Raw genomic sequence first — 230686 nt, 5'->3', positions numbered from 1 at the left:
TTGAGAACATTAGAAAAGAACTAGTTAAATTAACTGGTAGAAAACCTAATGAAATCCATATTAATATTGTGGAAATTAAAAAACCAGATTTAGATGCTAAATTAGTAGCAGAAGGAATTGCTCGTCAATTAGAAAATCGTGTGGCTTTCCGTCGCGCACAAAAACAAGCAATCCAACGTACAATGAGAAGTGGAGCACAAGGGATCAAAACTCAAGTTTCTGGTCGTTTGAACGGTGCAGACATTGCCCGTGCTGAAGGTTATTCAGAAGGAACTGTTCCATTACATACATTACGTGCTGATATTGACTATGCATGGGAAGAAGCAGATACAACATACGGAAAACTAGGAGTTAAAGTGTGGATCTATCGCGGAGAAATTCTTCCTGGTATGAAAAACACTGAGAAAGGAGGGAAATAATCATGTTAGTACCTAAACGTGTGAAACACCGTCGTGAGTTTAGAGGTAAAATGCGCGGAGAAGCTAAAGGTGGTAAAGAGGTAGCATTTGGTGAATACGGTTTACAAGCTGTTGAATCAAAATGGATTACTAACCGCCAAATTGAAGCATCACGTATCGCAATGACACGTTATATGAAACGTGGCGGGAAAGTATGGATTAAAATTTTCCCTCATAAATCATATACATCGAAAGCAATTGGCGTTCGTATGGGTAAAGGTAAAGGAGCTCCTGAAGGATGGGTTGCACCAGTTAAACGTGGAAAAATCATGTTTGAAATTGCTGGCGTACCAGAAGAAGTTGCTCGTGAAGCATTAAGACTTGCTTCTCACAAATTACCTGTTAAAACTAAGATTGTAAAACGTGAGGAAATGGGTGGTGAATCGAATGAAGGTTAAAGATATCAAAGCGTTAACCACTGCCGAAATGCTTGAGAAAGAAAAGGAATTTAAAGAAGAATTATTCAACTTAAGATTCCAACTTGCTACAGGTCAGCTAGAAAACACTGCGCGTATTCAAGAAGTGCGTAAATCGATTGCACGCATTAAAACAGTGTTGCGTGAACAAGAAAAGTAACATTGGAAGGAGGCCATTAGACGAATGACTCAAGATCAAGAAAGAAATCAACGTAAAGTTTACCAAGGACGCGTTGTTTCAGACAAAATGGATAAAACTATCGTTGTTGTTGTAGAAACTCGTAACGCTCATAAAAAATATGGTAAACGTGTTAAATATTCAAAGAAATACAAAGCGCATGATGAGAACAATGTTGCTAAAACAGGAGACATCGTGAAAATTATGGAAACTCGTCCATTATCCGCTACAAAACGTTTCCGTTTATTAGAGGTCGTTGAAGAAGCAGTTATTATCTAAGCGAGATTTTCCTATATAGATTGAAGCTTAAAATCTGAAAGGAGGATACTATAGTGATCCAAACAGAAAGTCGTTTGAGAGTAGCTGATAACTCAGGTGCTCGTGAAGTACTAACAATTAAAGTGTTAGGCGGATCAGGACGTAAAACAGCTAATATCGGTGATATCATCGTAGCTACGGTTAAACAAGCAACACCAGGTGGAGTTGTTAAAAAAGGTGAAGTCGTTAAAGCTGTTATTGTAAGAACTAAAACTGGAGCTCGTCGTAATGACGGTTCATATATCAAATTTGATGAAAATGCTTGTGTTATTATCCGTGACGACAAGAGTCCTCGTGGTACACGTATTTTCGGACCAGTTGCTCGTGAATTACGTGATGACAACTTCATGAAAATTATTTCACTTGCACCAGAAGTTTTATAATCAATTCTTGTCAAAAGGAGGTGCGAAACAATATGTTTGTTAAAAAAGGCGATAAAGTTAAAGTTATCACTGGTAAAGACAAAAACAAAGAAGGCGTAGTATTAACTGCGTTTCCTAAAAACGATCGTGTTATCGTTGAAGGTGTTAACATGATTAAAAAACATCAAAAGCCTAGCGCTGCAGCTCCGCAAGGAGGCATCGTCGAAACAGAAGCATCTATTCATGTTTCTAACGTGATGGTAATTGATCCATCAAACGGAGAACCAACAAGAGTAGGTTATAAAGAGATCGATGGTAAAAAAGTACGTGTTTCTAAGCGCACAGGTGAAGTATTAGATAAGTAGTAAAGAACGGAAGGAGGGACCTACAGAATGAACCGCCTAAAAGAAAAATATGTTAAAGAAATCACTCCGTCATTAATGGAGAAATTTAATTACACATCAGTTATGCAAACACCAAAAGTTGAAAAGATTGTTATCAACATGGGTGTTGGTGATGCTGTAACTAACGTTAAAAACTTAGATAAAGCCGTAGAAGAGTTAACTAAAATTTCTGGTCAAAAACCAGTAATTACAAAAGCTAGAAAATCTATCGCTGGTTTCCGTCTACGTGAAGGTATGCCTATCGGCTGTAAAGTAACTTTACGTGGCGAAAGAATGTACGAATTCTTAGACAAACTAGTAACAGTTTCTCTACCTCGTGTACGTGACTTCCATGGTGTAAGTAATAAGTCATTTGATGGCCGTGGTAACTATACTATGGGTGTTAAAGAACAATTAATCTTCCCAGAAATCGATTACGATTTGGTAGATAAAGTACGTGGTATGGACATCGTTGTTGTTACAACTGCTAACACAGATGAAGAATCACGTGAATTATTAACTCAACTTGGAATGCCATTCCAAAAATAATTAAAGGAGGCGAACTACTTGGCTAAAAAATCAATGATTGCTAAAAACAAACGTCCAGCAAAATTCTCAACACAAGCTTATACACGTTGCGAACGTTGTGGCCGTCCACATTCAGTTTATCGTAAATTTAAACTTTGCCGTATTTGCTTCCGCGAACTTGCCTATAAAGGACAAATTCCCGGCGTGAAGAAAGCTAGCTGGTAACAAAAAACCCGCATAAAGGAGGTAAATAGTTCAATGGTCATGACAGATCCAATCGCAGATTTTCTAACTCGCGTGCGTAATGCCAACATGGTTAAGCACGAAATGTTAGAAGTGCCTGCTTCAAAAATTAAATTTGATATCGCTGAAATCTTGAAACGTGAAGGTTTCATTCGCGACGTAGAAAAAATTGAAGATGATAAACAAGGCATCATTCGCGTATTCTTGAAATACGGTAAAAATGAAGAGCGTGTTATCACAAACTTAAAACGTATCTCTAAACCAGGTTTACGTGCTTATGTTAAAGCTGATGAAGTACCTAAAGTATTAAACGGTTTAGGTATCGCTATCATCTCAACTTCTGAAGGTGTTATCACTGACAAAGAAGCAAGAGAACGTAATATTGGTGGAGAAGTTATCGCATACGTGTGGTAATTGAAACAAATTAGAAGGAGGTGTCTTGAGTGAGCCGTATTGGTAATAAAGTAGTCATTATTCCTGCAGGTGTTACAGTAACACAAAATGGAAATGACGTAACAGTTAAAGGACCCAAAGGTGAATTAACTCGTACTTTTGTAAGCAACATTACTATGAACATCGAAGGTAACGAAGTGACATTTACTCGTCCAAACGACAATAAAGAAAACCGTGCATTACACGGAACAATGCGTGCCAACTTCAACAACATGGTTGTTGGTGTAAGTGAAGGGTTTGAAAAAGCTTTAGAACTTATCGGGGTTGGTTACCGTGCACAATTACAAGGTTCAAAACTTGTACTTAACGTTGGATATTCACATCCAGTTGAGTTTGTTGCTCCAGAAGGCGTAACAATTGAAGTTCCTGCAAACACTAAAGTTATTGTTAAAGGTGCTAACAAAGAACACGTTGGCGAATTAGCAGCTAACATTCGTGGAGTACGTCCTCCTGAGCCGTATAAAGGTAAAGGAATTCGCTATGAAGGTGAATTTGTAAGACGTAAAGAAGGTAAAACAGGTAAATAATAGATGATAGAGGTTAATCATACTTTGTTTAAAACAGGTAAGATTCCTCATCAACTTTATTTATACATTATATTAAGAGGTGACAATTGTGATTTCAAAACCAGATAAAAATAAAGTACGCTTAAAAAGACATGGTCGCGTACGTGCGAAAATCTCTGGTACTGCTGAGTGCCCACGCTTGAACGTTTTTCGTTCTAACAAAAACATCTACGCGCAATTAATTGATGACGTAGCGGGTGTGACGCTAGCAAGTGCCTCTACCTTAGATAAAGATATTTCAGGTGGAAACAAAACTGAATTAGCTTCAGCTGTTGGCGGTTCAATCGCTAAAAAAGCAACTGAAAAAGGAATTAAAGAAGTAGTTTTCGACCGTGGTGGATACTTATATCACGGACGTGTTGCAGCATTAGCTGAAGCAGCGCGTGAAAACGGACTTGAATTTTAGTAGAAGGAGGAACACCATTCATGGTTTATATTGATCCAAAAGGTTTGGAATTAGAAGACCGCGTTGTTGCGATCAACCGTGTAACAAAAGTTGTTAAAGGTGGACGTCGTCTACGTTTCGCTGCTTTAGTTGTGGTTGGTGACAGAAACGGTCACGTAGGATTTGGTACTGGTAAAGCTCAAGAAGTTCCAGAAGCAATCCGCAAAGCTATTGAAGATGCTAAGAAAAACTTAATCGAAGTACCAATGGTTGGTTCAACAATCCCTCATGAAGTAATCGGAAGTTATAGCGGTGGACGTATCATGATGAAACCTGCTGTTCCCGGTGCTGGGGTTGCCGCTGGTGGTCCAGTTCGTTCTGTATTAGAATTAGCTGGTGTAGCTGACGTAACTAGTAAATCATTAGGTTCTAACACACCTATCAATGTTATTCGTGCAACTGTAGAAGGTTTAGCTCGTTTAAAACGTGCTGAAGAAGTTGCTGAATTACGTGGTAAAACTGTAGAAGAAATTTTAGGATAAGGGGGACATAATAATGGCTGATTTAAAAATTACTTTAAAACGTAGCGTTATCGGACGTCCTCAAAACCAAAAAGATACAGTTAAAGCTTTAGGTTTGAAAAAAACTAACAGCTCAGTGGTTAAGCCTGATAATGTTGCAATTAAAGGTATGATCAATACTGTTTCACATTTAGTGGACGTTGAAGAAGTTTAATTTTTTTGAATTACTAAAAGAGGAGGTGCCAAATAAATGAAACTTCATGAGTTAAAACCTTCAGAAGGTTCAAGACACGTACGTAATCGCGTAGGTCGCGGAACTTCATCTGGTAATGGTAAAACAGCAGGACGTGGACAAAAAGGTCAAAAATCTCGTTCAGGTGGTGGCGTACGTTTAGGATTTGAGGGTGGTCAAACACCGTTATTCCAACGTTTACCAAAACGCGGCTTTACAAACATTAACCGTAAAGAATTTGCAATTGTTAACTTAGACACATTAAACAAATTCGAAGATGGAACAGAAGTAACACCAGCATTACTTGTTGAATCTGGAATTATCAAAGATGAAAAAGCAGGTATTAAAGTATTAGCTAAAGGTGAATTGACTAAGAAATTAACAGTGAAAGCTGCTAAATGCTCTAAGTCTGCACAAGCTGCTATTGAAGCTGCCGGTGGATCAATCGAGGTGATCTAATGTTAGGACTATTGAAAGATGGTTTTAAGGTTAAAGATATTCGTAAGAAGATTTTTTTCACATTATTCATCTTGCTTGCTTTTAGAGTAGGTGCTCATATCACCGTTCCTGGTGTGGATGCACGTGCTTTAGCAAAATTAAGTGAGAACCCGTTGTTCACAATGATGAATACGGTAAGTGGTAGTGCTATGGAAAATTTCTCGTTGTTTGCAATGGGTGTTTCTCCATATATTACAGCTTCTATTGTCATTCAGTTGTTACAAATGGACATTGTACCGAGATTTGTAGAGTGGTCTAAACAAGGTGAGGTCGGTCGTCGCAAATTGAATCAAGCTACACGTTATTTAACATTAGTTCTTGGATTTATCCAATCTATTGCTATAACTGCTGGTTTCAATCAATTTAGTGCGTCAGGTTTTAATTTTGTTGAAAAACCAAATGCTATGACTTTCATTACAATTGGTATTATTTTAACAGCAGGAACAATGTTTGTTACTTGGATGGGTGAACAAATAACTGATAAGGGTATTGGTAATGGAGTATCAATGATTATCTTTGCAGGTATTATTTCTAGATTACCATCTGGTATTAAAGGTATTTACGAAGATTACTTTGTAAATGTCGATAAGTCAGATATTTGGAAATCTGTATTGTTTATTATTGCATTACTTGTATCAATTCTTTTAATAGTGACCTTTGTTACTTACGTTCAACAAGCTGAACGTAAAATATCTATTCAATATACAAAACGTGTTGCAGGTGCGCCACAAAGTAGCTATTTACCGTTAAAAGTAAATGCAGCTGGTGTTATTCCAGTAATCTTTGCTAGTTCACTTATCTCAACACCAAGTGCTATTATGCAATTATTTGCAAGCACTAAAGGAGATCAACAGTGGTTTAAAGTGTTGTCTCAATTATTTAACTATTCAACCATTCCTGGTGGAATATTCTATACTGTACTAATCGTAGCATTTACTTTCTTTTATGCATTTGTACAAGTTAACCCTGAAAAAGTGGCAGAAAACTTACAAAAACAAGGAAGTTACATCCCAAGTGTTAGACCTGGTAAGGGGACGGAAGATTACATTTCTTCTCTATTATTACGTCTGAGTACTGTTGGATCTATTTTCCTTGCTGCTGTAGCGATTCTTCCAATTATTGCTCAAAATGTTTGGGATTTACCTAAATCAATTGGTTTAGGTGGTACTAGTCTTTTGATTGCAATAGGTGTTGCACTTGAAACAACTAAGCAGTTAGAAGGTTTACTAATGAAACGTCAGTATACTGGATTTATCGTCAAGTAAGAGATTTGTGTTGAGGATCTTCCTCAGCACTGACTCGAACTTATAGGAGGAAATCATATGAATTTGATTATTATGGGGCTACCGGGTGCTGGTAAAGGAACTCAAGCGGAGCGCATTATCGATGCTTATGGCATTCCACATATTTCTACTGGAGATATGTTTAGAGACGCGATGAAGAATGAGACAGCCTTGGGTCTAGAAGCTAAATCCTATATAGATAAAGGAGCATTAGTTCCGGACGAAGTAACAAATGGTATTGTAAGAGATCGTTTGGCAGAATCTGATACTAATTCAGGTTTCTTATTAGATGGTTTCCCGCGTACTATTGAACAAACAAATGCTTTGGAAGAAATTCTGAAAAGTTTAGACAAAAAAATTGATGCTGTTATCAACATTCATGTTGAGCCGGAAGTTCTGATTGAACGTTTGGCAGGGCGCTTTATTTGCCGCGATTGTGGTGCTACTTATCATAAAGTGAATAATGCACCTAAAGTTGAAGGAACATGTGACCGTTGTGGTGGACATAACTTCTACCAACGCGAAGATGATAAACCTGAAACAGTCAAAAATCGTTTATCTGTTAATATAACAGGTAGTCAACCAATTTTAGACTTCTATAATGACAGTAATCTATTGCACACAATCGATGGAAATCGCGAGATTAGTGCTGTCTTTGGAGATGTAAAATCAATCATTGATGGTATCTAATATTCTAAGCTTAGAGAGTATCTATTATTCTTGTGACATAATTGTTTGCTCTAGTCTTAAGATTAGGTCTAAAATCTCTCAGCTAACTTTTAAACAGCTGAAACTTATGCTATAATAATTAGGTTGAGGTGTTTTAGGTGTGAATGATGAATTCCACCGATTCTATCGTGTGAAAATGCGAAACAAGTATAAGGAGGTACTATGTATGGCGAAAGAAGATGTGATTGAAATTGAAGGTACAGTCGTCGAAACTTTGCCGAATGCAATGTTTAAAGTAGAACTTGAGAATGGACATGAGATTTTAGCGCACGTTTCTGGGAAAATCAGAATGCACTATATCCGTATCCTTCCAGGAGATAAAGTGACTGTTGAATTATCACCGTATGATTTAACTCGCGGTCGCATTACTTATCGCTTTAAATAATTGTACTCCGTAAAATTCAAGGAGGTATAATCATGAAAGTAAGACCATCAGTAAAACCAATTTGCGAAAAATGTAAAGTAATTCGTCGTAAGGGACGCGTTATGGTTATTTGCGAAAATCCAAAACATAAACAACGTCAAGGATAATTAGGAGGTGTAGCATAAATGGCTCGTATTGCAGGAGTAGATATCCCTCGTGACAAACGCATCGTTATTTCATTAACATATATCTATGGTATTGGAAAAACAACTGCGCAAAAAGTCTTAGAGACTGCTGGAGTATCTGAAGATATTCGTGTTCGTGAATTAACGAATGATCAATTAGATAAAATCCGTGCAGAAGTGGATAAATTAAAAGTTGAAGGTGACTTACGTCGCGAAACAAACTTAAACATCAAACGTTTGATGGAAATCGGTTCATACCGTGGTATCCGTCACCGTCGTGGTTTACCAACACGTGGACAAAACACGAAAAACAATGCAAGAACTCGTAAAGGCCCAGCTCGTTCTATCGCTGGTAAGAAAAAATAATTTAAAAGTGAAGGAGGTTAGATCTTCATGGTAGCAAAAAAAGTTAGCAGAAAACGCCGTGTGAAAAAGAATATTGAATCTGGAATTGCACATATCCATTCTACTTTCAATAATACAATTGTTATGATCACAGATGTGCATGGAAATGCTATTTCTTGGTCATCAGCTGGAGCTTTAGGTTTCAGAGGTAGTAAAAAATCAACTCCTTTTGCAGCTCAAATGGCAGCAGAAGCAGCAACTAAAGTTGCAATGGAACATGGTTTAAAAACTGTTGATGTAACAGTTAAAGGACCTGGTTCAGGACGTGAAGCAGCTATTCGTTCATTACAAGCAACAGGATTAGAAGTGACAGCAATTCGTGACGTCACTCCAGTTCCGCATAATGGATGCCGCCCTCCAAAACGCCGTCGTGTTTAATGAGAGTCTTTCATTTTGAGTGTGAACTTAAGAACGTCATTGAACAAGACACTTTTCGTTTTGAAAGGGGTATAGATAAGAATGATTGAATTTGAAAAACCAAGAATTACAAAAATTGATGAAGATCGTGATTATGGTAAATTTGTTATCGAACCGCTTGAACGTGGTTATGGTACAACTTTAGGTAACTCACTTCGTCGTATATTATTATCTTCTTTACCAGGTGCAGCAATTACTACCTTACAAATTGAAGGTGTATTACATGAATTTTCTACCATCGATGGTGTTAGAGAAGATGTAACTCAAATCATCTTAAATATTAAAGGTTTAGCATTAAAACTGTATGCTGAAGAAGAAAAATCACTTGAAATTGATATTACAGGACCAGCAAATGTAACAGCAGGCGATATCTTAACAGATAGCGATGTTGAAATCTTGAATAAAGATTTACATATTTGTAGTGTTGCTGAAGGTGCCACTTTCCGTGCGCGTCTTACAGTAAAACCTGGACGTGGATATGTTCAAGCTGATGAAAATAAAAAAGAAGATATGCCTATTGGTGTTCTTCCAGTTGATTCTATCTACACTCCAATTCGTCGTGTTAACTACCAAGTAGAAAATACACGTGTAGGACGTAGAGACGATTTCGACAAATTAACTTTAGACGTTTGGACAGATGGTTCTATTATGCCTCAAGAGGCTATTAGTCTAGCAGCTAAAATTCTTACTGAACATTTAGATATCTTTGTTAACTTAACTGATGAAGCAAAACATGCTGAAATCATGGTTGAGAAAGAAGAAACTCAGAAAGAAAAAATGTTAGAAATGACTATCGAAGAGTTAGACTTGTCTGTACGTTCATACAACTGTTTGAAACGTGCCGGTATTAATACCGTTCAAGAATTAACTGATAAATCTGAACCAGAAATGATCAAAGTTCGTAACCTTGGCCGTAAATCACTTGAAGAAGTTAAAAACAAGCTTCATGATTTAGGATTAGGATTACGTTTGGACGATTAATACTTTCTTAAAAGGAGGGAAACTAACGTGAGTTATCGTAAATTAGGACGCACTAGCAGCCAACGTAAAGCTATGTTGCGTGATTTAACGACTGATTTAATCATCAACGAAAGAATCGTAACGACTGAAGCTCGTGCTAAAGAAGTTCGTTCAACTGCTGAAAAAATGATTACATTAGGTAAACGTGGCGATCTACATGCTCGTCGTCAAGCCGCTGCTTTCGTAAGAAACGAAGTTGCTGATGTTCGTGAAGAGAATGAAGGTATTGTAGTTGAAACTGCATTACAAAAATTATTTAGTGATATCGCACCTCGTTATGCAGAACGTAATGGTGGTTATACTCGTATTTTAAAAACAGAACCACGTCGCGGCGATGCAGCACAAATGGTTGTTTTAGAACTAGTTTAAATTCAATAGCTATACCATCACTTTATAGATGATTCACTTAGAGTGTTATGATGTTGGAAGTTTACTTCCGAGTCTAGCTCGTGGCATCTCCCTAGTTTGACTAGGGAGTATGCACTCATCATAAAGTGTTTTTTTCTACTTATGACTTGTCGTAAGTAGAAAAAAATACTTTATTTTAAATGAAATGAAGTTAAGGGAATCATTTAAATCTGTATATATAAATAAAACGAAGCTTGATTTCTTGAATCAAGGTCCGTTATTTGTTACTGTTATACGTGTTAAAGTATGGTGTGCAGTATGTCAAAAGCTAACCATATATTGTTAGCTTTATTTTTTTATTTATTTTTAGAAATTAGGTTAAGAGAGGTAACGAGATGAAACCAATCATAGAATTAAAAAATGTTTGTTTTAGCTATCAAGAAGAAGAAAACGAAAGTTTAGCTTTAAATAATGTTTCTTTCGATATTTTTGAAGGAGAATGGGTAGCTATTATTGGTCATAATGGTTCTGGAAAATCAACTTTGGCAAAGACAATCAATGGTCTGATATTACCTAATAATGGAGAAGTTATGGTAGGGGAAGTTCCTTTATCTGAAGAATCAGTCTGGGATATTAGAAAACGTGTCGGGATGGTTTTTCAAAATCCTGATAATCAATTTGTAGGTTCAACTGTTGAAGACGATGTTGCATTTGGATTGGAAAATCAAGGAATCCCTCGAGAAGATATGTTAATTAGAGTTTCAGATGCTTTAGATCGAGTTCGTATGTCTGATTTTAAAACTAAAGAACCAGCGCGTTTATCTGGGGGTCAAAAACAACGTGTCGCAATTGCTGGTGTGGTAGCTTTAAGACCAGATGTCATTATTTTAGATGAAGCAACTAGTATGTTAGACCCTAAAGGTAGATTAGAAGTAATTTCTACAATTAAACAATTGAAGGATGAAAAAAATTTAACAGTTATTTCTATAACTCATGATATTGATGAAGCTGCGAATGCTAACAGAGTATTGGTTATGAAAAAAGGTGAGATGATTAAAGAAGGGACTCCGGAAGAAATATTTGCTGCTGGGGATAAATTAGTCGGAATGGGGTTAGATGTTCCATTCCCAGAAAAATTGAAGAAGGAACTTAAAGCTAATGGATTAGAAGTTCCAGTTGAGTATATGACGGATGAAAGGATGGTGGATTGGTTATGGACATCAAGTTTGAAAAAGTAGCTTATACTTACCAACCGTTCACTCCTTTTGAATATAAAGCATTATATGATATTAATTTAGATATTAGTGAAGGCAGTTACACTGCTATAGTTGGTCATACAGGAAGTGGTAAATCTACTTTATTACAGCATCTTAATGCTTTGGTTAAACCTACAGAAGGTCAAGTGGCTATTGGTGATAGGATAATAACTAGCGAAACTAACAATAAGAATTTAAAGCCAATTCGTAAAGAAGTTGGAATAGTCTTTCAGTTTCCAGAAGCTCAATTGTTTGAAGAAACTGTTGCTAAAGATATTTCATTTGGTCCTAAGAACTTTGGTGTGAGTGAAGAGTCGTGTGAGAGTCTTGTAAATGAGGTTCTAGACCTTGTTGGACTTGATGAGTCATACAAGGACAAGTCACCTTTTGAGTTGTCTGGAGGCCAAATGAGACGTGTTGCCATCGCTGGTGTTTTGGCGATGGAACCTTCTGTACTAGTTCTAGATGAGCCTACTGCGGGATTAGATCCTCAAGGTAGGCTTGAGATGCTTGAAATGTTTGATAGGCTACATAAGGAGAAAGGGATTACTATCGTATTAGTGACGCATGTTATGGACGATGTAGTTAATTATGCTGATTATGTTGTTGTTTTGGAAAAAGGGACTGTTGTAAAAAAAGGTGACCCTAAGACAGTCTTCTCTGATGTAGAGTGGCTACGTGAGAAACAATTAGGTGTTCCGACCGCAACGGAATTTGCTTTAAAGTTAAAAGCTAAAGGGTTTCATTTTGATTCGTTACCTTTAACTACAGAGGAATTGGCTGTGGTGTTAAAGAAACAGTTGTCAGAAAGTCAGAAAGTAGGTGACAACTAATGCTTGAAAAATTAATATTTGGTCGTTACATTCCAGGTGATTCGATTATTCATCGTCTTGATCCAAGGGCTAAGCTATTAGCTAGTTTTTATTTTATAGGAATTATTTTTTTATGTAATAATTTCCAAAGCTATGCATTTATGTTGGTCTTTACTTTAGGAATGATTTTATTGTCGAAAGTGAGCATCAAGTTTTTTATTAGAGGTGTTAAACCGTTAATTTGGTTGATTTTATTTACGGTGGTCCTTCAGGTCTTGTTTACAAAAGGTGGTACTGTTTACTTCGAGTTTGGTATTATATCCTTAACAGAATTAGGTTTAAGGAATGGGGCTTTTATTTTTAGTCGTTTTGTGTTGATTATTTTTATGTCAACATTATTGACTCTAACAACAGCGCCACTTGCCTTATCGGATGCAATTGAGTACTTATTGAGACCGTTAAAAGTAGTAAAATTTCCTGCACATGAAGTCTCTTTAATGTTGTCAATTGCTTTAAGATTTGTTCCGACATTGATGGATGAGACCGAGAAAATTATGAATGCACAAAGAGCTCGTGGTGTTGACTTTGGTGAAGGAAATTTAGCACAAAAAATGAAAGCTATAGTTCCACTACTGATTCCTTTGTTTGTAAGCAGTTTTAATCGTGCGGAAGATTTAGCAATTGCTATGGAAGCGCGAGGGTATCAAGGTGGAGAAGGTAGAAGTAAGTATAGACAGTTAAAGTGGTATATGAAAGATACGATGGTGGTTATTGTTTTTGCGCTGGTTACCGTTGCATTAGTCTATTTACGTTACTAATTAGATTATCTAAGCAGCTCTCTTTCAATAGGGGGCTGCTTTTTTAGAGGAGGAAATGATATGCCGAGATATAAAGCAGTGATTGCTTATGATGGCACAGATTATTGTGGGTTTCAAACACAGGATAATGGTAAAACGGTTCAGCAGGAGTTGGAAAAGACGTTAACTAAGTTTAATAATGGTGTTCATGTCCCAATACATGGGTCAGGACGGACAGATTCAGGTGTACATGCTGAAGGACAAGTGATTCATTTTGACATGCCTCAGAAGCGAGATGAAGAGAAATTACGGCATGCGTTTGATACACAGTCACCTGAGGATATTGCGGTTAAATCTGTGGAATTAGTTGATGATGAATTTCATGCGAGGTATCTTGCAAAGGGGAAAACGTATCATTTTTACGTTGATATAGGCCGTCCTCGTAGTCCTTTTTCAAGACGCTATGCGGCTTTTTTCCCGTATGAGTTAGATATTGAAAAAATGAAAAAAGCAGCAGAATTATTACTAGGCGAACATGATTTTTCTGGATTTTGTGCAACTGGAACAGAGATTGAAGATAAAGTAAGAACGATTTATGAAGCGAAGGTAGAACAAGTGAGTGAGACCCAAATTCGTTTTGTATTTTCTGGTAATGGTTTTTTATATAAAATGGTGCGTATTATGGTAGGCACTTTGCTAAAAATTGGTAATAATCGTATGCCAGTTGAGCAAATAACAACGATTATAGACAAAAAAGATCGAAATCTTGCAGGTCCAACGGCTCATCCAGAGGGGTTATATTTGATGGAAGTAAGATATAAATAACAGAATTATTTTCAGTTTATTTTCTTAACTTATTGACAATTAACTAATTAAGCTATATCATGATAGATGGTATTGTTTGCCCCACGATGAGCCCCGGAAACTTATTGTGTCAAACAAAAACAGAACTATAAATTGGAGGAAACAAACGTGCGTACAACATATATGGCCAAAGCTGGCGAAGTAGAACGTAAATGGTACGTAGTGGACGCTACTGATATCCCAATGGGACGCTTATCAGCAGTAGTAGCATCTATTCTACGTGGAAAAAACAAACCAACATTCACACCTCATGTGGATACTGGTGATTTCGTAATCGTAATCAATGCAGACAAAATTAAATTAACAGGGAACAAAGCTTCAGACAAAATGTATTACCGTCACAGCATGTACCCAGGTGGTTTAAAATCAGTTTCAGCTGGTGAATTACGTGATAAAAATTCACGTCGTTTAATCGAAACATCTGTTAAAGGAATGCTACCTAAAAATACTTTAGGTCGTAAACAATTATCTAAATTACACGTGTACGGTGGTTCAGAACATGAACATCAAGCACAACAACCAGAAGTTTTAGATATTACTAACTTAATTTAAGGAGGAAAATTCATTGGCTAAAGTACAATATATCGGCACAGGCCGTCGTAAAAACTCTGTAGCTCGCGTACGTCTAGTACCAGGTACAGGAAAAATCATTATGAATGATAAAGCAATCGAAGAATATATCCCACATGCTGACTTACGCGCTGTCATTAACCAACCTTTCGCTGCAACTGCAACAGAAGGCGCTTATGACGTATTCGTAAATGTTCACGGTGGTGGATATGCAGGACAATCAGGTGCTACTCGTCATGGTATCGCTCGTGCGTTATTAAACGTTGATCCAGATTTCCGTGCTCCATTGAAATCAGCTGGTCTTCTTACTCGTGACTCACGTATGGTTGAACGTAAAAAACCAGGTCTTAAGAAAGCCCGTAAAGCTTCTCAATTCTCAAAACGTTAAGAAACTTTATACAACAAACTTTCGGACGTTTCGCACTATGTTGCGAAACGTCTTTTTTTATTGAAACAGCTAAGTGAGAAAAGAGGAATAATAATGAGCTCAAAAGATAAAATGTTAGAAATTATAAAAAATAAACAATCAGGTGGACGTTCTAAAAAAATGGAAACACCTAAGAATGACCGAAAAAATATGCGTAAAGGTCCGAAAATATATAACAAATAAAAAGTTATCCACTGTGGATAACTTTTTTTATTTTAAAATTTATTAACAAGGAGTCAAGTGGCAATATAAAGTTGTCATTTTTCAAATCGATTTTTTATTGAAAGGCTTGTGAGTTGCTGCTACAATCGTTTGAAAAACGATTATTATTATTTATTAATAATGTTTATAAAGTGTCTTATTAGTTTATGAAAATCATTTTGAGTATAATTAATTTGTAAATAGGAGATGGGGACTTATTTAAAGTTATTATTTTTAATTGTCAAGTAGAGAGGATTTGAGGGTTGAATGAAGGTCAAGCATGAACTTATCACGTATGATACTATTGAAATTCCGATTAAGTGGCTACATTATAGTGCTAATCATAGTACTAGATCGATAGCACCTCATTGGCATAGTTCTTTAGAACTATTTTATATGCGTTCCGGAACTAATCATGAAATTAAGATTGAAGGAGTGACTTATGAGACGTACCCGGGCATGGTATTGGTTGTTAATTCTGCAGAAGTTCACAGTATTGTTCCTAAGTATGATAAGGAGTTGGACGCAATGACATTTGTTATTTCGTATGAGCTTTTAACCTTACTTATTCCTGATTATACTTATAAGCGATTTATTTCGGAACCTTCTGCTTTATTTGGTATGGCTTGTAAAAAAAGTGAGCTGTTATCTGATTGTTTAGAAAGGCTTTATTTTTCAGTAATGGGTGAAGAAAATGAGCTTAAAAAGTTAGAAATTTTAAAAAATACTTATAAATTAATATATCTACTTGTTAAGGATTGGATGGTAGAAGTAGATTCACCGCATTTGGGTTATCAAATACCTGGAAAAGGAGTGAGATTGTATGAAATAGTATCTTATATTGAAAGTCACTATCATGAGGACCTGACAACATCAAGTTTAGCTGAGACATTTAATGTTTCGATTAGTTTTTTACAAAAGCTATTTAAAGAAAATTTAGATATTAGTTTAATGGCATTTGTTAACTCTGTTCGAGTGCAGAAATCTCATCATCTTTTGATTCATACAGATATGCCAATTAGTTTGATTTCTTTTCGAACGGGCTTTCCGAGTGAGAAAGCGTTTAGATTAGCTTTTAAATCAAGGTTTAATGAAACGCCGCACAGATACCGTTCGAAAAACATTAAATAAACACAGGGTTGTTAATAGTTTAATAAAGTTGATAAAAAAGCCTTTTTTAATACATAAAAAGGCTTTTTTTGTTTTTTCAAACTGGTAATCTTAGATTATAAAGCTTATAAATAAGGATAAGCTCATGAATTTATAAGCTATTTATTAGATAGTAATTATCTAACTATTGCTTTAACACGTTAAAGAGAGGGGAGTTCGGGGGTTATAAAATTAATTTTTGATTATTTTAGGAGGTGCAGTTAGTGAAGAAGGTTTGGTCAATTTTAGTTATTTTTATGTTGCTACTACCAAATATTACACCCCTTTTAAGTTTAAATGAGGTGTTTGCTGAAGAAACAAATTCGGAGTTGTTTGTAGTACGTGAAATAGAAATAGCAAGATCAAAAAGTAAAATACTAGAAATCAAGACTACGGCTAAAGATGAGTTGAAATCAACAAAGATTACTCTTGATAATGGAAAATTTAATAATGTCTATAGTGATAGACAATTAAGTGTTCCAATTGTTGAGGGTGTAACTTTAAAAGATAGAGAAATAAAGATTACCCCAGAAGGTAAGTGGGAAGTACTTTATGTTGAATTAGAACAATCTGAAAGCCAAGAAGCGACTGTGAAAATAGAAGGATCGTTAGAAAATGGGACTGTTGGAACAGTAAATCATAAAATGTCACCCATTATTAGTCAAGAAACAGAAACAAGTACTGTAGAGAATCAAAATAGCGGAATTGAAACTTCTGTTGAAGCAGAAGAGAAAATATCAGAGGAAAAGGTAACAGCTGAGTCTGATAAGGTTTCTGAAACATCAGGGATTAAAGGGACGGAAACAGTTACAGTTGAATCGGAATCTAAGAAAGAAAATCGGCCCGTTATTGAAGAGGTGATTCAACCAGTAGAAGCCAGCCAAACCTTTGCTACACCAGTAGTGGAAAGGAATGATGGTTTACAACGCGATATAGCAATTGATGCAATTCACAAGACTGTCGAGTCTGGCAAAAAAGCTTTGTATCGAATGATTCTAAAAACAACAGGCGCACAAATCAATTATAAAGATGCAGTCTTAAAGATTGATTTACCATTATCTTCTTATGCAAGTTTTGATGCCTCGGAGTTAGCTTTGAAAGAGTTAGAGATTGAAGGAATCAGACCTGTTTTTGATTTAAAAGAAAAAACATTAATCTATAACTTCCCTCAATTAAAATCAGGTCGTACGTATGAACGTATTATTGAAATCGATACTCATAATGGAATTATTCCAAATGGAACCGATATGGAAATAGTAGGGGTTCTTAGTATGTCTAATGCTTCGTCATTAGAAGATAGTTCGATTGTAACAATCGATTCATCTATATCAAGTTCAATTACTAAAGAGTTTAAAAAGGCAACTTTAAGTGGTAACGAGGTTCCCCCGTTAATTGGCAGTGAAACTGAATGGTTGATAAAAGTGAATATACCAAAGAAAAATCTAGGTCAAATGTATCTACAACCGGGTTCTGATATTGTAGTAGAAGATGAATTACCGGCAGGCTTGACTTATAAGGAAATGGTAGATGGTCCAGCGGGTACAAAACCTACAAGTTTAGCAGGTGGTAAAATAAAGTGGGTATTCAAGGCTCCTTCTATAGAGGAACAAGCAGATGTGAGGAATGGTGGAGCGCTATTTAATAAAAATCTAAGAGTTATTTTGAAAGTTGAAAATGATAAAAAATGGATAGATAAGACACTAACAAATAAGGCTAGTGTAGGAGCTACATTTATTGATGGAATAGCATTGAGTCCAGCAGCTAAAACAAGTAATAGCATTAAAATTACAGAATCAGTACCGTCTACTGGGGATATTAAAGGTACAGTTATAGTAATGGGACACCATGGTCCAAAAGATGGGAAAAATGGAATAGCTCCTAAAAAACAATTAGATGCTAATCCTAGTGTATATGATGATGCAAGCTTAGCCTTCGCGCACAATATAACATCGTTTAAATATGGAGCGGCTCATGATCTAAAAGAGTTCATTGTTGATTATGATATAGATCCAAATTTAATTCTAAAGGGCGTAAAAACGCCAGGTGGGACGTGGTACAAAGGAACTACGAATGAGCAAGTAGCTAAAGAGATTCCAATAGTTCCAACACCCAAATATAATATAGTGCTTACCTATAAGGACCTGAAAACAAATGCTTTAAAAACTGTTGTCAAAGAAAATCCAGAACAGAATGTTTGGTTGTTTAGGTCAGACTTAGGGTTATCAGAAAATCAACAGATTACCAAACTTAGCTTTGTCTTTACTGGTACTATTCCTTCTCAATTGAATTCAGGTACATCAATAGCCTACCGTTTTGATGTAAAAAAAGGTTATACGGGTGTGGTTGAAAATAAAGTAAATATGAGAGGACAGTCTACTTATAATAAAAAAACAAACGGCTACAAAAAAGATAGTTATTTTCCTTTTAATTATAGAGAAGAAGTTTCACAACTTTATACCGGTAAAACTAATATATCAGGGGATCGTCATGCGACAATAATTCCACGTCCTAAAAGTATTGCACCAGTTGTTGAGGTGGGTGTTAATCTAATGCAACAGGAAGGAAATATTGTTGAACCAGGTCAAAATAAAATGCGCATGATTTTTAAAACTAATAAAAGTTCGATTGCGAAAGTAAATAAACCTGTGGAAACTGTAGCTTTGTTACCGATAGGTGTCACTGTGAATAAGGAACCTAACGCTCTATTTTATGGTAACCGTAACAATCTAGTTGATGGAAAATATGAATTGGTAAGTGATAATTATAATAATAGTGGTCGTCAATTAGTAAAAGTTACGTGGCCTGAAGAGAGAATGGATATAGGTGGAAATTTCCAAGCGTTTTTAAATGTGAATATTGACAAAAATGCACCGAGCACATTACTTTTCGATGTGTATGGTTTTTCAGGAGATGCCTCGTTAAAAGTACCTACAGTTAGTGGAGAGAGCTTAACAAATACAGTTCTTCAAACTGATGCAGATGATTTAAATGGTGATGGTAAAAAAGGGGATCAACCTCGTGTCAAATCAGGTAACTCATATTCAATGATTGGAAAATATGATATTCAAACAGAAAAATTTGTAAAAGGGCCTGAGGAAGACTGGTCTAAGATGGCTAAGACTGTACCAGGTGGTAATGTTGACTATAAATTACATATGACAAACACAACTGGAAAAGATTTATCGTCTATGACATTGATTGATGTTTTACCATCAGTAGGTGATTTAGGTATTACGGATAATATTGCTCGAGGATCTCATTTTAGTTTAAAACTTAATGGGCCAATCCTATTACCTACAGAGTGGCAAAATAAAGTCTCTGTTTATTATAGTGAGGCAACGACTCCTAACCGTGATGATTTAATGCGTCAGACTAATTACCCTGAGTATACACCTAAGTTAACGAATCCAACTGGGTCTCAAAATCCAAATTGGAAGAAACAAAGTGATATTAAAGATTGGAGCAAAATTAATTCCTTCAAGATTGAATTATTACCGAATAAAACTTGGATTAAAGGTGTTAATATGGATGTTTTATTCTCTATGACAGCACCGACACAAGACGAAGTATCTAATAGAACACTTTTAGATAGCAAAATTGAGCCTATGGAAAGAGCGGCGTATAACTCGTTTGCTGTTGCGACAGATGAGGGTCAACCTGTTGAACCTCTACGAGTAGGTGTTTATATGAATTATGATATAAAAGAACCGGTCGTTGAAAAAACAGTCAATGGTAGCAAGAATCCGTTAGAGCTTAAAAATAGAGATGAAGAATTTACATGGGAAGTAGATTATGATTTTGGGAATTATTCAGGTGAATGGGATAAGGTTCAATTATCAGATCAACTCAATAAAGTATTGACGATTAAAGATGTGAAGGTTGTAAATAAAAAAAATCAAGATGTGACGGCGAATGGTAAGTTGACAGTCGATCACAAAACGAACTTGGTGCGATTTGATTTGAATAAGAAGAATAGCAATTTTTCTTACTTAGCAAATGACACTTATCGTTTGATTATTAAATCAACGATTTCAAAAGATGCAACAGATGAACAATTACTACCATTTATTAAAAAAGGTGGTGTCCCTAATCAAGCTGAATTAATCCTTAATGATAAGCCAAAACCATCTAATGAAGTGAAGGTTATTCCACCATTAGTTAAAGGTAACTTAGTAATCACAAAAATATCAGATGAGTTGGGTGAAGAGGGGCAAACCATTCATTTAGCAGGAGCTGAATTTGAAGTGAAGACTAAGGATGGTAAATCAGTAGGGAAACTTGTTACCAATGCAAAAGGGGAGGCGAAATTAGCTGACTTGGCATTAGGTAGCTATCAATTGATTGAAACGAAAGCTCCATCAGGTTATAAGATTTTAAGTAAACCTATTAATTTTGAAATTACAGAAAAAGAAACAAATATTAAGTTAACAGTTAAAAATACTAAGAATAAAACTTATTTACCTAATACAGGTGGCATGGGGACGTTAGTATTTTATGCCGTTGGTGGTTTATTAATGGTAGGTAGTCTTTATATGGTAACAACTAAAAAGAAAAGAGGAGTGAAGTAAATGAAACTTAAAGGTAAATTAATGGGATTATTCCTTGCTATTAACTTTGTAGCAGCGATTATTTTCCCAACATTAGCACAAGCTTATGAGGTAAAAGGTGATGCTGCAGAACCTAAAGTAACGATTACGAAATATGAACAAGAAGGTAAAGATTCAGGTAAAGAAGTTAAAGCTATTCCTTTAGCTGGTGTAACGTATGAGTTAACGATGACCCACAAATACAATGAAGAAAAAGATTCATGGGAAGAATTTAAAGGCGATAAAAAATTATCTGGCATAACAAACGATAAAGGCGAAGTTGTTTTAACTAAAACTGAGGGCCTAGAATTAGGGCGTTATGAAGTAAAAGAAGTGTCTGCACCAGATCATGTTATTCGTGACGAACGCACGTACACAATTGATGTACCAATGACAAACGAAGCAGGAACAGAGCTTAATTATGATGTTAAATTATTCCCTAAAAATGAAATTATCCGTGGGGATGCAACGCTAACTAAAGTTGGTGAAGATGGAAAAGTGTTAGTAGGCGTTGAATTTGATTTATATAATTCAAAAGATGAAAAAATTAAAACATTAACAACGAATGAAGAAGGTCAAATTAAAGTTACAGGATTAGCACAAGGTACGTATTATTTCGTTGAATCTAAAACATTAGAAGGTTTAGTGTTAAATAATGAAAGAATTATGTTTGAAGTAGAAAAAGGCAAACAAAATACAGTAAGCTGGAAAGCTATTGATGGTTTTGTAGATGAAAAAGGTCAAGTAACAAACTACAAAGTTCCAACAATTAAAAAAGATGTAGAAGATATAAAAGAATATGAAGTTGATCGTAGTAAAGAATACGTTTATAACTTAACAATTGGTGTTCCTAAAGATATTACTAAGTATAAAACGTTAGGTGTAACAGATACATTAGACGATCGTTTAACTTATGCAGGTACTTGGAGTGTAAAAGGGACTGAGAAAGAAAATATTGACTTTAAACAAGAAGGTCAAACATTAGTATGGTCAGTTAAAGATTTTTCTAATTTAACACCAAACTCAGATATCGTTATTACATTTGCGTCAACAATTAAACCAGATGCAAAATTAGCTCCAGATGAAACAGGTATTCCAAATACAGCTAGTTTAACATTTGATAATAAAAAAGGTGGTTTTTCAGATCCAACAACACCACCAACAACACCACCAGTAACAGTAACGCCTAAAGAAGGTGGTATTAAAGTAGTTAAGGTTGATAAATCAGATAAATCAGTTAAATTAGCAGGTGCAGAATTTAAATTAACAACAGATAAAGAAGGAAAAAATGTTGTTGATGCAAAAGGAACAATTATTAATGTTAATGATGCAGCGCATGATGGTGTATTAGCTAACTTAGTGACTAGTGATAAAGGTGAAATCAAAATTACTGGTCTAACACCAGGTGTTTATTACTTGCATGAAACAAAAGCACCTACCTATAAAACTGAAGATGGTGAAGTTAAATCATACCGTCTATTAACAAAACCAGTTGAAGTCACAGTTGTGGATAAAGTAATGGATAAAGAAGTAACAGTTGAAAACTCAAAATCAGGTTGGCACTTACCAACAACAGGCGGAATGGGAACAATCCTATTTACAGCTTCAGGTTTAGGGTTAATGTTAGTGGCAATGGTAATGGTAACAAGACGTAAAAAAGAAACAAATTAATCAAGATAAAAGAATTCTAATCAGCTAGCTGATTAGAATTCTTTTAATTTATCTAAGGCAGGTAATAACGTGAAAAAGAAACTATTAATTATTGGAGTATTTGTATGTGGTTTTCTTATTTTTAGCTACCCTTTTTTAGCGAATTATGTGTCGACAACGACTCATATTAAAGAGGTAAAGACATATGATAAGAGCGTCGAGTTACTTACCTCTAAGAAGAAAAAAGACTTAACAGAGGAAGCCGAACGCTATAATCAGAAAGTAAAAGATGAAAGAATAGACTTTGTTGACCCGTTTGAAAAAAAGCCTACGAAAACTAAAAATAAAAGTTATTACGATGCACTTAATATAGGTGAGGTTATGGCGACGCTAGAGATTCCTAAAATTGAGATGACGTTGCCGATTTACCATGGCACATCGGAAGAAGTATTGAGTAGAGGTGTCGGACATATGGAAAATTCAGCCTTACCAATTGGTGGGAAAGGGACGCATAGTGTTTTGACTGGACATCGTGGGTTGCCATCAGCTAAATTATTTAGAGATTTAGATAAGTTGAAAAAAGGTGATGAATTTTTCATTCATGTGTTAGATAAAACCTATGCCTATGAGGTTACAACAGAGCGAATTGTTTTACCTGATGAGACAGAGTGGTTAATTCAAGAGCCGGATAAAGAACAGGTCACTTTATTAACATGTGAACCTTATATGATTAATACTCATCGACTTTTAGTGACAGGTGAGAGAGTTCCTTATGAAAAAGGAGCCCCTGAAGTAAAAGTAAGTAGATATGATACTAAGAAGCTAATGTATATAAAATGGGGTATTGTATCAGCTATTTTAATAGGTATTATCAGTGGCCTCTATATTGTCATAAGGTATTTAAAACAGAAACGTCGAGGTAACTAAGTATGACTAAAAAAGTAATAATAGCGCTGATTTTTTTATCAGGTTTGGTACTTTTATTATTTCCACATGGAGTAAGGACTTATTATACTTATGAAAATAATAAAATGTTTAAAGAATTTAAAGCTGAAACAAGTGAGTTATTTAAACCTGAGTCTAAATCTAAGCTAGAAGAAGTTAAGCGTAAAATGGAGACGTATGATATAGAATTAAAGAAAGCTGGAATGGAAATCACAGACCCCTTCGAAGAGAATAAAGAGAATTTGAAGAGTTTAAAAGAAATTTTAAACCTAGATGAAGGTGAAGCTTTTGGAATGGTGGAAATTCCTAAGTTAAATTTAGTTGTTCCCTTATATTTAAGTGTATCAGATGAGGCGTTGTATGAAGGGGTTGGCCATGTCGGAGGTTCCTCACTTCCGATAGGTGGAAAAAGTACGCATACGGTTATAGCAGGTCATAGAGGGTCTTGGACACAAGAAATTTTTCAACACGTTGATAAATTAGAAAATGGTGACCTGTTTTATATTCATACGCGAGCTAAACTATTAACATATCGAGTGATAGGAAAAGTTATCATTCATCCTTCTAATACAGAGATGCTAGAAATACAAACAGGAAAAGATTTAGCAACACTCATTACATGTCACCCATACGGCTCAAATGCACAACGTCTATTAATTCAAGGTGAACGTGTTCAAGATTAAAAAGTTATGCAGTGTTAATTGTGAGTAAATAAGTTTAAATAAAGAGTTATCCACCGAAAAACAGATAGTTATCCACAAAAATGTGGATAACTATCTGTTTTTTAGTGGATAAGTAGGTGGAAAGGTTAAAATAGTAGCTTGTGGATAACTTTTTAGAGAATGATTAAATTTTGGTCTATCACTAGTCAGCGTGAGCTATTGCGTGATAGAATATACAAGACGTTTGATAAGGAAAGGAACTGTTATTGTGAATAAAACTAAAATTATGGCTGATTTGCCAAACATGAAATTATTATTTGATGAACCGTTGTCTAATTATACGTTTACTAAAACGGGTGGACCGGCAGATGTACTTGCTTTTCCTAAAAATACATCTGAAGTAAAAGAAATGGTTGAGTATTGTAATCGAGAAGCTATCCCATTCATGGTACTTGGAAATGCGAGTAATTTAATTGTGCGTGAAAAAGGGATTGCTGGTGTTGTACTGATGTTAGCTGATATGGCTGAAATGTCTATTGAGGGGACAGAGCTTGTTGTTGAAGCAGGTGCGAAATTAGTTGAAACAGCTAAATTTGCTTTTGACCACACTTTAACTGGTTTAGAATTTGCTTGTGGTATTCCTGGAAGTATTGGTGGAGCGATTTATATGAACGCAGGGGCTTACGAAGGTGAAGTTGCTGATGTTGTTAAATCAGTAGATGTTGTCTGGGAAGATGGAACATTTGAAACATTAGATAATGAAGCACTTAATTTTTCATATCGTCACAGTAAGTTACAAGAAAAATCTGGAGTTGTTATTTCAGTTCGTTTTGCGTTAGCTGAGGGGGATAAAGAAGTTATCGGTGCACATATGGCTAAACTAACTGAATTAAGAGAATCGAAACAACCGTTAGAATACCCATCATGTGGAAGTGTTTTTAAACGTCCAGATGGTCATTATACAGGAGCGCTTATTCAAAAGGCTGAGCTACAAGGGTTGAAATGGGGCGGTGCTCAAATTTCGACAAAACATGCTGGCTTTATTGTTAATATTGATAATGCGACGGCGACAGATTATGTTGAGTTAATTAAGCATATTCAAAAAGTTATTTTAGAAAAATTTGATGTTGTGTTAGAAACAGAAGTTAGAATTATAGGAAGACAATAAAAAATGCTCGCCATCGGCGAGCATTTTTTAATTGTTACGACTTTCAGGCGACAAGCTTGTCGCCTGAAAAAGAGCTTTAACAATTAAAGGTGTGATAATAACAGCGGCTATAATTTCAGGTATACCATTTGTAAGAACGGCTAACCCTAGAACAGACATTAACTGGCTCGGTGTTGTTGAAAAATGTTCAGCTACAGGGCCTGTATATAATACGCCCATCAAGCTTAAAACAAGAACAGTATTAGTAAGCGTTCCACCTATAGCTGCAATAATTGTTGGCAGATAGAGAGTCTTTATTTTTTTGTAGAGTACTGTAAAAAGTAGACCTGCTACAAGACCGACCAAGATACGCGGTAAAATGGATACAATTGGATTGATAAATACAATAGGATCAATAGCAGAACTAGGCATTGTCCAAGCTCTGATGAAGGTTGTTAGTCCCCAAACAAATCCGATAAACATGCCATCTTTTGTACCGAGGGTGACTGCGGCAACAATAACCGTAATATGGACGATGGTTAAACTAATCATTCCAAGTGGAATAAAGCCTAGAAAAGGAACCATTCCTTGGATAAAAATTAATGCTGTTAAAATCGCACGTATGGTTAAGCGATAGGTTTTATTACGTCTATTTTTCATAAAATCTCCTTATCATAAAAAACTGAACTTAAAATCATTGTTTATATCATAAGGAGATGAGCCCTTAAAGTCAAGTAAGAAATTAGCTATTTAATAACACTAGGTAACGACCGGTCATTCGACCTTCTAGAAGGTCACTGAACGCTTCTGGTAGATCGTTTAGCGTTAATTCTGATTTGATATATTGTGATAGGTTATCGGGCTTCATATCAGTTCCTAGACGGTTCCAGATATAAAGACGTTTTTCTGAAGAAATATTAACAGAATCTATTCCTAATAAATTAACCCCTCTTAAAATGTAAGGAAGGACAGTTGAATTAAAACTAATACCACCTGCATTGCCACAAAGTGAGATACTACCACCGTATGAGATTTGAGGTAAGATGTGTTCTAATTGGCTACCGCCAACAGTATCGATAACGTAATCAAAATTTTGAGCCATAAGTGGTTTAGCAGGTTTCGCGTTGAACTCTTGAGCAGAAAGAACAGTTGTCACACCTAATTGTTTAAAGTAATCATGTGCCGTCTCGCTTTTACGAGTAAGTGCTGTGATATTGGTGTATCCCAGTTTAACCAAGATACCGATAGCAAGGCTGCCAACGCCGCCACTAGCACCTGTTACTAAAATACGAGAATTAGGTTTTTGACGTAAACCTTGGCGTTCAATCGCATTCACTGAAAGTGCGGCTGTTAAACCAGCTGTACCGAGTGCCATACTTTCTTTTTCTGTTAAGCCATTAGGTAAAGCAGTCAACCAGTCGCTAGGTACTCTGGCATAGTCGGCATAACCGCCACTGTGAGCGACTCCTAGACCATAACCTGTGACAATGACTGTTTCACCTGTACGGTATTGTGAGTCACCAGGTTCAACGATAGTTCCCACTAAATCAATTCCAGGAATAATAGGATAGTTGTGAATAACACCTGATTTTTTTTGTGTAGCTAAGGCATCTTTGTAGTTTACACTTGAATAGGCTACTTTAAGTAAAACATCCCCAGTTGAAAGTGAATCAGTAGAGATGGATTTAACAGTTGTCGCAATACGTGAATCGTCTTGTTCTTCTAAAATTAAGGCGTTGAATGTAGTCAAAATTAATTCCTCCTTCGGATAATAACTCATCTATCTATTAGTATAGGAAAGATTCCGCTAAAAAGCGATTAAAAAGTGAGAAAATAGGCTTGAAGTTTGAGAATTTCGCTTGTATACTTACTTATACTTTGTAAACTAAAAGTTTAGAAATACTACACATTTGAAATGGAGGATACCATGGAGATAGGCAGTAAGATTAAAAATCTACGTATTCAAAAGAATTTAACTCAAGAAGAACTCGGTGAACGAACTGATTTGACGAAAGGCTATATTAGTCAATTAGAGCGGGACCTTAGTTCGCCTTCAATGGATTCTTTTTTTAATTTATTAGAAGTTTTAGGGACAACCCCTCAAGAGTTTTTTAATGAGGAATCTCATGAGCAAAAAGTCGTATATGATGAAACGGAACGCACAATCTATTATGATGAAGATAAGAAGTATCAAGTAGAGTGGTTGGTGCCGGAATCGAATGAGAACGAAATGGAACCTATTTTTTTATCGTTAGAGGAGAAAGGTGAGTTTAAAGAGTTTGGTCCGTCATTATCTGATACCTTTGCTTATGTCATGGAAGGTGAAGTTTGTGTGGAGTTAGGACTTCGGCGCTATTTTGCAAAAGCAGGCGAGGCTATTTATTATCAAGCGACAGAGACGCATCAAATAAAAAATCAATTTAATGGTAAGAGCAAATTGTTGCTGGTTGCCACGGAATCCTATTTATAACAGTTAAGACATGAAAGGGTGGTAAGGGAGATGGGAGAAAGCATTATTGTTTTTGATCAAGTGAAAAAAAGCTACAACGATACAACCGTATTAAATAATGTGAGTTTTGAGATTGAACAAGGGAAATTTTATACATTGTTGGGACCATCTGGTTGTGGTAAGACTACAATTTTACGTTTGATTGCTGGGTTTATTGAAGCCAGTGAAGGTGAGATTTTATTAGAGGGGAAAAGAGTAAATGATATTCCTGCTAATAAACGAAAAGTAAATACTGTCTTTCAAGATTATGCGTTATTTCCTCATATGAATGTGTTTGATAATGTTGCATTTGGTTTAACAATTAAAAAAGTGCCGAAAGATAAGATAGAAGCGAAAGTGAAAGAGGTTCTAAAATTAGTTCAATTATCAGGGTTTGAAGACCGTGAAATTACAGAGATGTCAGGTGGTCAACGCCAACGTGTTGCTATTGCTAGAGCCTTAGCGAATGAACCAGAGGTGCTTTTATTAGATGAGCCACTTTCTGCATTAGATTTGAAATTACGAACAGATATGCAATATGAATTAAGAGAATTGCAAAAGCGTTTAGGGATTACCTTTATTTTTGTGACTCATGACCAGGAAGAAGCTTTAGCGATGAGCGATGAGATTTTTGTTTTAAATAAAGGGAAAATCGTTCAAAGTGGCACACCAGTTGATATTTATGATGAGCCGATTAACCGTTTTGTAGCAGATTTTATTGGTGAAAGTAACATTGTAAAAGGAAATATGCTGGAGGATAACTTGGTTCAATTTGTAGGTAAAACATTTGAATGTGTGGATGGTGGAATGCGTCCAAATGAAGCAATTGATGTGATGATTAGACCGGAAGATTTAACCTTAACACCAGTTGAAAAAGGAAAATTGATTATTAAAGTAGACAGTCAATTGTTCCGTGGCGTCCATTATGAAATTGTAGGCTTAGATGCTGAAGGAAATGAATGGGTGGTTCATTCTACTCGTAAAGCTAAAGAAGGGTCACAAGTTGGGCTATTCTTTGAACCTGAAGATATTCATGTCATGCGTTACAATGAATCGGAAGAGGAATTTGATGCACGTCTTGAAAGTTATGAGGAAGAATAGGAGGGACGTCAATGACTCAAACAAAACGAATTTATTCTATACCGTATGTGTTGTGGTTGGGGCTGTTTGTTATTGCTCCCGTACTACTTATTATTTATCAATCGTTTAAAGGGATTGATAATCAGTTTACATTAGCCAATTATAAAGACTATTTTTCGTCGGGGACGTATCTTCGTATGACGTTAAATTCCGTGTGGTATGCGTTTATTATCACGGTAGTCGTGTTATTAATTAGCTATCCAGCCGCGTATATTTTAAATAAAATGAAACATAAGCAGCTCTTATTGATGTTGATTATTTTACCGACATGGGTCAATTTATTATTAAAAGCGTACGCGTTTATCGGTATTTTCAGTACACATGGAACAATCAATCAGTTTTTGATGTTTACTGGAATTGGCTCGAAACAGATTTTGTTTACAGACTTTAGTTTTATTTTTGTAGCAGCTTATATCGAAATTCCATTTATGATTATGCCGATATTTAATGCATTAGAAGAGATGAATCCTTCACTTATTAGTGCCAGTCGTGATTTAGGTGCGAATAGTTGGGAGACCTTCCGTCGTGTGATCGTGCCACTTTCGATGAACGGAGTTAAGAGTGGCGTTCAAGCTGTGTTTATTCCGTCATTAAGCTTATTCATGTTAACGCGTTTGATTGGTGGGAACCGAGTGATTACACTAGGAACAGCTATTGAGGAACATTTTATGGTGACTCAAAATTGGGGCATGGGTTCAACAATCGGTGTTGTCTTAATCATTGCCATGTTAGCGATTATGCTTGTGACAGGGGAGCGTAAGAAGAAAGGAGGCCGTCATTAATGTTGAAGAAATTTGAGTGGTCAAAACTTTATTTATTGGCGGTTTTTGCCTTATTATATTTACCAATTTTTTATCTAATCTTTTATTCGTTTAATGCAGGTGGTACGATGACTGATTTTACAGGATTTACATTAGACCATTATAAGGGAGTATTTTTGGATAAACGTTTAATTGGGATTGTCTTAAATACCTTTATGTTAGCCTTTTTATCTGCTCTAATCGCTACAGTTATTGGAACATTTGGGGCAATGATGATTTACTACACTAAAAAACGTAAAAGTCGTAATGTGTTGGTAAGTTTAAATAATATTTTAATGGTGTCACCAGACGTTATTATTGGAGCCAGTTTCTTGATTTTCTTCACCTTTTTAGGATTGAGTTTAGGATTTGCTTCAGTGCTATTGTCGCATATCGCTTTTAGTATTCCGATTGTGGTGTTGATGGTATTACCAAAATTAAAAGAGATGAATGATTCGATGATTGATGCTGCACGTGATTTGGGAGCAGGGAATTGGACGGTTATTCGTAAAGTTATTTTACCGTTTATTACACCAGGTGTAGTGGCAGGTTATTTTATGGCATTCACTTACTCGTTAGATGATTTTGCCGTGACTTTTTTCGTAACAGGGAATGGTTTTAGTACATTATCTGTAGAAATTTATTCACGTGCGCGCCAAGGGGTTAGTTTAGAAATCAATGCATTAAGTGCGTTATTATTTGTTTTCTCAATGTTACTAGTTGCAGGGTATTATTTTATTAGTCAAGGCAATTTAACAAAGAAACAAAAAACACGTCGTAAAGCTCATCGAGAGGTGGTGGAGCATCTATGAAAAAATTAAGGTCATTAGTTATTGGAATTGTTGGGATTATTGCTCTGCTTTACCTAGGGAGTCACCAATTAGAGAAAGCGCAAGGTTTTTCAGGTGCGAATACTCTCACAATTTATAACTGGGGGGATTATATTGACCCTGATTTGATTAAGAAATTTGAGAAAGAAACGTCTTATAAAGTCAGTTATGAAACATTTGATTCTAATGAAGCGATGTTTACAAAGGTGCAACAGGGTGGGACTGCTTATGATATTACCATCCCAAGTGAATATATGATTCAGAAGATGATGAAAAATAATATGTTGAAAAAGTTAGACCATTCGAAGATAAAAGGAATGGATGCTATTGATCCAGCTTTTAAGAATTTAGATTTTGACCCTAATAATGATTACTCTATTCCGTATTTTTGGGGGACGCTAGGGATTATCTACAATGATAAGTTTGTCGATAAGGCTAACATGACCAGTTGGAATGATTTATGGCGACCGGAATTATTGAATAATATTATGTTAATTGATGGGGCAAGAGAGGTGCTAGGACTGGCTTTAAATAGTGATAATCAGTCGTTGAATAGTAAGGATATGGCGCAGTTAACAGCAGCTAAAGAGAAATTAATGGGGATGGTGCCTAATGTTAAGGCTATTGTTGCTGACGAAATTAAGATGTATATGAGCAATGAAGAAAGTGCCGTCGCTGTTTCTTTCTCAGGTGAAGCAGCAGAGATGTTAGAGAATAATAAGCATCTTCATTATGTTATACCAGAAGAAGGCAGTAATTTATGGTTTGATAACATCGTAATTCCTAAAACAGCTAAAAATATTGAGGGAGCGTATGCGTTTATCAACTTTATGTTGGAACCAGAGAATGCCGCGATCAATGCAGAATATATTGGGTATGCGACACCTAATAAAGAAGCTAAGAAACTGTTGCCAAAAGAAATTGTGGAAGACGAGCAATTTTATCCTAAGGATGACGTTATTAAGGAGTTACAAGTGTACGAAGATTTGGGTCCAGAGTACTTAGGTATCTATAATGACTTGTTTTTAGAATTTAAAATGCATCGTAAGTAAAAATGAAAATATAACGAGAGACATCGACCTTTTATTTCTATTTTTTTATGGATAAGGTATAATATTGAAGTTACAAATTTCAAAGAGGGGGGACTATCGTGGAAATTATTGAAAAAGCACCGGCTAAAATCAATCTTGGTTTGGATATTTTACATAAACGAGAAGATGGCTACCATGAAGTCAATATGGTCATGGCTAGTATTGATTTAGCGGACAAATTAATTTTCCGAGAACTACCTCAAGATGATATTATAATTGAAACAGACAGTAGTTTTTTACCAGTTGACCGTCGCAATCATGTGTATCAGGCGGCTAGTTTACTTAAGGAGCATTGTCGTATTGATAAAGGGGTTCATATAGAAGTAACGAAGCGTATTCCTGTGGCAGCGGGTATGGCTGGTGGGAGTACAGACGCAGCAGCAACGTTACGTGGTCTTAATCGTTTATGGGAGTTAGGTCTTAGTTTGGAGGAATTAGCTGAATTAGGAAAAGAAATTGGGTCGGATACACCGTACTGTGTGTTGGGGAATACTTCTCTAGCAACAGGTAGAGGTGATGAGTTGTCAGCTCTACCGGCAATGCCAGCTTGTTGGGTTGTCGTTGTAAAACCTCGCGTCAGCGTGTCAACGTGGACCATATTCACTGATTTAGCAGTAGATACTTTACATCATCCAGATATAGAGGCACTTGAAGAAGCCATTCGTTTAGGTGACTATCAAAAAATGGTTGCAAGTGTCGGCAATTCTCTAGAGACAGCGACAACGGCTAAACATCCAATCGTTGGTCAGATTAAGGAAAAGATGTTGAAATTTGGAGCAGATGCGGCCCTGATGAGCGGGAGTGGTCCCACAGTTTATGCGCTCTGTGATAAATATTCACGTGCTCAACGAGTGTATAACGGTGTTAAAGGGTTTTGTGAAGAAGTTTATATTGTCAGAACATTAGAGGGTCAGGTTGACCACTAGATAGAACTAAAGAGTCATGAAAAATCGAGAGACAGATTTTTCGTGACTTTTTTGTAAATTCAGAGGCTTTTCTTGACGTTAGTCTAATATTAATGGTATTCTTTAAAACGTAATCTTTACGTTTTAAAGAATACCATTAAAAAATTGATGAAGAAATGAAGGTGTAACGATGACAAAACATTATATAGAAGTTAATAACGTCACGTTTTACTATGGTGAAGAACCTGTATTAGAAGATATTTCTTATCATGTTGATCCAGGAGAATTTGTTATATTAACAGGAGAAAACGGGGCAGCTAAGTCGACCCTTGTCCGTAATACATTGGGCTTATTAACACCGGCCTCTGGTGAAGTCACATTAGCTAAAACAAATTATGAAGGAAAAAAACTGAGTATTGGTTATATTCCACAACAAGTGGCATCGTTTAATGCGGGGTTCCCTAGTACGGTATTAGAATTGGTTCAATCAGGACGATATCAACGTGGACGTTGGTTTAAACGATTTGATGAAACGGATCATCAGCATGTTGAAAAAGCATTAAAATCCGTTGGCATGTGGGATATGCGTAATAAACGAGTAGGTGAATTGTCAGGTGGACAAAAGCAGCGTATTTGTTTAGCCCGAATTTTTGCAACGGACCCTGATTTATTTATTTTAGATGAGCCAACGACAGGGATGGATGAGACCTCTCGTGGCGATTTTTATGAATTATTACGTCATAATGCTCATGACCATAATAAGGCAATTTTAATGATTACGCATGATCATGAAGATATTAAAGAGTATGCGGATAGACACATCCGTTTAGTGAGGAAGGAGGATTCCGAATGGCGATGCTTTCATATGAATTCATGAGACGAGCAATGTTAGCAGCAAGTTTCATGGCAATAATCGCACCACTTATTGGAGTATTTTTAGTTGTGAGAAGGCAGTCACTGTTAGCGGACACCCTATCACATGTTTCCTTAGCAGGGATAGCATTAGGATTTTTTATCAATATTAATCCAACACTGACAACTTTATTTGTTGTCATCGTATCAGCAGTTGTATTGGAATATTTACGCATGGTTTACCAAACGTATTCGGAAGTATCGACAGCGATACTGATGTCTGGTGGACTGGCAACAGCCTTGGTACTGATGAATGCCAATAAAGGTGATTCATCAATGAGAATTCAACAGTATTTATTTGGTTCAATTGTGACAATTAATCAAGAACAAGTCGTTATACTAGGTGTGCTGTTGATTTTACTAGTGATTATTTTTAGTTTGTTTAAACGACCGATGTATGTGTTAACATTTGATGAAGATACAGCACATGTTGACGGTTTACCTGTGAGATGGATGTCATTATTATTCAATGTCTTAACGGGTGTTGCCATCACGGTAATGATTCCAATAGCAGGCGCGTTATTAGTTTCCGCTATTATGGTACTTCCTGCCGCAATCTCTATGAGAATTGGTCGCAGTTTTAATCAAGTACTGTTAGTTAGTGTTGTTATTGGCTTAATCGGAATGCTAGGTGGATTAGTAACGTCTTACCAAGCAGATACGCCACCAGGTGCGACAATTACTTTAATTTTTATTGGTATTTTCTTTTTAGTAATGCTCATAAAAAAAATTAAAGCCTATCTATACCAATCGAAAAAAAATAAGTCAGTCTAATAAGACAGGCTTATTTTTTTTGATTTTAAAAGGGTGAGTAATTGATTGTAAAAACGAACAATTTTTGTAATTTTTGGCAAAAAGGCTAGGTTTATTGGGTAAAAAATCATATAATAGGAAGTGATTGTAGGAGAAGAGGTGACAGAATGAAAATCAGAAGAAGTGAGCGATTAGTCGATATGACGCACTATTTGCTAGAGCATCCCCATACATTGATACCATTACCATTTTTTGCTGAACGTTATAGCTCAGCTAAGTCATCAATAAGTGAAGATTTGGGTATTATCAAAAAAACATTTCAAGAACGAAATAAAGGGATTTTAGAAACAGTGCCAGGTGCTGCCGGTGGAGTTAGATTTATTCCAGATATGACAGTTGAACAAGCCGAAGAAGTGATAATGACACTATGTGATCGTTTATCAGAAAAAGACCGTCTGTTACCAGGAGGCTATGTCTATTTATCTGATTTATTAGGAGAGCCAGAGCTTTTGCGCCAGGTTGGTCAGATTATAGCTTCAAAATATAAAAATGAAAAAATTGATGCCGTGATGACAGTGGCAACAAAAGGGGTACCGATTGCGCAAGCTGTTTCGTATCATCTTAATGTCCCATTTGTTATCGTGAGACGTGATTCAAAAATTACTGAAGGATCAACGGTTAGTGTGAATTATGTGTCAGGTTCCTCAGAACGAATTGAAAAGATGGAGTTATCTAAGCGTAGTCTGAAACGTGGATCAAGAGTGCTAGTTGTGGATGACTTTATGAAGGGCGGAGGTACTGTAAATGGTATGAAGGCCTTGATTGAAGAATTTGAATCAGAATTAGTCGGGATTACAGTATTTGCGGAATCAACTTTCAGTGGAAGACGTATGATTGAATCGTATCAATCGTTATTATGTGTCAAAGATGTGGATGTTTCAACGAAAACAATTACGGTTGTACCGGGAACGTATTTTAATTAAGAGAGTTTACAGGAGGATGTTATAAATGAAAAAACGTTATGCCATTATTTTAGCAGCGGGACAAGGGTCACGCATGAAATCCAAAAAATATAAAGTGTTACATGAAATTGCAGGACAAGCAATGGTTGAGCACGTAGTAGGTAATGTTGAAAAATTATCACCAGAAAAAATCGTAACGGTTGTAGGCTTTGGTGCAGAGAGTGTTAAAGAAAAATTAGGTAAGCGTTCAGAATACGCGTTACAATCAGAACAATTAGGAACAGGACATGCTGTTTTAATGACAAAAGACTTGCTTGAAAAAGCAGAAGGAACAACACTTGTTGTTTGTGGCGATACACCTTTAATTACATCAGAAACATTAGATGCTTTGTTTACAGAGCATGAAAAATCAAAAGCTAAAGCGACAATTTTAACGGCACATGCTGAAAATCCATTTTCATATGGGCGTATTATCAGAGATGAAAATGGTCATGTTGAACGTATTGTGGAAGAGAAAGATGCTAATGAAGTCGAAAGACAAGTTCAAGAAATCAATACAGGGACATTCTGTTTTGACAATCAAGCAATGTTTGAAGCTCTTGCACAAGTTGGAAATAATAACGCTCAAGGAGAATACTACTTACCAGACGTAATTGGTATTTTACAAGAAAAAGGCGAAATTGTTTCTGCTTACCAAATGAAAGAATTTAAAGATTCAATTGGGATTAATGATCGTATGGCATTAGCGGAAGCAACAAAAACAATGCGCCAACGTTTAAACCGTCAACATATGGTAAACGGTGTAACATTTGTTAACCCAGAAGCAACATACATTGATGCAACGGTTGTTATCGGAAACGATACTGTAATCGAAGCAGGAGTGAGCTTGAAAGGCAACACTGTTATTGGATCGGGGTGTCATATTGGGGCGAATAGTGAAATTATCGATAGCGTGATTGGTGATGATGTGAAAGTTATCTCATCACATATCGAAGGTGCGACAGTTGGAAATGGTAGTGACGTTGGTCCGTTTGGTCGCTTACGTCCAAATGCGGAATTGGCTGAAAATGTTCACGTAGGTAACTTCGTAGAGATTAAAAATGCTCAAATTAAAAAAGATTCTAAAGTGGGTCATTTAACATATGTGGGGGATGCTGAAGTCGGTGAAAATGTTAATATTGGATGCGGGACAGTTTTCGTTAACTATGATGGAAAAAATAAACATCGTTCAGTGATTGGTGACAATGTTTTCTTAGGTTGTCATACAAGTATTGTGTCACCAGTGACGGTTGGAAATGGGGCATTTACTGCTGCAGGTTCAACGATTACAAAAGATGTTCCTGAGAATTCTTTAGCAATTGCACGTGAAACTCAAGTGAATAAAGAGCAATATGCTAAAAAACTACCGTATTCACAATAAATTTTTAGAATAACTTGATTTTCTACGTGAAAATGACTAGTATTTAATATGAAAACAAAAATTTTTCTTAAAAAGAAAGCGGAGGTCCTAATGTCAAAACATTACTTTGATCCAAGACTGAAAATATTTGCCTTAAACTCTAACAAAAAGTTAGCGGAAAAAATTGCAAATGCAGTAGGAGTAGAGTTAGGTAAATCATCAGTAAACCAATTTAGCGATGGAGAAATTCAAATCAATATTGAAGAAAGTATCCGTGGTGACCATGTTTACTTAATTCAATCAACAAGCTCACCTGTCAATGATAACTTAATGGAGTTATTAATTATGATTGATGCGTTAAAACGTGCGAGTGCAAAAACAATTAATGTTGTAATGCCTTATTACGGTTACGCTCGTCAAGATAGAAAAGCTCGTTCTCGTGAGCCTATCACAGCTAAATTAGTAGCGAATATGTTAACAGCAGCAGGAGCAAACCGTGTTCTAACATTAGATTTACATGCGGTCCAAATCCAAGGATTCTTTGATATTCCAGTTGACCACTTAATGGCGGCACCTCTTTTAGCAGAGTACTTCATTGATAATGGTTATGTTGGCGATGACACAGTTGTTGTTTCACCTGACCATGGTGGTGTAACTCGTGCTCGCAAATTAGCAGAATTCTTAAAAGCACCAATCGCAATTATTGATAAACGTCGTCCAAAAGCTAACGTAGCTGAAGTGATGAACATTATCGGTAATGTCGATGGTAAAAAATGTATCTTAATCGATGACATGATCGACACAGCAGGTACTATTACATTAGCAGCAAAAGCATTGAAAGATGCTGGTGCAACAGAAGTATTGGCATGCTGTACACATCCAGTTTTATCAGGACCAGCGTTTGAAAGATTAGATAATTCACCAATCGAAAAAGTGATTGTAACGGACTCTATCTACTTACCAGATGAAAATAGAATTGATAAAATTGAAGAAGTGAGTGTTGGTGCTCTTATTGGAGATGCTATTAAACGTATTCACGAAAACAAACCAGTTAGTCCACTTTTTGAGAAAAAAAGATAAATAAAAAAACTCTCTAACACTTGTTAGGGAGTTTTTTGTTTGGCTTATTTTTTAGATAATAAATCGCGGATTTCCATTAATAATTGTTCAGTTGCTTCCATTTCGTCTTCGACTTCTTCTTCTTTGTTAACACCGGACATATCGCGTGCTTTGTTAACTGTTTTAACGATTGCAAAAACGACAATGGCAGTGATGAAGAATGTGATAATCGCACTGATTACCATTCCGTATCCAAATTCTACACCATTGAATGTGTAAGACATCTTTTCCATATTTTTAACACCGAATAAACTAATAACAAGTCCAACCAGTGGTGTGATAAGACCTTCAACGATAGCTTTAACGATTGCTGTAAAAGCACCACCGATTACAACCCCAATTGCTAAGTCTAATACGTTACCTTGCATGATAAACTCTTTAAATTCTTTAATCAAAACAACTTCCCCCTTTATATTTTATATTAAACTTATAGAAAACTAACAGGAGGACAAAAATAAGAGCCCTCTCGTTTGCTAGGACTAATTTTTTATAGTCTTTTGTCAGTGACTATCAGTATAATAATGTCGAATTCTATGCTATCATAAATTGAGAAATAGGGCTAGTATAAAAAACTAAAAAGATAAAAAGAGCCCAACACTAACCTTTAATTACCGTTTAATGAACAAACAAGAGGTTTCGTATAGGTGAGAGTATTTAGTTTAGATGAGAGAGGAAGTTATATTAGAGTGGATAAATTAAAAAATGGAATTAACTTTCATGTTATTCCTACAGAAAAATATAAAACGGTCCGTATGATGATGCGCTTTTCGGCACCATTGTCAGTAGAAACTATTAGTAAACGTACATTATTAGCGAGTATGTTAGAAACAAGTTCCAAAAAATATAATACTCAATTAGCAGTTAGCGAAAAATTAGCTGATATGTATGGAGCGAATTATGGTATTAATGTGGGTAAAAAAGGACAGACTCATTATCTGAGTGTTATTTTTAATAGTGTAAATGGCAAGTATTTACCTCATGAAGAAGATGTTATTTCTGAAGGTATTTCTTTCGTTGAAGAAATGTTATTTAATCCTGCTATTGAATCAGGAGAATTCGATAAGGATACATTTTATAGAGAACAAAAAAATCTTCAAGAGTATATTGCATCAGTAAGTGATGATAAGCAAAGTTTAGCCTCGCTTAAACTTCAAGAAGTTTATTTTTCTGAAGATGAAAATCAAAAATATCCAAGTTTTGGGACAATTGAAGAAGTAGGGAAAGAAACCCCAGCTAGCCTGGCGACCTATTATAAACATATGATTTCTGAAGATACAGTAGATATTTTTGTTATTGGTGATGTATCTACAGAGAAATTAAAAAAACAGATTGAAGCGTTGCCTTTTAGTGAGCGTTTAGAAGTTGTAGAGCAAGCCTTCTATAGCCAAGATGTTAAAAATGAAGTCATTATAAAAGAAGAAACCTACAATGTTTCTCAAGCCAAATTAAATCTAGCCTACAACACAAACTGTTATTACTATGATGAAGATTATTTTGCTATGCAAATTTTTAATGGTCTATTTGGTGGATTTCCTCATTCAAAATTATTCATGAATGTTCGTGAAAAAGAAAGTATGGCTTATTATGCATCGAGTTCACTAGATACTTTTAGAGGGTTATTAACCGTTCAAACAGGTATTGACGGTCAAAATCGTGAGAAGGTTGAAGGATTAATCCAAGAACAATTGGCAAGTCTTGTTAGAGGAGAAATTTCAGAAGAAGAGTTATCTCAAACGAAAGAAATGTTAAAAAATCACTATTTCTTATCATTAGATAATCCAGCTGCTGTTATTGAAGCTTCATTTTTACAAGAAAAATTACCGCAATCCAATATAACCGCTGATGAATGGGTAGCAAAATTAGAAGCTGTTACGGTAGAAGACATTCAAAAAGTAGCGGCTAAAGTGACACTACAAGCGGCGTACTTTATGACAGGAGGAGCAGAATAATGGAAAAAATAGTTTATTCAGGAGTCAATGAAGTTATCTATAAAGAAAAAATGGCTAACGGTTTAACTGTTATTTTGCTTCCAAAAGAAGACTTTAATAAGACATACGGTTTATTTACAACAGACTATGGTTCAATTGATAATCATTTTATTCCATTAGGTGAGACGGAGCCCGTCCTAGTACCGGATGGTATTGCTCATTTTCTAGAACATAAAATGTTTGAAAAAGAGACGGGTGATGTTTTCCAAAACTTTGGAGCGCAAGGAGCCTCAGCAAATGCCTATACGAGTTTTACTAAAACAAGTTATCTCTTCTCAACAACTAGTAAAGTATCAGAAAATATGACAACACTATTGGACTTTGTTCAAGAGCCTTACTTTACTGAAGAAACCGTTGAAAAAGAAAAGGGAATTATTGGTCAAGAAATTCAAATGTATCAAGACGATTCAAACTGGCGTCTGTTCTTTGGGATTATTGGTAACATGTATCCGAATCATCCGCTACATATTGATATTGCAGGGACAATCGATAGTATCTCTGAAATAACAGCAGAAGATTTACACTTATGCTACCGTACGTTTTACCACCCAAGTAATATGAATTTACTTGTAGTTGGGAAGATGAATCCAGAAGAGATGATGACTCTAATTCGAGATAATCAAAATAGAAAAGAGTTTAAATCATCAGAGCCAATTAAGCGTCTAACTCCAACGGGAGATCAAGGTCATTTGATTAAGACAAGTAGTATCAAAATGCCAGTAAACAGAAGTAAAGTAATTGTTGGCGTTAGGGGGGATGACGTTTTACCAGAAGATGGAATGGGCTTACTTCGTTATCAAACGACAGCGGGGCTATTATTCCAATTGTTATTTGGTGACACGTCTATAACAAGAGAACGTTTATACAATGAAGGTTTAATTGATGATAGTTTTGGTTATGATTTCACTTTAGATAGAGGATTTCATTTTGCTGATTTTGGTGGAGATAGTGCAAAGCCAGAAGAACTATCTAATGAAATAAAATCAATCTTGTTAAATGCGGCAACAAGTCCAGACTTAACAGAGGAGAAGCTAACTTTATTAAAGAAAAAAATGCTTGGTAAACATCTTCAATCACTTAATTCATTAGAATTTATTGCCCGTAAGTTTAGTCAAATGAGTTATGGAGAAGCAACTTTATTTGATTTAGTTGAAGTCATAGATGATATTACTTTAGAAGACATTCATGAGGTCAGATCTAACTTTATTAAAGAAGAAAGCATTAGCGACTTTTATATTTACCCTGAAGAGGAGAAATAGAGATGCCCTATGCATTGGTTTTAGGTGCGAGTGGTGATATCGGTGAAGCTTGCGTAATGCGTTTAGCAGCAGAAGGTTGGTCAATTTATTGCCACTTTAATAAAAATCAGAAAAAAAGTTTAGATTTAGTTGAAAAATTAACTGAAAAGTATCCTAAACAAGATTTTTTTATGATACAGTTAGATATGTCTGAAAAAAAAGTATCAACAGCATTTTTTGAACAATTATTTCAGGTCGATGCCGTGATTTTTGCCAGTGGAGATACGGTGTATAAGCTATTGACAGATACGACAGTTGATGAAATGGACCTCTTGTGGAATTGCATGGTGAAATCACCGATACAAATTTGTCAGCACCTTCAAAGTAAATTAGCTAAAACAAAAAAAGGACGTATTATCTTTATAGGTTCAGTATATGGTTTGGTTGGTAGTGCTATGGAAGTTGTTTATAGCACGGTAAAAGGAGCGCAACAAAGTTTTGTAAAAGCATACGCACAAGAAGTGGCATCACTAGGTATTACGGTTAATCTGATAGCTCCAGGAGCTGTAGCGACGAAAATGAATGAGTCATGGACAACTGAAGAGTTAGAGGACCTACGTTTAGAGATTCCTGTGGGACGTTTAGCTGAGCCAGAAGAAGTAGCAGAGGCTGTTAATTTTTTAGCGAGTGATGCTGCATCATACTTAACTGGAACAGTCCTACCAGTAACAGGTGGATGGAAAATGTAGGATGTAATTATATAGAAAAAGGGTGAGTTTGTGAGAACGATTGGAGATATTTTAAGGAAAGCCCGTATAGAAAAAGGCTTGACTATTGAAGAGTTACAACAGGCAACTAAAATTCAAACGCGTTACTTAGAATTGATAGAAGCAAATAAATTTGATGAATTACCCGGTGATTATTATGCCCGTTCTTTTATTCGTCAATACGCTAATGAAGTTGGCGAAGATGGCGATTACTTAGCAGATCGTTTCGATGGCGTCGTAGTGGCTGATAATGTGGCAGTGGAAGTGACAGAGGTAGAAGAAGAACGTTCGGATTTAAGTAGAGAGCGTTACTCTGATAGAAAACCGAATGTTGTAAAATCTAATTTGCCAATGCTTCTTTTATTTGCTGTTGCAGCGTTTATTATTTTTGGAATAGGCTTCTTGACGCTCCGTTCAACAGACGACGAACCATTAATTGAAAAAGCAGATAAAGTAGTAGTAAAAAAGAAAGAACCCATAAAGAAAGCAGATGTTGAAGAATCACCAGATGATTTGGATATTAACTTTGATAGTCAAGAAGGTTATAATGTCACTATGACTGTCTCGAATGCAGAAGGACCTTTGGATTTAGAGTTTATTGGCAAAGACGCTAGGTGCTGGATAGGTGTTATGATCGATGGGGAATATGTATATGATCAGACGTTAGAAGCGGGTGAAACAGGAGAAACGACGCTACCTGATGGAACAACCCAAGCTAGAATTGTGCTAGGTAACATAAGTAATGCAGAAGTTAAAATTAACGGTCAAGAGCTTGAGTTTAACCCAGAGGGTGACGAAGCGGTGAAACGTAATATTAAATTACTGATTGAATAGGTTTAGTTATAACGATAATGAATTAAAGGATGGTGCTTTAAAGTGAATTTACCAAATAAGTTAACGGTAATCAGAATTTGTATGATTCCGGTATTTTTAATAGTAGTGGCCGATGCTATGGCATGGGGAAGTATGTCAATTGCAGGAACAGCTATCCCAGTTAATCAATTTGTAGGGATGATAATATTTGCGGTTGCTAGTATCACAGACTGGCTAGATGGTAAAATTGCCCGTTCTCAAGGTCTAGTTACCAACTTCGGAAAATTTGCAGATCCTCTAGCAGATAAAATGTTAGTTATGACAGCATTTATTGTGCTTGTCTCTCAAGGGAAAGTACCAGCTTGGATTGCAGCAGTTATTGTTTGTCGTGAACTAGCAGTAACAGGTTTACGTTTGTTATTAGTTGAAGATGGCGAAGTTATGGCAGCAGCATGGCCTGGTAAAGTAAAAACAGCCACTCAGATGTTAGCAATCATCTTCTTAATGATTAATAATGCGCCATTTGAAGCATTAGGTTTACCGGTAGCAACGATTTTGCTTTACGTTTGTTTAGCTTTTACTATTTATTCAGGCGTAGATTACTTTATTAAAAATAGTCACGTGTTCAAGGGTTCTATGTAAGAGAAAAACAACGAGTAAGTTCGTTGTTTTTTTTTGTTTAAATTTGTGTGATATAATTTTGTAGAAAGTATCACTTTACGCGAATATTATAAAGAATGGGTGTGGCAGTCATGAAAGCAGAGATTATTGCAGTAGGAACAGAGCTTTTGTTAGGGCAAGTGGTGAATACGAATGCAACATACCTTTCAGAAGAATTAGCAGGATTAGGGTATGAAGTTTATTATCAGACGGTGGTAGGAGATAATCCTGGACGCTTAAAAACACTTTTAGAATTGGCAGATACAAGAAGTGAACTAGTTATTCTGTGTGGTGGATTAGGACCGACTGACGATGATATCACACGTGATATATTGGCTGAGCATTTAAATGAAGCTCTAGTGATGGATCAAAAGGCTTTGGATTATGTCGTATCGTATATTTCGAAGTCCGGCCGACCAATGACACCGAATAATAAACGTCAAGCTTTGACAATTTCTAATGGTCAAGTTTTAGAAAATCCAGTAGGGTTAGCCATTGGGACCTTTTATCAAGCGGAGAATACGGCTTATATGGTGTTACCTGGACCGCCACGAGAGTTAAAAGGTATGTTTGAAGAATCAGCTAAGCCTGTTTTGAAAGAGTTGCTACCTCAAAAGATGAAACTAACATCACGTGTTTTACGTTTTTATGGGATTGGAGAATCACGCCTAGTAACAGAATTAGCAGAGTTGATTACCACTCAAACTAATCCGACATTAGCTCCGTATGCTAAAACCAACGAAGTAACCTTACGTTTGACAGCGAAAACGGAGACAGATGAAGAGGCGCTTCTATTATTAAATAAAATGGAAGAAAAAATTCAAGAAAAAGTCGGGACCTATTTTTATGGCTACGGTGAAACTAACTCGTTACAAAATGAATTAGTCAATGTGCTAAAAAAAGAAGGAAAGACCTTATCAAGTGTGGAGTGTTTAACGTCAGGACTATTTCAAAGTACGATTTCAACGATACCGGGTTCGGATTTAGTAAGTAAGGGTGGCGTCATTTTTCCATCCCTCAATCAATTGGTTGTTTCTTTACCAAATGTATCTAGTCAAAATAAATCGAACGATTATTTAGATGAACAGTTGCTAACGTTAGTTGCTGAAAATTGTTGTCAAATGTTTGAAACAGACTATGCAATTGCGATTGCTGGAATAACTGATAATTGTCAAAGTGAAAGCTATGATGTGGGTGAGGTTGCTATAGCGTTAACTGACCGAACAGGGAAGCAAGAAGTAATGCGCTATAATTTTGGTGGCAATAAGGCTTCTATTCAATATCAAGCGGTCCTAAAAGGAATGGACCTGATTAGGCGTCGATTATTATCTAAATAAAAAACACGAACAAACATTCGTAAAAAGCTTGATTTTTTAAGTGATAAAAAGTATGATAAGTATAGAAATAAATTCGGGAACAAAACAAGGAGGCATATTTAATTGGCAGATGATCGTAAAGTAGCACTAGATGCTGCGTTAAAAAAAATAGAAAAAAATTATGGCAAAGGGTCAATCATGAAACTTGGCGAGAAAGTAGATACACAAATTTCAACAATCCCTAGTGGCTCATTAGCACTAGATGTGGCATTAGGTGTAGGTGGGTACCCTCGTGGACGTATTGTAGAAGTATACGGTCCAGAGAGTTCAGGTAAAACCACAGTGGCGTTACATGCTATTGCAGAGGTTCAAAAACAAGGTGGAACAGCTGCTTTTATCGATGCTGAGCATGCTTTAGACCCCAAGTATGCACAAAATTTAGGCGTTAATATTGATGAATTATTATTATCTCAACCAGATACAGGAGAACAAGGACTTGAAATTGCTGATGCGTTAGTTTCAAGTGGCGCGATTGACATTGTAGTTGTCGATTCAGTTGCTGCCTTAGTACCTCGTGCTGAGATTGATGGTGAAATGGGAGATTCTCATGTTGGTTTACAAGCTCGTTTGATGTCTCAAGCTTTACGTAAATTATCAGGTTCTATTAATAAAACTAAAACAATTGCTCTATTTATTAACCAAATCCGTGAGAAAGTTGGCGTAATGTTTGGTAATCCAGAGATTACACCAGGTGGACGTGCACTTAAATTCTATGCGACAGTTCGTCTAGAAGTGCGTCGTGCAGAACAATTAAAAAACGGAACAGATATCATTGGTAACCGTACGAAAATTAAAGTTGTAAAAAATAAAGTTGCTCCTCCTTTTAAAGTAGCGGAAGTTGATTTGATGTATGGACAAGGGATTTCAAAAGCGGGTGAACTTTTAGATATGGCATCTGAAAGAGATATCGTCGATAAGAGTGGTGCGTGGTATTCTTACAAAGAAGAGCGTATTGGTCAAGGTCGTGAAAATGCTAAGAACTATATGATGGCTCATCCAGAGATGTATGAGGAAATTGAAAAACGCGTTCGTAACGAATACGGTATTGGTGATGACATCGAAGTTGAAGAAGACGAAGTGAAGTTAGATCTAGAATAGAAAAAAAGACAGGTGATTTTTCACCTGTCTTTTTTTTATTTTAAAGACGTTAAATTAAAGGTCTGAACGGTAATTATAAGTTGACACGCATAGGCACAACTATTAGAATGAAATATGTATATAAAGTTATTTTTTATACAGTTATGCATGTAGGGCATATTGATAAGTAGTTTGATGTTTATCAACTAAAAACTACATATAGAAACACAGATAATACGGAGGTGTACAGATGGGTATTTTAACAGTAATCCTCGGTATCATCATATTAATTGTCGGTCTCATTGGTGGTTTTATTAGTGCAAATAGTCGCCATAAAAAAGCGATTGATGGTGCTAAAACATCAGCGGAAGGTATCTTAGCAGCTGCTGCTAAAGAAGCTGAAACGTTAAAAAAAGAATCGTTATTGGAGTCGAAAGAAGAGAACCAAAAGTATCGTCTAACTATTGAAAGTGAGTTGAAAGAACGCAGAGATGAAGTGAAGATGCAAGAAAGTCGCTTACTGCAACGTGAAACTAATCTTGATCGTAAAGATGAAACATTAGTAAAACGTGAACACTCGCTAGAAGAAAAAGAAGATAAACTGGATTCTAAACAGCAGTTAATTGGTGAACGAGAAAAAGAAGTAACTGAATTAATTGAAGCAAAGCAAAAAGAATTAGAAAAAGTAGCGGCATTATCTCGTGAAGAAGCACGTGATATTATTATGACAACTACTGAAGAAGAGTTAACTCACGAAGTTGCTTTAATGGTTAAAGATAGTGAGCGTAAGGTTAAAGAAGAAGCAGACCGTAAAGCTAAAAATATTTTATCACTTGCGATGCAACGTTGTGCAGGGGATCAAGTATCTGAAGCAACCGTATCTGTTGTCACATTACCAAATGATGAAATGAAGGGACGTATTATTGGTCGTGAAGGTCGTAATATTAGAACTTTAGAAACATTAACAGGTATTGATTTAATTATTGATGATACGCCAGAAGCAGTAGTATTATCAGGTTTTGATCCGATTCGTCGTGAAACAGCTCGTATTGCACTTGAAAAATTAATTCAAGATGGTCGTATTCATCCAGCTCGTATTGAAGAGATGGTAGAAAAAGCGCGTAAAGAAATGGATGAAACAATCCGTGAATATGGTGAAAATGCTGCCTTCGAAGTTGGGGCGCATACTTTACACCCGGATTTAATTAAAATTATGGGTCGCATGAGATTCCGTACAAGTTATGGTCAAAATGTGTTGAATCACTCAATTGAAGTGGCTAAATTAACAGGAGTTCTAGCTGCGGAGTTAGGCGAAGATGTTGAACTAGCTAAACGTGCAGGTTTCTTACATGATATTGGTAAGGCGCTTGACCGTGAAGTTGAAGGCTCTCACGTTGAGATTGGAACTGAACTGGCTAAGAAATACAAAGAACATCCAGTTGTTATTAATGCAATTGCCTCACATCATGGCGATACAGAAGCGACATCTGTCATTTCTGTTTTAGTAGCAGCCGCTGATGCGTTGTCTGCAGCACGTCCAGGTGCAAGAAGTGAATCACTAGAAAACTATATTAAGCGTTTAGAGCGTCTTGAAGGGATTTCAAATGACTTCCCTGGTGTTGAGTCTAGTTTCGCTATCCAAGCGGGTCGTGAGGTTCGTATCATGGTTAAACCTGATGAAATCTCTGATGATGAAGCAGCAATCTTAGTTCGTAAGATTCGCAAACGTATTGAAGATGAATTGGATTATCCAGGTCACATTAAAGTAACGGTTGTTCGTGAAACACGTTCAGTTGATTACGCTAAATAATAATTTTGAAAGAAGAGTGAGGCTAATAGCTTTATTCTTCTTTTTTTATGTTGTGAAGTAACTAGTATTCTTCCAATTAGGTGTTAAAATTGATAGAATAGGTAAAGATATTAGAGAGAAGAGGAAGACAAATTATGCGTATTTTATTTGTAGGAGATGTAGTAGGGTCAATGGGAAGAGATATGATTACTGACTATCTCCCAAAATTGAAAAAGAAATTCCGTCCACAAGTGACGATTGTAAATGGTGAAAATGCGGCATCTGGTCGAGGTATCACTGAAAAAATATATAAAAAATTCCTACAAGATGGCGCTGACGTCGTTACTTTAGGTAATCATACATGGGATAATCGCGATATTTTTGAATTTATTGCAGATGCTAAAAAAATGGTAAGACCGGCAAACTTTCCAGAAGCGACAACACCTGGTCAAGGTATTGTTTATGTGAAGGTCAATCAAGTAGAGTTAGCGGTTATTAATTTACAAGGTCGAACATTTATGGTTGATTTAGATGACCCATTTAAAAAAATTGATGAGATGGTGACAGAGGCACGTAAACGTACGCCGCTTATTTTTGTTGATTTTCATGCTGAAACAACAAGTGAAAAACAAGCAATGGGATGGTTCTTAGATGGTCGTGTGTCTGCAGTTTTAGGAACGCATACTCACGTTCAAACAAACGATGCGCGCATTTTGCCAGAAGGAACAGCCTATCTAACAGATGTTGGCATGACAGGTCCCTATGATGGTATTTTAGGAATGAAACGTGATGCAGTGATTGGTAAATTTAGAACAGCGTTGCCTCACCGTTTTGAAGTGGTTGAAAGCGGACGTTCAAATTTATCATATGCAGTATTAGAGATAGATGACCAAACAGGTCGCGCTAAAAAAATTGAAATCGGTCAAATTAATGAGGACAGCCCTTTTAAAGATTAAAAGTGGAAGGTGGAGTAGTTAAGATGTCAGATAATGGCCCTAAAATTAGTGATAAAAAAGTGGAGCAAGCTCTAAACTCGCTTATCACACTATTAAATCAAAGTGAAATTATTAGAGATTATAAAGCAATTGAAGCGAAAGTTGAAGGTCATGAAGGACTAGTCGCTCTTGTAGAAGAAATTAAAGCAAAGCAAAAAGATGCGGTTAAATTTGCTCATTATGGGAAACCAGAAGCAGAAAAAGTTGCACTTAAAGAAGCGGATAGGTTAACGGAAGAATTTGATACTCATCCACTAGTTATTCGCTACCGTGAAAAACTTATTGAAGCAAATGATTTATTACAACATTTAACAAAACGTTTTGAGACAAAATTTAATCACCATCTTGAAGCGGATATGTTAGATTTTATTAAAAATGAAACAATAGGGACAAAAGAATAAGGAAGTGACAAAAGGTGCCACAAAAAACGAAGCATACTCCAATGATGGAGCAATATTTTAAAATAAAAGAAAATTACCCAGATGCCTTTTTATTCTATCGTTTGGGTGATTTTTATGAAATGTTTTATGATGATGCAATCAAAGCCTCTCAAATTTTGGAGCTGACATTAACGAGTCGTAATCGTAATGCAGATGATCCAATTCCGATGTGTGGTATTCCGCATCATGCCGCTCAAGGCTATTTAGATACGTTGATAGAAAAAGGCTATAAGGTCGCTTTATGTGAGCAAGTTGAAGACCCTAAAACAGCTAAAGGTATGGTGAAACGAGAAGTTGTTCAACTGGTAACGCCGGGAACGGTGATGGCTTCAAAAGGGATAGATGCTAAAGAGAATAATTATTTAACAGCAATCGTTTCGACGGAAGGTAGTAGTCCGTATGGCTTCGCTTATGCAGACTTGACAACTGGTGAGTTAAAAACAACCGTCTTGCCTGATCAGGAAAGTGTGCTAAACGAGGCATCTAGCTTACAAACACGTGAAGTTATTGTAGGGAACAGTTTACCTGAAGAGTTGAAACATAAGTTGACCCAACGTCTTAATGTGGTGTTCTCAGAACAATTTGAAACATTAGAAAATGCGGAACTAAGTTATTTAACCCAAGATTTAACCGATGTATTAATGGCTGAAGTGGTGAATAAATTATTGGCTTATTTACTTGGTACTCAAAAACGAAGCTTGTCTCATTTACAACAAGCGCGTATCTATGAACCGAAGCATTTCTTGAAAATGGATCACTATTCAAAATTTAATTTAGAGTTAGCTCAATCGATTCGAACAGGTAAAAAACAAGGTACATTATTGTGGCTACTTGATGAAACGAAAACAGCAATGGGTGGTCGTTTACTGAAGCAATGGTTAGACCGTCCGCTTATTCAAGAGCATCAGATTAAAGAGCGTCAAAACATGGTGGAAAGTTTGATTCAAGCCTTCTTTGAACGTGTTGATCTACAAGAAGCGTTAACTAATGTTTACGATTTAGAACGTTTAGCAGGCCGTATCGCCTTTGGTAGTGTTAATGGTCGTGATTTAATTCAATTGAAATCGTCTTTAGAGCAAGTTCCTCAAATTGAACAGTTGTTAACTGGGATTAACCAAGGAGAATGGCAAGAGTTATTAGGTGGATTAGATCCTGTTACAGACGTCGTTTCTTTGATTAATACTGCCATTCATGAAGACTCACCGCTTACTATTACGGAAGGATCGGTCATTAAGACGGGCTATAATGAGCAACTAGATGTATACCGTGAAGCGATGACTAATGGTAAGCAGTGGATTGCGTCACTAGAAGCTAAAGAGCGTGAAGAAACAGGGATTAAGACTCTTAAAATTGGGTTTAATCGTGTGTTTGGCTACTATATAGAAGTGACAAAAGGACAGCTTGCTAATGTGCCAGAAGGGCGTTATGAGAGAAAGCAAACGTTGGCAAATGCAGAACGTTATATTACTCCGGAATTAAAAGAAACGGAACGTTTGATTTTAGAAGCTGAAGAAAAATCAAAAGATTTAGAGTATCAGCTATTTATTGAAGTCAGAGAAACGATTAAAGCGGCAATCGGTCGTATCCAAAAATTGGCCCATGCAGTGGCGACAGTTGATGTCCTGCAAAGTTTTGCTACGGTCAGTGAAAAATACCAATATGTTCGTCCAAATATGGTAGCAGGCAGTCACAAATTGTTATTAAAAGAAGGACGTCATCCAGTTGTTGAAAAAGTAATGGGGCATCAAGAGTACATCCCTAATAGTGTGATGATGGATGAGGATACCTCTATCTTGCTTATTACTGGACCAAATATGTCTGGTAAGAGTACGTATATGCGTCAACTTGCTCTTACTGTAATCATGGCTCAAATGGGCTGTTTTGTTCCGGCAGAATCAGCAGATATGCCGATTTTTGATCAAATCTTTACACGTATTGGTGCGTCTGATGATTTGATTTCAGGGCAGAGTACGTTCATGGTTGAAATGATGGAGGCGAATGAAGCGTTACGTCATGCGACACCGAATAGCTTAATCTTGTTTGATGAGATTGGTCGTGGGACGGCTACATACGATGGAATGGCTTTAGCTGAAGCAATTATTCATTACATTCATGATAAGGTAAAAGCTAAAACACTTTTCTCAACTCATTATCATGAGTTGACGGACTTAGATAAAACGTTAGAAGGCTTAGTGAATTGTCATGTAGGAGCCGTTGAAAAAGACGGAGAAGTTGTCTTTTTACATAAAATGTTAGAAGGGCCTGCTGATAAGAGTTACGGTATTCATGTTGCTAAGTTAGCTGGTTTACCGGGTGATTTATTAGACCACGCTTCGACTATTCTTGAGGTATTAGAATCAGGTAATCCTGCTGTTAAAGTAGTGCCAAAAGAAATTGAAGTAGAACAGGCTCCAGTTGTCAAGCAACCTGAAGTAGTGGAAGAAGTGAGTCAGTTGTCATTGTTTAATGATGTTTCTCCAGAGTTAGAGGCTCTAGTAGCCGAAGTTAAAGGGTTGAACATGTTAGAGATGACACCGATGGCCGCACTCAATACATTGTATGAGTTACAAAAGAAATTAAATTAATGAAATGATAATTCAAGGGAAGGAGAGGCATCTAGATGAGTAAAATTGTTGAACTATCAGAAATGTTAGCCAACCAAATCGCAGCGGGTGAAGTGGTTGAACGACCAGCATCAGTTGTTAAAGAGTTGGTTGAAAATGCGATTGATGCGGGAAGTACCCAGATTGATATTTATTTAGAAGAAGCTGGACTCCGTAAAATCCAAATCATTGATAATGGTGAAGGGATTGAAGCGGAAGATGTGCTGAACGCCTTTAAACGTCATGCAACGAGTAAAATTCATACCCGTGATGACCTTTTCCGAATTCGAACATTAGGGTTTAGAGGAGAAGCGCTGCCGAGTATCGCATCTGTCTCGGAATTGACCTTGGAAACCTCAACAGGTGAAGCAGTGGGGAGTTATGTCAAACTATCAGGTGGTTCGGTTGTCGAACATAAGCCTCACTCTCTTCGCAAGGGAACAAAAATCACTGTTGAGAATTTATTTTTTAATACACCGGCTCGTTTGAAATATGTCAAAACCTTACAGACTGAATTATCAAATGTAGGGGATATTGTAAACCGTTTGGCTTTGAGTCATCCAGATATTGCGTTTCGTTTGATTCATGATGGCAATAAAATGTTGAGTACAACTGGAAATGGTGAAATAAAACAGGCGATAGCTGGGATTTACGGTGTTGAAACAGCTAAGAAAATGGTGGCTTTAGAGAGTAATGATTTAGATTTTAAAGTATCTGGTTTTGTCTCATTACCTGAGTTAACTCGGGCTGGCCGTCATTATTTATCGTTGATTATTAACGGCCGATATATCCGTAATTTTTCTCTTAATAAAGCGATTGTTGAAGGGTATGGTTCTAAGTTAATGGTAGGACGTTATCCGATTGCGGTTATTCAAATTGACATGGATCCGTTGTTAGTTGATGTGAATGTACATCCTACTAAACAAGAGGTTCGTTTGAGTAAAGAGAAAGAATTAATGGCGCTGATTACAGTAAGTATTCAAGAAGCTTTGGGTGATAAGCAGTTAATCCCAAAAGTTGATCCGACAGAGCTTAGTTTTAAAAAACAACTTCCAAAAGAAGAGAAAAGTGAACAGTTGGCTATGCCATTTGGTGAAATAAAACAACCGTCAACTGAAACGATTGTTTCTGAAGCTAGCCTGAAAAGTGAGTCATTAGCATTTGACCGTAAAACTAATCAATTTTACGTTCCAACAGATTCAGTTTCCCCTGTTGTGACACCGACCGCTCGACCAAGTATTGAAGCTAGAGTATCTGATGAGCCAGTAGTGGAAGTAGCCGAGTACGCGACTTTAGAAGAACCTGAAAAACTATCGGATAAGGCATTAGAAAATATTGACGACGCACTTTTTGATGACCCATTTGCCAGTGACTATACAAGTGTTGTAAGTGAAGTTACTGAACCTGAAGAGGCTGAGATAGATCAAGTTGCCCCTGCTACTGAGTTTCCGCATCTGGAATACTTTGGTCAAATGCATGGTACGTATCTATTTGCTCAAAGTGACCAAGGGCTATATATTATCGACCAACATGCGGCACAAGAGCGAATTAAGTATGAATATTTCCGTGAGAAAATTGGTGAAGTTGGGAATGATTTGCAAGAATTACTTGTTCCGATTGTTTTAGAGTATCCGACTAGTGAATGGCTAAAAATTCAGGAGAAGTTATCTGATTTAGCTGAGGTTGGTATTAATTTAGAGCCATTTGGGCAAACTAGTTACATTTGTCGTGCTCATCCAACGTGGTACCCGCCAGGTAGTGAAGAGGAAGTCATTAAAGAGATGATTGATACGTTGCTTAAAGATGGAAAAGTTAGCGTGGCGAAGTTTAGAGAAGATACTGCTATTATGATGAGCTGTAAACAGTCAATAAAAGCAAACCATCATTTAGATGAAGCGCAAGCTAGACAATTGTTAAAAGATTTGGAAAAATGTGACAATCCTTATAATTGTCCCCATGGTCGACCTGTACTAGTGCACTTTGATAATAAAGACATGGAAAAAATGTTCAAACGAATTCAAGATCCTCATTAAATTATGTGATAGAAAGGGAGGACTCCTAATGGCAATTATATTAGCGTCGCAGTCTCCAAGAAGAAAAGAATTGTTAAGTATGGTTGTTTCTGAATTTGAAACAAGACCTGCTGATATAGACGAAACAGTAAAAGAAGGAATTGCTCCGCTAGATTATGTGTTAGAGATGGCACAAGAAAAAGCGGCATGTATTGCAAAAAATCATCCAGATGATTTAGTGATTGGCAGTGATACGACGGTAGTGGTTGATGGTATGATTTTAGGTAAACCTGTGGACGAAGCAGATGCTAAAGCAATGCTTACACGATTGAGTGGAACAACTCATCATGTTCATACGGCAGTTTGTATGATGAAAGGATCTAAAACTAAATCAGAAATTATTACAACCGAAGTAACATTCTTCGAGTTAACAGAAAATGAGATTGAGGAATATGTAGCAAGTGGTGACCCTATGGATAAAGCGGGAGCTTATGGTATCCAAGGTCCGGGTACGTTATTTGTCAAAGCGATTCAAGGCGATTTTTATGGTGTAGTTGGCTTTCCAATTGCATATGTTAAACGCATGCTATCTGAATTTTAAAGTCAAGAGACCGGTTTAACTGGTCTCTTTCTTTTTTTATACTAAGGAGGTAGCTATTCACGTTTTAATAAATATGCTACAATAAGGCGAACGCATGTACTTATTCAAGGAGGAAGAAAATGTACGAATACATTAAAGGACAAGTAACTTTTGTAAGTCCTTATTACATAGTAGTTGAAGCGAATGGCATTGGGTATCAAATTGCAGTAGCTAATCCATTTATGTACCATGTGGATGATGCAGCGGTAAAAGTTTATCTGCAACAAGTGGTGAGGGAAGATTCTCAGACCTTATATGGATTTGGTTCGATAGAAGAAAAACAATTATTTATTAAATTAAATAGCGTTTCTGGGATTGGTCCTAAAAGTGCACTAGCTATTATGGCAAGTGATGACCATGGTGGTTTAGTGAGTGCAGTTGAATCAGCTGACTCGACGTTCTTAACAAAATTCCCAGGAGTAGGGAAGAAAACGGCACAGCAAATGATTTTAGATTTAAAAGGAAAATTAACAGATATTGGCATAGAAGCTGGCGGCCGTCAGACTAGTTTGGATATTGATTCAACCCCAACATCAAGTAGTGATAATCCACTGCTGGATGAAGCGTCAGAGGCGCTACAAGCATTAGGGTATAGTGCTAAAGAAGTAAAACGAGTGGCGAAAGAATTAGCCAAGGTAGAAGCGTCAACAACTGATGAGTACTTACGCCAAGGCTTAAAATTAATGATGAAAAAATAGAAAGTAGGAATGTGAATGACGGAAGAACGTATTGTTTCAGGCGATATATTGGATGATGAACAAACAACTGAAATGTCCCTACGTCCACAGTTTCTATCTCAGTATATTGGGCAACAAAAAGTAAAAGAAGAACTAGGGATATATATATTAGCGGCGAGAGAACGAGCTGAATCTTTGGATCACGTTTTATTATATGGACCTCCTGGATTGGGTAAGACAACGATGGCGATGGTTATTGCAAATGAAATGGGTGTTCAAATCAGAACAACGAGTGGACCTGCAATCGAAAAGCCAGGTGATTTAGTAGCATTGTTAAATGAGTTAGAGCCAGGGGATGTTTTATTTATTGATGAAATTCATCGATTGCCTCGTGTAGCAGAAGAGATGCTTTACTCGGCAATGGAAGATTTTTACGTGGATATTATGGTTGGTCAAGGTCCAACCTCTCATCCTGTTCACTTTACGTTACCTCCGTTTACATTGATTGGCGCAACAACTAGAGCAGGGATGTTATCGGCTCCTTTGAGGGACCGGTTCGGCATAATTTCACATATGGAATATTATGAAACTCAGGATTTAAAAGAAATCGTCCTTCGTTCGGCAGATATTTTTGATACTGATATAGTTGAAGAAGGAGCTTATGAAATTGCGCTGCGTTCTCGTGGAACACCACGTATTGCCAATCGTTTGCTTAAGCGAGTTCGTGATTTTGCACAAGTTCAAAGTGATGGGATTGTTGACCGCTCGGTTGCGGATAAAGCACTGAGTATGTTGCAAGTTGACCATGCGGGACTGGATTATGTGGACCAAAAGTTACTTCGTACGATGATTGAGCTCTATCAAGGAGGGCCAGTTGGGTTAAGTACGATTGCTGTGAATATAGGTGAGGAAACCGAAACGGTAGAAGATATGTATGAGCCCTATTTGATTCAAAAGGGGTTTATTAAACGGACGTCTAGAGGAAGACAGGTGACACCACTTGCATTTGAACATTTAGGCTATGACTCAATTAGTGGAAAAGAATAGAGGAGTAATGGCGATTAAGCTGTTGCTTCTTTTTTATGAGATGGATACGGTCGCATAAGTTTGAAAAAAATGATAAACTAACAAAGAGATTACTATATGAAGAAATAAGGGAAGAGTGACGATAGATGACATTTACGACAAATGATTTTGATTTTGATTTACCAGAAGAACTGATTGCACAAACACCATTAGCAGACCGCCAAAGTTCGCGTTTGTTGGTTGTGGATAAAGAAACTGGAGAGTTACAAGATAAACATTTTTACGATATTTTAGATGAGTTAAATGAAGGCGATGCCTTAGTTATGAATAATACTCGTGTATTACCTGCTCGTTTATACGGTGAAAAACCTGATACAGGCGGACATTTAGAAGTACTACTTTTAACCAATACAGAAGGAAATCAGTGGGAAACGTTAATTAAACCTGCAAAACGTGCTAAAAAAGGGACTGTGATTTCATTTGGTGATGGTAGATTAAAAGCAGAAGTTATCGAAGAGCTTGAGCATGGTGGTCGTATTATTGAATTTCAATATGAAGGTGTCTTTTTAGAGATTATTGAATCTTTGGGTGAAATGCCTTTACCACCTTATATCAAAGAGCGTTTAGAAGATCCAAATCGTTATCAAACCGTTTATGCAGAAGAAAATGGATCAGCGGCAGCGCCGACAGCAGGTCTTCATTTCACAGAAGAATTATTAGAAAAAATTAAAGCTAAAGGGGTTAAATTGGTTTATCTAACTCTTCATGTCGGACTGGGAACATTCCGTCCAGTTAATGTTGAGTCGATCGAAGACCACGAAATGCACAGCGAATTTTATAAATTAACAGAAGAATCAGCGGCAGCTCTTCGTGAGGTCAAGGCGAATGGTGGTCGTATTGTCGCAGTAGGGACGACATCTATTCGCACACTTGAAACAATTGGGACAAAATTTAATGGTGACATTAAAGCAGATAGCGGTTGGACAGATATCTTTATTACACCAGGATATGAGTTCAAACTAGTTGATGCGTTCTCAACAAACTTCCATCTACCTAAATCAACATTGGTAATGTTAGTGAGTGCTTTTGCGACACGTGATACAGTGATGTCAGCCTATCATCATGCGATTGAAGAAAAATACCGCTTCTTCAGTTTCGGTGATGCTATGTTTGTGAAGTAAATCAAGCGATTAAGGCCAATAAATGAAAAAAGGTAAAAAAGACCAAAAGTAGGTCTTGATTGCCTTGCTAAATGGTGGAATCAAGAGTATGATATTTAACGTATATAATTAGACAGTTACTTAATAGAAAGTAGGGTACGACATGACAGAACCAGCCATTCGTTATCGATTAATAAAAACAGAAAAACATACGGGAGCACGTTTAGGTGAAATCATTACACCTCACGGAACATTCCCAACGCCAATGTTTATGCCGGTGGGGACACTAGCGACAGTTAAAACTATGGCGCCAGAAGAATTAAAAGAGATGGGTGCAGGTATTATCTTAGCGAATACTTACCACCTATGGTTAAGACCTGGAGAAGATTTAGTAGAAAAAGCAGGTGGCTTACATAAGTTTATGAATTGGGATCAAGGGATTTTAACAGATTCAGGTGGTTTCCAAGTGTGGTCATTATCTGAGATGCGTAATATTACTGAAGAGGGCGTTAGTTTCAAAAACCATTTAAATGGGTCTAAAATGTTCCTTTCTCCAGAAAAAGCGATTGGTATCCAAAATAAATTAGGTCCAGATATCATGATGAGTTTTGACGAATGTGCACCATTCTATGAAAGTCATGACTATGTGAAAAAATCAATTGAGCGTACAAGTCGTTGGGCAGAGCGCGGACTAGAAGCTCATGCTAATCCAGATCGCCAAGGATTATTTGGGATTATTCAAGGAGCAGGGTTCAAGGATTTACGTGAACAAAGTGCTAAAGACTTAATTAGTATGGATTTCCCTGGGTATTCTATTGGTGGATTATCGGTAGGGGAAACAAAAGAAGAGATGAACCGCGTATTAGATTATATGAATCCGATTATTCCTCAAGATAAGCCGCGTTATTTAATGGGGGTAGGTACAGCTGATTCACTTATCGATGGTGTTATTAACGGGGTTGATATGTTTGATTGTGTATTACCAACACGTATTGCCCGTAATGGGACGTGTATGACTAGCCAAGGTCGATTGGTTATTAAAAATGCTAAATATGCAGAAGATTTCCGTCCAATTGATGAAAAATGTGATTGTTATGCTTGTCGTAACTATACACGTGCATACATTCGTCATTTGATTAAATGTAATGAAACATTTGGTATTCGTTTAACGTCATATCACAATCTTTATTTCCTACAAACAGTGATGAAAGACATTAGACAAGCGATTATGGATGATAACTTGTTAGAATACCGTGAAGCTTTCTTCGAAGAGTATGGATTTAATAAAGAGAATGCAAAAAACTTTTAAAATTTCCTTAAAATAGCTAGTATCTTTAATAGTTATTTGTTAGAGTGATAATTAGATATAATTAAATGAGGTGGAAAAAATATGGCAATGTTATTACCGTTAATCGTATTAGGTGGAATGATGTTCTTCATGACTCGTTCACAAAAGAAACAACAAAAACAACGTCAAGACTTATTAAACAGTATGACTGTAGGAAGTTCAGTGATAACAATCGGAGGTTTACATGGGATTGTTGAAGAAATAGATACTGAAAAAAATACAGTAATTTTAAACTGTGAAGGTATTTTATTAGAGTTTAATCGTGTAGCGATTTCTACAGTAACAGCTCCAACGGAAGCTGTAAAACCAGCAGCAGTTGTTGAAACAACAGAAGAAGACAACAAGTAATTTGAAAAAGGAGAATCTTAATAGATTTCTCCTTTTTATTTTCACTTAATTAGATTTATAAAAAAAGGTAGGTGAATCGAATGACCATTCAAAAGTACACGGGGTATAAAGGGTTACTTTTAAATAAGGCAGTAAAGAAAAAATATAATGAGTTTACTAAACATGGCTATAAAGAAATTAAGTTGGAAGAATTATGGGACTATTTAGAAAATTACCGTTGGCAAAAGAAAGCTGCTAAAAGTGTTTGGGAAAAACGTCGAGATATTCTATTGGTTACAGAGAATGAGTTTTTTGATTACCAAGTTATCAGAGCAAGGACGATTAGACCACAAGATTTTGATTGGAATAATATTGACGATTTATTATAAAAGGACACTTATCCACAGGTGTTCTTTTTTATTTTCAGAACTAATGTGAAAAAAATCACAATTAAATGTTTACTTTTTAATTTGCGTGTAGTATGATGATTGTGAAAAGAGTAACAAACGAAAATTTCATGGAGGGATACATACATGGCAACTAAAAAAGAAACTGTAAATGTAGAAAAAATGATCGATGAATTAGTACTTAAAGGAAACAAGGCTCTTGACGCAATGGAAGATTTTAACCAAGAAAAAGTAGACCATATTGTTCACCAAATGGCGATGGCAGCACTTGATGCTCATATGCCACTTGCTAAAATGGCAATCGAAGAAACTGGTCGTGGAATATATGAAGATAAAGCAATTAAAAATATGTACGCATCGGAATCAATTTGGAATAGCATCAAAAATGATAAAACTGTGGGCGTAATTAATGAAGATAAACAAAAAGGTTTGGTAGAAATTGCAGCGCCTATCGGAGTGGTTTGCGGGGTAACACCTACAACAAACCCAACATCAACGACTATATTTAAAGCGATGATTTCAATTAAAACACGTAACCCAATCGTATTTGCTTTCCACCCAAGTGCTCAAAAATGTTCAGCAGAAGCGGCGCGAATTGTTAGAGATGCGGCTGTAGCAGCGGGAGCTCCAGAGGATTGTATTCAATGGATAGAGCATCCATCTTTAGAAGCAACAAGTGGTTTGATGAATCATCTAGGTGTTGCAATTGTCTTAGCGACAGGTGGTTCAGGTATGGTGAAATCAGCTTATTCAACTGGGAAACCAGCTTTAGGTGTAGGGCCTGGTAACACACCAGCCTATATTGAAAAAACAGCAAAAATTAAACGTGCGGTTAATGACGTGATTGTATCTAAATCATTTGATAACGGAATGATTTGTGCATCAGAACAAGGGGTTATCGTAGACAAAGAAATTTATGACGCAGTCAAAAAAGAATTCCAAGCGCATCAAGTTTATTTTGTTAAAGCATCAGAGTTATCTAAGTTGGAAGCGACTGTGATGAATGAAGCGAAAACAGCAGTTAACCCAGCAATTGTAGGGAACTCAGCAGAAGCGATTGCTAAATTAGCAGGGATTACTGTTCCTAAAGGGACTAAAATTTTAGTTGCTGAATTAGAAGGTGCAGGACTTGAATATCCATTGTCACTAGAAAAATTATCACCAGTCCTAGCGATGATTAACGCGACTGATCAAAAACACGCTTTTGAGTTATGTGCAAAAATGCAAGAATTTGGTTTAGGACATACAGCCGTTATTCATTCAGAAGATGAAGACTTACAAACTAAATTTGGTATGAAAATGAAAGCATGTCGTATTTTGGTGAATAGTCCAGCATCAGAAGGTGGTATTGGTGATATTTATAATGAAATGATTCCATCATTAACACTAGGTTGCGGGTCTTACGGAAAAAATTCAGTGTCTAAAAATGTGTCATCTATTAACCTAATCAATATCAAAACTATCGCGAAACGGAGAAATAATATGCAATGGTTCAAACTTCCATCTAAAATTTACTTTGAAAAAAATTCTTTAAATTATTTAGAAGAAATGGCTGATGTAGAACGTGTCTTCTTAGTGTGTGATGAAGGAATGGTTAAACTAGGCTATGCAGACCGTGTGATGGAAACATTACGTCGCCGTCATAACAAGGTTCAAATTGAAGTCTTCTCAGATGTTGAGCCAGACCCATCAAGTAATACAGTTTACAAAGGAACAGAAAGAATGGTTGCCTTCCAACCGGATACCGTTATTGCTTTAGGTGGAGGGTCAGCGATGGATGCTGCGAAAGGAATGTGGTTATTCTTTGAACATCCAGATACAGAATTCTTTGGAGCGAAACAAAAGTTCTTAGATATTCGTAAACGTGCGTACAAAATACCAACAGCTGAAAAAGCTAAATTTGTTTGTATCCCCACGACATCAGGAACAGGTTCAGAAGTAACACCATTCGCAGTTATTACAGATAGCGAAACAGGCGTTAAATACCCATTAGCAGATTACGCACTTACACCAGATGTAGCGATTATTGACCCACAATTTGTTTTATCAGTTCCTCGTTCTGTAACAGCGGATACTGGAATGGATGTCCTAACACATGCGATTGAGTCATACGTTTCTGTTATGGCATCAGATTATACTCGTGGTTTAAGTTTACAAGCGATTAAATTAGTATTCGAAAACTTACAAGAGTCTTGTGATAATCCAAATGAAGACAACCGTGAGAAAATGCATAATGCTTCAGCTCTCGCTGGGATGGCTTTTGCTAACGCCTTTTTAGGAATTTGTCACTCAATCGCTCACAAATGTGGGGGAGAATACCATATCCCGCACGGACGTACCAATGCAATTTTATTACCACACGTCATTCGTTATAACGCGAAAGACCCATCGAAACATGCAATGTTCCCTAAATACGATTACTTCCGTGCAGACCAAGACTATGCTGATATTGCAAGATTTATGGGAATGAAAGGTGACACAACAGAAGAATTAGTAGAATCTCTTGCTAAAGCTGTTGCTGATTTAGGTAAGAGTGTAGGGATCGATATGAGCTTTAAGTCACAGGGATTAACGAAAGAAACATTGGACAAGACAGTAGACCGTTTGGCCGAGTTAGCTTATGAAGACCAATGTACGACAGCTAATCCAAAAGAACCTTTAATTAGCGAATTGAAAGAAATTATCATCCAAGCTTACAATGGAAAATAAGTAAATAAAAGGATCGAAAAAAAGAAGTCTGCTATAAGTGGACTTCTTTTTGTGCGTAATTCTTTAGATAGAAAAAACAAATGAATAGTGTTAAAATAGTGAACAGGTGTCAAAAGATTGTAAGAAAGGGATTTGAGGTGTTTAAGTGAAAAAAAATAATTCCAGTAAAAACATAATAATCGCCATAATAGTAATGGTAGTTGTCGTATTCTTAGTAAGTTTTACGGTGGCTAAACGAAATGAGTCTAAAAATGCAAGTGTTGTAGGATCGACAGTAGATGATAGTGTTGGTTTGATAGACCGAGCGATTTCATTTCCTGTAAGAGCAATACAAGGTGGGATTTCATCTATTGGTAACTTATTTACCACCTATAATGAAAATGATCGCTTAAAAAAACGTATTGATCAATACGAGGTACTAGAGAGTGAAAATGAAAGTTATAAAAAAGAAAATGCAGAGTTGAAAAAACAACTCGGCATGGATGATTCTTTAACTAATTATGACAAATTAACAGCGAATGTTATCAGTCGTTCACCTGATACTTGGCAAAATATTTTAGTTATAGATCGAGGCGCGAATGTCGGAATCGAAACAGGAATGCCAGTCATTGGTGAAGGTGGTTTAGTGGGCCGTGTTATTGTGGCTAATGCAATGTCATCAAAGGTTGAATTACTAACATCAACTAATCAAAATGCCAATCACTTTCCGGTTATGATTACACCAGAAGGAAAAGAAGCTGCGTATGGTGTATTATCTGATTACTCAGAAAAAGATAATGTATTTGTGGTTAAACAATTGACCTCTTTATCAGGTATTAAAGAAGGCGATAAAGTGTCAACATCCGGTTTAGGTGGGGGCTCACCACGTGGATTGCCAGTTGGTGAAGTTGTTAAAATTAAAGAAAGTGGTTTTGGACTAGATAAAGAAGTTTATATCAAAGCCAATTCTTCTATGTATGATATGTCAGTTGTAACTGTAATTAAACGATTAGTTGAGAGTGATGAAAATGAATAAGATATTTACGAACAGCGTAATGAAGTTACTAGTCCCTTTTATTTTATTATTTTTAATGTTGTTTGATGGTCAATTGAGCAACATGTTGCGTCATGTTACTGACAATACAATTTACTTTAATAGTCATTTGTTTTTAATCGGCTTAATTATTTCAAGTTTATATTTTGATAAACGTTACGTGATGATAGTGAGTTTGGTATTAGGTGCCATTTTTGATTGGCATTACTATAACATCATAGGTATCAATATTGTCGTATTACCTTTGACTGTACTTTTTATATACGTAGTATTTAAATATGTAAAACCAACAATATTTACATTGTTAATGAGTCTAGTTGTATTTATAACAGTAATGGATGGGACAGCTTATTTATTACAAGTGATATTCAAATTAACAAATCCGGCTTTTCAAAAATTTATAACAAATAATATAGGGCCAACACTGATTATGAACATTGCTATATGTATATTATTCAGTTATCCACTTAATAAATTAATTGAAAAGAGAAGTCATGATTAAATGTTACTTTGAAACATTTTTGTAACATAGCTATTATCTCACTGACATCTTCCTATGATACAATTCAGATGTTGATTAGGAAAAGTAGAAATTAACCAATTAGTTTAAAATAAAGTACACGGAGGAATACAACGTGAAAAAGCGTATTATATCAATGTTAATGCTAAGTTCAATCGTTTTAGGTGCAGTAGCTCCATCGGCGGCGTTAGCAGATGAATTAGATTCACAAATTAAAGAGTCAAATAATAAAATTAAAGAGTTAAATTCAAAAGAGGCTCAAGCAAGTTCTCAATTAGTGGCGGTAAGATCAAATATTGATAATATTAAAGCTGAAGCAGCTGAATTACAATCTGAGCAAGATCAAATTGCTGAAAAAATCTCAAAATTAGCTTCAGAAATTAAAGAATTAGATTCTCGTATTGATAAACGTGATGCTACTATTAAAGAGCAGGCTCGTTCAGTTCAAGTAGACGGAAAATCATCAAATTTCTTAGATGCTGTTTTAAATTCTGATTCAATTTCATTAGCAATTACTCGTTTAGCAGCAACTACAAAATTAGTTAATGCAAGCAATGATTTAATGAAACAACAAGAAGAAGATAAAAAAGCTGTTGAAGTAAAACAAGCTGAAACAAAAGAAAAATCAGAAGAATTAAATCAAAATGCAGTAGCTTTAGAAGTTAAAAAAGGCGAACTTTTAGATCAAGAGTTACAACAAGAGTCATTAGTTAATGAAATCTCAGCTGAAAAATCAACTGAAGAAAACAAAAAAACTGGATTTTTAAAAGCTAAAGCAGAAGCAGAAGCAGAACGTGCTCGTCAAGTTGCATTACGTGAAGCTGCAGAAGCTAAAGCAAAAGAAATCGCTCAAGCAGAAGCAATTGCTCAAGCTCAAAAAGAACAAATTGCTAAAGCACAAACAGAAAAAGCATTAAATGAAATTTCAGGCGTTCAAAACTTAACGAATGAATCAGGTGCGTTTGTTAGTACAACTAACCCAGTTCAAACAACCACTGAAGAAACTGAAACTGCAACAACAGGAGTTTCGGATTCAAACGTTGTATCTGAAGAGTCACAAACACAAACAGAAGCTCAAACAGAAGCTCAAACAGAAGCTCAAACAGAAGCTCAAACAGAAGCTCAAACAGAAGCTCAAACAGAAGGTACAATTGGTACGGAACCAACAGTAACTGAGGAAACATTACCTTCAGAAACAACACCAGTTGTTCCAGAAGTAACATTACCTTCAGAAACAGCTCCAGTTGTTCCAGAAGTAACACCGGAACCAGCTCCGACGCCGGAACCAACGCCGACACCGGAACCAGCTCCAACGCCGGAACCAGCACCAACGCCGGAACCAGCACCAACTCCAGAGCCAGCACCAAAACCAGAGCCGACTCCAGAGCCAGAACAAAAACCAACACCACCAGCACCGCCAGTAGCAAACCCATCAGGTAGCGCTATTGTTGCTGAAGCTATGAAACATTTAGGTAAACCTTATGTATGGGGAGCTAAAGGCCCAGAAGCTTTTGACTGTTCAGGATTCACAGCATATGTTTATCGTCAAGTTACAGGTAGAGAAATTGGTGGATACACTGTACCTCAAGAAAGTGCTGGAACACAAATTGCTGTGTCACAAGCACAACCAGGAGATTTATTATTCTGGGGAGGACATGGTGGTACGTACCATGTAGCAATTTCAACAGGTGGCGGAAATTATGTTCACGCTGCTAACCCTAACGAAGGTGTTATCACTGGATCAGTTCAATGGTTCACACCAGATTTTGCAGTACGAGTACTATAATATAAAATTTTAAAGCAATCTCACATGAGATTGCTTTTTTTATTGTAAAAAAAGGATAATATAGCCTAATGTCAAAAAAGGGATAAAAGGAATTTTTTTATTTTTTATAGGAATAGTTTTAATATATAAATAGAGAATGTATAGTAGTGCGGACGATGTTGCATAGAGTAAGAGGCGAACTAAGTTATCTATATTTAGTGTGAGGGACAGAAAACAAATCAGTTTAACATCACCTAGACCAATTTTTGATGTTGATAAGTAAGATAGAGCTGAAAACATGAAATATAATAGTAAGGAATTAATGAAATAAATGTGAACGGGTTGATAAAATAAATAATTTATTACGAAACTAAAGCTGTATCCTGTTAAGAAAATAGATGGAGAAAGTTCAAGATAAAATATATCAGTTAAGCTGAGTATGATTGACGTCAATATTATAATAATCTCAGGTAAATAAACAATGTTTAAATGATTTGTATAATAAAGAAGTAAAAGTAAAAGAGGCAGTAAGAATTCAATAATTGTTGAAATTGAAGATATTTTGGTTTGACAGTAACGACACCTCCCTTTTAAAAAAAGATAAGAAAATATGGGAATTAAGTCTAGTGGTTTTAGTTTGGTTTTACATTTGGGACAATGAGATGGTGGTGATATTAGAGATATACCAATTGGGACTCGTTCTGCAATAACTGTAAAAAAAGAGCCTAAACAACTCCCGACTAAAATAATAACTACTATAATAATAATCATCCTTTCACTAATGCTTTTCTTAAATATACGCAATAAAAATAAAATAAAATAAATAACAGACTGAATGTTAAAAAAAATTTACATTTAGTCTGTATAATGTTACATTTGAGAGGTGGAAAGGGTGTGTAGAAGATTATTACAAATAGAATGAAAGTATTGCGAGCTGAACGTAATTGGACGCAGCAAGATTTAGCTAAAAAACTTGGAGTGACGAGGCAAACTATTTCTTCTATTGAAAAAGGTAAATATTCTTTATCCTTAAAATTGGCTTTTGAAATCTCAGAAATCTTTGAGGTAGAGTTATTAGATGTCTTTAATAATGAAGGGAGCGAGAAGAATGAATGAAAAAATAAAAGCTAAACTCGCTATTCTACCAGATAATCCTGGATGTTATTTAATGAAAAATAGCGAAGGGACTATTATTTATGTTGGGAAAGCTAAAGTCTTAAAAAATAGAGTACGGTCATATTTTACTGGGAGCCACAATACTAAAACTGAAAAATTGGTTAGTGAGATAGATGATTTTGAATACATTGTAACGGAATCTAACAAAGAAGCTTTATTGCTAGAGATTAACTTAATTCAAAAAAATCAGCCACGTTATAATATTTTACTAAAGGACGATAAAAGCTACCCTTTTATAAAAATTACAAATGAAAAATACCCTCGCTTGATGATAGTAAGACAAATCAAAAAAGATAAAGCTCTTTATTTTGGTCCGTATCCTGACTCTAAAGCGGCGAATGAGACTAAAAAATTATTAGATCGACTTTATCCTCTTAGAAAATGTAGTTTAAATTCTAAAAAACCGTGTTTGTATTATCATTTGGGGCAGTGTTTATGTCCAAGTGTTTTTGATGTCTCGCCAGATGTTTATGTTGAGATGGTTGAAGAAATTAAAAGTTTTTTAAATGGTAATTTTCAAGGGATTCAAAAAGAGTTAAAACGTAAAATGTTAGAGGCTTCAGAAAAACTTGATTTTGAAAAAGCAGCAGAGTATAGGGATCAATTGAGTGCGATTGATACTGTAATGATGCCACAAAAGATGACACAAACAGACTTTGTTAACCGTGATATTTTTGGTTATTCAGTTGACAAAGGGTGGATGTGTGTTCAGGTTTTCTTTGTAAGACAAGGTAAAATTATTGAACGAGATGTTTCGTTATTCCCGTTTTATGGAGAGGCAGAAGAAGACTTTTTAACCTATATGTGGCAGTTTTATCAAGAAAGTTCACACATCGCGCCGAAGGAAGTTTTCATTCCTCAAGGTGTTGATAAGGAAAGTGCAGAGTTGCTTTTAGATTCTTCTGTTTTCCAACCGCAACGTGGTGATAAGAAAAAATTGGTAGAGTTGGCTTCTAAAAATGCTGAAGTTGCTTTAAAAGAGAAGTTTGATTTAACGTTAAGGAAGCAAGAAAGAACATGTGGTGCTGTGGAACGGTTGGGAGAAATACTCAATATTCCTAATCTTCGCAGAATTGAAGCGTTTGATAACTCGAATATAATGGGAACAAACCCTGTTTCTGCAATGGTCGTATTTGTGGATGGTAAGCCTTTAAAAAGTGCGTATCGTAAATATAAAATTAAGACGGTAACTGGACCAGATGATTACGCCTCTATGCGTGAAGTGATTTACCGACGCTATTCACGAGTATTAAAAGAGGAGTTACCATTTCCTGATTTAATTGTAATTGATGGAGGAAAAGGGCAGGTAGATATTGCAAAAGATGTGCTAGAAAATCAACTAGGCGTTTCAGTTCCGGTAGCAGGATTAGCTAAAAATGATAAGCATCGAACAAGTGAGTTATTATATGGGGATGACCTTAGTGTTGTGCCATTAAAACGAAATTCTCAGGAATTTTTCTTGCTACAACGTATTCAAGATGAAGTTCATAGGTTTGCGATTACGTTCCACAGACAGTTAAGAAGTAAAACAAGTTTTGCTTCGCAATTGGATGGTATTGAGGGACTTGGACCTAAGAGAAAGAAACAATTATTGGTAGCGTATAAATCATTAAAAAATATTCAAGCAGCGTCAATTGAAGAGCTAGAAAAGGTTGGCATGCCAAAGAATGTTGCAACAAATATTTACGAGCATTTTAGAAAAGACAAAATAGAAGGAGTGGAATAAATGTTAGAAGTAAAGACTATTTCTAAAACATTTGGAACGATGAAAGCCGTTGATGGTATTTCATTTACGATAAATGATGGAGAAATTTTAGGACTAATTGGTCAAAATGGAGCAGGTAAAACAACGACGTTTCGTTTAATATTAGATTTTTTACAGACAGATACTGGGGAAGTATTATGGAATGGCCATCCTTTAACGGCGAATGACTATAATATTATTGGGTATTTACCTGAAGAGCGGGGTCTGTATCCTAAGATTAGTATTGAAGAGCAATTGATTTACTTTGCTAAGTTGAGAGGAAAAACTAAAAAAGAGATTTTACCTAAAATTGATTTTTGGATGGATAAGTTTCAAGTTAAAGGAAAGAAAACAGATAAGGTAAAAGCACTCTCTAAAGGGAATCAACAAAAAGTACAATTGATTTCAACCCTTATTCATGAGCCAAAATTGATTATTTTAGATGAGCCGTTTAGTGGGTTAGATCCCGTGAATGCGGAGCTTTTAAAAGAAGGGATTATAGAGTTGAAAGACAAGGGAGCGTGCGTTATTTTCTCTAGTCATAATATGGATAATGTAGAAAAAATTTGTGACCATTTAATTATGTTACGAAATGGTGAGATGGTATTAGATGGGAAAGTTGCTGATATTCGTCAAGCATTCGGTCGTACAAAATTAGTTATCGATTCAAAATTACCAGTGGAAGAAATTGAAGCAGTTGAAGGTGTTTTAGGGATTGAAAAAGAAATTGATGGGTCATATAGTGTGACACTTGCCCATGAAGAAGCGGGTAAAGAAATTTTTGAAAAAGCAGCGGCATTAGGTTATATGCCTGTCTTTAATCAAGTACCACCGACACTAGAAGAAATATTTAAAATGAAAGTAGGTGAAGGCCGTGAATAAATTTTGGATTGTAGCCTTAGAAACTTTTAAGCGTAACGTGAAGAGTGTGTCATTTTTAGTGATGATTATTTCACCATTTATTATGATTGGATTTACACTGTTAGCGAGCTTTGTAGGTGCTAAGTTTTCAGAAACGTCAGATATAGCGGTTATTTCTGCTAATCAAGAGCTTCGTCAAAATTATATTAAAGGTTCGACATTAGAAGTTGATAAAAAAGTGACGACAGAAGCTGAAGCTAAGAAAGCCTTGGAAGCAAAAGATATCGACGGGTACTTAATTATTAGTTTTAATGAAAAAGAAGAGACAGTTACAGGTGAGTATACCGGAACGACTAAAATGGGAACGTCAGATGAGTTAGCGATGACGCAAAATTTAACGGCGACTCAATTAGATATTACCAGCAAAAAAATGGCGTTATCTAAAGAACAAATCGCTCAGTTGAATGCTCAAGCAGAGTTGAAGAGTAAAACGGTTGAGTTTAAAGATGGCAAGATGAAAGAGAAGAATGCCAATCATTTAGCGATGTCAATGGGTTCTATTTTTATCACACTTGCGATGTACATGATTATTTTAATGTATGCTCAAGTGACAGCATCAGAAGTAGCGTCTGAAAAAGGAACGCGTATTATGGAGATTATTCTTTCAAGTACGTCAGCCTCAAAACATTTTTATGGTAAAGTAATGGGGATTTTCTTAGTCATTCTAACTCAAGTAGGTATTTACCTTCTTGCAGGTCTTGGTGGGTTTATGGTAGTGAAAGATATGCCTGTTGTTAAGGACTTCTTATCTATTATGTCGATTAAGGAGTTGCTACTAGGTGTGTTTGGCTATAACATGTTGTATTTATTATTAGGTGTTATTATTTATACGATTTTATCAGCGTTATGTGGCTCGTTAGTTTCTAAAGCCGAAGATGCAGGTAAAGCAGTAGCGCCTGTTACGTACCTAACAATATTTGGATTTATGATTAGTATGATGTTTGGCATGAGTAATCCGCAACATATTTTGATGAAAGTAACGTCATATATTCCGTTTCTATCATCATTTACAATGCCATCACGTATTGCCAATGGGGCTGTAAGTACATCTGAAATTTTGATTTCACTTGTGATTTTAGCAGTGACAACTCTTGTATTATTAAAATTCTCAGCGTTAATGTATCATTCAACATCACTGGCTTATGGTGATGATGGCATGATGAAAACATTGAAAAAATCATTTACTTCTATGAAACAAGAAAGAAGGCAACGAAAAAACCGATGATTTCTCATCGGTTTTTTTATTTTAGCGATAGTCCGCATAGCCAGCAGTTAAATAGGCATGAAGATGTTCTTTTTCAGTTTCAGATGTAAAGGCCCCGTTAACGGCATTATGATTTAATTTTTCCATACAAGCGTAATCGATGTGATACCAATTAGCTAATTTTTCATATTCATCCGTTAGAGTTGTATTAGATACGGTACGGTTATCGGTATTGATGGTGATATTTAAGCCTGCATCTAAGAATTTTTGGAAAGGGTAGTCTTTTAATTCAGTTACGGCTTTTGTTTGGAAATTACTAGTAGGACACATTTCAATCGTGGTCTGGTTAGTTAAACAGGCATTAAGAACAGAATCATCTTTTTGAATGGCAATACCATGTCCAATACGAGTAGCACCTAGTTCGATAGCGGTCATCACGTTATGAGGACAACCACATTCGCCGGCGTGTAAAGTAATAGGTAGGTCATGTTCTTTGGCAATCGATACAACGGATTCGAATAGGGCTGTTGGGTAATTGGCTTCATCACCGGCTAAGTCAAAACCGACCACGCCTTTTCCGTAGAATTGTCTAACGGCGTTAACGACTGATTGGTTAGTAGTCTCGTCATGATGGCGCATGCCGCACAGAAGTGCATTAGCTTTAACACCAAATTCTTTTTCTCCTCGTTTTAACCCCATCACAACGGCTGTTACGATTTGTTCGATAGTTAATCCTTTACGGTTGAATAAAAGTGGAGCGAAACGAACTTCAATATAGCGGACATTTTCTTCTGCAACTTGCGCGATCAGGTCATAACTAATCAATTCAATTGCTGATTCTTCTTGAAGATAAGGAAGAACAACGTCAAAGCGTTCAAGGTATTCTAAGAGACTGGTACAGTCTTCAGGTGCGACTAATTTATTTTTTAAAGCGTCACCGGTCCAAGGCAAAGGTTGGTTTTGTTGTTCGGCTATCTGTTCTAAAATATGTGGACGGACTGAACCGTCTAAATGGCAATGTAATTCAATTTTAGGTAAGCGTTTTATAATTTCTCTTTTCATAAAGACCTCCAATAAAAATTTGATTATATTGCTACTAACTATACAGCTTTTCATTAAATAAATCTAGTTAAAATTAACAGTTAGAATGAAAAGAATTTGAGGTGAAATAACTCGGTATAGACAGAATTTTTTTGAGTATCGTATAGGTAATATGGTATACTAATACGTATCTATAGTCTTTTAAGTAGAGCTAAAAAGAGTGTTTAACTAGGAAAGGAGCTAGGAATGATGACAGAGAAAAAACCATTTTATATAACAACACCGATTTATTATCCTAGTGGCAAATTACATATTGGAAGTTCATACACGACAATTGCGTGTGATGCTGTAGCTAGATATAAACGATTAACAGGACATGAGGTATTTTACCTAACAGGTCTAGATGAACATGGTCAAAAAATCGAACAAAAATCTGAAGAGATGGGTATTTCACCGCAACAATATGTGGATGAAATGGCTGTTGACGTTCAAAAATTATGGAAAGATTTAGATATCAGCAATGATAAATTCATTCGTACGACAGATCCAGAACACGTGGAACGTGTCCAACAAATTTTTGAGCGTTTACTAGCACAAGGCGATATTTATTTAGGGGAATATGAAGGATGGTACTCAGTATCAGATGAAGAATATTTCACCGAAAATCAATTAGCTGAAGTTTATAAAGATGAAGACGGTAAAGTCATTGGTGGGAAAGCACCGAGTGGTCATGAAGTAGAATTAGTAAAAGAAGAATCTTACTTCTTCAAGATGAGCAAATATGCTGATCGTTTACTAGAGTACTACAATGAAAATCCTGACTTTATTCAACCAGCATCTCGTAAAAATGAAATGATTAATAACTTTATTAAACCAGGTTTAGAAGATCTTGCAGTTACACGTACGACATTCTCATGGGGTGTCCCGGTTCCAAGTAACCCTAAACATGTGGTTTATGTTTGGATTGATGCGTTATCAAACTATATTACAGCTTTAGGTTATGGTAGTGAGGATGATAGCAATTTCCAAAAATTCTGGCCTGCTAGTGTACACATGGTTGGGAAAGAAATCGTACGTTTCCACACGATTTACTGGCCGATTATGTTAATGGCGCTTGATTTACCATTACCAGAAAAAGTTTACGCTCACGGTTGGATTGTGATGAAAGATGGAAAAATGTCTAAGTCTAAAGGAAATGTTGTCTACCCAGATATGCTAACAGAGCGTTATGGCTTAGATGCATTACGTTATTATTTATTACGTGCGATTCCATTTGGAAATGATAGTGTCTTCACACCAGAAGATTTCGTAGCACGTGTTAATTATGATTTAGCAAATGATTTAGGGAACTTATTAAACCGTACAGTTGCGATGATTAACAAATATTGTGACGGCGTTGTTCCTAAATACAACTCACAAGTGACTGATTTTGATAGTGAATTATCAACAACAGCAGCTAATGTGATTGGTAACTACCATAAAGCAATGGAAAATATGGAATTTAGTGTGGCACTTCAAGAAGTGTGGACATTAATTTCACGTGCCAATAAGTATATTGATGAGACTGAGCCTTGGGTCCTTGCTAAAGATGAAGAAAAACGTGCAGAGTTAGATAGCGTTATGGTTCATTTAGCTGAGGCATTAAGAATTGTAGCGATTCTTTTACAACCTGTTTTAACAGAATCACCTAAGAAAATCTTTGAACAATTAGGATTAAATACATCTGACATGTCAATTACTGATATTCGTTTCGGTGAATTCCCTGAAAATGTCAAAGTAGTAAGTAAAGGAACACCAATTTTCCCTCGTCTTGATACTGAGGTAGAAGTAGCTTACATTAAAGAAAAAATGAATGAAAAAACAATAGAATCTTCTGAAGACTTTACTTGGGACCCAACTGAAACAGAGTTAGTATCTGTTAAAGACAAAGAAATCAAATACGATGACTTTGATAAAGTGGAACTAAAAGTAGCAGAAGTTATTGATTGTAAAAAAGTAAAAGGGGCAGACAAATTATTACAATTCCGTCTAGATGCTGGCGATAAAAATCACCGTCAAATTCTTTCAGGTGTTGCAGAATTTTACCCTAATCCAGAAGATTTAATTGGTAAAAAAGTCATGGTGGTTGCTAACTTAACACCACGTAAAATGCGTGGCGAAATTAGTCAAGGTATGATTTTATCAGCTGAATATGATGGAAAACTTAAAATCATGGAAGCACCAAAAGGCGTGCCGAATGGTTCAGTAATCGCATAATGACAGATAACGACTGAAAGCTAGCGATTAGTTTTCAGTCGTTTTGTTCTGTCACATAAAAGGAGTGAATAAAATGATATTTGATACACATACCCATTTAAATGTGGCGCAATTTTCTGAAGATGTTCCTGAAACGATTGAGCGTGCTAAAGAATTAGGCGTGAGTGAGATGGCCATTGTTGGATTTGATTACCCAACTATCGAAAAATCATTAGAATTAAGCCGAGAGTATGATAATTTATACAGTATTATTGGCTGGCATCCTACAGAAGCGGGAAGTTATGATAAAGAGGTTGAGGCTTATTTACAAGAGCATTTAACATTACCTAAAGTCGTTGCTTTAGGAGAGATTGGCTTAGATTACCACTGGATGGAAGACCCTAAAGACGTTCAAGAGAAAGTATTCCGTCGTCAAATTGCGATTGCAAGAGAGATGAATTTGCCAATCAGTATTCACACTCGTGAGGCGATGGAAGATACGTACGCGATTCTTAAAGATGAAGGGATTCACGATATCGGTGGCATCATGCATAGTTTTAGTGGTGATACAGAATGGATGAAACGTTTCTTAGATTTAGGAATGCATATTTCATTGAGTGGTGTGGTAACATTTAAAAAAGCAATCGAAGTTCAAGAAGTGGCACAAGCCGTTCCAATGGATAAGTTATTGATTGAAACTGATGCACCGTACTTAGCACCTGTTCCTTACCGTGGAAAACGTAATGAACCTGGGTATACCCGTTATGTTGCTGAAAAAGTGGCAGAATTACGTGGTTGTCAGTGGGAAGAGGTTGCCAAACAGACACAAGAGAATGCTCATCGTCTCTTTAGGTTAGGTGAGTAATGACGGATAAAATAAGAATTAAAGAAATTATTGTTGTCGAAGGTAAAGATGATACGAAACGATTACAGCAAGTTGTGGAGTGTGACACGATTGAAACGATTGGTTCCGCCATTAACGATGATATTCTAGAACGTATTCAACATGCAGAGGAAGTTCGTGGCGTTATTGTTTTTACTGACCCTGATTTTTCAGGTGAAAAGATTAGAAAAATTGTCACGGAAACCGTTCCAAGTGCGAAACATGCGTTTATTTCGAGAAAAGAGGCAGCGCCAACCAAACGTGGCAATAGCTTAGGCGTGGAACATGCTAGTGACGAGGCTATTTTAGAAGCATTAGCAAACGTGTTGACACCTTTAGATGACACGGTTCAAACCGTTGAGATACCGAGAGAATTACTTATGTATTTTGGGTTGATTGCAGGACCGAGTGCTAAAGCAAGACGAGAAGCATTAGGTGATTATTTGCGAATAGGGTATACTAATGGTAAACAATTATGCAAACGATTGGCGATGTTTCAGATTACAGTAGAAGAATTGAAAACAGCTATGGCAGTTGTATTAGAGGAGGAAGAAAGTGGAGGAATATAAAGAGATAGCAACCCCCAGCCGTACCCGTGATATATTAAAACAGTATGGTTTTTCATTTAAAAAAAGTTTAGGGCAAAATTTCCTGACAGAACCTAATATTTTAAGAAATATTGTGTTCGCAGCGGATTTAGACCGTCAAACAAACGTCATTGAGGTGGGGCCTGGTATTGGCGCATTGACAGAGCATCTAGCGCGTTATGCTAACCAAGTCTTAGCATTTGAAATTGATGGCCGTTTAATTGAGGTTTTAGAGGATACAATGTCTCCTTACCCTAATGTTACAGTGGTGAATCAAGATGTCTTAAAAGCTGATTTAGAGACGATTACAGATGAGGTCTTTGATGAAAAGTTACCTCTAAAAGTGGTCGCTAATTTACCATATTATATTACAACACCAATCATGATGCATTTTCTACAATCTAAATTAGATGTAGCTGAAATGGTTGTCATGATGCAAAAAGAAGTGGCAGATAGAATTACGGCAGAGCCAAGTACGAAAGCGTATGGCTCACTTTCAATCGCTGTTCAGTACTATATGGAAGCATCGGTTGCGTTTATCGTTCCGAAAACAGCCTTTGTGCCGCAACCTAATGTTGATTCAGCGATTATTAAGTTGACACGTCGTGATGAGCCCGCTGTTCAAGTGAAGGATGAGAAAGCATTCTTTAAATTAACGAAAGCATCATTCCAACAACGTCGTAAAACATTATGGAACAATTTACAAGCAACTTATGGCAAAGAAGAAGAAACGAAAGCACACCTAGCTAAAGCGCTAGAAGAAGCTGGGATTGATCCGAAACGTCGTGGTGAAACCTTAACGTTACAAGAGTTTGCTAACCTATCAAATGCGATGGGCAGTATGTAAACGAGTATAAAAAGAGCGATGCCCATTAGGGCATCGCTCTTTTATTTAAATTTCCGACAATTAAAAGCTTTAATTGTCTAGAAAAGGGGGGCGTTTTTAGCGGATAACTTCTTCAGTCTCTTTATCGAAGAAATGTCCTTTGTTTAAGTTGAAAGCAAGGTCGATAACTTCACCTGGCGTATAAGTTGCACGAGCATCTACTTTAGAGATGAATTCTGTGTCACCAACCATTGTATAAAGCATAGTTTCAGCACCTAGTAATTCTGAAACGACAACTTCAGATTTAACTACAGTGTCTGGTGAAGCGTCCATCACGATAGGTTCGCTATGGATATCTTCTGGACGAATACCGAAGACTAAATCAGTATTGTTGTAGCCTTTTTCTTCTAACATTTTATATTTACCTTCAGGAACTTTTAATTCTAAACCATGTCCATTAGTAATGATGCCATCTTTAAGAGAAACATTGAAGAAGTTCATAGCAGGTGAGCCGATGAAACCAGCAACAAACATGTTGTTTGGTGTATCGTAAACTTCTTTTGGAGAACCGATTTGTTGGATGAAACCGTCTTTCATAATAACGATACGGTCAGCCATTGTCATCGCTTCAGTTTGGTCATGAGTAACGTAGATTGTAGTTGTTTCTAAACGACGGTGTAATTTTGCGATCTCAGCACGCATAGCCACACGTAATTTAGCATCTAAGTTTGATAAAGGCTCATCCATAAGGAAGACTTTAGCATCACGAACGATAGCACGTCCTAATGCGACACGTTGACGTTGTCCACCTGATAAAGCGGCAGGCTTACGGTGTAAATATTCTGTTAAACCTAAAATATCAGCAGCGTTATCAACACGTTGTTTAATCTCATCTTTAGGGTATTTACGCAATTTAAGACCAAAGGCCATGTTATCGAAAACAGTCATATGTGGATATAATGCGTAGTTTTGGAATACCATCGCGATGTCACGGTCTTTAGGAGCCACATCATTCATCACAGTATCGCCAATTGTTAGTTCGCCTTCACTGATGTCTTCTAGACCTGCAACCATACGAAGGGTTGTTGATTTACCACAACCTGAAGGTCCTACGAATACGATAAACTCTTTATCTTTAATATCTAAGTTAAAATCCGTTACAGAATAAAAATCATTATTGTCATATTTTTTATGAATACCTTTTAGTGCCATTTCTACCATTAGAAATCCCTCAACTTTCGGTTATTAGTTTATAAACAAAGTATAGTTGAAAGCGGTATCTTTGCGCAATGTGTAAGTTGCACAATGAAAGTAGGTGCTTTTTCGTCAATGTGACCAAGTGCTTAAATAATAAAAGGATTGTGGTACACTAAAAGAAAAAAGAAGGGTGTTGTTAGGATGAAAATTGCATTAGTAGCACATGATAGAAAAAAAGAGACAATCATTAAATTAGCAACGGCTTATCAACCAATTTTGGAGCAACATGAGTTATTTGCAACAGGGACAACAGGTTTGAAAATTATGGAAGCAACTGGACTTAAGGTTCACCGTTTTAAATCAGGCCCACTTGGTGGTGACCAACAAATCGGGGCTATGATATCAGAAAATAAAATGGATATGATTATATTTTTACGTGACCCATTAGCTTCACAACCCCATGAACCAGATGTTAATGCCTTGATACGTTTAAGTGATGTTTATGAAATTCCCTTAGCAACCAATATAGGTGCGGCAGAGGTGCTGATACGTGGATTGGCAAATGGATTTTTAGACTTCCGTCAAGTGGTTAAAGAAGAACCTCAGAAACCGTTAAGTGCTTATTAATTTTTGATACTCTTTAATAGTGCTAGGCTTACATTCATGCTATAGTAGTAGATGGTATTTTATACCAAATTATCAGAGTAGGAAATAAAGCGTTAAGTGTTGAGTGGATGGGATGTTGCCACTCGAACGAAGGATAATTTGACGAAGAGAGACGTCTTTCATTAAGCGGGAACATGAGAGCGTCGATTGAAGCAGTATCGTTAATCTATTCGCGGTTTTATTTTCGCATTCGCTGCATAGTATGTAGCAGCTCTACTAAGGAGATGCACAAAATGTCAAAAAGAAAAGTATCAACACAAGGTATCGCATTAATGGGAATATTAATGGCGTTACAATTAATTTTAACGCGTTTCTTAGCAATCGAAACGCCATTTGTTAGAATCAGTTTCTTGTTTATTCCTACGGTCATCATGGCGATGATTTTTGGACCAGTGTTAACTGGAGCGGGGTCAACCCTTGCTGATTTTATCGGGATTGTCTTGTTTCCAAAGACGGCCCCTTATTTTCCAGGATTCTCGGTTTCAACCTTTGTAACAGGTTGGATTTATGGAGTTTTCTTCTATAAAAAGAAAATGTCTCTAAAAAAAATCATGCTGGCAAGTTTCTTAATTGAATTGATTGTCGATATTGGGATGAATACGTTATGGTTATACATCATGATGGGGAAACCCGCACTTGTAAATATTCCGGTTAGAATAACAAAATCACTGATTTTATTTCCAATAAAAACAGCGGTTATCTATTGGTTAAGTCATCATAGTGGTCTAGATAAACAAATCAAGAAGTTTAGAAGCTAAGCTTTATTATCCCGCAAGTTAGTTAAATAAAACATCTACGACCTGTCATTAGTTTACTAATGACAGGCTCTTTTTATGTCTGAAGGGTTCAGATAAGCATGTTTCAAAACCCTATGTTAAAATAACACTATAGATAGTATAAATGTATAAAAGTTGAGGCAGGAGTGAGACAGGTATGATCAATTGGTTAGTCAGTTTAGATGCTTGGCAACAAGCACTAGTAGGGACATTATTTACATATGGTATGACAGCTCTAGGGGCTGCATTGGTATTTTTCTTTAAGGATATTAAAAAAGATATTTTAAACTTAATGCTTGGTTTTGCATCAGGCGTCATGATTGCGGCTAGTTTTTGGTCATTATTAGATCCTGCGATTGAACAAGCAGAAGCGAATGGGTCTATTCCGTGGTTAGTAGCAGGAATAGGGTTTGCAGCAGGGGGATTATTCTTATATGCAGCAGACCGGTTAATTCCGCATATGCACTTCGGACCTAATCAAGAAGTTGAAGGGATGCCGAGTCATTTAAAACGAACTATTTTATTAGTATTTTCAATCACACTACATAACATTCCAGAAGGTTTAGCAGTAGGGGTGGCCTTTGGGGCGGCCAATCAAATGGTAAACCCAACAGCCGGTGTACTTGCTGCTGTGTCCGTTGCAATTGGGATAGGGATTCAAAACTTCCCAGAAGGGGCAGCTGTTTCAATTCCACTTCGTCAAGAAGGCTTAAGCCGTTGGAAAGCTTTCTTATATGGTCAAGCATCAGGGATTGTCGAACCGATTGCCGGTGTGTTAGGTGCGATATTAGTTACGAAATTAACATCAGTTCTTCCGTATGCTTTAGCGTTTGCGGCAGGTGCGATGATTTATGTAGTAGTAGAGGAATTAATTCCAGAGGCCCAACAAAATTCATCAAGTAAAAATCATCACGCTGTGTTTGGTGTGATGGTCGGATTTATTATCATGATGGTATTGGATGTGGCATTAGGGTAATAAAAAAAGCTAAGCTGAATTAATCAGCTTAGCTTTTTTTAATGTGAGTGGTTATGTTTAGGTTTGAAAAAGTAATTAGCTAGTAAAATAACTAGGACCATTGGAATAATGATGTGAAGAATGACACCGATTAGACCACCTAACATGATTGAAAAAAATGAGAAGACGAAGATAAATCCGATAATCCTCATAATAGTTGATAATAAAGTTGTTTGATTTGTCATATCCGTGTCACTCCTTAAAGTTGTTTTCTTAATACATTAACTATACCTTTGATAGTGTTTAGATGTATCCACCTTAAGTCCCATCTTTTATGGGACAATGGTCTAAAGTTGGTTCGTTTATTGGTTATTGAACGGATAGATTAAGAATTTGGCATTAATTATTATAATTGGTTAAGTATATACTGTAAGCGATTGATATTGGTAACAATTTATAGTATTTATTAGTATAATGGAACATGATAACTGACAGTGATTTTTTGCTGTTCAAATAAATTATTGGAGGAATATATTATGAGTAAAGAATTACAAGCATTTTTAGATGCCAACTTAAATGAATTAAAGAATAAAGGTCTTTATAATGAAATTGAACCTTTACAAAGTGCTAATGGCCCGATTATTACAATTGGTGGCAGTGATTTAATTAATCTTTCTTCAAATAACTATCTTGGTTTAGCAACAGATGAGCGTTTAATCGAAACAGCTAAAGACGCTTTAGATAAATGGGGAGCAGGAGCAGGAGCTGTTCGTACAATCAACGGAACATTAGATGTTCATTTAGATTTAGAAAAAGAATTAGCAAAATTCAAAGGAACTGAAGCAGCGATTGCTTACCAATCAGGTTTCAACTGTAACATGGCAGCTATCTCAGCTGTTATGGGTAAAAAAGACGTGATTCTTTCTGATGAATTGAACCATGCGTCAATTATCGACGGGTGTCGTTTATCAGGTGCTAAGATTGTTCGTGTTAACCACTCTGATATGGAGGACTTCCGTACAAAAGCGAAAGAAGTTCGTGAGTCAGGTTTATATGAAAAAGCAATGTTTATTACAGATGGTGTTTTCTCAATGGACGGCGATATTTGTAAATTGCCTGAAATCGTAGAAATTGCAAAAGAATTCGACTTAATGGTTTACGTTGATGACGCTCATGGTTCAGGTGTATTAGGCCACGGTCATGGTACAGTAAAACATTTTGGTTTGGAAAAAGAAGTAGACTTCCAAATTGGAACATTATCAAAAGCAATTGGTGTTGTTGGTGGCTATGTAGCGGGTAAACAAGATTTAATCGATTGGTTAAAAGTTCGTTCTCGTCCATTCTTATTCTCAACAGCTTTAACGCCAGCAGATGCAGCAGCAGCAACTCGTTCTCTTAAAATTTTAGATGAAGACACTAGTTTAAATGAAAAACTGTGGGAAAATGCGACTTATTTCAAAGAAAAATTACAAGCAATGGGCTTTAAAACAGGTATTACTGAAACACCTATCACACCAGTAATTATTGGTGATGAGCAAAAAGCGCAAGATTTCAGCAAACGTTTATACGAAGAAGGCGTGTATGTAAAATCAATCGTCTTCCCAACAGTGCCACTAGGAACTGGTCGTGTACGTAACATGCCAACAGCGGCTCATACAACAGAGATGTTAGACCAAGCGTTAGCGATTTATGAAAAAGTTGGAAAAGAATTCGACTTAATTTAATTCAATATAAAGGAGAGAATGAACAATGAAAAAAGTATTAGTAACCGGTGCGTTAGGCCAAATCGGTTCTGAATTAGTTTACCGTCTGCGCCAAGATAATGGAATGGATAGCGTGATTGCAACTGATATTCGTAAAATTGAAGGAAGCCCTGTGTGTGAAGAAGGAATTTTTGAAATTCTTGATGTAACAGACTATGATAAATTTTTAGCTTTAGCTAAAGATAACAATGTTGATACAGTTATTCACTTGGCAGCTCTACTTTCAGCAACTGCAGAAGCGCGTCCGGCCTTTGCTTGGAACTTAAACATGACTGGTTTAATGAATGGTCTTGAAGTAGCACGTGAACTAGATACTAAATTCTTTGCCCCATCATCTATTGCAGCTTATGGTCCAGATTCACAACCAGATAACACGCCCCAAGATGATTTAATGCACCCAACAACAATGTATGGTGTGACAAAAGTAGCCGGTGAATTACTAGCGGATTATTACTACACTAAATATGGTGTTGATACGCGTTCAGTCCGTTTCCCAGGTTTGATTTCTTATAAAGTAGAACCAGGCGGTGGGACAACTGACTATGCAGTAGATATTTATTATGAAGCTCTTAAATCAGGCTCTTACAAATCATTTATCGCAGAAGGGACATCAATGGATATGATGTATATGGATGATGCGATTGAAGCGATTATTAAATTGATGACAGCTGATCCAAAACGATTGGTTCACCGTAATGCCTTTAATATTACAGCGATGGCGTTCACTCCTGAAGAAATTGCAGCATCAATCCAAAAAGTAATGCCAGAGTTTGAAATGGGTTATGATGTTGATCCAGTTCGCCAAGGAATTGCAGAATCATGGCCAAACTCAATCGATGCAACATGTGCAAAAGAAGAATGGGATTTCTCTCCAAAATTCGATTTAGATGGTATGACAAAAGAAATGCTAGAAAAATTAACAGTGAAATTAAAAGCTGAAGGTAAAATTTAATTTCAAAACCACTTCTTAAACAGAAGTGGTTTTTTTGTGTCTTTAGGTAAAGTTGTATCAGTCAAAATAGTTTATTTTTTCAAAAGATACCGTTACTATAAGGATAGAGACACGATTAAGATTGAAGGAGTGGTCGTATGAATCAAATGAAAGAAAAACAAAAAATTATCCTAGTAGGAGCGGGCGATGTAGGTTCAAGTTACGCTTTTGCGTTAGTAGCACAAAATATTGGGCGAGAACTAGGGATTATTGATTTAAATATCGGAAAAAGTGAAGGCGATGCCTTAGATTTGTCTGATGGATTAGCTTATACCTCTCCAAAGAAAATATATGCTGCAACTTATGCGGATTGTCATGATGCAGATTTAATCGTCTTAACAGCAGGAGCAGCTCAAAAAGAAAACGAAACACGATTGGATTTAATCAATAAAAATTTAAAAATTACACAATCGATTGTATCAGAGATTATGGCAAGTGGATTTGATGGTATTTTCTTAGTTGCCAGTAATCCAGTTGATATTTTAACGTACGCCGTTCAAAAATTCTCAGGCTTACCTAAGCACCGTGTGATTGGGTCAGGGACGTCGCTTGATAGTGCGCGTTTCCGTCGTTCGCTTGCTAAAATTATTGATGTGGATGCACGTGACGTTCATGCGTATATCATTGGCGAACATGGTGACACACAATTCCCAGTTTGGTCACATGCTAATGTTGGTGGTTTACAAATTTACGAATGGGTAAAAAAACAACCAGATATTACAGAAGAACGTCTGATTGATTTGGTTTCAGATGTTAGAGATGCGGCTTATAAAATTATAGAGCGTAAGGGGTCGACTCATTACGGTATTGCAATCGCATTGGCTCGTATTACAAAAGCTATTTTTGATGATGAGAATGCGATTTTCCCATTATCTGTAGCACTAGACGGTGCATATGGTGAAGAAGATGTTTATATCGGGTCGCCAGCAGTTATTAACCGAGAAGGTATTCGTCAAGTTATCGAAATTCCTTTAAATGATGTTGAAAAATTGAAAATGCAAGAATCTGTTGCTACGATTAAAAAAATGCAAACAGAAGCTTTCTCAAAACTTGATTAAAAACTAGCTCGCTGATTATCAGTGAGCTAGCTTTTTTTGGTTAAGAAACTATTAAGAAGCTAAGTCTTTCAAGGGCTTTAGCGATTAGGTATAATAGGAGAAAAGGTCTGGAGGGATTAGTATGACAAATACAATATTAGTGGTCGATGATGATAAAGAAATCAGACAGGCCGTTAGAATATATCTTGAACAAAAAAATTATGCAGTGATTGAGGCAGTAGATGGATTAGATGCACTTGAAAAATTAAAAAATGCAACAGTTCATCTTATTATTTTAGATGTAATGATGCCTAAGCTAGACGGTATTGCAACAATGCAAAAAATACGAGAATCGAAAAATGTTCCAATCTTAATGTTAAGTGCTAAAAATGAGGAAGTTGATAAAGTGATGGGTTTAACGAATGGTGCTGATGATTATTTGAGTAAACCGTTTAGCCCGCTCGAATTATTGGCTCGTGTTGAATCTCTATTACGACGGTATCTATCTTTAGGTGAATTTGAAACGACTCAAAATGCTGATATTTTGGAAGTGAATGGTTTAGTGCTAGACAGAGTAGCTAAAAAAGTCATGGTAGAAGGGCAGGAGGTAAAATTAACTCGAACAGAGTTTAAAATTACAGAGCTTCTAATGATGCAGCCAGGTCGAGTGTATTCAATCGATGACATTTATGAAACAGTTTGGCAGGAACCTAGCTTTAATTCGGATAATACAGTGTCTGTTCATATCCGTAAAATTAGAGAAAAGATAGAAGTAAACCCTAAAAATCCTAAGTATCTAAAAGTAGTGTGGGGGGTAGGTTATAAAATTGAAAAATAGAGGGCTGGTTCTTACTTTAGCAATCATCCTAGTAGCCATTACATCCATTTGGTTTAAAACGATGGGAGCGGTAATATCAAATAAAAACAGTCAGTTTGATCAATTAACCGTAGAAAGAGAATTAAGTGATGTGTATGTCTACAATTATTTAGAAAGCTATGATAAGAACAAGATTAAGTCTTCGGATATAAGTGAAGCAGAAATAGAAGAGTATCGTTATCGTTTTGGAAATTTAGGAACACAGGTCTTAGATATTACAGAACAATATCAAAGTAGTATTGCGCAAGCAAAGCAAGATAAGTCTCCTCAAAAAGAGGCTGCGCTAGTAGAGGAACGTGATCAAAAGATATCTGCCGTAGTAGATAATTATAGGGATGAAGATAAAGTAAGGAAGAAAATTGTTAAAGAATACAATCAAGAAATTCTAGATAATAAAGATCAAATCGTGAAGGATTATACCCCTTTAATCAAAACAATCAAAGAAAAATATTGGTATTATTTAGTTGATGCTGAAGGAAATGTTTATAAGAATAAAGAATTTAGTAAAGTTAATATGTCAGAGGAAAATATTTATGAGTATCTGAAAAAAGAAACAGTAGCTAAACCAATTGAAATTGATATGGCAATAGAAGCGCCACAAGTTTTAACCTATACGTGGAGAGCTTCTGCATCAGGCCATTCATTACGCGGTGTCGTTGCGATTGCTAAAGGATCTGAGTTAGAAAAGGACTATATTAGAGAAGCTCAAAAAATAAAAAATCAACGCATGTCATTTAGTGGGAGTCTAGTATTGCTTATTATAGGAGCTGTTATTTGCTATTTTTATTTGAAAAGTCCGAATAAATCAAGGTTAGTGACAATGTGTAATAAAATTCCATTAGATAGCCGAGTGTTGATACTTATTTTTACGTTAGGTACATTCATCTTTGTGACTCGTTTAGGGACGCTCCGATACTTTCCTATAGGGGTTCTACTCCTAATACTTGTGCTTTCTTTACTATTAAGTATAGCCGTTATTATATTGTCTAAAAGTAGTTATATAAGTTGGGAAAAGTTAAGTCGTGATCATCAAATTAAAGCATTTTTTAAAGAAACATGGCCAGTTAAGATTGTAGGATTATGTATGGAAATGATTCGAAAACTACCAATCTTTTTACAAGTGTTGGGAGCGGTCTGCCTAGTTGTAGGTATTAGTTTTAATATAGCGACAGTCTTTTTACAGTTTTATAGTGATACCCAAATCAGTTGGCTAATTACATTAGCAATAGGCGGAAGTTTACTTGTTATATTTACGCTGTTAATGTGGCGTAGAGAAGTCAGAATTGACCAACTAAAAGGTGAGTTAAACAAAGTTTTAGCAGCCTATAGTGATAATGTAGATCAAAGTCATACAACAGCTGATATGTTATTAGATATGGATGAATTAAAAGCTGTTATCTCACAAGTTACCGCTAATAGCAGACAATCAGAAGCACTGAAAACAGAACTCTTAACAAATGTGAGCCATGATTTAAGAACGCCTCTAACTTCCATTATTTCGTATGGTGATTTGTTAACCAAAGATAATTTAACAGAAAAAGAACGATTAGAGTACACAGAGATTATTAATCGAAATGCTGATCGTATGAAAAAATTAATTAATGACTTATTTGATGTCACTAAATTAAATAATGGTGAAATAAGGTTAAGTAAGCAGACTGTGAATATGGGGCAATTATTAGAACAATCTGTAGCTGAATATGAAGAAGAATTGGAAAAAAAAGAATTGAAATTAATCGTGACAAAACCAGCTGAACCTATACTAGTTTCGGTGGATGGAGATAAGATGTGGCGGGTTATTGATAATTTGATGGGGAATATTATTAAATACAGTTTACCTCACACAAGAGTTTATCTTCGTTTAGAGGAATTACCAGATAGAGTTAGTATACAATTGAAAAACATTTCTAAATATGAATTAAATGAGAATGCGCAGCAATTAGTGGAACGCTTCACTCGTGGTGATTCCGCTAGGCAAACAGAAGGCTCAGGTTTGGGCTTGGCAATTGTTAATGCGATTGTATTACTTCATGGAGGTAAACTAGATATCGTGGTGGATGGTGATATGTTTAAACTAACTATTCTATTACCGAAAGATTAAAAAAACTCCCTAGCAAGGGAGTTTTTTTAATCGCGTTTCATAATAGCGAAACCGACACCGTCAGGACCGACATGCACACCTAAGGCAGGTGTTACTTGGTCAAATAGAAAAATATTACTATGTGGAAGACGCTCTTTAATGGTGGCCATTAAAGCTTTAGCATCTTCGGGACAATTAGAATGTGCAACACCAATATCATACAGTGTACTAGATGCGACAAATTTTTCAGCATCTTGAATCATTTTTTCTAAGCTACGCTTACGGCCACGAGCTTTAGTAACAGTGTGATACACGCCTTCTTCATTACAAGAGATGACAGGATGTAGATTTAATGCTTGACCGATCACAGAAGAGACAAGACCAATACGGCCACCTTTTTTCAAATACTCTAGGGTCGGTAAGCTAAAGTAAACTTTAGCATTTGGAATATTGGCGATTAGGCGTTCTTCAATCGTCGCGAGGTCTAAACCACTATCAATTAATTCTTTGGCATAGACGCCTTGAAGCGCAGCGCCCATCGTAATATTTTTAGTATCAATCATCGCTGTTTCTAGTTGTGGGAAATGTTCTAAATTAAGTTTTAAAGCATTATATGTCCCACTTAAACCAGTTGAGATAGTCAATACGATAGCTTGAGTATAGCCATCAGCAAGAATTTGTTCTACGATGGCATGGATGGCATTTCCATCAGGTAACGATGTAGAGGGGATTTCTGTATCTAAACGTGCATAAATTTCATCGGAAGTAATCGTAACATTATCAATATAAGTTGCATCTTTGTAAATAATATTTAACGGGACTTCGTAAATCCCAGCTTGATTTGAAATATCTTTTGGTAAATCTACTCCAGAGTCTACTAGTAAGGCAATAGAATTTTTCATAGGTTAGTTATCCTCAGTTTCTGTATGTTTAGTGGGTATACGATCAATCGTATATTCGGCTATAAGCTTAGCAACAAGTGAAATTGTCGCCATTTGTATGGGCAAATAATTAGTATCTACGAGTGGCATTTCAAGCTTTTCGAGGTCATCGATAACAAGAAATTGTTGAACAGTATCTTCCATCTGCTGACAAAATTGATCGTAGTTAATACGGTAATCAATGCCTTCTCCTTGTTGTGTAGCAATTCCTTTTTGAACGATAGACATATCGAAGGATTGTTTTAGCGTTGTGATAATAATAAGTTTAGCAAGATGTCTACGGTCGTATTTCTTTTTTTCCGGAGGTAAAACCCATCTTTTTTTGACGTAGTTATTAATCATTGCAGATGTAATTAAATGTTGATTGCTAGACCCTAACTTGAAAGGAAGGGTATAACGTTCGACTAAAGTTACAAGTTGGTCCATGTAAATAGGGATGTCAGGTAACTCGTGCCAACGAGGCAAATGTATACTATTAAGATTGGTTTGCCAATGAATATCTGAATCGGGCATGTAAATGATCTCCTTGATTATTTTATCTAGTTTCCAAAACTATATCATAAGGTTTTAAAAAAAACAATAGAAAAAAGGACTTCCTAATGGAAGCCCTTTTTTTCTAATAATGATGGATTACTTGCCGAAAAGACCTTTTACTTTGTCTAACATACCTTCAGCGTTATGTAATGCTTCACCAGCATTTTCACCTAATAAACCTGTAAGATCGTGGATTTTATCTCCGATATCTTCTTTGTGCTCTTCGATGAACGCTTTAGCGTCTTCTAATTTGCCATCATTTAACATTTCTTTAGCTTTTGCTACTAATTCTTCTGGTTTCATAACTAGTCATCTCCTTCAATAAGATAAGAAAATAATATCATGATATATTAACACTGCGCAATATAAAACAAGCGATTATTAAAACTTAACTATCATTTTGGTTAGAAAAGTGCACAAAATAGTAGTTAATACTGGATATGGAACTGAAAATAACGTTCTGTAAATGTTTCTTAATTAAAAAATGTATCAAGTGGTCCAAAACGATACCCACTTCCATGAACTGTAATGATGTAACGTGGCTCTTTAGGATCAGGCTCGATTTTTTTTCTAAGATCTTTAATATGAGAATCAATAATTCGATCATGACCATCGAAATCTATCCCTTTCACTTGGTCGAGTAACTCACTTCTAGAGAAATATTTTGTGGGGTTACCAGCTAAAGTGAGTAATAATAAGTATTCTGAGTGTGTAAGCTTTACTTCTTGACCTTGAATAAAAACTTGTCTTGATGATGGGGTGATGCAAAGGGTTCCTTCATCAAAGAGCATAATATCAGAGTGTGAGTTATTACTTTGATGTTTGATTATTTTATTTAGTCGAGCTACTAATTCTTGGTAACGAATAGGTTTTGAAAGGTAATCATCGGCTCCGGCAGATAGGCCAGCCACCACATTAGTTTCGTCGTTAAAAGCACTAATAATAATAAGAGGAATTTGATAAGTTGTTTTAAGTTCTTCTATATAATAGTAATCATTTCCTTCGGATGAGAGGGGATCGATTAGAAGAAAATCTATTTGGTTAGTAGAAATAAGTTCTGTCAGCTGACTTTTAGACTCAGCTTGAAATACTGTGTAGTTTTGTGATTCTAAAAAAGATTTTAATTTTTTAGAATCATTTGAGTCATTATCCAACAAAATAATCTTCATATTAAACGTCCTTTCTAATAAAAATTAGTATGATAAGCCAATAATAGCATAGCACTACTGTTTTTTACAAAAGCATGGATATCTAAATTACGCTAAAATTATCAAATGTTATCGTTATATTTCAATCGTTACGATTCCGATATTCAGCCTTATCTCCATAAAATCTACACATCTATAAGGTATCGTATGAGGGTAGGTAAAACTCGTATTAAAAAGAGTTAAAATAAAGGAGAACACAACAACTATGAAAAAGAGTTTAATTTTAGCGCTAACAGCTATTACAATGGGTGTATCGAGTCCGTTAGTTAGTTTAGCAGATAGTATTGATGATAAAATCCAAGCAGCAGATAATAAAATTGATGCGATAGCAAAAGATAAAGCTGAAGCAGATGCTTATCTAGGTTCATTAGAATCTGATATTTCACAATTAGAAGCGGAATATGAGGCAACATTAGCAGAAAAAGTTTCAAATGAGAAAAAATTAAATAAGATCAATGATAAAGTTAGTGTTTTAAAAGAAAAAATTGAAAAACGTAAAGTTCAAATCGAAAAACAAGCACGTAATGCACAGTTGAATTCGAATGAATCACCGTTAATTTATATCTTAACAAATTCAGAGTCATTAACAGATGCGATCACTAAAGGATTAGCAATGACTAAATTAGTGTCAACAAATAATGATGTTATGGCTACACAGAAGAAAGATAAAGAAAAGTTAGTTGTGTTACAAAATGAAATGGCAGAAAAAATCGAAGTCATTACAGAAAAAACAACAGAGCTAGCAGCTAATAAAGAATCATTACTTGAAGCAAAATTAGAACAAGCGGTTAAGATTAATGAAATTGGTGCAGCTTTAGCAACGGAAAAGGCTGAAAAATCTAAATTTGTCAAAGAAAAGAAAAAAGCAGAAGCACGTCGTAAAGCTGAACTAAAACGTTTAGCAGAAGAGAAAAAACTACAAGAGAAGTTACAAAAGCAAGCGGAAGAAGAGCAAGCACGCCAAGCAGAGATTGCGAAAGAACAAGCTCAAAAAGAACAAGCAGCTCAAATTAAAGCAGAGCAAGAAGCTAGAGCTAAAGCTGAACAAGAGCAAGCAGCGAAAGAACAAGCTCAAAAAGAAAAAGACGCACAACAGGTAATTGAGGAAACTCAAGTTACAGAAGCGACAACAGAAACACAAGAAGAAACTCAAGTTACAGAAGCGACAACAGAAACACAAGAAGAAACTCAAGTTACAGAAGCGACAACAGAAACACAAGAAGAAACTCAAGTTACAGAAGCAACAACAGAAACACAAGAGGAAACTCAAGTTACAGAAGCAACAACAGAAACACAAGAAGAAACAGTCACAGAAACAGAAGTGGTGGAACAAACTCAAGAAGAGCCACAACCAGAAGCTGAAAAAGAAGAAGTAGCAACACTGCCAGCAACAGGCTCAGGTTGGTCATCACCTTTATCAGGTGCTCTGATTGTGACAAGTCCGTTCGGATATCGACAAGATCCAAATGGTGTTTCAGGTAATGGACATGACGGAATAGATTTAGCAGGATCACATGGTACGCCAATTTTAGCGGCTAAATCAGGAACTGTGGCACAATCAGGTTTTGACCCTTCAGCCGGTAACTATATTATTATTGATCATGGCGATGGGTACTATTCTTACTACATGCATATGAGTAGTCTGATTGCAGGAGCAGGTCAAAGTGTTTCGACTGGTCAAACAATCGGTTTAATGGGAACTACAGGGAATTCAACCGGAGTTCATTTACATTTTGGTGTAGCGACAGGAATCTGGAGTGGATTTGTAAATCCAGCACCTTTATTAGGAATTTAAAAAGAATCTAGACAGGAAATCTGTCTAGATTCTTTTTTGTTTGATAAAAACGACAGAAAAATGAACATAAATTTTCAAAAAGTAGTTGATAGGTGTGATAAAATGCTACAATAATAAAGTAATAGAAGACTATTAAAGAAAAGTATAGAGGTAAGATGATGCGTTGTAAAAAATGTCATAATGAAGTTGAAAAAGGTAAATTTGTGTGTGAAAGTTGTCGCAAAAAAACACCTTCAAGAAAAAAAGATAGATCAAAAAAACGAGTAGCAAGAAGAACTGAAGGGTCAGAAAATAATGGATCAGAGATGCTTGCAAAAGTTGATGTTAAAGTTTCAAAATCTGAAAATAAGAATGTCAAACTTGAGGATAATCAAAAGCAGATTAAGGTGGTAAAAGATCTAAAAATCCCAAAAACTATCGACAAATTGGTAATAGAACAGAAGCAGAACCAGAAAATTGGTAAAATAAAGCAAGATGAGTCCATTAAAAAAGAAAATAAAAGAAGTCGAGCCCTTTTTAAAGGTATGCTATTATTTTTATCGGGTGTAGTTATTGGAGTAGGTGGAACGATTAGTGTTAGTAATAAGTATACAAAGTCAAAGACTGCTGTGGCAGAAACAACAGAGTCATCCGATATTCCTGAACAAACGGAATCTTTTTTTAAGACGAGCATGGAACAATCGAGCACTTTTAAAAAGGACACACAAGTGACTGAGAAAGAAGAAGTTAAGAAAAAAAAGACACCAGAAAAAAAGAATTCGAATTTTACCAAAGAACTACCTGATAAAATTGTTGAAAAGGTTAAGGGATTAAAAGGGTATTATAGTTATTACTTACACGATCTTTCAGAGCCTAGTGGAGTAAGTGGAAGTAGTAAGAAAATGTTATCGGCAAGTACGATTAAACTTTTTATTTTAGAAAAAGCATTTGCTCAAGTGAAGGCAGATAAGTTAGAGTTAGATGAGCCATATGAATTGCTAGAGGAAGACAAAGTTCCTGGAACAGGTGATATACAGAATGCCAAAGAAGGGACTACATATACAACTGAAGACTTATTGAATTTGATGATTGTAGACAGTGATAATACAGCAACAAATATTATAATCGACCGTTTAGGTGGAATTGAAGAACTATCAGATTATATCTTAGACAGAGGATACGGAGAAACTACCCTTGCTCGAAAAATGGGGGATACGGCAGCGATTAGTGAAGGTAAGGACAATTATACTTCAGTCGATGATGTTGGAAGATTAATGTCGAAATTGGCTAAAAAAGAATTAATCGGTAAAGCAGAGGATGAAAAGATGTTGGAGATATTATCTAATGGAAAAAATCATGATAAACTTGCGAAGCATCTTCCAGATAATTTGACGATATATTGTAAATCGGGTGAATACAGTGATTTTGGTGTCCAAAATGATACCATCTTGGTGGAAGGACCCGAAGGAGATTACATCTTAACAATTATGTCTGAAGGTGGCGATGAATCAGAACAAGTTTCTGTGATGCAAACGATAGGACAAGAGGCCTACCAGTTAATTTCAAAAAAATAATGTGAGAAGTAAAAGAGCCTATGGGGGCTCTTTTTTTTGTTCAATAGGAAGGATATAAAAAAAGTTATATAATACGTCTTGAATTTATATAAGACGTATTATATAATCTGTTTATGCAAATGATACGTCTTATATAAAATAGTACGACTTAATACAATTCATAACTTGGAGGTTATAGTAATTATGACAAAACGTATTTATGATTTTTCAGAGGGTACAGGAGAAATGAGACAACTATTAGGAGGAAAAGGGGCTAACCTAGCTGAGATGTCTCGTTTAGGTTTACCAGTTCCGACTGGATTTACAATAACAACACCGACATGTATGGCTTATTTAGAGAATAATGAAAGCGTTTCGCAATTATGGTCAGAGCTAGATGGTGCGATAGAGCGCTTAGAACAACGAACAGGGAAGCAGTTTGATGATCCTTCAAATTTATTATTAGTTTCTGTTAGAAGTGGCTCGCAATTTTCGATGCCAGGTATGATGGACACAATTTTAAATCTAGGGTTAAGTGATGATACGGTTGAAGGGTTTGCCGAATTAACAGGTGATGCTCATTTTGCGTATGATTGTTACCGTCGTCTGCTTCAAATGTTTGGTGAAGTAGTATACGGTATTCCAAAACTAAAATTCGATGAGGTTATTACAGGTCAAGAATCACACTCTCAAAAAAATGTAACCGATTTTTCTTTGACGGAGTTAAAAACAATCATTACAAGGTTTCATAAACTTTATGAAGAGCATGATTTAGTTTTTCCTCAGACTGCAACTGAGCAGTTAAGAATTGCTGTAACGGCGATTTTTGAATCATGGAATAATAAGCGTGCCGTAACTTATAGAGAGTTACACAATATTGACCATGATCTTGGGACGGCCGTTAATGTGCAGAGTATGGTCTTTGGGAATAGTGGTGAGGAAAGTGGGACAGGTGTTGTCTTTTCACGAAATCCTTCGACAGGTGAAAATAAATTATTCGGTGAATTTTTAATCAATGCGCAAGGGGAAGATGTAGTAGCTGGAATTAGAACACCGCAACCTATTGACTCATTAGCGGAAGTGATGCCAGAGATGTATCATGAATTAAAAAAATTAGTCGAGCAGTTAGAAACTCACTATCACGACATGCAAGATATTGAATTTACAATAGAAGATAATCGTTTGTATTTACTTCAAACACGTAATGGAAAACGTACCAATCAAGCGGCTTTAAAAATTGCAGTTGAAATGGCAGAGGAACGTTTAATCACAAAAGAGGAAGCCTTATTAAAAGTAACACCAGAGATGGTTAACTCGACCTTGCATGATGTCTTTTCAGAAGAAAGCATGGCTAAAGCAACTCTATTTTCTAAAGGGTTAGGAGCTAGTCCAGGTGCAGCAAGCGGTAAAATTTGTTTTAATTCGGAAGCTGCGAAAGAGCTGCACTTAGCGGGTGACCCTGTTATTTTAGTTCGTAATGAAACATCACCAGATGACATTGAAGGGATGATTACTAGCCAAGCCATTGTAACTAACCATGGTGGGATGACCTCTCATGCAGCGGTTGTTGCTAGAGGAATGGGAACCTGTTGTGTGACAGGATGTGGCAATTTAGTTATTGATGAAGAGGCCGGTACGGTTACGGTAGACCGTGTGACATTGGAGGAAGGTGATTGGGTATCGGTTGATGGAACATCAGGTGTGATTTATCTAGGTGTATTAGAAAAAGAAAGCATTACAACCAATCATCATCTGACAACCTTATTGGAGTGGGCAGATACCGTTTCTGATTTAAAAGTTAGAGCCAATGCTGAAACTACTCAAGATTTACAAACGGCTATGGACTTTGGTGCGGTCGGTGTTGGGTTAGCCCGTACGGAGCATATGTTCTTCAAGAAAGAACGACTGCAAGAAATTCGTAAAGTGGTTTTAACAGAAGATGCCACTGAGAAGCAAGAAGCTTTAGAAAAATTACTAGAGTACCAACGTTCAGATTTTGAAAAAATGTATCACATTGTCAGAGAAAAACCGATGGTCATTCGTTTGTTAGACCCACCGCTGCATGAATTTTTACCATCAAGTAAGAAAGAAATTGAAGTCTTAGCAAAAGAAATCGAGTGGGATGTTTCTAAATTAACCAATCGTATTCATAGCTTGGAAGAAACAAATCCAATGTTAGGACACCGTGGTTGTCGTTTGGGTGTAACGTTACCAGAATTATATCAAGTTCAAGTTAAAGCGATTATTTTAAGTGCGATGACCTTGCGCCGTAAAGGGGTACCTGTTGTTCCTGAAATCATGATTCCCTTGGTTGCGGAGAAGGAAGAGTTGTCACAAATTAAAGCGCAATTGATTAAGGTGATAGATGATGTGATGGGACGTGAAAAATGTCCATTCCCTTATGAAATTGGGACAATGATTGAGCTGCCTCGTGCCTGTTTAATTGCAGATGACTTAGCAAAAGAGGCGGACTTCTTTAGTTTTGGAACCAACGATTTGACTCAAATGACGTATGGGTTCTCTAGAGATGATGCAACTAAATTCTTATCAGAGTATCTTGAAAAAGGGATTATTTCCCACGACCCATTCCAAACTATTGATGAACATGGTGTCGGGGAGTTAATTAAATTAGCTGTAGCCAGAGGACGTAGTGTGAAACCAGATATGTTAATCGGCGTCTGTGGTGAATTAGGAGGTGACCCGACATCAATTAAATTCTTCCAATCAATAGGATTGGATTATGTCTCATGTTCGCCATTTAGAGTCCCACTTGCACGTTTAACAGCAGCGCAAGTAGGACTGAGAGCAAAGGCTTAGCCGATTGCCCAAAATGGCTGGCTGTACTATAATTGAGTCAGACTAAAGAGACGGTGGATAATCATGAAACTAACAGAAAGACAGCAAACTATTATAAAGATTGTCAAAGATAACCAACCGATCACAGGAGATAGAATTGCCAAACAATTAGGATTGACCAAGCCTACCTTACGTAGTGATTTATCCGTGCTCACTATGACAGGGATGCTTGATGCCAAACCTAAAGTAGGTTATTACTTAGCTGACAGCCCTGTGGATCCGTTGTTATTTGAAGAAGTCTACCAAAAGACAATAGCGGAAGTGATGACACCTGCTGTATGTATTCCTCAAGCTACAACAGTAGGCGATGCGATTACATCTTTATTTATGTATGATGTGGGGACGTTGTACGTAACGGAAAATGATGAATTAGTAGGTGTTATTTCACGAAAAGATTTACTTAGAACGATGGTAAGTTCAGGTGATCAGACCTTACCTGTGGCGATTGCGATGACCCGTGTCCCGAAAGTAGTAGCGGTGACAGCGGACCAAACGATTCTTGAAACAGCAGATTTACTGATGAGAAGTCAGGTTGATTCCTTACCAGTCGTGGCAGCAGATAATAATTATAAGGTCATAGGTAAAATAACAAAGACGATTATCGTCAAACATTTTGTAGATGAAGGTCATAGATCGAAAGGACTTAGATAACGATGTCAAATGAAATAACAATTTATATCATGTCAGATTCAATCGGTGAAACGATACAAAAAAATATCAATGCGGTGTTAGCTCAATTTTCGAATGTTGAGAAAAAGAATGTTCGTCGTTTTTCTTTTATTAATTCGAAGGAAGAGTTGAGAAGCATCTTGGAAGAAGCGGTAAGTGAGAAAGCAATCGTTGCGACGACTTTTGTAAGTAAGGAATTAAATCACTATGCAGCTGAATTTTCTAAAGAAAATCAGTTAGAGTATGTTGATTTTATGAGCCCGCTATTAGAGATGATTAGCCGCCAAACAGGAGTTGAGCCAGAAGAGAAACCGGGTTCTATTTATCGTATGAATGAGCGCTATTTTAAGCAAGTAGAGGCAGTAGAATTCGCGGTTCGTTACGATGATGGGAAGGAACCTCAAGGCTTCTTAAAATCTGATATTGTTATTCTGGGTATCTCTAGAACATCTAAGACGCCTTTAAGTATGTATCTTGCTAATAAATCGTATAAAGTGTCGAATTTACCTTTAATACCGGAGGTTGCGTTGCCTGATGTGTTACATCAAGTGCCAAGTGAAAAAATCGTTGGGTTGATTGCAGAGCCTGTTTATATCCAAAAAATCCGTCAAAGTAGAGCTGACTCAATGGGGTTAACAGGAAAAAACACATACGTTGACCTTGCTCGAATTACTGAGGAAATTGCGTACGCTAGACGTGTCTATGAACAATTAGGCGCAACCATTATTAATATAGATAATAAAGCAATTGAAGAAACAGCTTCATTAATTGAAGCTCTATTATAAAAAAAGCCAAAGGACAACGGTCCTTTGGCTTTTTTCTATAATAAGGTTAAACGATTGTGACAGGCTGTTAAGGTTTCATCATCCCATAGCGAAACTTGCACCTCGCCAATATGTACTTTTCCAAGAAGTAATAAACAAAGTCTACTTTGACCGATACCGCCTCCGATGGTTAGCGGTAATGTACCGGCAGCGATTTGTTGATGAAAGTCATAGTGCATGCGATCTTCTGCTTGGGCTTGTTTTAATTGGTAGGCAAGAGAAGTCTCGTTAACTCGTATGCCCATACTTGATAGTTCAATCGCACAGTTAAGAGGGGCATGCCAAAAGAGTAAGTCACCGTTTAATGCCCAATCGTCATAATCGGGAGCGCGGTGGTCATGAGCCTGTCCGCTATGTAATTTATCCCCAATTTGACTAATAAAGGTTGTAGGGTGTTCTTTGACAAAGGCATGTTCTCTTTCTTTCGGAGTTAAATTTGGATAAAGGTCCTCTAACTCTTGGCTCGTGATAAAGGCAACTGACGTTTCAATAGTCGTTTGTAAAGTGGGATATTTTGTTCGCAATCGACTTGCGGTTTCTGCTATCGCGTTAACAATGCTTTGGACGACTTCCTGTAAGTAAGCAGTGTTCCGCTGTTCGGCAGTAATCACACGTTCCCAGTCCCACTGGTCAACATAAAGAGAGTGAAGATTGTCGAGCTCTTCATCACGTCGAATGGCATTCATATCAGCATATAAGCCATTGCTTACATGAAAGTCATATTTTTTAAGAGCCATTCGTTTCCATTTAGCGAGAGAATGAACGACTTCCCCTTGGTCTTTTAAAGAAGGAATATCAAAACGGACGGGACGTTCGCTCCCACTTAAATTATCATTAAGCCCAGACTTTTCATTAACGAAAAGGGGTGCAGATACTCGTTTTAATTTTAGGCTACCGCTTAGTGCTTCTTCGAACCATTTTTTGATGAAGCCGATAGCTGTTTGTGTGTCATAGCTATCTAAGATAGGAGAATAGTTGTCAGGAATAATCGTCTTACTAATAATACTCACACTTCTTTCTAATTTAATTTTAATCTATTCTAGCATAAAATAGCTTAAATCGTAACAGATAATGAAAAAACTACTAAATAAAGACCGATATAATAAAGAAACTGTCAAGCATTGCGATACTTACTACAGCTATAAAACGACTCACCAAAGATATTTTTCTACAGAGCGATAGGGATTAATAGTGAGTACCATTTTTTATTTGAAAAATCGAGAAGGTGGATTCTTGCGACTTGGTATCATACCATTTTTAAAATTATTTTTAAGGATTAGATTAGGTGTTATACAGAATAAAGAGTATACTCATGGTAATAAGAGGGAGGTTGTTTTTAGGTTGTCAGTAGTTGTCACAGGATAATATATTGGGTAAGCAACTCCTTTAGTCACGGAATAGGGTAATAAAAATGAAAATAGGTATTTTAAAAGAAACCAAAAATGGAGAGCAACGAGTAGCGTGTACACCGCAATCTGCTTCAGTATTGATTGAAGCGAATCATGACATTTATATTCAAAGTGAAGCTGGATTAGGAAGTGGCTTTACAAATAGAGAGTACGAAAAAGTAGGAGCTGTTATTTGCCAAAATGCTGAGCAAGTCTATAAAGAAAGCATCCTTATTTATAAAGTAAAAGAAATTGAAGAATGTGATTATCCTTATTTAAAAGAGCACCATATTATTTTGAGTTTCTTGCATACGAATAGTAACGAAGAAGAGATGAGGGCGCTTTTAGCAAGTCAGTGCTTGGCAATAGCATATGAAGATATTACAGATGAAGCGGGCGAGTTCCCGGTTTTAAAACCGATGAGCGAGTTGGCGGGGAAAGTTGCTTTTATTGAAGGCCTCTCTCAACTCCAATCAACACAGGGAGGTGTCGGGATTTTACTTAATTCTATTTTAGGCTTGCCAACTCCTCGAGTTGTTGTCATTGGTCCCGGTCATGCCGGTCGAGCGGCGGCTGAATTAGCGGCGGCTTTTGGCAATCATGTCATACTTTTGGGTAGAGGGTTGGCGAATTTAGAAAAAGCGCAACAGCTTCTACCTCAAACAACTGACTTATTATACGCCACCAAAGAAACGGTACGCTGCGCTTGTTCGGAGGCGGATTTGATTATCAATTGTGTCTTGTGGCCTAAAAATAGAGAAGGACATCTGATTGAGGCATCCGATTTAAAGAAACTGAAAACCGGATGTCTTATTGTGGATGTGTCGTGTGATGAAGGTGGTGCAATCGAATCAAGTTATGCGACAACCATTTCTAATCCAACCTATGAGGTAGCAGGTATTCGCCATTATTGTGTAGATAATCTGCCTGCGTTATACGGAAGGACGGCAACACTAGTATTAAGCAATGTAACGTTGCCTTATGTGTTAGAGTTAGCGAGTAAAGGTGGCAGACAAGCACTAATCGATAATCCTCACTTGAGACAAGGCGTGTCAACTTATAAAGGGAAGTTGACGTTAGAAGAAACGGCGAGAAAGTATAATAGGGAGTATTGTTCGGTAGTAGACATATTAAATTAAAAAAGGTAGCAAGTAAGTCTAACTTTACTTGCTACCTTTTATTTAGTTAGTTAATGCTTCAGCAACTTTAATGTAAAGGTCACCAGTTGTTTCACATGATTTAAAGTCGTCGGGATTTAGCTTAGCTTTATCAGTAATGGCTTTAATATCATCTGAAGTAGGTTTCTTTTTAATATTAATGGATTCAATATTAGTCACAACGCCATCATCTGAACTAGGTAAACTAATAATATCTTCGTTCATTAATTTTACAACAGCATCTCGTCCTTCTTGTTTTTTATCAAGCCCAATAACATCCCAATTATGGAGCAATTTACCTTCATACGTTCGGTCAACAACTTCATCAAGGTAACGTGCACAGAGTTGTTGGATGCGCCCGTCGACTTCACCAAAATTTTCTTCGTCAGTCGTACTGTAGATTTCTTTGAAGTCACGACCAACTAGAGGACCTTCTTCTGATTGTAAGAACTTCATACGGTATGCGTTCATCCCAATTTTGATAGGGGTATCGTCTTTAATAGGTGTACCATCTAATTTAGTTAAATTTTTAATTCGTTTTTTAGCAGGTTCACGTAAATCGATATCATATTTTATACCGTGGAAGCGATCATTGGTATTGTATTTACTTGTGCGGCGTTCTTTGTCAAAACTAATCGTAACATCACCATCATCAAGCGTATTATAGTAACCAGCAGCCCACTCCATATAGTCTTTTAAGTCTTTACCCGTTACTTTATAAACAGTGACCTCGCCACCAGCGTAGCGATAATTTTTAGCAATATCTTTTTTTCGGATATCTCCAATATCTAATTTAGGTGAGTCGGTGTCAATTTGGAACGCAACCACATCAGCATTTTGACTGTAATGTTGCATGACTTCACCAAGGAAATTATGGAGTGGAGTTTCTTCGATTTGAACTTGAGGAATGCCTTTAATTTCATTTTCTGGAACAAGGTCTATGCCAACTAGTTTTCCTAATTCAGTATTCGCATCTTTTCGAGCTTTTTCATGAGAGTCAGCTAGCAATTTAGTGATTTTTTTATCCTCTTCATAGTCTGCGACTTTAATAGCGGAACCTTTTTTCTTTTTAGTTTTGAAGCCGTCTTTATCTTTTTCTAGTGTTAAATCAACACGTGAAACATAGCGACCGTACTTATCAGGTTCCACAATTAGAACATCATTGATGAATTCTTCTTCAACTAAGGTATGCATATGACCGGCGAAGATAACATCGAGTTCAGGAATTTGTTTCGCCATATCTGCTACACCAGTATTTTCAACGTTATTTTCATTTTCAATTCCCATATGGACAACCGCAACTAAGATATCTGCCTTTTCTTTAATCTCTTTGATTGTTTTAATGGTTTCCTTCACAGGATCAGTTAGTTTTTTTCCATCAAAAATATCAGTGTCTTCTTTAAATTCAGCAACCATAGGTGTTGTCATTCCGATAAAACCAACTTTCACCCCATCACGTTCAATAATTTTATAAGGTGCAAAGTAGGGGGTACTGTCTTCTAACTGAACATTTCCAGCTAGAACAGCTCCATCAAATTGTTTTGTTATATTGTCTAACACATCAAACCCATAATCAAATTCGTGATTTCCCATTGTCCAAACATCGTATTTTAGAGCTTTTAATGATTCAGTTGCAGGATGTGGGTCATCTTTTTGAAAGAGTTCTGCAGAGTTGTCTTGGATTAAATCTCCTGCATCGACAAGTAGCATGTTAGGATCTTCTTTTCTCACTTCATTTACAATGGTACTAATTTGGGCAAAACTTCCATCCGTATTAGCGACATCAGTGGCATAATCCCAAGGCATGTAGCGGCCATGGATATCAGATGTTCCTAAGATGGTTAATTTTTTTTCAGTAGCCACGGCTTCTTTCTTAGAAGTCTTAGCCTCATTTTTCTTTGTAGAACATCCTGTTAATACTAACGAACAGGTTAATGCGAGTGCTAGTGATACATATCTTTTTTTCATTTTGCTCCCCCTTTAGAATTGATAACAAATCAAATTGTAAGCGTTTTTATAGGTATTTTCAACCTTTATTAGACAATGTTTTTAAAATAGTCTAAAAAGAGAGCGTTTGTTGCAAGAGTTATGATAGATTTTTTTGAAAGCGTTATATTAAAATAGTTGGTTTAGAGGTATAATAAATTAAAGGAGGGATTATTATGCCAGAAATTGTAAGAATACCTGATAATTATCGCTCATCAAGTGTTATGGACAATATTGTATTGCCCTCAGATAAAGCAGCTGAAAGTAAGCAAGTGGCACAAGCTATAATGAGTGCGCAACGTGAAAAAAATAAGAACTTGATAGAGATAGATGATTCAAAAGATAAAAAACGTAAAGGTCGTCGTAAAGAACAGGACCAACATGAAAAAGAATAAAGGAGTGTGATGGCGATGGATATTAGAATAGAAAAAACAATGAAGTCGATATGGCTAGCGGTATTAGTATGGGGAGTAGTTACTTTAGTTCTTCCGTATTTATTCTTTGGTTTTCAAAGAGTGATATTTTTTAATCTTTTACTAGATCCCAATTTGTGGGAATCAGGTATTTTAATAGTATTAGCGAGCTATAATTTGAAAATTTGGAAGTAAAAAAGAAGACTTGCCGTGAGGCGAGTCTTCTTTTTATTTTAGAACGGTATTAAGCTTTGTTAATAAATTTAATAAGTCGTTATAGTCAATATTGGGGGCTTTTTCGCTTACCTGTGCATAGATTTTTTCTGCTATAAGAGGTAATTCTTTTTTTAGTTTTTTTCCTTCATCAGTTAGTTTCAGAACCATAACACGTTCATCTTCTTTAGAACGAACCCGTGTTACCAGTTGTTGCTTTTCTAGTTTTTTTAGAAGTGGACTTAGAGTTCCAGAGTCTAAAAAAAGCTGCTCTCCGAGTGAACGAACGGACATTCCATCTTCAATAGCGAGCATGGCAATAAAACCTGTGTAGGTTAATTGATAAGGATCTAAAAGTGGTTTATATAAGCGAATAATTTCTTTTGATGCAACGTAGAGTTGGAAACAGATACTTTGATCTAGTGCTTTATTTTCTGAAGTCATAAGTACGCTCCTAGCATATGATATAGACTCAGTGTAATTAAAATAAAAATTAATGTCAAATCTAATTGAGCGGAAAAAGCCTTTATCGATTGATTGATTGAGATGTAACACCCATCCAATTTCCTAGATAAGAATGCTGAGCTAAGTCCGAACTTGAAAGCCATTCCTCATCTTGATTAATAATAACCACATCACCAGTGGGGAAATCTGAAAGTATGGTTTGTTTTTCTTCCGTAGCTGATTTTGGCTCCTTCTGTTTAATAGGGGCTAGGGTAGTCGGGTCCACTTCGAAAGGGACTGGTAGTGTTGATGATTTATTCTTATTATGAATAGGTTTATCAGGCAAAAGGATTGCTTCCTGTTCAGTGATTGCAGTTGGAGCACTTATAAGTGATTCTGAAATAGTGGGGATAGGCTCAAAAGTATGAGAGGGTTGAGGTGTATCCGCACTCCCTTCAATTATGACCGTTACTTCATCTTGATCTAGAGTAATTCCATAAGCTTGTTGAGTAAAACTTAATAAAGCTAGACTAGAAACTAAAAGTGTCGTACGTTTCATTCGCTACATCCCCTTTCTAATATCAATTAAAGTATCTCCAAATAGGCGCCAATCGTTTATAGAAGGTGGATCCTTCCAAATAATTTGAGGTGTATTAATTTGATAATTGGCAAAATCTGAAACATATAAATTAGTATCGTCAGTTACTTCGTCATCAAAAATGACTTTAAGAGCATCGAAAGCACTGATTTTATTTTTGATGTGCTTTGAGTAAGTCAGGCTTCTAGAAAAATCAACACAAATATGTAGTGGCAACTGAAAAGCGTTATCGGGAACATGTGTCACAATTAAAAATAACAAGTCATAAAAAAGAGAAAATGATTCTGAAGGTAGTTCATTCTGATTATTTTGAGCAAGAATAAACTCACTAATAAGTTGACTTTCTGTGACGTAAAGTTCAGTGAATTGCTGATTAATGAGATCATTATTAAAGCTGTCTGTATGATAATTAAATAGAGTATGTTTTAAAAATGAAGCAGAAGTTTCTTGAGTTAATTTAGCTTCAGCTAGTTGAAACACTTCCTCGGAGTTACAAGCACTTCTCATGTGTGAGATAAACCCGGATGTTTGAGTTGTCAGCTTAGAAGACATAGTAAAACCTTCCAATGTGCTGGAATCAGTGAATAAAGATTCTGCTACTATAAATTCGATTAAATATAACACTTCCATATGAGTTTCTTGTTCGGATAATGCAGGGAAAAGTTGTTTGAACGTTGAAAATAAGATGGAGTATAAACGATCAGAAGAACAACTAGTTCCTTTTTTAAATGTGAGAGTGTCGGCTGGTTCAATCACAAACCCTTGTTTGATACGTATTAGAGATACTGAAATAAAGTATTCTAATTTTAATTTCATACTGTTTGAGGAAGGTATATCCAGTAGTTTAACTAAAGCGTGTATCAAAAGATGAGCTGATTTTAATATAGATTTATCAAAAGGAGATTCAATTCCTTTAAAGAAAAAAAGCAACAACTCAAATGTTTTTAAGCGAATAGAACGTTCTGATCCAGTAAGTTTTTGATTGTAAATCTTAATAGTGAAAGGGTCTAATTGTTGGTTAAGTTTTTTTGTAAGTTTATAGGCACTGGCTTGGCTTATACCTATTTCTTTAATTTTGAGCGGGAAATTATGATCACCGTTGTAAAAAAACATATAAATTTTAAATAGTGGCGATAATTTTAGGTAATAAAGTTTGAACTTATTAATTAATTCGTTAGTAATACCATAAGCTGTTACGTTTTTATTCGGCAACAATTTGATAGTACCTGAACTAAAACGAGAAAGTTCATCAGAAAGTTCTTCTATGGTATTACTTGTTTTAAAAGTAGACAAGTTTAACAGTTCCTCTAGTTGCCAAAGAGGAATAATAGTATCAATATTATTTTCCAAAAAATCAAGTAACGTTAGTTTATCTTGATTATTTTGAGTGAGTAAATTTAGCATAGTATCATCCTCGAATAGTTTATATAAGTAGTATACTATATTAATAGAGTAGAAAATGTGCATGTTTTTTATTGATTTATAAAAAATTATGTACTTTAGATAAAAAAGTAGAAAATATATTGTAAAAAGGGTGGTTTTAAGATCTATCAAGAGATATTATGTATTATATAGATGGGTTAAATGTTTATTTTTGAACAAACGTCTATAAAGTGATTGTTTATTATTTTAATAACAAAATAAGGAGGAATAGAAATGAGAAAGAAATGGTTTAATATCATGATGGTTGGATTACTCATATTTTCTAACTTAGTTGGGAGTATTTCAATTGTAAAAGCAGCAACTAACCATGATTATATGACAAGTTCTGATTTTCAAAGAGAAGATGGGACGCCAATTGGAGATGGCGAAACTGTTGGAATTTATGAAGATACTCGAGTTGAGTATACGTGGGAGATTCCTAATGGAGATACTATTGAAGAGGGAGATACGATGACGTTTCCCTTTCCAGAAAAATTAAAAGCGACAAGTGGTACAAATTTTGATGTTACAGATTCTGAGGGGAATGTTATTGGTAAAGCAACTGTTGATCCAGCTAGCGGGCAAGTCGTTGTGACTTTTACTGATTATTATCAAAAAAATCCACAAGAGAATCGTAAAGGACGTATTTACTTTACTACAAGATGGAACGGCGTGAATGAAGGTGAAGAAATTGAAATCAACATTGGTGAAGAAGGTTCTACAACTATCAATGTTGGTGGCTCAGGTAGTATTGAAGAAGGAGAGCAATTAGGGAAGTGGGGAAATACTTTAATAGAAGAAGGCCAAACTGATTGGGTTGTTCGAATTAATTATGCTGGAAAAGAAATTAAAAATGCAGTTTATACAGATACTCTAGGTCCCAATCAAGAAATGTTGACTACAGATTTTTATGCTAATTATGGTTACTACGATGAAAATAATAAATTTATTCCTGTAACAGCAGTTGATCCAAATAATATTCATATTTCGGATTCAGGTTTTGTGATTGAGCTGGGGGATTTAAAACAACCAAATGTATCTGTTGAAGTTTATTATAGAGCAAGAATTACAGATGATGGTGCTTCTAAAGAGTATACAAATAAAGGAGAATTAACAGGTACAGATATTGAAGACCAAAATGTTGAAAGTGTTACCCCTGAAGTAAGTGGTGGTGGCACAGGTGAAGGGAATAATCTAGGGAATATTAACATCATAAAAACAGATGAAGCGACAGGTGATGTGTTAGCCGGAGCGGAATTTGAAGTGAGAAACAGTGAAGGTGAAGTAGTTGATACCTTAACAACAGCTGAAAATGGTAAAGCAGGATTGAAGAATTTACCATTAGGCGACTACACAGTAGTAGAAACAAAAGCACCAGATGGTTATGAATTAGATGATACAACTCACCCTGTATCAGTTGTTAAAGGTGAAGGTGGTAATACAGTACAAGTAGACATTACGAATAAGAAATCACCAATCCCACCAGTTGTTCCAGAATTAGAAGTTGGATCACTGGAAATCACAAAAACAGATGAAGCGACAGGCGATGTGTTAGCCGGAGCGGAATTTGAAGTGACAAACAGTGAAGGTGAAGTAGTTGATACCTTAAAAACAGATGAAAATGGTAAAGCAAGCTTGAAGAATTTACCATTAGGCGACTACACAATCGTTGAAACGAAAGCACCAAAAGGGTACGAATTAGATAAAACAGAACATAAAGTAAGTATCGTATCAGGAGAAACAGCAACACCAGTACAAGTTGATATTACGAATAAAAAATCACCAGTTCCACCAGTAAACCCAGAATTAGAAGTTGGGTCACTAGAAATCACAAAAACAGATGAAGCGACAGGCGACGTATTAGCCGGAGCGGAATTTGAAGTGAGAAACAGTGAAGGTGAAGTAGTTGATACCTTAAAAACAGATGAAAATGGTAAAGCAAGCTTAGGTAATTTACCACTGGGCGACTACACAATCCTAGAAACAAAAGCACCAAAAGGGTACGAATTAGATAAAACAGAACATAAAATAAGTATCGTATCAGGAGAAACAGCAACACCAGTACAAGTTGACATTACGAATAAAAAATCACCAGTTCCACCAGTTAATCCAGAATTAGAAGTTGGGTCACTAGAAATCACAAAAACGGATGAAGCGACAGGTGATGTGTTAGCCGGAGCGGAATTTGAAGTGAGAAACAGTGAAGGTGAAGTAGTTGATACCTTAAAAACAGATGAAAATGGTAAAGCAAGCTTAGGTAATTTACCACTGGGCGACTACACAATCCTAGAAACAAAAGCACCAAAAGGGTACGAATTAGATAAAACAGAACATAAAATAAGTATCGTATCAGGAGAAACAGCAACACCAGTACAAGTTGACATTACGAATAAAAAAATACCAGTTCCACCAGTAAACCCAGCAGGTTCATTCAAAGTTATCAAAGTAGATGATAAAACAGGTGAACGATTAGCTGGAGCTGAGTTTGATGTTATTGATAGTGAAGGAAAAGTTGTAGATCATATTGTAACAGATGAAAGTGGTGAAGCTTGGACTAAAAAATTACCTTATGGTGAGTATAGTTTAGTAGAAACAAAAGCTCCTAAAGGGTACCTTTTAGATGGAAAAAGAGTTCCTGTAACTTTAAATAGTGAAACTGGAGATTTGGTAACAGTCACTATCAAAAATACGAGAAAACCTAAGGATCCAAAAGATCCAAAAGATCCAAAAGATCCAAAAGATCCGAAAAAACCAGGTAAACCTAATTATCCAAAAGAGCATGATGTTAAGCCTAAACCAGGTTCTAAGTACCCAATCAAACTTTTACCTCAGACAGGCGAAAAATCAGATGCTATTTTAGGTCTATTAGGTATTGGGGTTACAAGTATTGCAGGAGCGGTGTATATTTTTAATAAGCGTCGCTAATGGAAAAAGGTTGTCTTTTAAAAGACGGCCTTTTTTATGTGTTAAATAAAAGTAGTTATACTTGCTAAACACAATTAGATTGTGTACAATCTAATTTATCAACTAGAAAGAAGGTTAGTGTGATGAAAAAAGTGTATACAACGAAAGTTATCAATACAGGCGGTCGATCTGGTGAAGTTCATTCGGTAGATGGCGGACTAAAATTGACAATTTTGCCACCAGGTAAAAAAGCGGAGGGCGCGACTAATCCTGAGCAACTATTTGCCGCAGGTTATAGTGCCTGTTTCAATAGTGCCTTAGATTATGTAAAACAACATAAAGGTGTTACTCGTGCTTCGACGATTAGCGCAAGTGTTAGCTTATACAATGTTAGCCAATCAGACTTGCCAGATGTTCAATTAGGGATCGAAATAGAAGGGCATATTGAAGGCTTAAATATAACTGAAACTCAAGAGTTATTAGAATTAGCACATCAAACGTGTCCCTATTCAAAAGCAGTAAAAGGAAACTGTGATGTTACGGTTAAAGCCGTTTAAAAATTAAATTATAAAATGGAAGAGGTAATGACAAATGACTAATACAAAAACGAATGATTTTAATGAGATTGTTTTCGGAAGAAAATCAATCCGAGCATATGATGAAACAGTAAAAATCTCACAAGAAGAAATGTTAGAAATGATTGCAGAAGCAACAAAAGCACCATCTTCTGTTAACATGCAACCTTGGCGTTTTGTTGTAGTAGAATCAGAAGAAGCAAAAGCTAAATTACTACCGCTTGTTCGTTTTAATGGCAATCAAAATAACACATCTTCAGCAATGGTTTTAATCTTTGGTGATATGAACTGTCACGAATATGGTGAAGAAATTTATGGTCAAGCTGTTGCTGAAGGAAAAATGCCTTCAGAAGTAAGAGATCAACAGTTAGCAGCGATCTTACCTTATTATCAAAACTTCACGAAACAAGAAATGAATGACGTTGTTAAAATTGATTCAAGTTTAGCAGCAATGCAGTTTATGTTAGTGGCACGTGCTCATGGCTATGATACAAATGCTATTGGTGGCTTTGAAGCAGATCAATTGGCTGAAGCTTTTGATATGGATAAAGAACGTTATGTTCCTGTGATGATTTTATCAGTGGGTAAAGCAGTAGACCAAGGCTATGAGTCAGTTCGATTAGCAGCAGACAAAGTGACAACATTCAAATAGGAAGAAGGCGATAGTATGAAAGTGATTAATGCTACTTTTTTCATTAAAGAAGAGAAACGTGAAGCCTTTTTAGAAAAAGCTCAGACCTTAATTGCCTCGTCACGAGCAGAAGAAGGGTGCCTAGCTTACGATTTATATGAATCAACAACTGAAAAGAATAAATTTGTAATGGTTGAGCAGTGGCGTGATGATGAAGCGGTTGCTTCTCACAATCAAACAGAAGCGTTACAAGATTTATTTAAAGTAATGCCTGACTATGCATCGAAAGAAACACAACTTATTATGACGGATGCCTAAAATAAAAGCCTCTTCCTTAGTTAAAGGAAGAGGCTTTTATTGCGATTAAACATCTTTAAGTTGTGCCACTACTTTTTCTGGAATAGACTGGTTAGTCGCTAAGACACCAGCGACCGTTCCGAAGTGTTTTGGAATTTTTAAATCATTCAAATTAGGAAGGGTTTCTAAGTCGATAGTCTCGACTTTATTTTGACTGATTTTTTCTTTGAAGTCAGGTTCAACGATGGCAACAGAAGCTAAGGCGACTAAATCACCGTAATTTAAAGCATCTAGCGCTTTTTCAGGGCTTGTAATATCGCCTACGACAATTTGTTTTGCTCGGTTAGCAATCGTGTTATGAATAACTTGATTAATTGGTTCACCTAAGTGTGAGCCAGCACGATCCTTCATAGCATAACCATTAGGGCCTCCTAAAGAAATATGGATATAGTCAACACCTAATGCGGCGATTTCATCTATTAGATAAAGTGAGTCATCCAGTGTGTAGCCCATATCTTTGCCATGAACTTCTTCTGGGCTAATGCGGTAGCCTAAAATAAAAGGTGTCGTTGCTTCTTCAGCAATTACTTTTTTGATAGCTTTAACAATCTCTAGTGCAAATTTTGCACGTTTTTCTAAAGTTCCGCCCCATTCATCTGTACGAGTGTTAGAAAGTGTTGAGAAAAATTGTTGAATAAGATAGTGATTGGCACCGTGGATTTCCACACCGTCAAAACCTGCCTTAATGGCACGAGAAGTGGCGTCGGCGAATGATTGGATCATCGCAGTAATTTGCTCATTAGACAAAGCGGTTGTTGGATAATCTAAAAAAGAGAATTGAGCATCACTTGGCCCGTAAGCTAAGCCTTTATCTTGGTAACTGTAAACCGCTTGGCGGCCAGGATGAAATACTTGTAAAACAGCTTTGGCACCGTCCTGTTTCATTGTAGTGGCAAGTTGCGTTAAGCCAGGTAGATAGCTGTCATCAAGACTTGCTAATCCATGACCAAAAGCATTACCAAAATCAGCAACAGCTGTCGCGCCTGTGATTAATAGGGAAGCTGTTTTAGAGCGGCGATTAAAATAAGCTAAGTCATCTTCGCCAACATACCCTTCATAAGAAGAGCCTTCTGCAACCATTGGAGCCATTACAAATTTCGAGTCTAATGTAGTACCGTTATTGAATTGTAGTTCGGATAATAATGATTGAAACATCGTCATAGAAAAATCCCCCTTTTATTTAGTACAGATGTTATTGTACAATGAACAAACTAGAGAAGTAAGTAGGTACTTTTTTGTACGGTAGGTACTAATAAGTACCTATAAAAATTCAACATATATAAGGAGGTTATACCCATGAAGAAAACCTATACGATTGCAGTAGAAGCAACCTTAGATATTATTGGAGGGAAGTGGAAGCCAGTTATTATTTGTCATTTACGACAAGGCACGCTCAGAACAAGTGAGTTACGACGACGAATTCCAAAAATCACGCAAAAAATGTTAACGCAGCAACTGCGTGAATTGGAAAGTGATAACATCGTTTCAAGGAAAGTCTATAATCAAATCCCCCCAAAGGTTGAGTATGCTTTGACAGAACAAGGCCAGTCTTTGGGGAAATTAATGAGCTGTATGTCGGAATGGGGCAAGAAAGCAATTAACGAACGGATAGCAGCAGGTGAAGAAATTGAGCTGCTAGATGAAAAGTTTTAAATTACTTGAGTGGAAACATCTTGTAACCACAGATGATATTTTCTTTCCGAATAAAAGGTAGATGTGCTTGCATGACATAACTTGGGAAAATAGAAGTTTCAACTGTTCCATTATGGACATGTTCAACTAACCGTGCGATATCAGGTTCCGTATAAGGTGGAAGTGGGACCGTGATAGGAGGCATTAAGAATTGGAAATCATTAAAGTCAATAAAGATAGGATTGAACTCATCCACATTGTATTCCAGTTCTAAGATGCAGGCCCCTTTCTTTGTAATAGCATTCCAAAAACCACCTACAGCCGGTTCTTTTTCAACCATCAACTGTTGGAATGACTCAATATCAGGTATTTCAAATAAATTAGAATCATTACTCTGAGCGAAGGCAAAAACTAATCCAGGTAAATTAGTAGAGTTATGTGCATTGAATGACTCTAAAAATAAACTGTATAAATCCATTAATTCAGGGAGTTCTTGAAGATAGGTACTTTTCTTAAAATCAGCAATATAACTATCTTCTTTCATAATAATATCAAGTACTTCTTTAGGTTGGACTGTCCAAAATTTCATATAGTTCCTCCATTTATAAGGTGCGTTTTTCTCAATTATACCACGAGCCAATCATGATAGTTTACGAGCTTACGATAATTAGAAAAGAGTCAGACCTTAGTCTGAACTTTAGGCTAGTTTCTTGTATTCGGCTAGCGAGATGGTATGATAAAGGTATAGGATAGGTTGGTTTAAGACTATCGAATCTGGCTAAGGATGTGATACGATGAGATTTATCGGAAATATTTTATGGTTGCTATTTGGAGGTTTTACAGGAGCAATCGGTTGGTTTTTAGCAGGTGTACTTTGGTGCATCAGTATTATTGGAATTCCGGTAGGGTTACAGTGCTTTAAATTTGCACAACTCAGCTTATGGCCATTTGGGAAAGAAATCATCACAAGTACATCTGGTGGTTCTTTGATTTTGAATATTATTTGGATAATTATTTCAGGCTTACCTTTGGCGATTGCTCACTTTATTAGTGGTGTATTACTAACTATTACAATTATTGGGATACCGTTTGCTAAACAATCGTTTAAATTAGCCCGTCTAGCGTTAATGCCTTTCGGAGCAAAAGTTGTCAATTCAAGATACTACTATTAAAAAAGAGACTTTTCGAAGTCTTTTTTTTATTACAAAAATAACGTTATTGATATATTATCTTAACTTTACATCTCGTTTAATTAACGGTACCATTTAAAAGTGATTAAAAGATAAGGTGTGAAGGGGAATAGAAAGTTGAAGAATAAAAAAATAACATACCTACTCTCGACTATAGCAGCCCTTGTGATTGGTATTGGTGGAAGCGTCTATGTTATCAGACAAGAAAGACTACAAAAAAAGGTCGAGCAATCGGAACTCAAACAAATAGAACAAGAGTTACAACACTTTGAACAAGAACCATCAGATATGAAAAAATGGAAAGATTTAAAGAAATTAATTAAAGAAGAACTACGATATAAAAATCGACATCAGGTTGATTGGAGAGTAGTTGAAGCGTTTGAAAAATCTATTGCTAAAGAAAAGGACTATTTTAATAGTAGAAAACTTCTTATTGAAAAATGATGTAGAGTGACAGAAAAGGTCTAACTTATAGCCATGAGTTAGGCTTTTTTAGTTATAATTAGAAATTAAGTTTACAAATATTGATATAAAAGATACTATAAATAGACAGAATAAGAGTAAAGGGTGTGGCTTAAATGTTTGATTATCAAGAGTATTTAGAAAAAGGAAATGCTTTATCTTTTGAAGAGGCATTGGAGATGTACAATAAAATTCACGGTTCAGCGGACAGTGAAGACGAAGATTTTAATTTTCTATGGTCATCTGTGATTGAAGCGGCAAGTGATTATGTCAAAAAACGTAATGACTGGTTAACGTATACAATAGAACAAAAGCAACAAATGGATGCCTCACGTACGGCACAGCATAATGCATTTATGGCAACCTTACAACCTTTAGCACGTTATATGACAATGAAAGAATGGGATGCAACTTGGTATGATACGTTAATTAACGTGGATCATGAGCGTCAAAAACAAGGTGATTTCGCTGGTTATCTTTTATGTATCGGATGTATAAAAGCGAGATAGGGTTTAATCTAAACTTACTAACGAATGGAGAGCGTTAAATGGAATATAAGGTTGGAAGATTACTTGGGAATAAACCTAAAGAGGGCGTCCTAACAGCTATAACGGCTAAACTAAAAGATGGTGATATTATCAAGTTGACATCTGATATTATGGATAGTGTTTCACTTCGTGCGGCAGTGACAATTGACGGTCAAGGTCATACTATTCATATTGAAGAGGGCTCAGCAGGTCTTAATCTTCATCATCATTGTACAATTAAAAATTGTCATTTTTTGGGAGAAACGAAGACGAACGCAATTATCTCAAGAAAACCGGGGCTTGTACTAACCCTTGAAAATTGTACGTTTTCACATAAAGAAGAGGGGGATTATTCACCATCACTCTATACAGCCCAACCCCTGAAGCAGTTAGTTACAAATGAGGTTGTTATGGATTATGGTCAAATAAATGCAAGTAGCGTTATTGGGACATCTTTTAAACTAGGTAATCCTCAACATAAAAACTATTCTTACATTAACACTAAAGCTCAAGATGATAGTCTGATTGCATCAGAGCTTCACTTAGATAAATTAGAAGTTGTGAAGACAAATATTCGAGGATATGGTCATATTGGTGAGCTTCAGTCATTAGAATCTTCAGTTCGTCCGCAAGGCAACACGCTAACACTTGATAAATATGCCTTGTCACTAGCATTAGATAGTGAGTATCAGTTGAAACAAGAGGTCTTAACAGGGTTAATCGTTTTAGGAAGTCTTACGATAAATCAGGTTGTCACGCCAGAATTTTCAGAGCAAGAGCAAAAACGTATGCTGGAACAAGTCAAAGTCTTTAAGGTCAATACAGATAATCCAAATGACAAGGTATTAATTGGTGGGACATGGTCAGCTGGTGCAAAATGGTTAAACCAGATTTGGTCGGGAGAAGTTAAGTTCTTAAATTATACTGATGTGAATACTTGGTGGATTGCAAAGGATAGCATTTCGTACGCTTGGGAAAATTCTAGTGTTAAATTTAGAGAAGATTTTGAACGTCAACCAGTCGAACCAGTTGTTCAGGTAGAAGAAAAGCCCGTTAATCAATCGGCAGAGGACAAGTTGGAAGAGATGATAGGGCTAGAAGATGTTAAGAAGAAAGTGAAAACTTATGTCTACACAAATATTGCCAATAAAAAAAGAAAAGAAATGGGGCAACCTGTAACTGCGAACAGCCTTCATTTAATATTTGGTGGCAGTCCAGGTACCGGGAAAACAGTTGTCGCAAGATTATTAGCAGATATATTGTATGAGCATGGTATTAGTCAAACAAATAAGATGGTAGAAGTAACTGTTAAAGATATGATTGGTCAATATTTAGGTCAAACCTCACCGAAAACGCACGAGTTGATTGAATCAGCTAGAGGTGGTGTATTATTTATTGACGAAGCGTATGAATTAATTCCTGAAAATCAAAATGATACATATAAAAAAGAAGCCATTACCACATTGATAGCGGATATGGAAAATTACCGTTCAGATCTCATTGTGATTATGGCAGGTTATACAGCAGAGATGCAAACCTTAATGCAAAGTAATCCAGGGTTGGCGAGTCGCTTTATTAATAAGATTGAGTTCCCTGATTATACAGCAGAAGAATTGATTGCTATTGCTGAATTGGAACTGAAAAAACAAGGCCAACTTTTAGAAGAAGATGCTAAACAGGTCTTAGAGAGTTTTATCATTCAAGAAAAACAAGCGGGACGCGTTGATGGTAATGGTCGTTGGGTTAGAAATATTTTACAATTTATCGGTCAAGCGAGAGATATGAGAATCGTAATGGATGGATCTATTGAACAGGATGATAGAGCAGTTAGCATCATTAAAGAGTGTGATGTTTTAGAAGGCAGTCAAGCAAACTAAAGTTCAGGAGGATACAAGAGTGAAAGATAGATATTTCATAGTAAAAGAACGAGATAGTGGTGGTGGACTTTTAGGGTTTGCTCTTATAATAGCGTTTGTGATTGCATTATTAATTATTGCCATTCCTTTAGCGATTCTTTGGTATGTTGTTTTCACCAAACATTTTTTTGGTAAGTATTATAATGCTATAGCTAATTCATTAAGTAGCGTAAAAAAATGGAGCATTATGGTTTGGGCAGTTTTAGTTTATATTGCAGCATTTATGAGTCAAAGTAGTGCAACCATTTGGGAAGTTGAAATGCAACCCTTTTTACCAATTGGGACACTTGTAATTATCGCAGTCATTGGGTTAGATTATTTCTATCTTAAAAATAAAGGCTTGAACCCGTGGTCAGGAACTGAAAAAGTCAGAAGTAAATCAGTAGCGAAAGCGTTAGGTTTAGCTGAACTGTTATTTCTAGGTGCCTTTGTGATAAGTGGGATTGTGATGCAAGTGATTGTGGTTCCTCTGATTATTTCAGTTGGAGTAGGACTTATTAGTTACTTTATTATTGAAAACTTTTTATAAAATCTGCGTTAGAGGTGCTTAGATGATGAACAAGGAAACAGAAGAATCAAGACAATTACTGACAACCAACAGTCCAACCTTAACTGTGGAGTCGCTGGAAGCCTATCAATCGCTAATGATTTATTACCAGTCAGCAATTGATGAGGTAGAAACAAAGTTAAAAATTATTGATAGAGAATTAAATAATAATGAAATCATTGGCCGTACGAATACCATTCATACTATTCAGTGTCGTGTAAAATCATTTAAGAGTTTGGTTGCTAAACTAGAGAAACGTGATGTGGCATTTACAGCAGAGAATGCCTCGAAAGAATTAACTGATATTGCAGGAATCCGTGTGATTTGTGCGTACGTGGATGATATTTATATGGTGCTAAAATCACTTAGCCAACAAGCTGACGTGGCGATTATCGAAGTGAAAGATTACATTAAAGATCCGAAACCAAGTGGCTATCGTAGTGTTCATGTAATCTTAGAAGTGCCTGTATTTTTCTTGAAAGAAACTAAATACATCAAAGTGGAAGTTCAATTTAGAACGATTGCCATGGATTATTGGGCAAGTTTGGAGCATGGTTTAAGATACAAACATGACGTACCTGATACAACTTTAACCAAACGACTAGAAGCAACGGCAACCCGCATCTCAGAATTAGAAGAAGAGATGCTTTCAATCCGAAAAGGAATTGAAGGCGAATAATTATAAATTTAGACAACAAAAAGAGCAACCTGTCAATCAGACAGGCTGCTCTTTTTTGTTAGGTTGCTTTAAAATAAAGGGTGACATAGTGTTGGTAGTTTAATATGTCTTCTGAAGGTAGACTAAATTTGTACAAACTATAAAACTCAGTAGCTGAAGAATCTGCGAGTGATTCAGTTATTAAATTCTCAATAGTAGCGTGTAGTTCTAATAGATGACCTAATGTATGAGGGAAGGTAGTAGTTTTTTCTTTAAATGAAATACCATCGCCTGTAATGGAAAGTACATCATCGGTTAAGGGCATAATACTCCATTGGTTTAATTTTAGTGGGTCAATATTTTTAAAGGGGCTTTTTGATATTAAAAAGAGAGCGTTGACATTTGTGGAAACGCTTGTATAATATTAGTTGGATAGTGATTGTTTAATTACAAGCTAGACCTAGAGTTTAACCGAAGCACCCTTGTGTAAAAATTAGGGTATTAAGGGGGGCTCTAGGTCTTTTTTATTGGAGGAGAGTGTGTCATGCGTATTAAGCAGGTGTTAAATAATAATGTAGCACTCATAGAAAATCAATCAGGTGAAGAGGTAATTGTATGGGGGAAAGGACTGGCCTTTAAAAAATCTCCTGGTGATTTAATAGAGAAGGGCATTATAGAGAAAGTATTTCCTGCATCAGAAGCTAATATATTTTTTAAGTTACAAGAGACAATGTCTGAAATTCCAGAGAAGTACTTTGAAACAATTAATGTGTTGTTTGAAACAGAATCAGATGAAATAAGATTGAATGGTAGTTTATTTTTATCTTTGAGTGATCATATCTATTCTGCTGTACAACGATACGAATCGGGTATGGAAATTAGAAATCCATTACTCTTTGAAATAAAAAAAATATATCCTAACGAGTTTGAAATAGGATTAAAAGCTTTAAGTTTGATTAAGGCTAATTTGGGTGTTAGTTTTTCAGAGGATGAGGCAGCATTCATAGCCATGCATATTATTAATGTAGGTGTAGGTTCAAAAGTAAGTGATGAAAGTGGTATATCTGCGTATAAAGTAACTTCATTAGTCCAAGAAATGCTAAAGCTTATTCGACATTTTTTTAAAACGGTTATTGATGAGAAATCAGATTATTATTCACGCTTTTTAACGCACCTTAATTTCTTTTCTCAACGTATTATAAAAAATAGACCTCATGAAAATGAAGTCGACAAAGAACTATATGAAATTGTAAAAAAGAAATATCCAAATGCTTTTGACTGTGTTGAAATGTTAAGTACGTTTATAGAGACAGAATACAACTATTATATTTCAGAAGATGAGGCGTTATACTTAACCGTGCATATTCAACGAATGATCTATGGTCGGTCTTAGACCTGTCATAAGTTGTGTATATAAAATTAAATTAATAAGGAGGACAATCACGTAACTGGATAGTGACATTAAGTTGGCTAGACCTTCAGAATTTTAAAAATGGAGGGAATTGAAAATGAGTAAGTATGAAGAATTATCAAAAAAAATAATTAAAAATATTGGTGGAAAAGAAAACATCAGAAGTCTGACACACTGTGTGACGCGTTTACGATTTATTTTAAATGATGAGAGTAAAGCAAATGATGACGTTTTAAAAAATATGGATGGTGTCATTACTGTAATGAAATCAGGTGGTCAATATCAAGTGGTTATTGGTAATCACGTTCCCGATGTTTTCGCAGAGGTAAGTGATTTAGCAGGGATTTCTGAAAATCAACCAGTAGGTGAAACAGCGGATAATCGCTCAGTATTTGACAAGTTCGTCGATGTTATTTCAGGTATATTCCAACCTGTTTTAGGTATTATGGCTGCAGCAGGTATGCTAAAGGGATTTAATATTATGTTTGAAGCGACGGGTTTATACACAGATACAAGTGGAGCCTATCAATTATTTAATGCTATGTCAGATGCTTTATTTATGTTTTTACCTGTTTTTTTAGGGTATACAGCAGCTCGAAAATTTGGACTAAAGCCAATGGTAGGACTCTTAATAGGTCTAGCATTATGTTATCCTTCTATTCAATTAGGACATTTATCATCAGCGGGTGAACCACTGTACACACTATTTACTGATACATTATTTGAATCACCAATTTATTTAGAATTTTTTGGTATTCCGATTATCAACATGGACTACACTTCTAGCGTATTACCAGTTATTTTGATTGTCTATATGGCATCTAAAGTTCAAAAGGGATTAGAAAAAGTTATTCCAGATGTTTTAAAATTATTTGTTGTGCCATTATTAACAGTTGTTATTGCAATGACAGTAGGTTTTTTAGTAATAGGTCCAGTTGCGACATATGCTTCAAATATGATTGCTGAGGGTGTGATGTTAGTTCGTAGCTTTAGTCCGATTTTATCAGGTGCACTAGTAGGTTTCTTCTGGCAAATCTTAGTCATCTTTGGGTTACATTGGGGAATTATTCCATTATATGTTAATAATATTATGACATTGGGTTATGATAACGTCATGATGCCATTTTTTGCAACGACATTTGCTCAAACGGCAGTTATCTTTGCTATTATGTTGAAAACCAAAGATAAGCAATTAAAAGCTTTAGCGGCACCATCTGTCATTTCAGGAATATTTGGTATTACAGAACCAGGAATTTATGGGATTACTTTACCAAGAAAAAAACCATTTTTAATTAGTTGCATTGCTTCGGGTGTGGCAGGAGCATACTATGGTTATGCTGATTTACGTGAGTATATATTTGGTGGGATGGGAATATTTGAATTTCCTGCAATGATTAATCCGGAAACGAAAAGTATGGCGGATATCAAGACAGCAGTAATAGGGCTTATTATTGCTGTTATTATAGCGTTTGTTTTAACGATGGTTACATTTAAAGATGATGAAAAATTAGTAGTTGAAAGTAGTAATGGATTAATAGAAAAAGAGTCTCCTAGTCTTCAAAAAGGTGAAGTTTTTAGTCCTATAACGGGGGAAGTTATCGAATTATCTAAAGTTGAAGATGCTGCATTTTCTGGTGGATTATTAGGAAAAGGCGTAGGGATAATCCCAACAGAAGGGGAGGTAGTAGCACCTTTTGATGGAACAGTAGCTACTATATTTCCTACTAAGCATGCGATTGGGCTAATTTCTGAGGAGGGGTTAGAAGTTCTTATTCATATTGGTTTAGATACAGTTGAATTAGATGGTGAAGGTTTTGAAACGTTTGTATCACAAGGTGATGAGGTGAAAAAGGGTCAAAAATTAGTAGATTTTGATAGTGATTTTATCATTAAAAAAGGTTATTCAATTCAAACACCAATAATTATTACAAATTCAGCAGATTATCTGGATATATTACCAAGTGATAAAAAAGAAATTAGTCAAGGTGAACGTTTGATATCAGCTATTGTTTAAAGGATGACAGAAATAAGGAGGAATAAGGATGACATTACGAAATGATTTTTTATGGGGTGGAGCAACAGCAGCCAATCAGTGTGAAGGTGCTTACAATAAAGGGTGTAGAGGGTTAAGTAATATGGATTTTGTTCCAACAGGTAAAGATCGTGAGCGTTTTTTAGTCGAGGGGCCACTAGAATTTAAAGATAACCCTGAGTATTACTATCCCTCTAGAAAAGCTATTGATATGTACAGTCATTATGAAAGTGATTTAGAATTATTTTCTGAAATGGGATTTAAAGCGTATAGGATGTCATTATCTTGGTCACGTATTTTTCCAAATGGTGATGAATGTGAGCCAAATAAGGAAGGATTAGCATTTTATAGGTCTATCTTTAAAAAATGTAAAGAACTTGGAATTGAACCAGTAGTGACTATTTGTCATTTCGATTGTCCAGTTCACCTTATAGAGACATACGGTTCTTGGACAAACCGTAAGATGATTGATTTTTACTTGAATTTTTGTGAAGTTATTTTTAAAGAATACAAAGGCTTGGTTAACTATTGGTTGACATTCAATGAAATAAATATGATATTACATGCACCATACATGGCGGCAGGGGTTCGAGTTTTACCTACAGATAATCGTGAGGCTATTATATACTCAGCAGTTCATCATCAACTTCTAGCAAGTGCTTTGGCGACAAAATTAGCAAAAGAAGTTGATGTTAATAATCAGGTTGGGTGTATGATTGCAGCAGGAGATACCTATGCTAATACATGTAACCCAAAAGATGTTTTAGAAGCTCAGAACGTTAATCGTGAAAATTTTTTATTTATTGATGTTCAGTCTAGAGGAGCGTATCCTAACTATTTCTTGAAACAACTGGAAAGATTAGGTATTGAGCTACCCATTAAGCCAGGGGATGAAGAAATTTTAGCAGAATATACCGTTGATTTTATAAGTATGTCTTACTATTCGTCAGGTTTAGTGAGTGCAGACCCAGAATTGAAAGATCAAACGGAAGGGAATCTTTTCCCCACTTTAAACAATCCTTACTTAACAACAAGTGAATGGGGATGGTTAATCGATCCATTAGGTTTGAGAATAACATTGAATACATTGTATGATCGTTATCAAAAGCCGTTATTCATTGTTGAAAATGGACTAGGTGCTAAAGATGAATTGGTTAACGGTCATGTTCAAGATGACTATCGTATTTCTTATTTGAGCTCTCATATTAAAGAAATGATAGCAGCAGTAGACAATGATGGTGTAGATTTATTAGGTTACACATCATGGGGGTGCATTGATAGTGTAAGTGCAAGTACAGGAGAAATGTCTAAGCGATATGGTTTCATTTATGTAGATGTAGATAACGAGGGAGAAGGAACAGCTAAACGATATAAGAAAGCTAGTTTTAATTGGTACAAACAAGTTATCGCAACAAATGGTAAAGATTTGGATTAAAGGGAAGTTATTAACTATCAAAAACTCTTAAAGTTGACTATTAATAGTGACTTTAAGAGTTTTTTATTAATAGATATCATGACTATTACACCGTAAACATCAGGTATCTAAGCTATCTTGACTCATATAAATTTAATTTAAGAACAATGTAATAGGGTGCAAGTAAAATCTTGGTTTTCATTTTATATAAATTGTTTGCAGAAATATTCTCCTTTATGAAAAGTGTTATTTTAATCTTTACTAGTAAGGGTTTTCATATATAATAGATTTATCATGTGTTGAAAAGTAAGGAGAGTTGTTATGTTAAATGTGTTAGGGATTGTGGGTATTGTACTTGGTTTAGTGATGTATTACAGAACTAAGTCGAAAGAATTTTTGTATGTCGTGGGGGCGGCAGTGTTATTATTAGTGAGGTCGATCTTATTGCCTCTTGTCGTGATTGGGTCGTTAGGAAGTGTTATTTATTCGATTATCCTGATGTTTAGGAAAAAAGAAACTAAGCTTCCTAAAGGCATACTATTGTTAGTTTCTGCAGTTGTCCTGGGGGTATCGAGTAACTTGTTTGAGAAGACAGAATTAAAAGATACTGCAGCAGTACAAGGACTCTACGCTGCTCCAAAAAAAGAAAAAATAGATAAAAAAGAAGAAGCTAAGAAAGCCGAAGAAGCCAAGAAAGCCGAAGAAGCTAAGAAAGCCGAAGAAGCCAAGAAAGCGGAAGAAGCTAAGAAAGCGGAAGAAGCTAAGAAAGCCGAAGAAGCCAAGAAAGCGGAAGAAGCTAAGAAAGCCGAAGAAGCTGAGAAAGCCGAAGAAGCCAAGAAAGCCGAAGAAGCTAAGAAAGCCGAAGAAGCCAAGAAAGCGGAAGAGGCTAGGAAAGCGGAAGAAGTTAAGAAAGCGGAAGAAGCTAAGAAAGCCGAAGAAGCTAAGAAAGCGGAAGAAGCTAGACAGGCAGAAGCAACTAGACAAGCAACCGCTGCGAGAAAAGCAGAGGAATCTAGATTAGCAGAAGAAGCACGACAAAAAGAAAGCAATCAAATCCAAGGTGTGATGGGACAAACAGAAGAACAACAGCCATCATCTATTGGGACGTCTTATGTAGGTAATTCTAATACGCATAAGTTTCATAAAAACAGTTGTTCAAGCGTTAATCAAACAAAACCAAATCATCGTGTAGAGTTATCAACTAGAGAAGACGCAATAAACGCAGGTTATAATCCGTGTAAGAGATGTTATCCATAAAAAAGCAAACAAAAAAGACCTTAGTTGGTCTTTTTTATTTGCGCCAGAATGTGGTGCAGTCTTTCTTTTCATCAATATTGTATTGAATAATCTCACGAAGTAAGTCGTAATCAACGGGTTGATCCCATTTGATTCGCATGAATTTTTTACCCATGTTATAACCAGCTTCTTCGATTTTATCTGCGAATTTTTCGATGACAATGCCCTCAGGTGCTACTGCAAAATGAGGCTTGGCAATGCTAAAACCGACGATGAAAGTTTCGTGATCTGTATACATGGGCTGGTTCCAAGCGATTTTTGTTTCAAGTGTGGGGAATTCATCAATCACCCATTGTAAAACCTCTGTCAACTGTTCGCGGTGGACAGGGTTGTCAATTTTGACTAAGTAGTCATTAAAGTTATCTAGTTTTGTCATAGTGTTACCTCCCTAATTACTTTCAGAACAAGCGAAGTAACGGCCTTCGTTGTCTGCAAAATTGAATGACTCGTGACCACCGTGATCGGTGATATCACTAACGAAAGTGCCTGCTGTTTTTAATTTAGTATGTAAGACTTCTAAATTAGCAGTCTTTAACATAAGTGAAGGGGTCTCGGTTGATACTTCTGGCGAGACTTGTTTGATAAAGTCTGATTCGAATAGTTGTATTGAAAAGTTATGGTTGTTACCTAAAACGATAGATGTTGACGGTCCGAGCTCCAGTGTTTGCTCTCGTGTAAATCCTAGATAAGTTTCCCAAAACGTAGCAGTTTCTTCTATGTTGGTGACGTATAACATTACAGTTAATTGATTAATCATCCTAATCCCTCATTTCTTTGATACTACTAATATATCGTGTGGGGAAGAGATAATAAATTAATATGCTTATCTGACTTTGGTGGCAATAGTTTTATCTTGGTCGTATAGTTTTATTTTTACGGCCTTTACTTTATTAGGAATAAGATTGGGTGACAGGTGAATACTTAAGTTATCTTTTTTCTGAAATCGATAGTCAAAACTAGTTGAAATATAGAGCTCTAATGTATTAGCATCTTTAGGTTTGGATGGTGTGGCAATGGCAAAGCCAGTGGCCGTAAGATAAGGCGGTAAATTGAAATCGATATTGACGCGTGTATCTGTAATTTCAATTTTCTTAATTTGTTTAGGGTTGTCTATCCATTTTTGGTAATTAATAATAGAGTAATAGCCTAGTGGTAATAGTATTAAAACAAGTAAAGCAACCAATCCTTTAATATAGAATGCCTGTTTCTTTCGTAAGCGTGTATCATTTGTGATGTGAGTCACGACAACATCATCTCCTTTAAGTAGTGTATCTATCGATATATCCAGGCAATAAGAGAGGTCGACAATCATCTGGATGTCAGGATAGTTTCGACCGATTTCCCAATTGGATATGGTAGACCGACTAACGTGTATTTTTTCAGCTAGCTGAGCTTGTGTCATATCTAGCTCAGTACGACGTGCTTTTATTTTTTTACCAATTTCCAATAGAGGCCCTCCTTTCTAAATTTAATCTACCATACATTTTGCTTAATAGGAGTGTGAGGTGACGTGCGACTGTCGCACATCCTAATTTTAAGGGGGGGTTAAGTCAGCTATTGTAATCATAGGAATATAAAAAGCCAGCAACTCGTTAAGTTGTTGGCTAGATATTACGTTCTATTTTTGATGACATATATGACAAGATAAAAATTAATCATGAGAAATAGGGCCCATGGAATAAAATTTAAATAGATACTTCCTAGGTAATGAAACGTGAGGGTTAAAATGAGAAATTGAACGATATTAAAATTGAGAGTATAAGCGATATGACGTTTGATAATTGTAGAGTGAGTGGGAAACTGTTTTTCCATAATAAAGACGTCCTTTCTAAATAGCGCATCAAGTAACGGACGAGTGGCAGTTCGAGTTCTTATCTTCATTATAGAACTAATCAAGACGCCAAGTATGATTTTCTTCGTAATAGGTAATAAGTTTTTCAGCAGTTGTAATAATCGATTGGGGAAAGTCTTCGATTTGCAGAATCTCAATTGCATTTCGAGAGGTTGTCGCCCCGTCTTTTAATAGATAGTCATAGATAATTTTGTTATCTTGTGTCCGCCCGCTGAAATGGTAGTTTTTGACCACCTGATCTGAGAGAGTCGTTAGCTCAATATCATGAGTTGAAATCATAGCAAGCTGATGTTCGGAAGCGAGCCACTGAATGATTGAGGTGGCAGCAGCTAAACGCTCGATTGTATTTGTCCCCTTAAAAATCTCATCAATAAATAAGTAAGTCGGGAAATCTGGTGTCAGACTGGTAATCATGCGTTTGATTGCTTTCACCTCTGCAATGAAAGAACTATCGCCTATGTCGATATTATCATGAGTTGTCATCGTGGTTGTCATAACGCCAGGTACCATTTCAAATTGTTCAGCTAAAGCAATTCCGATGGTTTGAGCTAGGATACCATTTATCGCACAGGCTTTTAAATAAGTGGATTTCCCGGAAGCATTGTCACCACTAATCAAAAGAATCTGATTAAAGGTTAGGTCATTAGAAATTGCATGATCTAATAAGGGATGATAAAGTTGTTTAGCAGTAATACTGGGCTGTGAGCCTTCTTTTAAAATCGGAATACAAAAATAAGGCAGTGTTTCTTCATAATTTAAAAGTGAAATAGCCATCTCCGTTTTGCCAGAAATAGCCAATATAGTTTCAAAGTTTTCAGAATGGATTGTTATTTTTCGCGTCAACCAATCAATAGAAATATAAGGAATCATAAACATCATACAAAGATAATCAAGAAGAAATTCAATAGTCGTGGCGGTCTTCTCTCTGAAAATATAGCCTAAAAAGCGTGCCTTTCTAAAAGGGTGAACGGCTTGGGCTAATTTATCTTGTAGTGGAAATTCTGTTTTAGCCAATCGAGTTGAAAAAGCTAAAGTGCGCATCGTATAGGCTAATTCACTAATGTTTTTATCTAATAAAAATTTGGTAACGATGTGATAGAGAATATTAAAACAAATCGCAGCTAACGTGATAATCGCTCCTACATAGGGAAAGCGGATGCTAAGAATAAGTCCTATTACAGGCAAGATACCGAAAAAATGAAAGAACAGTGATTTCAGTAAGCTATTGGGTTCAGTAGGTAGAGTTGACTGTATGTAGGTTTCTTCTTTCTTCCCCAAACGTTTAAATAATAACTGAGTTTTAATTAAGGTATCAAAATTGGTTTTAAAGTAGTTTTTCAGAATAGAAAGTGTCATATCCTGCGTGAAAGAAACACCTCTCATTTGGGTATATAAATAATGAGAGCCAAGGCTAGAATGAGAGATATCTATTTTTCTAAAGAGAGATTGCATATCAAGATCACCCCAAGTTTGATCATCAACAAAAAAATCAAAGTCTGTTTCATTAAGATGAGAAAAAAGGCTTCGCTTTAAACTGTCCTCGCTATCTTTTTCCTTTAAAGGCCCACCCTTTCCCCAGTTTTGATACAATTCTTTTTGATGCTTAAAGCGGATAAGAGCATCGCTGATAGAGGTAGCGATAAGGATGAAGACAATAAAACCAACGACTAAAAATAAAAATGGCATAAGAGTATAAGTCCTTTCAGGTCATTAAGTGAGTATAAGTAATAGTAGGTAATAGCAAGAGGCAAATAGTGTGACGGTATTAAGTAAGAAGAAACCAAAATGAACGAGAGTAGAATACGAGTGACTAAAGTAACGCCAAGAACCGGATGTCAGAAAGACCATAGCAGGTAAGGTGAAGATATAGGCTTTACTACCAAAGGAAATAGGAGTGGTTAGAATAAAATTAAATGGAATAGAAATAGTGGCGGGAAGTTGTGTATAAAGGATAGCGGTTACAATTAGTAGGGCAGTCGACAAGATAAGAAATAGTGAGATAAGTTGCTGAGTGTATTTAATAATCATGGTAACACCCTTTCTCAGGAAAAAAATCCTTTTTTAATGTTAATTTTAGCCCTATTTTGTGTAAAGTCAAATGGGAATAGTATGTTTAGAATATTAATAATTACTAAACTTCCTTTTCCTCGAAGAGCTTATACTATATCTTTTCCTCTTATTATAATAAACTAGTGTTATAAATAACGAGTAAGAGAGGGAGTCTATGCAGATTGTAGAAATGATTTTGCTGATGTTAGCTATGGTGTTAGCATCAAATATTATCAATCGTTTTATCCCAAATATCGCTATTCCGTTGATCCAAGTAGCGTTAGGGATTATTATTGCTGTACCAACAGGGTTACATAGTTTTGAGTTAGGGTCAGAATTGTTTATGTTATTATTTTTAGCACCGTTGTTATTTAATGATGGGGCAAATGTGGATAAGAAATCACTTTGGAAAGAGCGCAAAGCAGTCTTGGTCTTGTCGATCGGCTTAGTCTTTGTGACGGTTGCTGCTTTAGGGAGCTTTATTCACTGGTTGATTCCATCGGCACCGTGGGCTGCCAGTTTTGCCTTAGCCGCAGCACTCGCACCGACTGATCCAGTTGCGGTGTCAGCCTTGGCGGAGAAAGTAAAAATCCCTCATCGGATTATGCACACGCTTGAGGGAGAGTCGTTAATCAATGATGCGTCGGGGTTGGTGTCTTTCCAATTCGCGTCGGCAGCATTATTAACAGGACTATTCTCATTCACTAATGCCAGTATTAGTTTTGTACTGATTTCATTAGGTGGGATTTTAGTCGGAATAGTGATTAGTTTCCTAGCGATGCAACTGGTTCGTTGGTTGCGAAGCCAAGGAATTGAAAGTACCGTATCGTTTATGTTGTTAGAGTTACTGTTACCATTTGGTATCTTTTTAGTAGCCGAGCACTTCCACGTGAATGGTATCTTAGCTGCGGTCAGTGGTGGGATTGTTTATTCATTTAGTTACAATAAGGTGACACCAGAGGTTGCGCAGTTGACAGTGTTATCAAAAAATACGTGGTCGATTTTAAGCTTTAGTTTAAATGGCTTGGTTTTCGTATTATTAGGAACACAACTGCCACGTGTTATTCGTGTCGTATGGGAAAATAACAATATTAGCAATGTCACTTTAATTCTATATATTTTAAGTATTACCGCTATTTTATTAGCTATTCGTTTTATTTGTTTCTGGTTATTCAAGAACTTCGATAAAAAAGGTGACAACCGTTTAGGGACGTCATTCTTATATACGATATCAGGTGTCCGTGGGACGATTACGCTAGTCAGTGCCTTGAGTTTGCCTATCTTTTTAGCAGATGGATCGGCCTTCATGGAACGTGAGCTGATGATTAGTATTGCTGGTGGTGTGATTATCGCGACGCTGATCTTAGCCAACTTTGCGATGCCATTGTTTGCAGAAGAAAAAGAAAGTTCAACTGAGCGTATGGCTCATGAGAAGGAAATTGAGATTTTAAGAGATGTTATCTTACAACTAAAAGCACAAGAAACGGAAGAGAATCATCTAGCCGTAGAACGTGTGATTACGATGTACAATGACCGTATTATTACGTTATTGAATTCGGATGAGACAGATGACAGTCAGGACCGTTTGATGGAAACCATTTTAAAATGGAAGTACGTGGATACGATTAGTCAGATGGCAAATGGGAAAGTGAGTTTCCAAACAGCGTTCTTAAATCTAAGACGATTGAATAAACGCTTGTACCGATTAACTCATGATAAAAGTTACCGCAGTCAAATGTTCTATGGGCGTTTGATTCGTAAAAAATTACGTTTTGCCAAATTCCGTTCAGGTAACTTTGAAGACCGACGAGCAGAGCGTGAGTACTTGAAGCAGAGTAACCGTGACTATGTGCTTAACCATCTGGAGGAATTAGACCAAGATGCTTTCCCACAAGAGTTGGTGGATTTTTACTTTGCTAGACTACAACACCGAGGTCCTAGAGCAGGACGTGCCTCAGTTGACCGTGTTGACGAGTGGTTGACGTATGCGATTCAGTTAGAGCGCGATAGTATTCAAGATGCTTTCGAACTAGGTGACATTAACCGTAATGAAATGCGCGTCTACCGTGAAAACTTACTGGCGATTGAAAATACTATTCAGTATATGGTGTAAGATGATACTAAAAAAAGACCCTTGGGGTCTTTTTTTTTAGTAGGCTATTCTTTTTGTACTGAAAGCATAGATTACCTTGATTGCTAGGGCTGTCATCACGATGACAGGTAGCACCTCGATAGGGAAAAAGAGGGCTATAAAAATAGCGACGCCAATAGGGGATTTTAAAATCGTAACTGCCATAGAAGTTGCCACTACTGCCACGATAAAGGTCGTATCAAAAGATGGGAAAATTTTAGAAAGACCAAACCCAAGGCTAATAGCCGAGTAAACAATTGGGAAAATATCGCCACCAATCCATCCTGTATGGAGGCAGATTTGTAGGAATAGTAATTTTAACAGGACAATAGTAACTAGTATTAAAAGAGAGAATTTTTGATAATCATTAGGGACATCACCAAGTGAGGTTTGTCCTGAAAAAAGTAAGCTCGGTGTGACTAATCCAATAGTAAAAATAGCTAAGGAACCTAATAAGGCTTTCTTAATCGGTTGATCTATCCAAAAATTAAACCACTGACTAGCTTTAATTTCAAATGACCGATAGCCTTTACCTGCGAGAGCGCCCAATAGAAGTAATGGGATAAACAGCAACAACTCTTTCGCTTGCCAATGTGTGGGCCCCATCTTACTGATAAAGGAAGGTTGTTTGGTTAATTTCATTAAAATAAAAAAGGCGACAAGGCCATTAAAGATGAAGAAGCCATAGATATATTTTTTGATGGGAGCTAACTTAGGATGGCGATTTTCTTGTTTATATCTCAGAAGATAACGAGTAGGATGAAGCATCCGTGACAACCGTTTAGAGAACGGTAAGCTATCAAGTTCTGGGTGATTAGCTACCAGGTAGCGCATCTTATCCGCTTGCCAGACCGACAGCATCACAATCGCTCCAAGTAAAGCCGCTTCAGGTCCAACCCCTGCTCCAAAAATTAAAATCACTAAGGCAACCGTTAAGCTTTTAAAAGCAGGAGAGTAATCAACGGTTTGATGTTCTTTTAACTGATGGATAGTGTCATGAGCTGTTTGAGGGTAGTTGCCCCATTTTAAGCGTAAGCTACCTACGATTAAACCGCCTAATAGTGTGAATCCTAAGATAAATAAAGGCTTCAATGGGGTGTCGCGTAGTAAACTAGCCCATAAATAATGAGAAATAGTACTTTCTAAATAGATAAAAATAAAAGAAATTCCTCCGATGAGAGTACTCAAAAGAGCGCCGTAAAAAAGAATACGGGCGCTTAAATTAATTTTAGTCATAAAAGTAAGCTCCTGTTCTAATGTCTTTTAAAGAAATAGTGTCATTCAAGTGTATCATGCTTACAACCTTCTGTGACAGGTACGAACATTTTTTACCACCTTATGCACTAACTCTTGTGCATCTAAGACCTTTTCATAAGCGTTATGATCGAGCGCTAAAATGTTATCTAGAATATTATTTAACCGAATAAGATCAGTGTCACCGTAGTATTTTTCATAGCGCTTGGTATCGATAGAATTGAGAACACGAGCAAAATTTTTCCCACTCATACTAAATTTGACGTCAATTTCATCTTTAACAAAGACTGGATAAGACTCGTCAATTCTTAAAAAACTAGCCGCAGCACCAAGCATGTCGGCATAATGGTCTTCAAGGGATTCTGCTTTATCTTCATTTGAACGACGTGCCGCCTGCTTGCGGTCATAAAAAATACCAAGTGCCCACAAGATAATCCCAGCATATAGAGCAATAGATAAATCACGTAAGTATTCGCCAGATGAAAAGAATGTGCTGAAGTTTTCCATTAATCCCACCTCCATTAGTGTTATCTAAAGTATAGCAGAGATGGTCTGAAAAGTAGCGTGGGAGCCTGAAGGAAATAGGGGTAAGAAACGCAAAAAGCTTAGATCTATATTGATGAGATCTAAGCTTTTTTAACTGTTATTATTTATCAGTTTTCTTTTTGTTTTTTAGCATTTTTTCACGGAGCGCTTTTACTTGTTGCTTTTTATCGAATTTTTCAGGTTTATTTTTTTCGTAAAATTTTGTAATAGCAGCTTGCCCTTTATTATCGAATAGATATTTTCCCATGTTAATCACCTCATCTAATAATATACCTTATTTTTTAGGTGAGTGCATTAAAAGAAAAATGTTGATAAATTCTAGTACGGTATATTAATAGTAAAGGTGTCACCAAGTACGTGCGGCACTTCAAATAACAGCGTAAGTTGGTTATCAGTCAGATAAAATTGGGTATCATGACTTGATGAGTTTTCCAGTTGGGTGATACGTTCTTTTATATTAGCGAAAGGTAATGCTTCGGGGGGAAGTGTTAAGTCAGCTAAAGTAGACGTGACTTCTTTTTTTAATTGAGTATAAAAAGTATCATCCAAAGGTACGACATCTGAAAGTTTTAAGGGAGTTAGAGTAGCTAGGTTAATATTAAGTGTTGAAAGGGCATGATGAGGGTAAGCCCCATCTGTAATATCTGCATCAAAAATAAGAGATAAGTAGGAATCATTGAGTAAAGAGACGGTGTATTGGAAGTGTTGGTTAGGGTACTGTTCTGAAATAGTTGGAATGGCTTGTTCAATGAGTGTGTTTAAAGGTGTGCCGATGTCATTTTCTATAAAGACGGGATAGAGAACCCCATTACTTTCATTTTCAGAACTAATTTCGGGTAGAGTATCAATGTGAGTTGAAGGGCTAGTTTCTTGTGTGGTGGTTTCGGATGTCATAGCAGTTTCAGCAGTTGATTGAACGACGTGTGGCGAATGACAGGCAACTAAAAAATAAGAGAAAATCAACAAAAGTGACAGTAATGCGAGTTTGTTTAGGCGAATCATAAATAAAACCACCTTCCTTATTTTATAAAATTATACCATTAAATGAAAAAAGTTTGATCAATAAGAAGAGCTATTTAGGAAATTAAGATTCTCTCATATCCAGATTGTTTCAAGGTATCATGGGTGTAGGAAGACTAAAAGAATTGATAAAGGATTAAGAGGTAATATCGTTTAAAGTAATCAATGAAAGCAGAGTATCTAAATGTTATTTAATCTAAATGTATTATTTGAATATACTTGTAAGGTGTATAATGTGGAATGGTAATTATTAACATACAATAGAAGTTTAGGTGAATTACTCAACTGTTAGTACTGATAAAGTAGATAACTACTTTATTCCATTTAGAAAACTCCGTCATCTCAGTCGATCTTATACAAGTCGGGTACTGTTTTATGCAATTGCTATTGATAGAATATTTAAAAGAGATGTTGAATAAAAATATTAATTAAATGGGAGAGTTTAATATGGATAAAAAAGTTATATTTTCTTTATCCCCATTATTTTTTTGGGTGAAAGGTTATATCGAGGTAGATTCAAGATTTGTTAAAACATCTACAGGAAATACTATTTTAGGATTTATTCCTGCAGGAAAAGCTAATCAAAGTATCCCTTTGAAAAATATTAGTGCCGCAAGTTTATCATCACAGTACAAAATTAAGCCATTTATTATCGGTATTATTATTATTTTTATAGCATTATCAATGATAGGGTCTACCTTTTTGGGGGCGTTGATTATGTTACTCATTGGTGTAGGTGTTTTGTGTAGTGGCATACTGACAACATTAGTTATTCAGAGAGCTGGGTCAGACTATTATCTAGCTGTACCATTTTTTGAAAAGAAAAAACTACTTGTTATTCAGGATGTAATAATTGAAGCATTAGCTAATGATGCAGATAAAACAGACCTAAATCAATTTATGGATAAAAAAGATGTAAAGTAAGAATAATAAATTTTTGTGCTTAGTGATAATGGAATTATTGTATCTAATTTATTTTCATTAGGTTAGGGAAGTAGTTCCGAGTCGTGAGTTATTGCCAATTAAATCAGTGGTATCAGATTGGTATCGCAAGTAACAAAAAAGCCTTAGAAACCCTTTAAACAAAGGACTTCTAAGGCTATTTATTCTATTCCCACTCGAAAACCTGTTATTTGAAAGTCAGGTTTTAAGCGGTATTAGAGTAGTTTTTAATGTTATTAGTTATCTATATTTGATAGTAAATTATAAGATGTGTTATCAAAATGTTGTCAATTCAAATGATACATTTTGTATCTAAAAAGAGTGGTTGGAAGTAGTTATTAAAGCCGTGAAAAATGGTTGGCGAGGTCTCCTCGTCGAAGTCGTGCCGTGAGGTTAAGACGTCCATTTTTAGGCGGAAGTTGATGTCTCATCAGCGTGAGCCGATAGGCTTTGATAGTTATAATGAGTTGGTATCTGTTTATTCAGGTATCAACTTTTTTAGTATATAAGAGCTAGGAAGATAGATAAAAAGTTTAATAGGTACCAATCAGCCTTTTGCCAACCCTCTTTTATGCTGATCAAATAGAGCTTTAGAAGGTAAAAAAATAGTGAGAGAAATAATAAGCTTGCTCTAACCAATCAAGTTCTCTGAACCACGCTTTTAATCTTTTGTATTGGTTACTGTAATATCGCCATCGAATAATAACTCTGGATTTAAAGTATTCTGAATTAATTCATTAGTATATTGTTCGCTTACTGTTTCTTTTTGGAGTTTGAAGAATTGAGTAATTGCTTGTTTTATTTGTACGCTTTCCATGTTGTCTTTCATGTAGTTGAGCAGTATTTTCTTACGTTCACTTTCATTTAAGTTACTATAATCACTTTGAATTAGGTTAAGTTCAAATTTTCCATGTTCGTTAATCCAAAATTTCCATTCCAGTTCCTCAGAAGATTTAAAATTATCGTGTTGTAAAAGTTCGGTAGGTTCCATTCCTATTAATTTGGATAATTTGGATAGGCGTTCTCCAGAAGGAAAAGAAGTACCTTTTTCATAATTGATAATACTTTGTTTCGATACTCCAATTGTTTGTCCAAGTTCTGTTTGAGTAAGCTTGTTGTAAAGTCTGTATGATTTCACTTGTTTTGCAAAGTTTTCTAAATGCTCCATGAAATGTGGCGCTCCTTTTAGTAGTTATATTTTTATAGTGTTATTATTTATTTTATTTTTTAAAAATCAGAATTTTTATTTATTGTTATTATGAGCTTTATAAATGCAAAGTTAGTTATTATTAATAATATAGTATCATTTAACTTAATTTAGTAAAGATATATTTTACTTATTGACTTAAAAGTAAACAAGGATTATACTTCGTTTGTAGATGGTAAAGTTTAACTATACCTAAGGAGTATTTTAGTCAAAAATGAAATATTTTATTTTGGTTAGTTGAGCATGTTTAGAATAGTCAATTGTCCGTTTTTTTGATGGGTGCGTCTCTAATAGCACCCTAACATTACTGTGGAAAACACTGCGCAAGCCCGTTGTTAAAGCATTTTAGACCCCTAAAATTTAGCACAAAAAAAATCAAAGTAGGAGGCGTTAAAATTGGGAAAAAAGAGGCTAATTTATCAGCTAAAATTGACTGGTTACAAATGATTGTATATGACATAGATATTGATAAATTATGCTCAGATATTTTAGGAATTGATAAAGAGTTGTTTAGTGTGACGGAATCACGAGTGAAATTTAAGGAGTATGATAGTTGTTATTCTTACGGTTCGATAAAGTTTTATACGCAAGAAACTAGTAAAAGTGAGTTTTTAGTAGCGTTAAGTGGCGAAGCTTGTACATTATTTGAATTCTTATTAGAAAAATTAGAAAGAGATTGGCAAATGTTTTTTCGCTATATCTTGACCAGGTACAGCCATAATCTAAAGATTACACGATTGGATTTAGCGATTGATGACAGAAATGAAACCCCTTACTTTAAGATAGAGCAATTGATAAAAAAATGCAAACGAGGGGAGTATGAATCGAGAAATAGGAAGTTTACAATACATGAGAGTAAATATCGTGGTAAAGAGACTGCTAAAACATTAAATATTGGGTCAAGAGGTTCGGCATTAATGTTTAGAATTTATGAGAAAGATAAAGAGCAAGCGATCAAAACTAATCAAGCTGTAGAAGAAATAGGTCAATGGACACGTTTGGAACTCGAATTAAAAAATGAAACGGCAACAGATGTGTGTGACATGATTGCTAATAGTAATTATACGATATTAGATATTGGTCGTGGGATTGTAAAAAATGAATTGATATTTTTTTCAAATGGAAATTTGAATACAGTAGCTAGATTTTGGGAAAGGTATTTAGGTTCTGTGAGAGAGATTAAAACGAGTAGAGCAGACAATCATTCAAGTTTAAGAGATACGTTTGATTGGTTAGTTAATGGCGGAGCGCTGTCGGCATATGTATTATTTCAAATGTTATCGAAGGAAAAAGTTTTGGCAGAAGATATGGATATAGAATCGTGTTCCGAAAATGCACAATTCACTAGGCAACTGGCAGATAAAGCAATTGATTATGTAGTAAGTGTCAATAGGTCGGATTTAGTCACTAGGATAAATGATAATACGAAGAAAGACTAAGGAGGATGAAGGTATGCTGACAATAACAAAAAAAGATTTAATGGAAATGGGGTATGGTCCTAGTCAATCACAAGATATTATAAGACGAGCGAAATATCTCATGATTGCTAAAGGTTGTGTGTATTACAGCAGTAAACGCTTAGGACGAGTACCATTAACGGCAGTGGAAGAAATTTTAGGCTTATCTTTTGAGGAGAGTTCTAAAGGCGCAGTTAATGGCTAAAGTTTATAAGCATGAAAATGGCACTTATTATTTTGTGGCAAGTTTAGGATTTGATAGGCAAACGGGAAAGAGAATTCAAAAAACTAGAAGAGGATTTAAGACAAAAAAATCAGCGACTCAAGCTTATAATGAATTGCTTAATGATTACGGAAAGATGGCATTTTTAACAAACTCTAGTATGAGTTACGGCATGTTTTTCAAAGAGACGTTTGTACCGTGGTATCAAGGTAGAGTTAGTGAGACGACATTTGAGACAAGATATTCAGGTATGAGAAAGTATTTCTCGTATTTCTTTAAGTATAAGCTATCAGAAATCACACCAATGGATGTTCAAAAATGGCAGAATAATTTGAAGAAGACGCTTAAAAATTCGTATGTCAGAATATTGTTTGGTATGTTTTCAATGTCGCTAGAAAGAGCTGTTGTTTTAGGTATTGTCCCAAAAAATGTAGCTAAAGTGGTTGGTAATGTAAAAAAAGAAAAACGAGTGGCGAATTTTTGGATAAAAGAAGAGTTTGAGCTAGCTATTTCGGTATTTGATTTAAGTGATTATTATGAGTTCTACTCCTTTTTATGTATATGGCTACTCTTTATGACAGGAATGCGTTTTGGAGAGGCTCAAGCGTTGCTGTGGACTGACGTTGACTTTTTAGGTAAGTCGATAAGGATAGATAAAACAATGCATTATAAGAATGCGGAGGAGTTCTCACATGCAGATACTAAAACGGTTAGCAGTAGACGAACTATTTCGGTTGATGAGGATACTTTAGGTTATTTAAAATTATGGAGAGAGCAACAAATGAAATCAGATTATATTTTATCGTACAACGAGCTACCTAGTAATAAGCATGGGGTACGGCATATTTTGAAGCGAGTGTCTAAGTTATGCGGTCTTAAAGATATTACAATACATGATTTAAGGCACTCCCATGCTTCGTTACTCATTTCAATGAATGAACAACCTTTGATTATAAGAGATAGGTTAGGTCACTCGGATATTCAGACGACACTAGGTACTTATGGACACTTATACCCGAATAGTCATAAAGAAGTAGCAGAGAAATTAAGTGGATATATTCAACAAACGTCTAAAGTAATTGATAAGCCAGTATTTAATGGGAATCAGTATATAAAGAAAAGAGGAAAATAGAATGGATTGGAAAATGACAAATTATGATTTAGTAGCACAGTTGGGAACAGATTTTATTGTAGTTGAGGTTTCGCCAAAATTTGAATACATAAGAAATGAGACTACAGGCAGACAAGAACGTACTGAAAATATAGTAGCTTACACGTATGATGTATTAATGCGTGATAGAAATTATAAAGGGATTCGTGTTTCTGTGGAAGGTAAGACACCAATTATCGACCAAATGGAGATTAATAAGCGTGGAGAAGTGAAAGTATCGTTTGATGGACTAACATGTAATCCGTATGTTTCACAGAATAAAATCATGCTTTCTTTTAAAGCAGATATGATGAGAATTATTAAGAAAGAACATGTTGTATAAAACAAACTGTTGTCAATTTGTTATCAACTTCAATAAAAAAGCCTTAGAAACCCTTTAAATAAAGGACTTCTAAGGCTATGTTAATTATTCCCACTCAACAGTTGCTGGTGGCTTAGATGTAATATCGTACACGATACGGTTAACGTGTGCGACTTCATTTACGATACGTACTGATATTTTTTGTAAAACATCCCAATCGATACGAGCGAAGTCAGCTGTCATACCATCGATAGATGTGATTGCACGTAGACCAACAGTGTAGTCATAAGTACGTCCGTCACCCATAACACCGACTGAACGGATACCAGGTAAGACTGTGAAGTATTGCCAGATGTCGCGGTCAAGACCGGCAGCAGCGATTTCTTCACGTAAGATTGCATCAGATTCGCGAACGATTTCTAATTTTTCTTCAGTGATTTCACCAAGAACACGGATACCTAATCCAGGTCCTGGGAATGGTTGACGCCATACTAATTCTTCTGGCATTCCTAGTTCGATACCTAAAGCACGTACTTCATCTTTGAATAAAGTATTTAAAGGTTCGATTAGTTTGAATTGCATATCATCAGGAAGTCCACCTACGTTATGGTGAGACTTGATAACTTCAGCAGTTTCAGTTCCACTTTCGATAACGTCTGTGTAAAGAGTTCCTTGAGCTAAGAATTCCATACCGTCTAATTTAGTTGCTTCATCATCAAATAGGTAAACGAATTCGTTACCGATGATTTTACGTTTTTGTTCAGGGTCAGAAACACCTGCTAATTTGTCCATGAAACGTTCTTTAGCATTCACACGGATAATGTTTAGGCCGAATTTACCTGATAGACTATCCATAACTTGGTCGCCTTCGCCTTTACGTAGTAAACCGTGGTCTACGAAGATACATGTTAATTGGTCGCCGATAGCGCGTTGTAAAAGCACACCAACTACTGATGAGTCTACGCCGCCTGATAGGCCAAGTAATACTTTTTTATCGCCAACTGTTTCGCGAATTTTTGCGATTTCGCTTTCGATAAAGCTGTCCATTGTCCAGTCGCCTTTACAGCCACAGATATCAAAGGCAAAGTGACGTAATAAGTCATTACCGTATTCAGAGTGGCGTACTTCTGGATGGAATTGTACAGCGTGGAAGTTTTTCTCTTTGTTTTCCATAGCTGCGATAGGGCAGTCAGGACTTGTTGCTGTGATTTCAAATCCAGCAGGGACTTCCGTTACTAAATCACCATGACTCATCCAAACTTGTTGGCGAGCAGGTAAGTTTTCGAATAAACCAGCTTTAGCATCTTGGATGTCGATGAAGGCTTGGCCGTATTCTTTTTTAGAAGCTGCTTCAACTTTTCCGCCGAATTCAGCTGTCATTAATTGCATACCATAGCAGATACCTAATACTGGAATCCCTAAGTTAAAGATTTCAGGGTCTACTTTGAAGGCATCGTCAGCGTAAACGCTGTTTGGTCCGCCAGAGAAGATAATCCCTTTTGGATTGATGGCTTTAATTTCTTCCGCCGTGATGCGGTGGCTCATTAATTCTGAGAACACACCAAATTCACGAATACGGCGTGTGATTAATTGGTTGTATTGACTACCGAAGTCTAATACGATTACTTTTTCGATTGTTGTCATGTTGGCAACGTTGGTCACGTGTCTTCACCCTTATCTATATAGTTTTTTATCTAAAACTGATTAAAAATCAGCTTGTTAATACACTGTTTGTGCCGTGGTTAATACTTATTCAAAGAGACTTGGTCAATCTGATGACCTTCTGTTTTGTGTAAGATAACGTTGGCATTGTTACGTGTTGGTAAGATGAATTCTTCCAAGTTTTTTAAGTTGACGTCACGCCAGACATTTCGTGCCATATTAAAAGCTTCCTCGCGGTCACCTATTGCATAGGAGTAGTAGAAATTATCTGGGTCAAGAAAAGCAGAGTCGAGTAATTTTCCGAAACGGTTGAGATACCATTTTTCGATTAATTCTGGCTCGGCATCGACGTATACTGAGAAATCAAAGAAGTCGCTGATGTAAACTTGTTCGCTAGTAGGGACTTGTAACACATTAATCCCTTCGACGATTAAGATATCAGGTTCGTTGATCGTTTCAGTCTTATTTGGAATAATATCATAAATATCGTGAGAATACACGGGAGTTTCGATATTTTCTTTACGATTTTTCACTTGTTCAAGAAAGGTAATCAATCGTTCCATATCATAACTCTCTGGAAATCCTTTACGATGCATGATGCCTTTTTCTTCGAGTACCTTATTTGGATACAAGAAACCATCTGTGGTAATCAGTTGGACATTGCGACGTTTGAAGATACGTGACAACATCATTTGTAGTAAACGAGCCGTCGTACTCTTACCGACAGCAACACTTCCAGCGATTCCAATCACAAATGGTGTGACACCTGGATAAGATTGCATAAACAGGCCCTTGCTTAATTGGAGTGATTCGTATTCCTTCATATAAATATGAATCAAGTGAGTTAAAGGCATATAAATGTCTTGTACGTCTTGTAATGAAATACGGTCGTTTAAACTTTTAATCTCTTGCAGTTCGTCTTCTGTTAGTGGGGGAATACCGTTACGATAAAATCGTTGCCATTCGTCCCTAGAAAACTGATGGAATTTCTTTGTGCTATTCATTGAGTTAAAGCCTCCATTATCTCGTGCGTCTGATTATGAATCTATTAGCAATTATTTTATCACAAAGCGTCTGAAATATCTTATATATATAAGTAAAAATCGTATTTTGCTAACGAAGTTTTAATGTTAGCCCCAAGGAACATCCAATGAGACCGTTTTCGAGAACTGTTCGTGGAAGGCAAGTTCTTGAAGGCCACGTTTGCGACGCTCTTCGTAACCGCTTGTTACCATTTTTTCTTCTTCTGTTTCAGGAACAACTTTTGGCACAGTAAAGTCTTTCTCTGGTTTTTCAAGAGAAGGCACGGCTACAAAGGTCATGAAGCAAGTTGCAGCTAAGTAACGATCGCCAGATACTAAATCTTCTCCAATGATTTTGGCAAAGACTTCCATAGATTTGCGACCTGTTCCGCTAACATACGTTTCCACACAAACAGAGTGGTTTTCATTGATTGGATGTAAGAAATCCAATCGGTCCATTGATGCAGTCACCGCATTACGGCGAGAGTGACGGGTGATTGAGATTGATGCCGTATCATCGATTAGGGACATTAGTTTGCCACCAAAGAGTGTGCCGTGTGAATTTAAATCAGTTGGAAAGACGCGATGAGTTTGGATAACGCGTGATTCTCGGCAGGCTTTGGTTGTACGTTCTTCATTTGACATATTCAAAACTCCTCTAGCATGCTATGATGATGCTATAATATTTTTTATAATTTTTAATTATAGCACAGATTTGACTATCTGTTATTAAACACGATTAGGAGTCGGATAAGATGACGAAACTTTTTTTATTTGGAGATAGTATTACCGCAGGATATGGTGACGAAGGTATCACAGACGAACTGACTAAACGTGTTCAGTGTGCTTTTCCTGATACGGATGTTATTAATGCAGGTATTCCTGGGGATACGACTGCAGGGGCTTTAAACCGAATAGAAGAGCATATCCTACGTTATAACCCAGATGAGGTTGTGGTCTTTTTTGGTGCGAATGATGTGGCGAATTACGTAGGCGTTAGTCCTGTTGATTACCGTCGCAACTTGCTTGAGATTATTGAACGAATTGGCAAAGAAAAAGTGGTGCTGTTATCTGGTCCTTACACGGGGCAGAAACGTCACGGCGAAGATCGTTCGCTAGTTGCCATTAAGCAATATGTAGCAGTGGCAGAAACGGTCGCTTGTGAAACAGGGGTACCATTTGTTAATCTATTAGAAGCGATGGAAAAAGAAGCAGATGTAATGGCGCTCTTACAAGAAGATGAGTTGCATTTTTCAGATAAAGGCTATGACTTTTTAGCTCGCATTATTAATCAAGAAATTGTTAAGAAACGACAAGGAGAATAAGTATGACAGAGAATAATCATTATTTTACTAACCAACCAAGTACCCCGCATGATTTATCAGAGTGGACGTTTGATTTAAAAGGCAAGCGATTCCGTTTTACAACAGATAGCGGTGTGTTTTCTAAAAAGACCGTTGATTTCGGCTCACGTGTTTTAATTGATGCGTTCACGGAAGAAGGCCTGCCAGAAGGCGATATTTTAGATGTTGGTTGTGGCTACGGCCCAATCGGTTTATCGTTAGCGTCACAAAGTTCACGGGTTGTCGAAATGGTTGACATCAACGAACGTGCGGTTGAATTAGCTAAATTAAATGCTAAACATAACGGAGTTGAAAATGTGGATATCCACGTTTCAAATATCTACGAAAGTGTAGAAGGAGAATTTGCAGCTGTTCTAAGTAATCCACCAATCCGTGCCGGAAAAGCAGTGGTCCATACTATTTTAGAAGGAGCGTATCCTTTATTAGTAGAAGGTGGCACACTGACTGTGGTCCTACAAAAAAAACAGGGCGCGCCAAGTGCTGCTAAAAAAATGGAAGAAGTTTTTGGGAATGTTAAAACTCTAACAAAAGACAAAGGCTATTACATTTTACAAAGTGTGAAATAAGGGTAAAGAAAAGACAACCAATCGTTATAATGGGTTGTCTTTTTTTGTTTGAGGTAATGTGAAAATTAAATAAATTTGTATGAATAATAATGCAAATCCAACACAACTAAAAAGCCAGTTTGTCCAATCGGGAAGTGGCACGGTAACACTTCGTTGTTCATCAAAATAAACAAGAGGTAGGTTAATCATCGTGCTATAAAATAACGAGCCTAGAATTAGTGTTGAGGTCATTAAGCGAGCTAACACTAGTTTGCCATGCGTATAAGCTGTTAATGCCACTAAGGGTGAAAAAATAATAAGTGGGAAAACAAGTAACGTTATACCTGATGTGTGCAGAAATCCTTTTAGAGTCATTGTCCAAATAAGGATGGCATAGAATACGAGATAAAGTATCAGGTGTATCGTCCATAAGACGGGATTCGTTTTAAAGTTTTTCAAGTTGTCGCTCCTTAAAGGTGTTATTTAACACTAGTGTAGCATTAATGTTTTTGAAATTAAATTTTGAAAGTCTATCCAAATAAATCAATAGTGTTACAAATCTGAAAATACACAGCAGAAAATTTATGAAAACGACGGAAAAGGGTTTGTGTTGCGTTGACATTGTAAATGAAAGACGATATAATTAATAGTTGCAAAAGCTATCTAAAAACAAGGAAATACAGAGTGAAATATTGTCCATTTTGTGTTTTTAATCATAGGAAAACAAAAGTAGAAGCTCATATGAACGAGAAAATTCTATTTTTGGTTTTTTTTTGCCTTAAAAGGGTCTTGATATATATATGTAATCAAATCTTAACATTTGTAACATATTGAAATTGATGGTGTTTTGAATAAAAAAATTCAGAGGGGTGAAGAGCTTGGCTGGACACGTAGTGAAATACGGAAAGCATCGCGAAAGAAGAAGTTATGCGCGAATTAGTGAAGTGTTAGAATTACCAGATTTAATCGAAATTCAAACAAACTCTTATCAATGGTTCTTGGATAGAGGACTTAAAGAGATGTTCGAAGACATTTTACCAATCAAGGATTTTAGTGACAAATTATCTCTAGAATTTGTTGGGTATGAATTGAAGGAACCAAAATATACAGTAGCAGAAGCTCGCGCACATGATGCGAACTACTCAGCTCCTATTCATGTGACATTACGTCTTGATAACAAAATTACAGGCGAAATTAAAGCACAAGAAGTATTCTTTGGAGATTTCCCATTAATGACTGAGATGGGTACATTTATTATCAACGGAGCAGAACGTGTTATTGTTTCTCAATTAGTTCGTTCTCCTGGTGTTTACTTCAGTGGTAAAACAGATAAAAATGGCCGTGAAAGTTTTGGAACAACTGTTATCCCTAACCGTGGTGCATGGTTAGAAATGGAAACAGATGCTAAAGATATCTCATATGTACGTATTGACCGTACACGTAAGATTCCTTTATCAGTATTAGTTCGTGCGTTAGGTTTCGGGTCAGATGATACAATCTTAGAAATCTTCGGCGATAACGAAAGCTTACGCTTGACGTTAGAAAAAGATATTCATAAAAATTCATCAGATTCTCGTACAGAGGAAGGTCTGAAAGATATTTATGATCGTTTACGCCCTGGTGAGCCGAAAACAGCTGACAGTTCTCGTAACTTGTTAAATGCTCGTTTCTTCGATCCAAAACGTTACGACTTAGCAGCAGTTGGTCGTTACAAAGTAAACAAAAAATTAAGTCTAAAAACTCGTTTATTAAACCAAACATTAGGTGAAACGTTAGTTGACCCTGAAACTGGTGAAATCTTATTCGAAAAAGGTACTGTGATCACTCACGCTATCATGGAAGAATTAGAAAAACATTTAGACGCTGGTATCAACAACGTGACTTACTACCCATCAGAAGATGCGGTTGTAACTGAACCGATGACAATCCAAGTGATTAAAGTCGTGTCACCTAAAGATCCAGAACGTATCGTTAACGTAATCGGTAACGGTCAAATTGATGCAGATTGTAAAACAATTATTCCTGCTGACGTGGTTGCTTCAATGAGTTATTTCTTTAACTTACAAGAAGAAATCGGTAAAGTGGATGACATCGATCACTTAGGTAATCGTCGTATCCGTTCAGTTGGTGAGTTATTACAAAACCAATTCCGTATCGGGTTAGCTCGTATGGAACGTGTGGTTCGTGAAAGAATGTCTATCCAAGACACTGAAACATTAACACCACAACAATTAATTAATATTCGTCCAGTTGTTGCGTCAATTAAAGAGTTCTTCGGTTCTTCTCAATTGTCACAATTCATGGACCAAACAAACCCATTAGGTGAGTTAACTCACAAACGTCGTCTATCAGCCTTAGGGCCTGGTGGTTTGACTCGTGACCGTGCCGGTTATGAAGTTCGTGACGTACATTACTCACATTACGGCCGTATGTGTCCGATTGAGACTCCAGAGGGTCCAAATATCGGGTTAATCAATAGCTTGTCTAGTTATGCGAAAATCAATGACTATGGTTTCATCGAAACACCATACCGTCGTGTTGATCGTAAAACTGGTAAAGTAACAGAGCATATTGATTACTTAACAGCTGACGAGGAAGATCATTACATGGTCGCTCAAGCGAACTCAAAATTAAACGAAGATGGAAGCTTTGCTAACGATGTCGTTATGGCTCGTATCCAAAGTGAAAACTTAGAAGTATCAATCGATAAAGTTGACTACATGGACGTTTCTCCTAAACAGGTAGTTGCCGTTGCGACATCTTGTATTCCTTTCTTGGAAAATGATGACTCCAACCGTGCCCTAATGGGAGCGAACATGCAACGTCAGGCTGTTCCATTAATCCAACCTCGTTCTCCGTTTGTAGGAACTGGTATGGAATATAAAGCAGCTCATGACTCAGGTTCAGCTTTAGTATGTAAACATGATGGTGTTGTTGAATTTGTTGACGCTAGCGAAGTTCGCGTTCGTCGTTCAAACGGAACACTTGATAAATATTCAGTTATTAAATTTAGCCGTTCTAATGCGGGTATGTGTTATAACCAACGTCCAATCGTGACATTAGGTGAAAAAGTAGATAAAGGCGACGTTCTTGCGGATGGCCCATCTATGGAAGAAGGCGAAATGGCTTTAGGTCAAAACGTCTTAGTTGCCTTCATGACATGGGAAGGTTACAACTACGAGGATGCGATCATTATGAGTCGCCGTCTGGTTAAAGATGATGTGTATACATCTATCCATATTGAAGAATATGAATCAGAAGCTCGTGATACAAAATTAGGACCTGAAGAAATCACTCGCGAAATCCCTAACGTTGGGGAAGACGCTCTTAAAAACTTAGACGAAATGGGTATTATCCGTATCGGTGCTGAAGTTAAAGATGGTGATTTATTAGTTGGTAAAGTAACGCCTAAGGGTGTAACTGAATTATCAGCTGAAGAGCGTTTATTACACGCTATCTTCGGTGAAAAAGCGCGTGAAGTTCGTGACACGTCTCTACGTGTTCCTCACGGTGGTGACGGAATCGTTCATGATGTTAAGATCTTTACTCGTGAAGCTGGCGATGAATTATCTCCAGGTGTTAATATGTTAGTTCGTGTTTATATCGTTCAAAAACGTAAAATTCACGAAGGGGATAAAATGGCCGGACGTCATGGTAATAAAGGGGTAGTTTCTCGCATTATGCCAGAAGAAGACATGCCATTTATGCCTGACGGTACACCAGTTGATATCATGCTTAACCCATTAGGGGTACCATCTCGTATGAATATCGGGCAAGTACTTGAGTTACACTTAGGTATGGCTGCTCGTCAATTAGGTATTCATGTTGCAACTCCTGTATTTGATGGAGCTGACGAGGAAGATGTATGGTCAACAGTTCGTGAAGCGGGTATGGCTAAAGATGCCAAAACTATTCTTTACGATGGTCGTACAGGTGAACCATTTGATAACCGCCTATCTGTTGGGGTTATGTACATGCTGAAATTAGCCCACATGGTTGATGACAAATTACATGCACGTTCAACAGGACCTTACTCATTAGTTACACAACAACCTCTTGGTGGTAAAGCACAATTTGGTGGACAACGTTTCGGAGAGATGGAAGTATGGGCACTGGAAGCTTACGGTGCGGCTTATACTCTTCAAGAAATCTTAACGTACAAATCAGATGACGTGGTTGGTCGTGTTAAAACTTACGAAGCAATCGTTAAAGGTGAACCAATTCCAAAACCAGGCGTACCAGAATCATTCCGCGTATTGGTGAAAGAATTACAATCATTAGGTTTAGATATGCAAGTACTTGATATTGACGATCAAGAAATTGAATTGCGCGATATGGATGATGATGAAGACGATTTAATTACCGTTGATGCATTAACGAAATACGCTCAAGAACAAGCAGCAAAGAATGCAGAGAAAAAAGATTAATTGATCGTTAGTCTTTTTGAGGCTAGCATTTTAAAAATCGATCTGTTTAATAGAAGAATAGCGGGGGATGTTACTGAAAAGTAACTTTCCTTGTTGTTCTAACTATTAACAGCGACTAAGTTTAAATTCTCTAACTTATAGTCATAATATGAAATGGAGGGAACACCTTTTGATCGATGTAAATAAATTCGAAAGCATGCAAATTGGTTTAGCTTCTCCAGAAAAAATTAGAAGCTGGTCTTATGGTGAAGTTAAAAAGCCAGAAACAATCAATTACCGTACATTGAAACCAGAACGCGAAGGATTATTCTGTGAGCGTATCTTTGGTCCTACTAAAGATTGGGAATGTGCTTGTGGTAAGTACAAACGTATCCGTTATAAAGGAATCGTCTGTGACCGTTGTGGCGTGGAAGTAACACGCTCAAAAGTTCGTCGTGAACGTATGGCTCACATCGAATTAGCAGCACCAGTATCACACATTTGGTACTTTAAAGGGATTCCAAGTCGTATGGGTCTTATCTTAGATATGAGTCCTCGTGCCCTTGAAGAAGTCATCTACTTTGCATCATATGTAGTTATTGAACCAGGTGATACAACTTTAGAGAAAAAACAATTATTAACTGAACGTGAATATCGTGAAAAACGTGAACAGTACGGTCAATCTTTCCAAGCTGGAATGGGTGCTGAAGCTGTTAAACGTTTATTAGATGATGTTGATTTAGAACGTGAAGTTCTTGAATTAAAAGAAGAGTTAAAAACAGCTTCAGGTCAAAAACGTACACGTGCTATCCGTCGTTTAGACATTTTAGAAGCATTCCGTAGCTCAGGCAACGAACCTGGCTGGATGGTAATGGACGTTGTTCCAGTTATCCCACCAGATTTACGCCCAATGGTTCAATTAGAAGGTGGCCGTTTTGCCACGTCTGATTTGAATGATTTATACCGTCGTGTAATTAACCGTAATAACCGTTTGAAACGTTTATTAGACTTAATGGCACCAAATATTATCGTTCAAAATGAAAAACGTATGTTACAAGAAGCAGTAGATGCTTTGATTGATAATGGTCGTCGTGGCCGTCCAGTTACTGGACCAGGTAACCGTCCACTTAAATCACTTTCTCATATGTTAAAAGGGAAACAAGGTCGTTTCCGTCAAAACTTACTTGGTAAACGTGTCGATTATTCAGGTCGTTCAGTTATCGTAGTAGGACCGTTCTTAAAAATGTACCAATGTGGTTTACCAAAAGAAATGGCGATTGAATTATTCAAACCATTTGTTATGCGTGAATTAGTTGGACGCGAAATCGCTAGCAACATTAAAAATGCGAAACGTAAAATCGAACGTCAAGAAGACGAAGTTTGGGACGTATTAGAAGATGTTATTAAAGAACATCCAGTATTACTTAACCGAGCACCTACTCTTCATAGACTAGGTATCCAAGCGTTCGAACCAGTTCTTGTTGAAGGACGCGCTATCCGTCTTCACCCATTAGTATGTGAAGCCTATAATGCCGATTTCGATGGAGACCAAATGGCCGTTCACGTGCCACTTAATGATGAAGCTCAAGCTGAAGCGCGTATGTTAATGCTTGCCGCTCAAAATATCTTGAATCCAAAAGATAGTAAACCAGTAGTAACACCATCTCAGGATATGGTCCTAGGTAACTACTACTTAACAATGGAAGAAGATGGCCGTGAAGGTGAAGGTATGGTCTTCCGTAACGTTCAAGAAGCTGAATTAGCATGGAAAAATGGCTATGTACATTTACATACTCGTATCGGGTTACAAACGTCATCGATGCCAGAAAAACCATTCACTGATTGGCAAAAAGAACGTACATTGATTACAACTGTTGGTAAGGCTCTTTTCAATGAAATTATGCCTCCAGAGTTCCCATACTTAAATGAACCGACAGATTATAACTTAACTATTCAAACTCCAGATAAATACTTCGTTGAAAACGGAACAGATATTCCTGCTCATATTAAAGAGCAAGAATTAGTTGGACCATTCAAGAAGAAAAATCTTGGTAATGTTATCGCTGAAGTCTTCAAGCGCTTCAAGATTACAGAAACATCTAAAATGTTAGATAGAATGAAAGATTTAGGTTATAAACACTCAACAATTGCGGGTATGACTGTAGGGATTGCGGATATCGTAGTCTTACATGAAAAACAAGAATTAATTGAAGAAGCCCATACTAAAGTTGAAAATGTAACAAAACAATTCCGTCGTGGTCTGATTACAGATGACGAACGTTATGAACGCGTTATTGGAATTTGGAATGGCGTTAAAGATGCAATCCAATTGAAACTGATGGAAAGTTTAGACGACAAAAACCCGATCTTCATGATGAGTGATTCTGGAGCCCGTGGTAATATCTCTAACTTTACGCAGCTTGCTGGTATGCGTGGACTTATGGCCGCTCCGAATGGACGTATCATGGAATTACCAATCATCTCAAATTTCCGAGAAGGTTTAACAGTCTTAGAGATGTTTATCTCAACTCATGGTGCTCGTAAAGGTATGACCGATACAGCCCTTAAGACAGCCGATTCAGGTTACTTAACTCGTCGTTTAGTTGACGTTGCCCAAGATGTTATCATTCGTGAAGACGATTGTGGTACTGACCGTGGTTTAGATGTAACTGCGATTAAAGAAGGTAACGAAGTCATTGAAACATTAGAAGAACGTCTATTAGGACGTTACGCTCGTAAATCAATTCTTCACCCAGAAACTGGCGAAGTGATTGTTGGCGCTAATGAAATGATTACAGAAGATTTAACAAAACAAGTCATTGAAGCTGGCGTTGAGAAAGTGACAATCCGTTCAGTATTTACATGTAATACTAAACACGGTGTATGTCGTCACTGTTATGGCCGTAACATGGCTACTGGTCTTGAAGTTGAAGTGGGTGAAGCAGTTGGTACAATTGCCGCTCAATCAATCGGTGAGCCCGGTACTCAGTTAACAATGCGTACGTTCCATACGGGTGGGGTTGCCGGAGATGATATTACTCAAGGTTTACCTCGTATCCAAGAGATTTTTGAAGCACGTAATCCGAAAGGGCAAGCAGTTGTAACAGAAGTAACAGGTGATGTTATTGATATTACAGAAGATGCAGCTACTCGTACACGTGAAATCACAATCAAAGGAACAACTGATACACGTACATACGCTGTCCCTTACACTTCTCGTTTGAAAGTGGCAGAAGGCGATATGATTAAACGTGGTGAAGCTCTTACGGAAGGTTCAATCGAACCAAAACAATTATTACAAATTCGTGATGTTTTATCTGTTGGCGTATACTTACTTCGTGAAGTACAAAAAGTATACCGTATGCAAGGGGTAGAAATCGGCGATAAACATATTGAAGTTATGGTACGTCAAATGTTACGTAAAATCCGTGTTATGGATCCAGGTGACACTGATATCTTACCAGGTACTTTAATTGATATCTCAGAATTTAAAGAACAAAACTACAGCACACTTGTTGCCGGTGGTACACCAGCGACTGGTCGTCCAGTATTGTTAGGTATTACTAAAGCGTCTCTAGAAACGAATAGTTTCTTATCAGCTGCATCATTCCAAGAAACAACTCGTGTTCTTACTGATGCTGCGATTCGTGGTAAGAAAGATCCATTACTTGGTCTTAAGGAAAATGTTATCATTGGTAAGATTATTCCAGCCGGAACAGGTATGCCTAAATACCGTAACATGGAGCCAAAAGAAGTCGGCGTAGCAAGCGAAAATGTTTATAGCATTAGCGATATTGAAGCGCAAATGGCTGCTGAAGATGCTCTAAATTCTGAAAAGAAATAGTCATCTAGCTAACTAAAGGGTCGAGACGTCTGTCTCGGCCTTTTTTGTATTTGAAAGAGTTATTAAAAATATGGTACAGTTACGATAGATAACTTATAGAAAGAAGGCATTTTTATGTTTGGTATCAAAAGTTATATCAAAAAAAATTATGTAGGTGAAGAACAAGAAGAATTACTAAGTCTTTATGCAAAATATTCAGGAATTTTAAAAGGGAATTTCTATATTTGGGAAAATGAATTTTATGATTTGAGTAAAGAAGAACAAAATAAAACAAGTTTAGAAGTATTTTTAACAAAAAAAATAAAACAAGTTATGGAAGCGGCTGAAGTAATTAGAGAAGAAGAGTTGTTGAAAGAACAGGTAGAAGAGGAAGAAGCACGTGGCGAATTCGAAGAAAAGTAAGTACGTAAAGAATGGAAGTTTTTATTTAGGTGCAGCGTTACTAGTAGGCTTTATTTTATTTTTCAGTTCGTCACAGACGTATGAAGAGCAGTCTCAAGTCGGCTTACTTAGTAAGTTACTAAGTGGTGAACCTTTTAAAGAACGATTGAGTCAGATTAGCTTTATGTATGGCGGAAGTCCAGTTAGCATAGAAGCGAGTGGTTATGCTAAGTTTGTTGAATTTTTTATTCGTAAAGCCGCTCATTTTATGAGTTTCTTTTTACTGTCAGGTGCGTTATTTTTAGGATTACGACCGCGTTTGAAAAATTTATTTTTAACAGGGGTAGTGAGCTGGTTATCTGCTACAGGATATGCGGCACTTGATGAATGTCATCAGATGATTACTGGAGGACGTTCGCCTATGTTTCAAGATGTTATTTTAGATAGTATAGGAGCAGCGACAGCTGTTATTATTTGTATGTTAGTCTTTACAATTAGTGCAAATAGAAAGAAAAGATCATAATCGACTAGAAAGAGGTGTTTGGAATGGCAGGACATTCTAAATGGAAAAATATTCAAGGTAGAAAAAATGCACAGGATGCTAAACGTGGAAAAGTATTTCAAAAATTATCACGTGAAATTTATGTTGCAGCTAAAAGTGGTGGTCCTGATGCGGATACAAATCCAGCATTGCGTTTAGTTTTAGATAAGGCCAAGTCGGCTAATATGCCTAATGATAATATTGAGCGTGCGATAAAGAAAGCAACGTCAGCAGGTGAAGGTGAAAATTACGATGAAGTAGTTTATGAAGGGTATGGGCCAGCTGGTGTCGCAATTTTAGTTCATTGTCTAACAGATAATCGTAATCGTACAGGGACAAATATTCGTGTTGCCTTTAATAAAAATGGTGGTGCATTAGGTGAAACGGGGTCTGTTAGTTATATGTTTGACCGAAAAGGTTATATTGCTATAGCGAGAGAAGGACTAGAGGTAGATGAAGATGACATGCTTATGTTGGTACTAGAAGCAGGTGCAGACGATTTACGTACAGAAGAAGATGTTTTTGAAGTGTATACAGAACCAAGTGATTTTACAACCGTTCGTGACACATTAAAAGCTGAAGGGTTAGATCTTGCTCAAGCTGAATTAACAATGGAACCACAGACGAGGGTTGAATTAACAGAAAATCAACAAGAAGTGTTAGAAAAACTGGTAGAAGCATTAGAAGAAGATGATGATGTATCAGAGGTATTTACATCAGCCGAGTTATAAAAGACAACTTATATCCTAAGTTGTCTTTTTTTTTTCGTGAAAATTAAAAGTTACAGCATACTTTAGAGCGAGGAGGTAATTATGAATATTAAGGCGTTAGGTACACAGTTGATTAAAGAAGGGCATGAGCATCGGGCGAATGATTTGTATATTTTACCAATCGAAATCGGCTATCGTGTAATTTTTCGTCGTGGCTATACACGTTTTTCTCCAATAGCTTTAAGTGAAGAGGAAGGTAATCAACTCATATTATTTTTTAAGTATATGGCAGATATGGATGTGTCAGAAAAGCGGCGAGGGCAGATGGGGGCTACGCATATTGAAGTACCTAATACGACGCAAATGATTAGAATTCGCTTGTCGACAGTTGCTGATTTTAAAAATAGGGAAAGTTTAGTGATTCGATTTTTGGGATATTTTACAGAAGATAGCCCTTATCAGATGTTTTTTCCTGCTCAATGGGAAAAATTAACTCGAAAAGTGAAGAGGCGAGGCTTATATCTATTTTGTGGGCCGACAGGCTCGGGGAAAACGAGTACGATGTATCAATTGGTAAAGGAAGTAGTGGGAGGTAATGGACAAGTCATATGTATTGAAGATCCAGTAGAAATTGAAGTCGCTAATTTTTTACAATTACAGGTCAACGAAAAAATAGGTATGACATATGATTCGTTAATAGCCGTGTGTTTGAGACACCGTCCGGATATTTTGATAGTTGGTGAGATACGAGATAGTGAAACCGCTAGAGCTGTTGTTCGGAGTGCATTAACAGGGCATATGGTATTTTCGACGGTCCATGCTAGAAGTAAATACCATGTTGTTGAGAGGCTATTAGAATTAGGCGTGACTCGTAATGAAATTAAGCAGTGTTTAGAAGGTGTTATTTTTCAAAGGTTACTGCCTATTTATTGTCCATATTGTGGAGAAGAACAGTGTGATGAAGGGTGCTTGGGTAGAGGGGATGGGGCGTTATTTGATACGTTATTTGACGAAGAAATTTTTGGTGAGAGGGGTACTGAAACGTGGCAACAGACACTGGCAAAAGCTTGGGCTTATGGTTTTATTTCTAAAAAAAGTTTTGACCAAGAAACATTACAGTAAGCAAAAAAAGCGAAAACAACAAGCGGTTTTTTTGAAATTGTTAGATGATTTACTCCGTAATGGGTTTAGTATTCAAGAAAGTTTATCTTATATGGTAACAATTAAAGCCGAATCTGCTTATTTAGCACAACAACTTAGGAATGATTTGGCGGAAGGAATTAGCTTATCCTCTGCGTTGGCAAAATCTCAATTTGATTCACAGCAGGTGATGTTGCTTTATTTGGCCGAAACTCATGGTGATTTAGAAGGGACACTTTCTTTAATACATCAGCAGGTTTTAGATAGAGAGAAGCAATTAGCAGAATTAAAACGTGTCATGGCATACCCTAGTTTGCTTATTTTTTTCTTGGTGGGTGTAATGATGATGATGAAAAGTGTTATATTACCCCAAATTGGAATGAGTAATAAGAAGGCGCATTTTTCTGCGGGACAGATTCTGATTAATATGGGACCTGTGGTGATAAGTTGTCTTATTTTCTTAGTAGTGATAAGTGTCATAGGGCTCAATCATTATTTTAAGTCTAAGAGTGAGATTAAAAAAGTGATATTTTGGTCAAAGTTTCCGTTAGCGAAGCAAATTATTCAGAGATATTATACTTCTTTTTTTGCCAGTGAGTTAGGAAAGTTATTGAATCAAGGTTTAGAACTAAAGCAAATTATTCTTCTTATGTCACAAATAGAAGATAAGTCATTATTAAAAGAAGTTGCTATAGCGATAGGACGTGAGCTTGAACAGGGGAACTCGATCGTTACACCAATAAAGAAATGGCAATTTTTTAGAAAAGAAATAAGTTGGATTATAGAACAAGGTGAAGTAAAAGGGAATCTAGGTGATGAATTACAGATATACGGGAAACAATTATGGGAGGAATTGAACGTTAAAGTTTTACGTCTGTTTTCTTGGATTCAGCCGATTATTTTCATAATAGTAGCCTTACTTATCATTTTGGCGTACGGTTCTCTTTTGTTACCTATTTATCAAGAGATGGAGGGAATGTTATGAAAAATATGTTTAAAGGTAAACAAGCACAAAAAGGATTTGAAGCTTTTACTCTTATAGAGATGTTAGTGGTACTGTTTGTAATTTCCGTTTTGGTGTTATTGTTTGTACCTAATTTAGCTTCGCAACGAGTAAAGATTGAAGATCAAGGTAAGGTTGCTTTTGAAAAGGTAATTAAAACACAAGTTGAGTTATTTGAAATGAATGAAACAATGGAAATCACTTATGATAACCTTGTTAAAGAACATTACTTAACTAAGAGCCAAGCAGATAAAGCAATAGCATGGCATATTACTTTAAATGATGATAACGGAGAATAGGTCATGGAGAGGTTTTACGTTAATAGAGATGGTTATGGTTTTGTTTGTTATATCAGTTATAGCGTTAATCCCAAATTTGAAACTACCTGATATGGAAAGAAAGTTAGATAATCAATTTTTCTTTGAAGAATTTGAAAGGTTAATAACAATAACGCAAGAATCTGCAGTTTTTTCAGGTCGAGCTAGTCGAATAATAATGAAAAGAAATGAGAGGAGCGTAGCTTTTGATTATGTTTTAAGTAACGGTGTAAAAACACATTATTATGTCGAAATACCCGAAGATATAAGAGCGGAAACAGACACATTTGTTACTTTCTTAGGTGAAACAGGTACACTAAGTAAAGTGACAAAGTTTAAATTTTTATTGACTAAGTCCCAAAAAAAGGTAGTCTATCAATTTTATTTAGGGAGTGGAAAGTATGCTAAAAAAGAAAGTGAGGTCTAAACAATTTTCAGGTTATCTATTACTGGAGAGTGGTATTTCACTAGCATTGTTGACATTTTTGGTAGTAACGATTGTTCCGATGTTGCTTTTAATTAATGATCAACGAGAGAGAATGTGGAGTAAGATGGAGTTATCTCGTTTTTTATTCGAAGAGTCTGAGTTGGCTAGACGTAATAAACCGTTATTAAAAGAGAAAAAAAGTGGTATCTTTTTGATGAATGGAGAATTCAGTAGTAATAAAAATAAAGAGATGACGCTGAGTGTTAGAGGGAAGGATAAAAATATGGTAGTGATCAGTGAAGGCAAAAAATAGTTGGGCAGGGTTTACGTTGGTAGAAACTATTATAGCGTTAGCAGTCATATCGTTTATTATTTTGATATTGAACATGCTTATAAAGGTGGAAAATAAAACTGTTTTATCCTTTCAACGTAAATCAGAATTGAATTGGCATATTTTTTTAAGTCAATTAGAGTACGGTAGTAAAAAGTGGGATTTTAAAGAACTGGATAAAAGTAGATTGTATTTTGTAGAAAAAACAGAGTCAGGAAAAGAAAATCAAGTTATCATTGAGAAATATGCTAATCAATTAAAAGAGCGGAAAAATGGAGGATACAACCCACTATTGATCGGTGTGGATACGTGTTATTTTAAAAAATCTGACTGTGGGGTGGTTATTAATGTCACGATGGAGGATGGTAAGGAATTTGAAAGTGTTTTTCCACAATGGCACTAGCTTTTCTGCAGGTATTCTGCCATCAATTCTAATTGTTTTTTTATTGCTATCTCTAGTTTTATTAAAGATGATGACAGTGTATAAAGATGAGTCAGAAATGTTTAGGCAAGTGACATATTATTATGAGGGAAAGGTTCTAGAGGAGTTAACGATTAAACAACTATTAGAAGGTAAACCTAAAGATAAAGAGGGGGTGTACATTTATAATTTAGGGACAGTGGCGTACCGTGTATTACCGAAAGAAGTGGAGTTTGATATTGTGCTGACATCTGGGATGAGTTACACTCTTATCGAAAAAAGATAATAAAAAAACTGTTTTCGTATAAAACGAAAACAGTTTTTTGTAACTTGTAAGACGGATCTTAAAGTTTTTTGTTGTAGAATTCAACGATGAATGACTCATCAATTTCTTGAGATAATTCTTCGCGTTCAGGTAAGCGAGATAAGCTACCTTCTAATTTTTCTTCATCAAAAGTAACGTAAGCAGGGCGTCCTAGAGCAGTTTCTAAAGCACCTTTAACGATTGTTAAGTTTTGTGATTTTTCACGTAATGAAATCACTTGACCAACTGAAACTTGGTATGAAGGGATATCAACGCGTTTGCCATCAACCATGATATGACCGTGGTTTACTAATTGACGTGCTTGACGACGAGTAGTAGCTAAACCTAATTGGTAAACAACATTATCTAAACGTTGTTCTAATAAGATCATGAAGTTAACACCGTGTTTACCTTCTTTAATTTTTCCAGCTTTAACGAATGTGTTAACGAATTGACGTTCGTTCATTCCGTACATGTTACGTAATTTTTGTTTTTCAGCCATTTGTAAACCGTATTCTGATTTTTTACCGCGGCTGTTTGGTCCGTGTTGACCTGGAGCGTAAGGGCGACGAGCTAACTCTTTCCCTGTTCCTGATAATGAGATTCCTAAACGACGTGAAATTTTCCAACTTGGTCCTGTATAACGTGACATAATATAATTCCTCCAATAATGTTTTTTTGGAGTAAAATAATTTCTTGAAAATATTAGTATTCGTTCAGTTCAACCTTCAATCTTCACCGTTGCAGCCGTGGTTACGCAATTGAACCTCTCGGGCGCTAAACTGTTGACGAGTTACTTATTTTCTAGCTGCTTATTTTACACAAAGTCTATTATACGATAGTATTGACGGAATATCAATAGGAAGAATGCTAATCAATTTTAAAATATTATATCTCTTTCTCCAATAAAATGTAACATTAAAAGTAAGGGTTTTCACAAAGTGTTAGTGTAGTCGGTCACAATGGTTTGTATAAGGGATTGTTAATATAAAACCTTTAAAATAACGTTTCATGTGAAGTAATTCTGCTATATAATAAATGAGAACGTTAGGAGGAGAGAAAATGAAGTTGTTTAAAGAGTTTTTATTGATTATTAGTTTTTCTTATTTAGGGGAAATTGTATCAAAGCTATTTAAATTACCTATCCCCGGAAGTGTGATCGGCATGCTTTTACTATTTGCAGCACTATACTTTAAGTTTGTGAAAGTAGATGATGTTGATATGGTTGGGACCTTCTTATTAGATAATTTAAGTATTTTATTTTTACCAGCAGGGGTCGGGATTATGGTCGACTTTGATTTGGTTAAAGATAGCTGGTTTAGCCTGTTGTTGATGACCATTGTATTAACAGGTTTAACAATGGCGGTCGTTGGTCGTGTGGTTCAATTTGTTAAACGAAAATACGAAGGTGATTTAGCGGGGTTAAACGAAGAGGAGGAGCATGGACATGTTACACGAATTGACGAGTAATTATTTATTTGGTTTAGTTTTATCGATTGCTGTATTTTTATTAGCAAGAGAACTGGCTGCTAAGTTAAAGTTACCAATTTTTAATCCACTGATTGTGTCTATCTTAGTAGTTATTGCCTTTTTAAAATTAACAAATATTCCGTATGAAAATTATAACCGTGGTGGCAGTATATTAACGATGTTAATTGCGCCTGCTACTGTAGCTATAGCAATTCCGTTATATAAGTCATTTCATTTATTAAAATACCATGCACGTTCAATCATGGCAGGAATTATTGTAGGGTCATTTTTCAGTACATTTATCACGGCTATTACGGCTATACTATTCAAATATAGTCCAGAATTAATGGCATCGGTGTTACCGAAATCTGTTACAACAGCTATTGCAACAGAAATTGCTGTTAAAATGGGCGGTATCCCAACCATTACGATTATTGTAGTAATTATTTCAGGAATTATGGGAGCGATTATTGGACCTACAGTTCTTAAGTGGGCAAAAATTGAAGAGCCCGTAGCCAAAGGAATAGCATTAGGAACTTCAGCTCATGCGATTGGAACGTCTAAAGCGATGGAGCTTGGAACAGTTGAAGGAGCGATGTCGGGACTAGCTATTGGTGTAGCTGGTGTTGTTACGGTGGTCGCTGCGCCACTTACTTTAAAAGTTGTTGCGTTATTTATATAGAATATAAAAACAGTTTAGCGTGTGCTAGGCTGTTTTTTGTTTGTTTTACGGTGGAAAAGTTGCATCATAAAGTGATTTAGCATACCATTAAGAGGCAAGTCAAAATGAATAAAGCGTTTCAATAATGGAAAGAAAAGTAAGGGGAATGACAAGGTATGACTAGAAAGTTAATTGCATTTGATATTGATGGCACGTTGTATACATCGGATCGTAAAATTCTAGATAGTAGTTTACGTGTGCTAAGAGAATTAGAAGAGGCAGGGCATTATGTGACAGTCGCAACTGGACGTAGTTACTTTACAGCGCAAGAAGCACTTAAAGAATTAGGTGTAAAAAATTACATCTTATGTAATGGAGCGTATGCGTATGAAAATCATGAGTTATCACATAGTTTTCCGATTGATAAAGAAGAATTAAAAGAAATCGTTGCGCTGGCAAATGAAAAAAATATAGATATTCTTTATCAAACTGAGCGTGAAGTGAAGCAGCAAAAAGAATTTAGAGAACAAAGTGATCGTCAGAAAAAAGTGGGTTACGAGCATTTCGGACCATCATTCGATTTTGATATTGATAAAGAAGACGCAATCTATCAAGCGATTATGTTCTGTACAGCTGATCAAGAGGAACTTTTCACACCACTTCTTGATAAATTAAGATTTACACGTTGGGTATCTGATGGTGTAGATGTCGTTTCTAAACATGGTTCGAAAGCTGAGACCTTAAAAGTTATTGCTAAGGACAAAGGGATTGCGGAAAAAGATATCATAGCATTTGGTGATGGCGAAAATGATATTGAAATGTTAGATCTTGCAGGTCTTGGTGTTGTAATGGGCAATGCTTCTGATTTAGTTAAAGGACATGGTAATTACATAACGAAGAGTAATGATGAACATGGGATTTTACATGCCGCTATTGAAAATGGTCTAATTGAGAAGTAAAAAAGACGCCTCCTTTGAAAGGGAGCGTCTTTTTGTTTAGTCAATAATTAAAACATCTTTGCCAATAGCAAAAGGTTGTAATTTGTTGATGTGATCGTAGAACATTACACCGTTTAAATGGTCGATTTCGTGCTGGATAACAATTGCATCATAGTTTTTGAATTTTTTCTTTTGGGTTTCACCGTTAACATCAGTATAAGTTACGGTAATACGAGCATGACGAACAACATATCCTGGTACTTCACGGTCTACTGATAGACAACCTTCGCCATCACGTAGACAAGCATCTTGAACAGTATGGCTAATGATTTTAGGGTTAATCATAACAGCACTAAATGTAGGTTCATCAATTTCAGGATCCATGCTTGGGATATGAACAGCGATCATACGTTTTTTTATATCAAGTTGAGGTGCTGCAAGACCAACGCCACCACGTAGATTGTATTTTTCGGCAATTTCAGGATCTTGACTATTTTTTAAGAATGTTAGCATTTCATCAGCTAGAGTTTTATCTTCATTAGACAGAGGAAGTTCAACTTCAGGGACAACTTCTCTAAGGGTTGGGTTACCTTCACGGATAATATCGTTCATTGTAATCATAATTAGTATCTCTCCTTATTCTTTAAATGACGTAAAACTACGGTTATGTGTCATTTTTTCATCACTATATTGTATCATAAAATATAGAAAAAAGAATAAAAAGTGGCTGAAGTTATTGTGGACTAAAAAAGGGGAGAAATAGGGATTTAAGCTTGCATTTAGGTAGGGCATAGGGTAAAGTAAGATTGTACGAATTTTCGTATGACCCATCACTTGGTTTATCGAGTCACCAACGGTTTACTCAGTTTTCGGGTGAAATTATAGAAAGAGGTGGATACACATGGCAATGTCAAAAGAGCAAAAAAACCAAATCATCAAAGAGTACGCACGTAAAGAAGGAGATACTGGTTCACCAGAAGTACAAATCGCTGTATTAACTGCTGAAATCAATCACCTAAATGAGCATTCTCAAACACACAAAAAAGATCACCATTCATACCGTGGTTTAATGAAAAAAGTTGGACACCGTCGTAACTTATTAGCTTACTTACGTAACAACGATGTAACTCGTTACCGCGAATTAATCCAAAAATTAGGTTTACGTCGTTAATCATAACTGACAACCTACTCGAAAGTGAGGTTCATTATGAATCTCGCTTTCTTTTGTTTTTTATTTCTTTCTTAAAAAAAGAAGAGATGGCATAAAGACGAGTATTCCTATATGATAATCGTTTATATATAACTAAAGGGTGACGATAACCGCTACTATGCAAATGAGATGATCTGACTAAATCAGGCCCTGTCATTTGTTTAGTAGTTGCTGTCCCCTAAAAAGGAGAAGATAAAATGGTAAGTTCAGAAAAAAAAGTTTTTTCAATGGATTGGGGCGGACGTCCGCTATCAGTTGAGGTTGGTCAATTAGCCAAACAAGCAAACGGATCAGTTTTAGTTCGTTATGGAGATACAGTTGTTTTAACTGCAGCAGTAGGGTCAAAAGAACCTAAAGATGTTGATTTCTTCCCGTTAACAGTTAACTACGAAGAGAAAATGTACGCAGCAGGTAAAGTACCTGGAGGCTTTATTAAACGTGAAGGTCGTCCAAGTGAGCATGCAACATTAACAGCTCGTTTAATTGACCGTCCGATTCGTCCGATGTTTGCGGAAGGTTTCCGTAATGACGTTCAAATCACAAATATCGTGATGAGTGTTGAGCAAGATTGTACACCTGAAATGTCAGCTATGTTAGGTTCATCATTAGCATTATCTATTTCAGATATCCCATTCAATGGCCCTATCGCTGGAGTAAACGTTGGTCGTATTAACGGTGAGTATGTGTTAAACCCAACTGTTGAACAAACTGAATTATCAGATATCGAGTTAAGCGTAGCTGGTACAAAAGATGCGATTAACATGGTAGAAAGTGGTGCTAAAGAAGTATCTGAAGAAGATATGCTAGGTGCATTATTATTCGGACATGCTGCCATTAAAGAATTAGTTGCTTTCCAAGAAAAAATTGCTGCTGAAGTTGGCAAAGAAAAAATGGAAATCAAATTATTACAAATTTCTGAAGAATTAGAAACTGAAATCAATGATGCTTATAAAGCACGTATGGTTGAAGCAATTCAAACTGAAGAAAAATTAGCACGTGAAGATAATATCGACGCTGTTAAAAAAGAAATCATCGAAACTTACGAAGAAAAATTCGCAGGTGAAGAAGATGCTGCTAAACGTATGAAAGAAGTGCGTCAAATTGCAGAAGATATGGAAAAAAATGAAGTGCGTCGTTTAATCACAATTGATAAAGTACGTCCTGATGGTCGTAAAATTGATGAGATTCGTCCGCTTGCAAGTGAAGTAGGTATTTTACCTCGCGTTCATGGTTCAGGATTATTCACTCGTGGTCAAACACAAGCGTTATCTACTGTAACATTAGCGCCATTAGGTGAGCACCAAATTATTGATGGCTTAGGTTCTGAAGAAACAAAACGTTTCATCCATCATTATAACTTCCCTCAATTCTGTGTTGGATCAACTGGTCCTACTCGTGCACCAGGTCGTCGTGAAATTGGTCACGGTGCTTTAGGTGAACGTGCTATGGCTCAAGTTATTCCATCAGAAGAGGAATTCCCATACATGATTCGTGTGGTTTCTGAAGTATTAGAATCAAATGGTTCATCATCTCAAGCAAGTATCTGTGGTGGGATCTTAGCTCTTATGGATGCTGGTGTGCCGATTAAAGCACCTGTAGCTGGTATTGCAATGGGTCTTGTAATGGACGGAGATAACTATACAGTTTTAACAGATATTCAAGGTCTTGAAGATCACCTAGGCGACATGGACTTTAAAGTTGCAGGTACTGAAGCAGGGATTACGGCTTTACAAATGGATATCAAAATTGAAGGTATCACTGAACAAATCTTAACTGAAGCGTTAGCACAAGCTAAAAAAGCTCGTATGGAAATCCTTAATGTGATTACCTCTGCGATTGCTGAACCTCGTGAAGAGTTAAGCGAATACGCTCCTAAGATTGAAATGATCCAAATCAATCCTGATAAGATCAAGACAGTCATTGGTAAAGGTGGCGACACAATCAATTCAATCATTGAAGAAACTGGCGTTAAGATTGATATTGACCAAGAAGGTAACGTAAGTATTGCAGCAGTTGATGCAGCGATGATCAAACGTGCTATCGAAATTATTGAAGAGTTAACAAGAGAAGCTAAAGTTGGTGAAACTTATAAAGCGACTGTTGTCCGTGTTGAAAAATTCGGTGCATTTGTTAACTTATTTAAAGGTAAAGATGCTTTAGTTCATATCTCTCAATTAGCACATGAACGTGTTGCTAATACTGAAGATGTTGTTAAAATGGGTGACGTTATCGAGGTTAAAGTTACAGAAATCGATAAACAAGGCCGTGTTAATGCTTCTCGTAAAGAGTTATTACCAAAACCAGAAGTTAAAAAAGAAGAAAAACCAGAAGTTAAATAATTATTATAAAAGCCTATATCTAGATAAGATATAGGCTTTTATTGATAGGTTTGATAAAATAGATAAAGTAACGACTTACTTTTGATAGGTTAGGAGGATTTCAAATGGATGTATCAATTATTATGCCATGTTACAATGGTCAAAATTATATAGAAGAAACATTAAAAAGTATCTATCAACAATGTACAGACTTACTTGATATTGAGGTGCTTTTATTAGATGATGCTTCAAGTGATAATACGTTAGATGTACTTCGAGAGTATACGAGTGTACATCGTCATCCTAACTTGAAATGGGAAATTATTTCTAATTCTGTAAATAGAGGTCAGGGTGTTTTGCGTAATGAAGGGATTAAGAGGGCTCAAGGTCGCTATCTCTTTTTTTTGGATTCGGATGATATTATTGAAAAAGATATGATGATCGGGATTTTTACTTCTTTAAAAAAATACTTGGAAGAACCAGAAGTTGTTCAGTTTGAATGGGCTTTTTTTGATGATGTGACGAATAAAATAAATTATAGCCAGCCGACCAATGAAAAAAATGGAACACTGTTTCTTGGGGGGAAATGTGAGCGTGTGTTAAAGCAAGCTATATATTATCCTGTAAATCGTTTATATAAAAAAGAATTCTTGTTAACACATGATATTTGTTTTGGTGAAGGATATATATATGAAGATTTTGAATTTTTTGTAAGGATGGCAACTAAAGTTGAAAGTTTACTTATTCTTAAAGCTATTTATTATTATGTTCGATTACATAATAATTCTACAACAGGAGCTAATAGAAAGACCTCTAAACATTTTAATGATTTTCAAACAGCCGTATCACAGACTATGTCAAGTGTTCAGACGAGAGATAAAGAATCGTTATATCATGTACTGCATTATTTTTTAAGTAAGTCTGTAGGATATGCTCCGAGGTTTCCGGAAGAATTATGTGATGAAGCTGTATTGGGAGTAATGAAAATGATAAAGGAACAAGAGGGAAGGTTTATTATCCCAAATGATGCACCCGAATTAGATAAGAAGTTGTTTAATATTATTTTAAAAAATAGTGAAGATTTAGAAAAGGTTAAGGGATTATTTAAAACGAAACATCGGAAAGAGTTACCGATAAGGTTATTAAAAAAAATAAAAAGAGAGATAAAGAGTGAAATAGTATGGATATATCAATAATAATACCGGTATTTAATGCATCAGATTTTATAGATCAAACGTTGATGTCTCTGACTTCTCAAAAAGAACTGGGTTCTCTTAAGGTTGAAGTGATTTTATATAATGATGAGTCTACTGATGATAGTATGTCTTGTATTCGAGAGTTTATAGAGATGCAAGATACAAAGTTTTCGTGGGTAATAAGAGAGAATGATAGGAACAGTGGTCAAGGTTACACGAGGAATAGAGCGTTAGAGATTAGTCAAGGTGAAACGATTTTATTTTTAGATAGTGATGATTGGTTAGAAGAAAAGGCACTTTCAAAAGTATGGCGTGCCTATAATGAATCTGACAAGCCTGATATGGTTCAGTTTGAATGGGCTTATTATAATGCTTTAACAGGGAAGCAATCCTATGTTGAAATCAGCAATCTTTCAGGTAGAGAAGTGCTAGAAGGTGATGAGTGTGATAAGTTATTAGCAAATAAAACTTATTTTTCAGTGAATAAATTGTATAAGAAAGAATTTATTGACAAAGCTGTTATAGAGTACGGGGAAGGATATATTTACGAAGATTTTGAGTTCTTTGTAAAGTCGATTAACAGAGCAGGAAAAATAGTATGTTTGCCTAATATTTTATACCTAGTTAGGGTACATGAGAATTCAACAACAAAAACAAATCATAATACAACAAAGCACTATGATAGTTTTGTAATTGCGACAAATAAAACAATGGAAATTTTAGAACCTAGAACATCAGAAACTCGGTTTTACGTCTTACGTTATTTTCTTGACCGTTCATTTAAATATGGCATTCGAGTTCCAGGTGAGTATAAATCAAAACTAATTTCTCACGTTCAATCGTTAATAGTTAAGTATGAAGATGAGATTCGAATACCGACTAATGAAACGAAGTTGTTTAAGAGGTTAGTGAGTAAAACTTTAAAAACGAAAGGAAAAGCATCACTGAAATTTGATTATAAAGCAATCAATTACGGGTATAAGGTAGCTAATAAAGTAAAGAGTCAACTTCTCCCGTTGGAAGTCCCGGTTGTGAAGCGCCGTGTATATAAGTTAGTAAATAAAATTGCGATGAAAGTACTACCAAAACCTGCTAAATATTTGGGTGGGACCGTGATGCTAGGATTTGACTTCAAATTAAAAGGGAATTCTAAGTATTTGTTTGAGTATCTAGTGGAACATGAGCCAGATGCACCATTGTATTTTGCGAGTTGGGATAAGGCAGTTCCTGATAAATACAGATTAAAACCGTTTAGTCGTCAATTTTATCAGGCATTATCTTCAGCGAAAGTAGTTGTTTCGGAATCGTGGGTTCCTCTTGACATTAAGAAGTATCCTAATCAAGAATGGATTCAATTGTGGCATGGTACACCGCTTAAAAAAATGTTGTTTGATAGTTTTGAAGTAGACATTGTGTCCAAAGCGCCGACTCATAAAAAGGCCAAGATGGCAGATATTCAGAGATGGGATTATTTCTTATTGGATGCTCCTATTGCTGTTGATAAGTTCAAGAGTTCAATGCTTATTCCAGATAAGAAGTATTTGAAGTATGGCTACCCTAGGAATGAGTGGTTAATAAATAATGTTGCGGATAAAGAAGGTGTTAAAAAAATACTTTATGTTCCAACATGGCGAGATTATAATCACCGTATCGATGCGAGTAAACAGGATTTTGCATATTTCTTGAATTTAGAAAAATTATCAAATTTGTTAGGTGAAGGGTATGAAATTCATGTGAAGGATCATGATTTAGTTGTTGGCAATACGGCTTCTAGTGAGTTACGACTAGTGACTCATGGTAAAGAGAGTGATATTCAAGAGTTAATTGCCCAAGTAGATTATGTGATTACAGACTATTCATCCGTTCTGTTTGATTGCCTTCATATTGAGACACCGTTCTACTTATATGTAAAAGATTTCGATAAATTTTCTCAAAGCAGAGGAGTATACGAGGATATTTATGCTGATTTTTCAACAGTTACGACAGATGAGGTGGAACAATTAGCTGAGATGATTAGAGATGAGGTTACACTTAGTCTCTCTGATGAGTATAAATTATATACGGCAACGCCGAATGAATTACTACTGCAAAAGATAAATGACTTATCGAAATAAAAACTCTCTAAAATGTAGTGACCCAAAAAGTTAGACTTAAACTCTAACTTTTTTGGGTCGTTATAAAAGAGGGCTTTTTAATACTCAATTATTAGACCGAGTTCTGTTGCGATAACTTCAGATTGTAAGGCACTGATAGTCAGCCCACTTAATTTTTCAGGAGAAAAAGCAATTTTTTCAAAGGTGCAACTTGATAAATTTAAACCCGCTAGAGTTGTGTTAAACCAGCTGCTACCTGTTAGGTTACATTTATTAAGTGTGAGATGTTGCCAAGTAATCTCATAAAAGTCACTTTCTTTTAATGAACAAGTTTGGAAGCTGACAATTTTAAGTGTTGCGTAAGCATATGACGATAAATCATTGATACAATCGATGAATTGAACATCTTTTAATGTTCCTTCAGCAAAATTAGAGCCAGTTAACCGGCAGTTCTTAAAAATAACACGTATAAATGAGCAGCCGATCATTTCACAATTAGAAAAGTCACAGTTTTCAAAAATAGCATCCTGAACTTCGAAATTTTTAAATGAACTAGAACTAAAATGAGTTCCTATAAAATGAGATTGTTCAATGGCTTGGTAAGAAGTAGTATGGTAACTAAAATCAGAAGCAGCATTGATATGTCCTGTGATAAGAGAGTCTTCCTCTAAATAACAGGTTTCTTCTGAAAGAACTTTGGGAAGTTTTGGTTCGATAGGCATTTTTACTTTGGTTGATTTAGCCATAATGAGCCTCCTTTAATTTTACTAGTAGTGTAACATATGATGCTTGGTTTTGGGGATGAAAAGTTATTGACAATACTTTAAAAGCTTGCTATACTTATGAAGTTGAGAATTAAGCAGAAGCACCCGCTTCTCGCCTTAGTAGATAATAATCTCTGGGCTAGATAGTTTTTCTTTTAATCTTAAGGATTAAAATGAAAGTATGCGGGGGTCTTCAAAAAGAAGACTCTTTTTTTCTGTATTAAAACTCGTAATAAACAACAGAGAGGTGAATGACCATAGCAAAAGATATGATGGTAAATGACGGTATTCGTGCTCGTGAACTGCGATTAATTTCAGATACAGGAGAACAGTTGGGTGTCAAAACTAAAGCGGAAGCTTTAAAAATGGCCGAAGATGCAAACCTTGATTTAGTAGTTGTTTCTCCAACAGCGAAACCACCTGTAGCCCGCGTCATGGATTACGGTAAGTATCGTTTCGAACAACAAAAAAAATCTCGTGAAAATCGCAAAAATCAAAAAGTGATTAATGTGAAAGAAGTCAGACTTAGTCCAACAATTGATAGTAATGATTTTAATACAAAATTACGCCAAGCACTTAAGTTCTTAGAAAAAGGAGACAAAGTGAAAGCTTCAATCCGTTTCAGAGGCCGTGCCATTACTCACAAACAAATTGGTCAGGACGTCTTAATGCGCTTCGCAGACGAAACAAAAGAACTAGCTGACATCGAGCAAAAGCCTAAGATGGATGGTAGAAGTATGTTTCTTATGTTAGCACCAAAAAATGAGAAGTAATAAAAAGATTTTGAGGAGGAAATAGAGATGCCAAAACAAAAAACTCACCGCGGATTAGCTAAACGTGTAAAACGTACAGGTGGTGGCGGACTTAAAAGATTCCGCGCTTTCACTAGTCACCGTTTCCACGGAAAAACTAAAAAACAACGTCGTCAATTACGCAAAGCTACAATGGTATCAAAAGGCGATTACAAACGTATCCGTCAACAATTATACGCATTAAAAAAATAATCTAAAACTGAAATCGATCATATAGATGATCATACAGAAATCAAGGAGGAATAACCATGGCACGTGTTAAAGGTGGTAAAGTAACTCGCCAACGTCGTAAAAAGACGCTTAAGTTAGCGAAAGGCTACTATGGCTCAAAACATACATTATACAGAACAGCAAAAGAACAGGTGATGAAATCTTATAGCTATGCTTACAGAGATCGTCGTCAGAAAAAACGTGACTTCCGTAAATTATGGATCGCTCGTATCAACGCTGCTGCTCGTATGAACGGCTTAAGCTACAGCAAAATGATGCACGGCTTAAAATTAGCTGAAATCGATATCAACCGTAAAATGTTAGCTGAATTAGCAGTTAACGATGCGGCTGCATTCACTGTATTAGCTGACCAAGCTAAAGATGCATTAGCTAAATAATTTTAATATTCAAAACACTTCTCTTAATTGAGAGGTGTTTTTTTGATTGGAAATTAAAAATAGATGTGTAAAAAAGAATGTGAATTTATTATTTAGTTTGTTTTGAATAATGAATAAGAACTGAATTTTTTTAAACAAAATGCAAAATAATCAAGTTTGTTGATTATAAAAAAATTAAAAATATTGTTAACTTATTCACAAATGATTATTTTTTATGTTATGCTTTGATAGTTGTAGAGGTAGTTAGTAACCTAACTAGTTCGATTGTTGAGTCAGATAAAGAAAGAGGTTATGTTATGAATTTAGTTGCATTAGTAGTAGGTCTGTGTAGTTTTATTGGGATTAAATGGTTAGCGAAGAGCAAAAGTTTTAGCTTTTTGACCATTGTTTCCCTGATTATTGGTATTATTCTTGGTTTAATATTCAAAGGTCAAACGGAATATTTCTCTGTACTTGGAACAATCTACGTTAAAGTAATATCCATGATGGTTATACCACTTTTAATGGTATCCTTGATTAGAAGTATCTCGATGATGGAATCTTTATCAGCTCTTAAATCAATAGGGCTTAAATCTTTCTTTTGGTTATTATTTCAAACATTATTAGCTGCTTGTGTCGGGTTATTTTTAGCTCTTATAACTGGAGTAGGCAAAGGAACACATTTAATAGCGGCCGCTGATTATACACAAAAAGAGGTGCCGGGAATTACACAAGTTATAACAGATTTATTTTCAAATAACTTGTTCCAATCTATGGCGGAAGGTAAAGTTATCCCAGTTGTCTTTTTTGCGATAATGGTAGGGATAGCTATCGTAGTTGTTGATGGTGCTGGACGTAATGTTAAGGCATTTAAAGAGTGGATTGATTCGGTTTATATTATTATTTATCAAATTGTAAAAGTATTGGTTAAGTTATTACCATATGCTATTATTCCGCTGATTGCTAATACAATTGCAATGAGTGATTCATCTGTATTGAAACCATTATTATTAGTCATTGTGTTAACATTTATTGGGTGTTTCTTCCATACGTTTATCACAGGAGGTATTTTGATTTCGGTAGTAGCTAAGATGAATCCTATAACTTATTTTAAAAATATTATGCCTGCTCAAGTCATGGCTTTTTCTTCAAGAAGTAGCTCTGGCACGTTACCGCTTTATGTTGAGTGTTTAACGGATAATGTAGGGGTTTCACCAACGATTGCTAACTTTGTTGGGTCATTAGGAACGACAGTTGGCATGGCAGGGTGTGCAGGTGTGTGGCCTGTATTACTAGGAGTGTTTGCGATGAATGCTACAACAGGGAGTGTTTCTGTATCCCAAGCCGTGATGTTAGTTTTATTAACACCGTTAGTTTCATTAGGCACTGCAGGTGTACCTGGTGGAGGTATTCTGATTGCCACAGCAATGTTCTTAACGATGGGACTGCCTGTTGAGTTAGTCGGTATATTTGCTGGTATTGATGCTTTTGTTGATATGGCAAGAACAATGACTAATGTAAGTAGTTCGATGACAGCTGCCACACTTGTCGCGCATTCAGAAGGGGCTATTCAAAACTCTGAGAGTACACAAATAGTATAAGCAGTTAATAGATAAGTCCGATAGTAGAGTATTCTACATATCGGACTTTTTTTAATATAATTTTAGTAGGATTTGGTGTGGATATCTTACAGGATAATTTCTTTATAAATATGAAAATAATTAATGAAAACATGAACTTATGCCCTTGATTAGACTTGTTAACAGTTTCCACATTTTAACTATATATAGTGTTTTATTTTTGTGATATAAAATATAGTTCTATATATAGTGTTTGTTCGCATTGAAATTTATTGCGCAATGATGTAGAATGAGCAGTAGAATTAATTAAGAAGGAGTTTGATGGACATGTTGGATAAAGGTAAGGATTCTGTTGGATTAGGCGCGATGAAAGTAGTAAAACGCGACGGACGTCTAGTTGATTTTGATGACCAAAAAATTTATGATGCGTTGTTAAAAGCAGAACGTAAAATTACTGGTAGTGTAACGCCGATGGCTGAAGCACGCATCCAAAATGTGATGTCATTAATTACCTCTGAGATTGACTCACGTTTCAAAACTGATGTTAAGATTTATGAAATACAAAATATTGTGGAGCATATGTTACTAGATCAACAAGAATATGATTTAGCAAAAGAATATATTAATTACCGTACAAATCGTGATTTTGAGCGCAGTCAAGCGACAGATATTAATTTTACGATCGGTAAACTTTTAGGAAAAGACCAGGCTGTAGTTAATGAAAATGCCAATAAAGATAGTGATGTTTTTAATACACAACGTGATTTAACAGCAGGGATTGTTGGGAAATCAATTGGGTTGAAATTATTACCGGCGCATGTATCAAATGCCCATCAAAAAGGTGATATTCACTATCATGATTTAGATTATCATCCGTATACACCGATGACGAACTGTTGTTTAATTGATTTTAAAGGCATGTTGAATGAAGGGTTCAAAATCGGAAACGCTGATGTTGAAAAGCCTAAATCTATTCAAACAGCGGCTGCTCAAATCTCGCAAATCATTGCTAATGTAGCTTCTAGTCAATATGGGGGTTGTTCTGCTGACCGAATTGACGAGTTATTAGCGCCGTTTGCTGAGTGTAACTACGAGAAACATTTGGTTGATGCTAGAGAATGGATACCAGATGCTAGTCAGCATGATGCTTATGCAAAAGCTAAAACGAAAAAAGATATTTACGATTCTATGCAGAGTTTGGAGTATGAAATCAATACACTATTCACCTCGAATGGTCAAACACCGTTTACTTCATTCGGTTTTGGTTTAGGGACAAGTTGGTTTGAACGTGAGATTCAAAAAGCAATTTTACAAATTAGAATTGAAGGATTAGGTCAAGAACACCGTACGGCTATTTTCCCGAAACTTATTTTCTCAATTAAACGCGGTACAAACTTAAATCCAGAAGATCCTAACTATGATGTGAAAGAGTTAGCGTTAGAATGTGCAACAAAACGTATGTATCCTGATGTTCTAAATTACGATAAATTAGTTGAGTTGACAGGTAGTTTCAAAGCGCCAATGGGTTGTCGTTCATTCCTTCAAGGTTGGAAAGACGAGAACGGTGAAGAAGTTAACTCTGGACGAATGAATTTAGGTGTTGTCACACTTAATTTACCGCGCATCGCCCTAGAAGCTGAAGGAGATAAAGAGAGATTTTGGGCTATTCTTGAGGAACGTCTAGCGATTGCTAAAGATGCTTTGGTATATCGTGTAGAACGTTGTAAAGAGGCTGAGCCAGTCAATGCGCCTATTCTATATATGTATGGTGCGTTTGGTAAGCGTCTAGTTCCAGGTCAAAAAACAGATGAATTATTTAAAAATAAACGTGCGACAGTATCGCTTGGGTATATTGGATTATATGAAGTGGCGACAAGCTTTTATGGTGGGGCTTGGGAAGGAAATCCTGAAGCCAAAGAGTTTACCCTTGAGATTATGTCACACCTTAAGTCTAATACAGATGCGTGGAGCGATGAATACGGCTATCATTTTAGTGTTTATTCAACCCCGAGTGAAAGTTTGACAGACCGCTTCTGTCGCCTTGACCGCGAAAAATTTGGTAAAGTTGAGGACATTACGGATAAAGACTACTATACAAATAGTTTCCATTATGATGTTCGTAAAAATCCGACGCCTTTTGAGAAATTAGATTTTGAAAAAGACTATCCTAATTATTGTTCAGGTGGGTTTATTCATTACTGTGAATACCCTGTTCTTCAACAAAATCCGAAAGCTTTAGAAGCGGTTTGGGATTATTCGTATGATCGTATTGGGTATCTGGGAACGAATGCACCGATTGATCGCTGTTATGACTGTGGTTTTGAAGGAGATTTTTCACCAACCGAACGTGGTTTTGAATGTCCAAGTTGTGGCAACTATGATCCTAAAACGTGTGATGTTGTCAAACGTACATGTGGGTATTTAGGTAATCCACAAGCTCGTCCAATGGTACATGGGCGTCACAAAGAAATTTCATCACGAGTGAAACATTTAAAAGACTAATGGTTTAAAAGGCGGCCGATGTGTCGTCTTTTAATTTACGATAGAGGAGTGTCAGTATGAGAAATCCGAAGCCGAAAGAATGGCTATCAGAAGAGTACAGTAAAGGGTACTACGCTGATTACAAGCCCTTTAATTTTGTGGATGGTGAAGGTGTGAGATGTAGCTTTTACGTGAGCGGTTGTTTGTTCGCTTGTAAAGGTTGCTATAACAAAGCAATTCAGAATTTTAATTACGGTCAACCGTACACAACAGAAGTGGAAAATCAGATTATAGAAGATGTGGGCCAAAGCTATGTCCAAGGTTTAACTTTACTTGGTGGGGAGCCCTTTTTAAATACAGAAGTTTGTTTGTCATTAGTCAACAGAGTCAGAGCAACTTTTGGTACAACCAAAGATATTTGGGCGTGGTCAGGTTACACATTTGAAGAGCTTCTTCAAGAATCGGATGATAAGCTCGACTTACTACATCAAGTTGATATTTTGGTTGACGGTCGTTTTGAGTTAGAGTTATTAGATTTAAATTTACAATTCCGTGGCAGTCGTAATCAACGGATTATCGATGTAAAAGCGTCCTTAGCAGCAGGTGAAGTTGTTATCTGGGATAAATGTAAGGATGCAGATCAAAAATTTGAACCTATAAAAAAAGAGATATAAAAAGCGACGCTCCTGTTGGGAGTGTCGCTTTTTTGTTAAATAAGTTTCTCTTCCTGGCCATCTGTATAATAAGATAACGTTGGGAAGAGAAGGCTAATAGTTGTTCCTTCACCTTCAACAGAAGAAACATAAATCATATGGTTTAGTTTTTCAGATAGGCTTTTAGCTAAGTATAGACCCAGTCCAGTTGAGTGATGAGTTTGATTTCGTCCAGTTGCACCGGTAAATCCTTTGTCAAAAATACGGCGTTGGTCGGCTATAGGAATACCAATACCAGTGTCTGTAATCTCGAGCCATTGACCTAAGTCATTTTTAGATATCTTAAATGTAATAGCCCCATCATTAGGGGTGTATTTCAATGAGTTACTTAGGATTTGATTGATAATAAATCCTAGCCATTTTTGATCAGTTAATACATCTTGATCTTCACCCACAAATTCGTAGCGAATATTTTTTTGGATGAAATAATTGGCATGTTGCCTAATTAAAGGTTGGATAATACTCTTTAATGAAACTTCTTGAATCAAATAATCACGTGAAAAACTGTCTAGTCTTGCATAATATAAAACTTGTTCGACATAACTTTCTATTTTTTGTAGATTGTCTTGCAGTTGATAATAGTGTGCATCAGAAAGGTCATCTTCCAATGTATCAGAAAGTAATTTGATAGAAGCAAGTGGAACTTTGATTTCATGAACCCAGCTGTCTATAAACTCTTTTTGGTCTTGTTGATTTTGAATCAGTTCACTGAGAGTATCCTGTTTTTCTGAGAGCAAGAGGTTGAAATAATCCTGTGTAATCCGTTGTTCTTCTGTAGTAGCATCGCTTAGTGACTCAGAAAAGAAATCAGAATTTTTCTCCATATTTGCTAGTGCTTTAAGCCATTTATTTTTCTTGCGGTAACTAAGTACGAGGTATGAGAGTAGAGCGAGTGATTGTAGTAAAACAAGGTAACCAACTGAGGCCCAATTCAGTTGCACGCTTGGTGTCAACCATAATACGAGGCAGGTGATACTTGTCATCAGTGACCATAAACTGAATAAGCCACGTTTATCTTTTAAAAAGTGTTTAATTGTCATACAGTTTTACTCCTTATCTTAGGGGATAATGTAACCTTGCCCGATTTTGGTTTCGATGTAGTTGGCAAGGCCGGCGTGTTCAATTTTTTTTCTTAGGCGATTGATGTTAACCGTTAACGTATTGTCGTCAACGAAACGTTCATCATCCCAAAGGGCGCGCAATAATTTGTCACGACTTACAATTTTTCCATTATTTTTTAGGAGATGATAGAGCAGTTTAAATTCATTTTTACTTAGATCGATGGTCTCATCTTCAACTTGGAAGGTGCTATTTTCCATGTTGAGCATCAATCCATTATGAGTTAAGACATTGCTTGTTTGTTCGCTATAGTTATAAGTTCTACGGAGAAGAGCGTTGATTTTAGCAATCAAAATATCCATGGAAAATGGTTTGTTAACAAAGTCATCTCCCCCCATGTTCATTGACATAATCATATCCATATTAGTGTTACGGCTTGAGATAAAAATAATTGGTACTTTAGATACTTCTCGAATTCTTTGACACCAATAAAAGCCGTCGTATATTGGTAGATTAATATCCAATAAAATAAGATGAGGAGAGTATTGTGTGAAATTATCTAGGACAGCGTTGAAGTCAGTTACGCAAAACGTATCAAAATTCCATTTTTGTAACGATTCACTTAGTAACGCGCTGATAGATTCTTCATCTTCTACAATCATAATTTTAAACATAAATAGGTCCTCCTGTAGCAACTAGTTATTATGGTAGTAGTATACCATTTGTCAGGCTAGTGAGGATACTAATGCGTCGATGTGACAGAACTGTTAGGTGAAATGTAAGAGGTGAGCATGGTATGAGGTAAGGTATTTTGATATGATAGTTAAATAAGAGAGTAAGAAAGAGAGTAAGAAAGAGAGGCGAGGACTCAGATGAATCCTGTATTAGAAGTAAATCGATTGACGAAAATTTATGGCAGTAAGTTTAATCCCACACCAGTTTTAGAATCTATTTCATTTTCTGTAACTAAAGGAGAATTCGTAGGTGTTATGGGTCCTAGTGGAGCAGGTAAGACGACACTTCTTAATATTTTATCTACCATCGACACGCCAACGACTGGCAAAGTATTGATTGATGGGACAGATATTACCCGTATATCTGAAGCAAAGTTAAGCCGGTTTAGACGTGAAAAACTGGGGTTTATCTTTCAAGATTTTAACTTACTTGATTCGTTAAATGTTAAAGATAATATTTTATTGCCGTTAGCTTTAGAGAAAGTTCCGGTATCAGAGATGGAAGAACGTTTGGATAAAATAACACGTATCTTAGGTATCCATCATTTGTTAGGGAAGAAACCTGTTGAGATTTCAATTGGCCAAAAGCAACGTGTTGCGGCAGCCCGAGCAATTATTACTGAACCTCAGCTTATTTTTGCAGATGAACCGACGGGATCGCTAGACTCAAAATCAGCTACGGAACTTTTGCAATATTTAACTGAAATTAATAGAAAAGAACAAGCCACTATCTTAATGGTGACGCACGATGCGTTTACAGCGAGTTATTGTCATCGTATTTTATTTATTAAAGACGGTGTTGTGTTTTCTGAATTAGTTCGTCAAGGAACACGTAAAGAATTTTTTCAAAAAATTATGGACATGCAGACGGCTATTGGAGGTGGCGTAAGCAGTGACCTTACTTAAGCTTTCTTGGAAGCGAATAAAAAGTCAGTCTGACGATTATCAACTCTATATCGGAAGCATGATTGTAGCCGTTCTTGTATATTATAGTTTTATGGCAATGAGTCAAAATCCTGAGTTGGTTGACAGGTTGAAAGACAGTGCGAATATTGCAGCTACACTTAAAATAAGTGGCGGGTTAATTAGCTTTTTTCTTTGGGTATTTATGTTTACCGCAAATCGAATTTTTATAAAGAAACGCAAAAAAGAGTTGGCCTTATATGGGTTACTAGGCATGAGAAAGTATCAAGTTGTCCTAATGTTAGCGATAGAAAACTGTGTGATTGGCGCTGTTGCATTAAGTATTGGATTAGTTTTAGGTGTCATATTTTCAAAATTATTTTCAATGATTTTATTAAAGGTATTAGCTTTGCCACTTGAATTAGGAATGTCACTTTCAGTCCAAGCGATGTATCAAACGATATCGATGTTTGTGTGGTCACTCGTGACAGTCTCTTTATTAAGTGTGGTAACCATCTGGCGAAGTAAGTTAATCGTGCTATTTAAAGCGACTCAAAAAGGTGACAGAGATAAGCGTATTACCTTAGTTACAGTATTAAAAGCACTCATTGGTATAGCCTTCCTAACTTATTCATACTATCAGGCCTCTAGGTTGATTGTCTATATGCTAGAATTGAACGACAAGACGCACTCGGATGCAGGCTTTATTTTTGCAGCGCTACTTATTTTGATGTATGCCGTTGTGGGGACGTACTTCTTTTTTTCAGGAACCTTACCAGTTGTAATGACTGTGTTAAAAGGTCAAAAGAAAGTCTATTATCAAGGAATTCGAATGGTAACTCTAGGGAATTTGAGTTTTAATTTACGACGAAATGCTTTTTTATTAGCGACGATTGCAGTATTCACGGGTACAGCATTTGCTGCAGTTGGTGGTGCTGCCAATGTGTATGAGTTTGGTATGAATTCAGCTGAAGCGGAAGGACCGGTTGATTATATTGTCGATCAAACAGATGCTAAGAAGCTGAAAGAACTTATAAAAAAACAGGTTCCGCAAGTAGAGATAGCTGAAAGAAAGATGTTAATCGGTGTAAAAGGCGCGAAGTTTAAATCTACGGTATTCGGAGATTTGTCAACTTATGTAGGGCCTGTAAATGTCGTTTCAGAAAGTGAGTATCAATCGGTAAGTGAAATTAATCCGCATATGACTCATTTTTCAAAATTGACTAGTGATGAAGAGGTTATTTTTTTACCACGTAATGTTACGAATTATTTAGAAATTCAGAAACAAGAGGTTGCAACTATTCAATTATCAGGAGTAAGTGATGAACTTAAAGTGAAACGAATAGGTGAGGATAAAATAGGTGGGTCGCGTTATAGTCGTTACAAACTTCCAACTGTTATTGTGACAACAAGACTTTTTCAACACTTATCCAAAGAGGTTAGTTCAAAACAAGTTTTCTTAAGTTTATCTGGTGATTTTGATGAGAAAGAGTTGTATAAGACAGTAGAAGAAAAATTTCAGTTTAGAAAGAGAGTAATGACAGATACGATTGGTTTTGATAAAACTAAAAATAAAGTGACAGGCGACGTGATGGAAAGTCCATGGAAAAATAGTGATACTCAAGGAACTGGCTCATTTATGACGCGTTATAATTTTATGGGAAGTTATCCTGTTTTAGAGACAAATCGTCAGATGTTTGGCCAATTAGTTTATCAAGCAGTCTTTTTAGGACTCATCTTTTTGATTGCGACAGGAAGCATTATCATGTTAAAGCAGTTATCAGAAGCTGAAGATGAAGTTGCTAGGTATCAAATGTTACGTAAAATAGGGGTGTCTTCTTCGGAAATTAAAAGAAGTATTTACAGCCAAAATTTAGTGGTGTTTTTAGCGCCAGTTGTCATTGCTTACTTACATGCTAAATATGCCTTAACAGCTCTATCGTTCTTGATTTATGGGGTGACGACACGTTTAACTTATTTTATCTTTTTAGGATTAGGTCTGATTTATTTTATGTTTTATATTGTGACCTCTAAGAAGTATCTATCAATTGTAAAAAAACAATAGCTAGATAAAAATAGAAGTGGGTGAGGTCTTTATTAGTAGAATTTATAAAGAAACGCTTACATTGCTATTTATTAAGAAAATACTTGTTTTTAAGCATGAAAAATATGGTATAATTTTTCAATGTATAATTAATAGAGTGGCTAAAAAAAAGGTGTTCAAATTCAGACTAAAGTCTTAATTTAAGTTAAGACAATTGCTTGATTTATTCTTTTACTAATCAGAGTAAACTATAAAAGTAAAAGATAAATCACAAAGGTGAATGATTGAAACATTGAATTTATATAAACAATGCGAACTTGGATGAGGAGAGAAATTATGCTTGAGACACTAAAGCAAAAGCTATTAAATGAAACCGTACAATATTGGCTTATCTTTTTCGGAAAGACAATTTTTTATGTTGTGGTGATGTTGGTATTAATTTATCTGTATCATTTCAGTCATATTGATGGTGGTAGTTTTATTTACAATGAATTCTAGCGATGAGAGATGTCGTAAAGAATAGGAAAGGATAGTAACTATGAGAGAAAATAATTTAATTGAACAAATTGACCGTTGGGCAAAAGTTAGTCCTGAAGCTATTTGTTTCAAAAATGGTGAGACGTCGCATACTTATGCGGAGTTAAAAGAAGCGTCAGATAAAATAGCTCAACACCTTACTCGTCAGTTTGATAACAGGTTGCCTGTTATTGTATATGGTGGTTTAGACTATGAAATGATAGTTTCTTTTATCGCCTGTGCTAAAGCGGGTCATGCTTATATTCCAATTGACAGCCATACACCTGCAGATCGTGTAGAGTTGATTACACAAGTTGCAGATTATACAGCTGTTATTGCTTGGGAAGACTGGCCTGTAGAGGCTCAAGATAAACCGGTCTTAACGCGTGAGGTGATGTCAACGATAGTTGTAGAGCCAACAGAAAAGTTAGAAATGATGACTGTTACAGGTGATGAAACAATCTATATCATCTTCACGTCAGGTACGACTGGAGTGCCAAAAGGGGTACAAATTAGTCATGACAACCTTGTGAGTTATACGGACTGGATGTTGTCAGACTTTGGTTTAGAGGAAGGTCAAACCTTCTTATCACAAGCACCGTATTCATTTGATTTATCTGTTATGGATGTTTATCCATGTTTATTAAATGGTGGGCAGCTTGTGCCACTACACAAATCTGTAATCAATGACTTTAAACAGTTATTTACAGTGTTACCAGAGATGAATTTGAACGTTTGGGTATCAACCCCTTCATTTGCTGATATTTGCTTGATGAACCCACTATTTAATGGTGAGGCGATGGCAAGTATCTCACACTTCTTATTTTGCGGTGAAGAATTAACGCATAGTACTGCAACTAAGCTAGCTGAACGTTTCCCGAATGCAAGAATATTTAATACATATGGACCAACAGAGGCTACAGTAGCTGTTACTGAAATTGAAATTACTCCAGAAGTACTCGCTGAAAATGAGCGTCTTCCGATTGGTCGTGTAAAATCTGATACAACTATTTATATTATGGATGAAGATGGCAAACCGCTTCCTGAAGGTGAATTTGGAGAAATTATTATTGTAGGGCCTAGCGTTTCTAAGGGGTACTTTAATAATGAAGAAAAGACAACCGAAGCGTTCTATGTATATGAAGGCCAACAAGCTTACCGAACTGGGGATGCTGGGTTAGTCAAGGATGGTATTTTATTCTATCAAGGACGTATGGATTTCCAAGTAAAATTACATGGTTACCGTATAGAGTTAGAAGACATTGATCATCATTTGTCTGAAGTATCTTATGTTAAGGCAGCAACAGTTGTTCCAAAATATCAAGAACATAAGGTTCAACAGTTAGTAGCGTATATCGTCGCTAATGAGCATGATTTTGAAAAGCCTTATCAATTGTCAAAAGCTATTAAAGAAGAATTAAAAGAACGTGTTATGGATTACATGATTCCTCAGAAATATGTTTACGTTGATGCTTTACCGTTAACTCAAAATGGAAAAGTAGACCGCAAAGGCTTGATAAATGAGGTGAACGGTTAATGTTAGATAGTTTACACAATTTATCAACTAAGATGGTGTACCTTTCGCCTTATGAAAATCCGTATTACTTTATTCTCTTAGCAGTAGCGTTATTGCCACTAGTCATTCAGTTATTACGTGGTAAACGCATGATGTGGTATCAAAATATTTTAACGGCCTTATTTTTATGGATTAGTTTTGCTGGTCCGAATTTAAGACAAGGGGTCGCGTTATTAATTTATATTGCCTGGCAAACACTCTTAGTTTATTGGTACTTCGGCCATCGACAGAAAAAAAATAGTAACGGTGGTTTCTATACCGCTGTATGTTTAGCAATTTTACCATTATTTTTAGTTAAGATTATTCCGTTCTTATTAGAGCGAAATATGTTTAAAACAGCAGTTGAAGCCAATCCAGATATTAAAAGTATCGCGAGCTTTATGGGGTTCTTAGGTATTTCATACCTAACCTTTAAAGCGGTACAAATGATTATGGAAATTAGAGATGGCTTGATTAAGGAATATCATGTAGGACGTTATTTACAGTTCTTACTGTTCTTCCCAACTATCTCATCAGGTCCGATTGATCGTTACAGACGCTTTGAAAAAGATTTACTTAATCCTCCTAAGCCTGAAAAATATGTAGAGTTAGTAGGTAAAGGGATTCAAATGTATTTCCTAGGTTTCCTTTATAAGTTTATTATTGGGTATGTTTTAGGGAGTCAGTTGTTACCTAAAGTTGAAAGCTTTGCCTTGGAGCAAGGTGGTTTTTCATTAGGTTTACTTGGAACGATGTATGTTTACACATTGTATCTATTTTTTGATTTCGCAGGTTATAGTTTGTTCGCAGTTGGAACAAGTAACTTAATGGGATATGAGACACCAGTTAACTTTAATAAACCATTCTTAAGCCACAATATCAAAGAATTTTGGAATCGTTGGCATATGTCATTGTCATTCTGGTTCCGTGATTATGTTTACATGCGCTTGATGTTTACATTAATCAAGAAGAAAGTATTTAAAAGTAGAATTGTTGCTTCAAATGTAGGGTACTTTGCGTTATTCTTATTAATGGGAGTTTGGCATGGGTTAACATGGTTCTATCTTGTTTATGGGATTTACCATGCGGCTTTAATTTGTTTAACCGATGCTTGGTTACGATTTAAGAAGAAGCACCGTAAGTCAATTCCAAGTAATAAAGCAACGCATTGGCTAGCTATTTTCTTAACTTTCCATGCCGTGGCTATTAGTTTCTTGATATTCTCAGGATTCTTAGAGACATTGATCAAAGCAGCAATTAAATAAAATTAAATGAAAAGGGGAGTTTATATTATGTCATTACAAGCAACAGTTTTAGATATTTTAGAAGAATTAACAGGTACAGAAGAGGTAAAAGATAACTTAGAATTAGATTTATTTGAAGAAGGGTTATTAGATTCTCTAGGAACGGTTCAATTATTAGTAGAAATCGAAGGTCAATGTGGGGTTACAATTCCTGTAGCAGATTTTGAACGTGACGAGTGGGCAACACCTCAAAAAATTATTGATAAAGTTGTAGCTAATCAGTAATGAGTTTTAAAAAGAAATTATTTACTGCGATAGGACCTTTATGTTTAGCATTCGTCATTGTGGCAGGGATTTTTCTTTCGCCCTTCAGACTAAATCCTATGACGCCAAAAGTGACGTCGGAAGCTGCTACGTCAATGGGTGTTAATGTCATTAAAGGCAATCAAATTAAAAATAAAGCGATGCGTGAAGAAAACTATGTTCCTTTTTTCGGGTCATCAGAATATAGTCGCTTTAATGCGTTTCATCCATCTGTTTTAGCAGAAAAGTATGACCGTAATTATCGTCCATTCCTTTTGGGGGCAGCGGGAACGCAGTCTCTATCACAATTCTTAATGTTACAATCCATGAGTAATGAGAGTCATGGGAAAAAAGCAGTATTTGTTATTTCACCACAATGGTTTGTTAAAGGTGGAGTGAGCAAAGAAATGTTTTCACTTTATTTCTCACCACTTCAAACGTATCAGTGGATATTAAATGTTAAAGAGATTGATGAAGCTGAAGTTTATACAGCAAAACGTTTATTAAAATTTAAAAACGTTCGCTCTGATACGACGTTAAAATCACTACTAAAACAAATTGCTGCTGATGAACCTCTGAGTACAACACAAGAAAAAATGTGTCGTATGAGACTAAATGTTCTGAATCGTGAGGATCAATTGTTTGGTCACTTGGGTTTAATCAGTCGTCGTAATAAAATCGATAAGCAGTTGAAAAAATTGCCAGATACATACGATTTTAACGCACTTGATGAGTTAGCGTATCAAACAGGCCAAAGTAAAACGAAGAGTAATTCTTATGAAATTACAGATTCATTTTATAAAAAGCGTATAATGCCAGTAGAGGCTTCGTTAGAGGGAGCTCAGGTAGAGTTTGATTACCGTAAATCTGTTGAGTTTTCAGATTTTCAACTGTTTTTATCTGAGGTAGAGAGGCTGAAAATGGATGTTCTATTTGTTATCCCACCAGTCAATGAACGTTGGTCTGATTATACAGGTTTATCTACAGAGATGTTAGATGAGTTTAGTAAGAAAATTAATTATCAATTGCGTTCTCAAGGATTTACTAATATCGCAGACTTTACAGATAAACGTGGAGAAGATTATTTTATGGAAGATACGATTCACATTGGGTGGAGAGGTTGGTTAGAAATGGACCAATCAGTTGAACCATTCTTAAAAAATCGTAAGGCAGATAAAAAATCTTATAAAATTGATCCTTATTTCTTTACTAAAGAGTGGCAAGAATTAGATCCTAATGCGTTATAAAAAAACTAACTACCTTTTTGGGTAGTTAGTTTTTTTGATAGTTGAGTAAGGACAAGGTAAAAATGAATATGCTATACTCAATGTGCTTAATAAATTTAGTGAGGTGACGTAAATGGAAAAGAAAGAAGAATTGTTCTTAAAAGAATTAACAGATGCTCGCGGTGTACCAGGTAATGAGGAAGAAGTTCGTCAAATTTTTAATAAATATGCAACACCTTTAGCCGATAAGATGTTATACGATGGCTTGGGTGGGGTTGTAGCTAAACATACAGGTGATAAAGAAGGACCACGCGTTTTAATCATGGGACATATGGATGAAGTAGGTTTTATGGTAACGCAAATTACTGAAAAAGGATTTTTAAAATTCCAAACACTAGGTGGCTGGTGGGGACAAGTTATGCTTGCCCAACAAGTTCAAATCAAAACAGATAGTGGAAAAATCATTCATGGTGTTATTGGATGTAAACCGCCACACGTCTTATCAGCAGCAGTTCGTAATAAGCCGTATGATGTAGCTGAGATGTTTATTGACATTGGTGCGACAAGTGCTGATGAAGTGAAAGAGTGGGGTGTTAAACCAGGTAATATGGTGACACCTTCAACAGAATTCCGTCGTCTAAATGATTCTAAGTTTATGATGGCTAAAGCATGGGATAATCGTATTGGAACAGCTGTCTCACTTAAAGTTTTAGAGAACTTAGTAGAAGAGGGCCATCCGAATATTTTATTTGCCGGTAGTAATGCACAGGAAGAAGTTGGGTTACGTGGATCTAAAACAAGTACGCACCTAACTAAACCAGATATTGCCTTTGCATTGGATACAGGAACAGCAGGAGATACCCCTGGTATGACGCCTAAAGAGTCTTTATCAGAATTGGGTAAAGGACCACAAATCTTAATTTACGACGCTTCAATGATTCCACATAGAAAATTACGTGACTTTGTGATTGATGTAGCCGATGAATTAGGTATTCCGTATCAATTAGAAGTGATTGCCGGTGGCGGAACGGATGCAGGGAGTCAACATGTCTCAAATGATGGCGTGCCATCATTAGCAATTACTGTAGCAACTCGTTATCTACACTCTCATACTTCAGTTATTCACGAAGATGACTATTTAAATACAGTTAAGCTTGTAACAGAAGTTGTGAAACGCTTGGACAAAAAAACAGTTTCATCATTATGTGATTATAAATAAAAAACATTATTGTTTTTTATAATAGTAATTTATCAAACAAAGCTCATAAATCATTGATTTATGAGCTTATTTATATCAATAGAAGTGAGTTTACTTTAAATTATAGTATGTAGGAAAGAGGGAATCAGATGAAGGTAACAGTATTAGGCTATTGGGGAGCGTATCCTTGGAATGGTGAGGGAACGAGTTCGTATCTATTGGAATCAGAAGGCTATCACTTACTTGTGGATGCAGGGAGTAGTACACTGAATAATTTACAAAAACAGATAGATCCATTAGAACTCGATAGCGTGATTATATCTCATTATCATCATGATCATATTGCTGATCTGGGCGTGCTTCAGTATTACCGTCAGTTACGTGATGCAAGTCGTGAGGTACCAGTCTTGCCGATTTATGGTCACATGGAAGACAATGATCATTTTAAAGCGTTATCTATGCCAGGTATTTCTGAAGGAATGGGTTATAAAGAAGAAGATACGGTTGAAATTGGTCCGTTCAGTATTAGGTTTTTAAGAACGATTCATCCAGTTGTTTGCTTTGCTATGCGCATTGAAGAAAGAAAAACAGGAAAAGTCTTAGTTTATACGGCAGACTCTGGTTATTTGGAGTCATTTAAAGACTTTATGACAAATGCCGACCTTGTTATTGCGGATACGTATCTATTTGAAGGAAATGAAAATCATCATGCCCACTTTACCTCTAAAGAAGCTGGTCAATTAGCAAAAGAAGCCGCTGTTTCTAAATTAGTCCTAAGTCACTTACCACAAGATAAAGACTTAACTCAATTAAAAGAAGAAGCGATACGAGCAGCAGGTCCTGCATGTGAAGTCGTTTTAGCAAGTGAAAATCTAATATTAACTTTATAGGAGGCTATACCATGTTATTCGTACAAAATGAAAATAATGATCCACGTATTAATTTAGCGATTGAAACGTATTTAATGAAAGAACTACCAGTTGATGAGCCTATTTTATTATTCTATATTAATGAGCCTTCAATTATTATTGGGCGTAACCAAAATACAATTGAAGAAATTAATAAAGAGTATGTTGAGGAAAAAGGGATTCATGTTGTTCGTCGTCTTAGTGGCGGTGGCGCAGTCTATCATGATTTTGGGAACTTAAACTTCAGTTTTATTATGCCAGATGATGGGGAGTCATTCCGTGATTTTGCTAAGGTGACACAACCGATTATTGACGCGCTTCATGATATGGGTGTGACAGGTGCTGAGCTTAAAGGTCGTAACGACTTAGTCATTGGTGACAAAAAATTCTCAGGAAATGCGATGTATGCAACAAATGGTCGCATGTTTGCTCACGGTACAATCATGTTTGATAGTGATGTTAATGAGGTTGTTAATGCCCTTAAAGTACGTAAAGATAAAATCGAATCTAAAGGGATTAAATCAATCCGTTCACGTGTGACAAATATTAAACCATTTCTAGCAGATGAGTATCAAGATATGAGTACCACGGATTTCCGCCAAGCTATTTTATTTAGAATTTTTGGTGTGGATAACATGGATGATGTTAAAATTTATGATTTAACAGAAGCTGACTGGAAACGAATTAATGAGATTTCAGATCAGTATTACCGTAATTGGGATTGGAATTATGGTCGTTCGCCAGAGTTTGACTTAGTTCGTCGTGAGCGTTTTGTAATTGGCTCAGTAGAAGCTAAGATGAACGTAGCAGGTGGTGTTATTAACGATATTCGTATTTTCGGTGACTTCTTCGGATTAGGAGAAATTAAAGATGTGGAAGATCTACTTCGTGGAACTAAGTACGATAAAGAAAGTATTCGCGAAGCAGTTGAAAAAATTGATATTCAAAAATATTTCGGGGGTATTCAAGTGGACGATTTAGTCCAACTTTTATATTAATTAGTGTAAGCAAGGGCCTCCAAGCCTTTGCTTTTTTGTGTGAGCAAAAAGTTCATGTGTTCACAAGGTGTTGTGGTATAATGAAAGAAGTTAATCATAGGGAGGAACAAATTATGAACCAAGAACGTTTAACAAAAGTACTCGATAAAATGTCTGAAAAAAAAGTAAGTCAATTAGTGATTTCAGATGCAACTACTATTTTTTATTTAACAGGTAAAATGATTCACGCAGGCGAGCGTATGTTAGCTTTAGTGATTAAAGAAGATGGGAATCATGCTTTAGTGATTAATAAATTATTCCCAATTACAGAAGATTTAGGTGTGAAATTAGTTGTGATTGATGATACAGATGATGCAGTTGCTGTATTATTAGAACAATTAGACGCATCAAAAACAATTGGTGTTGATAAAAACTGGCCAGCTCATTTCCTATTAAGTTTAATGGAAAAAACGAATTCTACAGATTTCGTTAATGGCTCAGAAATTACAGACAGCGTCCGTGCGATTAAGAGTGAAGAAGAGATTGAATTAATGCGTGACGTGTCACGTGATAATGATACTGCGATTGGTCGTTTACAAGAGTTAGTTCCAGAAAAATTAACGGAATTAGAGATGAGCGAAAAATTAGCGAGTATCTATAAAGAATTAGGCAATTCAGGTTTTTCATTTGAACCTATCGTAGCGTATGGTGCGAACGGAGCAGACCCTCACCATGAAACAGACGACTCAGTGGTTAAAGAAGGCGATAGCATTATTTTAGATATCGGCGGAGTAAAAAATGGGTACTGTTCAGATATGACACGTACTGTTTTCTACAAATCAGTATCAGATAAAAGTCGTGAAGTTTTTGAAACAGTCTTAGAGGCAAATAAACGCGCGATTGCTAAAGTGAAACCAGGTGTTAAATTTAGCGAAATCGATGCAGCAGCACGTGATTACATTACTGAAAAAGGCTATGGCGAATACTTTACGCATCGTACAGGTCACTTTATCGGAATTGAATGTCATGAAGCTGGAGATGTATCAGGTTCAAACCATAACGTTGTGGAACCAGGTATGATTTTCTCAATTGAACCTGGAATTTATATTCAAGGTGAAGTTGGCGTAAGGATTGAAGATTTAGTAGTAGCGACAGAAGAGGGCTGTGAAGTATTAAATCACTATCCGAAAGAAATGAAAATAATTGGTTAAATCAAAAGCTAGCTCTTAGGAGTTAGCTTTTTTATTTTGTAAGGCAACTCAACTGTTCGTCAGGGCATCTCAGTGCGAGAAACACGTGTAAACACTAGATTTAGAGTATAATAGATAGGGAGTTATTTTGGAGTTAGGTTATTAATTGGAGGAAATAAAATGGCACGAATTAATTTATTTATCATGATGATGGAGCGGGTGGGCTTGATTATTTTATTAGCCTTCTTACTCGTTAACGTGAATTATTTTAAGAAGATATTACTTAATAGAAGGGCGATGCGGTCGAAGGTTTTACTGATTACCGTTTTTGGGATATTTGCAGTTATTTCAAATTTAACTGGGATTGAGATTACAGATAATGAAGTAATTTCGACTAGTTTTCTAACGGCGTTGTCTGAAAATGCCTCACTTGCGAATACGCGAACACTTGCGATAGGTGTGTCAGGTTTAACTGGTGGCCCATTAGTGGGGCTAGGAGTAGGTTTAATTGGGGGGCTTCACCGTTTCTTACAAGGGAGTGGAAGTGGCGCCTTTTACATTATTTCGTCAACATTAGTTGGGGTATTATCAGGATTAGTGGGGTCACGGTTTATCAAAAAAGCTAGTTTTCCTTCACCGATTCAGGCTGCAGCGGTAGGGATGGTAATGGAAAGTATTCAGCTTGTTTTTGTCGGACTCTTTACCAGTTCTAATTTAGAAGTCGGCTGGAATTTAGTGAAATTCATTTCGATGCCGATGCTTCTTTTAAATAGTGTCGGAACGTTTATATTTATCTCGATTATCACGTCTACTTTACAGCGCGAGGAGCAAACTAAAGCCGTTCAAACACATGATGTTTTAGAATTAGCAGCAAAGACACTTCCTTATTTTAGAAGTGGTTTAAATGAAACATCGTGTAAAGAAGTTGCTGAGATTATAAAGCGTTACACCAAAGTAGATGCCATCAGTATGACGGACACTCATCAGATATTAGCCCATGTAGGAGCGGGGAGTGATCATCATATTCCAGAATTAGAAGTGATTACCGAATTATCAAGAGCAGCTTTAAAGACAGGTGAGTTAAAAATCGCAAGGTCTCAGGAGGAGATTGGTTGTAATAATGCCCATTGTCCACTTAGAGGAGCGATTGTTATTCCTTTGATATCTCATGATAAAATGGTTGGGACTTTAAAAATGTATTTTTCAGATGCCAGTCGTTTAACACATGTTGAGGAACAATTGGCTCGTGGTTTAGGAGATATTTTTTCTACTCAATTAGAATTAGGAGAAGCCGAACAGCAATCTAGTTTACTAAAAGATGCTGAAATTAAATCCCTACAAGCGCAAGTCAATCCTCATTTCTTTTTCAATGCGATTAACACGATATCTGCTTTAATGAGACGAGATGTAGATAAAGCGCGAGAGTTATTGCTTCAATTAAGTACTTATTTCAGGTCGAATTTACAGGGAGCTAGGCAAGTTCAAATTCCATTAGAGAAGGAATTAGAGCATGTGGAAGCATACTTGTCTTTAGAGCAGGCACGTTTTCCAGATAAGTACGATGTTGAATTGATTGTTGAGGACCGCTTGAAAGCAGGTCTAGTGCCGCCTTTTGCTATTCAAATATTGGTTGAAAATGCGATCCGTCACGCCTTTGGTCAACGCTCGAAGGATAATAGGATAGTCGTCAGTATCGGTCAAGTGGGTAATCTGTTAAGAGTTCAAGTAGCAGATAACGGGTATGGAATTGCCCCTGATAAGCTTGATAAAGTTGGGAAAGAAGCAGTTGTTTCTGAAAAAGGGACAGGGACCGCTCTGGAAAATCTCCATAGACGTCTCGTTAATTTGTATGGGGAACAAGGAAAGCTTGAATTTAAGAATAATACAGTAGGTGGGGCTACGATTACGATAACAATGCCCTTAGTTTTAGAGGAGGAGAATGATAAATGAAAATTTTAGTTGTAGATGATGAGCCGTTAGCAAGAGATGAACTCATTTATCTTTTAAATAAAATCGGCGGTGTAGATGAGATAAATGAAGCAGATAGTGTGGTGACGGCGTTAGCTAGTATAGTCGATACTAAACCTGATATTGTCTTTTTAGACATTCATTTAACTGGTGAGAGTGGGTTTGATTTAGCTGAAAAATTTGTAGGGATGAAACAGCCACCTAAGGTTATTTTTGCCACAGCCTACGATGAGTATGCCTTAAAAGCCTTTGAAGTGAATGCGGTTGATTATGTGTTAAAACCATTTGAAGAAAGACGCATTAAACAAGCCCTTGATAAGGTTAAAGAAGGGTTACTAGCCAATGCAGAGCCAGAAGTGGAAGAGGAAAATATCACTACAGCGCCTAATACACTTGCCTTACAAGTGAATGATAGAATTGTTGTCCTTAATCCGAAAGATATTTTATTTGCTACTGTAGATACAGATGGTTTAAGTATCGTGACGACTAAACAGCACTACAACGTAAATGAAACATTAAGTTGGTTAGAGAAAAAATTAGACTCTTCATTATTCTTTAAAACACATCGTAGTTATTTAGTGAATTCTGCTGCGATTAAAGAGGTGCAACCGTGGTTTAATCACACGTATCAATTGACGTTAATGGATGGGCAGAAACTACCTGTCAGTCGTTCTTATGTCAAAGAATTGAAGAATAGAATTGGGTTATAAAAGGAGTTGCTACGGAGGTAGCAGCTCCTTTTATTTGTTAGGGCATTTCAGGTTTGGAAAAAGGTAACTCGGTTATGAATTTGGTCATTTAGACGGTAAAATACCCACAAAGTAGGCTTTTCTCGTTATAGTAAAGACATCAAATAACAACAAACACTTAATTAATAAGGAGCGAGAAAAATGTCTAAACAAAAAACGTACTCATTCTTACAACAAGCTTTTATCTTCGCAGCTATTATGTTAGTTTCAAATTTTATTGTTCAATTCTTACCGTTTCCGATGCCAACATCAGTGATGGGCTTAGTTTTATTATTTATCTGCCTCTGCTTGAAAATTGTCAAACTTGAACAAGTAGAAGGATTAGGAAACAGCTTAACAAGTCTAATCAGTTTCCTATTTGTACCATCTGGAATATCAGTTATTAATTCATTAGGCTTAATGAAAGAATATGGCTTCCAAATTGTATCAATTATCGTGATAGCAACTGTTATTTTATTAGCGGTGACAGGATGGAGTGCTAGTTTCTTGCTTAAATTACGTGACGGTGAACGTGGTAAATTGAAAGAGGTTGTACAAAGTGCCACACCAGTTTTTAAAGAAGTGAAAGAGGTGAATTAACATGACTCCATATTTCGGAATTATGGTATCATTAACAGCATTTGGAATTGGTTCATTTTTATTCAAAAAAAGTAAAGGGTTCTTCTTATTCACACCTTTATTTGTAGCGATGGTTTTAGGTGTGGCTTTCTTAAAAATAGGTCACTTTTCATATGAGGATTACAGTAGTGGTGGGAAGATGATTGGGTTCTTTTTAGAACCTGCAACAATCGCTTTTGCAATTCCACTATATAAACAACGTGATGTTTTGAAGAAATATTGGCTTGAAATTTTATCAGCCATTACCATTGGTTCAATTGGCTCAGTATTAGTGGTTTACTTACTAGCCTCAGTGTTTGGAGTAGAACAAGGGATTATGGCTTCATTATTACCAGAAGCCTCAACGACAGCGATTGCGGTTCCTTTATCAGAATCTATTGGTGGGATAAGCGCGATTACATCATTTGCTGTTATTTTTAATGCAGTTATTGTTTACGCACTAGGTAAATTCTTAGTGGAAAAACTTAACATAAAAAATCCGATTGCTCGCGGATTAGCTCTAGGAACGAGTGGCCATGCGTTAGGTGTATCAGTCAGCATGGAAATGGGTGAAGTCGAAGCCGCAATGGCAAGTATTGCAGTGGTTGTGGTAGGTGTCATCACAGTAGTAGTTGTCCCAATCTTTGCAACAATGGTGGGACTATAAAAGTCGGTAACAGGTTTACTAGCTCAACTGTTTTATAAGTTGGGCTAGTTTTTTTGTAAAATAAAAAACGAGATCAATTGATCTCGTTTTAGTGATTATAATGTCATGCGACCTTTACGGCCAAGTCCAACACCATTACGCATTTTTTGTAAGGTTTTCTTAGCAACTTTATTTGCTTTTTCAGCACCTGTATCTAGTATTTCATGTAATTCATCAGAAGAAAGTAATTCTTTTTGACGCGTTTGAATAGGTTCTAAAACAGCTACAACAGCTTCAGCTAAATCAGTTTTGAATTCACCGTAACCAGCATCTTTGTAACGATCTGCTAAAGTAGCGATGCTTTCACCAGTCATAGCTGAGAAAATAGTAAGTAAGTTTGAGATACCTGGTTTGTTTTCAACGTCATACTCAATTTTACCGCTAGAATCTGTTACAGCAGATTTTATTTTTTTACGAATAGCAGCAGGCTCATCTAACATTGAGATATACCCTTTGGCATTTGTATCAGATTTACTCATTTTTTTAGTCGGTTCTTGTAGACTCATAATACGAGCGCCATGTTTTGGAATTTTTACTTCGGGTTTAACTAAAATAGGTTGGTCAGCTGTTCCATAACGGTTATTAAAACGTTCAACGAAATCACGAGTTAATTCTAAGTGTTGTTTTTGATCTTCCCCAACAGGAACAAGATTCGCGTTGTAAAGGATAATATCCGCTACCATTAATGGTGGATAAGTTAAAAGTGCAGCACTTACACCAGTACGGCCATTATTTTGAGATTTATCTTTGAACTGAGTCATACGCTCTAATTCACCGATTGTTGTATTACATTGTACAATCCAAGCGGCTTCGGCATGTGCACTTACTTCTGATTGGATGAAAATAGTTGCTTTTTCTGGATCAAGTCCCACAGCTAAGTATAGAGCTGCTAATTCTAACGTTTGTTGACGTAGTTTTAAACGGTCTTGAGGTACAGTAATAGCATGTTCATCTACGATACAGTAGTAACAGTTGTAATCATCTTGTAGGGCTACGAATTGTTGCATTGCCCCAATATAATTTCCGATAGTGGGAATACCACTAGGTTGAATACCTGAAAAAATAGTTTCCATATTATTTAATCTTCCTAACATCTTTTTTATCTATTATACGTGAAAAAAAGTGAAAAAGACAGTGACAAATCGGAGGAAGACACAGTTAAAAGGGTTTAAATAACAAAGAATAAAGAGAAAGATTAAAGAACGATGAGTTTTGGGAGTTTTCTGAAAAAAAAGTGTCTATAAACTCATGAACATACGATAAATAGTGGGAACTTAAATGAGATTTTTTTCATTTAGGGGTGGTAATTATATTTGTAATAGGTTATAATGAATTCAAGAGGTACTTAATAAAAGTACTGTAAGGATTGAATTAGAAGGAGTGATGCAAATGTTAACACTATATACGTCTCCAAGTTGTACATCATGTCGAAAAGCGAGAGCTTGGTTAGTTGACCAAGAAATTCCTTATACGGAACGTAATATCTTTTCTGAGCCGTTGAATATCGATGAGCTTAAAGGGATTTTAAGAATGACAGAAGATGGTACTGAAGAAATCATCTCAACTCGTTCAAAAGTTTTCCGTAAATTAGATATGGACTTAGACGATTTATCATTGCCAGAACTGTTAACGCTAGTTCAAGAAAATCCTGGTTTGTTACGTCGACCAATCATGATCGATGAAAAACGTCTTCAAGTTGGTTTTAATGAAGATGAAATCCGTCGTTTCTTACCAAGAGAAGTAAGAGCATTAGAGTTACGCCAAGCTCAATTAATGGCTGGCTTATAGAAAGACATTTTTTCCCCATCATTAGATGGGGTTTTTTGTAGACTTTTTCCTTTACTTTTTAGGGTTTTAGGCTACAATGTTTTTATAGAGTAAATATTTACTTGGTTACCGAGTAATAGAGAAGAGGTGTAGCAAAAATGGAAATGGAACGCATTAATGAAAATACCATTCGTGTATTAATTGAAAATGCTGATTTAGAAGCGCGAGGAATATCCTTTCTTGATCTATTAGGGAATCACAAACAAATTGAAAGTTTCTTTTACAGTATTTTAGAAGAAGTTGATATTGATGAGCAGTTCCAAGAAACGGATGCTGTCACTTTCCAAGTGCTACCAAATCGTAATGGTTTAGAGCTATTCATTAGTAAAAACTTGTTAAATGGTGAAGATAGTGAGTTACCAGAGCTTTCAGAATTGATCAATCAAGACTCATTTGGTGATTTTGTAAAGAGTCAAATGGGGGAGCGAGATGTGTTAGTTAAAGGTGACGCATTGGACAAAGCTTCGGACTCAGATATTGAAGTAGAGCTTGATACGGCTAATCCATTTATCGAAGCAGTTGTTCGCTTTGCTAGCTTTGAAGATTTAATCGGACTTGCTAAGGTCGCTTCTTTTAATCATGTACTTTCTAATGTCTACCAATTAGCAGGAGACCCAGATGTCTTTTTCTTACATTTAAGTTTCTTGATGGAAGAGTTAACTGAAAATCAGGTGAATGAAGATTTAGCGATAGCGCTAGAATATGGTACGTTAAGTAATGTGACACCAGAAGTATTAGCTGAATATGGCAAAGTCATTATGGAACAAAGTGCACTCGAACAGATTAACCATTATTTTAAAAAATAACAAAACTTTAAGGCTTAGGCCTTAAAGTTTTTCTTATATAGGAAAGGAATTTTGGATGATTAAAACGATTTTATTTGATATTGATGATACATTATTAGACTTTAAAAAAGGTCAAAAAAATGCCCTAACTAAGATGTTTATTGACCAAGGCATAGAGATGACCCAAGAGGTGTTTGAGACGTATCAAGCACGTAATCATGAGTTGTGGCAGCAATTTGAGCAAGGTCAGATTGAAAAAGATCGTGTATTATCAGAACGGTTTACTTATATTTTTGAAAAATATGGCTTAGTTCGAGATGGTAAAGAGATGGATGAGCTATTTCGTGGCTATTTAAAAGAGGAAGCGATTTTATTACCACAGGCTTACGAAACGATTAAGGCACTAAGTGCACAGTATGACCTCTATATTGTGACTAATGGGGTATCTGTAACGCAATATCGTCGTTTAGATAAGTCTGGTTTAAGGCCTTATTTTAAAGAGGTGTTTGTGTCAGAAGATACAGGGTATCAAAAGCCAATGCCTGAATTTTTTGATTATGCTTTTGAGCGTATGCCTAATGCAAAGCGAGATGAGACAATCATTATTGGTGATTCATTAAGTGCAGATATTGTAGGGGGAAATCAATACGGTATTAAAACCTGTTGGTACAATCCTCATCAACTTGATATGACAGGAAAGAGTCAGCCTGATTATCAAATTGATGACCTTTCTAAGTTACCTGAATTAATAAAAAAAAGCTAACCCAAACGGGTTAGCTTTTTTTAGTTATCCATTCCGATTAAATAATCGTCATCGTTCATTGCTTCTACACTACCTAATAGGTAACCATTTCCGACTTGCGAGAAGAAGTCGTGGTTACTTGTACCTGTTGATAATCCGTTCATAACGATTGGATTAACATCATTGGCAGTATCAGGGAATAGAGGATTCATACCTAAGTTCATCAATGCTTTATTGGCATTGTAACGTAAGAATGTTTTAACCTCTTCTTGCCAGCCAAGTTCGCCGTAAAGTAAGTCAGTATATCCTTCTTCATTTTCATATAACTCATATAATAAATTATACATCCAATCTTCCATTTCAGCTTGCTCGTCTTCTGTCAGTTGATTGAATCCTAGTTGGAATTTATAACCAATGTAAGTTCCATGTACTGATTCATCACGGATGATTAACTTAATAATCTCTGCTACGTTAGCAAGCTTGTTGTTCCCTAAGTAATAAAGAGGAGCAAAGAAACCTGAATAGAACAAGAAAGTTTCAGCATAAACACTGGCTACTTTCTTTTGTAAAGGTGTTCCATCTTTGTAGATTTCGTTGATGATTTTTGCTTTCTTTTGTAAGAATTTATTTGTGTTTGTCCATTCGAAGATTTCATCAATCTCAGCTTTTGTATTTAATGTACTGAAGATAGATGAGTAACTTTTAGCATGAACAGATTCCATGAATTGAATATTGTTTAAAACAGCCTCTTCATGAGGGGTTCTAACGTCAGGTCTAATTGCATCGATGGCACTTTCTGATTGGATGGTATCTAAAAGTGTTAGACCACCAAAAACATAGCCGACCATTTGTTTTTCTGTTTCAGATAGCGCACGCCAGTCATCTAAATCGTTTGATAAAGGAATACGAGTATCTAACCAAAATTGTTCCGTTAGTTTTTCCCATGTTGATTTATCAATCATATCTTCGATGCTGTTCCAGTTTATCGCTTCATAATATGTTTGGCTCATTTTAATCGTCCTCTCTTAAATAACACAACTTTCGCATGAGTTACTTCCGATTTCTTCTTCATCATCAGTGAAGGTACGGATGTAGTAAATTGATTTAACACCTTTATGGAACGCATAGTGACGTAAAATATTTAAGTCACGTGTAGTTTGTTTTGTAGTCCCTGTTTTCCACTCGTATAGACCTTCTGGAATATCAGAACGCATGAATAACGTTAAGCTCATTCCTTGGTCGATATGTCGTTGAGCCGTTGCATAAACATCGATGACTTTACGCATATCCATATCATAAGCTGATGTGTAATAAGGTAATGTTTCGTTGCTTAGGTACGGTGCAGGGTAGTAGATTTTACCAATTTTCTTCTCTTGGCGTTCTTCGATTAAGCGCGTAATCGGATGAATACTTGCACTTGTATCGTTGATATAAGAGATAGAACCATTTGGTGCTACAGCAAGACGGTTTTGGTGATACAGACCATCTTTTTTGACCTCTTCTTTTAATTTAGCCCAGTCTTCAGCTGTTGGAATGAAAATTCCTTCAAATAAAGCCTTAACTTTATCAAATTGTGGTTGGTGGTTAGCTTCAATGTATTGATCGAAGTAAGTCCCATTTGCATAATCTGATTTTTCAAAGTTATTAAAAGTAGTTTGACGTTCACGAGCCATTTCATTACTTTCTACAAGTGTCCAGTAGTTTAATAACATGAAGTAGATATTAGTGAAGTCAATTGACTCGGGAGAGCCGTATTCCATTTGATTTTTAGCGAAGTATGAGTGTAAGCCCATTGCGCCTAAACCAATTGTATGGTTTAAATCATTTCCATTCTTAATAGAAGGAACAACATCAATACTTGAGGCATCTGTCACGTATGTTAAAGCACGTGTCATTGTACGAACTGATTTACCAAAATCAGTACTTGCCATTAAGTTTGGAATATTTGTAGACCCTAAGTTACAGCTAATGTCAGTCCCAAGAACATCATAGTCTTGCGTGTCATTAATAACAGAAGGCTCTTGAATTTGTAAGATTTCAGAACATAGGTTACTCATAATAATTTTGCCATCAACAGGGTTAGCACGATTCGCTGTGTCAATGTTGATGATATAAGGGTAACCTGATTCTTGTTGTAATTTACTTATTTCATTTTCTAAATCGCGTGCTCTAATTTTAGACTTACGGATATTAGGGTTAGCTACTAAATTATCATATTCTTTTGTAATGTCGATATAAGAGAACGGTACGCCGTATTCTTTTTCAACACTGTAAGGACTGAATAAATACATGTCCTCATTATTACGTGCTAATTCATAAAATTTATCAGGAACATTTAAGCCAAGTGATAATGTTTTAACACGAATTTTTTCATCGGCATTTTCTTTTTTAGTAGATAGGAACATTTCGATATCGGGATGGAAGACGTTTAAGTAAACCACACCAGCACCTTGACGTTGTCCTAATTGGTTACTGTAGCTGAAGCTATCTTCAAATAATTTCATAACAGGAACGACACCACTTGCAGCCCCTTCAAACCCTTTGATAGGAGCGCCAGCTTCACGTAAGTTATTAAGTGAAATCCCAACACCACCACCGATACGTGATAATTGTAGGGCACTGTTGATCGAACGACCAATACTATTCATATCATCTGTTACTTGTAATAAGAAGCAAGATACAAGCTCTCCGCGGCGTTTACGGCCGGCATTTAAGAAAGAAGGTGTCGCAGGTTGGTAACGTTGATGGATCATTTCATTAGCGATATCTAATGCTAATTGTTCATTACCATCAGCAAAGTATAAAGCGTTAAAAGCCACACGGTCTTCATAACGTTCTAAATACATAGTTCCCTCATTATTTTTAAGCGCATATTGTGAATAGAATTTATAAGCAGCCATAAATGACTTGAACTGAAAATTTTGTTCAGCCAAGTAGCTATAAAGTTCATCAATGAAAGCCATTGAATACTTACTAATAAATTCTGATTCAATAAAATCATGCTCTATTAAATAATTGATTTTATCTTCAGTTGAATCAAACGCCATTGTATTTGGTTCGACGTTCTCTTTAAAGAAAGCATCTAAGGCCTCTTTATCTTTGTGCAAAGGAATTTGGCCATCAACTGGACGGTTAATCTCGTTGTTTAGCTCAAAATAGCTAACATCAGTTAATTGTTTTAAACTCACGTTGAATCACTACTTTCTTAAATTTTTTCTTCAATCATCTATTATACTAGATTTTTTATAATAACCAACTTAATTGTTTGATTTTTATAAAAAAGTTAGCATAGGATATTGAGCGGATAACTAACATATAACGCAACAAAATCGCCCGCTACCTGACTGTAGTGAACGATTTTGTCAGTCTATATCTTACTTGATATAGTATCGCTATTAAACTGCTAAAGAGCGTAATTGGTCTGGACGGAAACCAACGATAGAAACATCTTCGTTAGCTGTAACAACAGGCACACTACGGTAGCCATTTTCTTTTAGCCACTCAATATATTGTGGTTCATTATCGATATTTACTTCATTATAAGAAACATTCTTCTCGCTTAAGAAGCGTTTTGTCATTTTGCACTGTGGGCAGTTATCTTTAGTGTATAGTGTAATATTCATAGTATGAGTTCCTCCGGTTTGTTCGAATTAATTATATACTTAGTATACCCCCTAAAAGGTAAAAGTCAACACGAACACACAAGATATTGTGCCTGTGAAATAATGAGCCACTACCATTGGTATTTATGCTTGACAAGATGGAGCTTGATATTATCTGCTTTCACACTATTTTCATAAGAAAACAGCTCAAAAAAAATAAAAAAAACAATCAAAATTGGATTGTTTTTTGAAATAACGAACACAAGATATAGTGAAGTAGATTAAATAACGCTATATCTAGTAGTGAAATAAAACTAACCTCTAATTGACACTAGCATGTGAAAAGAGTAGGATGAGTTTAACAACTGATAATCATTATCAGTTACTATAAAGAGTTCTAATTAATCGTTTCTTTCTATATAAAGGAGAATGATCATGCAATTAACGGAAGCTGTGATTGGTCAAAAATATTATGTCAGTGAATTGTTGCTCACAGGAAGTTCGGAAAGACATCTCGCTAACTTAGGTTTAGTAGCAGGAGCGCCAATTCGTGTGATTTCAAAGAAAAAATCTGGTGATTATATTGTAAAAGTAAAAGACAGTCGTCTCGCAATGGATGATAGAGTGGTCAATCAAATTAGGATTACATCAGAAGAACGACAAAATCAAGTTCCGCAGACATTGGCTGAAATCAGTGTAGGGGATAGTGTGGTTGTCGATAAAATAGTAGGTCCTAAAGAAGTGAAGCGCCGATTAATGGATATGGGATTGACAGCTGGAACACCAGTTGTCATTCGCAAGGTCGCGCCTTTAGGTGATCCATTAGAGTTGAGCGTTAGAGGGTATGAGTTGACGTTAAGAAAAACAGAAGCAGAGACAATTATGGTAAAGGAAGGCTAGTATATGCCAAAACAATCATTAGCATTAGTAGGAAATCCGAATAGTGGTAAGACCAGTTTGTTTAATCTTTTAACTGGAAGTAGTCAGTCAGTTGGCAACTGGCCAGGTGTTACGGTAGAGAGAAAAGAAGGAAGTTACCGTAAAAATAAAGACCTTCTTATTCAAGATTTACCGGGGATTTATTCTCTATCACCTTATACACCTGAAGAAGTTGTGGCTAGAAATTATCTGCTACATGAAAAACCACAAGGGATTATTAATATAGTAGATGGCAGTAATCTAGAACGTAATTTATATCTAACCTTGCAACTGTTGGATCTGGGAACACCGGTTGTTTTAGGGTTAAATATGCTAGATGTTGTCAAAAAGCAAGGGAAAGAAATTAACATTGAAAAATTAGCCTATGGTTTAGGTGTAGATGTTGTAGGGATGAGCGTTGTCAAAAAAGAAGGTGTCGAAGAGTTGATGACCTTAGCTGAAAAGTTGACAGTCGATTGTCCATTTCATCTTCGTTCGGTAACGTATGATGACCGTTTAGAAGCGGCCCTATCTGAGATTAAGCAGTTGTTAATGAGTGAGCCGTTGACAGATAGTCAAGGTGAGCTTCTTTCTAGTGATAATTTAAGATGGTACAGTATTAAGTTGTTTGAACGAGATGAAGCGATAGAGCAAGAGTTGACGTTGCCAAACGCTATCAAAAAAGAAATTGATGAAATTATTGCCATCACGGAAAAAATATTTGGCGATGATAGCGAGAGTATTGTGATTAATGAGCGTTATGATTTTATTACAAAATTGATGAGTTTGTGTTTAATCCAAACGAAAGACTTTAGTTTAACAGCGAGTGATAAAATCGACCGTGTGGTAACCAATCGTTTCTTAGCGCTACCGATTTTTGCATTAATCATGTGGGCGGTATACTACTTATCAATTCAAACATTAGGAACTATGGGGACAGATTGGTTAAACGACAAACTATTTGGTGAGTTTGTACCGAATTATTTATCCGTTTGGTTAGAAAAATTACAGGTTGCAGATTGGATGCAGCGGTTAATCTTAGACGGGATTGTTGCGGGTGTCGGAGCAGTCATTGGTTTTTTACCACAATTAATTATGTTGTTCTTATGCTTGGGACTATTAGAAGATTGTGGGTATATGTCACGTATTGCCTTTGTAATGGACCGTTTGTTTAGACGATTTGGTTTATCAGGTAAGTCCTTTATTCCAATGCTAATTGCGACAGGTTGTGGCGTACCAGGGATCATGGCCAGTCGTACGATTGAAAATGAAAAGGACCGAAAGATTACAGTTATGGTGACAACCTTTATGCCTTGTTCTGCCAAGCTACCAGTCATTGCTTTAATAGCAGGTGCCTTATTCCCTCATGCAAGTTGGGTCGCTCCTTCCGCTTATTTTGTAGGAATTGCCGCTATCGTTTTTTCTGGTATTATGCTAAAGAAAACGCAGGCGTTATCAGGTGAAGCTGCTCCGTTTATTATGGAGTTGCCAGCTTACCATTTGCCGCGATTTAGAGGAGTGTTACAGCAAACCTACCATCGTAGTAAGGCTTTCGTAAAAAATGCAGGAACCTTAATTTTTGTATCGAGTATCTTAATTTGGTTGACGTCAAATGTTAGTTGGGGCTTCCAATTTGTATCAGAAGATAAGAGTATTCTAGAAAGTATTGGTGGTGTTGTAAGTTATCTCTTTAAACCACTGGGTTGGGGCGATTGGCGTAGTAGTGTTGCCACGATGACAGGTCTGGTTGCTAAGGAGAACGTCGTAAATACCTTTGGAATTTTATTTGGGAGTACAACCGAAGTGTCTGAATACGGACAAGAAATTTGGCCAGCCCTTAGAGAAGCGTATACCCCTGTGTCAGGTTACTCTTTCTTAATTTTTAATCTACTGTGTGCCCCATGTTTTGCAGCTATTGGCGCAATCCACCGTGAGATGAGCGATGTCAAATGGACGTTGATTGCAGTTGGGTTCCAGTGTGGTTTAGCCTATATCGTCAGTCTTATTATTTACCAATTAGGTGTTGTCTTATTTGAAGGACAGTCTTTCGGATTTGGAACGGTCGTTGGACTTATAAGTTTAGCTTTATTGGTTTATGCGGTTGTCAGACGACCACGTGCCACTCGTGTTGAGTTAATGTAAAGAAATGGAGTGACGAACATGATAGCAACAATTATTTTAAGTGTGCTGATTTTTGGTTCAGCTGGTTACATTATTTACAACAGAGTCGTCAATAAAAGCGGTGGGTGTGAGTGTGACGGCTGTGAGTGTGGAATTAAAAAACCAGAGTCTAAATAAACAGAGTTTAATAATAAAATAAGTGAGTGCAAGTCCTTGCCTAGTGGCGGTGTTAGTGCTAGAATAAGGCTTGTAATCGGGCTGTTAGCTCAGTTGGTAGAGCAGCTGACTCTTAATCAGCGGGTCGTGGGTTCGATCCCCCCACAGCCCATGGGTGCCAAACCCACGAAGTCGGTCAGATGTTGGTGCGAAAGCATTTAGAAAACGTCTGGCGCGGCTTCATTTTTTTATAAATTTATAATTAAGACACTAAAAAGCAGCTCACTTCTAAAGTGGGCTGCTTTTTTCGTTTTAAAATTAGTAAGGGAAATCTAAACAGGGGAGTTTAGAAAATCAATTTATTAGCATTAGCTACATCTCTTATAATAGAGAAGGAGTTAGTATAAAGTGAGATGAAGGTGTAACGAATCATGAAAGAAAGTGTGATAAAATTATGACCGTGCTTCTCAAAATAAAAAAACAGAAACAAGTTGTAAGACTTGTCTCTGTTTTTTAAATGTAAAATTAACGTTCTTGTTCGATTGCTTTCAAACCAGCCATGTTTAATAAGTTCCATGGTGTACCAATTTCTGGTTGGAAGAAGAAATCAGCGTAAGCTAATTGCTCAATCGTAAATTTAGTTTGAATAGCGATTGAAATAGCATTGATGTTTGCAGTTAAGTCAGCTTTTGACATAATTTGCGCACCTAAAATCACATGTGTTTTTGGATCATACACTAATTTGAACATAACACGTTCTTTCATACTACCTGGAACAAAGTCCATTAAAGTATCTTGATCTAAGAAAACAGAGGCAATTTCAATCCCTAATTTTTCAGCCATTTGGTCATTTAAACCAGTTGAAGCAAATTTATAATCGAAGACGCGTAATGCTGAAGAGCCTTGAACGCCTTGGAATGGATGGTTAGCTTCTACTAAGTTTTTAGCAGCAAAGCGACCTTGACGACGCGCATTTGTTGCTAGTGAGATGTTAACTGCTGTGTTACCTGGGTTGTATTGGATTAATGTTGAATCTCCAACTGCAAACACGTCAGGTTCACTTGTTCTCATATATTCGTCTGTTTTAATCATACCGTTTGGTAATAATTCAACAGAGTCTTTTAACCAAGCTGTGTTTGGACGTACGCCAGCAGACATAACGACTAAATCAGCAGGGTATTCGTTTTTATCAGTTACAACAGAAGTAACTTTGTCATCACCTTTGAATTGAACGACAGATTCGCCCATAGCTAATGTGATGCCGTTTTCTGTCATTTCTTTTTCTAAAACGTCAGTGAATGGTTTATCAAGGTAAACCCCAAGAGGGCGCTTGATGATATCGATAAGTGTTACGTTTTTACCTGCCATAGCAAATGCTTCAGCAGCTTCGATACCGATATAACCACTACCAATAACGGTTACGTTTTGAATATCAGGATCAACCGATTTAAGACGTAAATCAATTGTGTCTTGACGGCCTCTCATTGTTTCAATATTTTGTAAATCGTTACCTGGAACAGGCAAGATAAATGGGTTAGCCCCTGGACTTAAGATGATTTTATCATAATCCTCTGTACGAACCTCACCAGAGATGTGATCCATAACTTGGACTTGATGCTTATCAGCTTCTAATTTGATAATTTCTTGGTTTGTGAAGACGCGGACCCCGCGCTTTTCCATCTCTTCAGCGGTCATATAACGAATTGAATTTACGTCTTTGACAACACCTTCAAGATACATTTGAGTGCCTCAACCCATGAACGAAATAAAATCGCCCTTTTCATACCACTGGATAGTAGCATCTGGATGAGTTAGTAATAATTCTTCGACAGCTTCATAGCCGCCATGTGATGAACCTAAAACAATAACTTTCATAACAGTTCCTCCTTGTTTGTAGTTATTACAATTAAACAATAATACTAATATAACTTTAACTTATTTTCTAGTAAAAGTGTAGTGATTTGTTTGTGAAATTTAGAAAAAATAGTATAAAGTTATGCATTACTTATTTTTAGGGCCTCGAAGGTTATGGTTTGATTGGCATCGACAGGTTCTTCTTCAAAGTCATAATCAGCTGAAAGAGAAATGTTTTTAAAACCGATTGCTTCAAGTCTTAATTTAAATTCAGTTAACCCGTACCACCTTAATATCATTTCCTGTAGTTCAGTTTGTGTGAGCTGTCCATTCTCCCACTTTTGGTAAGTCAGATGAGTCATAATCGTTTGGTCTAACCAGTCGACAGTTAATGTTTTACGTTCTAAAGTAATTCCTGATGTGTCGTTAATAGGATGTACAGAAGTAATCACTTCGCCCACTTCGGGATAGAAAGGTAAATCTAAGTCTAATATTAGTTTTCCACCAGGCGCCAGCAAGCGGTAAAGTTGGTTTAATGCTCTGGTAGCATCTTCTTCTGTAGGTAACAGACAAAAAGTTGAGGTTGGAATAATAATGGCGTCATAAGTTTCCTGTCCAGCGTAATGCGTCCAGTCGTCACAAATAAGTGAGGGAGAAAAAGAGGCACGTTTGGCTTCTTCTTCGCATATGCTAAGCATTTCTTTTGACTGGTCAATACCAATCATATTAAAGCCTTGTTTTAATAAAGGAATGAACATCCGACCAGTTCCAACTCCGATTTCTAGTATCGGACCAGTAATACCTTCTAATCTTTCGGCGTAATATCCGATATCGCCATTAAGAGAATAGCCAGTGGGTTTTGTTAAATGATAAACGGCCGTGCATAAAGGCCCGTAGTGACTGTACATAAGTAAGCTCCTTTTGTCATAAGTATAGGATTAGTATAACAGAATGGGTAAATGAGAAACAAACCGGAAAGCCTTTTCAAAAAGTGGCGGCTATTAATTGACTTATCTCAATTTAAAGCGTAAAATTATTTGTTCGTAAGATTATCTGGCAGGAGGAAAAAACGTGTCTAAAAATGAAGATTGGCAACTAGAGCAAGGCTATTTATCAGATGTATATGAGAAGTTACTTGCGATGAAAAATAGAGTATCAAATGAGTCAGAAGAGGCCGATGAAAATTCCCGCCTATTTTTAAAAAATCTATCTGAAGATGTGAGAATGAATAACTCATCAGCAGCAGATAGTTTTGAGTCGCTTATTCAAGTGGAACAGAAAAATCAAGAGTTAGCTCAATTAAATTATAAACGTGAATGGTTAGAGAAACAGAAAAATAATATCGCACAGTTATTAGAAGGACCTTACTTTGCGAAGTTAGATGTACAGTATCCGGATGAAGAAGAGATGGAGCAGTTTTATATTGGGGTCGCAGGATTTAGTGATGAGGACCATATCCAGTATGTTTACGATTGGCGTTCGCCGATTGCTAACCTGTATTATGAAAATAGTTTAGGTCAAACAACTTATGAAGCGCCGATGGGTGAGGTTGCAGTCGACCTTAAAAATCGTCGTCAATTAAAAGTTGAGAAAAACAAATTAGTCGATTTCTTTGATACGAGTACAGCGATTGAAGACCCCATGTTATTAGAGGTATTAAACGAAGAGTCATCAGTTAAATTAACGGATATTACAAGCACCATCCAAAAAGAGCAAAATGCTATTATTCGTGATACGAAAAGTGATGTTCTTATTGTGGAAGGGATTGCCGGTAGTGGGAAGACGTCAACTGTCTTACAGCGTATCGCTTACTTGCTATACCGTTACAAAGATAACTTGCTACCTGAGCAAGTGTTATTATTGTCCCCGAATCCAATGTTTAGTAAATATATTGAAGAAGTGCTGCCTAGTTTAGGTGAAAAGAATCCTCGTCAATTAACATACCGTGAGTTAATGAAGACTAAAGGGAAGCAATATCAAATCGAAGAATTAGAATCACAACTGTATGACGGTCGTCCGATTGATTCGATGTCCAACATGATTGCGATTGAAGAATATGTAGCAGAGTTAAATCCTGACCATCTTGATTTTATTGATTTGAAATTAGAAGACGAAATGGTTATTTCTGCGAAATGGATGGACCAAACATTACAGTCTTTACCAAGTAATGTGGAATTGTACCGTAAGCTGACGTTCTTACAAGAAAAAATGTCAGAAGCGTTGAAAAAATTCATTCGTACGGAAAGCCGTAAACCGAAATGGCGTAATGAGTTTGAAAATTTAAGCAGTGACCAATACAATCAGTTGTTCGCCAAATCAAAAGGGGCAACGGAAGAAGAAGCCGTTCAAAAGGCGATTAATAAATTAGTTCATTACTATTATGCGCCAGTCCGCAAAGCCATTGCATCATTTAGCTGGATTGATTTAGAAAGTCATTATTTATTAGCGACAGGCCTACCGTTATCTTCACCGATTACGCTAGATCAAGCGACAGAATATGCGTACTTAAATCATTTGATGGTTCAAAGTCGTCAACGTCAAAAAACAAAATTTGTTATTTTAGATGAGGTTCAAGATTATACTGAAGCACAGTTATACTTCTTATCTAAAGTATACGGAGAAGCGAACTTCACATTAGTAGGAGATGGCTATCAATCGATCTTTGCTCAAGGTACGAGTTTTGACCGTGTGGAAGAACTTTTCACCGATGGCACACGCAACGTGAAATCAGTGAAGTTGTTAAAATCATACCGTTCAAGTGGACCTATCAGTCACTTTATGAAGCACTTATTAGGTGGTGATGAAAGTGGTGTTGAGGTGATTGACCGTCCGGGTAAAGACCCTGAGTTTGTTGAATTAGCGGATGAAACAGCGTATTATTCATACTTAGCAGAACGTATGGCTAGTCTAAAATCAGATTACCGCCAAGTTATCTTAACGAAAGACAGTAAGGAAGCCCATAAAGTGTTTAAAGCTTTAGGAAGTCCAGAAAACTTAACGTTAATTGCCGATTCGACTAAGCTAGATTTAAGTGCTCGCCAATTTGTAATGCCAGTTCATTTGGCTAAAGGCTTAGAATTTGATAGTGTGGTGGTTCATAATGCGTCAGAAAAACGTTTTGTCAGCCAGCATGATTTGAATTTACTTTATACCGCAAGTTCACGTGCGATGCATGAGTTATACTTACCTTATATTCAAAAACCATCAGCGTTTATTAAATAAAACGAAAGATAGGACTGAGAAGTTCTATCTTTTTTTATAGAAAAGAGGGAAAGAGATGTATGCAGAACATTTAGATGTTTGGGGTGAGTTTTTTTTACTTGTAGTAGACGAGATAGGTGTAGTCTTTTTAGGAGAGGAACATAGATTTGAAAATTACCGACTATCTAAAAGTTTAAAGCAGCCTAGCTGGGATGAGCCTGAAAAAATACAATTCTATAAAAAATCCGTATATGAATACTTAGAGGGGGTATCAAAATCGATTGACCTACCTATCAGTTCCGTTGGAAAAGGAACCGATTTTCAAGAGAAAGTATGGCAAGGGTTACTCGCTATCCCGTATAGTAAGACGATAAGTTATGGAGAATTGGCAGAGAGTATAGGTTGTCCCTCTTCAGTTAGAGCTGTCGCTACAGCAGTTGGTAAGAATCCTTTACTGTTAATTAGACCTTGTCACCGCGTTATCCGATCATCGGGTGAATTAGGTGAGTATGCAGGTGGTTGTGAGTTAAAAAAAAGACTATTAGAGCTAGAAAAAATATAAGAAAAAACCGTGATGTGGCGCTTTAGGGCGCTAAGGTTTTATCTCAACTTGAAATAGGGTATAATAGAAGCAATACCTTGTGAATTATTTTTTTGAAGTAGCAAGAGGAGGATAAAAATTTATGAAAAAAGTATTAGTTGTTGATGATGAGAAGCCAATCTCCGATATAGTGAAATTTAACTTAACAAAAGAAGGCTATGAAGTTTTTACTGCTTATGATGGTGAAGAAGCTTTAGAAGTCGTAAAAGAAGTTGAACCTGACTTAGTTCTTCTTGATTTAATGTTACCTAAAATTGATGGTTTAGAAGTATGTCGTGAAATCCGTAAAAATTTTGATATGCCGATTATCATGGTAACAGCTAAAGACTCTGAAATTGATAAAGTCTTAGGGCTAGAGCTTGGTGCAGATGACTATGTCACGAAACCATTCTCAAACCGAGAGCTTATTGCGCGTGTTAAAGCTAATTTACGACGTCAAGGGTCACCGTCACAAAAACAAGTTGAGGAAGAAGAAGAAGTTAATGAGCTTGAAATTGGCGCTCTGACGATTCATCCAGATGCTTACATTGTGTCAAAACGTGGTGAAAAAATAGAATTGACGCATCGTGAGTTCGAATTACTACATTACTTAGGGAAACATTTAGGTCAAGTAATGACTCGTGAACATTTACTTCAAACTGTTTGGGGCTATGACTACTTTGGTGATGTCCGTACAGTCGATGTAACCGTTCGTCGTTTACGTGAAAAAATTGAGGATAGCCCAAGTCATCCAGCATGGCTTGTGACCCGTCGTGGTGTTGGGTATTACTTAAGAAATCCAGAACAAGATTAGGAGAGAATGAGATGCGGAAAAAAATTCATTTTTTCCAATCCGTTCATTTTAAAATAGCCATGGTGTTTGTCCTACTGCTTCTTATATCAGTGGAAATCATCGGGGCTATTTTTATTCGTGAATTGGAAAAAAATACCATCACGTCTTTTGAAGATACGATGAATGCTCAGGTGGAACTATTAGCGTCTAATTTGAGTACAGAGTTAATATCAGTGGGAGACGACGGTGATATAACGTTGAAGAGAACGGTTAATGAGTTCTCAAAACGGGATGTATTTGAAGTGCGAGTAGTTGATGATAAAGGAATTGTTCGTGCAACAAGTGATGCAAATCAACAGAATATGGTTGGTAAGAAAAATGATATTGCAGCTTTAAATGATTTTACAGAAAAGCGTAAAGAACAAAATGACCCGGCAACTAATCGGCGTGTCTATATTAATGTCCAGCAAATTAGATCTCCTGCAGGTGATGCCGTTATTGGTGGGCTTTATGTGAAAAGCGATATTGAGAGTAAATACAATGAAGTTAGTAATACAACCTTACTTTTCTTTTCTGCGTCAATGATAGCGATGTCGATTTCGCTAGCAGTCGCTCTTTTAGTAGCAAGAACCATAACGAAACCAATTGGAGAGATGCAGCAGCAAGCACTTAAAATTGCTCAAGGAGATTATACTGGCGAACTTGAAGTTCACGGACAAGATGAGCTGGGGCAACTCGCTCAAACGTTTAATGAACTATCTGCTCGTGTAGGAGAAGCTCAAGAAACACTTGAATCTGAGCGGCACAGGCTAGACAGTGTGTTATCACATATGACAGACGGGGTTATTGCGACAGATCGTCGGGGTAATGTTGTTATCATTAATGAAAAAGCATTGTTGCTGTTAGAAACAACTCAAGAGCAAACCATTGGAAAATCAATACTAGAACTTTTAGATATTCATGAAGACTATACATTACGTGAGTTATTAGAAGGACAAGCGGAGAAAATGATTCATGTTAATCCAGAATCAGAAGAAGATGCTACGATTTTGAAAGCTGATTATGCGATGATTCGACGTGAATCAGGCTTTATTAGTGGGTTAGTTTGTGTGCTCCATGATGTCACGGAGCAAGAAAAAAATGAACGTGAACGTCGTGCATTCGTGTCGAATGTATCTCATGAATTACGAACACCACTGACAAGTATGCGCAGTTATTTAGAGGCATTATCAGATGGTGCCTGGGAAGACCCAGAGATTGCACCACGATTTATCAGTGTTTCGTTAGTCGAAACGGATCGTATGATTCGTATGATTAATGATTTACTTAATTTGTCACGTATGGATGCGCAGAAGAGTCCGTTACAGTTAGAATTTGTCAATTTGAATGAGCTTCTTAATTTTGTATTAGACCGTTTTGATATGGTGATTGCTAATGAAAATAAAAATTATAGCATTCGTCGTGAATTTACGTTACGTACAATTTGGTTAGAGGTAGATCCAGATAAAATCATTCAAGTATTAGATAACATTATGAATAACGCTCTAAAATACTCGCCAGATGGTGGAGAAGTAACCTGTACATTATTAGAAACACATAATAACGTTATTATTAGTATTTCAGATCAAGGTATGGGAATTCCTCAAAAAGATGTGAAACGCATCTTTGACCGTTTCTTCCGAGTGGATAAAGCGCGTTCTCGTGCAATGGGGGGCTCTGGTTTAGGTCTTGCTATTTCAAAAGAAGTTATTCAAGATCATGGTGGAACGATTTGGGCTGAGAGTAAAGAAGGTAAAGGCTCAACATTCTATATTTCTTTACCTTATGAAGCATTCGAAGAGGAGGATTGGGGCTAGTGAAACTAATCGGAAAATTAATTCGTTATACTTTATTTTTGATGATTGCCCTTAGTCTGTTCCTCTCTTGGAAACTTTGGACAAATTCAGGGAGTAAGATAGAAGAACAACCTGTTAACAAATCGGAACAAATTGCAAATATGAAACAACCTAAAGATGTGTTCTTACCTGTTAAATTAGTGTATCACGACAGTAAAGGTGATCATTACTACAGTAGTAAGGAAAGTCTTATTCAAAGTATGAGTAAAGAACTTTTTGAAAGAATGGGTGATGAATTACCTGTTGAGAAGTCTAGAAAAAAAATAGATCCTCATTTGATTAAAGGATCTTTTGATTTATCTATGTCAAGCTCGCTTTCACTCGCTTATTATTTGAAGATTAACGAGAAAGAGGTCCCCTCACATATTAAGAAAGATGTGACATTTAGACGTATTCTTGTTTCATTTTCAGATAATCATATTCATTTTATTGATAATGAGAATAATCAAATTTATCAAACTGAATTGTTAGGGGATCCAAGTGAAGTAAAAGATATTTTAAGAAAAGAAGGCAATCGTTTCTTACCAGTAGATAACCCTAAAATGGATTTACCAGTTTATTATGAGTTTAAAAATGATATTACGTTAAAAAAATACAGTTATATTGTAGCGACCCAGTCCTACACTATGTTTTCAAAAGCCTTTTTCGATGATACTCAAGAAGTTTTTTCGAATGATGACCATAAAGCCAGTAAAAATGTAAGCTTGATGAATGCTGAAGGTGGGACTCTTGATATTATGTACGATACAGGTGAGGTTAGATTTAACAGTCGTTTTGATAGTGAAAAAGCACGTGATTTAGGAACGGATACGATTTATGAAGACACATTCTTCTATTTAAAAAATACGGGTAATGCTTTGGGAACGATTCGTTATTTTGAAGGTACACCTAATCGTGTAACTTATCGTAATTATGTTGAGGGGTATCCTATTTTTAGTGATAACGGTAAGGGTAGAATGGATATTTCAAGAGAAAATAAAAATATTAGAATCTCAACTAATCAAGAAACAATTCAAGTTCCAATACCATCGGAAGAAGAAGTTGTGTTAGAAAGTACCGATAAAATTATTGAAAAACTACAACTCAAAGGGATAGATGTTAAAGATATCCAAGGACTTCAGATTGGCTATACATGGGAAGCCAACCAAGAAACAAAACAGGTCGTAGATTTAGTACCAGAATGGTATATTAAGTTGAAGGACAAGTGGGAAAGTTTGAGTGACGTGAGTAAGATGTTAGAAAAAGGGGTGGGAGAGTAATGGATTTTAAACGAATTGAAATTATTTTTCTCTGTGCTTTTTTAGGTCTAAACCTCTTCTTACTTTTCAGCTTTCAACAAGGAAGAGATACGGTGAATACGGGGGTCGATTTGAACTCTGTAGCAGATATTGAAACGCGTCTAAAATACGATAAAATCACAACGGAAAAAGATGTTTTTTCGGATGAGATTGTTGAAGGGTATTATTTAAGTGCAACCACAACAGATTTTAAAAAAGAGATGAAAAATGATACAACTCAAGATAGTCAACGTTTTGTTAGAACACAAGATGTCGTATATGAAGAACCTATTAAAGCGAAGCAACTAGAGAAAGACTTAACTCGTTTTAAAGATGGTAACAAACAGCTTTATAAAGGGAAAGACTATGAATTCTTTAACCGTCCAGCTTCGGATAATAGTAATATGGTCTTTTCCCAAGTCTTTGAAAAAATTCCTTTTTATGATGAAACAAGTGAGTTGAATATCGAATTATCCAAAATGACTAAAGATGATTTAATCATAGAAACATTTACTCAAAGTCATTTAAAAGAAATTGAGCCTTTGCGTGAAAAACAACCGGTAATATCTGAAAGAGAAGCGATTGAAACGCTTTATATGAGTAATCGTATCCCGTCAGAGTCGACAATTACAGATACTCAATTGGCATATACTCGTATTTTTACAGTTAGAGGAAAAAATGTCTATATTCCAGCTTGGTTTGTTTGGATTGAAAGTAGCAAAAAAAATGTCCGTGTAGAACGGGTCAATGCCTTTTCTAACTCGGTTATTGCACCAAATGTACCTGAAATGAAAAAGTAGTGAGTCAATAAAGAAGGAGTCGCGGTGTGTAGTGAAAAATGAAGAAGCATTTAAAGTAAGTATTTTGGCCAGTGGAAGTAGTGGAAATTCGCTATATATTGAGTCAGATAAAAAGAAATTATTAGTTGATGCAGGGTTAAGTGGCAAAAAAATAACCAGTTTATTATCTGAGATTGACCGTTCTCCTGCAGATTTAGATGGTATTCTAGTTACTCATGAGCATAAAGATCATATTCATGGTGTCGGCGTCTTATCTCGTAAGTATGGATTAGATATTTATGCGAATGAAAAAACGTGGTCTGCTATGGCACCTGGAATTGGGAATATAAAACCTGAGCATCAACATATTTTTGAATTAGGTAAAACTAAGACATTTGGAGATATGGATGTCGAAAGTTTTGGCGTTTCTCATGATGCTGCCGAACCTCAGTTTTATTCTTTTCAAAAAGATAACAAATCATTTGTAGTTTTAACCGATACAGGCTATTGTAGCGATCGTGTTAAAGGAACAATCCAAAATGCAAATGCCTATTTAATGGAAAGTAATCATGATTTAAATATGCTTCGAATGGGAAATTACCCTTGGAGTTTGAAACAACGTATTTTAGGTGATATGGGTCATTTGTCTAATGAAGACGGGGCTTTAGTTGCTGGTGAGGTACTGGGAGATAAAACTAAACGAATTTATTTAGGGCATTTAAGCCGAGAGAATAATTTAAAAGAGTTAGCTCATATGACTATGGAGCACAGTCTAAGAACCCAAGGATTGGGTGTAGGTCATGATTTCATGGTCTATGATACTGATCCGGATCAAGCGACTGAATTATTTTCAATTTAAAAGCCAAAAAGAACCGATAAGGATTAATTCCTTACCGGTTCTTTTTTACTTTTATTTATCTTTTAAAGCAGCAGCTTGGTCTAATGTCAATTCAACATTAGTTGTCATTTTTTCTTTTTCGCGGTAGTAGGTTACTTTAACAGTATCGCCAACTTTTTTCTTATAAAGAATAGATTGTAAATCTGTACCATTTTCGATTGCTTTACCATCAATTTCGACGATAACATCGTATTGTTTTAAACCAGCTTTTTCAGCAGGTGACGCTAATTGTAAGCTACGAACAATTACACCAGTTTTAACAGATGCCGGTACTTTTAGGATACGTTCTTGTTGCTCACTACTGATGACAGATAAATCACTCATTGTAATCCCTAACATAGGGCGTGTTACTTTACCGTCTTTTTCTAATTGGCTAATAATAGAAACAACATCATTACTTGGAATAGAGAAGCCCATTCCTTCAGCAGCGATACCACTTGATGCCGCAGCAATTTTAATTGAGTTAATACCGATAACTTGTCCAGCAATATTGATTAGTGGACCACCAGAGTTACCTGGGTTGATTGCAGCGTCTGTTTGAAGAGCATTGATGTTTACAGGTTGGCCATTTTCGTTTGTATTCGTAATTTTGCGGTCTTTAGCAGAGATAATCCCTAAAGTTGCACTATTTGCATAGACAGAACCTAGTGGAGAACCAATAGCAATAGCAGGCTCACCAACTTTAAGTTTATCAGAATCACCAAAATCAGCAGTTGTTTTAACTTTATCACTTGGAATTTCTAAAACTGCTAAGTCAGTGTAGCTATCTGTTCCTACTAATTTAGCTGGGACTTTTGTTCCGTCATTCATTAAGATTTCTAAACCATCAGAACCATCAACAACGTGATTATTTGTAACGATATAGGCTTTTTTACCATCTTTACGGTAAATAACACCACTTCCTTCGCTACTAGCTTCTAATTCATCATCAGATTTTTCTTTTTGAGGTTGTTCTTGTTGCCCATTTAACTGACCGAAGAAACGTTCAAAGTCATTTAATTGTTCTTTTTTTTGTAAGTTCACAACAGAAACAACAGCATCTTGAACTTTTTCAATAGCTGTAGATGTATTTGATTCAACATCTAATTTTAATTTACTTGTTTTTGCTGTACTGTTAGTGGATTGTGGGACTTCTTGTGTTAGTGGAGCAGGTTTAATCAAAAGGACAGTAGCACCTACAGCGACTGCACCTCCGATAAGGCCGCCTAAAATTCCTTTGAAAAAGCCTTTATTGGATTGTGGTGTTTGAGTAGATCTTTCATTTTTGTTCATAATAGTCGGTGTCTAGCACCTAACCCTCCTTTTTATTTTTAATATCCGATAGATATAGTATACATTTAATTCCTACTATTAGTCTAATATCTTAATTTGAATATTTTATGAAAAAGTTAGGATTAAAATACTAGTAAGACGTGTTGAAAGTATGAGATTCACTAATTTTTAATAAAGAGTTATACACAAAAGTTATGCACAAACGTGTGTAAATGTGGATAACTAAAATTAGTAAAGAGTATAACTGACTTTTTTTTGAAAAGAAACAGGTGTTTGGTGGATAAGTCTGTGGATAAGTGTGGATAACTTTGAGGTTGGTTTTTTTGTGAATTTAGATTAAACTTTAAAGAGAATAAAAGAATAAGGGTGGAAAAATTTGAAAATTAAGATAATAGCAGTCGGGAAATTAAAAGAAAAGTATTTAAAACAAGGGATAGATGAGTATGCTAAGCGTTTAACGAAGTATTGTAAGTTTGAAATTATCGAAGTACCGGATGAAAAAGCCCCTGAAACGCTAAGTGAGACAGAGATGATTCAACTAAAAGAACGTGAAGGTCAAAAGATTTTAAGCAAAATTGGTGAAGGTGACTATGTCTTTGCATTAGCGATTAATGGGAAAGATTACACTTCAGAAGAGTTTGCTGACGCGATTGATAAAGTAACTGTAGCTGGAAAAAGTACGATTAGCTTTGTAATTGGTGGCTCATTAGGCTTATCACCAGAAGTCTTAAAACGTAGTAATCAACAAATTTCATTTGGACGTGTGACTTATCCACATCAATTGATGAGACTTATATTATCAGAGCAAGTGTACAGATGTTTTAGAATTATACATGGACATGCGTATCATAAATAATGAGTTTTTTAGATAGTTAGATAGATATAACCGTCATATGACACGAGATTTTTAATTATAAATTAAGAAAGATTTGATTGAGTACTTGAAAGAATAGTTTAAGAAAAAATGCTGAGAAATCAGCGTTTTTTTGTTTGCCTAGGAGTTTAGGTTTAATAGATGTATTAATAAATCAAGAAGATTAGAAGAAGTTGGATTTGAGTCTGCATAAAATTCTAGTTAGATGAAAACACTGACAATTATCATGGCAAAGGTATTATTAAAGAACAGATTAATGGGATGATATAAGATAAGAGGATTAGTTTAAGTGAATGAATTAGAATATATTAATTACTAGGAATTATAATTATTAAAATATAACAAATAAAGATATTGAGTACTAAGCAAACATTTAAATAACGTGCATATTCATTAATGGCTATGTGGAAAGTATTTTGTATATTCTTTGTTAATAGAATGACAAGTGTATTATAAATGCCTTTCTAGGTGAGTTATACTAAAATTAATTATTCTTTTTTTGTATAATCAAGTTCCTTTCTTTAGGTATTCTAATAATTAGTGGCAACATGTTAAAAAAATATAGATGGTATAGAGTATTGATGTATAATAAATATGTAATAAAATAACATGTTGGGGAGCGATTGGGTGTTTATTTTTAAAAAGAAATTTGAAGAAAGCATGAGTAATATATCAACAGAGATAAATAGTTTAATTGAAGAAAAGAAGAGCTTGGAAAATCAAGTTTTATCTCAAAGTATATTATTGAAACAATTAATTGAAAAGCAAGAATCGTCAGAAACGTCAATTTATCGAATTGATAAGCAACAACAATTAGTATGTGATAAGTATTCTGATGAAATAAAAGAAGCGGTAAAAAATCGTATTAGAGATGAAGTTTATTCAACAAGTATAGAAGGGAACTTAGTTAGATATGATAGTGACCTTAATGAGCTTTTTCCTATAGCGAAAACTAAAAAAATATTAGTGACAGCAACTATGAGTGCCGGAAAGTCAGCAGTTATTAATGCTTTGATAGGTAAAGAGATACTTAAATCTAGAAATACTGCTACTACAGGAAAAACATATCATATATTAAATAAAAATACTCAAAATAAAAACTCAAGTAGATATGAGAAAGAGATAGAGAGAGAGTTACCTGATGATATTTTGGAGCAATATCCAGAGTCAAATTGTGAAAATAGTATCTTTATTGGGACAGTATTTAATAATGAAACATTAGAGGGAATACCGTTAGAATTCATAGATACACCGGGTATCAATTATTCAGAAAATCCTAATCATAAAAGTATTTCAGAATATGAAATCGATTCAAATGATTACGATATGATTTTATATGTTATTAATGCAACTCAAAATGGAGTAAGTGATGATCATGAGCATTTGAGTAAGTTACAAGGCATAAACAAACCAATAATATTTATTTTAAATAAATTGGATGAATTTAATGAGAAAAGGGACTCACTTGAAGAGACATATAAAGGCACTGTTGATTATTTGAAAGAGATTGGATTTGAATACCCTGACGTCATACCACTTTCAGCCTACGCAGGTCTGTTATCGAAGAAAATCATGGTGGGAACTGAATTAACGGAGTTTGAATTGGATGATTTTGAATTGTTTTACAAAAAATTTAAAGGAAAAACACCTTATAATTTGAATTTTTTAAATTATGAAATAACGCAAGAAGGTAAAGCTAAGCACGTATTAATTAACTCGGGCCTGGATAGGTTAGGAAAAAAAATATTTCAAACGTTGTACAGTGAAGGTCTGAATAAATAAAAGAAAAGGATGATACTATTGAAAATAGAATTAAAATACAACCCTTATAAAGTAGAAACAGAAATAGTTGTTAATGGTAAAGCACTTAAGCCGGGGTCGTTTTTAAACGAGGTTGAAAATAAACGCTTACAAGAATGGGTTGAAAGTTTCCCTAAAGAGATATCTGAAGAAGTTGGAGTAGAAGACTATAGTTTAGACTTCTATGGGACTCAGTTGGATTTTGACGATGTTGTGTATGCATTCGAGCATTCAGAGAAGTTTAAAGCTATTAAGCCAGTATACTGCGGACAAGAAGTGAGAGATTCAGATAAAATAGAACAAATAAAAGAGCTGTTCGAAGAAGTTAAGGCAGGTGAATTTGAAGAATTAAAAACACCTGAACTAGTAAAAACATTTGAAGATGTTTATAGTAATACGTTTGAAGCAAGTGTGGTTGCGACGATGAGTGCTGGGAAATCAACATTGATTAATGCATTATTAGGACAAGATTTAATGCCATCGAAACAAGAAGCTTGCACAGCTATTATTACAAAAATTGAAGATGATGATAGAGACACTCGATATTTCGATGCTAAGAAATATAGTGAAGAAGGGGAAGTATTAGACGCTATCGAAACAATTTCCCCAGATGAATTACAAAATTGGAATGAAGATTCAAGTACTAGTAAAGTAGAGCTAATTGGGAATATACCGTTTGTTAGTACTGAGAATACTAAACTTGTTTTAGTGGATACACCAGGTCCAAATAATTCTCGTAATGAAAATCATGCGAAAAAAACGTATGAAAGTTTAGGGAAATCATCAAAAACTTTAATTATATATATATTGAATGCTTCTCAATTAAAAACAAATGATGATGAGAGAACACTTCGACGTATCGCAGATTCCATGAAGGTTGGAGATAAAAAATCAAGAGATAGATATATTTTTGTAGTCAATAAACTAGATCAATATAAGCCTGGTAAGGATGATATAGCGGGTAGTTTAAAAGGGGTGAAAGAATATTTAGAAGATTTTGGAATAGTAGACCCTAATATTTTTGGAGTATCTGCTCAAAATGCTTTAGAAATTAGGACATTAATGAAAGATAAATCATATGAAGACTTAGATGAAGAAGATTTAGATGAAGAAGATTTGAGATTAAAAATCAGAAGAGTGAACAGATATGAAGACTATCATTTTGAAAAGTATGCACCTCTTATCCCTAGTCATCAAAAAAATATTCAATCCCGTTTAAAAAAAGCAGAGGTTGGTAAAGATAAAAAAGAAGAAGCGTTGATTCATAGTGGCATCCCATCAGTGGAGGAAGCTATTAAATTATACGTAAACAAGTATGCCGTGCCTCAAAAAATAAAAACTATGGTTGATACTTTCCATGGGACGTTAGATAGTTTAAAAGTAAGAGAAAAGTTAGAAGGATCTTTAAGAAATAATGAAATTAAGAGAGAAGAGCTTGATTATCATATTAAATTGGTAGAACAAAAAATAGAAGATAAAACTGATAAAAAAGAGAAATTCTCAAGCTCGTTATCAGATGAGTCTTTAATTAATCTGGTTGAAAAACATAGTGAAAATTTAATTAATGAAGCATCCAAAGAATTGGATACTATTACAGCCTTTACAAAAGGCGAGAAATATGAAGAAAAAGAAGCACGTGTAAAATATGACTTAGTTAAAACTAAAATAAAAAAACTAATAGTAGATATGGAATTGAAAGCAGAAGAAGTATTGACAGATAATGTCAATAAGAGAGTAGAAGAGTTGGTAGCATATTATGAGTCTATCACAAAAGATTTATTTGAGAATAGTGGAGAGTCTGAAAAGTTAATAATTGATCCATTTAAACTCTCAGGTTTTAATGCCACGTCCTACTCTAAAGATAATTTGACGAAATTAATTCAAGAAGAAGATATTGTAATTGGAACAAATATAGTATCCAATAGCACCTGGTATAAGCCGTGGACGTGGTTTAGTGAAAGGGAAGTAGATGTTACTGAAACACGTACTTATATTGATGCTGGGGATTTTATGATGCTATTCAGCCCAGCAACAACTGAAATACATATTTTTTTTAAGAAGATGTCTACGCGCGCTAAAAGGAATCAAGAGAAAATAGATGATTATTTTGATAAAGAGTTTGATAGATTTGATAAACAGTTACATCAGGTTTTAACAGACCTGAAAGATAAGACAGCTACAATGAATAATACAGAGTTAGATATTAAAAAGAATCAAGAGCAGATAGTTTGGTTGAATGGTATAAGTGAAAAATTAGATGAAATATTAGCAATTTAATAGGAAAGAGGAATGTATATGACGGTATCAAATATTTTTAAAGAGTATGTAGCAGAAGGTAACAGTATAGTGATTAGAGTAAGTTTAGTAGAACTTTTGAAGAACGATTTAACTCATAAGATGTTCGAGGAGTATTGCCAATATTTAGAGGAGCATAATTTTTCTATATATGAAGAGCATGATGGTGAGCTTTATGATGACATAGACTATACAACTGATTATTTAACAAGTCAATTAAACCAATTAGTTAGAAATTTTTCAAAAGAACGAGTCCGTTGTATTAAAGTAATTCAAAGTAAATTATATGGTGAAACCTTACTTAAACAGCGTCAAGCAGAGATTGAATACAATAATATTAATAGGAAAAAAATTGCAGGATCTTTATTTATTGCAGGGGGCTCTTTATTAGCGGTTGGTGCCACCATTTTCTCTGGTTCCATTGGATTAGTAGTTTTAGGGGCACTTATGGTAGCAGGGGGAGTTATTTTATTAGTTAGAAATAAGGAGAGTTAGGAATATGGAAAAAAGAGAGTTAGAAAATTATCAAAGTGTTCCCGCTCTAACAAGTCTAGAATCTCCATTTGAGTCCGCATTGGAATCAGTTGATGATATCCTCTTGAAGAAATATTTACTAAGCTTGTCTGATTATGAAATTGTTCCTTTGGACGAATGTGGATTAAGTACGGAGAGGCAAGAAAACATTAGGCTCTTTAAAGTAACAGAGATGGTATATGAGAAGGAAGGACTTTCTACAGACAAATTTGCGACTCTTTTCAGTACCTTTTCTAACAAATCACATTCCATTTTTTTAATAATAGATAGTGATGGAAATGATATAGATTTATACTTAGGAATTAATACTAATGGAGAGAATATTTCAGCAAATAAAGTTAATAGGGCTCTTGAAAGTACTTTTAAAAGCCAATTTCCAGGTATTAAAACAATGAGAGTTATGCAGCATCAAACTGAAAAAATATCTGAGAAGATAACAAATTATCAACATGTTTCAAGCTACTCGGGTGTCGCTTTTGATAGGAATGAAGATAATAAAAAAAATGAAGAGTTTGTTCAAGGGTTAGAGCGTTTTTTATCGACTATGGAAGGAAAAGTCTTTACAGGGATTGTACTAGCAACACCTATTCCAACTTCTGAACTGAGTGATATGCAGAAACAGTTGCAAGCAATTTATACTAATTTGAGTTCTTTTAAAAATCATCAAATAGGTTATACGCTTACTAAAAATGAAAATTATGGAGAATCCCTGACTACAGGAACTAGTCAAGGTGTAACAACATCAACGACTATTGGGAAATCAGAAACAGAGGGTACTTCTATTTCTAATGGTACTAGTAAATCCAGTGGGATTAGCCAAGCGCTTACAGCAGTAGGTGCTATAGTTGCGGGTGCTGCAACTATAGCAGGAACTGGAGGTTTAGCTGCTCCAGCGGTTATTGGGGCAGTTGCAGCCGGTGGTGTGTCAACCATAGCGGGTGCGCTAACTAATAAGCAAACAAGTTATAATAAAACTCAAACAAATAGTACAACTTTGAATGAATCAGAAACAACCGGCAATACAAGTAATCACTCAGAATCAGTTGCAAGAACAACCGGTTTTTCAACAGGTGATAGTAAAAGTTTAACTTTAACAAAAGAAAATAAAGAAATTACTGAAATTCTAAAAAATATTGATGAACAATTAACTCGACAAAAAACATTTGATAATACAGGTGCATTTGGCTGTGCAGCATATTTCTTTTCTGATAATCCCTATGAAGTAGAATTTGCAACATCAAGCTACAGAGCTTTGGTTAGCGGTGAAAAAACAATGTTGGAAACAAGTGCAACGAATGTTTGGAATAGCGAACATTCTGTTACACCGGAGTTGAAAAAATATTTAAGTCATTTTATTCATCCAATTTTTAGATATAATAAATTTGAAGAATCTAATATAGAGGTGACGCCAGTATCTATTGTAAGTGGAAGAGAGTTAGCTCTACATATGGGGTTACCAAGAAAATCTGTCGCTAATTTCCCAGTTATTGAGCATGCTTCATTTGGAACGGCTGTCTTTAACTCCTCATCATATGAAGAGAAGTCGAATGTAATAGGCAGCTTTTCTTTGGGTAAAATCTATCATCTTGGTGAAGAAAAAAAACAAAATATAGACTTAGATATTGAAAGTTTATCAATGCATACCTTTATTACAGGCTCAACAGGAAGTGGTAAATCTAATACAACGTATTTAATGTTGGATAAACTTATGAATCGTAATATTAAATGTCTCGTTATAGAACCTGCTAAAGGAGAATATAAGCATGTATTTGGAAATAGAGAAGATGTGTCAGTTTATGGAACTAATAGTAATTTTTCTGACTTATTAAGAATTAATCCATTTTATTTCCCAGAAGGGACACATGTTTTAGAACATGTGGACAGATTGATTGAGATATTTAATGTATGTTGGCCGATGTATGCAGCCATGCCAGCAATTTTAAAAGAAGCGACATTAAATGCTTATAGTAGTGTTGGATGGGACTTAATAACATCTTGTTATTCAGGAGAGTCTAATATTTACCCTAACTTTATAGATTTAGAAAAAGAATTAGAAAAAGTAATTAGCGCTTCCAGTTATTCTGAGGATACTAAAGGTGATTATATCGGGGCACTGGTAACGAGGGTACATTCGTTATCGATAGGATTAAATCAGTTTATCTTTACTCAAGATGATTTAACAGATGAAGAATTATTTGAAGAAAATGTCATGGTTGATCTGAGTCGTATAGGTTCTTCAGAGACAAAATCATTAATAATGGGACTTTTAGTTATGAGATTGAATGAGTATAGAGTATCGCAAGCTAATGCTTTAAGCAAAATGAATGAAAAAATAAAGCATATAACTGTTTTAGAAGAAGCACACCATTTGTTAAAACGAACGTCACAGGAACAAAGCGGTGAGGGGAGTAATATGATTGGCAAGTCAGTAGAGATGCTAACTAATTCTATTGCTGAAATGAGAACATATGGTGAAGGGTTTATTATTATAGATCAATCGCCTAGCTCTGTAGATATAGCTGCCATTAAAAATACGAACACTAAAATTATTATGAAAACCCCGGAATTTTCAGATCGAGAATTAGTTGGAAAATCAGTTGGGCTAGACAGTGAGCAAATTGATGAAGTGTTAAAATTACCTAAAGGAGTAGCTGTTGTTTTCCAAAATGATTGGTTAGAACCTGTTCTGTGTCAAGTAACTAAATATAAACAGACAGTTGAGATGTTCAAATATAAACAACCAATCTTTATTGGAGAAAGGGAAGCGCAAAAGAATATGCTTCAGTTTCTACTAGGTACTTTCTCCGGTAAAATGAGAGATGCAGAGCTATTAAAAAATTCGTTAGGTTATATAAAAGTCTCAAGTTTGAGCAAGGCAATGTTAACTAATTTAATAGAACGTTTCTTAAATGAAAATGAAAATGTTTATGAAAATCTTACAAAGGAAAATCATGTCAGACTGCTTACTGAAATAATAAATATACCCACATTTGAGGTTCAAAATCTTCTAATCGAATCGTCTGATGAAGTTGAGTTATACCACAAGCTTAATAAAAAAGTTAGAGATAGGTTTTTAACAGGAACAGAAGATGATATTAAGAATATCAGTTTAGCGATTATCAGGTACTATGCAGAAAATGATATAGATTTTCATAAATTATATCATTTGTTGAGTGAGAGAGAAGGGCTATAAGATGATTGAGTGGGCGGCAAAAGAGATAAAAAATAAAGAATTAGTCAACTCCAGTTTTAAGGAAAGATTAGCTGATGTATCAAATTTTAGCACTTTGGAAGAATGTGATAAGAAGTTTGATAAAATGCAATATAATTCCAAAAAAACTTTTTCTGAAGTAGAAAAGATGGAGTCGCAAGATATAACTGGTTGTAGTGATGATACTAAGGACTCAATTGAAAGTCTTAAGGAATCAGATAGTTATACAGATGCAGAAGGCGATAATACATTTAGTGAAATGATTGAGATTCCTAAAAAAGGTCTCTCTGATATAGATAAGACAGTACTGCAAGCTATGACGGGTTGGAGCGATAAAATTATTGATTCAATTGGGAGTTTTGAGGAAGCTAGAATTTATATAAAAGCAGACTTGAAAGAAGTTACAGTTAATGATAAGCCTTGTTTAATAAAAAAAGATATTGATATGAGTCAAAAAGATGAAATGGGAAGAACTAATGAGCAACGTATGGAAAAAGGTTTGGCACCTTTAGATAAAAATGGTAATTCTCTTGAATTACACCACATTGGACAGAAAAAGGATTCACCATTGGCAGAGTTAACTAAGGAAGAACATCGGGGCATTGGGAATGATGCTATTTTACATGATAAAACTAAAGATTCAGAAATAAATAGAAATGAGTTTAATACAGAACGTAAAAATCATTGGAAAGATAGATTGGAGTGTACGACAAATGACTAATATTGTAGAGGAATTGAGCAATATTGAAGATATTTTTTATGTGGGTGGTTGTTCGGACTCGCAATTGAAAGAAGCACAAGAATTATTAGGGTGTACTTTTCCGGATGATTATATCCGTTATGTAGAAGAGTTTGGCTGTATTTCGTTTGATGCTGTAGAATGGACGGGATTGAATATTGAGGGAAGGTTAAATGTTGTAACAGCAACAGAAACCGAAAGAGAGTTAGACCCTAATTTTCCAGAAAAATATTTTGTATTAGAAAATCTGGGAATAGATGGCAAAATGATTCTTCTTAATGAAGAGGGATATGTTTATCTTTTTCAGCAAGGGACTACCAAACTAGTCGCAGACTCATTACTTGACTATTTATCATTGATTATTGAGTAAAAGTTAATTTTTATGCTCAATAAAAAGAATGACTATAAATTCAAAAAAACTTGATTAGATTTTATCTGATCAAGTTTTTTTGAAAATATGTTATCTGCATTCTATTCAGACCTAATTGGGCTATTTACCAGAGAGCAAACAAGGTTATTTTATCGTAACGCAATAAGGTGAGATTTCAAGAGACAGTAACCTAGGTGGGGAAAAATTATAAGATTTAGAAGATATGTAAGATACGAAAAGTAAAACGCTGAGAAATCAGCGTTTTTTATTTTGCTTTAAATATAATTAATAGACAGTATACGTCTATATACTTGTTGTATTCTATAACCAGGTTAAAGAAACAGACGATGTTTTGAATTAATGACATTTGAAAGGAAATTGACTATGACAAAGGGGTTAGTTGAAGAAAGTAATCTGTTTTATGATGAACATGAAGAGTGGGTAAAGGAGGGGGCGAAAATACAGCAAGACAGTCAGAATTGGTACCCTGTCTATCAAGACTTGGTTAAACTTATTGGTAAAAAAAACACCTTATTGGTTTACGAAGAGTTTAAGGGGATTCAAGTAAGTTTTCCTTTGAAATTATTAGATAGGCACTATTTACCAACTGTTATTTATAGCCAGCGTTATCAAAAAAGTCCAAAAGAATTGGCTAAAGAGTGGGGATATTCAGAACGTCATATTAAACGTTTGCTGAAAGAGATGCAGGAGAAAGAAGAAAAAAAGATCAATTGTAACTAAAATTATAAATAAGAAAGAAGGAATAAAGATGTACTGTCCAAATTGTGGTAAGGAAATTAAAAATAAAATATGTGAAGGGTGTAAAAATGAAACCGTAGTAACTAGCACATCCTCAGCTGAAGGAAATTTAGAAAAAATAAAATCGGCCACTCAATTAATGTTAGAGAATGTTACTAATTTTGATGGACGAACAAGTCGTAGCAATTATTGGTGGGCTGTTCTTACTTTAGTAGGAATAAGTTTGGTAGGAATGATTTTAGGTTCAATAAGCGAATTTTTAGAAATGATCGTCATGTTAGGACTTGTAGTATTGAGTTGGACTTTGACGGTTCGAAGGTTACATGATGTAGGAAAATCATGGTACTACATGTTATGGCAATGTCTATTTCCACCGATTACACTTTATTTTCTTGTTCAAAAAGGTGATGAAGGAGCAAATCAATACGGGGAACCAGATAACAAGTAATATCATATAAAAATCAAGGAGGAAATGATGAAAGAGGTTTTAGAGAAGTTAAAGGAAATAGTTAAGCCTGGTGGAGGAAAAAAACAGCATCAACAACGGTTATTCATCCTACTGGGAGCTGTTGTTCTTGTAGCGGGTGTATTATATGGGCTGAATGGTGGTAGTAAGGAATACAGACACGCGATGGCACTTGGAGATAGTTATTTTGAACAAAGAGATTATGGCGAGGCAGAAAAAGCTTACCGAACAGCTCATGACTTAAATCCAGGTGACAAACAGTCTGTGGAGAGTTATACAGTAAGTGAGGAATTAGGAAACATATGGGTGGCAATCAACAATGGCGAAGCTGGTACTGAGCTACATGATGAAATAGAAGCACTTCTTCCTTCTATTTCAGATAGGGAAGTAAAAAAAGCCTATCAAGAAGCGGTTGAATCTATTGAATCGTCACCATTATATGAAACATATAAAAGAATTGATAAAAGATACGAAGAAGAGTATGGTTCGAATTTTTAGTGGACTAAAAAAGCAAAAGAGTAAAGAGTTTCTTTTACTTTTTTGCTTTTATTTATATTGTTCAATTAAGCGTTTCATAGTGGCGATATAGTCCTGTTTAAAACTTTCAGGGGATAAAATTTTAACTCGTTCTTGCTGGCTAAATAACCACATTTCCAAGCCTTTACGATAAGCTGTTAATTCAATACGTGGGGGGTCAGAGTGCTTTCTATCTAAGAGTTTGTGATTTGGAAACTTATCAAGTAAGGCTTCTAATGTTCCACTAAATTCGATGGTAACTGTCACAAGTTTATCCACTTGCATAAGGTGAGCGTGTTTACGAAAGTCGCTATCTTCTAATTTTAAGGTAGAAGTAGAAGAGGGTAGAGGTGTATTTTCAATTGTAAGGATTCGGTCAACTCGGTAGGTATTCACTTCTTTTTTTTGTACATTGTAAGCCGTTAGGTAGAAATAGAAATCAGAAAAAAGAACGGATTGTGGCATAACGTGATAAGTATTGACGGTCGTGTCACTTCTTGTATACAACATTTTAATCGCTTGATTATCTGTTATTTTTTCAGTTAATTTCCATATAAGATGAGCCAAAGGTTTATCATGTTTAGGACCGATATAATGATTGAGTTCATTTCCATAAAGACGGTATAATTCTTTCTTATCAGCGGAGTCTAAATTGAGGCTTAACTGACTAATTAGGTTAGAAAGTTCTGACTTTGTTAAAGAGCGACTTTCTAAAAGTATTTTAGTTAAAATTAAGAGATACTCTTTATTTAAAAGGGTGTCAGATTCAAGAATGTAGCCGTTGAGTGAGCGTTTATAGTGTAAGTGGCTATCTGGTGAATGGCGTGTTAAAAAGTCTTTTAGAGCAGAAAAATCACGTTGTATAGTTCTTTCATTAACACCAAAATAATCACCTATTTCTTTTTTATTAATAACTTTACGTTGTAATAATTGAGTATAGATATAGAGCAAACGATGGTTGATAAAAATCACTCCTTTTAATTTAACAGACATTATATGTCTATCTATTTAGTGTAGTTTATTAAAGTGAAAGAGACAAGATGTGATGAGTAAAAATGTTATATATAGCAGGCTAGAGTATTTGTGAAAAAATAGTTTTCATTTACTTGTTAAGTGTTATTATATTATTATAATATACGTTTTTTTGATTCTATTAGATAGAGAGGTATTATTTTATTGGATATTTTGAATGATGATTTTTTCTTAAAGGTTAATACAGTAGATTCATATAAAGTAGAAAAAAATTTGATGATAGAATTTTGGGACATTTTAAGAGATGAGCTTAAAGGTGAAGTTATCAAAAAGTTTGGTATAGGTAAGCTATTAGATCAATTGGGTTTAGGCGATACCACAAGTTATAATGATGGAGGCAATATAAGTACAGTTCATAATGCTGAACAGAATATTTTTGTTAATGAGAAGATTAAGAAACAATATAATCAAGCTTATGATAGAAAGAATTATGAAGGGAGAGTAGTAAGGGACAAAAAAGGCAATATTACTAGAGATTCTAGGTTAAATAGTCAAAGGAAAAAGGAATTTCAAAAAGAAAATACATTACGTGACGGTTATACAGGTAAGAAATTATCGAAAGACGGTAGAACACATCTTGATCATACTAAATCAGCAAAAGAAATCCATAATGATAAAAAAGCTAGACTTTACATGAGTGCTGATGAGAGAAATGATATGGCTACGGCGAGTTCTAATATGGTATATACAGATGGCTCACTGAATCAATCTAAGAGTGATAAGTCAATGGCTGAATTTATAAATAAAGAAAGAAAAGATGGAAAGACCAATGCAGAGCATTATTCAATTGATTCAAAAAAAGCTATGAAAATTGATAAGAAATCAAGAAGAATTATGGATGTTAAGGTGAAAACAGCTGCTGCAAAGCAAGTTGCAAAAGCAAGTGCTCGTCAAGGAGTTTCGGTTGCTAAACGCGAAATATTTGGAGTTATAATGTATAAATTTACTGAGATTGTAATAGATGAGTCTAAAGTTTATGCAAGTAAATGGTCTGATATGAATACAACCCAAAATAGATTAGATGAGATTAAAGAAATGGGAAAGCGGGTAAAATTACGTTTAGTAGATACTATAAAAAAATTACCAAATGATTTAACGAAAACATTGGAAGCGAGTTTTATTAGTGGCGTTATCGGGAGTTTGGTAACAGGACTTATTAATTTATTTAAGACAACTATGAAAAAACTCGGCCGTCTATTACAAGAGGGGATTCAAGGAATGGTTCAGGGGTTTAAGTTATGGGTGACAAATCCTGATGGACTAGATAAAAAAACACTTTATAAAACTGTTTTAAAGTTGATAGGGACAAGTTTTTCTGTGACTATTGGCATTATTTTATCAGAAATAGTTAAAAAAAATCTTAGTAATGTAGGTATACCTAGTTTTATCTCAGAAATAATTGGAGATGTATTGGGTTTATTAGTAACCGGAGTAATGACTGCATTAGTTATTTTTACTATAGATAATTTTGGGGAAATAATGAAAGGCATTGCTGAAACTATAGATACTTTTAAAGTAGGTCTGACTGTAAAAACAAGTGATTTATTAGTTAAATATAATGAAGCACTGTCAAAGGTAGATGAAGTTTATGTATGTTTGTTAACAGAAATCAGAAATTACTATCAAAAAATGGATAACTTGTTAGGATTGTGTCGAAATATAGAATTACTCGCAGAAGGGCAATTGTCCAGTAGTGCAGAATATGCAAAACTAAGTGGTGTTTCACAGGAAAAGATATTGGTTACTAAAATTGATGTAGAGAACTATTTTAATAGTTAATAAAATATAGGAGTGATTTTATGGTATTTAATAGAGGATTAAGAAAAGATACAGAGGCAAGAGTACAGAGAGAAGTAAACGATTATAATTCTAAATATGAGTTATTATCAAAAAATTCAGAGAATTTATATTTAAAACGTGAAGAGGCAAAAAAAATATTAGAGGAATCTGTTTCAGTAATTAATGAATTTAAAAATACACCGGAAACTATGAAAATTTCTGTAGCGGGTATTAAAATAAATTTAACAAACTATAAAGACGTTCTAGACATTGCAACGAAAGAAATAAATGATGCTAAGTTAAAGGCAGGAGGTAGCGCGGCAGCGGGAGTAGCAGCAGGAGTGGGCGTAGCTGCTTTAGCGCCAACAGCAGCTATGGGATTAGCTACTACATTTGGTGTTGCTTCAACAGGAACCGCAATATCAGCATTGAGTGGAGCTGCTGCAAGTAATGCTGCATTAGCTTGGCTTGGTGGTGGAGCATTAGCAGCCGGCGGAGGTGGTATGGCTTCGGGGAGTGCAATCCTAGCTTTAGCAGGTCCTATTGGATGGGGAATTGCAGGAGCAGGAGTAGTTGGGGCAGGCGTGTTAATGAATGGAAAGAATAAAAAAGTTATCAAAGAATTACAAGATAGTTCTGTTGAAATCCGTAAGCAAACAGCAGTGTTTGAATTGATCTCAACTGAAATATCAGAAATGATCAAGTTGACTAATAGCGAAATGGTTGAAATATTAGCCCGACTAGCAGTAGCAGAAGATTATTCTAAAAACTTTATTGAGTTATCAGATGATCAAAAAAGTTCATTAGGTGTATTAGTCAATTTAACAAAATCTGCAACAGAACGTTTAAATAAAACACTTGGAGAAGATAATAAATTTTAATTAACTTAAAATTTGATTGAACGAGTATTAGCTGCTAAGGATCAATGGCCTAAAAATAATGCTGATGTCACACTAGAAATTATCGAACAATTAGGTGGTGGTGAGCTAATTTCTGATGAAACAGGAGAGTATTATGCAATTGACTTTAAGACAAACGATCCAGCACCCATTGAAAAAAGTGGGTTTGGTATGAAAGCTTTTAGAGTGTATACTGATGGTAGAATTGATGTACAAATAAGACCAACAGGCACGGACTTTGCAACAGTAGTTTCGCCTTAAATACTATAACGGAGCAAGATGATCAATCTTAAATATTATAGTATTAACTTTATTTTGAAATATATATTCTAATTACGAGATAACTAACACTAAGTGTTAGTTGTCTTTTTTTATTATAAAAATTAGTAGGGAAGTATTCATCGGTCGGGCAATTATTTTTGATTGGAAATACTTATAGATTCAAAGGTCTGAGTGATCTATGAATTCTACCCTAAGATATTTTAGCATTAAACTATTTTCGGAGCTTGAAAGTGAGTAGCTCGGTAGTTTTCTTGATACAAACTAGTTTAAAATTTTGATTATAATAATTTAGAAATCTAAATATTACGGAAAAGGATGATAACGAATGAAAAATATGGGGATTTATCAGCAATTTTTATTAGTGTAAGTTTAATGGGGAGTATGATGCTAACTACAGAGGTTTTTGCCTCACGTGATGAAGGGGTGACCATTAGTGAAAATAGCAAGAAAGTGCCATCGATCATGATTCCAAATAAGAGTAAGACAAGGGTCACTAACTTAACCAATCCAGGTAAGGAATTACGTGTAGGGGATGTAATTGAGTTCGAAAGTAGTTTTAAATTAGATTATAATTTAGAAGGAATTAGTGATGATGACTTTACCCATAGCGAACATGAATTTGATTTTGGGAGCCAAGCCAAAGGAAGTATGTTTTTTTTACCAGGTTCATTAGAAGCAAGAACGGAAGGTGGGATTCAAATTGGTTCTGGATGGAAAAAATATAAACCCTTATCGGATGATCATGTAACTATGACTGATACGGGGATAAAAATAAAAAATACAGGGGATATCTATGGTTCTCAAACTCGTCACTATCGTTACCGTATTAAATTATTAAAACCTGTTGAAAATTTAGTAGTTAATATAACAGATAAAATCACGAGAGATAAGGAGCTGTACCCTGATTTTTATGAAGACTCAGTTACTGTGACAGAAGATTTGACTATCGAAAAGTTTAAATCATTATTGAAACCAAATACTTCAAAAAATAAATTTAAGAATTTGTCATCGCCAGGTGAAGAAATAAAAGTAGGAGATATATTTGAATATGAAAATAAGTTCAACTTCAGTGGTATAAGACAAACTGAAGAAGGCTTTACATTCAGTAATCATGATTTCGATTGGGGAGATAAAGGAGTAGGTGTTGCGGAGTACGTTCCAAATACGTTTGAAACAAGGGTGACAGGTGGTGTGATGGTAGGAGATAGTTGGAAAAAATACAAGCCAGTATCTGATTCGCACATTGAGCTAAAACCAGAGGGGTTAGTTGTCATGGGAGTTAATAATGATTATCACCCAACAGTATTGTGGTCAGGTCAAAGTCGTCATTATCGCTTCCAGATGAAAGATCTGGAACCAATAAATAACTTATCAGTTAAGGCAACAGACACAATAGAACGTGATGGTGAATCTTTTATCGGGCATCTTAAAGACTCCGTGTCTGTTACAGATACCTTAACAATAGGGACAAAAACAACTTGGGAAGAATCAAAAACATATAATAAAGGTGATAAGGTAATATATGAAAGTAAGGAATACATTGCTAAATGGTGGGTAACAGGAGAAAATCCGATTGACAGCGATGCGTGGGAATTAGTGAATGGCGATGATGTTGTTAAATGGAGTCCTGTAAAAGCATATACTAGTGGTTCTAAAGTTTAGCATGATGGTTCTAATTATCAAGCGAGATGGTGAACTAAAGGAGATAGAGCTTCTTCAGAAAGCCTAGTTTTGAAAAAAATTGTAAGTCCGATTATAGTATCTACCTGTTGAGAAGTGATGTCAAAATGATTAATAAAAGCAGCCAGAATTTTATGCTGTCTAATACGGTGAAGTAGTGTATGGTAAAAGGTCACACAGGATCAGACGGAAATAATATTAGAGATAGACTTTTAAATGAAAAATGTGGATGGGTTATAAGGGAGAGGCATATGGCTTATTAATAAGTAATAGATGGATAAAAAGATGACTAGCTTATTGGTCATCATTTTTTAGTTCTTTAAGAAATTTGATAGCAAACTTTAAACTAAATAAAGTATATTACAGTATATAATGTTATGTTATTCTGTAATTAGTTGATTTAATAAACGTTAGGTATTTATTTGTTTGTTTTATCGAATTTAAAGATATGGAGGAGTCGAGATATGAAGGCTAAACAACTAATCAAGGGAATGATAGTAACAGCAGTACTGTTAACAGGCTGTGGGATTATTCAAAAAGATAAGAAAACTGAGGTTTCAAGTGCAAGTATAGAGAGTAAGAGAGAAGTAAGATTAGAAACTAGTTCAGTCGAAAAAGAGGCGACAAGCCGTACGAAAGGTACGGAAGAAACCAAAGAAAGTGCCAAAGAAACTGAAATGACAACGGAAACATCAGAGGAAATGACAAAAGCTATTACTCGAGAGGAGCTTTATTCGACAGATGATTATCAAAAATATATAGCGGCCTACAATGAGTTCACGATAAAAGGGAACCCTATGCCTCCAGAACAACGTGGTTCAAATCCAATTCCTGAAGAGGCGGGGTTGACACCTGAAGAATATAACCCAATTAAATGGGGAATACATGATTATTATGGAAATGCTTTAAATGAAGGGTTATTGACGGAAGAAGAGCAACAAAAATTGATGGCTGAAGCTTTTGATAAATTAATGAAAGGCGCCTATAGTAGTCATAAAACGACTGAAAGTAGTGATGTAAAAGAAGAAGCGACTGTGATAACGGAAGCAACTGTTACGGATTACCTTAGACGACGTGTAGCGGAAAAGGCTAACTGGGATATAGATTTTGCCCCGGTTGAGTTAACTGAGATAGGTGAATTTAAAGTCCACTTCTATCCAACTAGCCCTAAAAATCCAAACGCAAAAGGGTATTTTATCGTAACGCAAGAAGGTCAGATTTCAAGATACAGTAACCTAGGTGGGGAAAAATTACGCGATTTAGAAGATATGTAACGTAAAACGCTGAGAAATCAGCGTTTTTTATTTTGCTTTTTTCAAGCTAATATATGAGTGAAGGTGTTGTAATCTAATAACCTATTTTCTAGAAAAATCTATCTTTTTGTAAAAAAATTACTATTTTTCTGAAAAATAAATACAAAACTGCAGGATAAATACTATATAATAGTGTTTATATTAGGATCCTTATAAGCAAAAAATGTTGATAAGAGAAAATTCAAATAATTTATATTAGATAGTTATATTTAAGGAAGAAGGGGATTTTTTATGAGAAAATTTATGACAGTATTGATGGTGATGATAATCTCAGTAATATCACCATTAGCAAGTTTAGCGACTCAAGTGGACGATATGGGAGGAACAACATTTAAAAATGTTGATATACAAGGGTTTCATGGTGGAAATGCAACCGGTAATAATGGTGAAGCACTACCAACAGATGATCCGAATGCGTGGCATGAAGGAAATCCAGTCGGAATTAATTATAAATGGTGTATTGATGATAATGTAGATATTGAAAAGGGAGATACGACTACTGTAACATTACCACCAAATAGTGTTTTAGATACAGACACAGAATTTGA

At 35.9% G+C, this 230686-nt stretch carries 228 protein-coding genes, 1 tRNA gene, 1 pseudogene, 1 riboswitch and 1 other annotated feature (2 of these 232 running past the window's edge); of the genes and pseudogenes, 185 read left to right on the top strand and 45 right to left on the bottom strand.

Annotated elements, in window-relative coordinates; genetic code table 11:
- From rpsC to murB, 35 genes are all read left to right on the top strand, one after another.
- On the top strand, positions 1 to 419 hold the 3' portion of the coding sequence (gene rpsC, locus CBF31_RS07885; RefSeq protein WP_126831835.1) for a 30S ribosomal protein S3. The gene continues 247 nt to the left of window position 1, outside the view; the window shows 419 of its 666 coding nt (coding positions 248-666); its start codon lies beyond the left edge, outside the window; the stop codon is at positions 417 to 419.
- Positions 420 to 421: 2 nt separating this feature from the next.
- Positions 422 to 856, top strand: coding sequence for a 50S ribosomal protein L16 (gene rplP, locus CBF31_RS07880; RefSeq protein ID WP_126831834.1), 435 nt, complete (start codon positions 422 to 424; stop codon positions 854 to 856).
- Positions 846 to 1034 carry a 50S ribosomal protein L29 gene (gene rpmC / locus CBF31_RS07875; protein WP_126831833.1) on the top strand — a complete coding sequence of 63 codons (189 nt, stop codon included), beginning with the start codon at positions 846 to 848 and terminating at the stop codon, positions 1032 to 1034. The genes rplP and rpmC overlap by 11 nt, the downstream gene beginning before the upstream one ends.
- A 24-nt stretch (positions 1035 to 1058) precedes the next feature.
- On the top strand, positions 1059 to 1331 hold the full coding sequence (gene rpsQ / locus CBF31_RS07870) for a 30S ribosomal protein S17 (protein ID WP_126831832.1): 273 nt from the start codon (positions 1059 to 1061) through the stop codon (positions 1329 to 1331).
- 53 nt (positions 1332 to 1384) lie between these two features.
- Positions 1385 to 1753 (top strand): 50S ribosomal protein L14, encoded by a 369-nt coding sequence (gene rplN / locus CBF31_RS07865; RefSeq protein ID WP_126831831.1) that lies wholly within the window; start codon positions 1385 to 1387, stop codon positions 1751 to 1753.
- A gap of 32 nt (positions 1754 to 1785) precedes the next feature.
- Positions 1786 to 2097, top strand: a complete 312-nt coding sequence (rplX, locus tag CBF31_RS07860; RefSeq protein WP_126831830.1) for a 50S ribosomal protein L24 — start codon at positions 1786 to 1788, stop codon at positions 2095 to 2097.
- A 27-nt stretch (positions 2098 to 2124) separates the two neighbouring features.
- Complete coding sequence (gene rplE, locus CBF31_RS07855; RefSeq protein WP_126831829.1) at positions 2125 to 2664, top strand: 50S ribosomal protein L5; 540 nt, start codon at positions 2125 to 2127, stop codon at positions 2662 to 2664.
- 18 nt (positions 2665 to 2682) lie between these two features.
- Positions 2683 to 2868 carry a type Z 30S ribosomal protein S14 gene (locus CBF31_RS07850; RefSeq protein WP_010052071.1) on the top strand — a complete coding sequence of 62 codons (186 nt, stop codon included), beginning with the start codon at positions 2683 to 2685 and terminating at the stop codon, positions 2866 to 2868.
- 33 nt (positions 2869 to 2901) lie between these two features.
- Positions 2902 to 3300 carry a 30S ribosomal protein S8 gene (gene rpsH / locus CBF31_RS07845; protein ID WP_126831828.1) on the top strand — a complete coding sequence of 133 codons (399 nt, stop codon included), beginning with the start codon at positions 2902 to 2904 and terminating at the stop codon, positions 3298 to 3300.
- A gap of 29 nt (positions 3301 to 3329) precedes the next feature.
- Entirely contained in the window at positions 3330 to 3866 is a 537-nt protein-coding gene (gene rplF, locus CBF31_RS07840; RefSeq protein WP_126831827.1) for a 50S ribosomal protein L6, read from the top strand.
- A gap of 88 nt (positions 3867 to 3954) precedes the next feature.
- A complete protein-coding gene (rplR, locus tag CBF31_RS07835) occupies positions 3955 to 4311 on the top strand; it encodes a 50S ribosomal protein L18 (RefSeq protein WP_126831826.1) in 357 nt (118 codons plus the stop codon).
- Positions 4312 to 4331: 20 nt separating this feature from the next.
- Entirely contained in the window at positions 4332 to 4832 is a 501-nt protein-coding gene (gene rpsE, locus CBF31_RS07830; RefSeq protein ID WP_126831825.1) for a 30S ribosomal protein S5, read from the top strand.
- 13 nt (positions 4833 to 4845) lie between these two features.
- Positions 4846 to 5025, top strand: a complete 180-nt coding sequence (gene rpmD, locus CBF31_RS07825) for a 50S ribosomal protein L30 (protein ID WP_126831824.1) — start codon at positions 4846 to 4848, stop codon at positions 5023 to 5025.
- Positions 5026 to 5061: 36 nt separating this feature from the next.
- Positions 5062 to 5502: a 50S ribosomal protein L15 gene (gene rplO / locus CBF31_RS07820; RefSeq protein WP_126831823.1), complete on the top strand. Its 441-nt coding sequence runs from the start codon at positions 5062 to 5064 to the stop codon at positions 5500 to 5502.
- A complete protein-coding gene (gene secY, locus CBF31_RS07815; RefSeq protein ID WP_126831822.1) occupies positions 5502 to 6806 on the top strand; it encodes a preprotein translocase subunit SecY in 1305 nt (434 codons plus the stop codon). The genes rplO and secY overlap by 1 nt, the downstream gene beginning before the upstream one ends.
- Before the next feature lie 57 nt (positions 6807 to 6863).
- Positions 6864 to 7514: an adenylate kinase gene (locus CBF31_RS07810; protein ID WP_126831821.1), complete on the top strand. Its 651-nt coding sequence runs from the start codon at positions 6864 to 6866 to the stop codon at positions 7512 to 7514.
- Between the two features lie 205 nt (positions 7515 to 7719).
- A complete protein-coding gene (gene infA, locus CBF31_RS07805) occupies positions 7720 to 7938 on the top strand; it encodes a translation initiation factor IF-1 (protein ID WP_126779078.1) in 219 nt (72 codons plus the stop codon).
- 32 nt (positions 7939 to 7970) lie between these two features.
- A complete protein-coding gene (gene rpmJ / locus CBF31_RS07800; protein WP_009488082.1) occupies positions 7971 to 8084 on the top strand; it encodes a 50S ribosomal protein L36 in 114 nt (37 codons plus the stop codon).
- A gap of 18 nt (positions 8085 to 8102) precedes the next feature.
- Positions 8103 to 8468: a 30S ribosomal protein S13 gene (rpsM, locus tag CBF31_RS07795; protein ID WP_126831820.1), complete on the top strand. Its 366-nt coding sequence runs from the start codon at positions 8103 to 8105 to the stop codon at positions 8466 to 8468.
- A 27-nt stretch (positions 8469 to 8495) separates the two neighbouring features.
- Positions 8496 to 8885 carry a 30S ribosomal protein S11 gene (gene rpsK, locus CBF31_RS07790; protein ID WP_126831819.1) on the top strand — a complete coding sequence of 130 codons (390 nt, stop codon included), beginning with the start codon at positions 8496 to 8498 and terminating at the stop codon, positions 8883 to 8885.
- An 81-nt stretch (positions 8886 to 8966) separates the two neighbouring features.
- Positions 8967 to 9905, top strand: a complete 939-nt coding sequence (locus CBF31_RS07785; protein ID WP_126831818.1) for a DNA-directed RNA polymerase subunit alpha — start codon at positions 8967 to 8969, stop codon at positions 9903 to 9905.
- Positions 9906 to 9932: 27 nt separating this feature from the next.
- Positions 9933 to 10313 (top strand): 50S ribosomal protein L17, encoded by a 381-nt coding sequence (gene rplQ, locus CBF31_RS07780; RefSeq protein WP_126831817.1) that lies wholly within the window; start codon positions 9933 to 9935, stop codon positions 10311 to 10313.
- Positions 10314 to 10687: 374 nt separating this feature from the next.
- Positions 10688 to 11530: an energy-coupling factor ABC transporter ATP-binding protein gene (locus CBF31_RS07775; protein WP_126831816.1), complete on the top strand. Its 843-nt coding sequence runs from the start codon at positions 10688 to 10690 to the stop codon at positions 11528 to 11530.
- Positions 11506 to 12381, top strand: a complete 876-nt coding sequence (locus tag CBF31_RS07770) for an energy-coupling factor ABC transporter ATP-binding protein (protein WP_126831815.1) — start codon at positions 11506 to 11508, stop codon at positions 12379 to 12381. The genes CBF31_RS07775 and CBF31_RS07770 overlap by 25 nt, the downstream gene beginning before the upstream one ends.
- Positions 12381 to 13178 carry an energy-coupling factor transporter transmembrane component T family protein gene (locus tag CBF31_RS07765; RefSeq protein WP_126831814.1) on the top strand — a complete coding sequence of 266 codons (798 nt, stop codon included), beginning with the start codon at positions 12381 to 12383 and terminating at the stop codon, positions 13176 to 13178. The genes CBF31_RS07770 and CBF31_RS07765 overlap by 1 nt, the downstream gene beginning before the upstream one ends.
- 60 nt (positions 13179 to 13238) lie before the next feature.
- A complete protein-coding gene (gene truA / locus CBF31_RS07760; protein ID WP_126831813.1) occupies positions 13239 to 13982 on the top strand; it encodes a tRNA pseudouridine(38-40) synthase TruA in 744 nt (247 codons plus the stop codon).
- A gap of 162 nt (positions 13983 to 14144) precedes the next feature.
- Entirely contained in the window at positions 14145 to 14573 is a 429-nt protein-coding gene (gene rplM, locus CBF31_RS07755; RefSeq protein ID WP_302470558.1) for a 50S ribosomal protein L13, read from the top strand.
- A gap of 13 nt (positions 14574 to 14586) precedes the next feature.
- Positions 14587 to 14979, top strand: coding sequence for a 30S ribosomal protein S9 (rpsI, locus tag CBF31_RS07750; RefSeq protein WP_126831811.1), 393 nt, complete (start codon positions 14587 to 14589; stop codon positions 14977 to 14979).
- A gap of 93 nt (positions 14980 to 15072) precedes the next feature.
- On the top strand, positions 15073 to 15201 hold the full coding sequence (locus CBF31_RS11260; RefSeq protein ID WP_281272811.1) for a hypothetical protein: 129 nt from the start codon (positions 15073 to 15075) through the stop codon (positions 15199 to 15201).
- Between the two features lie 285 nt (positions 15202 to 15486).
- Positions 15487 to 16350, top strand: coding sequence for a helix-turn-helix domain-containing protein (locus CBF31_RS07745; protein ID WP_126831810.1), 864 nt, complete (start codon positions 15487 to 15489; stop codon positions 16348 to 16350).
- A gap of 242 nt (positions 16351 to 16592) precedes the next feature.
- Positions 16593 to 20936: a SpaA isopeptide-forming pilin-related protein gene (locus tag CBF31_RS07740; RefSeq protein WP_126831809.1), complete on the top strand. Its 4344-nt coding sequence runs from the start codon at positions 16593 to 16595 to the stop codon at positions 20934 to 20936.
- Positions 20937 to 22625 carry a SpaH/EbpB family LPXTG-anchored major pilin gene (locus CBF31_RS07735; RefSeq protein WP_126831939.1) on the top strand — a complete coding sequence of 563 codons (1689 nt, stop codon included), beginning with the start codon at positions 20937 to 20939 and terminating at the stop codon, positions 22623 to 22625.
- Between the two features lie 69 nt (positions 22626 to 22694).
- Complete coding sequence (locus CBF31_RS07730; protein WP_126831808.1) at positions 22695 to 23531, top strand: class C sortase; 837 nt, start codon at positions 22695 to 22697, stop codon at positions 23529 to 23531.
- A 2-nt stretch (positions 23532 to 23533) separates the two neighbouring features.
- Positions 23534 to 24232 carry a class C sortase gene (locus CBF31_RS07725; RefSeq protein ID WP_126831807.1) on the top strand — a complete coding sequence of 233 codons (699 nt, stop codon included), beginning with the start codon at positions 23534 to 23536 and terminating at the stop codon, positions 24230 to 24232.
- A 247-nt stretch (positions 24233 to 24479) separates the two neighbouring features.
- Positions 24480 to 25379, top strand: coding sequence for a UDP-N-acetylmuramate dehydrogenase (gene murB, locus CBF31_RS07720; RefSeq protein WP_126831806.1), 900 nt, complete (start codon positions 24480 to 24482; stop codon positions 25377 to 25379).
- 27 nt (positions 25380 to 25406) lie between these two features.
- Here murB and CBF31_RS07715 read toward each other — a convergent pair whose 3' ends face one another.
- The gene (locus tag CBF31_RS07715) at positions 25407 to 26018 is read right to left on the bottom strand and encodes an ECF transporter S component (protein ID WP_126831805.1); all 612 of its coding nucleotides are present in this window, start codon (positions 26016 to 26018) and stop codon (positions 25407 to 25409) included.
- Positions 26019 to 26100: 82 nt separating this feature from the next.
- Positions 26101 to 27108, bottom strand: a complete 1008-nt coding sequence (locus CBF31_RS07710; protein WP_126831804.1) for an acrylyl-CoA reductase family protein — start codon at positions 27106 to 27108, stop codon at positions 26101 to 26103.
- 177 nt (positions 27109 to 27285) lie between these two features.
- On the opposite strand from CBF31_RS07710, the gene CBF31_RS07705 reads away from it, so the two are divergent.
- The 11 genes from CBF31_RS07705 to CBF31_RS07655 all read left to right on the top strand — a co-directional run bounded on the left by CBF31_RS07705 (position 27286) and on the right by CBF31_RS07655 (position 37718).
- On the top strand, positions 27286 to 27828 hold the full coding sequence (locus tag CBF31_RS07705; protein ID WP_126831803.1) for a helix-turn-helix domain-containing protein: 543 nt from the start codon (positions 27286 to 27288) through the stop codon (positions 27826 to 27828).
- A 30-nt stretch (positions 27829 to 27858) separates the two neighbouring features.
- Positions 27859 to 28947, top strand: a complete 1089-nt coding sequence (locus tag CBF31_RS07700) for an ABC transporter ATP-binding protein (protein WP_126831802.1) — start codon at positions 27859 to 27861, stop codon at positions 28945 to 28947.
- 11 nt (positions 28948 to 28958) lie between these two features.
- A complete protein-coding gene (locus CBF31_RS07695) occupies positions 28959 to 29768 on the top strand; it encodes an ABC transporter permease (RefSeq protein WP_126831801.1) in 810 nt (269 codons plus the stop codon).
- Positions 29769 to 29770: 2 nt separating this feature from the next.
- Positions 29771 to 30598 carry an ABC transporter permease gene (locus CBF31_RS07690; protein WP_170167912.1) on the top strand — a complete coding sequence of 276 codons (828 nt, stop codon included), beginning with the start codon at positions 29771 to 29773 and terminating at the stop codon, positions 30596 to 30598.
- Positions 30595 to 31668, top strand: coding sequence for an ABC transporter substrate-binding protein (locus tag CBF31_RS07685; protein ID WP_126831799.1), 1074 nt, complete (start codon positions 30595 to 30597; stop codon positions 31666 to 31668). The genes CBF31_RS07690 and CBF31_RS07685 overlap by 4 nt, the downstream gene beginning before the upstream one ends.
- A gap of 98 nt (positions 31669 to 31766) precedes the next feature.
- Positions 31767 to 32633 carry a 4-(cytidine 5'-diphospho)-2-C-methyl-D-erythritol kinase gene (ispE, locus tag CBF31_RS07680; RefSeq protein WP_126831798.1) on the top strand — a complete coding sequence of 289 codons (867 nt, stop codon included), beginning with the start codon at positions 31767 to 31769 and terminating at the stop codon, positions 32631 to 32633.
- 169 nt (positions 32634 to 32802) lie between these two features.
- Positions 32803 to 33489 carry a metal ABC transporter ATP-binding protein gene (locus CBF31_RS07675; RefSeq protein ID WP_126831797.1) on the top strand — a complete coding sequence of 229 codons (687 nt, stop codon included), beginning with the start codon at positions 32803 to 32805 and terminating at the stop codon, positions 33487 to 33489.
- A complete protein-coding gene (locus tag CBF31_RS07670) occupies positions 33462 to 34298 on the top strand; it encodes a metal ABC transporter permease (RefSeq protein ID WP_126831796.1) in 837 nt (278 codons plus the stop codon). Before CBF31_RS07675 ends, CBF31_RS07670 begins: the two co-directional genes overlap by 28 nt.
- A gap of 146 nt (positions 34299 to 34444) precedes the next feature.
- Entirely contained in the window at positions 34445 to 35260 is an 816-nt protein-coding gene (gene purR, locus CBF31_RS07665) for a pur operon repressor (protein ID WP_126831795.1), read from the top strand.
- A gap of 25 nt (positions 35261 to 35285) precedes the next feature.
- Positions 35286 to 36659, top strand: a complete 1374-nt coding sequence (gene glmU / locus CBF31_RS07660; RefSeq protein WP_126831794.1) for a bifunctional UDP-N-acetylglucosamine diphosphorylase/glucosamine-1-phosphate N-acetyltransferase GlmU — start codon at positions 35286 to 35288, stop codon at positions 36657 to 36659.
- Positions 36660 to 36749: 90 nt separating this feature from the next.
- Positions 36750 to 37718, top strand: a complete 969-nt coding sequence (locus CBF31_RS07655) for a ribose-phosphate diphosphokinase (protein WP_126831793.1) — start codon at positions 36750 to 36752, stop codon at positions 37716 to 37718.
- A gap of 44 nt (positions 37719 to 37762) precedes the next feature.
- Here the strand turns inward: CBF31_RS07655 and mscL are convergent, their stop codons facing one another.
- Positions 37763 to 38152: a large conductance mechanosensitive channel protein MscL gene (gene mscL, locus CBF31_RS07650; protein ID WP_126831792.1), complete on the bottom strand. Its 390-nt coding sequence runs from the start codon at positions 38150 to 38152 to the stop codon at positions 37763 to 37765.
- A 249-nt stretch (positions 38153 to 38401) separates the two neighbouring features.
- On the opposite strand from mscL, the gene yfmF reads away from it, so the two are divergent.
- The 23 genes from yfmF to CBF31_RS07535 all read left to right on the top strand — a co-directional run bounded on the left by yfmF (position 38402) and on the right by CBF31_RS07535 (position 65148).
- On the top strand, positions 38402 to 39706 hold the full coding sequence (yfmF, locus tag CBF31_RS07645; RefSeq protein ID WP_245977940.1) for an EF-P 5-aminopentanol modification-associated protein YfmF: 1305 nt from the start codon (positions 38402 to 38404) through the stop codon (positions 39704 to 39706).
- Positions 39706 to 41004: an EF-P 5-aminopentanol modification-associated protein YfmH gene (gene yfmH, locus CBF31_RS07640; RefSeq protein ID WP_126831791.1), complete on the top strand. Its 1299-nt coding sequence runs from the start codon at positions 39706 to 39708 to the stop codon at positions 41002 to 41004. The genes yfmF and yfmH overlap by 1 nt, the downstream gene beginning before the upstream one ends.
- Positions 41005 to 41006: 2 nt before the next feature.
- Entirely contained in the window at positions 41007 to 41732 is a 726-nt protein-coding gene (ymfI, locus tag CBF31_RS07635) for an elongation factor P 5-aminopentanone reductase (RefSeq protein ID WP_126831790.1), read from the top strand.
- Positions 41733 to 41762: 30 nt separating this feature from the next.
- Complete coding sequence (locus CBF31_RS07630) at positions 41763 to 42584, top strand: helix-turn-helix domain-containing protein (RefSeq protein ID WP_126831789.1); 822 nt, start codon at positions 41763 to 41765, stop codon at positions 42582 to 42584.
- Positions 42585 to 42626: 42 nt separating this feature from the next.
- Entirely contained in the window at positions 42627 to 43205 is a 579-nt protein-coding gene (pgsA, locus tag CBF31_RS07625) for a CDP-diacylglycerol--glycerol-3-phosphate 3-phosphatidyltransferase (RefSeq protein WP_126831788.1), read from the top strand.
- Between the two features lie 110 nt (positions 43206 to 43315).
- Entirely contained in the window at positions 43316 to 44560 is a 1245-nt protein-coding gene (locus tag CBF31_RS07620; RefSeq protein ID WP_126831787.1) for a competence/damage-inducible protein A, read from the top strand.
- Positions 44561 to 44662: 102 nt separating this feature from the next.
- Positions 44663 to 45697 (top strand): recombinase RecA, encoded by a 1035-nt coding sequence (recA, locus tag CBF31_RS07615; protein WP_126831786.1) that lies wholly within the window; start codon positions 44663 to 44665, stop codon positions 45695 to 45697.
- A gap of 229 nt (positions 45698 to 45926) precedes the next feature.
- Positions 45927 to 47486: a ribonuclease Y gene (gene rny, locus CBF31_RS07610; RefSeq protein ID WP_126831785.1), complete on the top strand. Its 1560-nt coding sequence runs from the start codon at positions 45927 to 45929 to the stop codon at positions 47484 to 47486.
- Positions 47487 to 47620: 134 nt separating this feature from the next.
- Positions 47621 to 48421: a TIGR00282 family metallophosphoesterase gene (locus CBF31_RS07605; protein WP_126831784.1), complete on the top strand. Its 801-nt coding sequence runs from the start codon at positions 47621 to 47623 to the stop codon at positions 48419 to 48421.
- A gap of 23 nt (positions 48422 to 48444) precedes the next feature.
- On the top strand, positions 48445 to 48861 hold the full coding sequence (locus CBF31_RS07600; protein ID WP_126831783.1) for a YlbF family regulator: 417 nt from the start codon (positions 48445 to 48447) through the stop codon (positions 48859 to 48861).
- A gap of 14 nt (positions 48862 to 48875) precedes the next feature.
- Positions 48876 to 51485 (top strand): DNA mismatch repair protein MutS, encoded by a 2610-nt coding sequence (mutS, locus tag CBF31_RS07595; protein WP_126831782.1) that lies wholly within the window; start codon positions 48876 to 48878, stop codon positions 51483 to 51485.
- 35 nt (positions 51486 to 51520) lie between these two features.
- On the top strand, positions 51521 to 53536 hold the full coding sequence (mutL, locus tag CBF31_RS07590) for a DNA mismatch repair endonuclease MutL (RefSeq protein WP_126831781.1): 2016 nt from the start codon (positions 51521 to 51523) through the stop codon (positions 53534 to 53536).
- Positions 53537 to 53564: 28 nt separating this feature from the next.
- Complete coding sequence (locus tag CBF31_RS07585) at positions 53565 to 54116, top strand: Maf family protein (RefSeq protein ID WP_126831780.1); 552 nt, start codon at positions 53565 to 53567, stop codon at positions 54114 to 54116.
- 119 nt (positions 54117 to 54235) lie between these two features.
- On the top strand, positions 54236 to 54853 hold the full coding sequence (gene ruvA, locus CBF31_RS07580; protein WP_126831779.1) for a Holliday junction branch migration protein RuvA: 618 nt from the start codon (positions 54236 to 54238) through the stop codon (positions 54851 to 54853).
- Between the two features lie 15 nt (positions 54854 to 54868).
- The gene (ruvB, locus tag CBF31_RS07575; RefSeq protein ID WP_126831778.1) at positions 54869 to 55879 is read left to right on the top strand and encodes a Holliday junction branch migration DNA helicase RuvB; all 1011 of its coding nucleotides are present in this window, start codon (positions 54869 to 54871) and stop codon (positions 55877 to 55879) included.
- Positions 55880 to 56004: 125 nt separating this feature from the next.
- Positions 56005 to 57039, top strand: coding sequence for a tRNA preQ1(34) S-adenosylmethionine ribosyltransferase-isomerase QueA (gene queA / locus CBF31_RS07570; RefSeq protein WP_126831777.1), 1035 nt, complete (start codon positions 56005 to 56007; stop codon positions 57037 to 57039).
- Between the two features lie 142 nt (positions 57040 to 57181).
- Positions 57182 to 58327 carry a tRNA guanosine(34) transglycosylase Tgt gene (tgt, locus tag CBF31_RS07565; RefSeq protein ID WP_126831776.1) on the top strand — a complete coding sequence of 382 codons (1146 nt, stop codon included), beginning with the start codon at positions 57182 to 57184 and terminating at the stop codon, positions 58325 to 58327.
- Between the two features lie 81 nt (positions 58328 to 58408).
- Positions 58409 to 58714: a preprotein translocase subunit YajC gene (gene yajC / locus CBF31_RS07560; protein ID WP_126831775.1), complete on the top strand. Its 306-nt coding sequence runs from the start codon at positions 58409 to 58411 to the stop codon at positions 58712 to 58714.
- 80 nt (positions 58715 to 58794) lie between these two features.
- Positions 58795 to 59082 carry a post-transcriptional regulator gene (locus CBF31_RS07555; protein WP_126831774.1) on the top strand — a complete coding sequence of 96 codons (288 nt, stop codon included), beginning with the start codon at positions 58795 to 58797 and terminating at the stop codon, positions 59080 to 59082.
- 144 nt (positions 59083 to 59226) lie between these two features.
- On the top strand, positions 59227 to 61809 hold the full coding sequence (gene adhE, locus CBF31_RS07550; protein ID WP_126831773.1) for a bifunctional acetaldehyde-CoA/alcohol dehydrogenase: 2583 nt from the start codon (positions 59227 to 59229) through the stop codon (positions 61807 to 61809).
- A gap of 145 nt (positions 61810 to 61954) precedes the next feature.
- Complete coding sequence (mreC, locus tag CBF31_RS07545; RefSeq protein WP_126831772.1) at positions 61955 to 62824, top strand: rod shape-determining protein MreC; 870 nt, start codon at positions 61955 to 61957, stop codon at positions 62822 to 62824.
- A complete protein-coding gene (mreD, locus tag CBF31_RS07540) occupies positions 62817 to 63344 on the top strand; it encodes a rod shape-determining protein MreD (RefSeq protein ID WP_170167909.1) in 528 nt (175 codons plus the stop codon). Before mreC ends, mreD begins: the two co-directional genes overlap by 8 nt.
- 133 nt (positions 63345 to 63477) lie before the next feature.
- Positions 63478 to 65148: a C40 family peptidase gene (locus tag CBF31_RS07535; RefSeq protein WP_126831770.1), complete on the top strand. Its 1671-nt coding sequence runs from the start codon at positions 63478 to 63480 to the stop codon at positions 65146 to 65148.
- A 39-nt stretch (positions 65149 to 65187) separates the two neighbouring features.
- On the opposite strand, the gene CBF31_RS11290 is transcribed toward CBF31_RS07535, so the two are convergent.
- Positions 65188 to 65898, bottom strand: coding sequence for a prepilin peptidase (locus CBF31_RS11290; RefSeq protein WP_126831769.1), 711 nt, complete (start codon positions 65896 to 65898; stop codon positions 65188 to 65190).
- A 147-nt stretch (positions 65899 to 66045) separates the two neighbouring features.
- Between CBF31_RS11290 and CBF31_RS07525 the strand changes: the two genes are divergently transcribed.
- Genes CBF31_RS07525 through CBF31_RS07510 form a run of 4 tightly spaced genes read left to right on the top strand, consistent with a single transcriptional unit; the run spans position 66046 to position 70193 of the window.
- Positions 66046 to 66243, top strand: coding sequence for a helix-turn-helix transcriptional regulator (locus CBF31_RS07525; protein WP_126831768.1), 198 nt, complete (start codon positions 66046 to 66048; stop codon positions 66241 to 66243).
- A complete protein-coding gene (gene uvrC, locus CBF31_RS07520; protein WP_126831767.1) occupies positions 66236 to 68029 on the top strand; it encodes an excinuclease ABC subunit UvrC in 1794 nt (597 codons plus the stop codon). Before CBF31_RS07525 ends, uvrC begins: the two co-directional genes overlap by 8 nt.
- A complete protein-coding gene (locus CBF31_RS07515) occupies positions 68030 to 68929 on the top strand; it encodes an ABC transporter ATP-binding protein (RefSeq protein WP_126831766.1) in 900 nt (299 codons plus the stop codon).
- Positions 68922 to 70193 carry an ABC transporter permease gene (locus CBF31_RS07510; protein ID WP_126831765.1) on the top strand — a complete coding sequence of 424 codons (1272 nt, stop codon included), beginning with the start codon at positions 68922 to 68924 and terminating at the stop codon, positions 70191 to 70193. The genes CBF31_RS07515 and CBF31_RS07510 overlap by 8 nt, the downstream gene beginning before the upstream one ends.
- Positions 70194 to 70214: 21 nt before the next feature.
- Here CBF31_RS07510 and add read toward each other — a convergent pair whose 3' ends face one another.
- Positions 70215 to 71234 (bottom strand): adenosine deaminase, encoded by a 1020-nt coding sequence (add, locus tag CBF31_RS07505; protein WP_126831764.1) that lies wholly within the window; start codon positions 71232 to 71234, stop codon positions 70215 to 70217.
- A gap of 228 nt (positions 71235 to 71462) precedes the next feature.
- Here add and metG point away from each other — a divergent pair, with 228 nt between their 5' ends.
- From metG to rsmA, 4 genes are all read left to right on the top strand, one after another.
- Positions 71463 to 73469: a methionine--tRNA ligase gene (gene metG / locus CBF31_RS07500; RefSeq protein WP_126831763.1), complete on the top strand. Its 2007-nt coding sequence runs from the start codon at positions 71463 to 71465 to the stop codon at positions 73467 to 73469.
- A gap of 73 nt (positions 73470 to 73542) precedes the next feature.
- Complete coding sequence (locus CBF31_RS07495) at positions 73543 to 74313, top strand: TatD family hydrolase (RefSeq protein ID WP_126831762.1); 771 nt, start codon at positions 73543 to 73545, stop codon at positions 74311 to 74313.
- Positions 74313 to 74900, top strand: a complete 588-nt coding sequence (gene rnmV, locus CBF31_RS07490; RefSeq protein ID WP_126831761.1) for a ribonuclease M5 — start codon at positions 74313 to 74315, stop codon at positions 74898 to 74900. The genes CBF31_RS07495 and rnmV overlap by 1 nt, the downstream gene beginning before the upstream one ends.
- The gene (gene rsmA, locus CBF31_RS07485; protein WP_126831760.1) at positions 74887 to 75765 is read left to right on the top strand and encodes a 16S rRNA (adenine(1518)-N(6)/adenine(1519)-N(6))-dimethyltransferase RsmA; all 879 of its coding nucleotides are present in this window, start codon (positions 74887 to 74889) and stop codon (positions 75763 to 75765) included. The genes rnmV and rsmA overlap by 14 nt, the downstream gene beginning before the upstream one ends.
- A gap of 96 nt (positions 75766 to 75861) precedes the next feature.
- On the opposite strand, the gene CBF31_RS07480 is transcribed toward rsmA, so the two are convergent.
- Positions 75862 to 76965 (bottom strand): ABC transporter ATP-binding protein, encoded by a 1104-nt coding sequence (locus CBF31_RS07480; RefSeq protein ID WP_126831759.1) that lies wholly within the window; start codon positions 76963 to 76965, stop codon positions 75862 to 75864.
- A gap of 177 nt (positions 76966 to 77142) precedes the next feature.
- Here CBF31_RS07480 and mgsA point away from each other — a divergent pair, with 177 nt between their 5' ends.
- From mgsA to CBF31_RS07465, 3 genes are all read left to right on the top strand, one after another.
- Positions 77143 to 77568 carry a methylglyoxal synthase gene (gene mgsA, locus CBF31_RS07475; protein ID WP_126831758.1) on the top strand — a complete coding sequence of 142 codons (426 nt, stop codon included), beginning with the start codon at positions 77143 to 77145 and terminating at the stop codon, positions 77566 to 77568.
- 71 nt (positions 77569 to 77639) lie between these two features.
- Positions 77640 to 77805: riboswitch (THF riboswitch) on the top strand.
- Positions 77806 to 77840: 35 nt separating this feature from the next.
- Positions 77841 to 78365, top strand: coding sequence for a folate family ECF transporter S component (locus CBF31_RS07470; protein WP_170167908.1), 525 nt, complete (start codon positions 77841 to 77843; stop codon positions 78363 to 78365).
- Between the two features lie 175 nt (positions 78366 to 78540).
- A complete protein-coding gene (locus CBF31_RS07465) occupies positions 78541 to 79359 on the top strand; it encodes a ZIP family metal transporter (protein ID WP_126831756.1) in 819 nt (272 codons plus the stop codon).
- Positions 79360 to 79397: 38 nt separating this feature from the next.
- Here CBF31_RS07465 and CBF31_RS07460 read toward each other — a convergent pair whose 3' ends face one another.
- Positions 79398 to 79583 (bottom strand): hypothetical protein, encoded by a 186-nt coding sequence (locus tag CBF31_RS07460; protein ID WP_126831755.1) that lies wholly within the window; start codon positions 79581 to 79583, stop codon positions 79398 to 79400.
- A 288-nt stretch (positions 79584 to 79871) separates the two neighbouring features.
- Between CBF31_RS07460 and CBF31_RS07455 the strand changes: the two genes are divergently transcribed.
- The 5 genes from CBF31_RS07455 to CBF31_RS07435 all read left to right on the top strand — a co-directional run bounded on the left by CBF31_RS07455 (position 79872) and on the right by CBF31_RS07435 (position 86107).
- Positions 79872 to 81062 carry a glycine C-acetyltransferase gene (locus tag CBF31_RS07455; protein WP_126831937.1) on the top strand — a complete coding sequence of 397 codons (1191 nt, stop codon included), beginning with the start codon at positions 79872 to 79874 and terminating at the stop codon, positions 81060 to 81062.
- Between the two features lie 25 nt (positions 81063 to 81087).
- Positions 81088 to 82053, top strand: coding sequence for an NAD-dependent epimerase/dehydratase family protein (locus CBF31_RS07450; RefSeq protein WP_126831754.1), 966 nt, complete (start codon positions 81088 to 81090; stop codon positions 82051 to 82053).
- A 137-nt stretch (positions 82054 to 82190) separates the two neighbouring features.
- Entirely contained in the window at positions 82191 to 83150 is a 960-nt protein-coding gene (locus CBF31_RS07445) for an L-lactate dehydrogenase (RefSeq protein WP_126831753.1), read from the top strand.
- A gap of 121 nt (positions 83151 to 83271) precedes the next feature.
- On the top strand, positions 83272 to 83967 hold the full coding sequence (locus CBF31_RS07440) for a response regulator transcription factor (RefSeq protein ID WP_126831752.1): 696 nt from the start codon (positions 83272 to 83274) through the stop codon (positions 83965 to 83967).
- The gene (locus CBF31_RS07435; RefSeq protein WP_126831751.1) at positions 83957 to 86107 is read left to right on the top strand and encodes a sensor histidine kinase; all 2151 of its coding nucleotides are present in this window, start codon (positions 83957 to 83959) and stop codon (positions 86105 to 86107) included. The genes CBF31_RS07440 and CBF31_RS07435 overlap by 11 nt, the downstream gene beginning before the upstream one ends.
- Before the next feature lie 26 nt (positions 86108 to 86133).
- Here CBF31_RS07435 and CBF31_RS07430 read toward each other — a convergent pair whose 3' ends face one another.
- The 4 genes from CBF31_RS07430 to CBF31_RS07415 all read right to left on the bottom strand — a co-directional run bounded on the left by CBF31_RS07430 (position 86134) and on the right by CBF31_RS07415 (position 88730).
- Positions 86134 to 86988 (bottom strand): DegV family protein, encoded by an 855-nt coding sequence (locus CBF31_RS07430; protein WP_126831750.1) that lies wholly within the window; start codon positions 86986 to 86988, stop codon positions 86134 to 86136.
- Between the two features lie 3 nt (positions 86989 to 86991).
- Positions 86992 to 87492 carry a DUF1836 domain-containing protein gene (locus CBF31_RS07425; RefSeq protein ID WP_170167907.1) on the bottom strand — a complete coding sequence of 167 codons (501 nt, stop codon included), beginning with the start codon at positions 87490 to 87492 and terminating at the stop codon, positions 86992 to 86994.
- Positions 87493 to 87657: 165 nt separating this feature from the next.
- On the bottom strand, positions 87658 to 87864 hold the full coding sequence (locus CBF31_RS07420; RefSeq protein WP_126831748.1) for a hypothetical protein: 207 nt from the start codon (positions 87862 to 87864) through the stop codon (positions 87658 to 87660).
- 170 nt (positions 87865 to 88034) lie between these two features.
- The gene (locus tag CBF31_RS07415) at positions 88035 to 88730 is read right to left on the bottom strand and encodes a response regulator transcription factor (protein WP_126831747.1); all 696 of its coding nucleotides are present in this window, start codon (positions 88728 to 88730) and stop codon (positions 88035 to 88037) included.
- A 244-nt stretch (positions 88731 to 88974) separates the two neighbouring features.
- Here CBF31_RS07415 and CBF31_RS07410 point away from each other — a divergent pair, with 244 nt between their 5' ends.
- The 5 genes from CBF31_RS07410 (at position 88975) to CBF31_RS07390 (ending at position 96406) form a co-directional block, all read left to right on the top strand.
- Entirely contained in the window at positions 88975 to 90564 is a 1590-nt protein-coding gene (locus tag CBF31_RS07410) for a peptidoglycan DD-metalloendopeptidase family protein (protein WP_126831746.1), read from the top strand.
- A 158-nt stretch (positions 90565 to 90722) separates the two neighbouring features.
- Positions 90723 to 92117, top strand: a complete 1395-nt coding sequence (locus CBF31_RS07405; RefSeq protein ID WP_170167906.1) for a serine hydrolase — start codon at positions 90723 to 90725, stop codon at positions 92115 to 92117.
- 183 nt (positions 92118 to 92300) lie between these two features.
- The gene (gene ppdK / locus CBF31_RS07400; RefSeq protein WP_126831744.1) at positions 92301 to 94913 is read left to right on the top strand and encodes a pyruvate, phosphate dikinase; all 2613 of its coding nucleotides are present in this window, start codon (positions 92301 to 92303) and stop codon (positions 94911 to 94913) included.
- 63 nt (positions 94914 to 94976) lie between these two features.
- On the top strand, positions 94977 to 95603 hold the full coding sequence (locus tag CBF31_RS07395) for a CBS domain-containing protein (protein ID WP_126831743.1): 627 nt from the start codon (positions 94977 to 94979) through the stop codon (positions 95601 to 95603).
- Complete coding sequence (locus CBF31_RS07390; RefSeq protein ID WP_245977945.1) at positions 95600 to 96406, top strand: pyruvate, water dikinase regulatory protein; 807 nt, start codon at positions 95600 to 95602, stop codon at positions 96404 to 96406. The genes CBF31_RS07395 and CBF31_RS07390 overlap by 4 nt, the downstream gene beginning before the upstream one ends.
- A 35-nt stretch (positions 96407 to 96441) precedes the next feature.
- Here the strand turns inward: CBF31_RS07390 and asnA are convergent, their stop codons facing one another.
- Entirely contained in the window at positions 96442 to 97446 is a 1005-nt protein-coding gene (gene asnA, locus CBF31_RS07385) for an aspartate--ammonia ligase (RefSeq protein ID WP_126831936.1), read from the bottom strand.
- 410 nt (positions 97447 to 97856) lie between these two features.
- Here asnA and CBF31_RS07380 point away from each other — a divergent pair, with 410 nt between their 5' ends.
- Complete coding sequence (locus tag CBF31_RS07380; RefSeq protein WP_126831741.1) at positions 97857 to 98972, top strand: alanine dehydrogenase; 1116 nt, start codon at positions 97857 to 97859, stop codon at positions 98970 to 98972.
- 42 nt (positions 98973 to 99014) lie between these two features.
- Here the strand turns inward: CBF31_RS07380 and CBF31_RS07375 are convergent, their stop codons facing one another.
- Complete coding sequence (locus CBF31_RS07375) at positions 99015 to 100958, bottom strand: bifunctional metallophosphatase/5'-nucleotidase (RefSeq protein ID WP_126831740.1); 1944 nt, start codon at positions 100956 to 100958, stop codon at positions 99015 to 99017.
- A gap of 194 nt (positions 100959 to 101152) precedes the next feature.
- On the opposite strand from CBF31_RS07375, the gene CBF31_RS07370 reads away from it, so the two are divergent.
- Positions 101153 to 101371, top strand: a complete 219-nt coding sequence (locus CBF31_RS07370) for a hypothetical protein (RefSeq protein ID WP_126831739.1) — start codon at positions 101153 to 101155, stop codon at positions 101369 to 101371.
- A 246-nt stretch (positions 101372 to 101617) separates the two neighbouring features.
- Here CBF31_RS07370 and CBF31_RS07365 read toward each other — a convergent pair whose 3' ends face one another.
- The 3 genes from CBF31_RS07365 to CBF31_RS07355 form a co-directional block, all read right to left on the bottom strand.
- The gene (locus tag CBF31_RS07365; RefSeq protein ID WP_126831738.1) at positions 101618 to 102046 is read right to left on the bottom strand and encodes a MarR family winged helix-turn-helix transcriptional regulator; all 429 of its coding nucleotides are present in this window, start codon (positions 102044 to 102046) and stop codon (positions 101618 to 101620) included.
- An 82-nt stretch (positions 102047 to 102128) separates the two neighbouring features.
- Positions 102129 to 102605, bottom strand: coding sequence for a hypothetical protein (locus tag CBF31_RS07360; protein ID WP_126831737.1), 477 nt, complete (start codon positions 102603 to 102605; stop codon positions 102129 to 102131).
- Between the two features lie 3 nt (positions 102606 to 102608).
- A complete protein-coding gene (locus CBF31_RS07355; protein WP_170167905.1) occupies positions 102609 to 104048 on the bottom strand; it encodes a helix-turn-helix domain-containing protein in 1440 nt (479 codons plus the stop codon).
- A 252-nt stretch (positions 104049 to 104300) separates the two neighbouring features.
- Between CBF31_RS07355 and CBF31_RS07350 the strand changes: the two genes are divergently transcribed.
- The 4 genes from CBF31_RS07350 (at position 104301) to CBF31_RS07335 (ending at position 108494) form a co-directional block, all read left to right on the top strand.
- Entirely contained in the window at positions 104301 to 106991 is a 2691-nt protein-coding gene (locus CBF31_RS07350) for a SpaA isopeptide-forming pilin-related protein (protein ID WP_126831935.1), read from the top strand.
- 122 nt (positions 106992 to 107113) lie between these two features.
- Complete coding sequence (locus CBF31_RS07345) at positions 107114 to 107527, top strand: Ohr family peroxiredoxin (protein WP_126831735.1); 414 nt, start codon at positions 107114 to 107116, stop codon at positions 107525 to 107527.
- A 34-nt stretch (positions 107528 to 107561) separates the two neighbouring features.
- Entirely contained in the window at positions 107562 to 108197 is a 636-nt protein-coding gene (locus CBF31_RS07340; RefSeq protein ID WP_126831734.1) for a nitroreductase family protein, read from the top strand.
- A 15-nt stretch (positions 108198 to 108212) separates the two neighbouring features.
- On the top strand, positions 108213 to 108494 hold the full coding sequence (locus tag CBF31_RS07335) for a putative quinol monooxygenase (RefSeq protein ID WP_126831733.1): 282 nt from the start codon (positions 108213 to 108215) through the stop codon (positions 108492 to 108494).
- A gap of 45 nt (positions 108495 to 108539) precedes the next feature.
- Here the strand turns inward: CBF31_RS07335 and CBF31_RS07330 are convergent, their stop codons facing one another.
- Entirely contained in the window at positions 108540 to 109694 is a 1155-nt protein-coding gene (locus CBF31_RS07330; RefSeq protein ID WP_126831732.1) for an NADH-dependent flavin oxidoreductase, read from the bottom strand.
- Positions 109695 to 109829: 135 nt separating this feature from the next.
- Here CBF31_RS07330 and CBF31_RS07325 point away from each other — a divergent pair, with 135 nt between their 5' ends.
- Positions 109830 to 110186: a winged helix-turn-helix transcriptional regulator gene (locus CBF31_RS07325; RefSeq protein ID WP_126831731.1), complete on the top strand. Its 357-nt coding sequence runs from the start codon at positions 109830 to 109832 to the stop codon at positions 110184 to 110186.
- A gap of 1 nt (position 110187) precedes the next feature.
- Here the strand turns inward: CBF31_RS07325 and CBF31_RS07320 are convergent, their stop codons facing one another.
- Positions 110188 to 110754, bottom strand: coding sequence for a hypothetical protein (locus CBF31_RS07320; protein WP_126831730.1), 567 nt, complete (start codon positions 110752 to 110754; stop codon positions 110188 to 110190).
- Positions 110755 to 110959: 205 nt separating this feature from the next.
- Here CBF31_RS07320 and CBF31_RS07315 point away from each other — a divergent pair, with 205 nt between their 5' ends.
- The 6 genes from CBF31_RS07315 (at position 110960) to CBF31_RS07290 (ending at position 115486) form a co-directional block, all read left to right on the top strand.
- Positions 110960 to 111337, top strand: coding sequence for a YccF domain-containing protein (locus tag CBF31_RS07315; protein ID WP_126831729.1), 378 nt, complete (start codon positions 110960 to 110962; stop codon positions 111335 to 111337).
- Positions 111338 to 111472: 135 nt separating this feature from the next.
- Positions 111473 to 111799: a hypothetical protein gene (locus tag CBF31_RS07310; protein ID WP_126831728.1), complete on the top strand. Its 327-nt coding sequence runs from the start codon at positions 111473 to 111475 to the stop codon at positions 111797 to 111799.
- Between the two features lie 134 nt (positions 111800 to 111933).
- A complete protein-coding gene (locus CBF31_RS07305) occupies positions 111934 to 112326 on the top strand; it encodes a hypothetical protein (protein WP_126831727.1) in 393 nt (130 codons plus the stop codon).
- Positions 112327 to 112364: 38 nt separating this feature from the next.
- Positions 112365 to 114221, top strand: a complete 1857-nt coding sequence (locus tag CBF31_RS07300; protein ID WP_126831726.1) for an AAA family ATPase — start codon at positions 112365 to 112367, stop codon at positions 114219 to 114221.
- A gap of 19 nt (positions 114222 to 114240) precedes the next feature.
- Positions 114241 to 114789, top strand: a complete 549-nt coding sequence (locus CBF31_RS07295) for a hypothetical protein (protein WP_126831725.1) — start codon at positions 114241 to 114243, stop codon at positions 114787 to 114789.
- A 22-nt stretch (positions 114790 to 114811) separates the two neighbouring features.
- Positions 114812 to 115486: a GTP pyrophosphokinase gene (locus CBF31_RS07290; protein ID WP_126831724.1), complete on the top strand. Its 675-nt coding sequence runs from the start codon at positions 114812 to 114814 to the stop codon at positions 115484 to 115486.
- Between the two features lie 58 nt (positions 115487 to 115544).
- On the opposite strand, the gene CBF31_RS07285 is transcribed toward CBF31_RS07290, so the two are convergent.
- A complete protein-coding gene (locus CBF31_RS07285) occupies positions 115545 to 115790 on the bottom strand; it encodes a hypothetical protein (protein WP_126831723.1) in 246 nt (81 codons plus the stop codon).
- A 219-nt stretch (positions 115791 to 116009) separates the two neighbouring features.
- On the opposite strand from CBF31_RS07285, the gene licT reads away from it, so the two are divergent.
- The 4 genes from licT to CBF31_RS07265 all read left to right on the top strand — a co-directional run bounded on the left by licT (position 116010) and on the right by CBF31_RS07265 (position 121579).
- A complete protein-coding gene (licT, locus tag CBF31_RS07280) occupies positions 116010 to 116858 on the top strand; it encodes a BglG family transcription antiterminator LicT (RefSeq protein ID WP_126831722.1) in 849 nt (282 codons plus the stop codon).
- A 115-nt stretch (positions 116859 to 116973) separates the two neighbouring features.
- Positions 116974 to 118890, top strand: coding sequence for a beta-glucoside-specific PTS transporter subunit IIABC (locus CBF31_RS07275; RefSeq protein ID WP_126831721.1), 1917 nt, complete (start codon positions 116974 to 116976; stop codon positions 118888 to 118890).
- Positions 118891 to 118918: 28 nt separating this feature from the next.
- Positions 118919 to 120343: a 6-phospho-beta-glucosidase gene (locus tag CBF31_RS07270; protein WP_126831720.1), complete on the top strand. Its 1425-nt coding sequence runs from the start codon at positions 118919 to 118921 to the stop codon at positions 120341 to 120343.
- Between the two features lie 300 nt (positions 120344 to 120643).
- On the top strand, positions 120644 to 121579 hold the full coding sequence (locus CBF31_RS07265) for an Ada metal-binding domain-containing protein (RefSeq protein ID WP_126831719.1): 936 nt from the start codon (positions 120644 to 120646) through the stop codon (positions 121577 to 121579).
- Positions 121580 to 121613: 34 nt separating this feature from the next.
- On the opposite strand, the gene CBF31_RS07260 is transcribed toward CBF31_RS07265, so the two are convergent.
- The 4 genes from CBF31_RS07260 to CBF31_RS07245 form a co-directional block, all read right to left on the bottom strand.
- A complete protein-coding gene (locus CBF31_RS07260; RefSeq protein WP_126831718.1) occupies positions 121614 to 121994 on the bottom strand; it encodes an iron chaperone in 381 nt (126 codons plus the stop codon).
- A gap of 12 nt (positions 121995 to 122006) precedes the next feature.
- The gene (locus CBF31_RS07255; RefSeq protein ID WP_126831717.1) at positions 122007 to 122375 is read right to left on the bottom strand and encodes a VOC family protein; all 369 of its coding nucleotides are present in this window, start codon (positions 122373 to 122375) and stop codon (positions 122007 to 122009) included.
- Between the two features lie 66 nt (positions 122376 to 122441).
- Positions 122442 to 123065, bottom strand: coding sequence for a helix-turn-helix domain-containing protein (locus CBF31_RS07250; protein ID WP_126831716.1), 624 nt, complete (start codon positions 123063 to 123065; stop codon positions 122442 to 122444).
- A gap of 441 nt (positions 123066 to 123506) precedes the next feature.
- The gene (locus CBF31_RS07245) at positions 123507 to 125156 is read right to left on the bottom strand and encodes a MutS-related protein (RefSeq protein WP_126831715.1); all 1650 of its coding nucleotides are present in this window, start codon (positions 125154 to 125156) and stop codon (positions 123507 to 123509) included.
- Positions 125157 to 125694: 538 nt separating this feature from the next.
- Here CBF31_RS07245 and CBF31_RS07240 point away from each other — a divergent pair.
- Positions 125695 to 127632, top strand: a complete 1938-nt coding sequence (locus CBF31_RS07240) for a Na+/H+ antiporter (protein ID WP_126831714.1) — start codon at positions 125695 to 125697, stop codon at positions 127630 to 127632.
- Between the two features lie 36 nt (positions 127633 to 127668).
- Here the strand turns inward: CBF31_RS07240 and CBF31_RS07235 are convergent, their stop codons facing one another.
- From CBF31_RS07235 to CBF31_RS07225, 4 genes are all read right to left on the bottom strand, one after another.
- Positions 127669 to 128886: a chloride channel protein gene (locus CBF31_RS07235; protein WP_126831713.1), complete on the bottom strand. Its 1218-nt coding sequence runs from the start codon at positions 128884 to 128886 to the stop codon at positions 127669 to 127671.
- Between the two features lie 60 nt (positions 128887 to 128946).
- Positions 128947 to 129411 (bottom strand): hypothetical protein, encoded by a 465-nt coding sequence (locus tag CBF31_RS07230; RefSeq protein ID WP_126831712.1) that lies wholly within the window; start codon positions 129409 to 129411, stop codon positions 128947 to 128949.
- Positions 129412 to 129550: 139 nt separating this feature from the next.
- Positions 129551 to 129697 carry a hypothetical protein gene (locus CBF31_RS11030; protein ID WP_170167904.1) on the bottom strand — a complete coding sequence of 49 codons (147 nt, stop codon included), beginning with the start codon at positions 129695 to 129697 and terminating at the stop codon, positions 129551 to 129553.
- Positions 129698 to 129768: 71 nt separating this feature from the next.
- Positions 129769 to 130452: a hypothetical protein gene (locus tag CBF31_RS07225; RefSeq protein ID WP_126831711.1), complete on the bottom strand. Its 684-nt coding sequence runs from the start codon at positions 130450 to 130452 to the stop codon at positions 129769 to 129771.
- A gap of 465 nt (positions 130453 to 130917) precedes the next feature.
- Here CBF31_RS07225 and CBF31_RS07220 point away from each other — a divergent pair, with 465 nt between their 5' ends.
- On the top strand, positions 130918 to 131394 hold the full coding sequence (locus tag CBF31_RS07220) for a hypothetical protein (RefSeq protein WP_126831710.1): 477 nt from the start codon (positions 130918 to 130920) through the stop codon (positions 131392 to 131394).
- Between the two features lie 679 nt (positions 131395 to 132073).
- On the opposite strand, the gene CBF31_RS07215 is transcribed toward CBF31_RS07220, so the two are convergent.
- A complete protein-coding gene (locus CBF31_RS07215) occupies positions 132074 to 132580 on the bottom strand; it encodes a helix-turn-helix domain-containing protein (RefSeq protein ID WP_126831709.1) in 507 nt (168 codons plus the stop codon).
- A gap of 371 nt (positions 132581 to 132951) precedes the next feature.
- On the opposite strand from CBF31_RS07215, the gene CBF31_RS07210 reads away from it, so the two are divergent.
- Genes CBF31_RS07210 through CBF31_RS07195 form a run of 4 tightly spaced genes read left to right on the top strand, consistent with a single transcriptional unit; the run spans position 132952 to position 135792 of the window.
- On the top strand, positions 132952 to 134058 hold the full coding sequence (locus CBF31_RS07210; RefSeq protein WP_281272809.1) for a replication initiation factor domain-containing protein: 1107 nt from the start codon (positions 132952 to 132954) through the stop codon (positions 134056 to 134058).
- A gap of 13 nt (positions 134059 to 134071) precedes the next feature.
- Positions 134072 to 134281 (top strand): DUF3173 domain-containing protein, encoded by a 210-nt coding sequence (locus tag CBF31_RS07205; protein ID WP_126831707.1) that lies wholly within the window; start codon positions 134072 to 134074, stop codon positions 134279 to 134281.
- A complete protein-coding gene (locus tag CBF31_RS07200; RefSeq protein ID WP_126831706.1) occupies positions 134274 to 135431 on the top strand; it encodes a site-specific integrase in 1158 nt (385 codons plus the stop codon). Before CBF31_RS07205 ends, CBF31_RS07200 begins: the two co-directional genes overlap by 8 nt.
- A 1-nt stretch (position 135432) precedes the next feature.
- Positions 135433 to 135792 carry a hypothetical protein gene (locus CBF31_RS07195; RefSeq protein ID WP_126831705.1) on the top strand — a complete coding sequence of 120 codons (360 nt, stop codon included), beginning with the start codon at positions 135433 to 135435 and terminating at the stop codon, positions 135790 to 135792.
- A gap of 84 nt (positions 135793 to 135876) precedes the next feature.
- On the opposite strand, the gene guaA is transcribed toward CBF31_RS07195, so the two are convergent.
- The 3 genes from guaA to CBF31_RS07180 form a co-directional block, all read right to left on the bottom strand.
- The gene (gene guaA / locus CBF31_RS07190; protein ID WP_126831704.1) at positions 135877 to 137433 is read right to left on the bottom strand and encodes a glutamine-hydrolyzing GMP synthase; all 1557 of its coding nucleotides are present in this window, start codon (positions 137431 to 137433) and stop codon (positions 135877 to 135879) included.
- Between the two features lie 80 nt (positions 137434 to 137513).
- Positions 137514 to 138437, bottom strand: coding sequence for a type I pantothenate kinase (gene coaA, locus CBF31_RS07185; protein ID WP_126831703.1), 924 nt, complete (start codon positions 138435 to 138437; stop codon positions 137514 to 137516).
- 126 nt (positions 138438 to 138563) lie between these two features.
- Entirely contained in the window at positions 138564 to 139100 is a 537-nt protein-coding gene (locus tag CBF31_RS07180) for an acyl-CoA thioesterase (protein ID WP_126831702.1), read from the bottom strand.
- A gap of 110 nt (positions 139101 to 139210) precedes the next feature.
- Here CBF31_RS07180 and CBF31_RS07175 point away from each other — a divergent pair, with 110 nt between their 5' ends.
- Positions 139211 to 139780 carry an SGNH/GDSL hydrolase family protein gene (locus CBF31_RS07175; protein ID WP_126831701.1) on the top strand — a complete coding sequence of 190 codons (570 nt, stop codon included), beginning with the start codon at positions 139211 to 139213 and terminating at the stop codon, positions 139778 to 139780.
- Positions 139781 to 139782: 2 nt separating this feature from the next.
- The gene (locus CBF31_RS07170) at positions 139783 to 140385 is read left to right on the top strand and encodes a class I SAM-dependent methyltransferase (RefSeq protein ID WP_126831700.1); all 603 of its coding nucleotides are present in this window, start codon (positions 139783 to 139785) and stop codon (positions 140383 to 140385) included.
- Between the two features lie 24 nt (positions 140386 to 140409).
- Here CBF31_RS07170 and CBF31_RS07165 read toward each other — a convergent pair whose 3' ends face one another.
- Positions 140410 to 140823: a hypothetical protein gene (locus tag CBF31_RS07165; RefSeq protein ID WP_126831699.1), complete on the bottom strand. Its 414-nt coding sequence runs from the start codon at positions 140821 to 140823 to the stop codon at positions 140410 to 140412.
- A 419-nt stretch (positions 140824 to 141242) separates the two neighbouring features.
- On the opposite strand from CBF31_RS07165, the pseudogene rpoB reads away from it, so the two are divergent.
- The 12 genes and pseudogenes from rpoB to comGG all read left to right on the top strand — a co-directional run.
- Positions 141243 to 144785 (top strand): annotated as a pseudogene (gene rpoB, locus CBF31_RS07160) (DNA-directed RNA polymerase subunit beta); the annotation flags it as partial.
- 175 nt (positions 144786 to 144960) lie between these two features.
- Positions 144961 to 148614: a DNA-directed RNA polymerase subunit beta' gene (rpoC, locus tag CBF31_RS07155; RefSeq protein ID WP_126831698.1), complete on the top strand. Its 3654-nt coding sequence runs from the start codon at positions 144961 to 144963 to the stop codon at positions 148612 to 148614.
- 114 nt (positions 148615 to 148728) lie between these two features.
- Positions 148729 to 149016, top strand: coding sequence for a hypothetical protein (locus tag CBF31_RS07150; protein ID WP_126831697.1), 288 nt, complete (start codon positions 148729 to 148731; stop codon positions 149014 to 149016).
- Positions 148994 to 149518, top strand: coding sequence for a VanZ family protein (locus tag CBF31_RS07145; protein WP_126831696.1), 525 nt, complete (start codon positions 148994 to 148996; stop codon positions 149516 to 149518). Before CBF31_RS07150 ends, CBF31_RS07145 begins: the two co-directional genes overlap by 23 nt.
- 23 nt (positions 149519 to 149541) lie before the next feature.
- The gene (locus CBF31_RS07140) at positions 149542 to 150267 is read left to right on the top strand and encodes a YebC/PmpR family DNA-binding transcriptional regulator (RefSeq protein ID WP_126831695.1); all 726 of its coding nucleotides are present in this window, start codon (positions 149542 to 149544) and stop codon (positions 150265 to 150267) included.
- An 81-nt stretch (positions 150268 to 150348) separates the two neighbouring features.
- Entirely contained in the window at positions 150349 to 151368 is a 1020-nt protein-coding gene (gene comGA / locus CBF31_RS11215) for a competence type IV pilus ATPase ComGA (protein WP_126831694.1), read from the top strand.
- Positions 151322 to 152371: a competence type IV pilus assembly protein ComGB gene (gene comGB / locus CBF31_RS07130; protein WP_126831693.1), complete on the top strand. Its 1050-nt coding sequence runs from the start codon at positions 151322 to 151324 to the stop codon at positions 152369 to 152371. The genes comGA and comGB overlap by 47 nt, the downstream gene beginning before the upstream one ends.
- Positions 152368 to 152688, top strand: a complete 321-nt coding sequence (gene comGC, locus CBF31_RS07125; protein ID WP_126831692.1) for a competence type IV pilus major pilin ComGC — start codon at positions 152368 to 152370, stop codon at positions 152686 to 152688. The genes comGB and comGC overlap by 4 nt, the downstream gene beginning before the upstream one ends.
- Entirely contained in the window at positions 152669 to 153133 is a 465-nt protein-coding gene (gene comGD, locus CBF31_RS07120; RefSeq protein ID WP_126831691.1) for a competence type IV pilus minor pilin ComGD, read from the top strand. Before comGC ends, comGD begins: the two co-directional genes overlap by 20 nt.
- Positions 153108 to 153446, top strand: a complete 339-nt coding sequence (locus CBF31_RS07115; RefSeq protein ID WP_126831690.1) for a hypothetical protein — start codon at positions 153108 to 153110, stop codon at positions 153444 to 153446. The genes comGD and CBF31_RS07115 overlap by 26 nt, the downstream gene beginning before the upstream one ends.
- Complete coding sequence (gene comGF / locus CBF31_RS07110) at positions 153430 to 153867, top strand: competence type IV pilus minor pilin ComGF (protein ID WP_126831689.1); 438 nt, start codon at positions 153430 to 153432, stop codon at positions 153865 to 153867. Before CBF31_RS07115 ends, comGF begins: the two co-directional genes overlap by 17 nt.
- Complete coding sequence (comGG, locus tag CBF31_RS07105) at positions 153845 to 154171, top strand: competence type IV pilus minor pilin ComGG (RefSeq protein ID WP_281272813.1); 327 nt, start codon at positions 153845 to 153847, stop codon at positions 154169 to 154171. The genes comGF and comGG overlap by 23 nt, the downstream gene beginning before the upstream one ends.
- A 58-nt stretch (positions 154172 to 154229) precedes the next feature.
- On the opposite strand, the gene rpsD is transcribed toward comGG, so the two are convergent.
- Complete coding sequence (gene rpsD / locus CBF31_RS07100) at positions 154230 to 154841, bottom strand: 30S ribosomal protein S4 (RefSeq protein WP_126831687.1); 612 nt, start codon at positions 154839 to 154841, stop codon at positions 154230 to 154232.
- Between the two features lie 410 nt (positions 154842 to 155251).
- Here rpsD and CBF31_RS07095 point away from each other — a divergent pair, with 410 nt between their 5' ends.
- The 3 genes from CBF31_RS07095 (at position 155252) to CBF31_RS07085 (ending at position 157279) form a co-directional block, all read left to right on the top strand.
- Positions 155252 to 155659 (top strand): CidA/LrgA family protein, encoded by a 408-nt coding sequence (locus tag CBF31_RS07095; RefSeq protein ID WP_126831686.1) that lies wholly within the window; start codon positions 155252 to 155254, stop codon positions 155657 to 155659.
- Entirely contained in the window at positions 155637 to 156341 is a 705-nt protein-coding gene (locus CBF31_RS07090) for an LrgB family protein (protein WP_126831685.1), read from the top strand. The genes CBF31_RS07095 and CBF31_RS07090 overlap by 23 nt, the downstream gene beginning before the upstream one ends.
- Before the next feature lie 155 nt (positions 156342 to 156496).
- Positions 156497 to 157279 carry an HAD family hydrolase gene (locus CBF31_RS07085; protein WP_126831684.1) on the top strand — a complete coding sequence of 261 codons (783 nt, stop codon included), beginning with the start codon at positions 156497 to 156499 and terminating at the stop codon, positions 157277 to 157279.
- Between the two features lie 36 nt (positions 157280 to 157315).
- Here CBF31_RS07085 and def read toward each other — a convergent pair whose 3' ends face one another.
- Entirely contained in the window at positions 157316 to 157879 is a 564-nt protein-coding gene (gene def, locus CBF31_RS07080; protein WP_126831683.1) for a peptide deformylase, read from the bottom strand.
- Positions 157880 to 158159: 280 nt separating this feature from the next.
- Here def and rpsO point away from each other — a divergent pair, with 280 nt between their 5' ends.
- From rpsO to CBF31_RS07060, 4 genes are all read left to right on the top strand, one after another.
- Positions 158160 to 158429 carry a 30S ribosomal protein S15 gene (gene rpsO, locus CBF31_RS07075; RefSeq protein WP_126831682.1) on the top strand — a complete coding sequence of 90 codons (270 nt, stop codon included), beginning with the start codon at positions 158160 to 158162 and terminating at the stop codon, positions 158427 to 158429.
- 236 nt (positions 158430 to 158665) lie between these two features.
- Complete coding sequence (gene pnp / locus CBF31_RS07070; RefSeq protein ID WP_126831681.1) at positions 158666 to 160807, top strand: polyribonucleotide nucleotidyltransferase; 2142 nt, start codon at positions 158666 to 158668, stop codon at positions 160805 to 160807.
- A 104-nt stretch (positions 160808 to 160911) separates the two neighbouring features.
- A complete protein-coding gene (locus CBF31_RS07065; protein ID WP_126831680.1) occupies positions 160912 to 161982 on the top strand; it encodes a glycosyltransferase family 2 protein in 1071 nt (356 codons plus the stop codon).
- Entirely contained in the window at positions 161967 to 164096 is a 2130-nt protein-coding gene (locus tag CBF31_RS07060; protein ID WP_126831679.1) for a bifunctional glycosyltransferase/CDP-glycerol:glycerophosphate glycerophosphotransferase, read from the top strand. The genes CBF31_RS07065 and CBF31_RS07060 overlap by 16 nt, the downstream gene beginning before the upstream one ends.
- A 77-nt stretch (positions 164097 to 164173) precedes the next feature.
- Here the strand turns inward: CBF31_RS07060 and CBF31_RS07055 are convergent, their stop codons facing one another.
- Positions 164174 to 164821: a pentapeptide repeat-containing protein gene (locus CBF31_RS07055; protein WP_126831678.1), complete on the bottom strand. Its 648-nt coding sequence runs from the start codon at positions 164819 to 164821 to the stop codon at positions 164174 to 164176.
- A 105-nt stretch (positions 164822 to 164926) separates the two neighbouring features.
- Positions 164927 to 165061: a sequence feature (ribosomal protein L20 leader region), on the top strand.
- A gap of 29 nt (positions 165062 to 165090) precedes the next feature.
- Here CBF31_RS07055 and infC point away from each other — a divergent pair.
- The 6 genes from infC (at position 165091) to nrdG (ending at position 170973) form a co-directional block, all read left to right on the top strand.
- Complete coding sequence (gene infC / locus CBF31_RS07050) at positions 165091 to 165612, top strand: translation initiation factor IF-3 (RefSeq protein ID WP_126831677.1); 522 nt, start codon at positions 165091 to 165093, stop codon at positions 165610 to 165612.
- A gap of 27 nt (positions 165613 to 165639) precedes the next feature.
- Complete coding sequence (gene rpmI / locus CBF31_RS07045) at positions 165640 to 165843, top strand: 50S ribosomal protein L35 (RefSeq protein WP_126831676.1); 204 nt, start codon at positions 165640 to 165642, stop codon at positions 165841 to 165843.
- 56 nt (positions 165844 to 165899) lie between these two features.
- Complete coding sequence (gene rplT, locus CBF31_RS07040) at positions 165900 to 166259, top strand: 50S ribosomal protein L20 (RefSeq protein WP_126831675.1); 360 nt, start codon at positions 165900 to 165902, stop codon at positions 166257 to 166259.
- Positions 166260 to 166555: 296 nt separating this feature from the next.
- Entirely contained in the window at positions 166556 to 167839 is a 1284-nt protein-coding gene (locus CBF31_RS07035; RefSeq protein ID WP_126831674.1) for a dicarboxylate/amino acid:cation symporter, read from the top strand.
- Between the two features lie 306 nt (positions 167840 to 168145).
- Positions 168146 to 170320 carry an anaerobic ribonucleoside-triphosphate reductase gene (gene nrdD / locus CBF31_RS07030; RefSeq protein ID WP_415674394.1) on the top strand — a complete coding sequence of 725 codons (2175 nt, stop codon included), beginning with the start codon at positions 168146 to 168148 and terminating at the stop codon, positions 170318 to 170320.
- Between the two features lie 56 nt (positions 170321 to 170376).
- Positions 170377 to 170973 carry an anaerobic ribonucleoside-triphosphate reductase activating protein gene (gene nrdG / locus CBF31_RS07025; protein WP_126831672.1) on the top strand — a complete coding sequence of 199 codons (597 nt, stop codon included), beginning with the start codon at positions 170377 to 170379 and terminating at the stop codon, positions 170971 to 170973.
- Positions 170974 to 171008: 35 nt separating this feature from the next.
- Here nrdG and CBF31_RS07020 read toward each other — a convergent pair whose 3' ends face one another.
- Both CBF31_RS07020 and CBF31_RS07015 read right to left on the bottom strand, forming a co-directional pair.
- Complete coding sequence (locus CBF31_RS07020) at positions 171009 to 172052, bottom strand: sensor histidine kinase (protein ID WP_126831671.1); 1044 nt, start codon at positions 172050 to 172052, stop codon at positions 171009 to 171011.
- 18 nt (positions 172053 to 172070) lie between these two features.
- Positions 172071 to 172745 carry a response regulator transcription factor gene (locus tag CBF31_RS07015; protein WP_126831670.1) on the bottom strand — a complete coding sequence of 225 codons (675 nt, stop codon included), beginning with the start codon at positions 172743 to 172745 and terminating at the stop codon, positions 172071 to 172073.
- A 198-nt stretch (positions 172746 to 172943) separates the two neighbouring features.
- Between CBF31_RS07015 and CBF31_RS07010 the strand changes: the two genes are divergently transcribed.
- The 15 genes from CBF31_RS07010 (at position 172944) to lrgB (ending at position 188850) form a co-directional block, all read left to right on the top strand.
- Positions 172944 to 173711, top strand: coding sequence for an ABC transporter ATP-binding protein (locus tag CBF31_RS07010; protein ID WP_126831669.1), 768 nt, complete (start codon positions 172944 to 172946; stop codon positions 173709 to 173711).
- Positions 173698 to 175773 (top strand): ABC transporter permease, encoded by a 2076-nt coding sequence (locus CBF31_RS07005; protein ID WP_126831668.1) that lies wholly within the window; start codon positions 173698 to 173700, stop codon positions 175771 to 175773. Before CBF31_RS07010 ends, CBF31_RS07005 begins: the two co-directional genes overlap by 14 nt.
- 315 nt (positions 175774 to 176088) lie before the next feature.
- Complete coding sequence (locus CBF31_RS07000) at positions 176089 to 176250, top strand: teichoic acid D-Ala incorporation-associated protein DltX (protein ID WP_126831667.1); 162 nt, start codon at positions 176089 to 176091, stop codon at positions 176248 to 176250.
- A 40-nt stretch (positions 176251 to 176290) separates the two neighbouring features.
- On the top strand, positions 176291 to 177805 hold the full coding sequence (gene dltA, locus CBF31_RS06995) for a D-alanine--poly(phosphoribitol) ligase subunit DltA (RefSeq protein ID WP_126831666.1): 1515 nt from the start codon (positions 176291 to 176293) through the stop codon (positions 177803 to 177805).
- On the top strand, positions 177805 to 179088 hold the full coding sequence (dltB, locus tag CBF31_RS06990) for a D-alanyl-lipoteichoic acid biosynthesis protein DltB (RefSeq protein ID WP_245977938.1): 1284 nt from the start codon (positions 177805 to 177807) through the stop codon (positions 179086 to 179088). The genes dltA and dltB overlap by 1 nt, the downstream gene beginning before the upstream one ends.
- Before the next feature lie 27 nt (positions 179089 to 179115).
- The gene (dltC, locus tag CBF31_RS06985) at positions 179116 to 179352 is read left to right on the top strand and encodes a D-alanine--poly(phosphoribitol) ligase subunit DltC (RefSeq protein ID WP_126831665.1); all 237 of its coding nucleotides are present in this window, start codon (positions 179116 to 179118) and stop codon (positions 179350 to 179352) included.
- Entirely contained in the window at positions 179352 to 180617 is a 1266-nt protein-coding gene (gene dltD / locus CBF31_RS06980) for a D-alanyl-lipoteichoic acid biosynthesis protein DltD (protein WP_126831664.1), read from the top strand. The genes dltC and dltD overlap by 1 nt, the downstream gene beginning before the upstream one ends.
- A gap of 112 nt (positions 180618 to 180729) precedes the next feature.
- Complete coding sequence (locus tag CBF31_RS06975; protein ID WP_126831663.1) at positions 180730 to 181815, top strand: M42 family metallopeptidase; 1086 nt, start codon at positions 180730 to 180732, stop codon at positions 181813 to 181815.
- 128 nt (positions 181816 to 181943) lie between these two features.
- Entirely contained in the window at positions 181944 to 182684 is a 741-nt protein-coding gene (locus tag CBF31_RS06970; protein WP_126831662.1) for an MBL fold metallo-hydrolase, read from the top strand.
- A gap of 11 nt (positions 182685 to 182695) precedes the next feature.
- The gene (gene lplA / locus CBF31_RS06965; RefSeq protein ID WP_126831661.1) at positions 182696 to 183700 is read left to right on the top strand and encodes a lipoate--protein ligase; all 1005 of its coding nucleotides are present in this window, start codon (positions 182696 to 182698) and stop codon (positions 183698 to 183700) included.
- A gap of 113 nt (positions 183701 to 183813) precedes the next feature.
- Entirely contained in the window at positions 183814 to 184890 is a 1077-nt protein-coding gene (locus tag CBF31_RS06960) for a M24 family metallopeptidase (RefSeq protein WP_126831660.1), read from the top strand.
- Positions 184891 to 185049: 159 nt separating this feature from the next.
- On the top strand, positions 185050 to 186819 hold the full coding sequence (locus CBF31_RS06955; RefSeq protein WP_211330827.1) for a sensor histidine kinase: 1770 nt from the start codon (positions 185050 to 185052) through the stop codon (positions 186817 to 186819).
- Entirely contained in the window at positions 186816 to 187547 is a 732-nt protein-coding gene (locus tag CBF31_RS06950) for a LytTR family transcriptional regulator DNA-binding domain-containing protein (protein WP_126831659.1), read from the top strand. The genes CBF31_RS06955 and CBF31_RS06950 overlap by 4 nt, the downstream gene beginning before the upstream one ends.
- Before the next feature lie 180 nt (positions 187548 to 187727).
- Positions 187728 to 188165, top strand: coding sequence for an antiholin-like murein hydrolase modulator LrgA (gene lrgA / locus CBF31_RS06945; RefSeq protein WP_126831658.1), 438 nt, complete (start codon positions 187728 to 187730; stop codon positions 188163 to 188165).
- Position 188166: 1 nt separating this feature from the next.
- Positions 188167 to 188850 carry an antiholin-like protein LrgB gene (gene lrgB / locus CBF31_RS06940; RefSeq protein WP_126831657.1) on the top strand — a complete coding sequence of 228 codons (684 nt, stop codon included), beginning with the start codon at positions 188167 to 188169 and terminating at the stop codon, positions 188848 to 188850.
- 95 nt (positions 188851 to 188945) lie between these two features.
- On the opposite strand, the gene trpS is transcribed toward lrgB, so the two are convergent.
- Entirely contained in the window at positions 188946 to 189962 is a 1017-nt protein-coding gene (gene trpS, locus CBF31_RS06935; RefSeq protein WP_126831656.1) for a tryptophan--tRNA ligase, read from the bottom strand.
- 316 nt (positions 189963 to 190278) lie between these two features.
- Here trpS and spxA point away from each other — a divergent pair, with 316 nt between their 5' ends.
- The 3 genes from spxA (at position 190279) to CBF31_RS06920 (ending at position 192264) form a co-directional block, all read left to right on the top strand.
- Complete coding sequence (gene spxA / locus CBF31_RS06930; RefSeq protein WP_126831655.1) at positions 190279 to 190677, top strand: transcriptional regulator SpxA; 399 nt, start codon at positions 190279 to 190281, stop codon at positions 190675 to 190677.
- A 137-nt stretch (positions 190678 to 190814) separates the two neighbouring features.
- Positions 190815 to 191522 carry an adaptor protein MecA gene (locus CBF31_RS06925; protein WP_126831654.1) on the top strand — a complete coding sequence of 236 codons (708 nt, stop codon included), beginning with the start codon at positions 190815 to 190817 and terminating at the stop codon, positions 191520 to 191522.
- A 55-nt stretch (positions 191523 to 191577) separates the two neighbouring features.
- Positions 191578 to 192264, top strand: a complete 687-nt coding sequence (locus CBF31_RS06920) for a YjjG family noncanonical pyrimidine nucleotidase (RefSeq protein ID WP_126831653.1) — start codon at positions 191578 to 191580, stop codon at positions 192262 to 192264.
- Between the two features lie 20 nt (positions 192265 to 192284).
- Here the strand turns inward: CBF31_RS06920 and nrdF are convergent, their stop codons facing one another.
- The 3 genes from nrdF to nrdH form a co-directional block, all read right to left on the bottom strand.
- On the bottom strand, positions 192285 to 193253 hold the full coding sequence (gene nrdF, locus CBF31_RS06915; RefSeq protein ID WP_126831652.1) for a class 1b ribonucleoside-diphosphate reductase subunit beta: 969 nt from the start codon (positions 193251 to 193253) through the stop codon (positions 192285 to 192287).
- 15 nt (positions 193254 to 193268) lie between these two features.
- Positions 193269 to 195431: a class 1b ribonucleoside-diphosphate reductase subunit alpha gene (gene nrdE, locus CBF31_RS06910; RefSeq protein ID WP_126831651.1), complete on the bottom strand. Its 2163-nt coding sequence runs from the start codon at positions 195429 to 195431 to the stop codon at positions 193269 to 193271.
- Between the two features lie 207 nt (positions 195432 to 195638).
- Positions 195639 to 195866: a glutaredoxin-like protein NrdH gene (gene nrdH / locus CBF31_RS06905; protein WP_126831650.1), complete on the bottom strand. Its 228-nt coding sequence runs from the start codon at positions 195864 to 195866 to the stop codon at positions 195639 to 195641.
- Positions 195867 to 196280: 414 nt separating this feature from the next.
- On the opposite strand from nrdH, the gene CBF31_RS06900 reads away from it, so the two are divergent.
- The 4 genes from CBF31_RS06900 (at position 196281) to CBF31_RS06885 (ending at position 199212) form a co-directional block, all read left to right on the top strand.
- Positions 196281 to 196745: a FeoA family protein gene (locus tag CBF31_RS06900; RefSeq protein ID WP_126831649.1), complete on the top strand. Its 465-nt coding sequence runs from the start codon at positions 196281 to 196283 to the stop codon at positions 196743 to 196745.
- 3 nt (positions 196746 to 196748) lie between these two features.
- On the top strand, positions 196749 to 198905 hold the full coding sequence (gene feoB, locus CBF31_RS06895) for a ferrous iron transport protein B (RefSeq protein WP_126831648.1): 2157 nt from the start codon (positions 196749 to 196751) through the stop codon (positions 198903 to 198905).
- Between the two features lie 21 nt (positions 198906 to 198926).
- Complete coding sequence (locus CBF31_RS06890; RefSeq protein WP_211330833.1) at positions 198927 to 199061, top strand: FeoB-associated Cys-rich membrane protein; 135 nt, start codon at positions 198927 to 198929, stop codon at positions 199059 to 199061.
- A gap of 78 nt (positions 199062 to 199139) precedes the next feature.
- Positions 199140 to 199212: transfer RNA gene (locus CBF31_RS06885), tRNA-Lys, on the top strand.
- A 353-nt stretch (positions 199213 to 199565) separates the two neighbouring features.
- On the opposite strand, the gene CBF31_RS06880 is transcribed toward CBF31_RS06885, so the two are convergent.
- Positions 199566 to 200915 (bottom strand): FAD-dependent oxidoreductase, encoded by a 1350-nt coding sequence (locus CBF31_RS06880; protein ID WP_245977937.1) that lies wholly within the window; start codon positions 200913 to 200915, stop codon positions 199566 to 199568.
- A gap of 119 nt (positions 200916 to 201034) precedes the next feature.
- Complete coding sequence (locus tag CBF31_RS06870) at positions 201035 to 201802, bottom strand: class I SAM-dependent methyltransferase (RefSeq protein ID WP_126831644.1); 768 nt, start codon at positions 201800 to 201802, stop codon at positions 201035 to 201037.
- Positions 201803 to 201965: 163 nt separating this feature from the next.
- Here CBF31_RS06870 and CBF31_RS06865 point away from each other — a divergent pair, with 163 nt between their 5' ends.
- The 7 genes from CBF31_RS06865 (at position 201966) to CBF31_RS06835 (ending at position 210278) form a co-directional block, all read left to right on the top strand.
- On the top strand, positions 201966 to 204116 hold the full coding sequence (locus tag CBF31_RS06865) for a HelD family protein (protein ID WP_126831643.1): 2151 nt from the start codon (positions 201966 to 201968) through the stop codon (positions 204114 to 204116).
- Positions 204117 to 204171: 55 nt separating this feature from the next.
- Positions 204172 to 204657, top strand: a complete 486-nt coding sequence (locus CBF31_RS06860) for a methylated-DNA--[protein]-cysteine S-methyltransferase (protein ID WP_126831642.1) — start codon at positions 204172 to 204174, stop codon at positions 204655 to 204657.
- Positions 204658 to 204778: 121 nt separating this feature from the next.
- Complete coding sequence (gene yycF / locus CBF31_RS06855) at positions 204779 to 205489, top strand: response regulator YycF (RefSeq protein ID WP_126831641.1); 711 nt, start codon at positions 204779 to 204781, stop codon at positions 205487 to 205489.
- A gap of 11 nt (positions 205490 to 205500) precedes the next feature.
- Positions 205501 to 207324 carry a cell wall metabolism sensor histidine kinase WalK gene (gene walK / locus CBF31_RS06850; protein ID WP_126831640.1) on the top strand — a complete coding sequence of 608 codons (1824 nt, stop codon included), beginning with the start codon at positions 205501 to 205503 and terminating at the stop codon, positions 207322 to 207324.
- On the top strand, positions 207324 to 208622 hold the full coding sequence (locus CBF31_RS06845) for a YycH family regulatory protein (RefSeq protein WP_126831639.1): 1299 nt from the start codon (positions 207324 to 207326) through the stop codon (positions 208620 to 208622). Before walK ends, CBF31_RS06845 begins: the two co-directional genes overlap by 1 nt.
- A complete protein-coding gene (yycI, locus tag CBF31_RS06840) occupies positions 208622 to 209440 on the top strand; it encodes a two-component system regulatory protein YycI (RefSeq protein ID WP_126831638.1) in 819 nt (272 codons plus the stop codon). The genes CBF31_RS06845 and yycI overlap by 1 nt, the downstream gene beginning before the upstream one ends.
- A gap of 31 nt (positions 209441 to 209471) precedes the next feature.
- The gene (locus tag CBF31_RS06835; protein WP_126831637.1) at positions 209472 to 210278 is read left to right on the top strand and encodes an MBL fold metallo-hydrolase; all 807 of its coding nucleotides are present in this window, start codon (positions 209472 to 209474) and stop codon (positions 210276 to 210278) included.
- Positions 210279 to 210329: 51 nt separating this feature from the next.
- Here the strand turns inward: CBF31_RS06835 and CBF31_RS06830 are convergent, their stop codons facing one another.
- Entirely contained in the window at positions 210330 to 211589 is a 1260-nt protein-coding gene (locus CBF31_RS06830; protein WP_126831636.1) for a S1C family serine protease, read from the bottom strand.
- Positions 211590 to 211965: 376 nt separating this feature from the next.
- On the opposite strand from CBF31_RS06830, the gene rlmH reads away from it, so the two are divergent.
- The 10 genes from rlmH (at position 211966) to CBF31_RS06780 (ending at position 223135) form a co-directional block, all read left to right on the top strand.
- Positions 211966 to 212445, top strand: a complete 480-nt coding sequence (gene rlmH / locus CBF31_RS06825) for a 23S rRNA (pseudouridine(1915)-N(3))-methyltransferase RlmH (RefSeq protein WP_126831635.1) — start codon at positions 211966 to 211968, stop codon at positions 212443 to 212445.
- Between the two features lie 645 nt (positions 212446 to 213090).
- Positions 213091 to 214245, top strand: coding sequence for a dynamin family protein (locus tag CBF31_RS06820; RefSeq protein ID WP_170167899.1), 1155 nt, complete (start codon positions 213091 to 213093; stop codon positions 214243 to 214245).
- 18 nt (positions 214246 to 214263) lie between these two features.
- Entirely contained in the window at positions 214264 to 216540 is a 2277-nt protein-coding gene (locus tag CBF31_RS06815; protein ID WP_170167898.1) for a dynamin family protein, read from the top strand.
- Between the two features lie 18 nt (positions 216541 to 216558).
- Positions 216559 to 217053 (top strand): hypothetical protein, encoded by a 495-nt coding sequence (locus tag CBF31_RS06810; protein WP_126831632.1) that lies wholly within the window; start codon positions 216559 to 216561, stop codon positions 217051 to 217053.
- Positions 217054 to 217057: 4 nt separating this feature from the next.
- Positions 217058 to 220285 carry an ATP-binding protein gene (locus CBF31_RS06805; RefSeq protein WP_126831631.1) on the top strand — a complete coding sequence of 1076 codons (3228 nt, stop codon included), beginning with the start codon at positions 217058 to 217060 and terminating at the stop codon, positions 220283 to 220285.
- Between the two features lies 1 nt (position 220286).
- Positions 220287 to 221024 (top strand): HNH/ENDO VII family nuclease, encoded by a 738-nt coding sequence (locus CBF31_RS06800; RefSeq protein WP_211330826.1) that lies wholly within the window; start codon positions 220287 to 220289, stop codon positions 221022 to 221024.
- A complete protein-coding gene (locus tag CBF31_RS06795) occupies positions 221017 to 221412 on the top strand; it encodes an SMI1/KNR4 family protein (RefSeq protein WP_170167897.1) in 396 nt (131 codons plus the stop codon). The genes CBF31_RS06800 and CBF31_RS06795 overlap by 8 nt, the downstream gene beginning before the upstream one ends.
- A gap of 384 nt (positions 221413 to 221796) precedes the next feature.
- Positions 221797 to 222153, top strand: coding sequence for a hypothetical protein (locus tag CBF31_RS06790; RefSeq protein WP_126831629.1), 357 nt, complete (start codon positions 221797 to 221799; stop codon positions 222151 to 222153).
- A gap of 28 nt (positions 222154 to 222181) precedes the next feature.
- The gene (locus CBF31_RS06785; RefSeq protein ID WP_126831628.1) at positions 222182 to 222619 is read left to right on the top strand and encodes a DUF805 domain-containing protein; all 438 of its coding nucleotides are present in this window, start codon (positions 222182 to 222184) and stop codon (positions 222617 to 222619) included.
- 27 nt (positions 222620 to 222646) lie between these two features.
- Positions 222647 to 223135 (top strand): tetratricopeptide repeat protein, encoded by a 489-nt coding sequence (locus CBF31_RS06780; protein ID WP_170167896.1) that lies wholly within the window; start codon positions 222647 to 222649, stop codon positions 223133 to 223135.
- Positions 223136 to 223183: 48 nt separating this feature from the next.
- On the opposite strand, the gene CBF31_RS06775 is transcribed toward CBF31_RS06780, so the two are convergent.
- A complete protein-coding gene (locus CBF31_RS06775) occupies positions 223184 to 224146 on the bottom strand; it encodes a helix-turn-helix transcriptional regulator (RefSeq protein WP_126831626.1) in 963 nt (320 codons plus the stop codon).
- A gap of 183 nt (positions 224147 to 224329) precedes the next feature.
- Here CBF31_RS06775 and CBF31_RS06770 point away from each other — a divergent pair, with 183 nt between their 5' ends.
- The 6 genes from CBF31_RS06770 to CBF31_RS06745 form a co-directional block, all read left to right on the top strand.
- Positions 224330 to 225964, top strand: a complete 1635-nt coding sequence (locus CBF31_RS06770) for a phage tail family protein (protein ID WP_126831625.1) — start codon at positions 224330 to 224332, stop codon at positions 225962 to 225964.
- Positions 225965 to 225984: 20 nt separating this feature from the next.
- A complete protein-coding gene (locus CBF31_RS11210; RefSeq protein ID WP_126831624.1) occupies positions 225985 to 226845 on the top strand; it encodes a DNA polymerase III subunit gamma/tau in 861 nt (286 codons plus the stop codon).
- 12 nt (positions 226846 to 226857) lie between these two features.
- A complete protein-coding gene (locus CBF31_RS06760) occupies positions 226858 to 227124 on the top strand; it encodes a hypothetical protein (protein WP_126831623.1) in 267 nt (88 codons plus the stop codon).
- 405 nt (positions 227125 to 227529) lie between these two features.
- Positions 227530 to 228807, top strand: a complete 1278-nt coding sequence (locus tag CBF31_RS06755; RefSeq protein WP_170167895.1) for a carbohydrate-binding protein — start codon at positions 227530 to 227532, stop codon at positions 228805 to 228807.
- Positions 228808 to 229289: 482 nt separating this feature from the next.
- Positions 229290 to 230099, top strand: coding sequence for a hypothetical protein (locus tag CBF31_RS06750; RefSeq protein WP_126831621.1), 810 nt, complete (start codon positions 229290 to 229292; stop codon positions 230097 to 230099).
- A gap of 270 nt (positions 230100 to 230369) precedes the next feature.
- A protein-coding gene (locus tag CBF31_RS06745) for a SpaA isopeptide-forming pilin-related protein (protein ID WP_126831931.1) crosses the window boundary here: on the top strand, positions 230370 to 230686 show its start. It continues 2704 nt past the right edge of the window; only the first 317 of its 3021 coding nucleotides appear in the window; it begins with the start codon at positions 230370 to 230372; its stop codon lies off the right edge, out of view.

The sequence above is a fragment of the Vagococcus fessus genome (assembly GCF_003987565.1).
Taxonomy (GTDB): Bacteria; Bacillota; Bacilli; order Lactobacillales; family Vagococcaceae; genus Vagococcus_D; species Vagococcus_D fessus.
The sequence above is the reverse complement of the archived record's forward strand: the minus strand, read 5'-3'. Positions and strand labels throughout refer to the sequence as shown.

Bases quoted from the DNA above. Each gene is read 5' to 3' on its own strand.
- CBF31_RS07090 (WP_126831685.1), top strand. From the start codon at position 155,637: ATGTTACACGAATTGACGAGTAATTATTTATTTGGTTTAGTTTTATCG.
- CBF31_RS07785 (WP_126831818.1), top strand. From the start codon at position 8,967: ATGATTGAATTTGAAAAACCAAGAATTACAAAAATTGATGAAGATCGT.
- yajC (WP_126831775.1), top strand. From the start codon at position 58,409: ATGGCAATGTTATTACCGTTAATCGTATTAGGTGGAATGATGTTCTTC.
- CBF31_RS07245 (WP_126831715.1), bottom strand. From the start codon at position 125,156: ATGCCATTTTTATTTTTAGTCGTTGGTTTTATTGTCTTCATCCTTATC.
- CBF31_RS06830 (WP_126831636.1), bottom strand. From the start codon at position 211,589: ATGAACAAAAATGAAAGATCTACTCAAACACCACAATCCAATAAAGGC.
- ppdK (WP_126831744.1), top strand. From the start codon at position 92,301: ATGACAAAACGTATTTATGATTTTTCAGAGGGTACAGGAGAAATGAGA.
- CBF31_RS07215 (WP_126831709.1), bottom strand. From the start codon at position 132,580: ATGGAGCATTTAGAAAACTTTGCAAAACAAGTGAAATCATACAGACTT.
- CBF31_RS07705 (WP_126831803.1), top strand. From the start codon at position 27,286: ATGGAGATAGGCAGTAAGATTAAAAATCTACGTATTCAAAAGAATTTA.
- CBF31_RS07300 (WP_126831726.1), top strand. From the start codon at position 112,365: ATGGAATATAAGGTTGGAAGATTACTTGGGAATAAACCTAAAGAGGGC.
- CBF31_RS06795 (WP_170167897.1), top strand. From the start codon at position 221,017: ATGACTAATATTGTAGAGGAATTGAGCAATATTGAAGATATTTTTTAT.
- CBF31_RS07380 (WP_126831741.1), top strand. From the start codon at position 97,857: ATGAAAATAGGTATTTTAAAAGAAACCAAAAATGGAGAGCAACGAGTA.
- yycF (WP_126831641.1), top strand. From the start codon at position 204,779: ATGAAAAAAGTATTAGTTGTTGATGATGAGAAGCCAATCTCCGATATA.
- CBF31_RS06950 (WP_126831659.1), top strand. From the start codon at position 186,816: ATGAAAATTTTAGTTGTAGATGATGAGCCGTTAGCAAGAGATGAACTC.
- tgt (WP_126831776.1), top strand. From the start codon at position 57,182: ATGACAGAACCAGCCATTCGTTATCGATTAATAAAAACAGAAAAACAT.
- CBF31_RS07440 (WP_126831752.1), top strand. From the start codon at position 83,272: ATGACAAATACAATATTAGTGGTCGATGATGATAAAGAAATCAGACAG.
- rpmJ (WP_009488082.1), top strand. From the start codon at position 7,971: ATGAAAGTAAGACCATCAGTAAAACCAATTTGCGAAAAATGTAAAGTA.
- CBF31_RS07140 (WP_126831695.1), top strand. From the start codon at position 149,542: ATGGCAGGACATTCTAAATGGAAAAATATTCAAGGTAGAAAAAATGCA.
- CBF31_RS06775 (WP_126831626.1), bottom strand. From the start codon at position 224,146: ATGTCTGTTAAATTAAAAGGAGTGATTTTTATCAACCATCGTTTGCTC.
- CBF31_RS11210 (WP_126831624.1), top strand. From the start codon at position 225,985: ATGGTATTTAATAGAGGATTAAGAAAAGATACAGAGGCAAGAGTACAG.
- mgsA (WP_126831758.1), top strand. From the start codon at position 77,143: ATGAAAATTGCATTAGTAGCACATGATAGAAAAAAAGAGACAATCATT.
- CBF31_RS06755 (WP_170167895.1), top strand. From the start codon at position 227,530: ATGCTAACTACAGAGGTTTTTGCCTCACGTGATGAAGGGGTGACCATT.
- CBF31_RS06920 (WP_126831653.1), top strand. From the start codon at position 191,578: ATGATTAAAACGATTTTATTTGATATTGATGATACATTATTAGACTTT.
- CBF31_RS07735 (WP_126831939.1), top strand. From the start codon at position 20,937: ATGAAACTTAAAGGTAAATTAATGGGATTATTCCTTGCTATTAACTTT.
- CBF31_RS07035 (WP_126831674.1), top strand. From the start codon at position 166,556: ATGAATTTAGTTGCATTAGTAGTAGGTCTGTGTAGTTTTATTGGGATT.
- glmU (WP_126831794.1), top strand. From the start codon at position 35,286: ATGAAAAAACGTTATGCCATTATTTTAGCAGCGGGACAAGGGTCACGC.
- ruvA (WP_126831779.1), top strand. From the start codon at position 54,236: ATGTACGAATACATTAAAGGACAAGTAACTTTTGTAAGTCCTTATTAC.
- CBF31_RS07345 (WP_126831735.1), top strand. From the start codon at position 107,114: ATGAAAAAAGTGTATACAACGAAAGTTATCAATACAGGCGGTCGATCT.
- ruvB (WP_126831778.1), top strand. From the start codon at position 54,869: ATGACGGAAGAACGTATTGTTTCAGGCGATATATTGGATGATGAACAA.
- CBF31_RS11260 (WP_281272811.1), top strand. From the start codon at position 15,073: ATGAGCTCAAAAGATAAAATGTTAGAAATTATAAAAAATAAACAATCA.
- yfmH (WP_126831791.1), top strand. From the start codon at position 39,706: ATGGAAAAAATAGTTTATTCAGGAGTCAATGAAGTTATCTATAAAGAA.
- CBF31_RS07515 (WP_126831766.1), top strand. From the start codon at position 68,030: ATGTTAGAAGTAAAGACTATTTCTAAAACATTTGGAACGATGAAAGCC.
- CBF31_RS07810 (WP_126831821.1), top strand. From the start codon at position 6,864: ATGAATTTGATTATTATGGGGCTACCGGGTGCTGGTAAAGGAACTCAA.
- CBF31_RS07355 (WP_170167905.1), bottom strand. From the start codon at position 104,048: ATGCTAAATTTACTCACTCAAAATAATCAAGATAAACTAACGTTACTT.
- CBF31_RS11290 (WP_126831769.1), bottom strand. From the start codon at position 65,898: ATGATTATTATTATAGTAGTTATTATTTTAGTCGGGAGTTGTTTAGGC.
- CBF31_RS07065 (WP_126831680.1), top strand. From the start codon at position 160,912: ATGGATGTATCAATTATTATGCCATGTTACAATGGTCAAAATTATATA.
- CBF31_RS07150 (WP_126831697.1), top strand. From the start codon at position 148,729: ATGTTTGGTATCAAAAGTTATATCAAAAAAAATTATGTAGGTGAAGAA.
- CBF31_RS07115 (WP_126831690.1), top strand. From the start codon at position 153,108: ATGCTAAAAAAGAAAGTGAGGTCTAAACAATTTTCAGGTTATCTATTA.
- CBF31_RS07015 (WP_126831670.1), bottom strand. From the start codon at position 172,745: ATGTTTAAAATTATGATTGTAGAAGATGAAGAATCTATCAGCGCGTTA.
- CBF31_RS07330 (WP_126831732.1), bottom strand. From the start codon at position 109,694: ATGACGATGTTTCAATCATTATTATCCGAACTACAATTCAATAACGGT.
- secY (WP_126831822.1), top strand. From the start codon at position 5,502: ATGTTAGGACTATTGAAAGATGGTTTTAAGGTTAAAGATATTCGTAAG.
- CBF31_RS07235 (WP_126831713.1), bottom strand. From the start codon at position 128,886: ATGACTAAAATTAATTTAAGCGCCCGTATTCTTTTTTACGGCGCTCTT.
- CBF31_RS07085 (WP_126831684.1), top strand. From the start codon at position 156,497: ATGACTAGAAAGTTAATTGCATTTGATATTGATGGCACGTTGTATACA.
- CBF31_RS07320 (WP_126831730.1), bottom strand. From the start codon at position 110,754: ATGAAATTTTGGACAGTCCAACCTAAAGAAGTACTTGATATTATTATG.
- CBF31_RS06750 (WP_126831621.1), top strand. From the start codon at position 229,290: ATGAAGGCTAAACAACTAATCAAGGGAATGATAGTAACAGCAGTACTG.
- CBF31_RS07360 (WP_126831737.1), bottom strand. From the start codon at position 102,605: ATGAAACGTACGACACTTTTAGTTTCTAGTCTAGCTTTATTAAGTTTT.
- CBF31_RS07020 (WP_126831671.1), bottom strand. From the start codon at position 172,052: ATGACAATTAAACACTTTTTAAAAGATAAACGTGGCTTATTCAGTTTA.
- CBF31_RS07000 (WP_126831667.1), top strand. From the start codon at position 176,089: ATGCTTGAGACACTAAAGCAAAAGCTATTAAATGAAACCGTACAATAT.
- comGA (WP_126831694.1), top strand. From the start codon at position 150,349: ATGAATATTAAGGCGTTAGGTACACAGTTGATTAAAGAAGGGCATGAG.
- yycI (WP_126831638.1), top strand. From the start codon at position 208,622: ATGGATTTTAAACGAATTGAAATTATTTTTCTCTGTGCTTTTTTAGGT.
- lrgA (WP_126831658.1), top strand. From the start codon at position 187,728: ATGTCTAAACAAAAAACGTACTCATTCTTACAACAAGCTTTTATCTTC.
- CBF31_RS07225 (WP_126831711.1), bottom strand. From the start codon at position 130,452: ATGATTCGCCTAAACAAACTCGCATTACTGTCACTTTTGTTGATTTTC.
- CBF31_RS06800 (WP_211330826.1), top strand. From the start codon at position 220,287: ATGATTGAGTGGGCGGCAAAAGAGATAAAAAATAAAGAATTAGTCAAC.
- CBF31_RS07415 (WP_126831747.1), bottom strand. From the start codon at position 88,730: ATGAAGATTATTTTGTTGGATAATGACTCAAATGATTCTAAAAAATTA.
- rplE (WP_126831829.1), top strand. From the start codon at position 2,125: ATGAACCGCCTAAAAGAAAAATATGTTAAAGAAATCACTCCGTCATTA.
- CBF31_RS07585 (WP_126831780.1), top strand. From the start codon at position 53,565: ATGGCAATTATATTAGCGTCGCAGTCTCCAAGAAGAAAAGAATTGTTA.
- dltC (WP_126831665.1), top strand. From the start codon at position 179,116: ATGTCATTACAAGCAACAGTTTTAGATATTTTAGAAGAATTAACAGGT.
- lplA (WP_126831661.1), top strand. From the start codon at position 182,696: ATGTTATTCGTACAAAATGAAAATAATGATCCACGTATTAATTTAGCG.
- pnp (WP_126831681.1), top strand. From the start codon at position 158,666: ATGGTAAGTTCAGAAAAAAAAGTTTTTTCAATGGATTGGGGCGGACGT.
- metG (WP_126831763.1), top strand. From the start codon at position 71,463: ATGACAGAGAAAAAACCATTTTATATAACAACACCGATTTATTATCCT.
- CBF31_RS07265 (WP_126831719.1), top strand. From the start codon at position 120,644: ATGTTAAATGTGTTAGGGATTGTGGGTATTGTACTTGGTTTAGTGATG.
- spxA (WP_126831655.1), top strand. From the start codon at position 190,279: ATGTTAACACTATATACGTCTCCAAGTTGTACATCATGTCGAAAAGCG.
- comGD (WP_126831691.1), top strand. From the start codon at position 152,669: ATGATGATAACGGAGAATAGGTCATGGAGAGGTTTTACGTTAATAGAG.
- uvrC (WP_126831767.1), top strand. From the start codon at position 66,236: ATGAATGAAAAAATAAAAGCTAAACTCGCTATTCTACCAGATAATCCT.
- ymfI (WP_126831790.1), top strand. From the start codon at position 41,007: ATGCCCTATGCATTGGTTTTAGGTGCGAGTGGTGATATCGGTGAAGCT.
- infA (WP_126779078.1), top strand. From the start codon at position 7,720: ATGGCGAAAGAAGATGTGATTGAAATTGAAGGTACAGTCGTCGAAACT.
- CBF31_RS07260 (WP_126831718.1), bottom strand. From the start codon at position 121,994: ATGACAAAACTAGATAACTTTAATGACTACTTAGTCAAAATTGACAAC.
- CBF31_RS07010 (WP_126831669.1), top strand. From the start codon at position 172,944: ATGAATCCTGTATTAGAAGTAAATCGATTGACGAAAATTTATGGCAGT.
- CBF31_RS07305 (WP_126831727.1), top strand. From the start codon at position 111,934: ATGTTTGATTATCAAGAGTATTTAGAAAAAGGAAATGCTTTATCTTTT.
- CBF31_RS07670 (WP_126831796.1), top strand. From the start codon at position 33,462: ATGGCGATGCTTTCATATGAATTCATGAGACGAGCAATGTTAGCAGCA.
- CBF31_RS07725 (WP_126831807.1), top strand. From the start codon at position 23,534: ATGACTAAAAAAGTAATAATAGCGCTGATTTTTTTATCAGGTTTGGTA.
- dltB (WP_245977938.1), top strand. From the start codon at position 177,805: ATGTTAGATAGTTTACACAATTTATCAACTAAGATGGTGTACCTTTCG.
- CBF31_RS07445 (WP_126831753.1), top strand. From the start codon at position 82,191: ATGAATCAAATGAAAGAAAAACAAAAAATTATCCTAGTAGGAGCGGGC.
- rplX (WP_126831830.1), top strand. From the start codon at position 1,786: ATGTTTGTTAAAAAAGGCGATAAAGTTAAAGTTATCACTGGTAAAGAC.
- CBF31_RS06805 (WP_126831631.1), top strand. From the start codon at position 217,058: ATGGAAAAAAGAGAGTTAGAAAATTATCAAAGTGTTCCCGCTCTAACA.
- CBF31_RS07410 (WP_126831746.1), top strand. From the start codon at position 88,975: ATGAAAAAGAGTTTAATTTTAGCGCTAACAGCTATTACAATGGGTGTA.
- walK (WP_126831640.1), top strand. From the start codon at position 205,501: ATGCGGAAAAAAATTCATTTTTTCCAATCCGTTCATTTTAAAATAGCC.
- CBF31_RS07405 (WP_170167906.1), top strand. From the start codon at position 90,723: ATGCGTTGTAAAAAATGTCATAATGAAGTTGAAAAAGGTAAATTTGTG.
- CBF31_RS07555 (WP_126831774.1), top strand. From the start codon at position 58,795: ATGACCATTCAAAAGTACACGGGGTATAAAGGGTTACTTTTAAATAAG.
- CBF31_RS07335 (WP_126831733.1), top strand. From the start codon at position 108,213: ATGAAAGTGATTAATGCTACTTTTTTCATTAAAGAAGAGAAACGTGAA.
- CBF31_RS07240 (WP_126831714.1), top strand. From the start codon at position 125,695: ATGCAGATTGTAGAAATGATTTTGCTGATGTTAGCTATGGTGTTAGCA.
- CBF31_RS07095 (WP_126831686.1), top strand. From the start codon at position 155,252: ATGAAGTTGTTTAAAGAGTTTTTATTGATTATTAGTTTTTCTTATTTA.
- CBF31_RS07600 (WP_126831783.1), top strand. From the start codon at position 48,445: ATGTCAGATAATGGCCCTAAAATTAGTGATAAAAAAGTGGAGCAAGCT.
- dltA (WP_126831666.1), top strand. From the start codon at position 176,291: ATGAGAGAAAATAATTTAATTGAACAAATTGACCGTTGGGCAAAAGTT.
- CBF31_RS07325 (WP_126831731.1), top strand. From the start codon at position 109,830: ATGAAGAAAACCTATACGATTGCAGTAGAAGCAACCTTAGATATTATT.
- CBF31_RS07765 (WP_126831814.1), top strand. From the start codon at position 12,381: ATGCTTGAAAAATTAATATTTGGTCGTTACATTCCAGGTGATTCGATT.
- rpsO (WP_126831682.1), top strand. From the start codon at position 158,160: ATGGCAATGTCAAAAGAGCAAAAAAACCAAATCATCAAAGAGTACGCA.
- CBF31_RS07365 (WP_126831738.1), bottom strand. From the start codon at position 102,046: ATGACTTCAGAAAATAAAGCACTAGATCAAAGTATCTGTTTCCAACTC.
- CBF31_RS07255 (WP_126831717.1), bottom strand. From the start codon at position 122,375: ATGATTAATCAATTAACTGTAATGTTATACGTCACCAACATAGAAGAA.
- CBF31_RS07605 (WP_126831784.1), top strand. From the start codon at position 47,621: ATGCGTATTTTATTTGTAGGAGATGTAGTAGGGTCAATGGGAAGAGAT.
- coaA (WP_126831703.1), bottom strand. From the start codon at position 138,437: ATGAATAGCACAAAGAAATTCCATCAGTTTTCTAGGGACGAATGGCAA.
- CBF31_RS07315 (WP_126831729.1), top strand. From the start codon at position 110,960: ATGAGATTTATCGGAAATATTTTATGGTTGCTATTTGGAGGTTTTACA.
- CBF31_RS07775 (WP_126831816.1), top strand. From the start codon at position 10,688: ATGAAACCAATCATAGAATTAAAAAATGTTTGTTTTAGCTATCAAGAA.
- rpsH (WP_126831828.1), top strand. From the start codon at position 2,902: ATGGTCATGACAGATCCAATCGCAGATTTTCTAACTCGCGTGCGTAAT.
- CBF31_RS07205 (WP_126831707.1), top strand. From the start codon at position 134,072: ATGCTGACAATAACAAAAAAAGATTTAATGGAAATGGGGTATGGTCCT.
- truA (WP_126831813.1), top strand. From the start codon at position 13,239: ATGCCGAGATATAAAGCAGTGATTGCTTATGATGGCACAGATTATTGT.
- CBF31_RS07220 (WP_126831710.1), top strand. From the start codon at position 130,918: ATGGATAAAAAAGTTATATTTTCTTTATCCCCATTATTTTTTTGGGTG.
- CBF31_RS07375 (WP_126831740.1), bottom strand. From the start codon at position 100,958: ATGAAAAAAAGATATGTATCACTAGCACTCGCATTAACCTGTTCGTTA.
- nrdF (WP_126831652.1), bottom strand. From the start codon at position 193,253: ATGAGCCAAACATATTATGAAGCGATAAACTGGAACAGCATCGAAGAT.
- feoB (WP_126831648.1), top strand. From the start codon at position 196,749: ATGCCAAAACAATCATTAGCATTAGTAGGAAATCCGAATAGTGGTAAG.
- CBF31_RS06955 (WP_211330827.1), top strand. From the start codon at position 185,050: ATGGCACGAATTAATTTATTTATCATGATGATGGAGCGGGTGGGCTTG.
- rpsK (WP_126831819.1), top strand. From the start codon at position 8,496: ATGGTAGCAAAAAAAGTTAGCAGAAAACGCCGTGTGAAAAAGAATATT.
- CBF31_RS06780 (WP_170167896.1), top strand. From the start codon at position 222,647: ATGAAAGAGGTTTTAGAGAAGTTAAAGGAAATAGTTAAGCCTGGTGGA.
- rpmC (WP_126831833.1), top strand. From the start codon at position 846: ATGAAGGTTAAAGATATCAAAGCGTTAACCACTGCCGAAATGCTTGAG.
- licT (WP_126831722.1), top strand. From the start codon at position 116,010: ATGCGTATTAAGCAGGTGTTAAATAATAATGTAGCACTCATAGAAAAT.
- CBF31_RS07480 (WP_126831759.1), bottom strand. From the start codon at position 76,965: ATGGTAGAAATGGCACTAAAAGGTATTCATAAAAAATATGACAATAAT.
- CBF31_RS07430 (WP_126831750.1), bottom strand. From the start codon at position 86,988: ATGAAAAATTCTATTGCCTTACTAGTAGACTCTGGAGTAGATTTACCA.
- CBF31_RS07200 (WP_126831706.1), top strand. From the start codon at position 134,274: ATGGCTAAAGTTTATAAGCATGAAAATGGCACTTATTATTTTGTGGCA.
- adhE (WP_126831773.1), top strand. From the start codon at position 59,227: ATGGCAACTAAAAAAGAAACTGTAAATGTAGAAAAAATGATCGATGAA.
- CBF31_RS11030 (WP_170167904.1), bottom strand. From the start codon at position 129,697: ATGGGAAAATATCTATTCGATAATAAAGGGCAAGCTGCTATTACAAAA.
- CBF31_RS06960 (WP_126831660.1), top strand. From the start codon at position 183,814: ATGAACCAAGAACGTTTAACAAAAGTACTCGATAAAATGTCTGAAAAA.
- CBF31_RS06785 (WP_126831628.1), top strand. From the start codon at position 222,182: ATGTACTGTCCAAATTGTGGTAAGGAAATTAAAAATAAAATATGTGAA.
- CBF31_RS06870 (WP_126831644.1), bottom strand. From the start codon at position 201,802: ATGTACAGTCACTACGGGCCTTTATGCACGGCCGTTTATCATTTAACA.
- CBF31_RS07350 (WP_126831935.1), top strand. From the start codon at position 104,301: ATGAGAAAGAAATGGTTTAATATCATGATGGTTGGATTACTCATATTT.
- CBF31_RS06790 (WP_126831629.1), top strand. From the start codon at position 221,797: ATGACAAAGGGGTTAGTTGAAGAAAGTAATCTGTTTTATGATGAACAT.
- CBF31_RS07700 (WP_126831802.1), top strand. From the start codon at position 27,859: ATGGGAGAAAGCATTATTGTTTTTGATCAAGTGAAAAAAAGCTACAAC.
- CBF31_RS07055 (WP_126831678.1), bottom strand. From the start codon at position 164,821: ATGGCTAAATCAACCAAAGTAAAAATGCCTATCGAACCAAAACTTCCC.
- CBF31_RS07695 (WP_126831801.1), top strand. From the start codon at position 28,959: ATGACTCAAACAAAACGAATTTATTCTATACCGTATGTGTTGTGGTTG.
- CBF31_RS07420 (WP_126831748.1), bottom strand. From the start codon at position 87,864: ATGAAACCAGAAGAATTAGTAGCAAAAGCTAAAGAAATGTTAAATGAT.
- nrdG (WP_126831672.1), top strand. From the start codon at position 170,377: ATGAGAAATCCGAAGCCGAAAGAATGGCTATCAGAAGAGTACAGTAAA.
- CBF31_RS07395 (WP_126831743.1), top strand. From the start codon at position 94,977: ATGAAACTAACAGAAAGACAGCAAACTATTATAAAGATTGTCAAAGAT.
- add (WP_126831764.1), bottom strand. From the start codon at position 71,234: ATGAAAAGAGAAATTATAAAACGCTTACCTAAAATTGAATTACATTGC.
- CBF31_RS07370 (WP_126831739.1), top strand. From the start codon at position 101,153: ATGCCAGAAATTGTAAGAATACCTGATAATTATCGCTCATCAAGTGTT.
- CBF31_RS07270 (WP_126831720.1), top strand. From the start codon at position 118,919: ATGACATTACGAAATGATTTTTTATGGGGTGGAGCAACAGCAGCCAAT.
- lrgB (WP_126831657.1), top strand. From the start codon at position 188,167: ATGACTCCATATTTCGGAATTATGGTATCATTAACAGCATTTGGAATT.
- CBF31_RS06970 (WP_126831662.1), top strand. From the start codon at position 181,944: ATGAAGGTAACAGTATTAGGCTATTGGGGAGCGTATCCTTGGAATGGT.
- nrdD (WP_415674394.1), top strand. From the start codon at position 168,146: ATGTTGGATAAAGGTAAGGATTCTGTTGGATTAGGCGCGATGAAAGTA.
- comGB (WP_126831693.1), top strand. From the start codon at position 151,322: ATGGTTTTATTTCTAAAAAAAGTTTTGACCAAGAAACATTACAGTAAG.
- CBF31_RS06810 (WP_126831632.1), top strand. From the start codon at position 216,559: ATGACGGTATCAAATATTTTTAAAGAGTATGTAGCAGAAGGTAACAGT.
- CBF31_RS06900 (WP_126831649.1), top strand. From the start codon at position 196,281: ATGCAATTAACGGAAGCTGTGATTGGTCAAAAATATTATGTCAGTGAA.
- CBF31_RS06975 (WP_126831663.1), top strand. From the start codon at position 180,730: ATGGAAAAGAAAGAAGAATTGTTCTTAAAAGAATTAACAGATGCTCGC.
- CBF31_RS07745 (WP_126831810.1), top strand. From the start codon at position 15,487: ATGAAGGTCAAGCATGAACTTATCACGTATGATACTATTGAAATTCCG.
- rpmD (WP_126831824.1), top strand. From the start codon at position 4,846: ATGGCTGATTTAAAAATTACTTTAAAACGTAGCGTTATCGGACGTCCT.
- CBF31_RS07655 (WP_126831793.1), top strand. From the start codon at position 36,750: ATGTCAAAACATTACTTTGATCCAAGACTGAAAATATTTGCCTTAAAC.
- rny (WP_126831785.1), top strand. From the start codon at position 45,927: ATGGGTATTTTAACAGTAATCCTCGGTATCATCATATTAATTGTCGGT.
- rpmI (WP_126831676.1), top strand. From the start codon at position 165,640: ATGCCAAAACAAAAAACTCACCGCGGATTAGCTAAACGTGTAAAACGT.
- CBF31_RS07450 (WP_126831754.1), top strand. From the start codon at position 81,088: ATGAAAAAAGTATTAGTAACCGGTGCGTTAGGCCAAATCGGTTCTGAA.
- mreD (WP_170167909.1), top strand. From the start codon at position 62,817: ATGAATAAGATATTTACGAACAGCGTAATGAAGTTACTAGTCCCTTTT.
- CBF31_RS07495 (WP_126831762.1), top strand. From the start codon at position 73,543: ATGATATTTGATACACATACCCATTTAAATGTGGCGCAATTTTCTGAA.
- CBF31_RS07180 (WP_126831702.1), bottom strand. From the start codon at position 139,100: ATGTCAAATGAAGAACGTACAACCAAAGCCTGCCGAGAATCACGCGTT.
- CBF31_RS07340 (WP_126831734.1), top strand. From the start codon at position 107,562: ATGACTAATACAAAAACGAATGATTTTAATGAGATTGTTTTCGGAAGA.
- CBF31_RS07275 (WP_126831721.1), top strand. From the start codon at position 116,974: ATGAGTAAGTATGAAGAATTATCAAAAAAAATAATTAAAAATATTGGT.
- rplM (WP_302470558.1), top strand. From the start codon at position 14,145: ATGGCCAAAGCTGGCGAAGTAGAACGTAAATGGTACGTAGTGGACGCT.
- queA (WP_126831777.1), top strand. From the start codon at position 56,005: ATGACATTTACGACAAATGATTTTGATTTTGATTTACCAGAAGAACTG.
- CBF31_RS07770 (WP_126831815.1), top strand. From the start codon at position 11,506: ATGGACATCAAGTTTGAAAAAGTAGCTTATACTTACCAACCGTTCACT.
- CBF31_RS07525 (WP_126831768.1), top strand. From the start codon at position 66,046: ATGAAAGTATTGCGAGCTGAACGTAATTGGACGCAGCAAGATTTAGCT.
- CBF31_RS07465 (WP_126831756.1), top strand. From the start codon at position 78,541: ATGATCAATTGGTTAGTCAGTTTAGATGCTTGGCAACAAGCACTAGTA.
- mutL (WP_126831781.1), top strand. From the start codon at position 51,521: ATGAGTAAAATTGTTGAACTATCAGAAATGTTAGCCAACCAAATCGCA.
- purR (WP_126831795.1), top strand. From the start codon at position 34,445: ATGAAAATCAGAAGAAGTGAGCGATTAGTCGATATGACGCACTATTTG.
- rplO (WP_126831823.1), top strand. From the start codon at position 5,062: ATGAAACTTCATGAGTTAAAACCTTCAGAAGGTTCAAGACACGTACGT.
- rnmV (WP_126831761.1), top strand. From the start codon at position 74,313: ATGACGGATAAAATAAGAATTAAAGAAATTATTGTTGTCGAAGGTAAA.
- rpsD (WP_126831687.1), bottom strand. From the start codon at position 154,841: ATGTCACGTTATACAGGACCAAGTTGGAAAATTTCACGTCGTTTAGGA.
- CBF31_RS07230 (WP_126831712.1), bottom strand. From the start codon at position 129,411: ATGGAAAACTTCAGCACATTCTTTTCATCTGGCGAATACTTACGTGAT.
- rpsE (WP_126831825.1), top strand. From the start codon at position 4,332: ATGGTTTATATTGATCCAAAAGGTTTGGAATTAGAAGACCGCGTTGTT.
- rplT (WP_126831675.1), top strand. From the start codon at position 165,900: ATGGCACGTGTTAAAGGTGGTAAAGTAACTCGCCAACGTCGTAAAAAG.
- CBF31_RS07175 (WP_126831701.1), top strand. From the start codon at position 139,211: ATGACGAAACTTTTTTTATTTGGAGATAGTATTACCGCAGGATATGGT.
- CBF31_RS07470 (WP_170167908.1), top strand. From the start codon at position 77,841: ATGTCAAAAAGAAAAGTATCAACACAAGGTATCGCATTAATGGGAATA.
- CBF31_RS06925 (WP_126831654.1), top strand. From the start codon at position 190,815: ATGGAAATGGAACGCATTAATGAAAATACCATTCGTGTATTAATTGAA.
- CBF31_RS07675 (WP_126831797.1), top strand. From the start codon at position 32,803: ATGACAAAACATTATATAGAAGTTAATAACGTCACGTTTTACTATGGT.
- rplP (WP_126831834.1), top strand. From the start codon at position 422: ATGTTAGTACCTAAACGTGTGAAACACCGTCGTGAGTTTAGAGGTAAA.
- rpsM (WP_126831820.1), top strand. From the start codon at position 8,103: ATGGCTCGTATTGCAGGAGTAGATATCCCTCGTGACAAACGCATCGTT.
- CBF31_RS07060 (WP_126831679.1), top strand. From the start codon at position 161,967: ATGGATATATCAATAATAATACCGGTATTTAATGCATCAGATTTTATA.
- dltD (WP_126831664.1), top strand. From the start codon at position 179,352: ATGAGTTTTAAAAAGAAATTATTTACTGCGATAGGACCTTTATGTTTA.
- def (WP_126831683.1), bottom strand. From the start codon at position 157,879: ATGATTACAATGAACGATATTATCCGTGAAGGTAACCCAACCCTTAGA.
- CBF31_RS07285 (WP_126831723.1), bottom strand. From the start codon at position 115,790: ATGCCCTTAACCGATGATGTACTTTCCATTACAGGCGATGGTATTTCA.
- infC (WP_126831677.1), top strand. From the start codon at position 165,091: ATGACCATAGCAAAAGATATGATGGTAAATGACGGTATTCGTGCTCGT.
- CBF31_RS06860 (WP_126831642.1), top strand. From the start codon at position 204,172: ATGTATGCAGAACATTTAGATGTTTGGGGTGAGTTTTTTTTACTTGTA.
- rpsQ (WP_126831832.1), top strand. From the start codon at position 1,059: ATGACTCAAGATCAAGAAAGAAATCAACGTAAAGTTTACCAAGGACGC.
- comGC (WP_126831692.1), top strand. From the start codon at position 152,368: ATGAAAAATATGTTTAAAGGTAAACAAGCACAAAAAGGATTTGAAGCT.
- CBF31_RS07685 (WP_126831799.1), top strand. From the start codon at position 30,595: ATGAAAAAATTAAGGTCATTAGTTATTGGAATTGTTGGGATTATTGCT.
- CBF31_RS07620 (WP_126831787.1), top strand. From the start codon at position 43,316: ATGAAAGCAGAGATTATTGCAGTAGGAACAGAGCTTTTGTTAGGGCAA.
- nrdH (WP_126831650.1), bottom strand. From the start codon at position 195,866: ATGAATATTACACTATACACTAAAGATAACTGCCCACAGTGCAAAATG.
- CBF31_RS07195 (WP_126831705.1), top strand. From the start codon at position 135,433: ATGGATTGGAAAATGACAAATTATGATTTAGTAGCACAGTTGGGAACA.
- CBF31_RS07460 (WP_126831755.1), bottom strand. From the start codon at position 79,583: ATGACAAATCAAACAACTTTATTATCAACTATTATGAGGATTATCGGA.
- CBF31_RS07290 (WP_126831724.1), top strand. From the start codon at position 114,812: ATGATGAACAAGGAAACAGAAGAATCAAGACAATTACTGACAACCAAC.
- trpS (WP_126831656.1), bottom strand. From the start codon at position 189,962: ATGGAAACTATTTTTTCAGGTATTCAACCTAGTGGTATTCCCACTATC.
- CBF31_RS07715 (WP_126831805.1), bottom strand. From the start codon at position 26,018: ATGAAAAATAGACGTAATAAAACCTATCGCTTAACCATACGTGCGATT.
- CBF31_RS07170 (WP_126831700.1), top strand. From the start codon at position 139,783: ATGACAGAGAATAATCATTATTTTACTAACCAACCAAGTACCCCGCAT.